We start from the raw sequence: 230686 nt of genomic DNA, 5'->3' as shown, positions 1-230686 counted from the left end.
ACAAAAGGGATCGTATTCGAAAAAGTACGGGGCGCTTCTTTGGGAATGTATGCACTTTGGCCCTATTCCGAAGGGTCGGTTGAATTGACATCAAAGGAATTACGTATTGATCCAGGATTTTTAGCCGACCAGCGCGATATGACAACAACACTGCAGGCGTTAAGCCATGCCCGTAACTTGATTTTCCAAATGGGATTTGCGCCGCATTCCAACCATATCGATGATGAAACATTGATCCGCACTGGTGTATATTCTGGTTATCATTTGATCGGGTCAAACCGTATGGCAACCACAGCGCGTGATGGCGTTGTCGCACCCGATTTTCGAGTCCATGGAATTGATGGCCTTTCGATTTGTGATGCATCTGTGATGCCGGATCATTTGTCATCACACAGCTATTTAGCTACGATCGCTCAAGCCCGGATGTTGGGTCATCAACGGGGCTGGATCTAATGTTTCCAAACCGTCTGTCAGATCGTCTTGTTTTATGTCTCTGGTCAATCCTTTGGCATTTGGCTTTGCCATTGATAATTTTATACCTGTGGTACCGTAGCCGTTCGGAATCTTTATATATAACAAATTTGCGCGAAAGATTTGGAGGTGGATCACCAGTACCACCAGACACAATTTGGGTACATGCCGTCAGCTTAGGAGAAACACGTGCAGCAGATCCGCTCATTCGCAGTTTGATAGATCGTGGTGAAACAATCTTGCTGACGACTATAACAGCAGCCGGGCGGGCCGAAGCGTCGAAACTTTTTGCAGATGATATTGCCGCGAAACGTTTATATCTGCGCTGGACCCCCATCGAATTACCCTGGGCCCTGCGTCGATTCATTTGTAATCATAAGCCTAGATTTGGCATGATTATGGAAATTGAACTTTGGCCACAAATGATTGCCCAAGCAAAACGTCTAGGGGTGCCTTTGATCATGGCACAAGCACAATACCCAGACAAAAGCTTTGCGCGCGATCAAAAGGGGTTTGGACGAATACGCGCACGTAGTATCCAGGGATTTGACTTAATACTCGCCAAATCTCAACGTCATGCAGAAAGATTTCGTCACTTCGGAGCCAAAAATGTTCGCGTAACAGGCGAATTGAGATTCGAACAAACTATCCCGCAAACACAGCTTGACGCAGCTGGTGCACTTTTGGAAACCATTGATCCAAAACGACTTCGCATTTGCCTTGCGAGTACGGCCCCCGACGAAGATCCAATGTTGATACCTGTAATTCAGGAGCTTTTGAAACATACAATTGGAACTAAACCGTTCATAATCTATGTGCCTCGCCATCCAAAGAATTTTGAAGAGACCAAGCAAAAATTGCGTAACGCAGGTTTAAATATGGCCGTCCGATCACGGGATTTTGCAGCAGACCTTTCAATGCTAACGCCCTTACCTGCTGATTGTGATGGTTTGTTTGGTGACAGTTTAGGTGAAATCAATTTCTACTACGCATTGGCCCAATCGGTGTTCGTTGGTGATAGTTTCAATGGCGAGGGGTCCCACAATATCATTGAACCTCTACGTCTACTGAATTCCGTAGTTGTAGGCCCCAGCATATGGGGCATCGAGTACCCTGGTTTAGAGGCAATCGAAGACGGTGTATTGATCAAATTAGCCACACCTGATGATCTGTTAACCCATTGGCGTAATTTCACCCCGAACGTCAACAATGACCAAATTTCGAATTTTATCCACAATCATGGAGGTGCAACGACACGCATTTTGAAAGAATTAAGTGAGCATTACTTGCCGAGCACCCAATTTCAGAGCCACTAATTTTCGACGTCTCTATTAGAGCGCGTTCATTTCAAAAGACCTCTGTATAACGCCATTGCAACATGAAATGAGGGCCGCGCGTGCCGTTGAACCGTTCGTTGTAGCCATTCTCCGCCAAGGCCGCGCGAGTTCCTCCGATGGCTAAAATCGTCTGTAAGGGGCCCGCTGTATCAGCGATAATACCGCCACCCTTCAGGTGTTTCAAAAATCCCCGCACGCCCTGACGGCCTGGCAAATCTGCCATGAAAGAGGCAAACTCTCTCCTTTGCAGAACGTCCCAGCAATCAATATTTTCACCGATAAAATAACTCAGTTCCTCCGCCTGCGACGAGGGGTCAACATCTCCCAAAAAATTGTTGGTATCGTCACGTTGCGGCATGGCCCCAAAACCATGGCCCGATTTTCCAAGGCGCATCGCGATGTCTTCAATCACTCGGTCTGACAATCGCATCCGCAAACCGGTTCGTCTGCCACAATCACATCCCCGTTTTGAGCCCGGATTATGGTTTGGGTTACCGCAATTTCAGTCGGTTCTATTACGGTCGTTGAGGTCGGTTTGTTGTTCATATAAAAACTTACATCAAAAAAATAATGAATATCTTATCGGGATCGCTCTAACGTGGTGAAACATGAATGACCTTCAGCGATTATGCAAGCTTTGCATTATTGGAACACATCCAACCCTTCACTTCGTCCCAAACATCCTGTCGCCCGCATCGCCAAGGCCAGGAAGGATATAGCCGATATCGCTGAGGCAGTCATCAACCGCGGCTGTTGTGATATCGACGTCAGGATGCGCCTCTTGCATACGGGCAATGCCTTCAGGGGCAGCTAAGAGGCAGAGGAATTTGACATTGCGCGCGCCCGCCTGTTTGAGCAAATCAATCGCCGCAACACTCGAGTTGCCAGTAGCCAACATGGGATCGACGGCGATCACAACGCGGTTTTGCAGATCATCGGGCACTTTGAAATAATATTGCACAGGCTGTAGGGTTTCTTCATCGCGATAAAGCCCCACAAACCCCACTCTTGCCGAGGGAATCAATTCCAAAACCCCATCCAGCAACCCATTCCCGGCCCTAAGAATAGAGACCAAGGCCAGTTTTTTTCCCGTCAAAACAGGCGCTTGCATAGAGCGCATGGGCGTTTCAATGTCGCACAGCTCCAGCGGCAAATCCCGCGTCACCTCATAGGCAATCAGATGGCTGATCTCGCGCAGCAATTGGCGAAACTGATTGGTCGGTGTCGACTTATCGCGCATCAAGCTCAGCTTATGTTGCACAAGCGGATGATCAACAATGGTAAGGGTCATAGGATTTAGCCAATTACAAGGATTACATGAGCCGATACTGGTGCAAAATTGCGGTTTTGACAATGCGCGGTTGCTTCAAAAAAACCTCTGCATAACGCCATTTCAACACGAAAGGCCTGGGCGGGCGCATATGTGCCGTGGTGAAATCACCGCAAAATTTGAGCCATAACCATGTATATCAGTATACCCAGATGGTGAATGCGCCTGCCGCGGGGCAGGCAGGCGCAGCCCGGTGTTGCCACCGGGCAAAGTCATTTGGCTTGGCGGCTGGGTTATGCAGAGGTCTTTGAAATGACGTTAAGATTGCCGCGGTGTGACACCAGACCCTAGTTTTCCAGAGTTTTGGCCAAAGCCTCTTTGGTGTCAGCATCACAAAACGCTGCATCAAGGGCTGTGGCATTGAGCGCATGGAAATCATCTACGCCCCAGCCAAACACCCTCTCCAATTGCTCGAACTCTTGCGTCATATCGGTGTGAAAAAATGGGGGGTCATCGGTGCTGACCGTGACCTTCACCCCTGCGTCCCGCAGCTTGGCGATCGGGTGCTGTTCCAGGCTCGGATAGACGCCAAGGGCAATATTGGAGCCAGGGTTTACCTCCAATACAAGTCCCGTTTCGGCAAGGTAATCGACCAACTTAGGGTCCTCAATCGCATGCACCCCATGGCCAATCCGCTCAATGCGTAAATCGTTAATCGTATCCCAAACCGATTGCGCTCCGCCCCATTCGCCAGCGTGGGAGGTCAAGCGCAGCCCAGCTTCGCGCGCCATGTCAAAAGCATAGGCAAAGTCCCCGGCTTTGCCGGCATCCTCTGCCCCGCCCATGCCAAAGCCGACAACCCAATCCCCCGCTGTCTCAGCAGCGCAAAGGGCCGTCTCCCGCGCTTTATCTGGCCCGAAATGGCGGATGCAGGTGACGATGCCTTTCAGCGTGACCCCCTCCACATGCGCCTCTTGCATAGCATGTAGATACTCGCGCCAAGCGCCCAGATCTCTGCCACCGCAGAAATCGGGGGAGACGAAGGTCTCGGCATAAACCACATTGTGCTCAGCAAGGTTTTCCAGCACCGATTGCGTCAGGCGCTGAAAATCTTCTGGGCTTTGCAATGCTTGGGTGGCCGCCTCATAGACCTGCAAAAACTCACCAAATCCGCTGTATTTATACGCGCCTTCCTCATCAAAAATCCCGCCAATATCGACAGATTTCTCTTGCGCGAGACCCCGGATAAAGGCCGGATCCGCCGCGCCCTCCAGATGCAGATGCAACTCAATTTTCGGAAATGTTTTCCAGCTCATAAGAAATTCCTACCCTGCCCTTGTGCCACAACACCCAAATGCGCGGCCACCGTTGCGGCCACATCTTGAAACGCAATCATGCGATCAGAAACCTGAGTTTGTGCCAAATTCTGTCCATGAACAAGCACAGGCACCTGCTCGCGTGTATGATCTGTGCCGCGCCATGTCGGATCATTGCCATGATCGGCTGTAAAGATCACCAGATCATCGGGCCGGCTTTGGGCCAGAATGGGACCAATCTGCGCATCGAACCATTCCAGCGCCCGCGCATAGCCTTCCGCATCGCGCCTGTGGCCAAAGAGCGTGTCGAATTCCACAAAATTGGCAAAGGTCAAACTGCCATCGGGCGCCTGCCGCATCTCATCGGCCAAATGCTCCATCAGCTGCGCGTCACTGCCCTTGCGGCAGCGCGTAATCCCGCGCATCGAAAAAATGTCTCCGATCTTGCCAATCGCATGGACGGGCCGGCCGGCCTGCATCACCCACTCGCAAAGGGTTGCAGACGGCGGATCCATCGCAAAATCCCTGCGATTCAGCGTGCGCTGAAATCCCGTTTCCAAAGATCCAACAAAGGGCCGTGCAATCACACGCCCGACCTTCATCTTATGCAGAATGCCCGCCATGTCTTGGCAAAGATCATAAAGATTTTGCAGGCCGAAATGCTCTTCATGGGCCGCAATCTGAAACACGCTGTCCACAGAGGTGTAACAAATCGGCAGACCAGAGCGCAGATGCTCGGCGCCAAATGCCTCAATCACTGGCATGCCAGAGGCGTGGCAATTTGCCAGGCTGCCGCCTGCAAAGTTTTGAAGCGCCGCCAAGACCTGCGGCGGAAACGCCGGCGTTTCATCAGGAAAATAGTGCCAATCCCAAGGCACTGGCACCCCTGCCAACTCCCAATGGCCCGATGGGGTATCTTTACCCTTGGAGATTTCGCGCGCCACCGCCCAGACCCCAGAACGCGCAGCCGGCCATGGAGAGGACATGCCGCTTGAATGTTGCAAAGCCTCCCCCAGGCCCAAGGCGGCCAAATTCGGCATATGCAGATCACCCTGACGCGCCTGAATGATGTGGCCCAGCGTATTGGCCCCCGCATCCCCAAACTCCGAAGCATCGGGCGCGCCCCCACAGCCCAGAGAATCCAGAACCACCAATAAAGCCCTAGCCATGTTTTGTCACCTTTGTTGGCGTAATCCGCTCAATGATCAGAGCCGGCAACACCGGAGGCTCTGCGCTCAAAGTCACGGCACCCTGAACAGCGCGCATGGCCATTTCGGCTTGTTTCGAGCTTCGGCAATGCAGCCGCGCGATCAGCGCGCCTTTGCGCAGATGCGTGCCCAGCGGGGCAATGTCCGACAGGCCAACGGAATGATCGATCCGATCATCTTCGCGTTGCCGCCCGCCGCCGAGGGCAACCACAGCCTGCCCCAGCGCAGCCCCATCCATCTCAGCTAGATAGCCTGTACCGGGTGAGCGCAGCTCATAAGCCGGAGCGATTTCCAGATAATCTTGCCAGCGATCTGCAAAATTCTCAGGCCCCCCCTGCGCGCTGACCATCGCCCCAAACCGGGCCTTTGCACTGCCATCTTGCAAGGTTGCCCGCAAGCCGTCCCGCGCGCCAGTCTCAGTTAGAAACATTTGCGTTTGCGCCAAAAGCTGCGTGCCAAGCTCAAGCGCCACCTCGACCATCGCCCCTTGCCCGCTCTCAAAGGCGCGCATCACATCGGCAATCTCAAGCGCATTGCCAATACTGGGGATCAGCGGTTGACTCATATCCGTCAAAACCGCGTTGGTGGGGCAACCTGCCCCATTGGCCGTGGCAACCAAAGCCTGCGCCAAATCTCGCGCTTGACCCAGATCTGACATCACAGCGCCCGAACCAGTTTTGACATCCAGCACCAAACCCTCCAGCCCAGCGGCCAGCTTCTTGGCCAGAATAGAAGCGGTGATCAAATCACGAGATCGTACGGTCCCTGTCACGTCCCGCACCGCATAGAGGCGTTGATCGGCCGGCGCGATATCCGGGCTTGGTGCCACGATTGCGCAACCGACCTTGGCCACAATGGCGCGAAATTCGGCCTCGGAGAACTTTGTTTTCAAGCCCGGGATAGCCTCCAATTTGTCTAAGGTCCCGCCCGTATGCCCCAATCCACGCCCGGAAATCATCGGAACATAGGCGCCAACCGCCGCCAGCATCGGCGCCAAAATCAAGGAGACTGAATCCCCCACGCCGCCTGTAGAATGCTTGTCGATCACCTTGCCAGGCAGATCCCAGTTGAGCACTTTGCCGCTGTCTCGCATACCCAGTGTCAGGGCCACGCGCCCCTCCTCGCTCAGCCCCTGCAAACAAATTGCCATAGCAAATGCGCCAGCCTGTGCGTCACTGATTTCATCCGCCCCCAAATTGGCCCCAAAAGCCTGCACCGCTTCAGGCGGCACGGGCCAGCCTTCTCGCAAAGCCAAAAGAAGGTCACGGGTCAGCATTAGGCTTTCGGGTCCTCAGCACCAGCTGTCAGATGATCTAAATCAAAAGCACCCGGCAGCAAATCCGCCACCTGTGTACGTTCTTGCGCGCCGCTGGTTGCCAGTAACGTCACGGTCACCGGCCCCTTGGCAAATTCCGCCAGCTTTTGGCGACAGCCACCACAGGGCGGTACGGGACGGTCTCCACCGGCAATAACAGCCACTTCAACAATCTCATATTCCCCCCCTGCGCACATGGCGGCAATCGCACCAGCCTCGGCGCAGGTTCCCTCGGGATAGGCCACATTTTCGACATTGCATCCAACATAAATTGCGCCGCTAGCACTGCGCAGCGCTGCCCCGACCGCGAAATTGGAATAGGGCACATAGGCTTTCAGGCGAACCTGAGACGCTGCGAGAATTAAATCATTGCTCATGATGATCACCTTTCAAAATCGACGCCCCGCGCCGCTCTTGCGCATTACATACCCAATGGCGAACCCCGTCTACCCTGCAAATGCCATTGCCGTTGACGGCTTAAACGCTGTCTTCCAAATGGGTCTCAAAGTCACCAGGCAAACTGACCTCCAAAAGCTCAAGATCCTCGGACGGTGCGCTATAAAGGCAAGCCATATCCGGCGGGATGACAAAAGCATCGCCTGCCACAAGGGTCTGCGCCGCCTGCGCCTTGCTTTGCAGCGTCAATTGACCATTCAGGACAAAAGTGAAGTGAATGTCGCTCGTGTGGCGGGCCCAAACAGGGCTGCCCGGCCCTGGTTTGACCACCTGAACCCCCGCCACCGCGCCTGTATTGGCACAAATCATCGTATCGCGCGCCACAAACCCTGGCAGGCGAAACGGGCGCCATTCGGTTTCATTCGCTTTGTAATGAACAAACCTTTGCCCCTCAAACAGCCGATCCGGGCGTATATGCGCGTTTGGCAGATCCATGTCATGATCTATCGTGGTGATGTGTTCTGCGGGCACGCCAATCTCAATCACCTCCAAATCCTCACTGGCAAAGAGCACACGATGACGAATTTCTGGCGGTTGGATCACGCAATTTCCAGCTTCGAGACGAAACGGCGGCCCTTGATCCTCATAGACCAAATCCACCCAGCCTTTGTAGCAATAGATCAGCTGAAATCCGACCGAGTGGAAATGTACCATATCCGGCACAGGCCCGCCGCCAGGAATACGGATATGGCTGGCGATGATTGAACCGCCCAAACGGCTGGGAATAAGATCGCGATAGTGCATGCCTGCGCGTCCAATGACCCAGGGCGCCTGATCGGCCATGCGGCGCATCACAAATTCATGCGCAACAGGCGGCATCACCACGGGCGGAGCAAGGGCGGCAATTTCGATGCGCGTGCCATTGGGCGCGGTCAAATGCGTCTGACCGTCCGCAATCAACATCGGATCATCACACAGGATGCGCAGCACCCCCGGCGCAGTCTGGGCGTCCTTTTGCACCCTCACCCGCAAACCATAGCCTGAAAACACCGCAACGCTGGGATCGTCGGCCGGAAAAATTTCATCCATCCGCATCCCAAGGGTCTTGGTGAAAAACGGAATGTCATCTCGCAATTGTTTGGTCGGCAACACCACTTCGGCGCGTATATTTTGCATGGTCTCTCTCCGATATCACAGTGGGTTAATAGCCATTTTCCACGAGAGTTCCGCATGATGCAATGGCGGATCATCGCATCCCAAAATGTTAGCGCAAGCCCAATGTTGCGTCCAAGCCTGTGATAGGTAATAACCTTCTCAAAACTGAAGTGGAGGCGATCAGATGTCCTATAAAGAAGTTTATGCCGGTTGGCAGGCAGACCCAGAGGCATTTTGGATGAAAGCTGCTGAGGCGATTGATTGGATCAAAGCGCCCTCCAAAGCTCTGTGGGATGATGACGCCCCCCTGTACGAATGGTTTAAGGACGCGCAGGTCAACACCTGCTACAACGCCGTGGATCGCCATGTCGAGGCCGGCAATGGCGATCGGGTGGCCATTATCTATGACAGCCCTGTCACGGGACAGAAATCCAAAACCACCTATGCAGAGTTGCAAGAGCAAGTCGCCGCCCTCGCAGGCGGGCTGGCTGCCAAAGGGGTCGTGGCGGGAGACCGGGTTGTCATCTACATGCCGATGGTCCCTGAGGCCTTGGTCGCCATGTTGGCATGTGTCCGGATCGGCGCGATCCATTCGGTTGTCTTCGGCGGTTTCGCCGCAAATGAGCTGGCCGTGCGTATTGATGACGCCACGCCAAAGGCGATTATTGCAGGCTCCTGCGGTATCGAACCCGGCCGCATTGTTGAATATAAACCACTGCTCGATGGCGCGATTGATCTGGCAACGCATAAACCTGAATTTAGCGTTATTTTCCAGCGCCCCCAATGTGAAGCTGAGTTGGGGCCTCAGGACATTGAATGGCATGAATTGCAAAAGGGCGTGCCCCCCGCGCCCTGCGTGGCAGTATCCGGTGATCATCCGGCTTATATTCTGTATACCTCCGGCACAACCGGCGCGCCCAAGGGCGTTGTGCGCCCCACCGCGGGACATTTGGTGGCGTTAAACTGGACGATGAAAAACATCTACAACGTGGTTCCTGGCGATGTCTTTTGGGCCGCCTCTGATGTGGGTTGGGTCGTTGGGCATTCCTACATTTGTTACGCGCCATTGATCCATGGCAACACAACGGTCGTCTTTGAAGGCAAGCCGGTCGGCACGCCGGATGCAACAACCTTTTGGCGGGTGATTGCCGAGCATGATGTGCGCAGTTTCTTCACGGCCCCCACCGCCTTTCGTGCGATCAAGCGGCAAGACTCAAAAGGCGAATCGATCAAAAATTTCGACATGAGCCGGTTGCGCGCGCTTTATTTGGCCGGCGAACGGGCCGATCCGGACACCATTGAATGGGCGCAAGAGGTCATGGGCGTGCCGGTCTATGACCACTGGTGGCAAACCGAAACCGGCTTCACCATCGCCGGCAATCCGGCGGGTATTGAGGCCATGCCGGTCAAGATTGGCTCCCCGACCGTGGCCATGCCGGGCTATGATGTGCAAATCTTGGATGAAGGGGGCCATCAGGTGCCAGTTGGCGAGTTGGGCGCCATTGCGGTCAAACTGCCACTCCCCCCGGGCACTCTACCCACCCTTTGGAATGCATCGGATCGTTTCATTAAGTCCTACCTCACCACCTTTCCTGGCTATTATGAAACCGGTGATGCCGGGATGATTGATGAGGGTGGCTATCTCTACATCATGGCCCGGACCGATGACGTCATCAACGTCGCAGGACACAGGCTCTCGACCGGTGGGATGGAAGAAGTTTTGGCCAGTCACCCGGATGTGGCCGAATGCGCCGTGATCGGTGTGAGCGATGAGCTCAAGGGGCAATTGCCACTTGGATTTCTCTGCCTCAACGACGGCTGCACCCGCACAGCTGAGCAAGTTGTCGCCGAGGTGATCACATTGGTCCGCGAAAAGATTGGCCCCGTTGCCGCGTTCAAACTGGCCTGTGTGGTGGATCGCCTGCCCAAAACACGCTCAGGCAAAATCCTGCGCGCAACCATGGTTAGCATCGCGGATGGCAAAGCCTATAAGGCCCCTGCAACGATAGATGATCCCGCTGTTTTGGACGAGGTGCGTTTGGCACTACAGAAATTGGGATATGCGCAACCATGAGATGCGCCGTCCAATAGTCCGGACGCACTCTTTGCCGCTTGATCTTAACGTGATGTTAAAAAATAAAAAGTTTTATCAACGCGTCTTGATTTTTGGTCACTTCTTGTCATCAATAAAATGAGGCGTGGCCTATTAGGGCCGTTCTCGACTCAAATGACGTCAATAAATTTAGATGGAGATCCATTATGAAAAAACTCGTTCTTGCAGGTGCATTCGCAGCATCTATGGTTGGCACAACCTCTTCTGCACAAGGTGCACTCGGTGCATCCAGCTTTGTAAACTTTGTGCCACTGATCGCAATCGTGGCAACAGTTGGCTTGGCGTCCTCTTCAGGCACCTAAGTAAAATTACAGCCGGGCCATGCATGCGGGCCCGGCTGTTACACCCAATTAGGCAAATTGCTCGCGAATGAGCCGCTCTTCTAACCCGTGATCCGGATCGAACAGCAAACGATGCGCCACATCCCCGGCGCTTTCAATCTCCACCGACATCACATTCTTGACCGAGCAATTGTCCGCATCAGCCATGACGGGCCGTTTGACAGGTTCGATCACTTCAAACCGCACCTTCGCAGCCTTCGGCAAGACCGCCCCGCGCCACCTACGTGGCCGAAAAGCAGCCATTGCCGTCAGCGCCAAAACCTCGGAGCCAATCGGCAAAATCGGACCATGCGCGGAATAGTTGTACGCGGTCGAGCCCGCTGGCGTCGCAACTAAGGCTCCATCACAGGCCAATTCACTCAACCGGAGCCGATCATCGACAAAAATCTGTAATTTTGCCGCCTGTGGTCCCTGACGCAAGAGTGACACCTCATTGATCGCCAGCGCTGTCTGGGTTTGGCCATCGACACAGGTTGCCCGCATCCGCAAAGGATTGATGACAGCCTCCTCGGCCGCCGCCAGTCGCGCAATCAAGCCCTCGGTTGAGAACTCATTCATCAAGAACCCAACGGTACCGCGATTCATCCCATAAACGGGCACGTCCAAATGCTGTGTCGCATGCAATGTTTGCAGCATAAAACCATCGCCACCAAGCGCCACGATCACCTCCGCCGCGCTTGGGTCGCAATCGCCAAAACTGTGCACAAATGTATTCCTTGCAGACTGCGCCAAATCTGCGGTACTGGCCAAAAAGGCGATGCGTTTATTCTCTGTCTTGTGCATTTCGGAAACTCCGTTTCCGCACCCTATGCTGGGGCAGGCTAAAAACGCAAGCCATGGCTAAAATAACCGGAATCAGGTCAAAAGGTCGCGGCAGGAACCTTTGACATTTCCGATAGGAAACACGCAATAAGACACAAACCGCCCAAGGAGCAATACTATGACATCCAGCCTCTCCCAGTTTTTCAATGCAGATCTGGCCGATACCGATCCAGCCTTGGCACAGGCCATTGATAAAGAGCTGACTCGCCAGCGCGATGAAATTGAGTTGATCGCCTCCGAAAATATTGTCTCAAAGGCCGTGATGCAGGCTCAAGGCTCTGTCATGACCAACAAATATGCCGAAGGCTATGTTGGACGGCGCTACTACGGCGGATGTGAATATGTGGACATTGCCGAGACCTTGGCCATGGAGCGGGCCTGCCAACTGTTTGGATGCGAATTTGCTAATGTCCAGCCCAATTCGGGCAGCCAAGCCAACCAAGGTGTCTTTCAAGCCCTCTTGCAGCCGGGCGATACGATCCTCGGCATGTCCTTGGATGCCGGGGGCCATTTGACCCATGGAGCCGCGCCCAACCAATCGGGCAAATGGTTCAATGCTGTGCAATATGGCGTGCGTAAACAGGACAACTTGCTGGACTATGATCAAGTTCAAGAGCTGGCCACTCAGCATAAGCCCAAGCTCATTGTAGCGGGCGGATCTGCCATTCCGCGGCAAATCGATTTCAAGCGTATGCGTGAGATCGCCGACAGCGTTGGCGCCTATCTGCACGTTGATATGGCGCATTTCGCGGGCCTCGTGGCGGCGGGTGAACACCCAAGCCCCTTCCCCCATGCACATGTGGCGACAACCACAACGCACAAGACCCTTCGTGGCCCTCGCGGTGGGATGATCGTGACCAATGACGCGGCCCTGGCCAAGAAGTTTAATTCGGCCATCTTCCCAGGCATTCAAGGTGGACCCTTGATGCATGTGATCGCCGCCAAAGCCGTCGCATTTGGCGAAGCTTTGAAACCTGAGTTTAAGACTTATATCCAAAACGTGATTGCCAATGCTCAGGCCCTGTCTGATCAGCTGATCAAAGGCGGTCTGGATACGGTGACCCACGGAACCGATACGCATGTTTTGCTGGTCGACCTGCGCCCTAAAGGCGTGAAGGGCAATGCCACCGAGAAAGCCCTCGGCCGCGCCAATATTACCTGCAACAAGAACGGCGTGCCCTTCGATCCAGAGAAACCAACTATCACCAGCGGGATCCGTCTCGGCAGCCCAGCGGGCACAACCCGCGGCTTTGGCGAAGCAGAATTTCGCCAAATTGCCGATTGGATCATCGAAGTGGTCGATGGATTGGCAGCCAATGGCGAAGAGGGAAATGCAGCTGTTGAGGCAAAAGTCCGATCCGAGGTCGCCAAGCTCTGCGCCCGTTTCCCGATTTACTGATCTACGGGACGGCGGGTGGGGCGCCTGTGATGCGGGCCTTGCCCGCCATCACACAGCGCCACCCGCCGGCCTATATATCCGACAAGCTTGGCACCTGCCGATGCACCAATACCGCCAAGGCTTCGGCCACATGCCGATCTGCAATCGCAGCATCCCCCGCCGCCACCCGAATGCGATGCGCCTCAAACAGCACCCGCGCATGCGACACCCCCTGCGGCGGCGTGAACTTATAAGACGCCAACTCAATCAACAGCCCCAAGGGCTCGCGAAAATAAATTGAGCTCATAAACCCCCGATCTTTCAAACCCGAATGTGCGATCCCAAGCGCATCCAGTTTTTCCGGCAAATGTATCGACACCGCTTGGCTGACCGAAAAAGCAATGTGATGCACGGCACCTGGCACAATCGGGGTTTTGCCCGGCAGAGGTGCCCGGGTCTCATCGCAAAACACTGTGATCAAACGATCATCCCCAGGATCAAAATACAAATGGCTCTCATCGGGGTTGTCGAGATTGGGCTGTTCAAAAACAAAGGGCATGCCCAAAATCCCCTCCCAAAAATCCAAGGTAATTTGTCGCCCTGCTCCGGTCAAAGTGATATGATGCAGGCCTTGCGTCGGTATGGTTTGGGAAAGCGTTGACATAGTGTATCCTCATTACAGCACAGCCACCCTAGCGGGGCTGGCGCAGAGTGCAAACCCAGATTAGATTGCCCATATGTTACATATGATCTCCCATGGACCTGAAAATGGCTCTGAAGCCGGCACCCCTTTGATCATCGCCCACGGGCTATTTGGCTCTGGTCGCAATTGGGGTGTGATTGCCAAACGATTGGCCAATCACCGCCGGGTTATTGCTTTGGACATGCGCAACCATGGGGCAAGCCCCTGGTCTGAGGACCACAGCTATCACGCTTTGGCCGCAGATATCGAAGAAGTGGCCACAACCTTGGGTCAACCGGTTGATCTTTTGGGCCATTCCATGGGGGGCAAGGCGGCCATGGTCGCCGCGCTTTCTGGCGCGCCGATCCGCCGTCTCATCGTTGCCGATATTGCCCCCGTCGGCTATAGCCATAGCCAGCAGCCCGTCATCGACGCCATGCAATCTGTGCCCCTCGACCACATCACCAGCCGCGCAGAGGCCGATCAAGCCCTAAGCGCCCATATTGAGGATCCAGCCCTGCGCAGTTTTTTGTTACAAAGCTTGAATGTCAGCGCGCAACGCTGGCGGCTCAACCTGCCGGCCCTCAGCGCCTCGATGGATCAAATCATTGGGTTTCCTGACATCTCAGGCCATTTCAACGCCCCGGCCCTGTTCCTGACCGGCGCCCTCTCGGACTATCTGCGTCCAGAGCACCGCCCACGCATCAAAGCCCTCTTCCCCAAAGCCCGTTTCGCCAAAATTCCGCAGGCGGGCCATTGGCTGCACGCGGACAAACCGCGTGAATTCGAAGCTGCGGTTCGTGTGTTTTTAGACGCCTAGCCGCTCAGCGCGCCTAACCATCCATCTTCAAGGCTGAAATAAACGCCTCTTGCGGAATGTCGACTTTGCCAAACTGGCGCATCTTCTTTTTGCCAGCCTTTTGCTTTTCCAGGAGTTTCTTCTTCCGTGTCGCGTCACCACCATAGCATTTCGCCGTCACATCTTTGCGCATCGCGCTCAGAGTTTCACGCGCGATCACCTTGCCACCGATGGCCGCTTGGATTGGGATTTTGAACATATGGCGGGGAATCAGATCTTTGAGCTTTTCAACCATCGCCCGGCCCCGCGCATCCGCACGGTCTCGATGCACCATTGTGCTCAGCGCATCCACTGGCTCGTCATTGACCAGAATGCTCATCTTCACCAAATTATCCTGCTGATAGCCGATCATTTGGTAATCAAAAGAGGCATAGCCTTTGGTCACAGATTTCAAGCGATCGTAGAAATCAAACACCACCTCGTTGAGCGGCAAATCATAAACCACCATCGCACGCGAACCCGCATAGGTGAGATCCAATTGCACACCGCGGCGATCTTGGCAGAGTTTCAAAACATCGCCAAGATAATCATCAGGCACCAAAATCGTCGCTTTGATCCGCGGCTCTTCAAGATGGTCAACTAACGTAAGGTCGGGCATATCTGCCGGGTTGTGCAGCTGCTCGATCCGCCCGTCGCGCATGTGGATGTCATAAATCACCGAGGGAGCTGTGGTGATCAGGTCAATCGCGTATTCGCGCTCAATACGGTCGCGGATCACCTCAAGATGCAGCAACCCTAAAAAGCCGCATCGAAACCCAAAGCCAAGCGCGGCCGAGGTTTCCATCTCATAGCTGAAACTCGCGTCATTCAGGGCCAATTTATCGATACTGTCGCGCAGGTCTTCAAATTGCGCCGCATCCACAGGAAACAGGCCACAAAAGACCACCGGCTGCGCTGGTTTGAAGCCAGGAAGCGCTTCTACAGTTTGCTTGTCATGGCAAATGGTGTCGCCGACGCGGGTATCACGCACCTGTTTGATCGAGGCGGTCAAAAACCCGATCTCGCCCGGCCCCAATTCATCAATCATTTCCATCTGTGGCCGGAAAACACCAATGCGGTCCACATGGTGGGTGCTGCCGTTGGACATGAACTTAACCCGTTCACCCTTCTTCAGCTTTCCATCGATGATCCGCACCAGCACGATCACTCCCAAATAGGAATCATACCAGCTGTCCACCAACATTGCCTTCAAGGGTGCATTGATATCACCCTTCGGTGCCGGAAGCTTGTGCACAATGGCTTCAAGCGTTTCAACAATCCCTTGGCCCGTCTTTGCGGAGACCTGTATCGCCTCTGTCGCATCTATGCCAATCACATCTTCAATCTGCTCCGCCACGCGCATACAATCGGACGCTGGCAGATCAATTTTATTGAGAATTGGGACAATCTCATGATCTGCATCAAGCGCATGGTACACATTCGCGAGCGTCTGCGCCTCAACCCCTTGTGAGCTGTCCACCACCAAAAGCGAACCTTCCACCGCGCGCATGGAGCGGGAGACCTCATAGGCAAAATCCACATGGCCCGGCGTGTCGATCAGATTGAGCACATAGCTCTCGCCATTGAGGGCCGTGTAATCAATTCGGACTGTGTTGGCCTTAATGGTGATCCCGCGCTCGCGTTCGATATCCATACTGTCCAACATCTGCGCCTGCATATCCCGTTCCTTAACGGTTCCAGTCTCCTGGATCAGCCGGTCAGCCAAAGTGGACTTTCCGTGGTCAATATGCGCCACGATGGAGAAGTTTCTGATATGAGATAGAGCTGTCATATGTGGGATATGGAATAGAGTAAGGGTTTGGTCAATGGGCGATCAACATCCGCACACCGCAGACGAGCGCCGTGCCAACGCGCAGGGTGCTATAGCTATCAGACCAATGACGCGCGATTGCCCCGCTCCGTCTAACGCAAAACACCCGTCTGAATGTATCGCCGGCAGAAAAATATAAAATATACCAGTGAAAATAGAATTAACCCATTGAAAATATGAGTTATTGTAGATTGCATATGCGCCATATTGGCCGCCTCAGACAAATAGGCCCAAAGCGCCGCAATAATAAACCCTACCAGCGCCAGAACAAAGAGGCGCAGCGCCTGCCTGCGCCGCAGCAGTAATAAAAAAGATCCGAGCAGTGCAGACCAAACGCTTATAGCCCAAACGCCGGTGAACCACACCGGTCGCCGGTCAAACCAATAGCGCAGATCTTCCGGCATAGCTTGCATATAGGCGGGAATTTTGTAGGAGATCATCACATAGTCCAAGGCCCCCATGGCGAACCACAAGGCACCCATGCAGGATAAAAACCAATAGCGAGTTGGAACTTTCAAAAATGGGTTCATGCTAAAATCCAGCAATATTAATACAGGAAATCTACACGATACTAACTTAAAATCAATTGCCTGTATCAAAAGCCCCTCGAAGCTACTCCTATTCGACAGCTCTGCCCGATTGCGCCCATCAGGCGGCCTGCAAAACGCAAAAAACCCCGCACAGGCGGAGCTTTTCGTAATCACATCGATCGCAGAGCTTAGGCGGTTGCCTGTGCCTTGGCGATATCTTTTTTGATTTTCAGCGCTGTGTCAGACAAGTCTGTGTCTTTAGCCTTAGCAAGGAAAGCATCCAAGCCACCGCGATGATCCACAGTGCGCAGAGCAGCTGAAGAAATGCGCAGCTTGAACGCACGACCCAAAGCATCGGAATGCAAAGTCAGCTCGTTCAAGTTTGGCAAAAACCGACGACGTGTGCGGTTTTTGGCGTGGCTTACATTGTTTCCACTCATTGGGCCTTTGCCCGTCAGTTCGCAGCGGCGTGCCATCTTATGCGTCCTTATTCAGATATTGAAAACCCGCGCCAAATGGCCTCGGGTGAAAACTCGTTGCCGGGGTTTAGGAGTATCCCAATGCGAGGTCAAGCCTTCTTGCCGTCTTCCGCTGCGCTTTAACAGCGGTTTTTAGGCTTTTCACGATTAATGTTGGAAATATCACCTCAAACATTCCCAAAATCTAGCCAGACCCCCGAATCGATAGCCCGTCTAGGCTTTGGGCCGCAAGAAGATATCCACCACTCGCTCGGCCGCCAGGGAGGGTGCGATGTCCCCCGCGTGAATAGCCTGTTGCAACTGCCGTGAGGCCTCTGCGGCCTCTGGATCATGTTCAAGCCGCGTCAACAGCGCGTGGCGCAATTCCGCATTGAACCAAAAGGCATTTTGCGACGCTCTTGTGCGAGCCCAAACACCCTTCTCACGGCGCCAAGCCACCAAGGCCTGCATCTCCTCCCAACTTTGCCGCAGCCCCGCGCCCTCCAAGGCAGATACGGTCAGCGCCTTGGGGAAGTCCTCAGAATCTTGTGACCGCTTGCGCAGCAAACGCAGCGCGCCAGCATAATCGGCGCAGGTGCGTGTAGCGGCTGATTTGAGATCGCCGTCGGCCTTATTGATCAAAATCAAATCGGCCATCTCCATGATTCCGCGCTTCACCCCCTGAAGCTCATCTCCGCCGGCCGGTGCGAGCAGCAGCACAAATAGATCCGCCATTTCAGCCACCATCGTCTCCGATTGCCCGACGCCTACGGTTTCAATCAGCACCACATCAAACCCAGCGGCCTCGCATAGGCTCGTGGCCTCTCGGGTGCGCCGGGCCACACCACCCAAATGGGTCTGGCTGGGTGAGGGGCGAATATAGGCGCCAGGATGGCGCGAGAGCTGATCCATACGGGTTTTATCGCCCAAAATAGATCCACCCGACCGCGCAGAGGAGGGATCGACCGCCAAAACGGCAACCTTAAGACCGCTCCCCACCAAGTGCAGCCCAAAGCTCTCAATAAAAGTGGATTTGCCAACACCCGGCGTGCCTGACAATCCAATGCGAATGGCTTGCCGATCCTTAAGCAGAGCTGCGAGTAAAGCCATGGCTTGCTGCCGATGATCAGGATGGGCACTCTCCACCAAAGTGATCGCCCGCGCCAGAGCCCGCCGATTGCCCTGCTCTATCAAACGGGCGGTCGCCTCTGGTGCGAATTCTGCTTTGCTCATCAGTCCTCCGGGGCGCTGTCCGGCACTCTAACTGCGGACATAATTGTTTGAATTGACCATCTACCGGGCCGCTGCGCAAATGCAAAGGCCCGGCGCGATGCAATTTATCCCCCCAAAACTCTCGCATGTCAAAACGCATCCGCCACAAACCAACCGCAAACCAACCGTGGACGCGCGAGATTTTCTCGCCGATAAGGGCGGGGTGAAGTTTGCTCTGCCGATAGATGCGGTCCTGCCGCAAGTGCTGGACTGTTTGACACAGTCTGGTCGGGTGGTTTTGCAGGCCCCGCCGGGGGCTGGCAAAACCACACGCACCCCCTTGGTCATCTTAGAGTCGGGACAGTGCCCCGGCAAAATTCTGATGCTCGAACCCCGGCGCTTGGCCGCGCGAGCCGCCGCAGAACGCATGGCAGATACGCTGGGTGAAAAATTGGGTGAAACCGTGGGATATCGCATCCGCGGGCAATCCAAAATCGGCCCCAATACCCGCATTGAAGTGCTCACAGAGGGCATTCTCACCCGCATGATACAGGCGGACCCAGAGCTGCCCGGCGTCGGCGCCATTCTCTTTGATGAATTTCATGAACGCTCCTTGGCTGCCGATCTTGGGCTGGCCCTGGCATGGGAGTTGCGCGAGACTCTGCGAGAAGACCTCTGGCTCGTGGTCATGTCGGCCACACTGGACGCCGCGCCCGTAGCGGCCCTGCTCGATGACGCCCCAATCGTCACGAGCGCCGGACGCAGTTTTCCCGTGGAGCTGACCTATCTGCCGCGCCCAGCGCCCAAAGACCTGTCCTTTGAAGCGCAAGCCCGCAGCCTGATCCTACAGGCCGTGGCCGATACAGAGGGTGGGATCTTGGTGTTCTTGCCCGGCGAGGCTGAAATTCGCCGCACCAAAGCTGCACTGCAAGATCACCTGCCCAAAAATTGCGTTCTGCGGCCTCTTTTGGGAAACCTGCCATTTGCCGAGCAGCAGCTGGCCATCCGGCCTGAGGCCCGGAAAAATCTGCGCAAGATCGTTTTGGCAACCGCCATTGCCGAGACCTCCCTAACCATCCAAGATGTTCGAGTTGTGGTGGATTGCGGCCGCGCACGCAGGGCCCGGTATGACCCTGAAAAGGGTCTGCAAAGGCTGGTCACCGAACGGGTCAGCAAGGCCGAAGCCACCCAGCGCGCCGGGCGTGCAGGGCGCGTTGCCGCCGGGCGCTGCTATCGCATGTGGGCGCGGGCCGAAGAAGGGGCTATGCCCGCCTTCGCGCCACCTGAAATTGCAATTTCCGATCTGGCCCCGCTGGCGCTTGAGCTGGCGCAATGGGGCTCCGGGCCAGAGGATTTGGCCTTTCTCACACCGCCCGCACCAGGCCCTTGGGCCCAGGCGAAGGCCTTGCTTGGTCAGCTTGGCGCGCTGTCAGACGGTCGCCTCACGCCCCATGGGGCGGCGCTTGCCAAGTTGCCGCTGCATCCGCGTTTGGCGCAAATGCTGCTGCAAGCGGGACCCCGCGCCGCGCCGCTGGCCGCACTTCTATCGGATCGAGACATTCTCTCGACCCAAAATTGCGATCTCACACCTGCCCTTACAGCGCTGACCAGGCCCACCGGCAACAAAGAACAGGCCGGCCCCATTCGCGATCACAGCGCGCTTGACCGGATCAAGCAGGAGGCCAAACGCCTCAGCAGACTGGCGCCGAAAGGCACGCGCGAGATCGCGTTAAGCCCAGCGCAATGCTTGGCGCTGGCCTATCCCGAACGTGTCGCCCAGCGTCGCCCCGGCCCGCAGCCACGCTACATCATGGCCGGGGGGAAGGGCGCAGTTTTGGCCAGAGATGATTCCTTGGCCAATGCGCGATATTTGGTCATTTCAGATTTGGGAAATCCGCATTTTAGCACGGGTCCAGACCCTAAAATCCGCAGGGCCCTGGCGCTCAGTGAGGCAGAGCTGCGGGAGGTTTTTGCCGATCAAATCACATGGGAGACCCTTTGCCACTGGTCCAAACGCCACCGCCGGGTCATTGCTAATCGCAGTGAAATGCTGGGTGCCCTGTCGCTTACGCAAGAGGTTTGGCGGGATGCACCCAGCGAAGCACTGGCGGCGGCTATGGTGGAGGGCGTGCAACAGATGGGTCTGCGCCTGCCGAAAGCCGCCCGGCTCTTACAAGCCCGCGTGGCGGCCGCACCACCCGGGCAATTTCCCGATTTGTCAGATACAGCCCTGCTCGAAGCCGCACCAGAATGGCTAGCCCCCTATCTGACGGGGCTGACAACAGAGCAAGATTGGAAAGCGTTTGACCCGCTGCCAGCCCTAGAAGCCTATATTGGCTGGGCGGCTCTGCGCCAGCTTGAAAAAATTGCGCCGGCGCATTTCACCACGCCGCTGGGCCGAAAAATCACGATTGATTACAGTGGCGACAGCCCGGCAATTGAACTGCGTATTCAAGAAATATTTGGCCAAACCCGCCATCCTATGATCGGCGATCACCCGCTAAAGGTGACCTTGCTGTCTCCGGCACATCGACCAATCCAAGTGACCACAGATATCCCTGGCTTTTGGACCGGAAGCTATGCAGATGTGCGCAAAGATATGCGGGCGCAATATCCCAAACACCCCTGGCCCGAAGATCCCACCCAAGCGGACCCGACCCTACGCGCCAAGCCCCGCAAGCGCTGAGCTGTCAGCCCGAATGCCACGGGCCATGATGCGACCCGTCTGCATCAACACGTTCAAAGGAATGGGCCCCGAAGTAATCGCGTTGTGCTTGGATCAAATCCGAGGTTCCGCGTTCTTGGCGGATCATGTCAAACCAACTCAAAGCCGCTGCCAATGCCGGCACAGGCAGCCCTTTGAGCGCAGCGGCAGAGACCACCCGGCGCAGCCCTGCGATATGGGTGGTCAGCAGCGGGATGAAATGGTCGGACAGCACCAAATGCCCCGCCGGGCGCGGACTGCGGAATGCTGTGGCAATGTCGTCTAACATGGCCGAACGGATGATACAGCCAGCCCGCCAAATCTCTGCGATGCGGGCAAAATCTAATGACCAATTGAATTCTTTGGATCCGGCGGCCAAAATCTCGAACCCCTGCGCATAGGCCAAAACGCGCCCAACGATTAAGGCAGATTGCAAATCATGCTCTGCGACTGGACTCATCGTATCCGTGCCCGCCGGCACCAGCACTCTGGCGGCGCGCTTGCGGGTGGATTTTTGCGCGCTCATGACCCGGGCGCCAACCGCCGCCTCAATGATGCTCACCGCTTGCCCCATGCGCAGCGCTTCAATCACGGTCCAACGGCCGGTGCCTTTTTGCCCGGCTTGGTCCACGATTAAATCCACCATGTCATCACCGGTCTGCGGATCTTTGGTCCCCAAGACCTCTGCGGTGACTTCGATAAGATAGCTTTCCAGCGGGCCACGGTTCCAGCTGCGAAAGACCGGCGCGATATCGCTGGCTGCCAGACCTTCGCCATCGCGCATCATGCCGTAAACCTCGGCGATCATCTGCATATCGGCGTATTCGATGCCGTTATGAACCGTTTTTACAAAATGCCCAGCCCCATCCGGTCCCAAATGCGCCACGCAGGGATCCCCGTCATAGCGCGCTGCAATAGCCTCCAGAATAGGCGCCATACGGCTGTAGCTAGAGCTTGTACCTCCCACCATCATGGACGGCCCCCGCCGTGCGCCCTCAGCGCCGCCAGACACACCAATCCCCAAATAGGACAGCCCCGCTTTTTCCAGAGTTGTCGTTCGGATCATCGTATCGCGAAAATCTGAATTGCCGCCATCAATGATGGTATCGCCCGCGGATAACAAAGGCCGAAGCGCAGCAATCGTTTGATCCACCGGCGCGCCCGCCGGGATCATTAGGACAATGGCGCGCGGCGCAGGCAGAGCCGCCACCAGATCGGCCAGGGTCTCGCAGCGCTGCAAACGAGCGGCCAGGCCCCCAGCGGAGGCGATCAGCCGATCAACCGCGCTCAGCTCAAGGTTCCAAAGAGCGACATCTTGGCCCTTCTCGGCGAAGTTCAACGCCAGTGCCGAACCCATCGTTCCAACCCCAATCACACCAATATGTGCCTGTGTCATCTTCACCTCCAGCGCCGAAGCACTTGTGTTATTTATCCGCGGTCAATTCAATCACGAGGCAGGGGCCCCGCAGCATTGGATGATTGAGCGTAAACTCACTCAACCCGACGCCACACCAGGCGCGGCTCAAATGATCTTGCATCGCGGCAAACAGATCCCCTTGCCGCCAATAGCGCGGCCAACCACCGGGAGGGTCGACCGCCTCAAATAAAGTTCCAGTTGGCAAAAAATTTGAATAATCAATTTGTTGATAAGTCTTCCCATCAGACCCCATCACCGCCAAGACCCAATCTTGCATCTGCCCATGCCATGCAATGCCACAAGCCGCATCCTCGCCCTGTGCTGTCGCGCAGGCTTCGATGACTGAGACCCGCGCGCCCAAAAGATCTGCAACCGAGGCGATAGCCTTGGCGCGCTGGGGGCTTGCGGTCCTGTCTGAGGGAGGGCGCATCCACATGCTGGCCGGCGCAGTTGTCACCTGCGCGCCCCAACCGGCCTCGCCCTGTGCAAACTCCTGAAGGCCGTAATAGCCATGCGCATCATCCGCGACCATGGCAACACCCTCGCCTAAGCCCTTAAGATCTTGGGATTGGCACAGTTTATTGAAAAGATGACTCATACCGAGACCCAGCCAAATCTCTTGGCTCTTCTGTGAGAATACAACCATGTGATGAGAGTCTTGGAAGTAATCGGGATGCGCCTCATCAACCTGTTCGGACTGGGCAGAAAACCCTTGGCGCTCCAACCAATCCAGAGGCGCTGGCGCGCGCCATCGCCCCATCCAATCAAATCTTCGAACCAAACATCCAATATTTAAGGACATGAAAGATCACTCTATGAGAAACGTCCCTCTCTCCTTAACCCTTAATCCGCAAACAACCAGAGCCAAGCAGCGACTTTACCTAAAATCATGCCCCAAGCGGCCTGTTTAGTCTAGACACCAGCGCATAATCGCTTTTTGCGCATGCAACCGGTTTTCAGCCTCATCGAAGACCACCGAATGCGGCCCATCCATGACAGAGCTGGTGACCTCTTCGTTGCGGTGTGCGGGCAAGCAATGCATGAAAAGAGCATCCGGCTTGGCCTGCGCCATCAACGCATCATCAACCTGATAGGGGCGCAATTGATTGTGGCGCCGCTCGCGTGCGGTTTGGCTGTCGTGCATAGAGATCCAAGTGTCCGTCACCAACAGATCCGCGCCGCGCACCGCTTCGTTGACGTCCCGCTGGATCTCGATCTTCACACCTTTGGCCCGCGCCTTCTCAACAAATTCCGCCTCGGGATCCAGCGTCGCTGGGCCGGCAAAAACGAAATCAAAGCCAAATTGCCCGGCCGCATGGATGAAGCTTGCACAAACGTTGTTACCATCACCCGTCCAGACCACGCGCTTGCCCCGAATAGAGCCGCGATGCTCTTCAAACGTCAAGATATCGGCCATGATTTGGCATGGATGGCTGCGGTTGGTCAGCCCATTGATCACCGGAACACTGGCATAATCGGCCATTTCCAGCAGGGTTGCCTCCTCAAAAGTGCGGATCATGATCATGTCCACATAGCGGCTCAAAACCCGCGCCGTATCCGCGATGGTTTCCCCATGGCCCAGCTGCATTTCGCTGCCGGACAAAACCATGGTCTGCCCACCCATCTGCCGCACGCCAAGATCAAAGCTCACGCGGGTGCGCGTGGATGGCTTTTCAAAAATCAACGCCACCATCTTGCCCTCAAGTGGCCGTTCAGCATCCAACATGCCTTTGGACAGGCCGGCACGCGCCGTCTTGATCCGCGCGGCCTCATCCAAAATGCCACGCAAATTTTGGGGATCAACCTGATCAATATCGAGAAAATTCTGCATCTTTAAACTGTCCTATAGGCTGGCGGCGTGCAGTGCTGCACCATCCGCCGAAATGTGAAAAGCCACGCTGGTCATTGCGCAGATTGAACCGTTTGCGCCGCCGTCTCCAACCGCTCCAGCGCCTGAGCAATCTCCGCGTTTGAAATAGTCAACGCCGGAAGCACACGCACGACGTTTTCGGCCGCAGGGACGGTCAACACCTCGCAGTCATATCCGGCTGTGACCACATCCATATTGCTCGCCTTGCATTTCAGACCCAGCATCAACCCCGCGCCCGTCACGCCCTCAAACACATCAGGATATTGCGCGACCAGGCCTTCAAGACCTTGGCGCAGCGCCCCAGCTTTGCGGCTCACCTCTGCCAGAAATTCAGGAGCAGCCACCTCATCCAAGACAGCACTTGCCACCGCACAACCCAAGGGATTGCCACCATAGGTCGAGCCATGTGTCCCTGCCCCCATTCCGCTTGCAGCCTCTTCATTCGCCAAAACCGCCCCGATGGGGAAGCCCCCACCAAGACCCTTGGCCACCATCATAATATCGGGATCAATCCCTGCCCACTCATGGGCAAACAACTTCCCTGTCCGTCCCACACCGCATTGCACCTCATCGAAAATCAGCAAGATCCCGTGGCTGTCACAAAAATCGCGCAGGCCTTTCAAACAATGATCCGGCACAGGGCGGATACCGCCCTCCCCCTGGATCGGCTCGATCAATATGGCGGCGGTCTTTTCATTGACTGCCGCATGCAGCGCGTCGTGATCTGCAAATGGCAATTGCACGAAACCGGGCAGCAAGGGCCCAAAGCCTTTCGTCAGCTTCTCCGCACCAGCAGCTGCAATCCCTGCGGAGGAGCGCCCATGAAACGCCCCCTCAAATGCAATAATTTCCACGCGCTCTGGCTGACCCTTGTCATAGAAATATTTGCGCGCCATTTTCACGGCCAATTCACAGGACTCCGTCCCAGAGTTGGTAAAAAACACGGTATCGGCAAAGGTCAGATCCACCAGCTGATCGGCGAGTTTGTGTTGCGCGGGAATATGGTACAAATTGGACGTATGCCACAATTGACCCGCTTGCGCCGTCAGCGCCGCCACCAGTTTCGGATGCGCATGTCCCAGGCTGTTGACCGCAATCCCAGCGCCCAAATCCAAAAATCGCCGACCGTCATCGCTGGTCAACCAGCTGCCTGAGCCAGAGACAAACGAAAACGGAGCGCGATTATAGGTGGGCAGAATCGAAGGGATCATCGGAAAGCCTTTCTAACGAGGAGGGAGTGAGAAAACCAAAATTGAGAAACACGCATGGGAGCGCAGAAACACGAGGGGCCGGCCGCGGTGCAGCGGTCATATCAGCGACGTCGGCGTCGCAAGGTGATTTCAATCATCGTTTTCATGCCCTTACCATACCAAAGCCCCCCGGCCATGAAAAGTCCAAATATCCGCTGCGGCAAATCCCTTTAAGATTTCAACCGATAGCCCCGCGCCAACCAAAACCAGGCCAAACCAACCGCACAGATATTGGCACCGCAAATCACGGCCAAAGCCATCCATGGGCTGCCATCGGAAACCCCCAAAACACTGTAACGGCCGCCGTCGATGATATAGAACATCGGGTTCGCATGGATCAGTGGCTGCATCATTGAGGGCAAAGCTTGGATCGAATAGAAGGTCCCCGACAAGAAGGCCAAGGGTGTGATCACAAAATTTGAAATCGCGGCCATCTGGTCAAACTTATAGGCATAGATGCTGCCCAAAAGCCCCAGCGCGCCCATGAACATCCCGCCCAAAACCAAAAAAGCCAATGTCCAAAGCGGGTGGGCAACCCAAATGCCGAGGCTCAGCCCCATCGACAGACAGAGCACCGCACCAATCACCAATCCGCGACCAATTCCGCCCGCCAAGAATCCCACGGTCATCTCCAAAGGCGACAGGGGCGGCATCAGCGTGTCGACAATGGAGCCCATGACTTTCGCCGAAAGCATGGAAGAGGAGGTATTGGCAAAAGAATTTTGTATCACCGTCATCATCAACAAACCCGGTGCCAGAAAGCTGACATAATCAAACCCCATGACATCCGAGCGACCCGGTCCGATAGCAATGGAAAAAACCAATAGAAACAAACCTGCCGTGATCAATGGTGCAAAAATTGTCTGCTGCCAAATCGTCAAATAGCGCATATTTTCGCGGCGAATGAGCGTCCAAAGGCCCAGCCAATTGACCCGTCCAAAGCGTCTGACGCCGAATTGAGAAACATTTGCCACAGTTTATCTCCACTTGGGTGGTTGTCCTTAGCCTCAGTTGAGCCTAAAGTAGGACGCTGCATGGGTATCACCCGTTATTGCTACGAAATTCAAGGGGGGGCGTGATGTCCTGGACTGATGAACGCGTCGAAGTTCTGAAAAAAATGTGGGGCGAGGGTCAATCGGCCAGTGTGATCGCCAAGGAATTGGGCGGCGTGACCCGCAATGCGGTGATCGGCAAAGTGCACCGTTTGGGCCTGTCCAACCGTGTGACCTCGACCACGGCCAAGCCGGCCGCCAAGGAAAAGGCCAAGACGCAGGCCAAGGCAAAGCCCGCCGCGCCCACAACACCAGCCGCGCCGCCACAACCGGCCGCGCCTGCGCCCGAAACCATGCGGGTCACCCCGCCGGCGGTGCGCAAGATCATTCCTGCCGGCCAGCCTCTGCCGCCGCAGCCTTCGGCCAATGAGATCAGCCCGGAAGCTCTGGCCAAGGTCAGTGAAGTGGAAAAGATCGCCAAGAAGATCAGCTTGATGGAATTGACCGAGAAAACCTGCAAATGGCCGGTCGGTGATCCGGCGACAGAGGATTTTTGGTTCTGCGGTCTGGCGGTGAAGGCCGGAAAACCCTATTGCGAAGCGCATGTCGGGGTGGCCTTCCAACCCATGTCCAGCCGCCGCGACCGCCGCCGGTAAGCCAGCCCCCTTGAAATCCCCCAGCCTCTTGATATTCTGAAAAGAAAATTTTGAGCGCGGGGATGCCGTGGAAATTGTTTTAAAGCTGTTGGATTGGAGCCTGCGCCAAAACTGGGCGCTCGGCGGGCCGATTGTCTGTCTCATGGTTTTGATGTTCATACCGGCACTTCGCAACACCGCAGATAACCCAAGTGATCGCGCATATTGGCGTGATCTGCTGCGCCACGATCGCCCGGCGGAACGCTACCGTTCGGTGATGCGCAAAGGGTTGAATTGGCTCGACTCCCGGCTCTCCGCCCATGAGGCGCCGCAAGGCCCGGCGCAAAAGGCTTGGAGCTATGGCCTGCTCAACGCCACCATGGCCCTCGCCCTTGCCTATCCCATTTTGGCCATCACAATCCAATTGCTCTGCGGCTCTGCGATTGATTTTGGCGGTCAGGAGGTGATGGCCGCCAGCCCGCCGCAGGCGCGGATATTTACCGCGGTCTGGCTGGGATCGTCGGTCCTTGTTTACCTTTTTTCCGGAGCGTCAAAATCCCGATGGCGCTGGACATTGGTTATCCTCGCCACCGGGATTTTGCTCTTGGGATTAATTTTCGCTGATGGCTTTGCTGTGCCAGGAAATATCGCAGTCGCAGGCACAGTCGCAGTCGCAAGCGTAGGCGCAGGCACAGTCGCATTCACAGGCCCCGTCGCATTCGCAGGCGCAGTCGCAGGCGTAGGCGCAGTCGCATTCGTAGTCGCAGCCACAAGCGCAGGCACAGTCGCAGGCGCAGAGGAGCGCTCTTCCCGCCCGATGGCCCGGCGCTTACTCTTTTGCGGCGTTTTGGTGGCCCTTTTGATCGTGGCGATCAAAATGCCGGATGATTTTGGTGCGGGCCAGCGTAACCAGGCGGTTTTCTTCATGTTGACCATGGGCGTCCTGCCGCTGGTCAACGCGGTTTTTGATTTCGCCTCTGTTGGTTTGACCCGCTACCTGCTCCGCCTGGGGCTTGAGCAAAAGCGGGCGGCTTGGCCGGCGGTTTTGGACGGGCTGGGCGGGATTGCCATTTTCTTTGCCTTGGGATGCACGCTCATCGCCTTTGTCACCTTTGTTGTCCCGGCCGATGGGGTGCCGCTTGTGGATTTGACGCAGCTTTTTGCCGATATGCGCAGGGCGCCCGGCGATTATATCTGGTTGATGGTGACGCTGTTTTCCACGCTCATACCCACCCTATTGCATCTCTCTGTCGCGGTGCTCACCCTAGGGCTGCAATACCCTGCAGGGGTGCGCAATTTTGTGGCCGGTCTTTTGGAGCGCGGCGAGCAGAGCGGGCAAGCGGCCCTCCTCTCCGGCATATGTATTTGCGCCATGATCACCATCGCGCTTTGGTGTCCGATCTGGATCTTTACCTTCGTCATCACCCATGACCACGGCGCGATCGTCAACGCCGTGCTTTGGGGTTTTGAGGCCTTCGCTTGGGCCATTGGCGGGATATAGGCTCGGCAATCTGCCATCTACACATCTGTGCAATCTCTGCTATAGCGGCGCTATGGCACAGAATCCTCCCCACCTCCGCCCTGACCTCGCGCCCAAAGCGCGGATTGAAACCCCGCGCCCGGGCCAGCCGACCATCGGCATGGTATCGCTGGGCTGTCCCAAGGCTTTGGTCGACAGCGAGCGCATTTTGACCCGCCTGCGCGCGGAGGGCTATGCCATCAGCCCCGATTACGCCGGCGCAGAGGCGGTCATTGTCAACACCTGCGGCTTTCTCGACAGCGCCAAGGCGGAAAGTCTTGAGGCGATTGGTGAGGCGCTGCATCAAAACGGCAAGGTGATTGTCACCGGCTGTTTGGGGGCCAATCCGGAGTATATCACCGGCGCGCATCCACGCGTTTTGGCCGTCACCGGCCCGCATCAATATGAGCAGGTTTTGGATGCCGTCCATGCCGCCGTGCCGCCCGCGCCTGATCCTTTCGTGGATCTTCTGCCCGCCTCCGGCGTCTCTCTCACCCCGCGGCACTACAGCTATTTGAAAATCTCCGAGGGCTGCAATCATAAGTGCAAATTTTGCATCATTCCCGATATGCGCGGCAAATTGGTCAGCCGCCCGCCGCGTGCGATCCTGCGGGAGGCGGAGAAATTGGTTGAAGCTGGTGTGCGCGAACTCTTGGTGATCTCCCAAGACACCAGCGCCTATGGCATTGATATTAAAACGACAGCCGAGGGCGATCTGCGCCCGCATATCACCGATCTGGCCCGCGAACTGGGGCAATTGGGCGCTTGGGTGCGGCTGCATTATGTCTACCCCTACCCGCATGTGCGCCATTTGATCCCGCTGATGGCCGAGGGGTTGATCCTGCCCTATCTCGACATTCCCTTTCAACACGCCCATCCCGATGTGCTCAAACGCATGGCCCGCCCCGCCGCAGCGTCCAAAACGCTCGATGAGATTGCTGCCTGGCGCAAGGATTGCCCAGAGATCACCCTGCGGTCGACCTTCATTGTTGGCTACCCTGGCGAGACGGAAGCCGAATTCCAAACCCTGCTGGATTGGATGGATGAGGCACAGCTCGACCGCGTTGGGTGCTTTCAATATGAGAATGTCGCCGGTGCCCGCTCCAATGATCTGCCCGATCATGTCTCCGAGGAGATCAAGCAGGACCGCTGGGACCGGTTTATGGAAAAGGCGCAGGCCATTTCCGAGGCCAAACTGGCGGCCAAACTGGGCCAACATATGGAGGTTATCGTCGATGAGCTGGACGCGGAGGGCATCGCCACCTGCCGCACCAAGGCCGACGCGCCCGAGATCGACGGCAATCTATTTATCGACGAAGGCACAGAAGCCCTGGCGCCCGGCGACATTGTGACGGTCGAGGTTGACGAGGCGGGCGCCTATGACCTCTGGGGCCGGATTGTTTCTTAAACATAGCCTCTGCATAACGCAGCCGCCAAGCCAAAAGCACTTTGCCCGGTGGCAACACCGGGCAGCGCCTGCCTGCCCCCCGGCAGGCGCTGCCCTCATTTCATGTTGAAATGGCATTGTGCAGAGGTCTTTAAAACATGCAAATTTTGCCAAGGCCTTTGCGCTAAATTTCCAAAAGAACCGTCCCGATCATTCCTCTGAAAGACCTTTGCATAACCCAGCCGCCAAGCCTTAGGATGCGGGATGATCTAGGTATAGGCGCGTTGCCTCTTGCACATGGCGGAAGCGGTCGCCGCCGAGGTGTTTGCCACCGTACCAGCGGGTCACGATGATCAGCTCACCGCTTCACTCGGCCCGCTCCAACATGCGCAGAATGACCATCCCGGCGCCGCTTTCTCCATCATCTGACTTCAGCGGCACCCCATCGAGCAGAACGCCCCAGCTGTTATGGGTCGCCTTGGCATATTTCTTGTCCCGCTTGAGATCTCGGAGCGCCGCATCAACCTGTGCCCGATCTGCAACCCGGCAGCCTGAGACCGCATATTTCGAGCCGCGGTCGCTGAGGATCACGCCCAATTTCCTCACAATCACGCCCCTGGGGCAAGGGTCAGGGCGGCGCGTCCGGTCATAGCTCGGCCACCGCCGCCTTCACCCCGGCAATCCGATCTGCGTTGCGCGGGTGAGTGCCAAAGAACCGATTGCCCGCATCTGGAATGCGCGTGAAATAGGCCGCACCACGCACCGCATCAAAACCCGCTTTCTGCGTCATCTGCGCGCCGAGGCGGTCCGCCTCAAGCTCAAAGGTTTTTGAATAATTGCGCCGGCCCACCGCCTCGCCAATTTCAGAGGCCGCATCGACCGATCGATTGGAGCCGCCCAAGGCCGCCGCCAGCACCTCAAAGAGCGTGGCCCCGCCGCGCGCCAATTGATCTTGCCGCTCCAAATGCCGCAAAATATGATGGGCCCCCTCGTGACCGATGACAAAGGCCACCTCATCGGCATTGTACATATCTTCCAGCAGGGTCAGGGTAAATGCCAAGATAGGCTGCCCCTCTTCATTCACCGTTTGAAACGCATTGGGCGCGCTGTCGGGACTTGGATCAATAGCGATTAAAAAGTCGCAATTCAAATCTGGGCTGGTGGTCCTGCAAGTCTCACGCACCACCGGCCGCATCCGGCGCATGGCCACGGCAAAACGCTCAGGCACATCCTCGGCCTTCAATACGCGCGGCTCATCGGCCCCCTCCACAGGAGATTGCGCCACTGGCTTGAGTGTGCATCCAGCCAGAACCAACAACACTATCAGGGGAATGATCCGCATTCCGCTCTCCTTAAACCTCTTGGGCAGCTTACCCATAAAACCGCTGCAAACCAACCCTTTGATCCGTCCACTCAGGCGAGAAATTGCCCGCAACGCTTGTCCCTTGCGCCGTGAGTAAATCTGATTAATGTTAGCATATGTTTACCATTGAACATGGCTTTGAAGCCACCTCTATCACTTTGATCGATGACACGGTCGGGGCTCTTTTGGAAGATGTGTGTATCAAGTCCTATGAGGACCGAATTGTCATTGAGCAATGGGACGCCGCCCGCGACCGTATGCACAAGATCACACTCTCTATGAACCAAGCCCGCGACCTTGCCGCTGCGCTGGACTTGCCCGAAGGCGTCTACCAAAGGGCCGAACCTTAACTGAGAAAGAGCCGCAGATGACCACCGGATTTTATTGGGATGAGCGCTGTTTTTGGTTTTCTGGCGGCAATTATGCCTTCACCCAGCCCGTGGGCGGCTTGGTGCAACCCCTCGCGGCTGGCGGCATTCCGGAAAATCCCGAAACCAAGCGCCGGTTGAAAAATCTGATGGACGTCACCGGGCTGACCCAGACCCTCGCCAGCCAGAGTGCGGATATGGCCAGTCGCGAAGCGCTATTACGGGTGCACCCCAGCGCCTATCTCGACGCTTTTGAGGAGGCCTCAAAGGGAAGCGGCGGCGAGCTTGGCCTCCGCGTGCCTTTCGGTCATGGCGGCTATGAGCAGGCGGCGCTGTCCACGGGTCTCGCCTGCCGGGCGGTGGCGGATGTGATGGCAGGGCGTGTGCGCAATGCCTATGCTCTGTCGCGCCCTCCGGGGCATCATTGCTTGCCAGATTGGCCAAATGGATTTTGCCTTTTGGCCAATATCGCTGTGGCGATCGAGGCCGCCCGCAGCCAGCAGCCGGATTTGAAAGTGGCCGTTTTGGATTGGGATGTGCATCACGGGAACGGAACAGAGGCGATTTACATCGACGACCCAGCCGTTCTAACCCTCTCAATCCATCAAGAAAGAAATTATCCACTAGACAGCGGAGACGCCGATACCCGCGGCGTGGATAAAAGCAATATCAACATCCCCCTGCCGCCCGGAGCGGGCCATGCCACCTATATGCAGGTTATGAAGCGTATCGTTCAGCCTGCCTTAGAACGGTTCAGACCAGATTTGATCGTTGTGGCTTGTGGCTATGATGCCGCAGCCATTGATCCCTTGTCCCGCATGTTTGCCACAGCCCAGACCTTCAGCGCCATGACAGCTGCCATCAAAGCGAGCGCGGCGGAGCTCTGTGACGGCCGTTTGGTTTTGGTGCATGAGGGCGGGTATTCAGAGGTCTACGTCCCCTTTTGCGGCCATGCCACCATCTCCACCTTGGCCGACAGCACGATTGAAGCTCCTGATCCCTTTGAGGAGACTTTCGCCAAGCGCCAGCCGCGTGGCCAGTTTGCTAAGTTCCTCGCCACATATGTCGATGATTTGGCCGCATTCCATGCACCCTAAATCACCGCCCACCCTTGCGAAACGCCCAGCAATGCCCCACATCATAGCGCATGACAGATGCATTGACCTTTTTGAAAACCCGCCGCTCTCGCCCAGCGAAAGTGTTAACCGCGCCAGTTCCTGACAGAGACACGCTTGAGGCGCTCCTTTGCGTCGCTGCACGCACGCCAGATCATGGCAAGTTGGAGCCTTGGCGGTTCATTGTTCTTGAGCAAGCCGCATTGCGCCGCCTGGGCGTGTTGGCCCGCAACTTGGCTGCGGCCGCCGGACCAGAAGTGGTTGATGCAGACAAAGCAAGCCAGCAGTTTGAAACCGGGCAATTGGCCGTCGTGGTCGTTGCCAGTCCGAAACCCTGCGACAAGTTTCCACAAATCGAACAAACCTATTCTGCCGGTGCTGTCTGCCTATCGCTGCTGAACGCAGCTTTGGCCAGCGGTTGGGGCGCCAATTGGCTTTCTGGTTGGGCCTCGCACAACCGGGAGTTCTGCACCGAAGGTTTGGCACTTGCACCGCATGAACATGTCGCCGGAATTGTTCACATCGGGACCGGCCCGGCTCAAATGCCCGACCGTCCGCGTCCTGATGTTGCCGCTATAACCCAATGGATTCATGAATGATTTTATCAGATTTTCTTAAATCTGTCGCTCAATTTGACGACCCGAAATTTCGCCGCGTGCTGTGGCGCGGAATGGGGCTTACCATTGCGCTGCTGATCGCCGCTTGCCTGTTGGTAAACTTTGGCATCAACCAACTGTTGTCCTCAGCCTGGGCGGCTAACCTGATCGGCGATCAAAGTTGGCTGGGCGCGCTGATCAATATCGGCGGTGTCTTGTTCACCATCGCGCTGTCAATTTGGTTGATGGTTCCCGTGACCTCAGCGATTATCGCATTGTTTCTCGATGAGGTGGCGCAGGCGGTTGAGGCGCGGCACTATCCGCATCTTCCGAAACAGACGGCCACCAAGCTGCAAGATCAAATTCTGGTCGGCATCCGTTTTTTGGGAATTTTACTGCTCGCCAATATCGGCGCATTGATCCTATCGATGATTTTACCACTCTTGGCGCCCTTCGTGTTTTGGGCCACCAATGGCTATCTTATGGGCCGGGAATATTTTCAAATGGCCGCCATGCGCCGGATGCCGCGCGCGCAGGCGCAAGAGCTGTACCAGCGTCATCAGGGCTCCATTTGGACCGCTGGGATCTTGATGGCTATTCCTATGAGTATTCCGCTGGTGGGCCTCTTTATCCCGATTCTAGGCGCTGCCACCTTCACCCATCAGTTCGAGAGACTTCGGGCGTGGCCATCCGGTTGAACCAGTCAATGTCGCGCACTGAAATCACGCCGCTGATGATCGTTCCCGCAACAACTGCCCAAATCACCAGGGCGACAACGGTTGTCACCATGAAACGCTTTTTCATTTGTGGATTTTCAGGGCTGCCCGCATGGGTGCCGGGTTCGATTTCCCCGACATCCCCTTGAGTCTGCAAGCGCAGCGGCAAGACAATGAATAAGGTCAAAAACCAAATGACGGCAAAAAGTACGAGCGCAGAGGTGATCGGCATGAGAATTCCCTGATAATTTATCTAAACTTAGACTTGTTCTAGCTCGATGAGGCACCCCGTGAAGTCCTTGGGATGCAAAAAGAGCACGGGCTTGCCGTGGGCGCCAATTTTTGGCTCACCGCTGCCCAATACCCGCGCTCCCTGGCTTTGCAATTGCGCGCGTGCCTCCAGGATGTCGTCTACCTCATAACAGATGTGATGAATGCCGCCAGACGGGTTTTTATCCAAGAAATTCTGGATCGGAGAGCCCTCACCCAGCGGGAACAGCAGCTCAATCTTTGTGTTTGGCAACTCGATGAAAACAACCGTCACACCGTGATCGGGTTCATCTTGTGGCGGGCCAACTTTTGCACCCAAAGTTGATTCATATTGTGCCGCAGCCGCCTGCAAATCAGGCACTGCAATCGCCACGTGATTCAGCCGTCCAATCATTTTCATCTCCTGTTTTCCGTCTTGTAAGGCCGTACCCCCAAATAAGGCAAGCTGCATTAACCAAGCATTAGAGTCTTTGAGCGCAAAACGGGGCCATGATCTGAAAATAAGGGGGCGATCATGACCGGGATGTCGAACACATTACATTCACTCAAACCCACCAGCCGGAGACCATTGCATGGGTTGATGGTGCTGTTGGTGGAAGACAGCCTCACGGCGGGCGAGGCCGTGCGCTTGATGTGCATCACCTCTGGCGCACGATTAAGACGCGCTGACTGTATGGAGAGCGCGCGGAGGCACCTTAGAATTTATCGTCCGGATGTGGCCATTGTTGATATGGGCCTGCCAGATGGGGATGGTGCTGAGCTGATCTCAGAGCTGGCGCAAGCCACTCCGCGCACCTAGACAATCATTGGTCTTTCCGCAGATCCAAGCCGCGCCACCGCTGCGATGAAGGCCGGCGCGGATAGCTTCATCGAAAAGCCCCTCAATTCCATTGCCGGATTTCAAAGTGCAATCTTGATGAATCTCCCAAATCATCGTCGCCCAATGGACATTCGTCTCTTGCCAGATTTGGCATTTGAGGCGGACCAACGGGCCCTGCAGGAGGATTTGAACCATGCGTTGGAATTGCTCAACAAAAACGACAAGGAGGACGCGCAATCGGGATATCTTGCGGCCTTTATCTCTGGCGTGGCCCGGACCGCCTCAGATCCTACGCTGGAACAAGCAGCCGAGCGATATTCCACCACGCAGAACAGATCCGATCTCCGCGCTGCCTTGACGGATTTTTTGGCCGAGAAAATAGCGGTCTGAGGGGGCCAGAGGGCGCAAGCCACCCGCGCCCATCCAGCCGGCCCTAACCGATAAGCGTTATTCCGGAGCGATAACCCGAAGCGACAATTCCCGTAGTTGCTCATTCATTGGTTCAGACGGGGCGGCCATCATCAGATCTTCTGCCCGCTGATTCATCGGGAACATGATCACTTCGCGAATATTTGCCTCGTCAGCCAAGAGCATCACAATTCGGTCGATGCCAGCGGCACAACCACCGTGCGGCGGGGCCCCGTATTGGAAGGCATTGACCATGCCGCCGAACCGCTTTTCAACCTCTTCCTTGCCATAACCAGCAATTTCAAAGGCTTTGAACATGATCTCTGGGCGGTGATTCCGAATCGCACCGCTGAGCAGCTCATAGCCATTGCAGGCCAGATCATATTGATAACCCAACACCTGCAAAGGATCACCCTCAAGCGCCTCCATGCCGCCTTGTGGCATCGAAAATGGATTGTGTTCAAAATCAATCTTGCCGGTTTCGGCATCTTTCTCATAGATCGGGAAATCAACGATCCAGGCAAAGGCGAAACGCTCTTTATCCGTCAAGCCCAATTCATCGCCAATCACCATCCTCGCCTTACCAGCAACCCCTTCAAAGGCTTTCGGTTTACCGCCCAAGAAGAATGCCGCATCGCCGACGCCAAGCCCCAATTGCTGGCGAATGGCCTCTGTACGTTCGGGACCTATGTTTTTGGCCAAAGGCCCTGCGGCCTCCATGCCTTCGCCTTGGTCGCGCCAGAAGATATAGCCCATGCCAGGCAGACCTTCTTTTTGGGCAAAAGCATTCATGCGGTCACAGAATTTTCTGCTGCCACCTTTCGGAGCAGGAATAGCGCGAATTTCCGTGCCCTCTTGCTCCAAGAGCTTTGCGAAAATGGCAAAACCAGAGCCAGCAAAATACTCAGAAACCACTTGCATCCTAATCGGGTTGCGCAGATCTGGTTTGTCGCTGCCATACCAAAGGGCCGCATCACGATAGCTGATTTGCTCCCATGTTTGATCCACTTTGCGACCGCCGCCAAACTCTTCGAATACGCCGGTCAAGACAGGTTGTATTGTGTCAAAAATATCTTGCTGATCGACAAAAGACATTTCTAAATCAAGCTGATAGAAATCTGTTGGCGAGCGATCCGCGCGGGGATCTTCATCGCGAAAACACGGGGCGATCTGAAAGTATTTATCATAGCCCGAGACCATAATCAGCTGTTTGAACTGCTGCGGCGCTTGTGGCAGCGCGTAAAATTTACCCGGGTGCAAGCGCGATGGCACCAAAAAGTCCCGCGCGCCCTCGGGGCTAGAGGCGGTGATGATCGGCGTTTGAAACTCGCGAAACCCTTGATCCCACATCCGGCGGCGCATCGAGGCGACAACATCGGAGCGCATTTTCATGTTCTTTTGCAGCTTCTCCCGGCGCAAATCGAGATAGCGATACTTCAACCGTGTCTCTTCGGGATATTCTTGCTCGCCAAACACCATCAAGGGCAGCTCCTCCGCAGCGCCCAAAACCTCAAGGTCGCGGATGAACACCTCAATCTCTCCGGTTGGAATTTTGGGGTTCACCAATTCCGCGTCGCGGGCTTTGACCGTGCCATCAATCCGAATGCACCATTCGCTACGCAGTTTTTCCACCTCTTTGAACACCGGGCTGTCCGGGTCACAAAGCACCTGTGTCATCCCATAATGATCGCGCAGATCGATGAAGAGCAAACCGCCATGGTCGCGCACGCGATGCACCCATCCCGAAAGGCGAATGGTCTCGCCAACATTTTTGATGGTCAAGTCGGCACAGGTGTGGCTGCGATAGGCATGCATGGGTCAGGCTCCTTCAAGCGGTCGCGCTGATACATCCCGACAGGCGCGTAAAGTCAAGCCAATCCGCGGATTTCTGCCCTGCCCAGGGTAAAAATTCAGCCCTGAGAGGAAGATTGCGCGTCAAACAGCTTTCTGGCCGTCATTTTGGTGTAGAGCTTGAGGATAATTTGGCTGGAGGTCTTTTCAAATAAAAAGGGTAGGATCGCATGGATCAGAGCACAGATCGCAGCCGCCAAGAGCATCACAAAGTAATAGCCCGCGTGCAGAAAATGCCGCCCGTAGCTCTCGTCAACCTCTCTCAAATGCGCGTTAAAATAATTCGGTGAAGGGGTCATGTCAAAGCTCCAAAAAATCCTGATGACAGTGTAAACCATCCGCGCTCAACTTTTTTCCCAAATTTTCTTTGTTATGTCCATTTACTGTGATAAAATTTCGCAATGTCAGATAAATTCGTAACATATGATGATTATGACCGCGCTATATTGCAACAAATGCAACGTAATTCTGCGCAATCCTTGGAGGAATTGTCCGAAGCGGTCCACCTGTCACGCAATGCGGTTTGGCGGCGGGTCAAGCGCCTGCAAGATAGTGGCCTTTTGAAGGCGCGTGTGGCGCTTCTGGATGCGCAAAAGATTGGGCTTGGTCTTACTGTCTTTGTGTCAATCTCTGTGCGTAGCCACAGCAAAGATTGGGCAGATCAATTCACGAAGGTCATTCGCAGCCTGCCGCAGGTACAAGCGGCCTATCGCACTTCGGGTCATCAAGACTATTTGATCAAAGCCCGGGTTCGCGACGTGCAAGCCTATGATGATCTTTATCAGCGTCTTATTTCGCGTATCGAATTGGCAGATGTCAGTGCCAGCTTCGTCATGGAAGAGCTGAAAGATACAACCGAATTGCCCCTGCCCTAGGGCGCGGCACGACCGGCTTGTGGCAATCTCGGACTCTGGGCGTCGCAAACTGGCCTTGAATATCACAAAGCCCCTTGCACCCATGACCGCCTTCCCTATAAGGCAGGACAGTTTGCGCCCGACACTGAAGGATAGATTCATGCCGAAGAGAACTGACATTAAATCCATTATGATTATTGGAGCGGGCCCCATCGTCATCGGTCAAGCCTGTGAGTTCGATTACTCCGGTGCCCAGGCCTGCAAGGCACTGCGCGAAGAAGGCTACCGCGTGATTTTGGTCAATTCAAATCCTGCCACCATCATGACCGATCCGGACATGGCCGATGCCACCTACATCGAACCCATCACACCTGAGACCGTCGCAAAGATCATTGAGATTGAGCGCCCCGACGCGCTGCTGCCGACGATGGGTGGACAGACCGGCCTGAACACCTCGCTTGCGCTTGAGGAAATGGGCGTCTTGGACAAGTTTGGCGTAGAGATGATTGGCGCCAAGCGCCCGGCGATTGAAATGGCCGAAGACCGCAAACTCTTTCGCGAAGCCATGGATCGGCTTGGCCTTGAAAATCCACGCGCCACCATCGCTGAGACGATGGAAGAATGTATGGCCGCGCTTGATGACATCGGCCTACCCGCGATTATTCGCCCGGCCTTTACATTGGGCGGGACAGGCGGCGGCGTGGCGTATAACCGAGAGGACTACGAGCATTTTTGCAAAACCGGCCTGGACGCTTCCCCAGTCAGCCAAATCTTGATTGATGAAAGCCTCTTGGGTTGGAAAGAATATGAAATGGAAGTGGTGCGCGACACCGCCGACAATGCAATCATCGTCTGCTCTATTGAGAATGTGGACCCGATGGGGGTGCATACCGGCGATAGCATCACAGTCGCCCCTGCCCTCACGTTAACCGATAAAGAATATCAAATCATGCGCAACGCCAGCATTGCCGTATTGCGCGAGATTGGCGTTGAAACCGGTGGCTCGAATGTGCAGTGGGCTGTGAACCCAGAAGATGGCCGGATGGTGGTCATCGAGATGAACCCGCGCGTGTCACGCTCATCGGCGCTCGCCTCCAAGGCAACTGGATTTCCAATTGCGAAAGTCGCAGCGAAATTGGCGGTTGGCTATACGCTGGATGAGTTGGACAATGACATCACCAAAGTCACCCCAGCCAGCTTTGAGCCCTCCATCGATTATGTGGTCACAAAAATTCCACGCTTTGCATTCGAAAAATTTCCAGGATCTCAAGCGGTGCTCTCCACAGCGATGAAATCTGTTGGCGAGGCCATGGCCATCGGGCGCAGTTTTCACGAGTCGGTGCAAAAGGCGCTGGCTTCTATGGAAACTGGCCTGACTGGTTTTGATGAGGTCGAGATCGACGGCATGCCCGGCGAAGATGATCTGGTCTTGCGTGACGGAATCTTAGTGGGCCAAAACCCTGACGCTCAAATGGCCATCGACAAGGCCCTGACCCGCGAACTTGCGATCCAGTCTCCAGATCGGATGCGGGTCATTGGTCATGCGATGCGCTTCGGATTTTCCGACGACGAGCTGCACAGTATCACCCGCTTTGATCCGTGGTTCTTGGCGCGCATTCGCGAAATCATTGAGATGGAAACCGTCATCAAGGCCGAAGGTCTGCCCCGTGATGAACAGGGGATCCGCCGCGTTAAAATGATGGGCTTCACCGATGGCCGTCTGGCGATTTTAACAGGCCGCACAGAGACAGACATCCGCGAAGCGCGGCAAGCGCTTGGTGTTGTTGCCTCCTTCAAGCGCATCGACACCTGCGCAGCCGAATTTGAAGCGCAAACCCCCTATATGTATTCCACCTATGAAGCCCCAGCGATGGGCTCAACCGAATGCGAAGCACGGCCCTCTGACCGCAAAAAAGTGGTGATACTGGGCGGCGGACCTAACCGCATTGGTCAAGGCATTGAATTTGACTATTGCTGCTGCCACGCCTGCTATTCTCTCACAGATCAGGGCTATGAGACCATTATGGTCAACTGCAATCCTGAAACCGTGAGCACAGATTACGATACGTCAGACCGCCTGTATTTTGAGCCTCTGACCTATGAGCATGTGATGGAAATCTTGCGTGTCGAGCAAGAGAACGGCACGCTGCATGGTGTGATTGTGCAGTTCGGCGGGCAAACACCGCTGAAGCTGGCCAATGCCCTCGAGGAAGCAGGCATCCCAATCTTGGGCACCACACCCGATGCAATCGACCTGGCCGAAGACCGCGAACGCTTCCAAGAGCTGGTCAATACCCTCAAGCTCAAACAGCCCAAGAATGGCATTGCCCATTCTGACGCTGAAGCTCTGGCAATGGCGGCCCAAATCGGTTTCCCGCTGGTCATTCGCCCGTCCTATGTCTTGGGCGGTCGCGCGATGGAAATTGTCCGCGATCAAGCCAATCTTGAACGCTATATTTCTGAAGCCGTTGTGGTCTCGGGCGATAGTCCGGTGCTGCTCGACAGCTACCTCTCGGGTGCGGTTGAGATTGATGTGGACGCGCTTTGCGACGGCACGCATGTACATGTTGCCGGCATCATGCAGCATATCGAAGAGGCCGGCGTGCATTCGGGTGACAGCGCCTGCTCTTTGCCGCCCTACTCTTTATCGCAAGACATAATTGACCAATTGAAACAGCAAACCGAAGCCTTGGCGCTGGCCTTGAATGTTGTCGGTTTGATGAATGTGCAATTCGCGGTCAAGGATGGTGAAATTTACCTGATTGAGGTCAACCCGCGCGCCAGCCGCACCGTACCCTTCGTGGCCAAAGCCGTGCGCAGCCCGATTGCAGCTATTGCTGCCAGAATTATGGCCGGTGAACCCTTGAGCAATTTCGACCTGGTGGATCCCGCCAGCATCAAAGGCTTTGCGGTGAAAGAGGCGGTTCTGCCCTTCGCACGCTTCCCCGGTGTCGATACGCTGCTTGGGCCAGAAATGCGCTCCACGGGCGAGGTCATGGGATTTGACAGCAAATTCCACCGCGCCTTTTACAAGGCACAATTGGGCGCAGGTACATTATTGCCCACCGCTGGCAAAGTCTTCCTATCCATCAAGGATGACGACAAAGGGCCGATGTTGATCGAAGCGGCCGCCTGTTTGGCGGATATGGGCCTCAGCCTGACCGCCACCGCTGGAACCGCGGCTTTTCTTGCTGAGGCTGGGATCACCAGCACCGTGGTCAATAAGGTCTATGAAGGCCGCCCAAATATTGTGGATCAAATCAAAGATGGCGACATCGCCCTCATCTTGAACACGACCGAAGGCGCACAGGCCGTAGATGATAGTCGCAGCATGCGGGCGGCGGCCTTGATGGACAAAATTCCCTATTTCACCACCTTGGCCGGCAGCCATGCCGCCGCTTTCGCCATCAAAGCCCATGCAGAGGGCGATGTGGGTGTGAAAGCTTTGCAAGGGTAAAAGCGCCCAGAGCCCATCCCCGCGGAGTGCCCGCTTGGGGATGGGGCTGCCTAGATCATATGTCTTTCAATGAAACGCGTTTGTGCAGCTCTTCCGCCGTCTCGACGCGTTCTGAATAGCGATCCACCAGCATCTCCTTGCGCCCACGCGTCATAACGGTGAAACGCGCCAGCTCCTCCATCACATCCACAACCCGATTATAAAAAGACGATGGCTTCATCCGCCCATTTTCAAATTCAAGCCAAGCCTTGGGCAAAGAGCTTTGGTTCGGTATTGTGATCATCCGCATCCAACGTCCCAAGATCCGCATCTGATTGACCGAATTAAACGATTGCGAACCACCAGAAACCTGCATCACAGCAAGAGTCTTCCCTTGTGTCGGGCGTAGGCCACCAATGGCAGACAGCGGGATCCAGTCGATTTGTGTTTTTAAAATCCCAGTCATCGCCCCGTGCCGCTCAGGACTGGACCACACCATTCCCTCGCTCCACAGTGCCAATTCGCGCAGTTCTTGCACCTTGGGATGGCTATCGGGCGCCCCATCGGGCAGGGGCAAGCCAGTGGGGTCGAAGAACTTTGTCTCACAGCCCAATGCCCGCAGAACCCGCGCGCCCTCTTCGGCCACCGCACGCGAATAGCTTTGCGGCCTCAACGACCCATAAAGCAGCAAAATGCGCGGCGCATGCCCATCATCTTCCGGTCCGGCCAGAGCCGAAAAATCAATCGGGCGCAGCATATTGGGATCATAAAGTGGGACGTCAGTTTGGGACATTTTCCCCTCCTCCGGTCAATCTATCGCTCGCAATTAACACCATCTCAGGGGCAAGGAAAGCTGCGATCACCTCCCAATGGATAGGCCCTCACCCTCTTGCATCGGCTCCGCGCTCGGGGCACATAACTGTATGGCTAAGCTCTATTTCAACTACTCCACGATGAACGCCGGCAAATCGACTTTGCTGCTGCAGGCGTCGCATAACTACAAGGAGCGCGGTATGCAGACCTATCTGCTCACCGCGCAAATGGACACAAGGGCCGGTCAGGGTAAAATCGCCTCCCGCATCGGCATTGGCGAAGAGGCGGACACGTTTACCACCCAGGATGACCTCTTTGAGAAGATACAAAATCGACTGGCACAGGGTCCCGTCGCCTGCGCCTTTATTGATGAAGCGCAGTTTTTGACCAAGGAACAAGTTTGGGCCCTGGCCCGCGTGGTCGATGACCTTGGCCTGCCCGTCATGTGCTATGGCCTGAGAGTGGATTTTTTGGGGGAGCTGTTTCCGGGGTCCGCCGCGCTTTTGGCGCTGGCTGATGAAATGCGCGAGGTACGGACCATCTGCCATTGCGGCAAGAAGGCGACAATGGTCGTGCGATTTGACAGCACTGGCAAAGCCGTCACGGCCGGCGATCAAGTGCAGATAGGCGGCAATGAAACCTACCTTTCGCTTTGCCGCAAACATTACCGCGCCGCAGTGGCGGACGATAGGTCCCCAGAGCTGCCAATCTAAGACACAGCCAGCTCTGGGATCAAACCGATCCTCTGGTGCCGTTAACCAATTTTCAACCATATGTTATTAATTGATTTATTAAGACGCCTATATATAGTGCAATCACGCTTCGGAAATTTCCAAGGCATTTTAATTGAATTGTCTCAAAAATATTTTTTACTCTAGGGAGGAGACTATGGAAGCACTCACAAAACTCGTTGGTGACCTCAACAGCATCGTCTGGGGCGTACCAATGCTGATCCTAATTTTGGGAGTCGGGCTGTACCTCACATTTGGCCTCAAACTGTTGACCATCATCAAAATTCCATTCGGCTTTGATCTGCTTTGGAAAGGCCGTATTCCAGGGGACGATAAGGGCATCAGCCCCTTCAACGCCCTTATGACATCTCTGGCCGCCACGATTGGCACTGGAAATATTGCTGGCGTCGCAACCGCGATTTTCCTCGGTGGGCCGGGTGCGGTGTTCTGGATGTGGATGACCGCCCTCGTGGGCATGGCCACAAAATATGCAGAGGCCGTTCTGGCTGTACGCTTCCGCGAGACCGATGAACGTGGCAAGCAGGTCGGTGGGCCCATGTATTACATCCAGAACGGGCTCGGTGCGAATTGGAAATGGCTGGCGATATGTTTTGCCCTATTTGCCGGGATTGCCGGCTTCGGCATCGGAAATATGGTGCAGGCCAATTCCATCGCCAATGCGTTAAACGCCAATTTCTCCATCCCAGAATGGATCACAGGCGTGGTGCTGGTGCTTTTGGTCGGGGCTGTCCTTTTGGGCGGTATTGACCGCATCTCAACCGTGGCCGGAAAATTGGTGCCCTTCATGGCCGTGGCTTATATCGCTGCTGCAACCTTGGTCTTGTTGATCAATGTTACGGAAATTCCAGCGGCCTTTGGCTTGATCTTCACCCATGCTTTCACCCCCTCCGCAGCCACTGGCGGCTTTGCCGGCGCGGCTGTCTGGGCGGCTATTCGATTTGGTGTGGCCCGCGGCGTATTTTCAAACGAAGCAGGTCTTGGATCGGCGCCCATTGCACATGCGGCCACATCGACCAAAGGCCCTGTGAGCCAAGGTCTTGTCGCTATGCTGGGCACTTTTATTGATACGATCATCGTCTGTTCCTTCACCGCCTTGGCCATCATCGCCTCGGGGGCTTGGACCAGTGGGGAAACCGGTGCTGCTTTGACATCCCATGCCTTCGATCTGGCTCTGCCGGGTGTTGGAGGATATATCATCGCCATCGCCCTAACGATTTTCGCATTCACAACAATTCTGGGGTGGAGCTACTACTGCGAGCGGTCTTTGCAATATCTGTTCGGCGTGAAAATCATCATGCCGTTCCGTGCGGTCTGGTCTCTGGCTGCGCTTGTCGGGGCAACCTTGAAGCTCGGCTTCGTTTGGCTTTTGGCCGATACGCTCAACGCGCTTATGGCCCTTCCGAACTTGGTGGCCTTGGCCTTGCTCAGCCCAATCGTCTTTAAGATTACCAAGGAATTTTTCGACAGCCGCGGCAAGTCAGAAAACAATCCGTTCTAATCGCACAGCGGCGCTATAAAAAGCGCGCCGCGTTTCAAAAATTTAGGCGGGGGGTGAACGTTTCACCTCCCGCCTTTAATTTGCGCATAGGACTGTAACCAGAGCTCAGCGCTTGCCGTAGTAAAGCCCCACCACATGCTCCGCCTCGGCGAAAAAGAGCCAGCGCTGTGCAAAGGTGCCCAGCGCATGGCAGATCACAGCCAAACAAATCATCAGCGCGCCACTCGAGATCATCACCAAAACTAAAGGCGCCGCAATCATCAGCGCAAAAGCGATCAGCCGCAATTTCACCGCATGTTTGCGCCCCACCTGATGGACCATCTCTTTCAACAGATAGTTGTTGCCCGTATGGGGCGGCTCAAAGGCGCGCACGACGCCGCGCACCCCCAAGCCCGTTGCGGTGCCGATATCCGTGCCCCGTTCCTGAAAACGCCCATCACCGGACAGCCAAGCAAAAAGCTGCATAACCCCAGCCAAAGCCAAAAGCCCGATGGCGGGACCCACTTGCCCCGCAAGCAACCCACCGCCACCAAGCGACAAAGCTAAAAACAGGACCGGGGTGCTCCAATGGTTCCAACGCGGCACGGTCTTCAGCTGCGCATAGATCATCGACGTGGCAAACACCGTCAAAACTGATAAAGCCGCGCCAATATAGCCCAAAGGCTGCCAAGTGGCATCGTAAAACACGGCCCCCAGGGCAAAAAGCCCCATGACCAGCAAACAGGCAACGGCCAAACAGCCCTCACGGCTCAGCCAGCTGCTGCGCCATTGCGAGAAGGCCCTCAGAAACCGCTGCGGATTGCCCAAATGGAAGGTCGAGGCCAAAAGCCCACCCACCGCCAGCGCAAAGGCCAAAGCATAGTAGAAAAACGCCGCCCAGCCGCGCACATCTGGCAGACCAAGCCCCAGCCAGGTGAGCAGGCCAAAGCCCAATCCGGAAGCGACAGTGAAGAGTATTACAGAACCAGCAGGATGCATCAGAGTTTCTCCAAAGCTTTGTCGAGCCACCCAAGGAAGCCTTTTTGCGTGCCAGAAACTGGCTCCAAATAGGGGGCAAGGATATCGAGATCAGCCGGCACATCTTTCGGACGTGGCGGCAGGTATTTGTTCACCGGCTTGGTGCCCAGCTCAGGCATCAGATCCATGCCCCCACGCGCCGCCACCAATTGCGACACCTCAGAGCTTTCATCGCCCAAATCGCCAAAATGCCGCGCGCCGGAGGGGCAGGTGCGCACACAGGACGGAACGCGGTCCTCCTCCGGTAGGTTTTCATTATAAATCCGGTCGACACAGAGCGTGCATTTCTTCATCACACCCGCCGCTTGATCCATCTCCCGCGCCCCGTAAGGACAGGCCCAAGCACAAAGACCACAGCCAATGCAGGCATCCTCATTGACCAGCACAATCCCATCCTCACTGCGCTTATAGCTCGCGCCGGTGGGGCAAACGGTCACGCAGGGCGCATCTTCGCAATGCAGGCAGGATTTTGGAAAATGGATCAACTGCGCCGGGCCGGTCTCAGGCTGCACCTCATAGGAATGCACACGGTTCAAGAAGGTGCCCGAAGGATCTGCCCCATAGGGATCTTGATCCGACAGGGCCGCGCCATAATTCTCGGTGTTCCAGCCTTTGCAGCTGACCACACAGGCATGGCAACCAACGCATGTGTCAAGGTCAATGACCAAGCCCAGCTTTTTTGCGGAGGTTTCGGGTAAGGTTGTCATAGGGGACCTCCTGAAATATGGGCTGCGGATGAACCGCGCGGGATGGGCGCGAAGCAGCGGGTTGCGAATGCGGCGAGGTCGGTGTTGAACGCCGTGGCTTCCTCCCAAAAGGGCGAATGGTCGGAATTGTGATAGATTTGCCCTTCCGCATTCGGGAAATGCGCCAGGGCTTGTTGCCCCATTTCCGCCGGGGCCAAGCGCTCATGTGCGCCCCAGGCCACCCAAGCGGGTTTAACCGTCGCCTCGGCGACAGCCCGGCGATCTTCTTGGCGCAACCGCGCCGCGGCCCGCACCTGCGGCGGCACGAGCATATTATACCCCACCGCCTGAGCCAGAGTACCCGCATCGGGCTGTTGATGGAAACAGACCGAAACGAAGGCCTGAACGGCGGCCAGATTTTCCGCCAGATCCTCGGAATACATGCCCACAGCCTTTGCCGGGGGATCATTGCGCACCTTGGCGGCCGCGGGCGGCAGATGCGCCCCGGTGGTGATGGACGAGCCGATCAGACCGACACCCGCCAAAGCCGCATCGCCAAAATGCTCCAGATAATCCATCACAACCCAGCCACCCATCGACCACCCAACCAATAGGGGCGCATCAAGGGCAAGGCTGGTGATGATCGCCTGCATATCCTCCGCCCATGGCCGGCTGTTGTCGTAACAGGCTGGACCCAGAGGTTTATCCGATTGCCCATGGCCGCGCAGGTCGGGCAGGATCAGCCGAAACCCTTCGGCCAGCGCCGCTTGCCGCGCAAACGACAGGTGGCATTGCGACCAGCCATGCACCAAAATAATCGCCGGCGCCGTTTCAGGTCCGAGATCATGCACGCACAGCTGCACGCCGCCATGGCCCGTTATGGAATGCTTGCGGTTCATTCCCCAACTTTCCACTGCATCGCTTTGGGGCCTTTTTCAACCGGCGAGGTGATCGGCTCAAAGCGTGGGCTGCTTTCGGACTGCGCCTCGGCCCTCTCGATTTTCACCCGCAGATCGAACCAGGCCGCTTGGCCAGTCACCGGATCGGAGTTCGACCACCGCAGCCCGTCGCCCTTGGGCGGTTGCAGCTCATGGATCAAATGGTTGAGCAGGAAGCCTTTGGTCGCCTCAGGCGCCTTTTCATCCAAGGCCCAAGCCCCCTTGCGCTTGCCAATCGCGTTCCAGGTCCAAACAGTGTTTTCGTTCAGCGCAGCCATATGTGCAACCGGCACCACAATCGAGCCATGGGCGGAGGTGACCCGCGCCCAGTCGCCCTCGGCAAAGCCATTGGCCTGCCAAATCTTGGTCGGCACAAACAGCGGATTTTGCCCATGGATTTGCCGCAGCCAAGCGTTTTGCGTCCCCCATGAATGATACATGGCCATCGGGCGCTGGGTCAGCGCATGGACGGGGAATTCCTCCACATCGACCGCGCCATCCTCAAAGGGCGCATACCACATCGGCAGCGGATCCAGCGTCTGCTTGATTTGCGCGCGCAGATGCTCTGGCGGTTGACGCTCTCCATGGCCTTCTGCCGCCAGTTGGAAGCGGCGCATGGGTTCGGAATATATGTCAAAAAGATAGGGTTGCGGCGCGTCATAAATGCCGATTTTCACGGCCCAATCTTGGTAGGCCGCGTTCCATGGTTTGTAGTAATCTGCCCCTTCGGGCACATGGATCTCATAAAAACCGCCATTGTCGATATAGGCCTGCATTTGATCGGGGTTCGGCGCGCCGCGGCCTTCCTCTTGGCCCGTCTCGCCGCGGAACCCAATCAGCGGCCCCACGCCAGGGCGACGCTCGTGATTGACGATGTAATCTGCATAGTCTTTGTATTTCGCCGATCCGTCGTCATTGACAAAGCCCTTGAGCCCCATGCGGGCGCCCAAATCGACCAGAACAGACTGAAAGCCGCGCACATCGCGGTCCGGCTCCACCACCGGCCAGCGAATGCTGTCCGCCGCACCGCCCGCCTCACAGATCGGACGATCCAGCAAGGAAATGCAGTCATGGCGCTCCAGATAGGTCGTGTCTGGCAATATCAGATCCGCATAGGCCACCATTTCCGAAGAATAAGCGTCCGAATAGATGATTTTCGGGATCACATATTCGCCGTTTTCATCCTTGTCGGTGAGCATCTCCATCACACCACTGCTGTTCATTGAGCTGTTCCAGCTCATATTCGCCATATACATGAACAAGACGTCGATTTTATAGGGATCGCCGGCATGGGCATTGGATATCACCATATGCATCAGGCCATGCGCCGACATGGGGTTTTCCCAAGTGTAGGCCTTGTCAATGCGGGCCGCGCTGCCGTCGTCTTTGAGACACAGATCGTCCGGCCCCTGAACATAGCCCAAATGCGGCCCGTCCAGCGCGGCGCCGGGGGTGACTTTGCAGTGCGGTTTGGGATGCGCAGAAACGGGTTTTGGATAAGGCGGCTTAAAGCGAAACCCGCCGGGCACCTCAACCGTGCCCAGGATGATTTGCAGCAAATGCAGGCTGCGGCAGGTTTGAAAGCCATTGGAATGGGCAGATACGCCCCGCATGGCGTGAAAGGACACCGGGCGGCCAATCATCTTATCATGCTTATTGCCGCGGAAATCGGTCCAGGGTTGGTCAAGCTCGAAGGCCTCATCAAAGGCAACGCGGGCCAAATCTGCAGCGATGGCCCGGATCCGATCTGCGGAAATCCCGCAGCGCTCCGCCACGTTTTCAGGCGCATAGTCATCAGACAGATAACGCTCGGCCAGATGTTGGAACACCGTGCGATGCCCTTCATAGGTGGCGGCCAAATCTGGCGTGATGCCCTTGGTGTCAAAGGCCACAGGCTTTCCGCTTTTGCGGTCAATAACCAGCAGCTTGCCATCTGCACCGCGCAGCAACATGCCTTTATTCGGCCCCTCGGTGCTGTCCACCAGTGCAGGCGCATTGGTCAGCTGAGCAAGGTAATTCAAATCCACTTTGCCAGCTTTAAGCAGCAAATGCACCATGGATAGGATAAACAGCCCATCTGTGCCCGGTGTGATACCCACCCATTCATCGGAAATCGCATTATAGCCCGTGCGGATCGGGTTGACGCCAATCACCTTCGCGCCGCGTTCCTTCAACCGGCCCAGACCCATTTTGATCGGGTTGCTGTCGTGATCTTCGGCAACGCCAAAGAGCATGAACAATTTTGTCCGCTCCCAATCGGGTTGTCCAAACTCCCAAAAGGCGCCGCCCATGGTGTATATGCCCCCGGCGGCCATATTCACCGAACAAAAGCCGCCATGGGCCGCGTAGTTTGGCGTGCCGAACCCCTGCGCCCAAAAGGAGGTGAAGCTTTGAGATTGATCCCGCCCAGTGAAAAACGCCAGTTTTTCGGGATTTTCTTTATGAACCGGCTCCAGCCAATCCTGCGCCAGCTGCAGCGCCTCATCCCATGAAATTTCTTCAAAAGCCCCAGAGCCTCGCGGCCCAACCCGTTTGAGCGGTACGCGCAGACGCGACGGGGCGTTGACCTGCATAATGCCTGCCGAACCTTTGGCGCAAAGAACCCCCTTATTCACCGGGTGATCGCGGTTGCCCTCGATATAGGCGACCTTACCCTCCTTCATGTGGACATTGATCCCACAACGGCAAGCGCACATATAGCAAGTGGTCTTGCGGATCTCATCACTCACCTTGGGTGACAAGTTCAGTTTTGGTTCTTCAAATCCCATGGGTAGGACCCCCTATTGCCTGCAGTTCAGGTATTTTTTTGAACGGCCGCTTGAGCTGCCGTTACACAAATCATGTCAATGATATCATCCGCAGTACAGCCGCGTGACAAATCATTCGCTGGTCTTGCCAGGCCTTGTAAAATCGGGCCAATGGCCTTGGCGCCACCAAAACGCTGCGCAATTTTATAGCCGATATTGCCGGCATCCAAATTCGGAAAGACAAAGATATTTGCCTGCCCGGCAACGGGTGAACCGGGTGCTTTCGCGGCACCGACCGATGGCACCATGGCCGCATCGAATTGCAACTCACCATCAACCACAAGATCCGGTCGCGCCGCCTGCACCATGGCGGTGGCCTGGCTCACTTTGGTGACATTGGCATGTTTGGCACTGCCGCGCGTGGAGAAAGACAGCATCGCGATTTTGGGCTCCAGCCCGGTGAGACAGCGCATCGATTCCGCAGAGGAAATCGCAATATCGGCCAATTCTTCAGCGCTGGGGTCAATCACCAGACCGCAATCGGTGAAGACGTTCACCGGGCTGGGCAGATCCGGGCGATCTTCGAAAAGCATAAAGAAAAAAGACGATAAAAGCTTTGTACCCTCCGCCGTGCCAATCACTTTGAGTGCTGCGCGGATGATATCGGGTGTGGAATAGACTGCGCCACCAATCGTACCATCGGCATCCCCGGCCGCGACCATGGCGGCTGCGAAAAAGTTGGCTTGGGACAATTCAAGCTGGGCTTTTTCGGGCGTCATGCCCTTGGCCGCACGCTTGCGCACATAATCTGCAATATAGCCGGGCAATCGCGGGCTTGTGGCGGGGCCTTCGATTGCGATATCGCCCACTGAGCCCGCCGCAGCAAGCGCCGGTTGCACCAAGGCCGGGTCGCCGATGCAAATAATTTTTGCCAAATTAGCAACAGAAGCCGCAACCGCGGCTTCTGCAACGCGAGGGTCGGCGCCCTCGCTCAATACAATGGTTGGTGTTGCGCCAGAGGTGGCGGCAAGAATATCGCGAAATGCCGCCACACCGAAGCTCCTTATTCAGCCGCCATATCTGTCGAAGACACGCCTGCAACTTGAACAGGTTTTTTCATTGCGTCCCGGCGGAAAGGCTCACCCAATTCTTGGTTCAACAAGACCTCGATCAAAGTGGTTTTATTGTTTTCCATTTGGTCTTTGATGGCTTGGTTTAACACATCGGTCAACTCTTCCATGGTTTTCACTTGCACACCAATCAAACCACAGGCCTGCGCGATGCCGGCATAGGAGACTTTGGTGTCCAACTCAGTGCCAACAAAGTTATCGTCGAACCAGAGGGTTGAGTTGCGCTTTTCTGCACCCCATTGGTAGTTGCGGAACACGATCTGTGTCACAGCAGGCCATTCGTCCCGACCAATGGCCGTCAGCTCATTAACCGCAATCCCGAAGGCGCCGTCACCTGCAAAACCAACCACAGGAACGTGAGGTTGGCCAATTTTCGCGCCAACGATTGACGGCAGACCGTAGCCACAGGGACCAAAGAGACCCGGAGCCAGATACTTTCGGCCTTCATCAAAGGAGGGGTAGGCGTTGCCGATGGCGCAGTTATTGCCAATGTCTGAGGAGATAATTGCCTCTTTTGGCAGAGCCGATTGGATAGCACGCCAAGCCATACGCGGAGACATCCAATCTGGCTTGTCCGCACGTGCACGCTGGTTCCAAGTGGTGCCTGGATCATCATCTTCGTGATCCATTGAAGTCAACTCTTGCGCCCAAGCTGATTTGGTTGTCGCGATCAAGTTCTTGCGCTCCTCACGACCCGCATCGCCGGCCGTATCAGACAGGCGCGCCAGCAAGCCTTGCGCCACTTTTTTCGCATCCCCAACGATGCCCACGCTTACAGGCTTGGTCAAACCGATCCGATCTGGGTTGATATCCACCTGAATGATTTTCGCATTCACCGGCCAGTAATCAATCCCGTAGCCCGGCAGTGTTGAGAAGGGGTTAAGCCGTGTGCCCAGCGCGACCACGACGTCAGCCCGTGAGATCAGCTCCATGCCCGCTTTTGAGCCATTATAGCCCAAAGGACCGGCAAACAAAGGATGCGAGCCAGGGAATGCATCATTGTGCTGGTAGCCCACACAGACCGGTGCATCCAAACGCTCTGCCAAAGCGGCAACATCGTCAAACGCATCGGCCAGAACAACGCCGGCGCCATTCAAGATGACCGGGAATTTCGCATTCGAGATCAACTCAGCCGCTTCCGCAACCGCGCTCTCCCCACCTTGTGGGCGCTCGAATGCAACGATTTTTGGCAACTCAATATCAACAACCTGGGTCCACATATCGCGCGGAATGTTGATCTGTGCCGGGGCGGAGGCCCGATGCGCCTGCATAATGACACGGTTCAGAACTTCTGCCACCCGGCTCGGGTCGCGAACTTCTTCTTGGTAGGCAACCATATCTTCGAACAATTTCATTTGTTCAACTTCTTGGAAGCCACCCTGACCGATGGTTTTATTGGCCGCTTGTGGTGTGACCAACAGCAGGGGGGTATGGTTCCAATAGGCGGTTTTGACCGCAGTAACGAAATTGGTAATGCCAGGACCGTTTTGTGCGATCATCATGGACATTTCGCCGGTGGCGCGGGTGTAGCCATCCGCCATCATCCCAGCGGACCCTTCATGGGCGCAGTCCCAAAACATGATTCCAGCTTTTGGAAAGATATCAGAAATAGGCATCATGGCAGAACCAATGATCCCGAAAGCGTGGCGGATACCGTGCATCTGGAGCGTTTTTACAAAGGCTTCTTCAGTGGTCATTTTCATGGGGCAGCTCCTTAAAGGGATTGAATATGCCACGGTTTTCTCTCGCAGCATCTCTGTGGGTTAATGTCTGCCCTTCTATTAGGACATAGGCAATGACATATTTAGGGCCAGTTCCGACCCTCAAATATATCCACATCGATATTTTCACTCAGATGTCGTTTTTTGAGACCGCCGGCGCAATATTTCTTCGAGCCAATAGTCAGCTGTCCCTGGTTTTCCAAGAAAATACCCCTGCGCATGGGTGATTCCCACTGCGCGCACGAGGTCTAGTTGATTCTGAGTTTCGATTCCCTCTGCAATAATTTCAAAGCCCATAGTTTTGGACATCTCAACAAGTCCGCGCATAATCCCCTCACGGCTTTCTTGTGTCAGGCTTTGCACGAAACTTCGGTCAATTTTCAAAATATCGATCGGATATTCCAGCAATCGCTCAAGGTTGGACATACCAATGCCAAAATCATCTAAGGCAATCCGCACGCCCTTGGATCTCAGCCTATTGATGAGCGTTTTGGTGGCCTCGGGATTTTCAATCACGGTGCTCTCGACAATTTCAAAAACTGTCATTTCTGGCGGCAGGCCGTTGAGCAAGGCTTTGAGCCATTCCGCGTCTGCGCCCGGCAGTACAGTATTGTTCAGAAACTTGCTCGAAATATTCCATCCGCAGTAGATCGGCGGGTCCAATTTGGAAAATCCAATTGCAGCCGCATTGGCCTCCTCAAGTGGTGGCCGGACGCCGCGTTTATAACTGTCCGCCATCAGATCCAAAAATTGGCCTGGCAATAATATCTCACCATCCGGCTTGACCCATCGGATCAAAGCCTCAACCCCTTCAATTCGATCCTGTTCCAAATCAAAAATTGGCTGAACAAAATAGGTGATTTCCCCATTTTCCAAAGCCGCTCCGACCTCCTCAGCAGAAGGGCGTGACTGTTTTTGCCGCATGCGGAGCACAACATCTTGATCCGCTACTAAAATTTGATTCTTACCCTTAGATTTCGCCTCATAGAGCGCCGCGTCGGCAACATTCAACGCATCTTCCATGCTCTGATCTGGCCGCAATTCGCACACGCCAATGCTCGCGGTGCGGATCACCCGGCGCCCCGCGACCTCCATATCGGCCTCCACCACCGCTTGCAAAAAGCGGCGCGCCACCTGCCCAGCGCTCTCCAAGTCACAGCCCTTAAGAAAGACGCAGAACTCATCCCCACCAAGTCGCGCGACAAAATCTCCAGGACGACAAGCCGCCACCATGGCATCAGTCACCTTGATCAACAACGCATCCCCGACATCATGGCCATAGGTGTCATTCACGGTCTTGAACTCATCCAAATCCACATAAAGCAGCGCGTGGGTTTCGCGGCGCTTGTGGCGGTCGATCCGATCCACCAAGTACCGGCGCGATTGCGCCGCAGTCAGGTCATCAAGATCAACATAGCGAGAGAGCTTGGAGTTCGACAGGCGCAACCGGTCAATAAGGCGGCGCATTTTCCGGCGCTCAACGCGACCGCGGTGAAGCATATAAAGCAAGAAAGCCAGCGCCACCAAGAGCAAAACTAAAAATAATACATGAAATATCAATGTCATAATGGAAGTATTAAAACCCATCTCCCGCCCGTAGCGCAAGACAAAATCGTGCAAGACGCAGTCTGCCCCCTGTGCAGGCCCAATCTCACCCTACGTCACATCTCCCAATATTCTCGAAATTTCAATTATATATGATGGTAACGCATGAAATTCCATGGCGCAGACGCTTGAGCTATGATCCATTGCGCGATAGCAACGACGCTGAAATCTTGCCCAGGAGCACACTCATGGCTGACTATAAGTTCGACACCCTATCGCTTCACGCCGGCCAAAGCCCCGATGCGCGCTTTGGCAGCCGGGCCGTGCCTATTCACCAAACCACCAGCTATGTTTTTGACAGCACGGAACATGCCGCTGCCCTGTTCAATATGGAAGTTGGCGGGCATATCTACTCCCGCTTGACCAATCCCACCGTCGCCGTGCTCGAGCAACGCCTGGCCGCTTTGGATGGCGGGGTTGCAGCCATTGCAACGGCCTCTGGCATGTCAGCGCTGTTTGTGACCGTTCTGGCACTTTGCTCAGCCGGCGATCACATCGTCAGCTCCTCGCAAATGTATGGTGCGAATATCAACCTGTTTGAGCATACGCTGAAACGCTACGGGATCGAGACCAGCTTCGTGCCACCGAATGACCCCACAGCCATTGCTGAGGCCATTCGCCCCAATACGAAAATGGTCTTTGGCGAAGTGATCGGCAATCCCGGGATGGATATCATGGACGTGCCGGCTGTGGCCAAAATCACCCAAGCCGCGGGCATTCCCTTAGTCATCGACGCCACGTTCAACACCCCTTGGATGGTCAAACCGATCGAATTGGGCGCAAATGTCGTGATCCATTCGCTCACCAAATGGATGGGTGGCCATGGCATTGCTTTGGGTGGTGCCGTGATTGACGGGGGCAATTTCGATTGGGGGCAAAATGATAAATTCCCCATGCTCACCACCCCGCATTTCGGCTATCAGGGCGCGATTCTTTGGGAAGAGTTTGGCCCGGCGGCCCTGTCAGTACGCATCCGCACGGAAGGCATGATGAATGTCGGCCCCTGCATGTCACCGCAAAATGCGTTCTACATCTTACAAGGCCTGGAAACGCTGGGTCTGCGGATGGAAAAACATATGTCCAACACCGCAGCCATGTTAGAGTTTCTCGTAGGTCATGAGCAAATCGCCTGGGTCAAACACCCCAGCTTGCCTGATCATCCAGATCATGACACCGCCATGCGTCTCATGCCCAAAGGCCAAGGCTCAATCATTGCCTGCGGCATCAAAGGCGGCCGTGACGCGGGTCGTGCCTTCATAGAATCTGTGCAGCTGGCCAGCCATTTGGCCAATGTGGGCGACGCCAAAACGCTGGTGATCCACCCCGGCTCCACCACGCATTCACATCTGACCTCTGAGGCCATGGCCTCAGCTGGGCTGACCGATGATTTGATCCGAATTTCAGTGGGCTTGGAAGACCAAAAAGACATTATCGATGACTTCAAACAAGCGCTGCGCACGGCTGGAAAATTAACCGCTGCCAAGGCAAAAGGAACAGGCGCATGAAACTGACGCTGAATAATGTCGAAATTTTTGCCTCAACCGGCGGGCGCGATTTTGATCCATCATCAGGACCGGTTGTGCTCTTCGTGCACGGCTCCGGCCAATCGCATCTTGGCTTCATGTTGCAACATCGCTTTTTTGCCAATCGTGGCTTTCAATGCATCACGCCCGATATGCCAGGACATGGCTTGTCGAAGGGCGAGGCGCTCACAACAGTGGAGGCCATGGCCGATTGGTATGCACAATTCATGCAAGCGCTCGGCATCCCCAAAGCCATTTTGGTCGGTCACTCCATGGGCGGTTTGATCGAATTGGAATTGGCCAGCCGCTACCCTGATCTCGTTGCCAAGGCGGCCTTTATCAGCACGGCGCTGGCGATCCCGGTCAATGACGCTCTGATCAATCTGGCCGCAACAAACGAAAGCGCGGCCATTGCCGCGATGATGGACTGGGGCCATGGCACAGCAGGGCATATTCATGACCACACAATGCCCGGCACCTCGCATATGCTTTACGGCAGCCGCCTTATGGCTGGCAATGCGCCCGGAACACTTCACAAAGATTTGGTGGCTTGTAACGCCTATGACAATGGCCCCACCGCTGCGCAATCTGTCACCTGCCCCACCTTAACCGTGGTCTGCGGCCAGGACCGAATGACGCCCCGTAAAACTGGATTGGCCCTGCAGGCTGCGCTAGGGGGTGAGCTGGTCGAAATTGCCCAATCGGGCCATATGTCGATCACCGAACACCCTTTTGACGTCAACAAAGCCCTCCGGGCATTTTTCTAACAGGCACATCGAGCATGACATTCAAACGCATCGCAGTGATCGGCGCTGGCACCATGGGCTCTGGCATCGCCGGCCAAATCGCCAATGCAGGCCAAAAGGTTCTCCTCTTGGACCTCACAACCCAAGCCACCGATTACGCTTTGGAACGGCTGCAAAAGTCTGAGCCCGCACCTTTGCACCAGCGTGGCAATGTTGATCTGATTGAAACTGGCACCATCGAGGCCGATTTTGACAAGCTCGCCGAATGCGATTGGATCGTTGAAGCGGTGGTCGAACGGCTCGACATCAAACGCGATCTGTACAAACGGTTGGATGCGGTGATCAGCGACGACTGTATCGTCACCTCCAACACCTCCACCATTCCAATCAAACTATTGGTGGCAGAAATGCCTTTGGCCTTCCGGCAAAGGTTTGCCATCACCCATTACTTTAACCCCGTGCGCTACATGCGCCTTTTGGAGCTTGTCCGCGGCGCAGACACCCGCGCCGATGTGATGGAGCGCCTGTCGCGCTACAATGACGAAATTCTCGGCAAGGGCGTGGTTCCTTGCAATGACACGCCAGGATTTTTGGGCAACCGCGTTGGGGTCTTTGCGCTGCAAGTGGGTATGGACGAGGCCTTTAAACAGGGGCTTTGCATCGAGCATGCCGATGCTCTGATGGGCCGTCCCATGGGCATTCCAAAAACGGGGGTGTTTGGTCTTTACGATATGATTGGCGTGGACCTCATGTCCGATGTGGTGGACACTTTGGGCGATATTCTACCAGAAAATGACGTATTTCACGCGGTTGGACGCTCCAACAACCCGGCAAACGCCCTGATCGATAGGATGATCTTTGAAGGTTTCACCGGCCTGAAATCAGGCAAGGGCGGGTTTTATCGCGAGGATCAAGCCCTTGATTTGACCAGCGGCGCACTGCGACCGCGCATCACCGAGCTGCCAGCCTTGGCACAAAAAGCCGCCAATGCGCAGCAAGATGGGCTCGAAACCCTTCCCATGATGATCGAAGGCGCAGAGCCGCATCACAAATATTGTCGCAATTTCCTCGGCCGCGTGCTGGCCTATGCGGCCGCTTTGATCCCGGATGTCACCGGCACGCCGCAAGACATTGATGACGCGATGAAGATGGGATTCAACTGGATCCGCGGCCCATTTGAAATGATCGATGCTTTGGGCGCTGACGTGGTCATAAAATTGGCCCAAGACGCCGGCTGCACCATTCCCCAAGCCCTGCAAACATCCGCAGATCATGGCCCGTTCTATCAGGTGCAAGAGGGCACTTTGATGGTCCGCAATTTTGATCAAACTGCATCACAGCTCAAACCCGTGCAGCTGCCCGAAGGCACAGAGCGCTTTAGCCTCACGCGCCGAACTCTGACCCCCATTGCCAGCAACCGCGCAGCCAGCCTTTGGAGCCTGCCCGGCGGTCTGCGCTTGGTGGAGTTTCATTCCAAAGCCAATGCACTCACAGGTGAGAGCATGGCCATTGTGCGCCAAGCTGCCGAGGATCACGGCACAGGCATTTTGATCCATAACGACGCGCAGCACTTCAGCGCAGGGGTTGATTTGAACCGCTTTGCCGATTTCATTGCCCGCGAAGCCTGGGGGGAAATGGACGCCTTTCTCAATGACTTCCAACAAGCCGTTGCGGCGCTGAAATATTGCCCCGTGCCAGTTGTGGGCGCGCCCTCGGGTCTCTCGCTTGGCGGAGGCTTCGAAGTGCTTTTACATTGCGACCGACTGCTCACCCATGCCAATTCCGTGCTGGGATTGGTGGAAAGTGGCGTTGGGGTTGTGCCCGGCGGCGGCGGGGTTAAAACCACCTACCAACGCTGGTTTGAGGCAACGGGCGATGCAGAGACCGCCGCTTGGGAAACCTGGATGCAAATCGGTTATGGAAAAACCGGCGAAAGCCCTGAACAGGCTACAAAACTTCGGTATTTCCGGCCCGGTCATGACGAAACAGTGATGAACCGCGACAAGCTCATCACCCGCGCCAGCGCGATGATCCGCGACATGGCCCCGGGCTACACACCGCCAGAGCCACCAAAAATGACCCTGCCAGGGCAAGCCATCTTTGCAAAAATGGACGCCTTCATGGCCGATGGCCTGGCAAAGGGCTGGTTCAAACCGCACAATAAAACCACGGCCATGGAAATCGCGACCATCGTGGTCAACACCAGCTCCGATGCGCCGCTGGAGGTCACAGAACAAGATATGTTCGACCGCGAGCGCGCCGCCTTTCTTCGGCTCGCCAAAACCCCCGAGACCAAAGGCTGGATCAACGCCATGCTCAGCGGGGCCGCAATCGAATAAAACTATCGCTGCGGTGGCAGTTGGATGTCGAAGGCCGCGCGAATACGGGCATCGGCTTGGGCCGACAAATAGGTCGGATGCCGCTGCAACAAAGTGCGCGCCGTGGCTTTGGCCCGGGTCTGCGCATCCATGCTGCCCCGTTCGCGCCACGTAATCGGCGCCTCTCGATCGGCGGTCTCAGGATAGAAATAATCCCGCTCCATCGCCGCCATCGTTTGGGGATGACCTAGGAAATGCCCCTCCCCTTGGACCACGTCCACAATCACATCAAAACCGAGGTTCTCATCGGTCACCTCAACCCCGCGCAGCATGCGATAAATATTGCCAAGCATATCATTGTCGAGAACAAACCCTTCGAAAGAAACCCCGAGCAAAGCCGCGGTCATGCCGGCGCTTTCGTAGATCATATTGGCACCCGATAAGGCTGCAGCGAGGGCCGTCACCCCTTTCTCCGCACCATATTGCGCATCAATCGCCTTGGAATCAGTCATCGAGCTGGCGACACCGCTGACCAGGCCCAACCAATTTGAAAGCTGCGCTGATGCGGCATTCATGAGGGCAATCTCACCACCTCCGCCCGAGAACGCTCCACTGCGCAGATCAATCACAAATGGCCAGTTGGAAAAAATCATCGGATGGCCAGGCTTCATCACATGCACCATGGCCAGAGCCGCCAATGTTTCCGCCAAAGATTGCGCCAAAAATGCCGCGGGGGTGGCCGGCGCTGTTGCCCCTGATTGTGCCGCGGTGATGCAGCTGACCGTGATATTATGCGCCACGCATTCAAAACACACCTCGACCGCATCCGCGCCAAATCGCAGCGGTGAAATCATCGGGCTGATATGGGCCGCCAACCACGGCCGCTCCGAAAACGCCCCCTCGCGCCCCTCCGCCATATCCATCATCTTAACGATGGGCGCCACATGGTCCGCTAAGGTGAAAGAGGTGGCCACAGGTTTGCTGGTGCCTGCGAGCAAGGCATAGGCTGTATTGATATCCAAAGCCTCCTCTCCAACCAAATCGGTGGCAACGCAGCAACGGGTAAACCAGCTGACATTGGTCAATTGGTCCTGAAGCCGGGCAAAATCATAGAGGTCCTGCAGCGTTGATGCACGATAATCGCCACTGTCCAAATCCAAAGTCTGCACCGCCGCGCCTCCGGTGCCAAAATGCACCCGATCCCCACCCACTTCGATGCTGCGCGCGGGATCCCGGCCGTGCAAAGTGATGGTTTTTGGAGCAGCGGCAACGGCCTGCGCAATCAAGCGACGCGGTATATAAATCCGCCCAGATTCGAATCGAGCCCCCTGCTGCACAAAGAGATCCCGCAAGCGGTCCGGCACCTCGCCAACCCCAAGCTCTTCGAGCAAGCGCAGGGCGACATCGTAGATCTGCTCCATATCAGACATACTCAAAGGTTTATATTGCCCGCCAAACCCGCCGGGGGGCGCGGGATTTATCGGCAAGGCTTTACTGCGCCGCAGATGTCGCCCCGCTCTGCCACCTGTTGCGCGCGCCATAACACTCCCTTCGATTACTTTTGCAGGCACCGTCTCGCGCACGCGGGCTTCGGTCAAGGAAAATAACCGCGCTGGCAGACTATCAAATGGTGGAAAAATATTTTCAAAACCCCTTCCAATGTGCCAGGAATAAGGTGCGGATCAGGAGGCAGGCAATGAAATCTCAAGCACGCGTTGTGGTTATCGGCGGCGGAATCGCCGGTTGCTCAACCCTTTACCATTTGACCCAGGAGGGGTGGAGCGATGTGGTTCTGGTGGAGCGCGATGAATTAACCTCCGGCACCACCTGGCATTCTGCGGCGCAGGTCACCAATTTCGGCATGTCGCAGGTGATGATTGGTCTCAAAAGCCATTCGATCAAACTCTACAAAGAGCTGGCCGCAGATCCTGAATACCCGGTCGGATATAACTTTGGAGATGGCGGCATCCGTCTGGCCAATACGCAAGCTCATATGGACGGATACGCGCATTTCACCAGCCTGGCCAAGGGCATGGGGGTTGAGTTCGAAGTGCTGGATGCACAGGAATGCGCGCGGCGGCATCCGTTGATTTCGACCGAAAACCTAATGGGCGGCCTCTGGGATCCAAGTGACGGGCATATCGATCCGGCCCAGCTCTGCCAAGCCTTGGCACGCCGGGCCCGCGCCGCCGGTGCTGAGGTCTACCGTTTCACCTCTGTCACGGACCTGACGCAACATGCCGATGACAGTTGGACGGTGCACACGGACAAGGGCGATATTCGCGCAGAGATTGTCGTCAACGCCTGCGGGTACCGGGTCAATGAGGTTGGCGCTATGATGGGAGTAGAGCATCCAGTCGCAAGCATGGAGCATCAGTATTTCATCACCGAAGATATGCCGGGCGTTATGGAGGCCGGGCATCGGATCCCACTGCTGCGCTGCCCGATTTCAGACTATTATTCGCGGCAGGAAAAAAATGGTCTCTTAGTCGGGTTTTATGAACAAGGTTGCAAGACCTGGGGCATGGATGGGATTGATCCCAAATTCAGCAATGATCTGTGCCCGGATGACTTGGACCGGGTTATGGATGTGTTGGAAGGGGCAATCTCCCGTATGCCCGCCCTTGCGGAAGTTGGCATCAAACAGGTGGTCAATGGCCCCATCACCTATACCATCGACGGCACCCCTTTGGTTGGGCCGATTCCCGGCAAGCGCAACGCCTTTTGCATCATAGGTCTCAGGGCCGGGCTTGGTGAGGGCGGTGGTCACGGCTGGCTACTGGCACAGCAAATTGTCCATGGGGAGGCCTGTTATGACACATGGGCCTTAGATCCACGGCGTTTCACCGGCCATGCCACGCAAGAATTGACGTCCCTTTACGCCATCCAAGATTATCAAAACGAGTTTCGCTTTCATCTGCCCCATGAGCACCGCCCGGCGGGGCGCCCAGCCAAAACCACACCTCTGACCCCGATCTTGGAGCAAGCCGGCGCACATTTCACTGTGGTCAATGGCTGGGAGCGGTCGGACTATTTCAAACCCACCCCCGATTTTGTGGAAGACTATGGCTATAGATACACAAAGGTGCATGAGCTGGTCGCAGCCGAGGTGGCACGGGTGCAAAATCATGTGGCGCTTGCGGAAGTGAACGGGTTCAATCGGATTGAGATCACCGGCCCAGGTGCGCGCGATTGGCTGGATTATATGATCTGCTCTCGCGTGCCGCGCAAAATTGGAAAACTGGGGCTTGGGTATCTTCTCAATGATTATGGCAATGTGAAAGCAGAAGCCACAATCGCCAATCTCCCAGATGGCCGCATTTGGTATGGATCGGCCGCAGCCGCAGAATTCCATGATATGGATTGGTTGAGCAAGCATCTGCCGAAAGATGGCTCCGTCACGCTGCGCAGTTTGACCAATGACCACACGATCTTAGTCTTGGCCGGGCCAAAATCCCGCGCCGTGCTCAGCGCTTGCGCCAGAGGCGATTGGTCAGCCGCAGGCTTTCCTTGGCTTTCGGTCCGCGAGGCCCGCATTGGACATGCGCCGGCAATCGTCATGTCGGTGAGCTTTTCAGGTGAATTGGCCTATGAAATCCACCTTCCCAATTCCGCGCTCTTCGCCGCTTACTCGGCGCTGATGCGGGCCGGCGCCGCCCATGATATCGGACATTTCGGCGCGCGCGCCGTGGACAGTATGCGCATGGAGAAAGGCTATCTCCACTGGAAATCAGATCTGATCACTGAGTTTGACCCCTATGAGACTGGACTCGACCGGTTTGTCTGCCGCGACAAAGACTTCCTCGGAAAAGCAGCGCTCATGGCCCGCGGCGACAAGAAACGCCGCCGACTGCGGATGCTTGAGATTGACGCCACTCACGCAAGCCCACAACCCAGCGACAGCCTTTATGCCGGCGGGCGGCTGATAGGCTCGGTCACCTCTGCCGACTGGGGGCACCGCACGGGCAAGAATATCGCCTATGCCTTTATGCAGCCCGATATCGTCGAGGGCATAACTGTTGATATCATCGGCAAGCCCTATGCGGCCAGACTTCTGAACGGGCCAGTTTACGACCCAGACAACAGCCGGGTTAAATCTTAAAGCCGCATAAAAAACGGGCCCATAGGGCCCGTTTGATAAGGTCTTAAACTTTACCTTTCCAAGGCACCAGCCAGCCTTCAAGCTTGCGGATTCCAATGTCGATGGCAAAACCGATCACACCAATGAGGATAATCCCGACAATCACGATATCTGTCAGCTGAAACTTAGCCGCGACCATGATCATCATGCCAAGACCTTTTTCCGCCGCCACCAATTCAGCCGCCACAACCGTGCCCCAACACACGCCCATGGCCACCCGTGCGCCGGTAAAAATCTCAGGCAGGGAGTTTGGAATGATCACCTTACGCAAAATTTGCGATTTTTTGGCACCCAAGGAATAGGCCGCATGCACTTTGGCAATGGCCACACCGGACACGCCAGAGCGCGCCGCGATAGCCATGATCCAGAGCGCTGCAAGAAAGAGCAAGATCACTTTGGACGTCTCACCAATGCCGAACCAAATAATCATCAAGGGGATCAAGGCCAAGGGCGGCACAGGGCGCATAAATTCGACAATCGGATCAAACCAGCCCCGCGCCCAATTGGTCAGCCCCATGGCGTAACCGAGGGGAATACCCACAAGCGCGCCAAAGATAAAACCAAGCAACACACGTTGCAAAGAGGCCCAAGTATGCTCAAGCAGGGTGAAATTGCGATACCCTTCACGATTCAGCTGTAAAAAGCGGTTCGTCGTCACTTCCGGAGCAGGCAGATAGAGCCGCGCCATGCGAAACCCGGTGGAGGGTTCGAAGAACGGTGTGCCTTTTTCGGTGAGCGCCAAGCGTCCCTCGGACAAGATAATCTGCTCACCAGGTGTGAGGGCCTGTCCATTGAGATGGGTCACGATGGCCCCATCTGATTTTTTGAACTCATCATTTTTGAACACAGAGACCAGCTTTGATCCATAACGCGGGATGACCAATGTATCGTTCTTTGCGAACCCTTCGCCGAGATCGACGTCAGGTTTGTTCGGAATTTTCCCTGGCGCTCCATTGGCATCTTCTGTCAGTTGAACATCTTCAGGGTAGACCAAAATGGAAACGGTTGCGTCATCGCTGCGTCCATCAGGCAAGGTAGAGGTATAGGTGAATTCCACCATACCCTCGAACGGACCTTTGGCCTTGAACAAAGGCAAGGATGAATTGGTAAAAGCCACCCAAAGGGCGAAAATCGCCAGAACCGAAATCACTGACGCGGCCCGGTTCGCCTTTACAGCGCTTTCATCGCCAAAGGTCACCGTCTTGAGTGAGGTAAAATCAGCGCGGGTAAAAAATCGTTTTGTGGCCCAAGCTACAATCACCATACTAACCGCAAAAATCGCGATATATACGGCAAGAAGGATCAAACCGGTCATGCGCTTTCCTCCGTGCGGCCCATTATTTCTTCTTCCATTTCCCAAATCATCGCCAAAATCTCCTCACGGGTTTTGGCGTAATCGGGATGTTTCTTAACCGCGCGTAAATCCGCGCCAACACCCATTTCCGCAAAGGGCAGGCGATACTCTTTGTGAATTCGGCCAGGGCGCGGCGCCATAACCAATAAGCGCTCGCCCAAAAGCAACGCTTCTTCCACGGAGTGGGTGATCAAGATAATGGTTTTGCCGGTCTCTTTCCACAGATCAAGCACCAAGGATTGCATCTTTTCGCGGGTCAAAGCATCCAAAGCGCCCAAAGGCTCATCCATCAAAATCACATCCGGCTCATTGGCCAGGCAACGGGCCAAAGCCACGCGTTGCTGCATGCCGCCTGAGAGCTCATAAACCGCCTTGTCTTTAAAATCCTGAAGCCCCACAACTTCCAACAAACGATCGACGATCTTTACGCTTTTGATGCGCGGCATTTTCTTCATATCTGGTCCGAAAGAAACATTCTCCCGCACGGTCATCCATTCAAACAACGCGCCTTGCTGAAACACCATGCCGCGCTCAGGTCCGGGTCCCTTGACCGCATGGTCGTTGACAACAACCTGTCCCTCTGTGGGCGCCAAGAACCCGGCCACGATATTCAGCAAAGTGGTTTTGCCACAGCCTGACGGGCCAAGAACACTTAGCAATTCTCCAGATTTTATATCCAAGGTTACGTTTTTAAGCGCTTGGACCGATCCACCATTGGGCAAATCGAAGCGCATAGAAATATTGTCAATAAGCAGGCCTGACACCTGAAGCTCCCCTCTGGCCAAAATGCTTGGCCTTCTCTTATGTTAACGGAGGATTCCCGCGGACTAATCACACAGTAAAAAGAGAGGTAGGCGATCTGAAACCGCCTACCTCATTCAAATATTACATGCCTTTAGCGGAAGCCAAAGGACCAGTATTTACATTGTCAGCATAGCTGCCTTTGGCGCTGTCGATTGAACCTGCATTCACGAAAACATCCGCAACACCTTTCATGAAGGTCTGCGCATTGCCACCGAGCCAAGACTGAGACAATTGGGTGTCAATGTCTGGGAACACAAATGTGCTCATGGAGCTTTTTGCATCTTCAACGCTCATACCGGCATCTTGCGCAATCATGTTGGCCATGAATTCAGGCTGAGAGGTATTCCATGCGGTGTTAGCATCAGCAGTCACAGCCAAGAATTTCGCCACAATATCGGCATTTTCAGCGACAAAACCAGAAGGTGCTGTGGTCACATCAAAGACCAAAATACCCAGCTCAGTTTTTTCCGCACCTGTCAGCAATACGTTGCCAGATTCTTTCATACGGCGCAGCGCACCGCCCCAACCACAAGCCATGTCGACAGCACCTTGAGCCAAGGCCGCTTGGCCTTCAGCAGGTGCCATGTCCACAACTGTCAGGCTGTCCAAGGATACGCCAAAGTGCTCCATTTGTTTCAAGAAGCCGTAGTGCGCCGCTGTGCCCAACGGCACGGCAACTTTCTTGCCGGCCAATTCGCCTGCGGAGTTTTTGTCGATTTCCAAACCGGACGCGACCACACAGTTGTCGTTGTCCGCATAGGACACAGCCACGTCAACAATTTGCAGATCTTGACCTGCTGATGTTGCGACTACGAAAGGTGGAACACCCTGAGACACGGAGATATCAATGTCACCGGACGCCATGGCTGCGGACATTGCTGTGCCTGTGTCGAAAGAAACCCAGTTTACCTTCATGCCCAAAGCAGCGTCATAGGCGCCAGAAACTTTTGCCGCTTGGAATGGCATTGGCCACTCTAGAAAATAAGCGACGTTCAACTCGCCGTGGCCGCCTGCAAATGCAGCGGAGCCGGACACCAGAGTTAACCCAGCAACAGCACTCTTCAATGCAGTTTTCATTTTCATATTACTTTCTCCCAGTTGCGCTGGCGTTTGATGGCCAACTTGTTTTCTTCATTCAACCTCGCCAAAATGAGACCGGCTTGCATGGTCAAAATGGCGAAATTCAGGAGTATACCGAACCATAAAATACAAGCCGCGCAAAGCATATTCTTGATTTTTTTTGAATGATATCGCAATATCACTTAAAATATTCAGAGAAATATTTACTCAGACTCGCACAGCTTTTATTTCGGTCTCTCCCAATTTCACAACGAGCAGCCGCTGCTGATCTTCACGCCAGCACGACGGCATCATCCGCGCAACACTGCAAACAGTCGTTGCATCCAGCAAGCAGAAATGCTTTTTGGACATACAAAGGATATATATCTGGACCTATTTTTGGCACAGCTTTTCTGCGCTGATAGGTGTCGAAGAAAGCCTATAGAAATTGACCATTCCAAAACATCTGAAAAAGGAGTATGCCCCATGGACGGCAATCTGCAAAATGACTTGAGTGAAGTTGTCGCCAACGACAAAGCCCATGTTTGGCATCACTTGATCCAACATAAAATGTTCGAAACCGCTGACCCCAATATCATTGTCGAGGGCAAGGGCATGCGGGTTTGGAATCAAGCCGGCAAAGAACATTTGGATGCGGTCTCAGGCGGTGTTTGGACCGTCAATGTTGGCTACGGGCGTGAAAGCATCGCCGACGCAGTACGCGATCAACTGGTAAAAATGAATTTTTTTGCCGGAGCCGCCGGCTCTATCCCTGCAGCCAATTTTGCAAAGCGCTTAATTGAGAAAATGCCAGGGATGAGCCGCGTTTATTTCTCCAATTCTGGATCGGAAGCCAATGAAAAAGGCTTCAAGATGATCCGACAAATCGCCCATAAAAAATATGGCGGCAAGAAGAATAAAATTCTGTATCGCGAGCGCGATTATCATGGCACCACCATTGCGACGTTAGCTGCCGGTGGCCAGCATGAGCGCAGCGCGCAATATGGCCCCTTCCCCGAAGGTTTCATTTCCGTGCCGCATTGCCTTGAATATCGCGAAGCTGCCCAAGACAACCTTGGACAAGGCGAAAGCTACGGGTTGCGTGCCGCAAATGCGATTGAAGATATCATCCTGCGCGAAGGTCCGGACACCGTTGGCGGTTTGATCCTTGAGCCTATCACAGCAGGGGGTGGCGTTATTGTGCCTCCCGAAGGCTACTGGCCACGCGTGCAGGAAATTTGCAGAAAATACAATATTTTGCTTATGATAGACGAAGTGGTTTGCGGCCTGGGGCGCACTGGGACCTGGTTTGGGTATCAACATTACGACATCCAGCCAGATATTGTAACAATGGCCAAGGGTGTCGCCTCCGGCTATGCGGCGATATCGTTGACCGTCACCACTGAAGAGGTTTTCGAGCAATTCAAAGACGCCAGCGATCACATGGGATACTTTCGTGATATCTCCACTTTCGGCGGCTGCACTGCAGGCCCGGCAGCAGCGCTGGAAAACATGCGCATCATTGAGGATGAAAACCTTCTTGAAAATTGCACAGCCCGCGGAGCGCAATTGATTGCTAATCTCGAAGCCTTGGCTAAGAAGCACAGCATCATTGGCGATGTCCGTGGTAAAGGCTTGTTCTGCGGCGCAGAGCTGGTGACGAACCGCGAAACCCGCGAACCGGCACCAGAAGCAAAAGTGCAGGCGGTGGTCAAAGACTGCATGGCGCAGGGCGTCATCATCGGCGCGACAAACCGCTCCTTGCCAGGGTTCAACAACACTCTGTGCCTGTCACCGGCGCTGATTTGTACAGCCGAAGATATCGACCTCATCACCGATGCAATAGATCAGGCCTTAAGCCGAGTCTTTGGCTAATCCTCCCAAAGCCTGACTAAAAAGGCAGGGCCTGTCCCTGCCTTTTTTATACCCAGCCAAATATTTCCAAACATGCCACCACTTCTAGACCTTGCGCCCCTACAGAAAACTCGGCATCAATAGATCCAAAAGTCATATAGGTTTAGGTCCAAAATGGCGATTTCTGAAGAGACTTTCTTTTTGCCGCCCGATGCGGAAGGCACCCTACAAAACCAAATCCAACAACTGGTCGCCGAAGCGATTCTCAGCGGAAGGTTTCGGGCCGGCGAAAAAATGCCCTCAAGCCGAAAATTGGCGACCCATTTGGGGGTGAGCCGGATCACCGTGACCCTCGCCTATACAGAGCTTCTGGCCGATGATTATCTCACGAGCCGCGGTCGGTCCGGTTATTATATCAGCACGAATGCACCGCAGCCGCCAAAATTCCCCATCATGCCCCGCGAAGACAAAGTGGATTGGGTCCGCGCCATTGGTCAAAAGTTTTCCGGCGGGGTGACACTTACGAAACCCTCCGATTGGGGCAGTTACAAATATCCCTTCATCTACGGCCAAGCCGATGAAACCCTGTTTGATCGGTCGAATTGGCGGCTCTGTGCACTTCAAGCTCTGGGCTCGAAAGATTATGATGCGCTGACCAGTGATTACTTCGATCGGGATGATCCAAAGTTGATCGAATTCATTCTGCGCCACACCCTGCCGCGCCGGGGAATCAGGGCCGAACCAGATGAGGTTTTGGTCACCATGGGGGCGCAGAATGCACTTTGGTTAACTGCGAATGTTCTGCTGAACCAAAGACGAACAGCGGCATTGGAAAACCCCTGCTACCCATCCCTGCGCGATATTTTAACCCAGTCGCGCTGCCAAGTGGCCAGTGTTGCGGTGGATGCGGCAGGCCTGCCGCCAGATGCCTTGCCATCTGATGTTGATGTGGTCTTCACCACCCCATCCCACCAATGCCCGACCGCCACCACAATGCCACTGGAGCGCCGCCGGACACTCCTAACTCGCGCGGCAGAGAAAGATTTTTTAATTGTTGAGGATGACTATGAATTCGAAATGTCCTTTCTCAAAGCACCCTCTCCAGCGCTGAAATCCTTGGACCGTGAGGGGCGGGTGATCTATGTTGGCAGTTTCTCTAAATCGCTATTTCCAGGGTTGCGGCTTGGCTATTTGGTGGGCTCCAAGCCATTCATCCGCGAGGCACGCGCGCTGCGCTCAACCGTGCTGCGCCATCCCCCCGGCCATATTCAACGCACGGCGGCCTATTTCCTGTCGCTCGGCCATTACGACGCGCTGATCCGCCGGATGGGTACAGAATTTCATGCACGGCGCCTGGCCATGGAGGAGGCCTTCGCCCAAAATGGCCTGACCGTTGCCGGGCAAGGCGCCTTTGGCGGTAGCTCCTTTTGGATGCGTGCCCCGGCCAACGTCGACGCCGAGCAGGTTGCAGAGCGGCTGCGCAGCAAGGGCGTCTTGATCGAACCGGGCCGGCCGTTTTTCACCCAGCAAGATGCCCCGAAAAATTATTATCGATTGGCCTATAGCTCGCTTCCCGTTCGAAAAATTGCAGAAGGCGTGGCGCTTATTGCCAGCGAGATGCGCCCGTGATGCAAGCGGTCTTAGCAGCCTTGGCCCTGCCGCCGGATCACCTTGCATTGCTCGGTCTGATTTGCTTAATTGCCGGGTTGGTTCGCGGCTTTTCGGGCTTTGCACTGTCCGCCATGGTCATGGCATCCGGCGCCTTGATCCTGCCGCCGGTCCAACTGATACCCGTCTGTTGGTGGCTTGAGATGACCGCCTCGCTTTTCATGCTGCGCGGCGGCTGGCGGGAGGCCAATCGCAAGGTTGCGCTGGGTCTGGCCATTGGGTCAACCATTGGCGTGCCTTTTGGTCTGGCCCTTACAACGCAGGTGGATGTCGAAACCTCAAAGCTGATCGCGCTTGCCGTCATCGCCAGTCTCGCCGCCCTGCAGCTTGCCCGGGTGCAATTGCGCTTTTTGGCGAGCAACTGGGGACTTTACGGATCGGGCTGGATGGCCGGCGTGGCCACGGGCCTGGCGAGTGTTGGCGGCATGGTTGTGGCGCTTTACGTCTTAGCGCAAAATGCGCCACCGCGTGAGATGCGCGCCTCTTTGGTGTTATTTTTGTTTCTGGGCAGTGTCACGACGGCGCTTAGCCTGCTGGCTTTTGGACTAATGGACCGAACCGCCATAGCCCGCGGATTGGCCATGGCTGGACCCACGGCTCTTGGGGTTATCCTGGGGCAGCTGTCATTCAGCTCCAGGTGGGAGCATTTTTACAAGCCGTTTTGTCTTCTGCTTTTGCTGGCTCTGGCCAGCTGGGGCATCCTGCGGATGATCTTTGGAATTTAACACCCCAACGCGGCGCGCCCTATCGAATGCGGGTTTCACTGGCCGCATCGAACAGACGGGCAGAGGCAGCGTCAAGTATTAGCCCCACAGTATCGCCCTCCGTTGAGCGGATTTCACCGCGCTCTTCCACAACAATTTTCTCGCCGGAGGCCCCCTTCAAATAGGCGTAGGAGACGCCACCAAGGCTTTCGGTCATCTCGATGCGATGAGTGGTGCCCTTGGGATCAAGGGTCAAATGCTCAGGACGCAGACCAATTTCAACCGCCGTCCCCTCAGCCGGCAGGGTGACGGGCAGATCCACCGAGGTCTCCAAGCCAGGCACATCCACCAGACCATCTTTCACCACAGCTGAAAGGAAATTCATTGCCGGACTGCCGATGAACCCGGCCACAAATTTATTGTCCGGATTACGGTAAAGATCCATTGGTGCGCCGACCTGTTCAATCACCCCGCCCCGCAGAACGACGATCTTATCCGCAAGTGTCATGGCCTCAACCTGATCATGAGTGACATAGATCATGGTGGCGCCGATTTCCTTATGCAGTCTTGCGATCTCCACACGCATCTCAACCCGCAGTTCTGCGTCGAGATTCGACAAAGGTTCATCGAACAGAAATACCTCTGGCCCGCGCACGATGGCCCGGCCGATCGATACGCGCTGCCGCTGCCCGCCCGAGAGCGCCGCGGGCTTTCGCTTGAGGTAATCATCAAGTTTCAAAATCCGGCTGGCTTCGGCGACTTTTTGCGCAATCTCATGCTTTGGATGGCCATTCATGCGCAGGCCAAACCCCATATTTTCCTGCACGGTCATATGCGGATAGAGCGCATAGGTTTGGAATACCATCGCCACGCCACGCCGCGCTGGGTCTTCGCGGGTGACATCGCGTGTGCCAATAGAAATGGCGCCGCCCGTGGTGTCCTCGAGCCCAGCCACCATCCGCAGCAAAGTGGATTTCCCGCAGCCAGACGGGCCGACAAAAACACAAAACTCACCATCTTTGATCTCAAGATCAATCCCATGTATGACCTGACTTTCGCCATATTTTTTGGTGATATTAGATAGAGTTACACCAGACATTTATCTCGTCTCCCAATCGGTCAGCTCCATACCGGAACCTGCCATAATTCTGCATGGGCCCCAATGGAATTTGCGGTGTCACGCAAAGCGGGCCAATGTTTATTCAATTCATCAATGCCATATCGGTTGGTGGAGGTGGCAATGGACAAAGCGCCAACAACTTGCTCCTGCCCGGTCAAAATCGGGCAGGCTATGGAAATTATTCCAAGTTCGTGCTCTTCGCGGTCATAGGCCACCCGCGCTTCACGGATGGTCAACAATTCCGCCGCTAAAGTTTTCTGATTTCGGTGAGTATTGGGGGTATAAGCAACAAAAGATTGTTCTTCCAAAGCGCGTTTTTGTGCGCGCTCCGGCATGAATGCCAAGATCACTTTCCCGACACCTGTGCAATATCCCGGCGCTATTTTTCCAGCCTGCGCCAAAGTATCAAATTTGTCAGTCGCTTTGTATTTGTCAACAAATAGAACATGGCCATTGTCGATTTGCGCCAAGTGAATCGCCTCACCGATCTCCTCCGCCAAAGCCTCAATAAATGGGCGGGCGACGGAGGCAAGGGAGCTGTGCCGCCAAGCCGCGTGCGCCAAACGTACCAGCCGAAGACCCATGGAATAGGTTTGGCGTTCAGCATCAAAGGCCAGCATCCCCTGATTGGTTAGGGTTTGCACAAACCTATAAAGCGTCGGCTTTGGAAAGGGGCTACTGGCCAATAACTCAGAAAACCGCACCGGACGTTCAAAAGACGCCACTTGGTCCAAGACCTGCATCGCCTTGCCAACCGTTCCATCTGAATGCGGTGCGTCATACATTTATAGTATCAGTCCCAATATTTGCCCAATTCACTTAATTTGAAAATCAAAGCCGGGCCAGGAAGATTTTCTGACGCCAACGCCGACGAATTTGTTGACAAGCATATGCGAGTCACGATTAAAATATCAATATGTAAAACCGAGTATCATTATTTGAAACAAAAACGCGGAAACACTAGGGAGAATACCATGCGTTCCATTTTGAAAGCGACAGCTGTGTCGCTCGCAACACTCGTTGCACTGGCTGGGCCTGCATCTGCAGAATTGACTGGCAACCTAAAGATCAATCTCGATACGTCGAACCCGGCGCCCCGCGCGACCATGGAAGCATTGATTGCAAAATTTCAGTCAGCCAATCCTGCACTGAACATTACAACTAATATTATTGATCGCGAGGCATATAAAACGCAAATTCGCAATTTCTTGTCGGCAGATGCCCCAGACGTTCTTAATTGGTATGCAGCCAATCGAATGAAGCCGTATGTTAATGCTGGTTTGTTGGAAGATGTCTCCGACATGTGGGCTGATGGCACGTCTATCGCCAACGAGTTGGCTTCTACTAAAGGAGCACTCACAATTGATGGAAAACAATGGGGCGTTCCTTACACCTACTATCAATGGGGTATTTATTACCGCAAAGACATTTATGAAGAGTTAGGCCTGAACGAGCCGGCAAACTTTGATGAAATGCTATCGAACTGTGAAGCAATGCTTGCCTCTGGCCGAAAGTGCTACACCATCGGTAACAAATATCTATGGACCGGTGCAGGTTGGTTTGATTATCTTAATCTTCGTACAAACGGTTTTGATTTTCATATGCAAATGGCCGCCGGTGAAATTGAATGGACAGATCAACGAGTTCGCAAAACATTCGAAAATTGGGGCAAACTTATTCGTATGGGTGCATTCATTGACGACAACCAAAACAAAGCCTGGCAAGAGTCGTTGCCGTTTATTATCGATGGGTCAGCTGGTGCAATCTTAATGGGCAACTTTGCTGTAGCCCCTATGAGGGATGGCGGGTTAACTGATGACCAATTAGATTTCCACCAGTTTCCAGCTATCACACCTGGGATTGCTATGGCAGAGGACGCGCCAACCGATACTTTCCACATTGCAGCAAAGGCTAAAAACAAGGATAATGCTCGCGCTTTCTTAGCCTATATTGTTTCGGCAGACGCTCAAACAGAAATGAACAATGGCGCTAACTTAGGTCAGCTTCCAATAAACTCTGAAGCGTCAGTGGACGATGATAAATTCCTTAAACAGGGCTTTGAAATGTTATCCTCCAACAGCCCCGGTGGTGTAGCCCAATTTTTTGACCGTGACTTCCCCGCAGAAATGGCACAAGCTGCCATGGAAGGGATGCAAGAGTTCATGGTTTTCCCAGACAACTTAGATGATATCCTAGAGCGTTTGGAATCTGTACGTCAGGACGTATACTAAGACCCATCGCTGGGCCCACCGGTCCAGCGGTGTTTTACTCATGGGATGCACGGACCTCCGTGTATCCCACCTCACCATCAGCAGTGACAAGCGCCAAAGCGACGTTTCTCTGTGCTGATTTTGACCTTCACAACTGCGGAGGCGCCCGCATGGACACAACAACTCAAACCCACCCCCCTCTTGCCAAACAGGGCTGGTATAGACGCAATGAAATTGCGGTGACGCCATGGCTTTTTTTGGTGCCAGGGCTGATCATGTTCGTAGTCTATGTGATTTTCCCAATCTTCCAGAGCTTTCGGATCTCACTGTATAAATGGGATGGGCTGGGCACGCTGGCCACCCATGCTGATTATGTTGGCCTGGCCAATTTTGAGAAACTGCTCACCCGCGACCGAGCCTTTAACACATCGCTTTGGAACAATCTGAAGTGGCTGGTCTTTTATCTCGCGGCCATTCCGGCTGGCTTGTTCATTGCTCTATTTCTAAATCAAACAGTGCGCGGAATTCGCCTGTATAAATCTCTATTCTTCTTCCCCTTTGTGATCTCACAAATTGTTGTGGGACTGGTGTTTACCTGGTTTTATGATCCACAATATGGGCTATTCAATGGCATTATTGGTTTCATTGGCTTTGAGCCGATCAATGTGTTGGGGGATCCCACACTCTCGACTTATGGCATTATCGCTGCTGGGATATGGCCTCAAACAGCCTATTGTATGATCCTCTATCTCACCGGATTAAACTCAGTAGATCCTGAACAAATCGAAGCTGCACGGCTGGATGGGGCAAAGGGGCTGCGTATGCTTTGGCATGTCATTCTTCCGCAATTGCGCCCCGCGACCTTCATTGCCTTTGTAGTTACGGTAATTGGCTCGCTGCGCTCATTTGACCTGATCTCAATCATGACCAACGGCGGCCCCTTCGGCTCGTCCCGCGTTTTAAGCTTTTACATGTTCGAGAAATCGCTCTCTGAATATGGTTTCAAAATGGGGTATGGCGCCGCGATTGCCGTCATTTTGTTTTTGATCATGATGGTTTTTATTGGGTATTTCCTCTGGCGCATGTATCAAGATGAGAAAGCCGCAAGTCGATGAGCCGAAACAATCCATTTTGGAGCCCTCGCTGATGTTTCCCAAACCTATCGAAAAATCTCACCGCGCCTGGCAAATTGGATACCAAGTTCTCTTGCCAATCGCGATGCTTTTGTGGCTGGCGCCGCTCCTAGCGGTGGCGTTGTTCTCGATCCGCCCGGACTCTGATTTTCTAATTGGCAATTACTGGGGCTGGCCATCATCTTTTGAGATGACCAAAAATTATGGTATGGTGTTTGGCTCCGCAATGCCACGCTACATCATGAATTCCTTTTTCATCACCATCCCAACGGTGATTGGAGCGGTCGCGCTCAGCTGTATGACCGGCTTTGCACTGGGCGTTTACAAATTCCGCGGCAATTTACTGATCTTCTTCATGTTCATTGCCGGCAATTTCGTGCCCTTTCAAATCCTCATGGTGCCCGTGCGCGACCTGACCCTTGATATGGGGTTGTATAATACCAAGACCGGGCTCGTCTTATTTCACATCGCGTTTCAAACTGGATTTTGCACTCTTTTTATGCGCAATTTCATCAAGGCCTTGCCCTATGAGCTGATCGAAGCGGCCCGGGTTGAAGGGATCGCGGAATGGCGGATATTTTGGTTTGTGGTCCTGCCGCTCATGAAACCCGCGATTGCGGCGCTGTCGGTTTTGATCTTTACCTTCATCTGGAATGATTATTTCTGGGCCATTGTGCTGACCCAGGGCGAAAATGCCCAGCCTGTGACCGCTGGGATCACCAGCTTTAACGCGCAGTTTCGCGCCATGTATCACCTGATGAGCGCCGGCTCGATTGTTGCAGCGCTGCCGCCTGTCTTGATGTTCTTCCTCATGCAGAAACATTTCATTGCCGGCCTAACCCTTGGCGCGGTCAAGTAACCCATACCCTAGCCGCCAAGGAGCACGCTATGTCACAGTTTTGGCGCTTAGATGGGCCCCTTCAAACCTTCATTCTTGCGGCGCAGCAGGAGCGGCTGCCGCAGGTCATCTATTGGGGGCCACCCCTGCCCACATCCGACGATTGCGCCACGCTCGCCGCTGCCCATACAATGGATGTCACGGGCGGTATGCTCGATGCGAACCCAGAGCTGTCCATCTGCCCCGAATCCAGCCAATCCTTTCCCGGTCAACCGGGTCTCATGTGCCGCGATGCGCAGGGGCGCGTGCTGCGCCCAAAGTTTCGCTTTGTGAAGGACCTGGCGAAAGAGCACAGCCTATGTCTCACCTATGCAGACAAAGATTTGGGCCTGACCTATGAGGCGCATTTTGAACTGACAGCCAGCTCAAACATACTCACCTGCTGGAGCCGCTTGGAGGCGACGCAGCCGCTCATGCTGCATTGGCTGGCCGCCCCAGTGTTTCCCGCGCCACAGTTAAGTGATTCCATGATGAGCTTTTCCGGGCGTTGGATCGGCGAATTTCAAACCCACTCAATCCCTTGGCGCCCCGGCATTCACAAGCGCGAGAGCCGCACAGGCCGCAGCGGGCATGAACATTTCCCCGGCCTCATCCTCCCCGAGATTGGCGCGCGCAACACAATCGGCCGGGCCTATGGGTTTCACTATGGCTGGTCAGGTGGGCATCAAATGATCGCCGAAGAGCTGCCCGATGGGCGCCGGCAAATCCAATTTGGTCATGCCTGCGACAGCCACAACGGCCCGGCCCAGAGTTTTGAAACTGCGAAACTCTATGCTGTGTTTTCCGACAGGGGGATCAATGGCTGTGGGACAGGTTTTCAAAGGCACCTGCGCGATCATATCCTAACCTTCCCGAAAGCCTCCCTGCCGCGTCCGGTACATTATAATTGCTGGGAAGCCATTTATTTTGACCATGACTTAAGCAGCCTAAAGGACATCGCAACCCGCGCCAAAGATCTGGGTGCCGAGCGGTTTGTTCTCGATGACGGCTGGTTTGGTCGCCGCGATGATGACAACTCCTCCCTTGGCGATTGGCAGATTGATCCGCGCAAATATCCGAGCGGTTTGGATCCGCTGATCGATCATATCACATCTCTGGGCCTGCAATTCGGTCTTTGGGTTGAGCCGGAAATGGTGAACCCCGACAGCAACCTCTATCGCGCCCATCCCGATTGGATTCTGGGGCAAAAAGACCAACTGCTTGGGCGCCAACAACTGGTGCTCGACATGGCGCGCGATGAGGTCATAGCCTATCTGTATGACTGCATCTCCGCCATACTTGAGACCTATGACATTGGCTATTTGAAATGGGATCACAACCGGACCTTGCCCCTGTCCGATGTGACCCAAACCGAGGGCACCTATGCGCTTTTGGCCCGCTTGCGCGCCGCTTTTCCCCATGTGGAGATTGAAAGCTGCGCCTCTGGCGGCGGGCGCATTGATTTTGGCATATTGCAGCACTGCCAGCGGGTCTGGCTGTCAGACAGCAATGACGCGCTCGAACGCAGCCGCATTCAACATGGCGCAGCGTTGTTTTTGCCCGCCCTCGTAACCGGCAGCCACGTTGGTCCACGCCTGTGTCACACCTCGGGCCGCGTGTTTGACATGCGATACCGCGCTTGGGTCGCCGCACAAAGGCATATGGGCTTTGAAATGGACCCGCGCGAGCTGGACGCGCAAGAGGCGCAGATCCTCACCGAGGTGACCCAATGGTACAAAGACAACCGAGACTGGCTGGCCACAGCGGATATCCTACGCTTGGATACCGCCGATCCCTCGGTTCTGGCAGAGATGCAGCGCGCAGCGGATGGGTCGCGCTTTGTGGTGTTTTCCAATCAACTGGACAGCGCGCAACACATTCTGCCCCGCCCGCTTTGCTTAACCGAGCTTGACCCGAAAGCCCAATACAGGCTGCATCTGCGCAACCGCAATGAGGCGACGAGCCTATCACGCGGGGCGCCCCTGCTCAAATCCCAAGACCTGCAAGCCTCTGGAGCTTGGTTGATGGCCCATGGGGTGCAGTTGCCCTATGCCATGCCTGGCTCAATATGGGTTGTTGAAGGCCGAAAACTCTGACTTTATTCTCACAAGACACAAAGACCGCCGCAAGGAGACCCATCATGCCCAGCGCCCAGTATAGCGATCTCAAAGAGGCCTCCGTCTATATCACCGGCGGTGGCTCTGGCATCGGCGCGGCCATCACTGAAGGCTTTGTCGCCCAGGGCGCCAAGGTGGCCTTTATCGGAAGATCCGACGCCACGGCTTTCGCCAATGATCTGGCTGAAAAATACGGCAACCCGCCGCTATTTATTCAAGGTGACATCACCGACACCGGCGCGCTCAAAGCTAGCATGGCGCAGGCCAAAGACGCGCATGGTCCGATCACCTGCCTGATCAACAATGCGGCCAATGATGAGCGGCATAGAACGCAGGACGTCACTGAAGACTTCTGGGATTGGATGGTGCAAATCAATCTCAAGGCCTACTTCTTTGCCTGCCAAACGGCCCTGCCGCAGATGCAAGCGGCCGGCTTTGGCTCGATCATCAATTTCAGCTCGATCAGCTATATGATGGGAAATGCGGGCTATCCGATCTACACCGCCTGCAATTCGGCCATCAACGGCATGACCCGCAGTCTCGCACGCGAATTTGGACCCGATCGAATTCGCGTTAATGCCTTGGCACCGGGCTGGGTGCTGACGCAAAAGCAAAAAGATCTCTGGGTCACAGAAGAAGGTTTGGCGGCCCATGTGGCAAGGCAATGCCTGAAAGAGACTTTGGAGCCAGAGGATATCGTTGGCGGATGCCTGTTTCTGGCCTCTCAATCCTCGAAAATGATGACCGGCCAAGCCTTGGTCATAGATGGCGGCGTGGTCACCACAGGATGACTATTGCAGCCGATTGGATCGCCGTGGATTGGGGCACAAGCACACTGCGGGCTTGGGCGATGAGCCATGATGGGCAGGATTTGGCCAGCGCCTCAAGCGCGGATGGCATGGGGCAATTGACCTCAGAAGAGTTTGAACCGGCGCTGTTGCGGCTGATCGAGACTTGGCTTGCAGAAGACACGCCGACCTCGGTTATCGCCTGCGGCATGGTCGGCGCCAAACAAGGCTGGACCGAAGCCCCCTACGCGGCCACCCCCTGCCAGCCGCAATCACGCTTCACGGCGGCTCCAACCCGAGATCCGAGGCTAGATGTGCAAATCATCGCCGGTGTCAGCCAATCCGAACCTGCCGATGTCATGCGCGGGGAAGAAACGCAAATTGCCGGGTTTCAGCGCCTGAATCCCAAATGGGATGGGGTTATTTGCCTGCCTGGCACCCATACCAAATGGGTGCAAATGAGTGCGGGCGAGATCGTGAGCTTTCAAACCTTCATGACCGGCGAGATTTTCGCCCTTCTCTCCACCTCCTCGGTTCTGCGCCATTCTGTGAGCGGCGAGACTTGGGAGGATGACGCCTTCCTGACAGCTGTGGACGAGGCCATGTCGCGTCCAGAAGCCTTAGCCGCGCGGCTATTTGGGATCAGGGCCCAGGATCTTCTCCATCATCTGCCCCCCGCCTCCGCCCGCGCGCGCCTATCTGGCCTCTTGGTCGGCGCGGAATTGGCCGCTGCGAAACCCTATTGGATTGGGCAATCCATTGCCATGATTGGCGCACAAGAGCTCTGCGATGGCTATGCAGCCGCGCTTGTAGCGCAGCACGTGCCGGTAACCCGCACCGATGCCAGCCAAATGACCCTCGCCGGTCTCAAAGCAGCCTATGCCACTTGGAAGGAAACCCAATGACCCGTCCTATTATCGCCATTCTGCGCGGGGTGACGCCAGAGGAGGTCTTGGCGGTTGCCGATGCCATTTTGCAAGCGGGTATTGAAAAAATCGAAGTGCCGCTGAACTCTCCCTCGCCCTTAGACAGTATCGAAGCTCTGGCGAAGGCCTATGACGATCAGGCCTTGATTGGTGCCGGAACGGTGCTGACACCGCAAGAGGTCGCGCAGGTGCATCAGGCCGGGGGCCGTTTGGTGGTGTCGCCAAATTGCGATGTTGAGGTCATAAGGGCCACGACCGCCGCTGGTCTAGAAAGTTGGCCCGGAATCTTTACCCCAAGTGAGGCCTTAACAGCCCTCAAAGCGGGGGCAACGGGCTTGAAACTATTTCCCGGCGACATGGTACAGCCGCGCGGTCTAAAGGCGATGCGCGCTATTTTGCCAGCCGGGACGCAGGTCTATGCGGTGGGCGGCGCTCAGCCAGATAATTTCGCCGATTGGATTGCCGCCAGCGCTGATGGCTTCGGCCTTGGCTCGGCCATTTACAAACCCGGCGACACGCCACAGAGCGTTAAACAAAAGGCGCGCGCCATTGTGGCCGCATTCGATGCTGCATGGTAAGCGTTTTTGACACCCGCCCCTGCAGCCTCGGCGAGGGTCCGCTCTGGCATCCCTTGCGCGGCGAGCTGTTCTGGTTTGACATCAACGCCCATCAATTGCTCAGCAAAACCGACATGTGGCAATTTGATGAATTTGTCTCTGCGGCTGGATGGATCAGCCGCGATGAGTTGCTCATCGCCTCTGAAAGTCAGCTGTTTCGCTTTCACCTGAGCGATCACAGTCAAACAAAACTCTGTGACCTCGAAGCGGACAATCCAATCACACGTTCCAATGATGGGCGCTGTGATCCGCAAGGTGGGTTTTGGATTGGCACGATGGGCAAGAAAGCAGAGGCCAAGGCCGGCGCGATATACCGATATTATCGCGGTGATCTGGTGCAGCTGTTCCCTGAGATCACCATTCCCAATGCCATATGTTTTGCACCAGATGGGCAGACCGCCTATTTCACCGACACCCCGCTCCGGCAAATTCTTGCGGTCGATCTGGATGCAGATGGCTGGCCATGCAGCGCAGCGCGTGTGGCAGTGGATTTGACAGCAACAGCCGAGAACCCCGACGGTGCCGTGGTGGATGCGCAGGGCAATATTTGGAACGCGCAATGGGGCGCCGGGCGCCTGGCCTGCTATAGCCCGCAAGGCGCTTTGTTAGAGACCCTGGACATTGGCGCGGCACAGGCCACATGCCCCGCCTTTGCCGGAGCCAGCGGCCGAATTTTTTGCACCAGCGCAACAGAAGGCATCGCGCCGGCAGAGCTCACGGCATATGATGGCCAAACCTTCGCTGCCGAGGTCGCCGCTGTCGGACAGCTCGAACATCAAGTCATTTTGTGAGGTCCCAATGAAACGAAGCCTTGGAGTTTGTTACTATCCAGAGCATTGGCCCGAAGAGATTTGGGCCCTTGATGCGCAGCAGATGGTTGAAACCGGTCTCACTTGGGTGCGGGTTGGCGAATTTGCTTGGTCGCGGCTTGAGCCGCAGCCTGGGCAGTTTGACTGGGGCTGGCTGGACCGCGCAATTGCGACTTTGGGCACTGCCGGGCTCAAGGTTATTTTGGGCACACCCACCGCCACCCCGCCACGCTGGATGCTCGACAAATATCCAGACATGCTGGCCCGCAACAGCGCGGGCGAGGTCCGCAAATTTGGCTCGCGGCGCCATTATTGTTTTAGCCACGCAGCCTACCGAGACGAAGCACGGCGGATCACGCGCCTCATGGCCGAACGCTATGGCGCGCACCCCAGTATTGCTGCATGGCAGACCGACAATGAGTATGATTGCCACGATACAGCCATTAGCTATTCTGCCCATGCCAAACACGCCTTCCAAGACTGGTGCGCCCAGCGCTATCAAAGCCCACAAGCGCTCAATGCGGCTTGGGGGAATGTGTTTTGGTCCATGGAATATGACAGTTTCGACCAGTTGGATCTGCCCAATCAAACCGTGACCGAACCAAACCCCAGCCATGTCTTGGCCTTTCGCAGGTTCTCATCCGATCAAGTGGTATTGTTCAACCGCGTGCAATGTGACGAAATTCGCAAATATTCTGATCGTCCCATCATTCATAATTTCATGGGCCGCATCACCGCCTTTGATCATTATGACCTGGGCGCAGATTTGGATATATCCTCTTGGGATAGCTACCCTATGGGGTTTTTGCTGGACCGCGTTGGCGCTGATGAAACCGCGCAGGCGCATTATTTGCGCCAAGGTGACCCAGACTTTCAAGCCTTCCACCATGATCTTTACCGCGCCACCTCCTCGGGGCGCTGGTGGGTGATGGAGCAACAGCCCGGCCCGGTCAACTGGGCGCCATGGAACCCCGCCCCCCTACCCGGAATGCCGCGACTTTGGGCTTGGGAGGCTTTTGCCCATGGCGCAGAAACCGTGTGCTATTTCCGCTGGCGGCAAGCGCCATTCGCCCAAGAGCAAATGCACGCAGGCCTTTTGCGGCCCGACCGCAGCCCCGCCCCCGCCCTGGCTGAGGCAGCCCAGGTCGCAAAGGAGCTGGCAGAGGTGCCAGATGTTGGCACGGCAAAAGCCCCAGTGGCACTGGTGTTTGATTATGACAGCGCCTACGCTTGGGAAAGCCAGCCGCAAGGCGCAGATTTCGATTATTTCCAGTTGGTGTTTGACTGCTACCGCGCTTTGCGGCGGGCAGGGCTCTCGGTGGATGTCGTGCCCAAATCTGTGGATCCCAGCGCCTATGAAATCACCTTCGCCCCTGGCCTTTTGACAGTACCAGAAAGCCTGCAGGGCGGTCTGGTTGTGGCGGGGCCGCGGGCGGGGTCCAAAACCGAAGAGATGACGATCCCGGACGGTCTTGGACCTGATATTACAGGCCTGTCCACAAAGGTCACCTTTGTCGAAAGCCTGCCGCCTTTTGCGCCGATGACCCTCGCCGGCGGTGGGGCTTTTATAAAATGGCGCGAAGCTCTTGAGACAACAGACACCGTGATCTTGCACCTTGAGGAGGGCGCGCCCGCGGCTGTGCGCAACGGACAGATGATTTACATCGCAGGATGGCCAGATGCCGCCGGCTGGCGACGGATTTTGGAGATGCTCGCAGAGCAAGCCGGGCTCGATCTGATGGATTTGCCGCCAGATCTGCGCCTGCGGGAAACAGACAGCCATAGATTTTGGTTTAACTACGGCCCGCGCACTGTCGCCTACCAACATATAACCCTGCCAGCCGCAGCTGTGCATTGGGAGGCCAAATAATGCCAATCGCAAGCTTTGGGCAGACGGCCGATGGGCGCGAGGTTCAAAAAATTTCCCTGCGCTCTGAACAGCTCACCGTCACGATCCTGACCCTCGGCGCGGTGATCAATGATGTTCGGCTGACCGGCGTGGCCTGGCCCCTCACGCTCGGCAGTCCAGATGTGGCGGGTTATGAGGGAAAATTGAGCAGCTTTGGCTCCTTCATGGGGCCGGTCATCAATCGGATCAAAGGCTGCACCGCCGAGATTGATGGACAACGCTATACGTTTGAAAAGCACCATTCTGGCAATTTGACCCAACATTCCGGCAGCACCGGCATGCATCGGCAGATTTGGAGCATCGCCGAACATGGGCCCGACTATGTCGTTCTAACGTTGAGTTTATCCGATGGATTGGGCGGCTTTCCCGGCAACCGCGACATCACGCTGCGCTATGACATTGAGGGGGCCAGCCTGCGTATGACCGCCACGGCCTCCAGCGATGCCCCCACTCCTTTCAACCCCGCCAATCATTCTTATTGGTCCTTGGACCCCACGCCTGGCTATGGGGGGCAAAAGCTTCAGATTGCCGCCGATCACTACAGCGAGCCGGATGCTGAGTTGATGCCCACCGGACGTATTTTGCCCGTGGACGACAGCCCCTATGATTTCAGCACCGGACGCAGTTTGGCAGGCGATGCAAGCGAATTTTATGATCTCAACCTCTGTCTTAGCTCAAGCAAAGCCGCGCTGCGCCCGATTGCGAAGTTGACCGGGCGGGAGGGGGTTTGCATGGAGATGGCCACAACCGAATGCGGGCTGCAACTCTACGACGGAGGGACAATTGACGGGCGCGATTATCCAACTCATCACCGGGCACCCTATGGGCCCTATGCCGCTCCTGCGCTCGAGGCACAAAGCTGGCCGGGCTCATTGGCGCAGACACATTTCCCCGATATTATTTTGCGCCCGGGCGCACCCTATCGGCAAATCACAAGCTGGACCTTCTCAGCCAAGCAGATAGGCTAGGTTTGAAGTTGAAAAGGTCTGATTCATGAATGACATCCTCATCCAGCCCCTAACCCAAGACGCTTTCGCGCCTTATGGTGATATTCTCACGCTGAAATCCACGCCCGATAAGCTAATAAATCAAGGGCTTTGCGGCCGGCACCATGATTTGGCAGCGATGGATTTTGGACCGGACGGTCGGGCGGGTGTCAGCCTTTTTGACGCCACACCGCGCAGCCTGCCCTATGTTTTAGAGCTGGTGGAGCGGCATCCAGAGGGCTCGCAAGCCTTTATCCCCATGACCCAAAATCCTTTTTTGGTGATTGTGGCTCCAGATGAAAACGGCATTCCCGGCCGCCCCTTGGCCTTTCGCACAGAAGCTGGACAGGGTATAAATTTTCACCGCAATATCTGGCATGGTGTATTAACCCCCCTGTTCGCCCCTGGTCTATTTGCGGTCGTGGATCGGATAGGCAATAGCGCGAATTTGCAAGAATACTGGTATGAAACACCCTTCACCGTCTCAGGAGATGTGACATGAAAGACATTCAAGAGCTCAAAGACCTCAACGCAAAGCAAATATGGCACCCGATGGGTCATCCCGGCGATTTACAAGCCAATGCGCCCACGATCATTGATCGCGCCGAGGGCGTTCGCATCACTGACATTGATGGCCATGAGACGATTGATGCCGTCGGCGGCCTGTGGTGCGCGAATTTGGGCTATTCCAATGATGTGGTGAAACAGGCAATCTCAGACCAACTGTCCAAGCTTCCCTATTATTCCGCCTTCGCTGGCACCAGCAATGCCCCTGCGATTGAAGCGGCCGAAACGGTGGTGAATTTCTTCAAACCCGATGGCATGGCACGGGCATTCTTCACCTCTGGCGGCTCTGATTCGGTGGAAACCGCCCTGCGGTTGTCGCGCCAGTATCATCGCTTGCGCGGACAACCTCAGCGGATCAAGTTTCTCAGCCTTAAGAAAGGCTATCATGGCACGCATTTTGGCGGCGCCTCGGTGAATGGCAATGCAAGGTTCCGCACAGCCTATGAACCTTTGCTGCCAGGCTGTTATCACCTGCCGTCACCCTATAGTTATCGCAACCCGTTCAATGAAAGCGATCCGGCCAAATTGGCGCAATTGGTGGCGCAAACCATGGAAGATGAGATCTTGTTTCAAGATCCCTCCACCATCGCCGCTTTCATCCTCGAGCCGATCCAAGGCGCAGGTGGGGTGATCGTTTATCATGAGAGCTTCATGAAACTGGCCCGCGATATTTGCGACAAATATGGCATCTTGATGATTTCGGATGAGGTGATCACTGGCTTTGGTCGTACGGGCGATTGGTCGGGCGCGCGCCATTGGGGCGTGCAACCGGATATGATGACCACGGCCAAGGGCATCACCTCCGCCTACTTCCCAGTTGGAGCCACTTTGCTGAATGCCAAAGTCGCCGAGACCTTTGAAAGCGATCAATCCGGTGAGGGCGGAATTTTCCATGGCTATACCTACTCGGCCCATCCCGTGGGCATGGCGGCGGTCAATGCCTGTTTGAGCGAGACCCTGCGTTTGGATCTCAAGAGCAACGCCGCAGCCCGCGGCACCCAGCTTTATAACGGATTAAAGACGCTGCAAGAGGAGTTTGATGTTATCGGCGATGTGCGCGGCGGACATGGGTTGATGGCCGCGATTGAGCTGGTCTCTGATCGGGGCACAAAAACGCCGATGGACATGCCCAGCCTTAAACGCGCCCATAAAGCCTGCTATCAATCTGGCACAATGGTGCGCATGGGCGGCAACAATCTTTTAATGTCTCCGCCCCTGACACTGACAGAGGCGGATGTGTCCAAAATCTTGGATGATCTTCGAGTGGGCCTCAAAGCCATCTAAAAGACCTCTGCATAACGCCATTTCACCAAGGGAATGAGAGCAGCGGTCAAAGTGTTTTGGCTCGGCTGCTCTGTTATGCAGAGATCTTCAGAGGTTGCAACTTTGCTTAACCCGCGCCCCAGCCGCCGCCGCCTGGGGTTGCTAATCCGAAAATGGATCCTGCGGGCAGGTCAATCTCGTCGTTTCCTTGCAAGGCGATCTTCCGACCATCCGGCAATTCCGCCCAATTTTCGCCCGTCGCGCCAGCGCCGCCGCCAGCAGCTCCGAAAGGTGGGATGGTGCGGTGAGAGCAGAGGGTTGTCACGGTCACATCGGTTAAAAACTCCAAACGCCGCAGCGCCCCATGCCCGCCGCGATAGGCGCCAGCCCCCCCTGATCCCCGCCGAATAGCAAAACTGCGCAGGCGCACCGGAAAACGGCTTTCCAAAATTTCAGGATCCGTCATTTTTGTGTTTGTCATATGGGTTTGCACCGCATCACAGCCATCAAATCCTGGCCCAGCGCCCGTGCCGCCGGCAATGGTTTCGTAGTTCTGGAACTCCGCATTGCCCCAGACAAAATTATTCATCGTGCCCTGGCTGCCAGCCATAATACCCAGCGCTCCGATGAGGGCGTTGCAGGCCGCTTGGCTGACCTCCGTATTGCCTGCAATCACCGCAGCCGGATAGGCAGGGTTGAGCATCGAATTTTCCGGCACGATAATATCCAGCGGCTTAAGACAGCCCTCATTGAGCGGAATATTTTTACCCACCATCATGCGGAAAACATAGAGCACCACCGCTCGAGAGACGGCAAAGGGCGCGTTGTAATTGCCCGGATGCTGCGCACTGGTGCCGGTGAAATCGACGCAGGCCCGGCCAGCGGCATGATCAATCTTCAGGGTAACTTTAATCTGTTGGCCAGTGTCCATAGGATAGACAAAGCTTCCGTCCTTTAGACCTGCGATGACTGCGCGCACGCTCTGTTCGGCATTGTCTTGCACATGCCCCATATAGGCCGTGACCGCCGCCGCCCCATAGCTGTCCACCATGCGCAACACTTCGCGCCGCCCCGTTTCATTGGCGGCAATCTGCGCCTTAAGATCGGCCATATTTTGCGAAATATTGCGACAGGGGTATCGGCCGGATGACAAGACGTCGATGGCGGCAGCCTCGCATAGGGTTCCGGCGCGGACCAATTGCACATTGTCAATCAGAACACCCTCTTCGTCAATATGCCGGCTATCGGGCGGCGCAGATCCCGGGGTGCGGCCACCAATATCCGCATGATGCCCCCGCGAGCCGAGCCAATAGGCCGGTTTTCCCGCGACAAAAACCGGCGTGACAACAGTGACATCTGGCAAATGCGTGCCGCCGTTATAGGGTGAGTTCAGCATGAAGGCATCGCCCTCTGCAATCGACGGGTTTTGCTGCATGACAGTTTTGATGCTGTCCGACATTGAGCCCAAATGCACCGGCACATGCGGCGCATTGGCCACCAAATCCCCTTGTCCGTCAAAAATGGCACAGGAAAAATCAAAGCGCTCTTTGATATTCACCGACCAGCTTGTGTTGGCCAATGTGGCGCCCATTTGGTCTGCAATAGACATAAAGCGGTTCGACATCACCTCCAAAAGGATCGGATCGACCTTGGTGCTGGCCAGATCGCGGGGCGTGCGGGCCACATGCTCCAAGATCAAATTCCCAAGCGCATCTTGCCGTGCTTGCCAGCCCGGCTCCACCACATTGGTCCCGGTGGGCTCAATAATTATGGCCGGACCCGAGATCACCTGATCTTTCCGCAAACGACCGCGATCATAGACTTGGGTCTCATGCCAGGTTTTGCGATACAGCCGGCTTTCACCAATAGGCGCGCCCGCGCCAAAGCTCTGGGCTGGGCTCGCCGCCTGGGTCATCTCGCCAATCGCCTCAACACTGAGCATCTCATATTGCAGCTTACGATCGGGCGAGGCGAAGCCAAAGCGCGCCATATGCGCGGCCTCAAAATCTTGGACCATCTGCTGTTGCGTGCCATAGGCGACGCCCAAAGATTGATGAGAGCCCTCATAGCGCAAATGCGCCGTGATTTCGAGCCGCGGATCGGTGATGCCTTGGCTCAGCAACTCGCCGCGTGCCGCCGCTTGCAAGGATGCCAACCGAGCCACCACCTGATCCTCATCCGACAAATCGCAGTCCAATTGCCCTTCTCGCAGACAGCGCACATCGGCCAGCCCCATGCCATAGGCAGAGAGAACGCCCGCAAAAGGATGGACCATCACCCGCGACATACCCAGCGCTTCGGCCACCAGACAGGCATGCTGCCCTCCGGCCCCACCAAAGCTCTGAAGCGTATAGGAGGTGATATCATGGCCACGCTCTACGCTGATTTTCTTGATCGCATTGGCCATATTCTGCACGGCGATGTCCAAAAATCCCTGCGCCATATCTTCCGCAGTACCCTCCAAACCATGCCGTGCCGCCAAGGCTTCGATCCGCGCAACAGCCGCCTCGGCATCCAAGGGCAAGGTGCCGCAGGCCCCAAAAACAGCCGGGAAATAATCCGCCGACAAAGCGCCCAAGATCACATTGCAATCCGTCACAGTCAAAGGCCCGCCCCGACGATAGCTGGCCGGGCCAGGATCGGCGCCGGCGCTTTCGGGTCCCACTTGGAATCGGCCGTCGCGGTAGCTACAAATCGAGCCGCCACCAGCCGCCACGGTGTGAATATCCATCATCGGCGCCCGCATCCGCACCCCGGCCACTTCCGTCTCAAAACTGCGCTCAAATTTGCCCGCAAAATGACTGACATCGGTGGAGGTGCCGCCCATGTCAAAACCAATCAGCTGATCAAAACCGGCGTGTTGGCCGGTTTGCACCATGCCGACAATTCCCCCTGCCGGACCAGATAAGATCGCGTCCTTGCCTTGGAATTTACGCGCATCTGTGAGCCCGCCGTTTGACTGCATAAACATCAATGCCTGGCAATTTCCCCCGACATTCAAAGCCCCCGCCACCTGATCGACATAGCGCCGCAAGATTGGAGAGAGATAGGCGTCGACCACGGTGGTGTCACCGCGCCCAACCAGCTTGGCCAGACCAGAGACCTCATGGGAGGCCGAGACTTGCGTAAAGCCAAGCTCGGCGGCCAACTGTGCCAATTGCTGCTCATGCACCGGATTCAGATAGGCATGGAGCAGCGCGATTGCGATGGAGTCGATCCCCGCCGCACGGGCCGCCTCCATATCGGCGCGCGCGCGGGACAGGTCCAAGGGTGTCAGAACTGTACCGGCCGCATCAAGGCGCTCGGACACCTCGACAACGCTGTCAAAAAGCAACTCTGGGCGCGAAATTTGCATGGCAAACAAATCGGGTCGGGTCTGATATCCGATTTCAAGCAGATCTCCAAAACCCTCAGTGATCATCAAAAGCACTCTTGCGCCCTTACGTTCCAACAAAGCATTGGTGGCCACAGTTGTGCCCATCTTCACCGCGGCAATATCGGCCTCTTCCAGCTCTGTATCGGCGAGTATGTGACGTATTCCAGCGACGGCGGCATCAATGTATTGCTCTGGGTTTTCAGACAAAAGCTTGTGACTGTGAAGCACGCCAGCCGGATCTTGCGCCACGATATCCGTGAACGTGCCTCCGCGATCGACCCAAAATTCCCATGCCATTGTCTGCTCCTTCTGTCTGTCCTGCACAAAGGCCGCAAACGCCCCTCGGGTCAAGAGGAGGATCCCCGAAATGCAGCCGTTTGGATTTCAACTAAATTGTTCACATTTGAAACCAGAGGATAAGGTCTCATTAATATTTATCTGTGAGAAAGCTGCCAAGCGCATTTTGGAGACCTGTTGTGGGAAGCTTTCAGTTTAATGGGGCAATTTCGGGATCCATCCTGAACAACCCGCTTGGGGATGCGCGATTTTACGAACATAATGGACAGATTACCCTCGCCAGCGATGGTGGACAGGGTGTTGTGACGCTCACAACCGGCGCCAATCAGGCCGCAACCCTTGCCCACAGCGTGCCAATGAGTGCCACGGCTCCCTCCCAGAATGTGGCCCTTGGCGGGCGCGTGATCTCAATTTCGGATCAAGATTTGACCGCTGTACTCAACAGCAGATCCGACAGTTCGTTAACCCTGCATTCGGGCAATTCAGGCCGATATTCAGATCGCTTCGAGGCGGTACATCTGCAGACCGGCGGAACGGGCCTTGTGGTGCTCGCAGACACGACCGGCAATGGATTGGCCACCTTTCAAGTCGACAGCAACGGGACGATGGTGGAGCAAAACCAAGTGGCCAGCCAGCAGGCCGCATTCACCGGTCAAATTTCCGCGCTGAGCGTCGTAACCCAAGGCAGCAACAGCTCCGTTTTGGCCGCCTCCGCCAGCAATCATAGCATCACCGCCTATGCTGTCTCCTCCAACGGCACCTTGTCGCCCGCGTCCACTTTGGGCGCACAGCAATTTTTGCCCATTGCCACACCGCAGGATATGGCCACGGTCTCAGTCCAAGGACAAAGCTACATTGTCCTGGCCAGTGCGGGCACAGGGTCCTTAACCGTCCTGACCCTAGATTCTGCGGGTGTCTTATCGCCAGTGGATCAGGTGGCAGACAGTCTCAACACGCGATTCCAAGGGGCCCAGGTTCTGGAGAGCTTCACCCATCAAGGAAATGCCTATGTCATCGCTGCGGGACAAGACAGCGGCCTGTCGTTGTTTCGGTTTTCGGACGATGGGCAGCTCGTACATCTTGACACCATCGCCGATCAACTCAACACACCGATCAACAGCATTACAGATATCTATGTCGACATCATTGGCGGTGACGTTCAATTGTTCACCGTCTCGGGATCGGAGGCGGGCATAGGTCATTTCACCCTCAGCCTGAGCACAACGTCCAGCGCACAGGCTGATGTTTTATTTGCACAGGATACCGGGCAAGCCCTCAATGGCGGCGCAGGAGATGACCTGCTGCGCGATGGGGCGGGTGTGGATCAGCTCACAGGCGGAACTGGAGCGGACACATTCATGTTGATTGGGGATGGTGGCACCGATCGCATTACCGATTTTGAGCTTGGGCAGGATCGTTTGGACCTGTCCCATTGGGCCGGCTTCACCCATGTCCAACAATTGACCGTGACCAGCACAGCAACCGGAGCAATTCTAAGTTTCAACAATGAACAGCTCGTGGTGGACAGCGCCAATGGCCTTACCCTGTCTGCCACAGATTTCACCAACGCCAATGTCATTGCCCTGCCCCAAACTGACCTCAGCGCCACCCTCGCGGCCGAAACAAATTTCACCGTTTCGCACCAAGCACTTACCACCGGCCTGACAGTCCAGCATAATTGGGCGGTGCAAACCCACACAGCTGCGGCGGTTTATGCCGCACAGCAAATGGCAGGCCAAACGGCAGCCACAGCCAGCAGTGACAGTTTTGTTTTTCTCCCCCAAGGCATGCCGCTTGCCACAGAGCTTGAGGCCACGATAGATACGCTGGCGTTGCAGAACATCCAAGGGCTGCTCGATGAGGGCTCTGACCAAACGCCCACTGCTGGCCCCGCGCAAGCCACCCTCATCAGCGCCGCCGCAGAATTTCGCATCGCCAATTATGACGCCGCAGACATCGATCAGTTTGTATTTTTTCAGAGCTAAAGATCGCTGGCGTGGATCCTAAATCGCCGCGCGGATCGCTCTTATGTTCTCACCATAGGGCGCGGGATTTGCCACTGAGCCACCTTTGAAAACAGCTGAACCTGCCACCAAGACATCGGCCCCTGCACGAATCAACCCTGGCGCGGTCAGCGGTGTGACACCCCCGTCAATCTCAATATGGATGGGTCGGTCGCCAATCATCGCCCGCAATTGCGACACTTTCTTTTCTAGTGGGATAAACGACTGCCCGCCAAAACCGGGATTCACAGTCATCACACAGACCAAATCCACAATATCAAGCAAATGCTCAACTGCGCCGGCGGGCGTGCCAGGATTAAGCGCCACCCCGGCCTTGGCGCCCGTGGCTCTTATCGCTTGCAGGCTGCGGTGAATATGCGCGCCAGCTTCGACATGGGCGGTAATCACATCCGCACCGGCCTCGGCAAATGCCTCGATATACGGATCAACCGGAGCAATCATCAAATGCACATCCATCACCGTTTTGATATGCGGCCGGATCGCGGCACAGGTTGCTGGGCCAAATGTGATATTAGGCACAAAATGCCCATCCATGACGTCGACATGAATCCAATCGGCGCCTTCTGCCTCAACACAGCGGATTTCTTCTCCAAAGTTGGCAAAATCCGCAGAGAGGATTGAGGGTGCAATTTTTACAGATCGGTCGAAAGACATAGGCTCACCTTTATATCGTTTCGCAGCAATTATCGTGGCAGAAGGCGATTGTCACGCGCTAGAATGCTTGAATTGCAATGCAATCCCATGCACACAAGCGTTATGGAACAAATTACGACGACAGTGACGCAGTTGCCTCAGACACTCGAGCCGCGCAATCCGGGATTGCCGCTTGATTTGGATTGGGCCCTTTCCGTTCAGGCCAATACCTCCGCCATTGAAAGGCGCTGCGCCAGCCTGCCGGGACGGCGCTCTGTCAAAAAAGATCATCAAGCCGCTTGGCTCGCGCGGGCAATCAGCTGCATTGATCTTACCACCCTGTCGGGCGATGATACTGCGGGCCGGGTCAAACGTCTCTGCGCCAAAGCCCGCCAGCCGGTACGTCAAGATATTTTGCAACAGATCGGCCTGCCGCATCTGACCACTGGAGCGGTCTGCGTTTACCATGATATGATTGAGACCGCAGTGACCGCATTGCAGGGCAGCGGCATTCCCGTGGCCGCCGTCAGTACCGGCTTTCCCGCGGGCCTATCGCCGCTGCATCTTCGCATTGAGGAAATCCGCGAGAGTGTAAAAGCCGGGGCCTCGGAAATTGACATCGTCATCTCGCGCCGCCATGTTTTGACCCAAAATTGGCAAGCTCTCTATGATGAAATGGCCGCCTTCAGAACGGCCTGCGGTGATGCGCATGTGAAGGCCATTCTTGCCACAGGTGAGCTTGGCAGCCTGCGCAATGTTGGACGTGCCAGCTTAATCTGCATGATGGCCGGAGCTGATTTCATCAAAACCTCGACGGGCAAGGAAAGCGTGAATGCGACCCTGCCGGTGACTTTGGTCATGCTGCGCGCCATCCGTGCCTATTATAATCGCACAGGTTTTCGGGTCGGCTATAAACCAGCGGGCGGGATCTCAAAGGCAAAGGACGCCATCACCTATCTGGCTTTGATCAAAGAAGAACTGGGCGACCGCTGGTTGCGCCCCGATCTGTTCCGCTTTGGCGCCTCCTCTTTGCTCGGTGATATTGAACGCCAGCTCGAACATCACCTCACTGGCGGATATTCTGCCAATCACCGCCACCCGATGGGATAATCCGATGCCTATTGAAACAATTTTTGACACAATGGAGTATGGCACAGCCCCTGAAGATCGCAGCGTAGCGCTTCAGTGGATTGCCAATCACGGCGGCCTTATTGGCCCTTATGTCAATGGCGCCTTCGCGCCTGCGCGGGACGATCTGACCATTCGCAATCATGCGACAGGCGAGAAGCTTGCAGGCATGACCCTATGCACAAAAGATGAGGTGACAGAGGCGGTGCAGAGCGCCAGAGCTGCGCAACCTGACTGGCAAAAAGCAGGGGGGGCGGCGCGCGCCCGCGTGCTCTATGCCCTCGCACGTTTGATGCAAAAACACGCAAGATTGCTCGCCGTGATGGAATCTTTGGACAATGGCAAACCCATCCGTGAAAGCCGGGACATTGATATCCCTCTCGCCATTCGACATTTTTACCATCACGCCGGCCATGCACAATTGATGCCCTCGGCCCTATCGGATCGCGTGGCTTTGGGTGTCTGCGGGCAAATTATCCCGTGGAATTTCCCGCTTCTCATGCTCGCTTGGAAAATTGCACCCGCCTTGGCGATGGGCAATACGGTTGTCCTTAAGCCCGCCGAATATACGCCGATGACAGCTATGATCTTCGCCGATATTTGCAGCCAGGCCGGCGTGCCCCCAGGTGTGGTGAATATCGTAACTGGGGACGGCAGCACAGGCGCCGCATTGGTCGATGCGACCGTGGACAAAATCGCCTTCACCGGCTCAACCTCGGTCGGGCGGCAAATTCAAGAGGCAACGGCCGGCAGTGGCAAATCCCTCACCCTCGAATTGGGCGGAAAATCTCCCTATATCGTCTTTGATGACGCCGATATCGACAGCGCCGTCGAAGGGCTCGTGGATGCGATCTGGTTCAACCAAGGTCAGGTCTGCTGCGCGGGGTCTCGCTTGCTCATTCATGAAGCCATTGCCGATGATTTTCACAACCGTTTAAAGGCGCGGATGGATAAATTACGCATCGGCGACCCGCTCGATAAATCCATAGATGTCGGGGCAATAGTTGATCCCATTCAACTTCAGCAGATCCAAGCGCTGGTGCAGGCCAATACAGCTGGGCAGACCTATCACGCACAAACGCCCGTGCCAGAGGGCTGTTTTTACCCGCCCACTTTGATCACCGGGTTGCATCCAGCCGATACCCTTATGCAGGAAGAGATCTTTGGTCCCGTGCTGGTCTCAACCACCTTCCGCACCCCGGCGGAGGCCGTGGAGATTGCCAACAACAGCAAATACGGTTTGGCAGCGACGCTCTGGACCGAAAACATCAATCTTGCGCTGGAAATCGCCCCTAAGCTCGTGGCCGGTGTGGTCTGGGTCAATGCGACCAATCTATTTGACGCTGCAGCCGGGTTTGGCGGCACGCGCGAAAGTGGATTTGGCCGCGAAGGCGGCTGGGAAGGGTTGCAAGCCTATAGCAAGCCAAGACAGCCCTTGCCCGAGCCGGCCCAAGTGACGCCTTTCACCGGACAAGGTGCCGCTGCCGATGATATTGATCGAACCGCGAAACTCTTTATCGGTGGCAAACAGGCCCGGCCGGACGGAGGCTATAGCCAAGCGATTTTTGGCCCCAAAGGGCAACTGCTCGGCCACGCGCCCATCGCCAATCGCAAGGACATCCGCAACGCCGTGCAAGCGCAATTGGCCTGCGGCTGGGGCAAAACCACTGGTCACTTGCGGGCACAAATTCTCTATTACCTCGCCGAAAATCTAGCGGCCCAAACCAATAGGTTTGCTGAGCGCTTGGACGCGATGACGGGCTCGACCACAGGCGCTGAAGAAGTGCGTGCGGCGGTCGATGTCTTATTCACCTATGCCGCTTGGGCCGATAAATTCGAAGGCCGGGCCAAATCTGTACCGATGCGCGCAGTGGCTTTGGCCATGCGTGAACCCGTGGGGACGATTGCAGCTCTTTGTTCAGATCAACATCCCCTTCTGGGCTTGGTCACGCCCATGGCTGCCGCTCTTTGCACGGGCAACTCTATAACCCTCTGCGCCAGCGCGCCGTTTCCCTTGGCGGCCACAGATTTCTCGCACATCCTTGAAGCATCTGACGTGCCGGCCGGGGTGGTGAATATCCTCACCGGACCTCAGGCGGACCTTGCGCCACATCTGGGCGCGCATATGGGGCTGGACACTGTGTGGTGTTTATCAGGCGCAGAGCTCACCCAAGAGGTGCAAGCGCGCGCCAGCAGCAATATCAAACGCGTTTGGCAAGGCGCGGCACAAGACGATCACGACAGCTGGCTAGATGCGGGCACAGAGATCAAAACCATCTGGATCCCCTACGGCGAGTAATGCTGCATTATTTGCGGCGAAACCACCCTTTGACGCGGTCCGTGGTCTCCTCTGCCGCCGCATCAATCCGGTCAATGACCGGATCCACGCGCCGCGCCCAAAACCCACGCAGGCGCACATAGACCGCCCAAATCAAAGCCGCCAATAGGACCAAAAAGACAATGTTAAACCAAGGGATCAACCGGACATCCGGCCCGGCGACCGGCGTGAGGCTAACGGCATTGGGGTAAATCGACCAAAACGTGTTGCGCCACCCATAATGCCGCAGAATATACCATTCTGGCGCCTCCTTGCTCGAGACAGCATCTTCGGCTTCGGCCTGGAGGTTTGAGCTGTCAAACTTGAGATAGGGCGGCCAGTTAAAGCCCGTGTCTTCATTGCGATACACGCTCACCTTACCATTGGCCCGGACGGTATTAATCAACCTCAAATCACGGTTCTGAGTTTGCGCCTCACCACTTTGTGCTGCCGCATAGAACATGCCAGTCCAGCCCGATAAGTCTTTGCGCAAAATCTCTGTGCCCGTGATGCGCACAATATCGCGTTGGGGTAAATTATAATGAAACACCGCAAGCACCAGCAAAGCCAATAGCACTTTCAAAATCCATCTCATTTTGACCAGCATACAAACCGCTCCTTTGGGGGTGTCTCACCTTTGAACTATATAGGGGCACAAAGTGCCAATCAGAAGCCCCTTGGCTATGATTTCCCGCGCGCCTTTATCCCGCGCGCCGGATTTTCAGCGCCGTAATGACATAGCAGATCATCAAAGCTGGCACCCAAACGGCTCCGGTTCCAACGGTCCAAATCACGCCGGAAAGGGCTGTATCTTGCCAAGGGGCTGGGATAGTTGAGGTGATCCAAAGGCAATGCCAGAGGAAAACCACCACAAAAGCCCAGGAAAGAGCCACAGCCGCTTCTTGCCAAAATTCCCCAATCCCTTGCGGATCCCGCCGCCCCGCACGGCGCCCAAGAAACAACGCCGCAAGCACGGGAAAAGACAAGGAGAGCAAAAAAATCATCGGCGCGTTAGACCCTGTTGTGAGCTTTTATGCGCCAAGTAATACGCTGCAGAAGAGAGGTGTAAAGCGTCACCGCTGTGAAGTTGCGCCGCAATCTGCTGGCACGCATTCTTGCGGGAGGATTTATATTGCCAATGCGCGCCCAGTTGCGCATCGTGAGATCATCACAAGGGGGAGGCAAAATGCGACTTCATGGAAAAACCGCGATTGTCACGGGGGCAGGTTCAGGCTTTGGAGCCGGAATAGCTCAACAATTTGCTGCCGAAGGTGCAACAGTGATGGTCGCAGATATCAATCTGGATGCCGCGCAAGCCATCGCAGAACCACTTGCAGCGACGGCGCAGCATGTGGATGTCGCAAGCGACAGCTCTGTCGCTCATATGATCGGCGCGGCGCAGGCCCTTTGGGGACGGATTGATATTTTGGTCAACAATGCTGGCATTACCCATTTGCCGCAAGCGATGGATCAGGTCAGCGAAGCAGAATTTGATCAGGTCTTCGCCGTGAACGCCAAATCCGTTTTCTTGACCGCACGCCATCTTGTGCCGCTGCTCAAGCGCCAAAGGTCGGGCGCCATCTTGAATATTGCCTCAACCGCCGGTGTATCGCCCAGACCCAATTTAAATTGGTATAATGCCTCAAAAGGCTGGATGATTACCGCGACCAAAGCCATGGCCGTTGAACTGGCGCCATTTAACATTCGGGTCAATGCGCTCAATCCTGTGGCCGGTGAGACTCCATTGCTCGCCAGTTTCATGGGAGAAGACACGCCGGAGATGCGGGCAAAATTTCTCTCGACTATTCCGCTTGGACGTTTTTCAACGCCGCAGGATATGGGACATGCCGCCAGCTTTCTGTGCTCTGATGAAGCCAGTATGATCACCGGAGTGGCGCTGGAAGTTGACGGCGGGCGCTGCATTTGAACCCGCCCAGTTCTATAGGCCAAACGGCGGATATTTATGCCGGGCGCTTTGCCAACCAACGGCAAGTGTTCACGCATCTGCGCGGCGCGGCCGGCACGGCGTTTATTCCAGATCGTGTCGAGGTGATCTGCAACGAAAACCCAGAACCGAGACTGGCGCATTGGTTCTCACAAGGCGATAGCGCAGCCATTGAAGATAGTTTGGGGCTCAACACCACATGCGTCATCATCTTTGAACATGCGCAAGCTGAGCTGGACACGGCTGGAACAGATCGCTTGACCTATCTTGGCTCTTTCGTGGCTTTGCGCAACAGACCCTAAGGCGCCCGCCCCAGTAGTGCATCCAGCAGGTCACTTTCGGGATCTTCCAGGCCAGCGATGATGTCGAAATGATGTTTTTTGGGCTCAATTGTCAGGTCCGATTGCCAATTTTCTGCCAAAAGCCGCGCTTGTTCTAAGAACGCCGGCCGCTCATCCGCGCCAACCCAAATATGTGCGCGCATCGTTTTGGGCGCCGGGTGCAAGGCCGGACTTTCCGCCTTGGCAATATCCTCGGTCAGCGCCAGTGGCCCGCTCATCTGCGTCTGCAGTAACGGCCGCAAATCGGCAACCGGCGATATTGGCACAATGCTCTGGATCCGCGCGCGAACCTCTGAAGACAGGCCGCTGTCCACCTGCCCCATACGCGCCACCAAATGCCCCCCGGCAGAGTGACCTGCCAAAACAATCGGTCCAGGGATCCGATTGGCAATCTGACCTATGGCCAAGGCCACCGACTGCGTGATCTCAGGGATCGATGCACCAGGGGCCAATGGATAACTGGGCAAGGCCACGGCCCAATCGCGCGCGCAGGCGCCTTGGGCCAAATGAGAAAAATCTCGCCGTCCGAATCGCAACCAGTAGCCGCCATGCACGAAGATCATCAGGCCCAGCGGGCGTCCCGCCGGAAAGAACAGGTCAAAAGCTTGGTCTGGATGCGCCCCATAGGGCTGGTTCAACTGTGCCCGGCCCAGCGTATGCTCGGCGTCTCGATAGCTGCGCGCGGTTTCATCCCAATAGGTTAAAAACCCGTCGGCATCGGGAATATAGGCGGCATTTGCATAGGCATCATCAAGGCTCACTTCGCTTCTCCTCTGGACAAATAAGCGATCAAATGGTCTCACATCCTTAACCTAGGGAGGCCAAAATGCTTGATTCATCCACAGATCTAAAATCCATGCTCTCAGATCCTAGCTTGCTGCAAACGCAAGCCTTCATCAACAACCAATGGGTTGATGGGGAAAATGGTGCAACCTTTGACGTTTCAAACCCCGCGCGCGGTGATGTGATCGCGCAGGTCGCTGACCTTTCGCGCGCTGATTTGGCACGGGCGATTGACGGCGCTGAGGCCGCACAAAAGAAATGGGCCGCGCTGACCGCGAAGGAACGCTGCAACATCCTGCGCAACTGGTATAATTTGATGATGGAACATCAGTCTGATTTGGCGATGATCCTCACGGCGGAAATGGGCAAACCCCTTACAGAAGCCATGGGAGAAATTTCCTATGGTGCGTCCTTCGTCGAATTTTTCGCCGAAGAGGCCAAGCGCAACTATGGTGAAACCATTCCGGGTCACCAGGCCGATAAGCGGATTACCGTTATAAAACAGCCCATCGGTGTTGCGGCTTCAATCACGCCTTGGAATTTCCCCAATGCGATGATTACCCGCAAAGCGGCACCCGCTTTGGCCGCAGGCTGCGCGTTCGTCGCCCGGCCCTCAGAATTGACCCCATTGTCCGCTTTGGCTCTGGGGGTCTTGGCCCAGCGCGCGGGCTTACCTGCGGGGATATTACAGATTGTCCCCTCCAATGACGCATCCGCTTCGGGCAAGGAGTTTTGTGAAAACTCGAAAGTGCGCAAACTCACCTTCACCGGCTCAACCCGCGTTGGACGCATTCTTTTGGGTCAAGCCGCTGAGCAGGTGAAAAAATGCTCCATGGAGCTGGGCGGCAATGCCCCCTTTATTGTCTTTGATGATGCAGTTCTTGATGAGGCGGTGATCGGGGCCATGGCCTGTAAGTTCCGCAACAATGGCCAGACCTGTGTCTGTGCCAACCGGATTTATGTGCAAGCAGGCGTTTACGAGGAATTCACCAAACGCTTTAAAGTGGCGGTTGAAGCCATGAAAGTGGGCGACGGGTTTGCCGGTGCAGACCTTGGCCCGCTGATCTCTAAGCCAGCTCTGGCAAAGGTCGAGGATCATATCGCCGATGCGCTGTCCAAGGGCGCGGTTGTCGCAACTGGGGGCAAGCCGCATGATCTGGGCGGCACCTTCTTTGAGCCGACCATCCTGACCGGCGTGACGCAAGACATGACCGTGAGCAAGGAAGAGACATTCGGCCCCATGGCGCCTCTGTTCAAGTTTGAAAACGTAGATGATGTGATTGCCATGGCCAATGATACGATTTTCGGCCTGGCCGCCTATTTCTATGCCAAGGACCTGAGCCGTGTGTATAAAGTGGCCGAAGCGCTAGAATACGGCATTATCGGCGTGAACACAGGCATCATCTCTACTGAGGTCGCCCCGTTTGGCGGTGTTAAGCAATCCGGTCTTGGCCGGGAAGGCAGCCGTCATGGCATGGATGAATATCTAGAGCTGAAATATATCTGTATGTCGGTCTAACTGGGCCATCCTAAAAGAAAAGGCAGGGATATCCCTGCCTTTTTTGATTAAACCCTGCGATCAGATCATGCCGGGCTGGCTTCCACCTGCAACGGAGATTTTGATTGAATTTGGATGCGGCGAGGTTTGAGAGCCTCTGGCACCTCGCGGATCAAATCAATATGCAGCATGCCATCCTCATAGCTCGCGCCGACCGCGCGCACATGGTCGGCAAGATGAAACTGCCGCTCAAAGGCGCGCGTGGCGATACCGCGGTGCAAATAGGTCTTGTTATCTTCAGCTTTCGGCTTGTGCGCCGAAACGTTTAAGGTTTTTTCCTTAACTTCAATTTCCAGATCCGCCTCTGAAAATCCGGCAGCCGCAATGGAAATGCGATATCCATCTTCTCCAGTTTTTTCGATATTGTAGGGCGGGTAGCTGGATTGTCCGCCCTCATGAGCCGACACACGGTCGAGCAGGTCAGCAATCTGATCAAAGCCAATGCTGGCACGGTAAAGCGGTGCAAAGTCAAACGAACGCATAGGAGTATCCTTTCAAAAGCGAGTCCAAGTCGGCCACCCCATTCGGGCGTAGCCTGATAAGTTCTAGATCCCCGTCTGGGCGATCTTCACTATAGGTGGGAATCGGGGCGTCACAGTTCAAGAGCTATAGGTGCGTGATAACGGCAAAAAACGAAAGGTGTGCAGATTCCCCAGATGATTCACAAAAACGAGCAGGTGATCCGAGCGCCGAGCTGCGGAAATGTTACAAAACACGGTTTGCCCGCCAAGCGCTTCTGACAAGTTGTTACATTTGAGGCCCAATCTACGCGCCGGCCACCGGCAGCACGAGCGATGGGGAGGGTCGAGCCTGCTGTTATCAGGTAACCTTGGGTAAACTCCATGTTTTTATTGCAAATACGCACGCTAGTGCAATGAGAATAATGCCAATCAAAGCGAAATTTACTCCCTTTTTCAGATCAAAATTTGCAGGATCCACACCCCGAGCACTCACGCAATACCTCACAATTTTGACGAAAATTCTAACCTATTTCTCACAGAACCTCACAAGTCCGTGTGATCAAAGCATCCACGTTGATTTGGAAAATACCGACCATTAGGACTGACTTATCTCGCATGGTTTCGAGTGGTTCACATCGGAACTCATGCAGAAAATGCAATTGAAGCAAATACTTTGAACGATCTAACTAGAAAGGGACGTATTAAAATGACCACGAAAAAGAAGATAAGTTTGGCTATGGGCTTGCTGCTCGCCTCGACGGCGTTGCAAGCTCAAGAAGTCGTAAACCGCGGAATTGATATGTCGGTGGTAACCGGCGGTGTGGCCGTACCAACAGGTACCGCCTCCGGCGTTCAGCGCAATGTAAAGTTTTCTGATCGGAGCTATCAGATCCCAGAAAACTTCGAATTGGGCAGCTATTATGCAACTTGGGGCATCTATGGTGGCCGTGATTACTGGCCTGCTGACGTTCCTGTAGAGCGTTTGAGCGAAGTTTATCTCGCTTTTGGCGCTATTTGTGGTCTCAATCCCGGCGCTTTCGAAGGCGGTGCGTCGCTCGCAAAATTCTGCGAAGACTCTCATGCAAATAGCGACAGCGGCAGCTATTATTTGCCACACATTACATCCCTTGAAGATGGTGAAGCCAGCTTCATTGATGACCCATGGGGCATGTTTGACAAAAAAGACCCCACCGCCACAGACGCGCTAAGAGACACACAGTTCAAACAGATCCTTGATTGGAAAAATCGCAATGCAGATTTGAACGTCATCGTATCAGTCGGTGGTTGGAGCTATAGCCGCCCGTTCTTCGAGATGATCTCTACACCCGAGAACCGCGCAAAATTCATTGACAGCCTTGAAATGTGGCTGAAAACCCCTGCATTTGGGTTAATTGATGGTATTGATTTCGACTTTGAGTTTCCAGGCGGCGCCGGTCACGACGAAGATGTTGGTGATCCAAGTCACGATCACAGACCGCGACCCTTGGAGCAGGTATATTTTTTACAGCGCCAGCCGTCGAAACGAAGGGACTCGTAAATACCTTGTGTCCTACAATGGGGCAATATGGCAAAATCAATGGGACACCCAAGGCGAAACGCCCGGCGTCTCAGCGGTCTGGGCCCCCGGCCCTTAAGGGCCCGCATATAACGAATGAGAGGTAAAATATGAAACTTAAAACCTATCTCTGTGCAGGTGCTGCCTTTTGCAGCCTCAGCCTTGCGGGCAGCACCGCCGCAGCCGTTGACTTTGCCTTTTGCAAAGGGGGTTTTGAGGCCACCGATCTCAGTTGTTTCCAGCAAAGCCAATATGGCGATAACATCACCATGGTCGAAAAATCTGTTGGGGAAATGTACAACCGGGGCTGGACAGTCATTTCCGTCTATTTAAACAGAGCTGGCATGTCGCACGACACCGCGAAAGATCCAGAGGCTGTGCTGTATTATTACTTCGAAAAATAACGCACAATAGGCCACCTCGGGCTTACGGCCGCAAAAAATTCGCGCCACGGGACGGCAGGATCACCAATTTCTCACCCGCCGCCGCACCCAGGGAGATCGGCTCTCCGGCATGTGTGGATTTGGCAGAAATGACCGAAATTATCATCGGCATGCCAAGGTCCAAACGAAACACCGGTGCGCCGGAGGAGCCGTAGTCGACCTCACAACCAAACACTTGGGCCTTCTCTTTACGCCCCAAAATGGTGCAGCCTTGGTGCACCTTCGGCCCCTCACTGCGGTCATGAGCATAAGACACCACAGCGACACGCGCGCCACGCATCGGCATCTGTGCGACTGAAAAGGGGATGATGTCGGGATGCGCAATGGGGGTGCGCAGCCGCAGGATGGCCAAATCACTCGCCACCCGTTTGAGCCCCTCTTGCTCGGCAAAGGAAAAATCTGGGTGCACCCTAACAGCCGCGATCTTGCGATAAGATTCGGCCTGCCCATCCTGCCAACCGGCCCGAAATTCCAGATCATCAACGTCCACGCGGGCTCCGGATTGTGCATCAAAAACACAATGCGCAGCTGTCAACACATGCAACTCTCCGATCAATGTTGCGGTGCAAAACCCGCCGCCTGTCACATTGAGCCGCCCGACAGCGGGCCATTGCCTATCCATATCTGTTGCCGAGGCGGCAGTTAAACCCATCACCCCCGGTAAGAATCCGATGACAAGACAAGCCCGCTTCAAGAAATGTTGCATCCTACCCCTATCGCATCTGCAGCTATTATTGGGCAATCCATAACCGCCCGCGCTTGGCGCTCTTGGTGGGCGATCCATCATGCCCAAGTATAGGCCGAAATTACTCTATGCCGAAAACCAAGCGCCAAAGGAATCCCCAATTTTCGCCACGCCACCACATGAGTTACCGTAGAATTGGAACCTGACCGGCTGCCGGTTGACCTGACAAAGCGCGAGGTTTTGGGCCCCCGGTGGCCCAATCGAGCAATTCCACCGTATGCATAATCGGAATATCCGTACCACTGCCGATTTGCATCATACAGCCAAGATTTCCCGCCGAAATGGCATCTGGCGTCTTGGCTTCAAGAGTCTCAATTTTCCGCGCTTTGAGTTGACCAGAAATCTCAGGCTGTATCAAATTATAAGTGCCCGCAGAGCCACAGCACAGATGGCTGTTTTCAGGCTCCAAGACCTTATAGCCCACGCGGCGCAGAAGGTCTTTCGGAAAGGTCTTGATCTGTTGACCATGTTGCAAAGAGCAAGCCGCATGATAGGCAACTCTCAGGCCTTGATCTGGCAGTTTTGGCAGGTCCAGCTCCATCAAAACTTCGCTCACATCGCGCGCTAATTGCGCCACACGCGCGGCCTTGCCCTCCAAAGGGTCGCCCTCAAACATATGGCCGTAATCTTTCACGGTGGTGCCGCAACCAGAGGTGTTAATCACCACTGCATCCAATCCGCGCGCGGCGTCTTCGGCGGCAAAGGCTTCGATATTCACCGCCGCTGTTCGGTGGCTTTCGTCCACCTTGCCCATATGATGGGTTAAGGCGCCGCAACAGCCCTGCTTGAGCACAACCACTTCCGCACCGTGCCGAGTCAAAAGCCGAATGGTTGCGTCATTGATATCCGTGTTCAATGCACGCTGCGCACAGCCTGTCATAAGCGCCACACGCAATTTCAACTGGCCCTGCGCCGGAAAAATTTGCGCGTCATCATTGGGGCTGGGCGCGGGAATTTGCTTTGGCGCCATGTCGAGCATCGCTTTCAGCCGAGGATCGGGCACCAAGTGGCGAAAGGGTCGGGCGATTTTTGCACCCAACAGGGCCAGTCGAAAGCGGTTGGGATAGGGCAAAATTCGCGCCAGAACCCACCGCAAAACACGATCCGACCAGCTGCGCTTATAGGTTTGCTCAATATAGGCCCGCGCATGATCTACCAGATGCATATAATTCACACCCGAGGGGCATGTTGTCATACAGGCCAAACACGACAGGCAGCGATCTATATGTTTAACCGTCTTTTCATCCGGCGTCCGCTGATTTTCCAGCATATCCTTAATAAGATAAATTCGGCCGCGTGGGCTGTCCAACTCATCACCCAGCACTTGATAAGTGGGACAAGTCGCCGTGCAAAAGCCACAATGGATACAGCTGCGCAGAATATCATTGGTGCGTTTGATTTGCGGGTCCAACAGCTGCGTTTCGGTAAAATGTGTTTGCATCAGCTCATCCGTCCCGGGTTTAAGATGCCACGCGGATCAAATTTTTCGCGCAGGGTTTGAGAAACATGCTCAATTGCGCGTCCGAGCGGCTGGAAGTGACACAGCTCTTGATCACGCAAAAGACCCGATTTCACCAAAGTCGCATGACCACTCAGCTGCGCCACATGTGTCTGCAAGGCCTGATGCAATGCTAGGCCGGCCTGTGCATTTGCAATCTGTGCCGCCTCCAGCCCAAGCCAGATCAATCCCCCGCCCCAATCCAATTGACAGTGAAATCCGGGTTCTTTCTGCAGGTCTTGCATCAGATCAATGACCCTCAAACTGTCTGTAGGACGCACTGAAATACGCCACACTGTGTCGAGGGCTGCCCAAGACCTTAGGTCTTTCACCTCAGCCCAAGGATCATCAACCACATCAACCGCACCAAATTTCGCAAGGCGTTGCGTCAATTCGGACGCGCGGTATTGAACCGAGGTCTCAAACCCCTCAACCCGGATCAAACAGTCAAAGCCGCCGTCTTCCGCCTGCACGGTTGCAGCGCCACTGACATCAAACGGCGTGCCCAGCGCCGCGGACATGCAGCCGACCGCATCTGCCCAGGTGGTGACGTGAATTTTCAAAGTGGCCTGGGTCTCGCTGACAGGCAGAACCTTCAACGCTACCTCAGTGAGCACCCCAAGCGTGCCCCAAGAGCCGGACATCAATTTCACAAGATCATAGCCGGTGACATTCTTCATCACCCGGCCACCGTTGCTCAGCACTTGCCCCGTCCCATCCACAAAGGTCACGCCCAGCGCAAAATCACGCGCGGCGCCCACTTGAATGCGGCGCGGACCCGAGACATTGGCGGCGATCACCCCACCAAGGGTTGGCTGACCCGATGTGCCCAAGATCGCGCGGTGATCCATCGGCTCAAAGGCAAGTCGCTGCTTTTCCGCCGCCAGAACGGCCTCAATGTCTTCAATAGCTGTCCCAGTTTTGGCCACCAGGGTCATGGCGCCGGGTTCATAAAGAGTGATCCCCTGCACGCGACGCGTACTCAGGGCTTGCGCCGGCGCAATACGGCCAATTTGGCGTGTCCCGCCGCCCATGATCTGCAAAGGACCCCTGGCCTCACGGAGCGCAGCGGCAAGGGCCGCCTCATCTTCAGGATAGAGTATTTCGCTCATGACGCCCGCCGCGATTGGGAAACCGACAGGGGGAAGACTTTGGAGGGGTTGAGAAGCCAGCCGGGATCAAACACATCTTTGACCGCCATTTGGATCTCCAGATCTTCTGCACTATATTGGTCTTCCATCAAATCGCGTTTTTCAATGCCCACGCCATGCTCACCGGTCAAACAGCCGCCCACCTCAACACAAAGCCGCAACACATCCGCCCCCATCGCTTCACAGAGCTCAAGATCGCCCTCTTTGTTGGCATCAAACATGATCAGCGGGTGCATGTTGCCATCGCCCGCATGAAACACATTGCCAACACGCAGGCCATAATGATCCGACAGCTCTTTGATCCGCCGCAGAACTTCTGGCAAGGCAGAAACAGGAATGGTTCCATCCAAACACATATAGTCTGCAACTTGGCCCACCGCGCCAAAGGCGGATTTTCGGCCCAACCAAATCGCAGCACTTTCCGCGGCAGATTGGCTTTGACGCAGTTCGACCGGATTGTGTTGTTGCGCAATCGCACTGATGCGATCCAGTTGATCTTGAATTTCGGCCTCTGATCCCTCGACCTCGACAATCAACAGCGCTTCACAGTCTGGATATCCCGCCTTGGCGAAATTCTCACAAATTTCAATAATTGGACGGTCCATGAATTCAATTGCGACAGGCAAAACACCGGCTTTGATAATGTCCGCCACACAGGCACCTGCCACTTCATTGCTGTCAAAAGCGATCATCACCGGACGCGCGCCCTCGGGTTTGGGCAAAATCCGCAAGGTGGCCTCTGTGACCACGCCCAGCTGGCCCTCTGACCCGCAGATCACCCCCAGAATATCGAGCCCAGAGGCATCAAGGTAGCCACCGCCGATCTCAACAATCTCACCATCCATCATCACCATGGTCACGCCCATCAGATTATTGGTGGTCACCCCATATTTCAAACAATGCGCCCCGCCGGAGTTCATCGCGATATTGCCGGCAATGGCGCAGGCCAATTGGCTGGAAGGATCGGGGGCATAAAAGAAATCTTCTTCCTCCACAGCGCCAGACACGCTGAGGTTGGTCCGGCCACTTTGCACCCGGATCAGGCGGTTCTCGTAGTCTGTTTCTAAAACTTTATTCATCTTTGCCACGCCCAGGATGACGCAATCTGCAGTCGGCAGCGCACCGCCCGCCAAAGATGTGCCCGACCCCCTTGGCACGACCGGCACGCCTTCGCGGTGGCAAATCTTCAAAACATCTGAGACTTCCTGCGTGGTTGCGGGCAAGACTGCGATCATTGGCGGGCAGCGATATGCGGTGAGCGCGTCACATTCATAGGCCCGCGTTTCAGAAGGGTCATCAATCACCGCATCATAGGGCAAAACAGCACGCAACGCCGCCGCAATTTTCGCCTTTTTCGACAGGATTTCCGAATTTGGTTGTGGCATTTCCATGTTTAACCCTCCAATTGGTAAATAATTATAACCAATTTTGAGGGATCGCAAGGGCAAATCCTCTGCTACACTGAAGGCATGATATTTGATGTAATCCTCTCCCAACTCACCACTTTAGATCTCTTTGTCGTCGGATTTGGCCTTCTCGCCACCTTTCTGATCGGCCATGTGATCGAAAACCCTCCCAAGTCACGCGCTTCAGTCACCGCCCTGATGTCCTATTATCGGCGCGCTTGGATGCTCAATTTCGTAGACCGCGATCCCCGTATTTTTGATTCTCAAACACTGGCCTCTCTGCGCCAAAGCACTGCCTTTTTTGGATCCACAGCTTTGATTTCCATTGGCGGGCTTTTGGCAATCATGGGCACGCCAGATCGCCTGCTTGAATTTACCCATGCCGTCACCCAATCGCAGGAGGCCACTGCGCTCAAATTGCAATTCAAATTGGCCTTTGCCGCTCTGTTTTTGGTGCATTCCTTTTTGAAATTTGTATGGTCCAGTCGCCTGTTTGGCTATTGCGCCGTCTTAATGGCAGCCGTGCCGAATGATCCAGATCATCCCCAAGCGATCCCGCGCGCTATTATGGCCGGTGAGATCAATATCCGCGCTGCCTTGAGCTTCAACCGCGGGTTGCGCGCCATGTATTTCGCGCTTGCATCTCTGGCCTGGCTGGCTGGCGCCCCGGTTATGCTGGCGGCCTTTGTGATTACGCTTTATATGCTCTGGAACCGTGAGTTTTCCTCACAGGCCAGCGCACTTTTGAAAACCGGGATAATGGAGACCGACACATCATTTATCCCAGCGCCCTTCGCGCAACCAACCGATCAAAAGACCAAGAGCGGCAAAAATGAGGTAGACCCAAGCGGGTAAGAACTGCCCAATCTCGACGCCCTGCACCACATAGGCCTCGTGCGAGACAAGCCCGATCCACCCGCGCCCATGGGCCGGCCGGCCACTGCGCACATTGCGAAATTTTGGCAGACCCTCAGATACAGCCAAAGCTCCCCCATTGGTTTCGGCCAAAATGGGCGCCATCACCCGATCGGTGGCGATGGTCTGTACAAACTCCCGCGGTGCTGCCGGCCCCAGCGCAGCCACGATCTGCAAATCCCCTGAGCTCAAACGATAAAGCCCGAGATCCTCACTGACTATTTCAGCCCTATACCGACCGGGCGCCATAGGTTGCAAAGCTACGGTAAACCGCTCGCCGTTTGGCGTTACCACCTCAAGCGGCGCAAGCGGGCCTTCGGTCAAGCTGCGACGCGTGACCTGTAGCCCACTCTCGCTTGGCTCTGCCAATAGCGCCTCCTCCTCCAGATCAGGCTCTTTCATCGACCAATGCGCCACGCGGCGCAGCAATTCCGCCTGGGGTCCACCCCCTTCATAGCCACGATCCCAAAGCCAAGCATGATCCGAGGTCAAAAGCGCAACCCGCCCCTTGCCCACACGGTCCACAACCAGCAAAGGGGAGTCCCCGCGCCCTGTCATCAGCACCTGACCCGAGGTTGCCTCGACCTCAATCTGCCGCAACCATCGGCCCCATCCGGTGTCTGGTGCCAAACTCTCCAAGCTTTCACTGACCGGATGTTTCAGGCCAAACTCTGTCACCTGCGGCAAGATCGGTTCTTCAAAGACCCGTGAGGTCGGCCGGCCCGGCAGAATTGCCCCAAGAGGCGAGCGATAAAGACTATTGACCCCCGCATAATCCGGTCCAGCCGCCACCAAAACCGCCCCGCCTTGGCGGACGTAATTGGCGATTGACTCGAAATACTCTGCTGGTAGCAATCCTCGGCGCTTATAACGATCAAACACAATCAGATCGAACTCGCCAATTTTTTCGAGAAACAATTCGCGGGTGGGAAAGGCAATCAAAGACAATTCCGTCACCGGCACGCCATCTTGCTTTTCCGGTGGGCGCAAAATTGTGAAATGCACCAAATCGACATTGCTGTCTGACTTTAAAAGATTGCGCCATGTGCGCTCGCCCGGATGCGGCACCCCCGAGACCAGCAAAACGCGAAGCCGGTCACGCAGGGCATTGATCTGCACAACCGCAGCATTGTTGCGATCGGTCAACTCACCGCTCATATCCGGTGTCGAAAACTGCAAAATATTCATGCCGCCGTGACCCAGCGACACATCGACCTCAACCTCACGGTTCACTGGAATTTGATACCGCTGCTCTGGCCCCCCATCCACCGACAGGATGATATCTGCCAAAGCCGCTTGTGGCGCGGCCCCTTGATCCTCGACCAAAAGCGTCAGGGTGATCGGCTCGCCCAAAATCGCAAAACCCGGTGCATTTTTGACCAACAGTCGACGATCCCAATCGCGCGATCGTCCCGTAAGCAACAGATGTAGAGGCGCAGGCAAGTTTGGGGCAAACTCCGTATCGTGAATCTGCCCGTCTGAGATCACAATCGCACCGGCAATACGATCCCGCGCGGTTTCAGACAGGGCCTGCACCAAAGCGGTCATAACTTCCGAACCACCCGGCCCAGCTGCATCCGCCACCTCCACCAGCCGCATCTCGGTTCCCGGCCGATCCGCAAGCTGTGCCGTGACATGAGCCAAGGCCGCCTCTGTTTGCGCCTCCCGGTCCGACAGCCTCTGACTGGACGAGCGGTCGACAACCACGAGGACATTATCCGCTTCCGCTTGGCGTTCTTCGGTTTTCAGTGAGGGATTGAGCAGAGCCAAAAAGACACAGATCACAGCAAAGCCGCGATAGGGCCAGCCCGCGAGCCGCCGAAACGCCGCCAGGGCCAAAGCCCCCAGCACAGCCAGCGCCAAAGCCACCATAAGCCAGAGCGGCAGAAGCGGATCAAAAAGCAATGCATCAAGCCTCATTCGCCCAACCTCTTGAGAAGTTCAGGGACATGCACCTGATCGGATTTATAGTTGCCGGTCAAAACATGCATGATCAGGTTGACTCCAAACCGTAGGGCAATCTCCCGCTGCCGCTCTCCAGCCATGCCGCGCCCCACGGGCAGGAGAGGCTCCCCGGCCTCATCCACGGCCCAAGCCGCCGCCCAATCATTGCCGCCAATCACGACCGGGGTGACCCCGTCATTGAGATTGCGAAAGGGCATGCCTTCCACCTGCACGCCGGAATTTTGTGGGGCTTCCACCCAAATTCCCCCACGCGGATACCGGCCTGGGAAATCTTGCAGCAGATAGAAACTGCGCGTCAGCACATGATCCAGCGCGATCGGCGCCAAGGGCGGCAGGTTCAGCCCAGAGGCCAGTTGTTGCAATACACGGCCTTCCTTGGTCGTCTGGCCAACCCGCGCAATGTCACCATCCCTTGTGTCGAATAGGATCATCCCGCCGCCTTTGAGGTAGCGATTCAATTTGCTCAGCTCCTCAAAGGACAAAGCCTGTTGCCCCAAGGTGATCGGCCAGTAGAGAAAGGGGAAGAACGACAATTCATCACGGGCCAAAGACAGCCCCATTGGCGGGGCTGGTTCAATAGAGGTGCGTTGAAAAAGCGCCTGTGACAGCCCAAGCAAACCGGCGCGGGAAATCTCATCCTGCCGCGCGTCCTGGGTTTCAACATAGGCCAAAACCACCGCGCGACTGGCTGCTATGGCGCGGTCCTGCGACATTTGCGCCAATGCGTTCTCAGGGGAAATGCTTGTCAGGAGGGCTCCTGTAACAGCCGCCAAGACGCCACCCCGCAGCCGGCCCGAAAGCCAAAGCGAGGCCACAACATCTGCGGTCAGCAAACACAAAGCCAGCGCCAAAAACCAAGCGCCCAGACGATGCGAGCGCGCTTGATCTTGCCCTAACAGCCGCACCTCATCCGGCCAGCGCGCAGGGGTTAATTGGCTATCGTCAGAAAGGATATTGCGCGCCCAACGGCGATCTTGCCCTTGGTAGAGGCCCGCGGGAGTCTGCGCAGAAATCGCGGCCTGTGCCAATTCAGCGCCCGCAATTCCGGCACGATCACCCACCCGCCTCAACTCCCCGGCACCATCCATCTGCTGTACCAATTGCCATGTACTGCCAGCTAAAGACTCCGGTTCGAAATTCGCAGCACTTCCGATGACAGACAGACGCTCTAACATGGATACAAAGAGCCCTGAAATCGGCAGGTTTGACCATTCTGTATTGGCGGTCACATGAAACAGAACGACCTGCCCTTGCCCAAGCTGTCTGCGGGTCACCAAGGGGGTGCCATCGCTCAGGCGCGCGATCACATGGGATGCCAAATCCGGTCCAGGTTCCGCCAAAACCTGTGCGGTAACGGTGACCTCATCGGGAACCGGCAAGCCATAAAATGGCGTATCAATCTCAAAGCTCTGCAAAGTTTTCGGCGCGCCCCAAGACATAGCCCCACCGACCGTGCGCCCACCCGCCCGCAGCTTCACCGGCAAAAGCGGATCACGCGTTTGCGCCTCAAATTGTGCCGCTGCCAAACGCGGCCCCGCAAAGCGCAGCAAGGTGCCCCCCTCCGCCACCCAATCGGCCAGGGCCTCTTTTGAGGCAACCTTGGCGACATCGGCTAGAATAATCGCATCCGGGTTGGCCAAGAGCACATCATCCAATGTCCCATCAATCAAATCCGCAACGGGCGATAGCGCCTGGGTCAGATAGTGATCTGGTGCAAAAAGGATCAGGCCTTCGCGGTCAGAAGTCTCCCCCGTGAGAATAGCAATTTCTGGGCGTTGAATGCGATCATCTGTTAATCGCACCGCCGCTGCTGATTTATGCCCGGCCACCACAAGCCGCGAAATTCGGTTGCGCATCTCCAGTGGCAAATCCATTGTGGTGGTTGCACGCAAATCCTGCGCAGAAAAGCCCATCTCAGCACTTTGCAATCGGCGCTCCACGCCAGAGGGGTCCAACCCCAAGATATCAACCACAACCCCCTGTGCCTGTCCGGCTGTCATCCGCACTGCCGAAATCTCAATCCCCTGTGCCGCAGCCCGCACCGGCAAGAGACCTACGGGGCTGCTGCGGCTCATGGCGACCTCGACGGATCCGTGGCGCAGTAAATCGCGGACCAATCGGTCTCGGCCAGGCCAATCGAGCGGTGAGGCCAGCCAATGCGTGTCAAAATCTCCCAAAGAGTCAAACTGGCCTTGCCAGTTGCGCTTCGGCAACCAGGCGTTCGGCTCAGCGGCCTTAATAGCGCGGGCGGCTTCGGAGGCTGCAGAAAACACCAGATCTTTTTGTGGCGCCGTGAGCTGCAAAAATGCCACGGGGCGCCCTTGGTTGCCCGACTGTTGCACCACCTCCAGAGCCGCAAGTTGCTGCGCCTCCCAATCGCTGGCATCTGCCCAACTGCCCTCCAGGACCACAAGCAGCTTTGACAAATTTTGCCCCTTGGGCGCCGGGTTCACAATCGGACCGGCCAGACCAATAATCAAACAGGCCATCACCAAGGCCCGCAACAGCAAAAGCCAGCACGGGGTCCTGTCCGCTTGCACGGTCTCATCGTTCAACCCCAAAAGCAGGGCCACGCCAGGAAAAACCCGTCGGATCGGAGCGGGTGGCACAGCCCGCAGCAAGATCCACAACAGCGGCAAAGCAAAAAGCCCCACAAGCAACCAAGGCGCGGTAAAACCAATCATGGAAAAGAACGTCATCGGCGGTATTCCAAAGCGTGATAAAGATCCAATAGGGCGCCGGTTGCGGGTTGATCTGTACTGTGCATGAAAAATTGCCAGCCCAAACTCTGCGCCAAATTTGCCACCTGCGCCTTGCGCTCTTTCAAAGCCTCAAAATAAGGCTGCCGAAGATCATCCGCCTTTTGACTTTCATGGCGCAAACTGCCGGCCATGCTTTCAAAAAGGGTGCGGCCTTGAAAAGGAAAGTGAAGCTCCTGAGGATCCAAGACCATCAGCAATACACCTTTCACGTGCTGACCTGCGGCCCGTGTCACCATGTCGCGCAGCGCGGCCAAGTCCCCGAAAAAATCAGAGGCAAACACCGCCAAACTGTTCGCCGTCAGACCCTCAATTTGTGGTGCACCAAAATCATGCGACGCTTGGCGCGCCAAAGCCTGTGCCAAAGCAGAAATCTGCGCCCGGCCCGTTTGCGGCGGCAATCCGCCATCGCTGGTGCCTATGCGCTCACCGGCCTGGTTGAGGAGAATAGCAAGCGCCAGAGCGATCATCGCCGCCCGATGCTGCTTACTCTCTCCCTGACTGGAAAATTGCATCGCAGCGGAATTATCAATCCAAAACTGCACCGCTTGCGCCGCCTGCCATTCATTTTCGCGCACAAATTGCTCATCTGCGCGCGCAGACCGCCGCCAGTCAATCGCGCGCAAAGCATCGCCTGCCTGTGCCGGGCGGAACTGCCAAAAGACATCCCCCGGCCCAGCGCGCCGCCGCCCGTGCCCGCCCAGTGAAAAACTCTGAGCAAGCTGTTGCGCCTCTGCCAAAAGCTGTGGCCAGTCAGACGCCAGCTCAAAGGCCGCGTTTAAGGGCGGGTTTGAATTCAAGACGCCGCCTTTTTGTCTAAGATCATCTGCGTGACATCGCCAATCAGCTCAAGCTGAGTGATGCCGCGTGCTCGAGCGCCAAATGCCAATGCCATACGGTGGTTGAGCACCGCAGGCGCCAGATCCGCGACGTCCTGAGCCGAGGGTGCATAGGCCCCACGCAACAAAGCGCGCGCGCGCACGGCCAGCATCAAGGCCTGCGCCGCACGTGGCCCCGGGCCCCAGCGCATATTCTCGCGAACCCGCTCCGGCGCTGTTGGGTCTTCCGGCCGGAACGCCCGCACCAGATCCAAAATAAGCTCCACAATCGCCTCGCCCACAGGCATGCGGCGAATCAAAGCCTGCGCCGCCAGCAGCTGATCGGGGTCAAAGACCGCAGAGACCTCCGCCTCCTTCGCGCCGGTGGTCGCCAAAAGAATATCTCGTTCCGTGGCCCGATCCGGATAGGGCACTTGGATCTCGAGCAAAAACCGATCGAGTTGCGCCTCTGGCAAAGGATAGGTGCCCTCCTGTTCAATCGGATTTTGCGTCGCCAGCACATGAAAGGGAACCCCAAGCGGCCGGTCGCGCCCCGCGACAGTAACAGATTTTTCCTGCATAGCTTGAAGCAGCGCCGATTGCGTCCGTGGACTGGCGCGGTTAATTTCATCAGCCATCAACAATTGGCAAAATACGGGCCCTTCGATAAAGCGAAATTGCCGCGCGCCATCGGATGCGGTCTCCAGAACCTCGGAACCCAAGATATCAGCGGGCATCAAATCTGGGGTGAATTGCACCCGATTGCCGCGCAACCCCATGACAGTGGACAGCGCCTCAACCAGCCGGGTTTTTCCAACCCCCGGCAGGCCAACCAAGACCCCATGCCCGCCACATAACAAGGTGATGAGCACCAAATCCACCACCCGCTCCTGTCCAATGAACACCCCGCGGATCATCTCGCGGGCCTCTGCCAAACGGTGGCCTAGGTCTTCAATTTGTGGCGCCAGCGTATCAGCTTTGGTCATAAGATTGCCTCGCAATAATTTCTATGTGGTATATATCTAGCCTACCTTAAGAAAAAGAGATGACAACTGATATGAGCGGACAAAATATCGTGACCCCATCGGCAGAAAACATCGCCGCCAGTGTCTCAGCCGCAACCCGTGGCAAAGGCTTGCCGCCAGTTCACCTATGGAACCCACCGTTCTGCGGCGATCTGGACATCAGAATTGCACGGGATGGCACCTGGTTCTACCTTGGCACCCCCATTGGCCGACCAGCGCTTGTGAAATTGTTTTCGTCAATCTTGAAAAAAGAGGCGGGGAAATATTACCTCGTGACCCCAGTTGAAAAAGTCGGAATCCAAGTGGATGACGCCCCCTTTGTGGCGGTGGATGTGGATCATCGCGACGGCGATTTGCATTTCACCACGCAGGTCGGCGACACAATGATCGCCGGCCCTGACCACCCAATCCGTGTGGAGCGCGACCCCGAAACCGGCGAGCCGTCGCCCTATGTTCTGGTGCGCAGCAATCTGGAAGCCCTCATTGATCGCAAAAGCTTCTACCGCTTGGTCGACCTGGGCCTGCATGAGATATGGAAGGGTGAAAGCTGGTTCGGCCTGCGCTCCCAATCCACATTCTTCCCTGTGATCCCGTCGAAAGAGCTGACTATTTGACGGAAAATAAGAATACGGCTCTAGAATTGCATCAAGTGCTTATACTCACCCGGCTTAAGATCTCCTAAATGCCACTCACCGATTTGCGCTCGGATGAGGCGTAGGCAGGGGTGGCCTATGGCTGCGGTCATGCGGCGTATTTGGCGATTTTTGCCTTCGCGAATGGTCACCTCGATCCAGCTGTCCGGCACCGACTTGCGCACCCGGATCGGCGGGTTACGTGGCCAGAGGCCCTCCGGTTCGTCCATCAGCCGCGCTTTGGCCGGTTGGGTGACACCGTCTTTCAACTGCACCCCGCGGCGCAGGCTTTGCAAGGCGCTCTCTTGCGGGGCGCCTTCGACCTGGACCCAATAGGTTTTTGCCATTTTATGTTTCGGATCGGCAATCCGGGCCTGCAATTTGCCATCATCAGTTAAGAGCAACAGCCCCTCACTGTCCCGATCCAGCCGACCGGCCGGGTAGACATGCGGAACGGGAATATAGCGCGATAGGGTCTCGCGCCCGCTGGCCGCAAGGCTTTGATCTGTGAATTGGGACAGGACATTGAACGGCTTGTGGAACAGGATCAGCACGTTAACGCCTGTTCCAAATCAGCGCATAGATCCTGCACATCCTCAATGCCAATCGACAGGCGCAGAAGAGACTCAGGAATGCCGGTATGAGGCTCAATCGTGTGGCGATGTTCCACCAGGCTTTCCACCCCGCCCAACGAGGTGGCTCGGTGAAACAAATTCAATTGACCGGCCACCCTCAGGGCCTCCACCGCCCCGCCCTTCACGCAAAAGGACAAGAGCGAGCCAAACCCACCTACCATTTGCCGCTTGGCCACACTATGCCCGTCGAAATCAGGCAGGCCGGGATAAAACACTTGCGCCACCGCGTCGTGACTTTGCAAGAATTCTGCCACAGCCTGCGCATTTTGCGACATACGCTCCACGCGCAAAGGCAGGGTGCGAATTGAGCGAATGAGCAGCCAAGCCTCAAAACTGCCGATCACCGCGCCGGCGTCATGGCGATCTATGGCGATCGCTTGCCAATGCGAGTCGGCCGGCGCATTGGTCGCCAAGACCCCAGCCAAGACATCCGAATGGCCATTGATTCCTTTGGTCGCCGAATGCATGACAATATCGGCCCCAAAATCCAAGGCGCGGGTCAAAATTGGGGTTGCGGCCGTGGCATCAACCACCAGTCGCCCGCCTGCCGCATGGGTGGCCTCTGCCACAAGCGCGATATCCGTTGTCCGCAGCCACGGGTTTGAAGGTGTCTCAATAAAGACCAAATCCGGCTGGTGGTGGGCGCAGAGGCTTTGCGCCTGCCCAATATCGCTCAAATCCGCCTCGATCAGGGTCACGGACCGGCGGGCACAAAACTCCCGCAACCACTTCGTTGTGCCCCAATAGATCTGTGACTGCACCAAGACCGTCGCCCCGCCCGGCAAAACTCGAAACACCGCTGCAATCGCCGCCATGCCATTGGGAAATAAGAGTGCGGTCTCAGCGTTGTCCAGTTGCGCCAAAAGAGCTTCGGCGATGCGGCCCACATCATTGTCATCACGGGCATAAATATTGCCCGTGGGATGCGGCTGGTAGCTACGGTCCCGTGCGAAGGTCGTACTGGGCTGAATGGGCGGTACAACCCCGCCGCTGGCCGCGTCAATATATCCGCCCGCCTGCGCCGCAATAGTCGCCACTGATAGGCCACGTTTCGCCATGGATGTCCCCTCTTTCGCCTCAGACTCTAATGCGCGACCGCCCAATTTGGCCCAGATCCGGCCTCCACAATCAACGGCACATCCAGCTTGACCACTGGCAAGCTGGCCCGTTCCATCACCTGTTTGGCAACTTGGGTAAGGGCCTCGACCGCACCGTCCTCAACTTCAAACAGCAATTCATCGTGCACTTGCAACAACATTTTGGCCGGTAAATGCGCAATCGCTTCGGGCATGCGGACCATCGCGCGGCGGATCACATCTGCTGCGGTGCCTTGGATCGGCGCATTGATTGCAGCGCGTTTGGCAAAACCTGCATGCGGGCCTTTCGCCCCAATGTCAGGCGTGTGAATGCGGCGTCCAAACAGCGTTTGCACATAGCCATGTTCTTTGGCGAAAGCCACCGTATCATCCATATAGGTGCGAATGCCCGGGAAGCGCTCAAAATATGTGTCGATGAACGCCTGGGCCTCCGCCCGCGGAATGCGCAGATTGCGCGCAAGCCCAAAGCCAGAAATGCCATAAATCACCCCAAAGTTAATGGCTTTTGCCTTGCGGCGCACCTCAGAGGTCATTTGATCGAGCGGCACATCAAACATCTGACTTGCGGTCAGCGCGTGAATATCAATGCCGTCGGCAAAGGCCTGTTTCAGAGTTGGAATATCGGCAATATGGGCGAGAATGCGCAGCTCGATTTGTGAATAATCCAAAGCCACTAAGGTTTTGCCGGTCTCCGCTACAAAAGCCTCCCGAATTTTGCGGCCCTCTTCCGTCCGGATGGGGATATTTTGCAAGTTGGGATCAGTTGAGGCCAAACGCCCGGTGCTCGCGCCGGCGATGGAATAGGACGTGTGCACGCGGCCAGTATCGGGATGAATATGGTCCTGCAGCGCGTCGGTATAAGTGGATTTCAATTTGCTCAATTGACGCCAGTCTAAAACCCGCCCGGGCAATTCATGCTCCGTCGCCAGATCTTCCAAAACATCAACCCCAGTGGCGTAGGCGCCCGTTTTGCCCTTCTTACCACCGGGAAGCGCCATTTCATCAAAGAGCACTTCACCAAGCTGTTTGGGGGATCCCACATTAAAGCTGCGCCCGGCCATCTCGTGGATTTCAGCCTCCAGCCCCGCCATCTTCTGCGCGAAACCATTCGACATGCGGCTCAAGACATCTCGGTCTACTTTGATCCCGTGCATTTCCATATCTGCCAATACCGGCACGAGGGGGCGTTCCAGGCTTTCATAGACCGCTGTCACCCGATTAAGATGCAAGCGCGGTTTGAGATACTGCCAAAGGCGCAGAGTGATATCGGCATCTTCTGCCGCATAAAGGCTGGCCTCATCAATGGGAACGCGGTCAAAGGTGATTGCGGATTTCCCACTGCCCAGCAGTGTTTTGATCGAGATGGGCGCATGATCGAGATAACGCTCGCTCAAAAGGTCCATCCCATGATTGTGCAAGCCGCCATTTTGCGCGTAGCTCATCAACATTGTGTCATCGATCGGCGCCACTTGGATGCCGACCCGCGCCAAAATCTTGGCGTCATATTTCATGTTCTGACCAATTTTCAGAATGGTGGAATCTTCCAGCATCGGCTTGAGCATGGCCAGAGCGGTATCGAGATCCATCTGGCCCTCCGCCAAAGCATCAGTGCCGAAGAGATCATCAGACTGCCCTGCGCGATGCGCGAGCGGCAAATAGGCCGCCTCACCGGCTTGGACGCATAAGGAGACACCCACCAAATCGGCGCGCATTTCATTCAAACCGGTTGTTTCCGTATCCACGGCCACATAACCGCGGGCATAAATCCGATCAATCCAAGTTTGCAGAGCCGCCGCATCTCGGATGGTCTCATATTTACTGGTGTCAAAAGCCGCCGCCGCGGGGGCCTCAATCACGGCCTGCTGCACCTCGGGCTCGGCAATAACCGGGGCTTGAACGCCCAGTTTATCCGCCAGCCTTTTGCTCAAGGTGCGAAATTCCATTTGTGCCACAAAATCCAAAAGCTCTTGAGGATCGGGATCGCGCACCTCCAAATCCTCAATGGAGAAATCCAGCTCCATATTGCACTCCAGCTGAACCAGCTGTTTGGACAGTTCGATCTGCGCCCGGTTGTCCATCAAGCTTTCGCGGCGCTTGGGCTGTTTGATCCCTCCTGCGCGATCCAAAAGCTCTTCCAGAGAGCCATATTCGTTGATCAGCAAGGCCGCAGTCTTAATGCCAATGCCGGGTGCACCGGGCACATTGTCAACGCTGTCCCCTGCCAATGCCTGCACATCAACCACGCGCTCAGGGGCAACACCAAATTTCTCAACAACACCGTCTCGGTCAATCACTTTGTTTTTCATGGCATCCAGCATCACAACACCGCCGCCCACCAGCTGCATCAAGTCCTTGTCAGAGCTGATGATGGTGCACGCGCCCCCAGCGTCGCGCGCGCGGCAGGCCAATGTTGCGATGATGTCATCCGCCTCAAACCCTTCGACCTCTTTACATGCCACATTAAAAGCCCGGGTTGCCGCGCGGGTGAGTGGGAATTGTGGGATCAAATCTTCCGGCGTGGCGGAACGGTTCGCCTTGTACAGATCATACATATCATTGCGAAATGTCTTGCCAGAGTGATCAAAGATCACCGCAACATGGGTGGGAGCATCGGGGCCAGTATTGTTTTCCACATATCGTTGCAACATGTTGCAAAACCCGGCCACAGCGCCCACCGGCAAACCATCTGATTTGCGCGTCAGCGGCGGCAAAGCGTGATAGGCGCGAAAGATGAAGGCTGACCCGTCGATCAGATGCAGGTGATGTCCTTTACCGAATGCCATGATGATGCTATCCTTGGGTCATTGATTGAGATTGTTTGTGGCATGAAAAATTTATACCTGCCAGTGCTGCTGGCCTTGATTCACACATTTGCAACCGCAGCTACGCCGGATTCCTGACGAAAATTGCATAGATATCCCCGATAGCCGCGACAGTTGCTCGCCGCTCCTGGCTTGTTTTGGCAATAGCGGCGAGTATTTTGCAGGCCGGGCTTTGGGTTGGGATGAAGGGACCTTAGCCGGGGTGACCAATTTTGGCGCGATCTGCACGGGCACTTGGGTCTCTCGCAATTTTATCGGAACATGTGAGGCCAATTTCGAATGCGACAATGGCCATTGGGGCAAGGTCATTTTCCAATATCGTGACGGTGTGAGCGGCACGGTCAAAGGATTCGGCTTCACCAACCACGGCGTGAGCATAAGAGCCTGGTCCGGCCATTACATCCAAGATTTCCTTGATGGACAGAGCGGTCAGGTGGACAATAAGCTTATGTGCGGTGAGGTCGAAATTCCGCTCAGTTAGGACAGTTTACTTACACCTGTCCCTCAAAGTCTTTATGCACCATTTTTGCGTCACAATAGGGGCATTCAACCCAGCCGTGCTCATTGGGTATTTGCAACCAAACGCGTGGGTGCCCCAAAGCGCCTTCACCACCATCACAGGCCACGCGATAGGCCTCTACAATTTTTGTCTCAGGTGCTTGAGTTGTCATTTTTTTGCCTTCTGGTTGCTGTTGGGCCTTGCTGCGCATATGTCGCTGGCTAAGATACCAAAACACGCGCAACCCACAAGCACTTTGAAAGGCCGACTATGTCACAAAATGCGATTGAGCTGCGTGGTTTGAAGAAAACCTATGCCGCGACCAAGAAAACTGAGGCTAAAACGGCTCTGTCCGGCATTGATCTGGATATTCCGAGGGGCTCCATCTTCGGGCTCTTGGGGCCCAATGGTGCGGGCAAATCGACCCTGATCAATATTCTCGCCGGCTTGGTGAAAAAATCTGCAGGCTCAGTCAATATCTGGGGCTTTGATCAAGATGAAAACCCGCGGCAATCGCGCGCCGCAATTGGGGTGATGCCCCAGGAATTGAACCTTGATCCGTTTTTCACACCGGGAGCCTCGCTTGATATGCAGGCCGGCCTATATGGCGTACCGAAAGCGCTGCGTAAAACCGATGAAATTCTGCGGTTGATCGGATTGGAAGACAAAGCCAATGCCTATGCACGCAGTCTTTCAGGCGGGATGCGCCGGCGATTGCTTTTGGGCAAAGCGCTCGTGCATAGTCCGCAGATCTTAGTGCTTGATGAGCCCACAGCGGGGGTGGATATCGGTCTGCGCCAAATGCTTTGGGACAATGTACGACAACTCAATGCCGACGGCATGACTGTGATTCTCACCACCCATTACCTCGAAGAAGCGCAAGAAATGTGCGATCAAATCGCCATTATTCACGAGGGCGCGCTGCGCGCTTTGGACACGACAGCGAACCTATTGTCCAAACTTGACACAAAAACCTTGGTTGTTGAGACCGAGAGCGCGGCAGAGATAAGCCTGCCGGCCGGGGTGACACAAAGCCAGCGAGCCGATGGCACCTTGGCCTTCACCTATAGCCGCAGCGCTATCTCTCCTGGTGAAATTTTAGACGCGCTGCGCCTCGCAGGTGTCAAGATTTTGGACATCCAAACCGAACAGCCTGATCTTCAAGACGTCTTTTTGGACATCACCAAATAGGCAGGTATCCTCTCCCTAGGCTTCGCGCAACATCCGCCCAAGCGGCCGGCCCGCAACGAGATGCACATGCAAATGTGGCACCTCCTGCACCCCATGGCGACCTGAATTGGCCAAAAGGCGATAGCCGTCACCTCCGGTTCCGGGATCAACCTTCAAGGCCGTCGCAACCTGACCCACCGCACGGGTGAAATCAACAATCTCTTCCGCAGTGGCTGAATTGGCAAAATGATCAAAACACACATAAGGACCTTTGGGGATCACCAAAATATGTTCGGGCGCTTGGGCCTGAATATCGCGAAACGCGAGGCTGTGTTCGGTCTCTAATACGGTGGTGTTGGGAATTTCCCCGCGTAGAATCTTAGCGAAGATATTTTGATCATCATACTCATATGCCATCGACAGGCTCCTAATCCGAAAACAACTGGTCCGATGCCAGTATGGCACGAGCCTTTTCCGTAGAGATACCCAAAAATTCGGCCAATGGCACGGCATTTTCCTCAAGCCCCGCCTCTTCGTAGATCTGATAACTTTGCGGGAATTGCGCATCTATTAATTGATGGTGCTCATGCCACACATCTTGGCGCAGGGTTGGCAGAAGGCGCTCAATAACTTCCGGTGGCGAATCTTTCGCCATAAGACCGATACGTTGCGCATGACCAACTAAATAAGCGTCATTAAACTGGCACATCATCACCAGTGTTTTGATTTTGGCGCTATCTTTGTATAGGTCCTGGATCAAGTCCATACTCGCGCTATCGACACAGATCAGCAAACGATCGGTCTGCTTTTGATCGAAGACCATATGTAAAAATGATCTGACGTGCCGGCGGCGCTTTGGCAAACGGCTTTCGGTTCCGCCCAAATCAGGCAGGCCTGCGTCATGCTCGTGAAAAAGAAATTGGGACGAGGCAACATCCACCTCTTCACCAATCCGCTCGAGCAGGCGCTTCGCGACATGCCATTTTTTACACACCACCACCCGCAGCTCCCGGGTTCGACCAATATTGGCTTGCTCTTCCCAAACCCGCCGCCCAAACCGTAGCCCCTCACGGCCCTTGCCGGTCAAAAAGGCAAATAGTTTCGGGCCCTCTTTTGAAATGTGAAACTCACGGCCTGTTTCCGCATAGAGGCGTGCCAAACGCTCTTTGAGGTCAAGGGCCTCGGGGCTTATTTTGCGGGCAAACAAGTAATCCTAGCTCAACAATAGGTCGTAGTGATCATTATAAAATGTCGCCGGCATTCCATAATCTGTGAACATCAAAAATGTGAGTGGACGGGTTTGAATTTCATGCGCTGGCACCAAGTGCCGGACCAATGTTTGGAAAAACGTCTCATCCGGGATCCAAGTGGTCGAGAAGAACCGCAGCACATCTCGACGCTTTTTGACAAAGTCCAATATTTTTTCAATGGTCTGTCGGCGCAAACACCACCATTGCGAACCAATCATCACCTGCAGATCAGCCGGTATTTTCCGGGTCAAGCCAAAATATCTTTGCAGCTTGAAACTGTTGTAAAACAGAAATGGCTGGCGCCGTTCGTTGAAAAAATGGCGATAAATTAACCGCGCCTCTTTCATACCCGTTTTGATCCAATCACTCTCAAAAAAATCAAAACTTTCAATGTAATCACGATCATGTTGGTCCAAAAACTGATGTGCATATTCTGCGGTCTTGATGGTGTGGCAGTCACCTGAGATCATGTAAAAATGTGTCGCATCTGCAAAGGTATCGACCGCAGCTTGCAGCGCATTTAAGCTGGCTTGTACCAAAGACCACGCACCCCAACCGCATTTTACGCGTTTCTTTGCAAAACAAATGTTGGGATTGTCCGCAAGGGCCTCGCGAATAGCCCGAAACTCAGAACTCCGTCCACCGGCGTCAAAATGAATGGAAACGTAATCTCCGGCCATCGCAAGGCGCCGCGCTTGCTCAATAATGGAGCGGCTGTCCTTGTGACATAACAATATAAATGCGACTCTCACCATAAAGTTACTGATGTCTCTATTGCTGAATAAATATTTCGGTCATAATAAATTTACATTATATTGATTTAGTTTTCGTTGGTACAGTGCCAATAGGTTTGAAAGAAAGTAATTTATATGGGTTTTCCTGGAACTTGGATGACTGAGTCCGAAAGTGTTGTATATCGGGTCGTGCCGAAATGTGCCTGTTCAACCATTGGGCAGATCATGTTTTACTCGGACCACGGCGAATTTTTTGACGGCGATATTCACGACTGTAAAGGTGGATTGCAAAAGTGGTCTCAGGAAGACTCGAAACCAAAAATCACGCAGAATGTGGTAGAGCATCGCAGTTATGCATTCACCTGTGTCCGCAATCCTTATACGCGGATATTAAGCTCATTCTTTGACAAAATTTGCGGCATTCAGCGCAATGGAAACTACTATCGTGGCAATCTTGTCCCACTTTTGATCCAAAAATATGGAATCGAAGTGGGCAATCCGGACGATGACTTTCAATTTGATCAGATCAAGAGTTTTCGGCGATTTCTACTTTTTGCCAGAGACACCATAAGATGGCGCAAACCGATGGATCCTGATATTCATTGGTCGGCGACCTCGGGCCATGTCTCAACTTTTGTGGCCAATGGTGGAACCTATGATCACATTTTTTGGACCGAAAAATTCAATGACGGGATGCAAAAGGTCTTAGACGCCATTGAAACACCCAATAAGGTCGATTTAAAGACCATTCCAAAGTTCAACGAAAGCGAAGGGCACGGCCCCAAACGCGCGCATCCCGTGGAGGATTATTTCGACGATCTGTCGATGCATTTGGTTTATGAGATGTTCAAACGTGACTTTGATCTGTTCAAATATAGTTTTGAAGATCCCGCCAATAAAATGCCCATTGGCGAGATTGATCTTGATGAGATTCACGCAAAATTGGGCGGAACCTAAAGGCGGCTTTTAAACAATACCCTGCTTTTTGAGCATCTCAGCGATGGAAGTGGCTGGGCGCGGACCGATGTGACCGATCACCTCTCCGGCGGCAATACCACCGATCTTGCCGCAGGTCTCCAGATCAAACCCTTGCACCACCCCATATAGGAAGCCAGCGGCAAATTGATCGCCTGCGCCTGTGGCATCCACCGGGACAACCGGGACAACCGGAAAGTCCCAGCGCTTATCTGCTTGGCATATCGACACGCCCTGCGCCGAGCGCGTGCACACCACCAACTCACAATCAGCGGCCCCCATTTTGAGCGCTTCTGCCAAGTCATCAGTTTGATACAGCGACTTTAGCTCTTCTTCATTGCAGAGGAAAAAATCCAACGGGCCAGCTACCAACTTACGAAAATCATCGCGATGGCGATCCACGCAAAATGGATCCGACAAAGAAATTCCAGCCCGCGCACCCGATTGCCGCGCCAGTGATGCGGCCTTGCGAAACGCTTCCTTGCCAGGGGCCTTGTCAAAGAGATACCCCTCAAGGAACAGAATTTCACAGTCCGTGATCACCGCATCGGATACGTCTTCCGGTCCCACATCCGAGGAAATTCCAAGATAGGTGTTCATCGAACGCTCACCATCGGGCGACACGAAGATCATTGAACGTGACGTTGGAAGCTCCGCATTACGCACCGGCGGGTTCGGAAAATCCGTACCTTCTGTTTGCATTGCCAATGCGTAGGAATGACCCAAATCATCATCCGCAACCCGGCCAATAAACGCCGTACGAAGACCCAAAGATCCCAACCCGGCAATCGTATTGGCCACAGACCCACCTGGCGTTTCTGTTCGGCTGCCCATCGCTGCAAAGAGCGCTTCGGCGCGCGGCTGGTCCACCAGCTGCATGATACCCTTTTCAACCCCATGCTCAGCCAAAAAATCGTCGCTGCTGGTCGCAATAACGTCCGACACAGCATTTCCGATACCAACCACCTGATAGGCTTTGCTCACTGGGTTTTCTCCTCAAATTGGCATAAATCACTGATAATGCAGGCGCGGCACTTGGGTTTTCGCGCAACACAAATATATCTCCCATGCAATATCAGCCAATGATGTGCGTGCAACTGAAAATCCGCAGGTACATTATCTTCAATTGCCCGTTCGACCTGATCAACCGTTTTGCCCGGCGCAATGCCTGCGCGGTTTCCCACCCGGAAAATATGCGTGTCGACCGCCTGTGCCGGCTGCTGCCACCACATATTCAACACGACATTTGCAGTTTTGCGTCCAACACCCGGTAGGCTTTGCAAGGCAGCCCGCGAATTGGGCACCTCGCCGCCAAATTCTTCCACCAAAATCTGCGCCATCTTCATCACATTGCGGGCTTTGGTTTTGTAAAGGCCGATGGTCTTGATATGGGCGATCAACCCGTCCTCGCCCAGATCCAGCATTTTTTGCGGCGTATCTACTGATTTGAACAGGGCCTCTGTGGCCTTGTTGACGCCCTTATCGGTCGCCTGCGCCGAAAGCGCCACGGCCACCACGAGCGTGTAGGCATTCACATGATTAAGCTCCCCCTTTGGTTCAGGTTCGCTGTTTTCAAACCGCGAAAAGATTTCGCGCATGACCGGGTAAGGAAGTTGTTTCGCCATGACAGCTCTATAAGAAAAATTCACACAAAACTAAACCAAAATTCTGGCGTGTTCTTGCGAATAACCAGACAAGTATGAGCGAAGCCTTGCCGCCGGCAAAATACGTGAATTGCGGAAAGCTGGGAATCCCTGCATAACAAAGCGCTACAAGAAATTGGCCTGATTAAAGGAGCTCACCATGAAATTGTTATCTTCTGCACTCGCAGGATCCGCATTGTTGATTCTTTCGGGCTGCGTCACGCCAGAGAGCGCGGCCAATAGCAAGCCAGGTGACAACACCACCGCAGGTACGATCATGGGCGGGCTCATTGGCGCCATTGCTGGAATGGAAATGTCGCGCAAAGGTGACCGGAAAAAGGGGGCGATTATTGGCGCTATTGTGGGCGCGGCGGCCGGCAATGCAATTGGTCAAACTTTGGATGAACAGGCCGCAGATTTGCGCCGTGATCTGAACAATAATCAAGTGAATATCACGAACACTGGGTCCGAGCTGATCGTCACGATGCCACAGGACATTCTGTTTGCCTTGGATAGTGCCGCTGTGCGCAGTGATTTGCGCCGCGACCTGGGCGTTGTGGCCGGAAACTTACAGGCCTACCCAAACTCCACCATCTCCATTGAAGGCCATACGGACAACACCGGAACCGCCAATTACAATAGGATTCTGTCGCAACGGCGCGCAAATGCCGTGGCGGACATCTTGGTGAACAATGGTGTGCCACCAGCACGCTTATACGCGGTGGGCCGCGGCGAGAATGAACCGGTGGCCAGTAATCTTTCCGCCACTGGGCGCGCACAGAACCGCAGGGTCGAAATTGTGATCCGACCAAACGCATAGCCAGGCCTTAGGCCGTATGTGCGCCTGTCGGTTGAAGTGACGCAACGCTGCTTCTCAGTGACGGTTGCCTTCTCATAGACTGGTCATATAATTTGACCAATCTACTGGGGGGATTCATGCCGTTTCAAAGAATTGATTCAGAAAAATTGTCCAAATCTGTTGTCCGGCAGGTAGAGCAGCTGATCCTGCGTGGTATTTTGCGTCCAGGCGAGCGCCTGCCCTCAGAGCGGGAACTTGCCGAAAAGCTTGGGGTGTCGCGACCCTCGCTTCGGGAAGCACTGAGTGAGTTGCAGCAGGCGGGGCTTCTCACCGCGCGCGCAGGTGCCGGGATTTTTGTAGCAGAGGTTTTGGGATCGGCCTTCTCCCCCGCCCTCATGCGGTTGTTTTCAACCCATGATGAAGCGGTTTACGACTATCTGGCCTTTCGCAAGGATTTGGAGGGCCTGGCCGCAGAACGTGCCGCCCGCATCGGATCTGATACGGACCTCAAGGTCATCGACGCCATTTATAAGAAAATGGAAGCGGCACAGTCCAAGCGCTCTACCGAAGAGGAGGCGCGATTGGATGCGCAGTTTCACATGTCGATCTGCGAAGCGGGGCATAATGTGGTGATGCTGCATATGATGCGCTCGATGTATGAGCTCCTACAGACCGGGGTGTTTTACAACCGCAAGGCAACATTTCGGCAAAAAAGTGGCAGATCGCAACTTCTACAACAGCATGGCGCAATCAATGATGCGATCCAAGCGCGCAACCCAGAGGCAGCACGGCATGCGGTGCATCTCCACTTGGATTTCGTAGGTGGCGTTTTGCAAGAACAAGAGCGCGCCAACAAAAATGAAGAGGTCGCCAAACTGCGTTTTTCACATGCTTTGGAACGCCCCTAAAAGCCCGGTTGAAGATGAGCTCTTCCAAAAGACCTCTGCATAACGCCATTTCAACACGAAACGAGGGCAGCGCCGGCCTGGGGGCACAAAAAAGCCCAAGGTTCGCACCTCGGGCTTTTTTAAAATTCAAACCACCAATTAGTGTAGCTTTGTACCAACCTGATCAATGGCATCGTCAATCAAACCATTGCCATCAGCAGCAGTCATTCGATTTGCAATGATGTCACGCGCTGCGGCCACAGCCACAACGATCGCTTCATCACGCACATCTTTGATCGCTGAAGCTTCGGCGGATGCAATCTGCTCCTCCGCAGCCACCATGCGGCGCGCAACAGAGTTTTTGATGTCAGCCTTGGCTTGCTCGGCCGCCGCAGCGGCCTCGACACGCGCGGCCTCCACAATCCGGTCGGCTTGCGCTTGGACTTCAGCTTGCTTTTTCTCATAAGAGGCCAGCAAAGCCTTCGCCTCTTCACGCAAAGAACGGGCTTCTTCCAACTCTGCGCGAATACCGTCCGCGCGGGCGTCCAGCATCTTGCCGAGCATTTTCGGCACACCAAGATACAGAACCAAAGCCACAAAGCCGATGAACGCCACTGTGACCACGAAATTGGTATTGTAGAGCGAGAAGAATGGACCACTGGCGGCAAGCGCCGGTGAGGCCATAAGTGTCAACAATAGGGCTGAGAGATGTTTCATGTCTTAGCCTTTCATCCGTTCAGTCACGGCTGCTGTGACGGTTTTGGCATCTGCCTTACCGCCCATCGCTGCAACGATTTCTTTTGCCGTGGCTTTGGCGACGGTCTTCACATTGGCTTTCGCCGAGCTGCGAATTTCAGCCAGCGCTGCTGCCGCTTCTTCAGTCCGAGCAGAGATCTCAGCATCGGCCTTGGCCAATTCTTCGTCTAGCTGACCTTGAATCTCAGCGCGCATTGCGACGTTGATATTCTGAGCATCGGCACGAGCATCGGCAAGCGCCTTTTCATAGGCCTGTTCAGCCTCAAGCGCTCGGCTCTTCAAGTCTTCCGCTTCAGCCAGATCATTCGTGATCGTACCCGCGCGATCCGCCAAAGCGCCACCGATACGCGGCAGGGCAATGCGCGACAAGACGAAGTAGATCACAACAAGCGTTATGACCAACCAAAAGATTTGGTTCGAGAAGGTCGAAAAATCGAGCTGTGGCATGCCTGCTTTTGCAGCACCGGCCACGGCTTGACCCGCATCTGTTGTCTGTGTTGCCATATCAATTCCTCCAATACCTGAGGGCGAACCGGGACCTCATTGAGGCCCCAGAACCTTAAGGAACGGATGGATTATACTGCGAACATCAGCAGCAGAGCGACGAGGAATGAGAAGATCCCCAAAGCTTCTGCGAACGCAATACCAATGAACATCGTTGCAGTTTGACCGCCAGCAGCGGAAGGATTGCGCAAAGCGCCGGACAGGAAGTTGCCCACAACATTGCCCACACCAAGAGCCGCGCCGCCCATGCCAATACAAGCCAAGCCAGCACCGATGTAAGCACCCATTTGTACGATATCGCCAGTCATTTCATAGTCTCCTTGATTACATTATAGATAGATTAGAGTTCAGACCTTAGTGGTGCGGATGCAGCGCATCTCGCAGATACACGCAGGTCAGAATTGCGAAAACATAGGCCTGAATGAAGGCAACGAGCACTTCCAAGGCGTATATTGCGGTGATCGCGAGGATCGACAGCGGTGTCACCACCAGACCGATGCCCGTCGAAATAAGAACCAAAGGCGCAAAGGCTGCGAACACTTTGATAACAGCGTGGCCCGCCATCATATTACCGGCCAAACGAATAGAGTGGCTGACAGGGCGCACAAAGTACGAGATAACTTCGATCAGCGCCAAAATGGGGCGCAAGATGAGCGGAGCAGATGAGATCCAAAACAGGCTCAGAAATCCAAACCCGTTTTTCACAAATCCTAAAACCGTCACGGCGAGGAAAACCGCCAGAGCCAAAACAGCTGTCACCGCAATGTGACTTGTCGTGGTAAAGGCCAGTGGCAGAAGGCCAAGGAAGTTTGCCATCAAGATGAACATGAACACTGTCATGATGTATGGGAAGTAAACGACACCGTCTTTGCCGGTCACATCTTCAACCATTTTATACACCAAGCCATAGGCCAATTCGGCAATCGATTGGCTACGTGTCGGCACCAAGGCCCGACCACGCGCGCCAAATACCAAAAGCGCAACAATGGACAGGACTGTGAGACCCATCCAAAGGGTCACATTGGTGATTGTAAACCATTCTACGGTGCCACCACCAAACAATGGTGTGACTTGGAATTGATCCATCGGATGAAATACGAGGCCGGCTTCTGCTTCGCCATGTGTTTCTGTTGCCAAGGTCTTAACCCTCTTTTTCGTCTGCGGCTTGCGCCATGTGCATGTTTTGAACTTCCTGGGCCGTGCGCATCATCGTGCGCACACCGGCCACAAAGCCCAAACCTATAAACAAGATCAGGAAAATTGGCAGTGTGCCAAACAGCCAGTCCAGGCCGTACCCAATCCCAAATCCAATGGCGATACCCGCCACCAATTCTATCACCATACGCCACGCCATATTGGCCATTGTATAGTGTTCCTCTTTGGCAGGTTTCGGTGCCGTCGCAGCCTTCATCCTCGCAATGCGATTTTCGAGCTCGGTGAGCTTCTGCGGATCTGGCGTCGGCACATAAAACTCCTGTCCAAGAGTGTTGCGGGGGAGATAGTCCCCTCTGCGCGCAGAGTCAATTCCAGTTCGCACCCAGGACTTCAATATAACCTATTGTTTTTGAATTATTTTGAATAATGGTACTCCTGTAGCCGCCCATGCCGCAGGGCCAAATCCCTCAAATCCCATCAAAAGCGATATTCAACCAATTGGTTGACGATTGCGACGCCTTGGGTATCAGTCAGGTCATGGCCAGCTCTCTTGATCTTATCTTTTCCGCTCTCTCAGACCCCACAAGGCGGCAAATCCTCACCTTGCTGCTGGAAGATGACATGGCGGTGACCGATGTGGCGGAACCTTTTGAGATGTCTCTGGCGGCGATTTCCAAACATTTAACTGTGCTCACCAACGCCGGGCTGATCCAACAAGAACGCAGCGGCCGTGTGAAATGGTGCAAACTCGACCCCGACGCCATGCAAGCCGCCTGGGCTTGGATGCAAGGGTTTGGCCAATTTGACGCGCTCGATCTCGATGGGCTGGAAGCCTATATCGAGAAGACACTCCAAGATTCGTAACGCCAACAGCATCTATTCGCACCCCACGCACCCGTCACAACACGAAACAAGCCGCTGGTGACCCAGGCAGGATTCGAACCTGCAACCTGCCCCTTAGGAGGGGGCTGCTCTATCCAGTTGAGCCACTGAGCCACGTCTTTGTTTTTTCATGTATAGTTACACATGTCAATCAATATACTTGCTAAAGATTAATCAATATCCTAGAAATACGATACACAGAATAGATAAAAGCTATACACACCGTGCCAGACCATAACATTCCTTTCTTAACTGTGACCGCCAAAGGAGGGTGGTACGGGTATCGCAGGCGGATACCAAAAAAAGTTAGACACCTATTTGAGAACAAATCAGAGTGGATAAAATCATTTAAGACTAAGAACTTAGATATAGCGCAGCTTGAATTGCGCAAGATGAATGAATGGTATGAACATATAATAGCAAGTCACGGTGGCGCTGAGAAAATTAAAGGCCAACTTCCACGAGAACAGGTTCGTGCTGTTGTGACAGACCTACTTGAGCGGGGTCTTCACCCAGACGATCAACCAGAAATCAACGTTCACAGTAGACCAGAGGAAATAAACAAACTTCTGAACGATACGCTGGAAGTGCAGCTTTTGCAGATACAGTTTCAGGAGGACAAGATATCAATAATCGAACTGAAAGAAAAAGTTGCCGCGTTAAACCTTGAGAATACGGCGCTATACAAACTCAAGAAGTTTGGTAGTGAGCGCCGCAAACTAAAAGAGACATTGAGCTACAAGTATCTTGATATGGAGCGCATGAATGCGGAGAGCATCGATCCAAACATAGATTGTGATGCCACCGATTACGTTATGCCTCAACTCGTTTGGGACGAAACTGATCCAGAGGTCATTCGATACAGAGTTATGTGTGGTGAGAACCTGTTACCCGACCCAACATGGCAGAATGCGCTAGACGATTACCTAAGACGGAATCTCACGATTAAGCTCAGAAACCCAGAGCAAATACAAAAACATGAAAACGCTACCATTAGTCTAGCACAGAAGCTTGCCACGGCGTTCCCCAAGGGCATGAATACACCCATGAAAGACGTTGAGACGTACATGGTGGAGGAGTTTGCAGCGGTTGCGTGGCCCAACTATTCTACACGTGTTCGTAATCTGAGAACGCTTCGTGCTGTTTGGCGTAGCTGGGACAGAAATAACCAAAGGCAAAGGATTGAGTTTGATCCCTTCGTTACTATCATACACGACAACCAAGGCCGTATTCAGCTACATGAAACAAACCGCCGATCATTCACACCCGAAGAGTTTCAATACTTTTGTACGAGTATCTTGGATGAGCCAAACAATGAAATAAAGCTCATTGGGATGATTATGGCCTACTGTGGCGCACCAACGGGGGAGGCTGGTGGACTGCAACGGCAGGACGTTATGGTTAGTGGCGCAGTACCGTACATCTGGTTCAGAGATCACAAAGATAGAATCATGGGCAAGAAACGCCAGCAACGTATTGTTCCGCTAGTTGATCCTTTGCTCGGATTCTTATGTGATTATCTCAGCACAGTAGAACTAAACAAAGACGATCCAATCTTCCCTACTTATGGAGTGGGAAGGCATTCCTCCTCTGAGCGCTCAAAGAAACTAAACAAGCACATAGTGAATATGCGCAGTCACTACGATGAAAGCCAGTTAAGCCCCTACTCTTTACGCCACACATTCAGAGACAGAGCGGCAATGGCTAGAGTTCCCAGTTCGGTTACGGAGTACCTCATGGGGCATAGATCAAAGGATTCCAGTGGAGTTCATAAGCGCTACGGAACAGGATTACCCCCGCAGGAACTTGTGGAGTGGATGACTGCCATACAAGAGGTTCAAGATCACGGTCACTTCCACGGTGATGAATGAGGCAATCCCGACGTTAGCGCAGCCGCCGATAGATCGTAGCTTTAGGATTAACAGTCCCCTGCTTCCCCTTCTCATAGGTCTCTATCAGACCCAGTTTATGCAGTAGCTTTACGGCAGGTAGGGCCGTTGCCTTTCCTGCGCCTAACTCTTTCAGCAGTTTAGCTTGTGACAGTTCCCACGTATCACCAACTTCACAGTTAAGCTTACACAGGCCATATAAATGGAAGGCATCTTTGGCCAACTTCTTATTATCATTACGCAGTATTGCGGCTTCGCCTTCAGAGATTGATTGTTCCATTGCTGTCCTTTTATTGGTGAAGATTGACCTTAATGTTTTCATCTCATCTGCTGAAAGCGGCGCTTTGCTGCATTTAGATACAAGCCCCTCAAGAAGTTCTGTAATCAGAGGCTCACCGATTCCCATATGAACTGAAGCTACCGCCGCTTTCATTGTCATGCTTACGAGACGGTTGTTATCTATGAATGCCTCGCCTTTGGCTGCATACGCTTCCTTAGTTGAAGCCTTCTTCGCTTGGCGTTCCTTCGCAGCTACTAAGGCTTTGCCACGCTTGCGATGTGTGACTTCACCCCGAAGACGGTCATAGAAGACATCCAGTGCTTTTATCTCACCGCTGACGAGCTTGAGATGTATATCGTGTAGCGCCTTTGCCGCAGGATTCTTCTGGTTCCTTTTACGATAGGTTTGGTAAGTATCACTCCACCGTGTCCACGAAGTCCCTATGCTTCCAAACGCCTCTTGAATCAGTCTACGATCCTTCCCAAACACTAGATAGCGATAAGCTTCCCACTCTATGAAACGGAGGTGATGCTTGGCATTGCTATTCGTAATGTACAGTGTTTCATGCATGGTTAACGAGTCCATATAGACCTACTATATGATTATATCATATACTATGTTTTTTTGAGTACAAGGGGGAGAGGGTATTAACCAAAAGTATAAGCCCGTCTTGGGGACGGGCATCCTCTGGCGGAGTTAAAACTCTTTGAGTAATACTCTATCCAAGGTTCTATCCGTAAAATGTTTTATTGCGTACAGTATATGCGAACATATTCATGACCCGAATAAGTCCGTTCCACTACTGTTCGTAAACCCTCTAGCGTCACAATACCCTTAAAGTTCGCATTGCAGATTGCTGCGATGCTTCCTCAAGAATTGGTGTGACCTTGAGGTGCAAGACACCGAACTTGCTAAGCTTGAAGCACGAATAGCTAACCATGCCGCTAAAGAGCCAATAGACTTCACACAGCTAACCAACGATGATGCGCAGATCATAACCCTAATCACAAGTTAATGGACAAATACCAACACCGATGTTGATGGTTGTCCCGTTTTGATATGTGCATAATGTAGAGCCATTATTGGACCTATGCTGTCTTGAAAGAATAGTCCGCACACCGCCGCATCTGTAACCTTTTAATTCATTGCCGTTTTGAATGGGCCGCCATCCTTTTGCAGGGTCGACTTGCTGTCCAGTATTAGGATTAAACCAACCACCTCCTAATGACTTACTCGTTATATATGCACCCAACAAATTATTCACGGATTGTGCTGGTGCATTTTGGCGTTGTACATAGTTGTTTATAATATTTGTGAATACTTGAGAGTGTGAAATGCCCTTCACATTTTGTGGTTCAGAACGCCGTAGTCTACCGTAAGCGGCTTGAGTAGCAGGACCCCATAAGCCATCAATAGTGCCGGTGTATTGGTATGCTTCCTTTAGTACTAGTTGAACAACTTTTCGCTGATCCTTGCTGAAGCTATAAAATGCTGACCTAGTATGATTTACCGGCATCGCTTTAGTTGTAGGCGAGGCCAGCTTCTGTGTGCTTGAAACAGTTGAATCAGTCTGATTATTTTTATCTCGCCCAAAGTCAATCAAGTCCAAAGTGCTTAGACAGTAGAGAGCAAATGTAGCGAAGATTAAAAACTTAAACATCCCAGCTTTGCGTTTTAGTCTGGTCCGCAGGAAATTTATAACTGGTGTACTAAGCTTGCGCCCGGTGAAACCATTTTTTATGTCACTATTTGTTTTATAGTCATTCTGTAATGTTAAAAGGATATTGCCGCAGGTTCCACAATTCAGAGTCAATGACGCACCGATAGCCTTACTGAAGTCTACAACAAGTGTGTTCTCCGTTCCACATTTTATACATCGAATCTTTTCCATCTCCCATATTATAAAAGAATAAACCTATATCTGCAAAGTACAGAGCCACGCATTCAAGTATCCGCAACCCGCCATGCTTTATGCTTAATGTTCAAGCATGACGAGATGGTTCATCGTGATATGTTGTAGCTGTGTCATTCGTTTCGTTGGCTCATCTCACAGCCTATTCGCTGCGTTCAACGCTCTAAGAACCGCTTCTTAAACGCTATAGCTAAGTATTCTTTCGATGCTCTGATGTAATCCTTATGGGCTTGCTCAGCTTTCTTGGTTTGCTCTGGAGTCGCCTCATCAGCAGCAGACACCTCGTCACTTAACATCTGCCACGCATCACGAGTTCGCAAATAGCGGCGCTCCACTTCATCACTCAAAACAGAGCAAACCTCATCAATGTACTTCATGTTTTTCTTAAGCCCTTATCGCACTAATGATGCGATATAAGCTTGTCTTGCTTATCTGCAAGTCCCTGCAGATCTGAGCTTTACTGACACCCTCATCCAACGCCAGCTTAACCATATCAGTCTTCGCACGAGCAGTTGGCTTGCGCCCTTTGTATTTACCCTCAGCCTTCGCTTTGGCGATACCCTCACGTTGGCGTTCAAGCATCATCTCCCTCTCAAACTGTGCGACTGAGGACATAACATTTAGTATGAGCTTTCCTGTTGGGTTGGAGGTATCAACAGCAGTCCCACCCATGTCCAATATCACCAGTGATGCACCTGCTGAGTTGATACGCTCAATGATCTGACCAAGGTGTTGGACGGAACGAGCCAACCGATCCAGCCTAGTCGTTACAAGTTTATCGCCAGTGCGTAACATGCTGAGCGCAGCTTCCAGTTGCTCACGCTCTGCAACAGATGAGACTTGCTCTTTAAAGATACGCTCACAGCCATACGCTCCTAAGTCACGTATCTGCGCTTCAAGCCCTGCAACTTGTTCAAGAGTAGATGTTCTCGCTAACCCAATAAGCATCGGTGTTCTCCCAATAGAGTTATAGACTATGTGGTAAATAATACCATAAACACCTAATGTAAACCCTATTGGTACTATTCTACCTTAGACCACTAGAGCAGGGCCTATTGGTACTGTTTGGTATTGGATGCCTTGCATGGGCTTACGCCATAAGAGCGCTGGGCAACAAAGTTTATGCTGCAGAATACGAGATGGGTTCAACTTGAGAGGGTGCTGCGGGCAGGCTCCAGTGGCACCCCACCCGTTACTTATAGATGTAGACCCACATGCACGAGGTTTGGAGGATGGAGAGCTTAAAAGCATCCACTCAAGTAAAAAGGCCCCAACAAAAAGTGAGGCCTCTTTAAGTCGTAATAGATAAGCTTATGCGTTTGTGTCGACACACTGCTTTGCTTCTGCGTCCCAAGCTTGGCCTGTTGCGCAAGACATTGAGGCTTCTTGTTCACCGTGCATTCCGCATCCATCTGCGAGAGCGAATGGAGCAGAGAGAACCAAAGCGAACAGTGATGCTGTAATCGTTTTCATAGTTTTCTCCTTTTGGTTGTGAAGAGTATGTGTTGCTGACAGCATTGCATACAAGAAACATATTGTCACAGCAGAAAAAAAGGCCGAGCTACGACAGCCCAGCCTTAAAGTTTATACATTTGCTCAGGGAAGAGAAACGTTACTCTCTTTACGCTGCAACGGAGCAAGTGGATCACTTTCATCTCTCACAATAAGACTTCACATTAGGAATAAGCTTTGTTTAGTTGGTAGCATGACCGTGAGATGGCTTTTACAGATATGCTTCACAGTGATGGCTTTGCTTGGCAGTGCTTCTGTTAGCTCAGCAGCAAGCTGTGCTGATGACCCTTGGTTAACCTATTTATCCGTATGTCTCTCAATAGAGTATTAAAAAGATTGTGATGGTAAAATGTCTGTTGATAAATCAAATGAGTCCCTCATTTATATGGCACAAAGTAAACTAAACCGTAAAGAAATTTATATCGGGAAAACCCATCAAGATATTGAGAGGCGGAGAGAACAGCATGAAGAAGCTGCCCTCAAGAGGGATGGAACTAAATTTCATGGTGCTCTGCTGAACGTTGGTTTTGCTAACTGGGATTGGCAGGTGATTGCTAAATGTCCAATAGATGAAGAGTATGAAATTGAACAAGAGTATATAGCAAAATTTAAAGCCGAGGGTGTTGATCTACTCAACACAACGCACAATAAACAAAAAGTAAGTACCAAACCTCAATCTAAATTAGTAAATAAAAACCTTGCCAACAATAAAACCCCCGGACCTGTAAAAAGTGATATGGGAAAGCTTTTTCTTAGAGAGGCAGGCAAAATTAAACCAGTGATAAACCTTACAACAAAGAAAATCTTTGAGAGCGTTACTGAAGCTGCCAAATTAGAAAACCTACCCAAATCAACAATAAAGTTAAGTTGTGAAACAGGAAAAATGCTTAAAGACAGGACTAGATATGCGTATCTTGATTTATCAGACCAGCCCGTATTGTTTGAAGGACACCACCAAGAAATCTATGTTGGATCAAAAACGAAAAAGGTGAAGAACCTCACTACAGGGAAGGTTTTTGATAGCCTTAATGAAGCAGCGGAAGCTTATGATTTATCGGTAAGCGCACTACAAGGAAATGCCAGTGGCGAATACACGACACTCAAAAATAAGTGGGTCTTTTGCTACCTTGATGCGAATGGCAGTGAACTAAGAACAGAGCGTCATGAAAAAGGGTTGGAAAAATTAAAAAGTATTGATGTGACAAAGTACATTGCGTGGCACATAGACGATTTGACTTGCAAAGAACCTCATTACTTTAAAAGTCTGGATGAAATTTATAACAAACTCAACCTCCGCTCAAAATCACATATCAAGGGAGTATGTGATGGTGCGAGGTCACACACTGAGAAATGGCGGATTGCGTATTTTGACAACGAAAAACAAGAACCAATACTTACTCAGAGGCATAAGGAAAAAGCAAAAAAAATTGTACGGAAGATTATTTGTTTAGACGACAAAAAAATATTTAAAAACGCTTCTGAAGCTGGATCGTCTTACCAAGTAATAGCAAATCAAATAGGCCTCTGCGCTAAAGGGGTTTTAAAATCTGTCACGTCAAAAGGGCAAAAATTGAGGTTTGCCTATTTAGATGACAATAATGAGCCAATACTTACGGACATGCATCACGAACCTCTAGGCTGGAGAGGTAAATACAGAGTTTTACACATACAGACAGGCAAGAAATATAATTCCTTGAAGGCCTTTTGTGATGAAACTGGTGTTTCACAAAAAAGAGCTAAAAGATATATCGAAGATAAGACCATTGATTTGCTCGGACACGAATTTGTTATCTTAGAGTGACCGAGCAGTAGGTGGGATGCAGCTCGTGCTGTGTTAAAGTCATGCATGGCTAAGTATGGCTGGACGAAGTAGTAACTATTAAGCCTGCTCACAGGGCGATTACTTCAGTTAGGCGGTGTGGGTCAGCAAAGTATCTTAACCTGAATCTGAGCAGCCTTTAGGAGCCTCTACGGGTAGGTTGCAATAGGTGTGCATGTGACCAAACCTGTTGGTGATGGAACTCCACTCAACATGGTAGCTAAAGCCCCGCCAATCAGGACGTAAGTATCGCTGAAGAATGTACTGAATGTTATCAGGGCAGCGTATAATACGGTAGAGCTTGCAGTCAGAATACCAAAGTACTGGGTAGTCCTGATGCTTCTCAGGCAGGGTTATGACTTGATGCTTCACGACTGCACCGCAAACTTATCGTAATAGTCTTGCAGCGAAGTACCTAACTCATCAGACGGATTGTACTCACCGTTGCTTCGCACAAACTTCTTCATTCCGTGCTTACCACCCAGATGTGCCACTGCCCGAAGCCCATCACGATCATAGCCATCTGTGTTGATGCCAAGCCCATCAATGGTTTTATCAATATCTGCGATATGCCATGCCGCTACCTTGTCCTGCAGTGCGCTATCAGCTTTGAACTCATCTTGCGTAAACGAAGAGCCAGTGGCTTTCTTGTAATCCAGCAACCTAGCATCACCGAATTGCAAAGCACCCACGTAACGCCTACCGTCCTTTATGGTTATCTCAGCATTACTATCACCACTGCTTTCGCTTTGAGTCAGGCGCTCAAGGAAGTCAGCGTTCATTTGTTGTGGCTCTTTAGGCGCTACCTGCATCTCAGGACTGTCATAGAATGAACTTGTCACATCTTCTCGTGGCTTTTTGATGTGCGTTGGCTCAAAGTCCAACGGGTCTGATGCATCAAGTATCTCTGCAACCAACCTGCGCTTGCTAGGGCTAACCTTACCATACATCTGTGTGACGAGGTCATAGTAGCCTTGACTTTGGTCACCTGCTGCTATGCGCATCTGCATTACGGCCTGCACCATCCTCGAAAGCTGCATCATAAATGTACGATCACTGTCGGTTAGTGCTGCCAGCCGTTGCTCTAATGTCAGGGGTTGCTGTGGTGCTAGGCTATTTAGGAACTCCGCAAGCACGGGTGTTCGCTTTGTTGGTTGTGCATTGGTAGCCATCAAGCCTTTCTTTGTTTCATATTCCATGTGTTCTTCCTTTTGAGATTGTAGATGGAGTCCTGCTTACACACGTGTTCCGTGAGTTTTGGAGCTATTTGATTGTGAGGGTTTTCCGGGTGATACCCGCCGTAACAGAAGGTATGAAATACAGCCTATTAAGGGATACTAAAGAGCATCAAGCTACTGATATAATAGTGATTTTATTGGAAACTTGTATACCACACTTGAAACTCTTTTACGGTGTTAGGCGAGTGTAAGATGTGTTTCATCAAGATAGGCTTCAATAATCTCACCAAGAGCTAATGCGCCTTTTGCTTTGCCAGTCTGTGATACGAGCAAGCCCTGCTCTACTGCAGCGTCAAGATACTCTATGATCTTGGTGGAGTAACCATAGTGATGCCAGTCACCCGCACGTCTGATTGCCACATCAATGGTGGTGTCGGTGTCATAGGCTTGAACGATCATAGCTGCCACGCTCTTGTGGAGGCTGCCGTTGAGCGAAGAACGCTTGTGTGGCAACACACCTGCTGATCTCAGAATGCCCAGCACGGTATCGGCCTGCTCGTGGTACAGTGCGTCATTGGTTGTGAGCCTATCAGCGGCAAACTCAAGCAATCTAAAAACATTCATAGGCTTTGATCCTTATGGAGATCGAAGAAAGCTGGGCCGTGGTGGATATACGCCTTTGCCATCTGAGCTGCTGTGACAGGGAGCCAATACTGGTTTGGGTTCTTACGCTTCATGGAGAGGAAGTCGCTGAATAGCGGAATAGGTTTAGGGGCCATCTGATGATGTCCTTTCTGTTGTGATGTGGGGGGATTGGAATAGGGGCCGTGGATTGACACGGGTAGCCTGCGCTCTAGGGACAGTTATACACCATTTCCTATCCCATGTCAATAAAAGCCATACACAAAAACACACAAAACAATACACATAAATATACTATCACATAGCAAGCAATAATAATATTACATAAAAACATGATGATAAAATAACTTAAGTAATTTTATACTCCCCTTAGGAGGGGGCTGCTCTATCCAGTTGAGCCACTGAGCCACGTCTTTGTTTCTGCATATATAGTTATACATGTCAATTCGGGTTGCTTATGGCCTACTGTGGCGCACCCACTGGCGAGACAGGACGTTATGGTCAATGGTGCAGTACCGTATATCTGGTTCCGGAATCACAAAGAAAGGATAGTGGGGAAGAAGCGATTAGAACGTATCATCCCACGGGTTGATCCACTACTCGGACTCTTCGCTGATTATCTGAACAGGGCAGACTTAAATAGAAACGAACCAATCTTCCCGACTTATGGAGGGGGCAGGCACTCCTTCGCTAATCGCTCAAAGAAGCTAAGTAAGCACATAGTGAATATGCGCAGTGGCTTCGATAACAGCCAGCTAAGCCCATATTCACTGCAACACACATTTAAAGACAGGGCAGTCGTGGCTGGGGTTCCCAGTTCGGTTACAGAGTATTTTATGGGCCACAGAACAAAGCAATCAAGTGCGATTCATGAGCGCTACGGGACGGGATTACCACCGCAAGAACTTGTAAAATGGATGGTCGCCATACAGGAAGTTACAGAACATGGACACTTTCACAGAGAGTCTCTGGGCTAAAAATACTTTATATAACAATATGTATTTAAATCATTATATGGGTTATCGGTATAGTGTACTAAAGTAAGTAACACTCTCTGGAGCAGGGAAGGCCTCAAGCCTGACCGTCTTACTTTCACTCGTAACAACCAGCCAGCTTAAGCGTGTCTAAGCCCAACTCTTCAATGGTCAAACGCACCTCGATGTTAAGGATTGGGTATGCTTGATGGCCTGCTCATAAAATAGGTCACTATTAGTTTATGCTTGATCGGAGGTGTTCAGTAATAGAAGCATGTAGATATGAAGCTAAAACTCCATCATATTAATCTTTGCTCCACGAATGTTAAAGCGATGGATCGCTTTTACAGAGATGTGCTAACGCTGGGCGATGAGAAACCTTCTGAGTTGCCGCCACTGAACCAAGATAAAAGCTTAGTAGGCGATGTGTCATTCGTAACTGATGGCGCAATACAAATGCATTTAACACCAAAGGATGTGCTTAACAGCTTCAAGTCTGGTCAAGTCGTGAATCCCTTAGAGCGCGGTCATATCGCCTACAGAACTGATGATATTGAAGCCTTTATGAAGCATTTGGATGAGCAAGCTGTTCCCTATTCTGACTGGGGAAGTGATGCCGTAAAAGGATGGCATCAGGTGTTCTTTTATGATCCAGATGGAAATGTAATTGAAGTACATCAAATAGTTAACAAGTGATTAAGAGCTACTGCCATTAAGAATAACCAAGCAGCCTTCATCCATCAGCTTCACTCACAGCTTACCGTTACTCGTATAGAGAAACTGGAGAGTGGATGCTCTAGTAACAATCTTCGAATGCATCAACGGCTTCTAAGGAGCTTGATACAATCCTCCACATTTCACAATGCAGAGAGGCACCAGCTTTGATATGCCCAGCGCTAAATACCCTCAAACTTTTTAAGCCACTCTTTCGCTAACTCAGGGTTGTAGTTGTCGAAGCTGAAATCTTCATAGAGGATCGCTAGTCCACGAGCCGCCCAAGTGACGCCATTACTGTATGCTGCCTCATAAAGCGAAGCGGCCCTCTCGAGGTCTTGCAGCATAGCATCGCCAAAGTGATAAAGCGTAGCGAGTGCAAATGTTGCCGCCGGGTACCCCATATCATGAGAACGCCTTATATCACTAATCGCTTGTTCGTATGACCCACCACGCAAATGGCCTCTAGCCCTCAGCAGATAATATCTTGCAACATTATCGTTTTGGTCTTCGATGGCTTTAGTGCAGGCATTTACAAGCTTTGTACTTTGTATGTCTTGGAAATCCACAGGTTCAGAGATTGAGAGTGGGTCAGCCTCTAAAGATCCAAGAAGGTCACAGTCCCCAGCGGCATAAGCCTTATTCGCGAGTAAAGTACATATGGCTATGATAATGGTACGCTTTCCGTCAGTCCAAACGAAACACTTTTCGCCTCTTTGTATCGGTATTATACGCAACGAATTCTCCGCTTCCTACAGATGCCCCAGTGACCGCATTGATAATCACCTGATGTGTCACCATCAAAGTCACACCTTTGGTGAGCGCCTCAAGCTTGAGACTTAACATTTCAAGTGTATCTTGCCTGTCCGCATGGCCCTGAAAAAATGAGTTCAAACCCGGAAAGAGTCTCCACTTGCCCAGTTTCATAAGTTCAGTTGTTTCTTTGCAACGACACCACTCACTGGAGAATACTTGCGTAAAACGAAACCCACTATGCAGGATGGCGGCGCCAATATCACTGGCTTGCTGTCGACCCTTAGCGTCCAAATTCCTCTGAGTATCACACTCACTCAAAGAGAAATTATCTGGATCTCCATAGCCCGGCGCCAATGTGTGCCTCATGAACACGACATTGGCATCAACCGCTGCTATTGCGTTTATGAGATCGTTTCGGCTGTCAGCTGTGACATGGCTGGCTTGCATCACAAGAAATGCTAGGATTGGGATTAGGCGCATTAGCATAGCTGCACTTTAACCTCAGCCCCATCCATCGCAATGTCAAAATTACGCCTGCAAGCGATCTGATAAGTGTTGTGGCCCCTTACGCCGAAGTTATAGCGTCTGGCTCTTTAGCGTTTTTCGTGGGTTGGGTCAGAGCATACGCGAGTTATAAAGCTCACCTAATTGTATGAAAATATTCAAGTTCAAATGTACTCAATTGTATTCGTTTTATTTTTCAACATTCTGACCTATATTTTATGAAAGGGAGAATCAGACATGCAAGTAATTTTGTTTAACACAAGCAATGGTAGTGCATTCGAAATGCAATTCTCAAACGCAAAACAAATGAAAAACTATCTAGAGAAGAATGCTGAGGTTGAATTCTTAAGCGACGCCAATAGTTATTTACCAACCCGTCACCAACGGATGCAGCAGTCGGGTTGAGAGGTTAGAGCCGCATTACATGTGAAGGGGTAATTCACCTAACCCCAGCACTATAGAAAGCAACATTAGAGTTACCTGTGTTAGCGATCTGATACGGGTTGTTACCTTTAACCCCACAGTTATGACATCTGGCTCTCGGACATATCGCGTGGACTATGACCTTCTGCTTCAAGATTTAAACTAGTCATAATTTAGGTTTCATGGAATCTTTTGAATACTCTCGTTTAAAGAACCGAAGGACATAAAAATGAAAGTATTCTTTTTAGGAGCATACAGTGACAAAGGCCGTGAAGGGATGATGGCAAGCAGTTACGATGCTAGGGTCAAAGCCGTAAGTGCTATGGTCGAAAGAGCTGGAGCAAAACTCGGATCCGTTGATTACCTACAGGGTCCATTCGATGTCATTGCTGATGCTGAGGTTGATTCATATGAGACCGCTTCTGGGCTTCAAGCCGTGATGATGGCTTCTGGCGGCTGGGACGAGCTTTTGCTTTTGCCGACCATGGATGTCGACAAAGCTTTGAATGTCGCAAGAACAGTTGGCGGTTATCCAATGCCGGGTAATGAATAAACCAATAATCAAAGCCCCTTAAAGACTGATTGCCTCATGGGCCATGGTGTCATCTCCAAAGACATCAATCAGAATTGCGACCTCAAAAAGCCTATGGTGCACAGTTGATGCAAGTCATTCAGTGTCAGGAATAAAGACCTCTGCATAACGCCAGTTCAGCACGAAATAAGGGCAGCGCCGGCCTGGGCGGGCGCAGCCCGGTGGTGCCACCGGGCATAATGTTTTGGCGTGACGGCTGGGTTATGCAGAGGTCTTGAATATACCTAAACCGTTTCGGCCTAATCTCGAGTACGGAACTTTTTATTCAATCTTCTAACGCTCTAAAAACGTCTTCTTAAACACTCTCACATAGATTTCGGCTTATTATTGGAGAGCTTAAAAGCATCCACCTAATAAAAAGGCCCCAACAAAAAGTGGGGCCTCATTGGTTCCGCATAGATAATCTTACGCGCTTGTGTCGACACACTGCTGTGCTTCTGCGTCCCAGGCTTGGCCTGTTGCGCAAGACATTGAGGCTTCCTGCTCACCATGCATTCCGCATCCATCTGCAAGAGCGAATGGAGCTGAAAGAACAAGAGCAAACAGTGATGCTGTAAGGGTCTTCATAGCTTTCTCCTTATATCTTTATATATACGATGTAATCTGAACTGCCGCCGTAGCAAGACACACACTGTCACAGCTCAAACAAAAGAGCCTAAGCCATTACAAACAAAGCCCTAAAACTTATGCATTTAAGGCTGCACACACAATCCCATGCGCGTTCTCATTCGTCTGACAGCATCAGTTTAATCCGACACTACCTTCCGTTCTTCTCGCTCTGCCCGGCCTGCGGTTCCCGCCACCCTAAAGAAAGCACCACCCCGACCAGCGTGGCAACAGCAGCACCCACGATCAAGCTTTGCCCAAAGGAAAATTGAAAAACAACAAAGGAAACGCCCATGGACACAATGCTAAACAATGCGGCTACGGCAATGATTCCAGAAGATTTAGGTGCAGTATCTTTCATGTTAAACTCCAACAATCTCATCTCATGGACTCATAAAAACATTATTTAAAGTCATAAAACAAGAATTTTAGGCAATGTCAGACTGAAGTTTCCTGAGATTGATAGGATCAATTTGTAAGGTATCTAAATGGCAAAACACTCAGCATGTCTCGATCCACGCTGCAACTTGTGAGTTTGGTTGCATTCGGATTGACGTGGTTTTTTGGCCATTTGAGCCAAGCCCTCACCAGGCTGCCTTAGAGTATCTATCCAGCTATACTGGGTGCAACAATGACGTAGATCTTAGCCAACAAAGCAGCAGCTATGATGATTATACAGATTGGTGTGGTTCGGTTGCGCATGGGCGGAGCTTAACACAGAGTAAGGCTCATCCAACCCGTTAGAAAGCTTTGCTGTACATGTTGGTAAAGGATCGTTAGCGTTATCAAATAACTTTCTTACGATTAGCACACTGATCTAGATACCGCATTTATGCGTACCATTAAAAAGACCAACAAACTGGAATGATATACGATGGATACGCATGAAGAGTTTCTGAAATTCTCCGCAGTTTTGAGCCACTGTTACCAGAAAGCTCAGGCGAATAAGCTGGGTCTCACCGTAGCCTATGGGAGGAAGACAGGATTATTGAACGAGAGCAATAGACTATCGCCACTAGGGTCTGTGGTGGGCAATGTTCTAATGCTCAAACAGTCATAAGTCCTGCAGGTAAGCCGCCAATCACAACCCAGCGCCACAGTCTGACTGCCACAGACGCGGGTAAAGCTTGTGATGCTCTGGCCGGGTTATTACCTGATGCTTCACGACTGTTGCCCGCTTTAGCCTTATTCGGGTCAGGCGCATACTAGGCTTGGACATTCCCCATTTGCTTGGGTAACCTTTCAGAAGGTAATTATGGATCAAGACATGAGTCAACAAAAGCGCCCCCTGACCCTCCGCGATGTTTCTGAAGTTTCAGGCGTGTCAGAGATGACGGTGAGCCGAGTGTTGCGCAATCGAGGCGATGTCTCGGCCGCAACACGGGAGAAAGTGTTAAACGCAACCAAAACTCTGGGCTATGTGCCAAATAAAATTGCCGGGGCCTTGGCCTCGCAGCGGGTGAATTTGGTGGCGGTGATTATTCCGTCTTTGTCAAATATGGTTTTTCCCGAAGTGATGACCGGGATATCCGACGCATTGGATGACACCCCCTTGCAACCTGTCGTTGGGGTGACAAATTATCTGCCAGAGCGCGAAGAGAAAGTGCTCTATGAAATGCTCTCTTGGCGTCCCTCCGGCGTGATCATTGCCGGGCTTGAGCAATCGGAGACCTCGCGGGCGATGCTCATCAACTCGGGAATTCCTGTGGTGCAAATCATGGATATTGACGGCGAACCCATTGATGCGATGGTCGGCATTTCCCACCGGCGCGCCGGCCGCAAAATGGCGGAAGCTATTTTGAAATCTGGCTACCAAAATATCGGGTTCATGGGCACGCAAATGCCTCTCGACCACCGAGCCCGCAAGCGCTTTGAGGGCTTCACCCAGGCTTTGGGCAAACAGGGTGTCGAGATCATGGATCAGGAGTTTTACACCGGCGGGTCAGCTTTGGCCAAAGGCCGCGAGATGACCGCCGCAATGATGGAACGCTCCCCAGAACTAGACTTTATGTATTATTCCAATGATATGATTGGTGCAGGCGGGCTTTTACATCTGCGTGAACAGGGCATATCGGTTCCCGGGCAAATGGGTTTGGCGGGATTCAACAAAGTCGAACTGATTGACGGGTTACCGCAAAGGCTGGCCACGATGGACAGCTGCCGTTTTGAGATTGGTCAAATGGCGGCCAAAATTATCGCCTCGCGCAATGATCCCACGCTGGAGCCTATGAGCAATGTGATCGAGCTATCACCCAAGATCGCCTATGGTGACACGCTGCGACGCAAATAATCACGCCGGGCTTGGAAACAACACAGGTGGATCGCCGACCTGCCATTTGGGGTATTTTGTCATGATCGCGGCAAAACGATCCGACGCCAAAAATTCAGAGAGCCAGCGCTGCAGATTTGGCCAGGGCTGCGCGTCAAACCAGCTGCGGTCACTGTTGGCAAATTGCCGCACGAATGGCACAATTGCCATATCGGCCAGGGTGCATTTTGGGCCAAAAAGCCAATCTGAACCGGCAATTTTCAGATCTAAATCCGCCAAAAATTCCGCCGCCCGTCCGCGCTCTTGTTCAGGGTCTAGCTCGGGATAGCGCACGGCGTATTTCGTGTGATCCAATGCGGTTTTGAACGGCCCATCACAGCGCGCAATCCAATCATATCCCGCCTCTGGCATGGCCAACCAACCTTCTGGATCTGAGCGTTCCAAAGCCCAGAGCATCACGTCAAAGCTCTCCTCAATCACCACGGTGGGCGTCACCAAAACGGGCACGGTGCCCTTGGGGGAACTGGCGAAAAATTCTGGCGCCTTCTGCTGCAACACGATCTCGCGCAGCTCCACGCTCACACCCGACGCCAAAATCGCAAGCCGCGCACGCATGGCATAGGGGCAGCGTCGAAAGCTGTATAAGACAGGTGGCGACACATCCAAGCTCACGCGGCCCGCCCGTGCAATTGCGTGCCAGAGGTCGATGTGATCTCCGCAGAGATAATCTGACCTTCCTGTTGCGCATGATCAAAAGTCACTTCGGCAAATTGCTGTGTTCGGCCCATAGTGGGCCTCTCCATCAACACGCTGTGCGTTTGTCCGATCTGAGCCGCCAGATGGCGCGCAACCTGGCGCTCTCCGGCCTGGCGAAGACGGGCGGCGCGGTCTTTGATCGCGCGGCCGTTAACTTGCGGCATGCGGGCCGCAGGGGTTCCGTTGCGCACCGAATAGGGAAAGACGTGTAGCCACGTGAGGTTGCAGTCTCGAACCAGCGCCAAGGAATTCTCAAAATGGGCTTCGGTTTCAGTTGGGAACCCTGCGATAATATCCGCCCCAAAGGTCATCTCAGGGCGCAGGCGCAGCGCCTCCTCTGTGAACCGAATGGCATCATCGCGCAAATGTCGCCGCTTCATGCGCTTCAAAATTAGGTCGTCGCCATGCTGCAAAGAAAGGTGTAAATGCGGCATCAAACGCGGCTCTGTGGCAATGGCCTGCATCAATGCTGGATCCACTTCAATGGAATCAATTGAGCTGATCCGCAGGCGGGGCAAATCTGGAACCAGTTTCAGGATCCGAAGCACCAAATCCCCCAAACGCGGGGTCGCCGGCAGATCTGCGCCCCAACTTGTCATATCCACACCCGTCAGAACAATCTCCGCATAGCCGCGATCCACCAGTCTTTTGACTTGATCCACCACAACCCCAGCCGGCACAGAGCGCGAATTGCCGCGACCAAATGGGATAATGCAAAACGTACAGCGGTGATCACAGCCATTTTGCACTTGCACATAAGCGCGGCTGCGGGTTCCGAAACCGTCGATCAAATGACCCGCCGTTTCGGTAACAGACATGATGTCATCGACCTGCACCGGCTCTGTGCCATACTCTCCGGCCAACCCGGCCCAAGTGTCTGGCTGCATTTTTTCCGTGTTCCCAAGCACAACATCCACTTCGGACATCTGCGCAAAGGTCTCAGGCTCGGTCTGCGCAGCGCAACCGGTTACGATCAACTTGGCTTGCGGGTGTGTGCGACGCAGCTTGCGTATGTCTTGCTTGGCTTTGCGCACCGCCTCCGCAGTCACAGCGCAGGTATTCACCACCACCGTATCAGTGAGGCCCGATTGACCTGCCAGCTCTTTCATCGCCTCGGTTTCATACATGTTCAACCGGCAGCCATGATTTGAAAAGATTGGCGCATTCATTGGAGGCTCTCCAAAAATTGCGCAGTCAGCACGCCGTCAAACACATGCATGGTTGCGCCCGTCATCCAGACACCATCTTCACGCCAATCGATGTCAATCAAACCGCCGTCGAGCTGAATTTCGACCCTCCGCCCGGTGAGGCCAAGACGCGCCGCCGCAACCGCCGTGGCGCAAGATGAGGAGCCAGAGGCCAAAGTCACCCCCACACCGCGCTCCCAGACCCGCATCCGCAGGCGGTTCTGTGCCATAACATGGGCAAATTGCACATTGGTGCGCTCAGGAAACAGAGGGTCATGTTCAAACCTTGGTCCCAATTGCGCCAAATCTACCGCTTCGGCATCTTCGACAAAAAACGTGCAATGCGGATTGCCCATGCCTGTGGCCGTCGGTCGACCTTCAAGCGGCAGATGCAAAGTCTCCATTTCCCGTGCCAAGGGCACCTCATCCCACATCAGCATGGGATGACCCATATTGACGCTCACCAAAGCGCCCTCCTGACAAGCCTGCAAGACACCGCGCTCCGTAATCAAAGAGAGGGTCTTGCGCCCCAAACGCTGCATCTCATATTGCGCAACGCAGCGCGTGGCATTGCCGCAAGCGCCCGCGGTCGAGCCATCTGCGTTGAAAAAGGTTAAGGCGACATCCGCCTGCGGCGAATCACTTATCACCGCCAGTTGGTCAAACCCCACACCCAGATGACGATTCCCTAATCCGCGGGCAATTTCTGCCGAAATCACTGGCCCATGCCCGCGCGAATCGACAATAACAAAGTCATTGCCGAGCCCATGCATCTTCATAAAGGAAATCTGCTGCGTCATGATGGCCATATATCGGTGTAATTAAGAGGAATCCAGCAATAGATCAGAAAAGCCCTTGACCCCGCCCTCTACCCTTTCTAGACACCGCCGCAGTGGGCCCTTAGCTCAGCCGGTAGAGCAACTGACTTTTAATCAGTAGGTCGATGGTTCGAACCCATCAGGGCTCACCACTCATACAAAGGCTTAGGCTTAGCGGCCTAAGCCTTTTGTCTTTCTCAGAGAGACAAAGCGACATGGAACGATCTGCCGCCAAGGCTAGAGGCCCTATGTCACTCAATTCGTGCTGCTGTTTTGGGGGCTTGAACACCCAAGATTGGGGTGTTGCTTGGGGGCCATGCAATTTCGCGCATCGCCATGGGTTTACCAGATCTGATGGTGCTGCAAATTTCTCACGGCCGGCGCTTGTGCAATCAGACCAGCCGGCGGCAAAAATAAGTTGAAATTTCAGATTGGTCCGTTCATTAGTTTGAAAAGGGGGTGTGAAATCAAACATTTTGAGCTGAAATTACCACCAAAATCCATCGTAAATGTTTACGCAGGCTCAGGCGTTGGAGCTGCTATTGGTGTGATAGTATCTGTAATAGTGGGTGGATTTGTCTACCTTGTACACTTCGCTCAAAATATAGATTTGTTTGTGGATGCGCGTTTTATACAACTGGGCATATTCACTTTAGATATCAAGATATGCGTTTTTATAATATTGGCAGCATTATCAATTTTATTTTTGAGAAAGATCTTCGGTATCTCAAAGTGGAATGGACCGGCAGACTCTATTTATGCCGCTCATCAAACCACCAATGAATTGGATATAAAGACAGGTATAGCATCGACGATAGCCGCATTGGTTTCGGCCGCTGGATATGCCTCGGTTGGTCAATATGGCCCTTTGGTTCATTTTGGTGCCACGGCTGGCACGGCCGCAAAAAAGCTACTCAACCTAAGGATTGGGACGGATGTGGTCATAGGTTGCGGTGTCGCTGCGGCGATTTCTTCTGGTTTTGCCGCTCCGATTGCGGGTGTAATTTTCGCGCATGAGGCAATTTTAAGACATTATTCGCCAAGTGCGATGGCTCCGATCGCGACAAGTGCGATTGTGGCGGCTGCGATGGAGAGTTATTTTTTTAATATACCGCATCCGCTCGAAATAGTGGAAGTCGGTCCGAGCTTGGTAAGTGCATTTTTACCCGTTGCCATCGCTGGGGTCGTCTTTGGATTGGTGGCGATCATTTTCATGCACAGCTTGCGGTATTTTGCCAGCTTGAATGCTCGATTAAATTGACCTGTTTATCAGACTATTTTTATCGCCGTGCTGGCGGTGATTACGGTTAGCCTTTTCATACCTGAGGCCCTGGGACTTGGCACCGAGGTCTTGGCCTCGATATTAAATACCCAGGGAAGTTTGGTTTTTGTATTAACCCTGTTGCTGGTCAAAATCTTAATAACGAGCCTGTGTCTTGGCTTTGGTTTCTTCGGCGGCGTGTTTTTGCCCTCGCTCTTAATTGGTGCAGCAATCGGCGCCGTATTGGCCAAATGTTTCGCCCTTATCGGTTTGCCGGGTTTGGGCATGGCTTTGGCTTTAGCGGGTATGGCGTCTGTTGCGGCCTGCGTCGTTGGCGCGCCATTGGCGACGATATTTATCGTTTTAGAACTCACGCTTTCCTATGAGTTCACGCTCATTACATTGCTTGCGGTGATCGTGAGCCAAGTTATTTCTTCCAATTTATTCGGAAATTCATTTTTTGATCGCCAGCTTTTGGATAGGGGAATTGATCTAAGATTTGGCCGTGGCAAGTTTAGCTTATCTCAAGCGCGCGTGATTGAGCGCGCTCATAATGATTTTGTATCCACGCCTTCAAATTCGACGGTTGCCACCGTGTTAAAACACCTCAGCCAAGCAGGGAAAACCGAGGCATATTGCCTGTCTCAAGAGGGTAACTTGGAAGGTAAGTTGTCGATTATTCACCTGATCAAGGCTGATAAAGATCAGGCGGTGCGGGAGATCATGGACCGCAGGCCATTGCGTTTAAAATCAGATCAAAACATGCTCGAAGCCATAGAAGTGGCGTCAGGTTTTGTTGGCGAAACGATCCCGGTGATTGAGGAACCGAGTAGAAAAATGATCGGTGTTGTGAGTGAATCCGATTTATTTTCTGCATATTTGGAAATCCAAGAGCAAGTTCAGGATGTCGAAAAGTAGGACATGAGTTGACCGCAAGGAATGTGCGTAAGGATCCTTGCGATTCTTACGCCATACCTGGGCGGGTATCGCCTCTTGAAAATGGACAGTAAATCTCATAAAATCATTTCAAATCAACGCGGCATGGCGCTTCCGGTGCCCCTTGACCGCCAGCAAACCAACGGAGCCGCCATGCGTCGCCGCCGCTTCCTTGCTCAGTCCTTGGCCGTATGCGCCGCCCCAGCTCTGCCTGCACATACGGAGGTGGCGGGGGTGCCGCCTGGGTTCATCGTGCCGGCCGAAGACACCCCACACGATGCCACCGTGATGATGTGGCCAGCCAGTCGTCAGATCTATCCTAACCGGGCCTTTCGCAGTTTGCTGCAGCGCTGCATCACAGAAATCGCCAATAGCATTGCCCTCTTCGAACCCGTGATTCTCTGCGCGGACGCAGCGCTGCACAGCACGATCCGTCCGCGTTTGAGCGCCGGCGTCACACTCTGGGATATCCCAACCGAAGATCTCCGGGCCCGCGACGCTGGCCCTCTGATTGCCCGCAACACAGCCGGTGAGCGCGTGCTCAGCCACATTCAATTCAATGGCTGGGGCCGCAAACAGTACCATCGCTATGACAAAGAAGTGGCGCAGGCTACGGCGCAAGCACTGGGCTTTGCAGTCCATGACAGCGGCCTTGTCGGTGAGGCCGGCGGCGTAGAGCAGGATGGCGACGGCACGTTGATCGCCCATGAAAGCAGCTGGGTCATCGACAATCGCAATCCAGGTCTCAGTCCTGATCAAATCGCATCCCGCTTGAAAGCGGCCTTTGGGGCAGAGCGTTTGATATGGTCAAAAGGCGTTAAGGGGCAAGATATCACTGATTATCATATCGACAGTCTGGCACGGTTCACCGGTCCGAGCCGGGTATTGCTCAATCTACCGCCCACTCCCGATCCCAATGATCCGTTCCATAGGGAGGCTCAGGAAACATATGACACGCTGGTCAGTGCCGGCCTTGCAGTTGATGTGATTCCAGAGCTCAGCCATCACCGCAAACGTCTTAAGCTTGATTTTGTAGCCTCCTATGTCAATTTTTATGTCTGCAACGGTGCGGTGATTGCCCCACAATTTGGCGATGCCACGACCGACCGCATTGCCCAGCTGGCCTTGCAACGCCATTATCCCAACCGCGAAATTGTCACGCTCAATACAGATCCTTTGGGGGAAATTGGCGGAGGCATCCATTGCGCCACCCAGCAGATCCCAAGTTGACAAAACCGACGGCGCCACGGCCCGCATGTGGAGGGTGACTTGACCACCACCTCAACCGCCACAATTGCGATATCGACTGCTAAGGCATTCCTGCACTAAGATTTGCGCAGTCAAAATTTCGTAGGGCTCAAGATCACCTGCCAGAGAATCTCGCCAAAATGCGGCGGCTTTATTTCCGTTTGAAAAGGCAATGCTGTACCACATATGCGCCTGCACCCTGCTTTGCGCCACGCCCTTTCCAAATTCGAACAAGAGTCCCAAGCGGCTTTGCGCACCGCGGTGCCCATTGGTGGCGGCCAATCGGTACCAACTATGGGCCTTGCTATAGTCGAATAATACGCTGTCTTGGTCCTCGTACATTTTGGCCAGATTGTATTGCGCCTCAACGTCCCCTTGAGACGCAGCCCTATGAAACCCCGCAAGTGCCTTTGCAGGGTCTTGCAAGCCGCTGTGACCATGTTGATACACCCCGGCAAGCTTGGTCTTTGCGACTGCAGCACCCATGGTTTCACCGTGCCGATTGTCCTGGGCATAGGCGCGCGGCGCGCAGGACAATAAAAGGCAGATCACCGCTGAAATTCGGTTAAAATGTTGCATGGCATCCATTAAAATTAATATTACTCAATGGCTTATGTTTTGGGCCAATCGAGGTGCAGGGGAATTTGTCAACCCGATATTAACTTGATGGCGAAATGCGATCAACGAAACTCAATGGAAATGAGCCGGAAAAGTTACTTTATGGTTAATGTGGAAAGGCGCCCGAAGGCGCCTTCCTAGATGCCCTAAGCTTTGGCGCGCGCGCCTGTCGGATCGTAAAGCGGCTTGAGCGACGCTTCCGCCACAACCCGCGTTCCAGCGACGTCGATTTCATAGGAGGAAGCCAGAACCTCTGCCGCGCTCTCACCCGCGCAGGGCACATATCCCAAGCCAATCGCGCCACCAAGATGATGGCCATAATTGCCAGACGATAGGTAACCGACAATCTCACCATCCCGCAGGACCGGTTCATTGTGGTACAAAAGCGGCTCTGGATCGGTCAGTTTGAACTGTACCATGCGCGCATCAAGCCCCGCGTCCTTCTTGCGCAACACCGCATCGCGGCCGATGAACTCAGCTTTATCTGTCTTCACCGCAAAGCCCAATCCCGCCTCCAGAACATGGTCCTCGCAGGTGATGTCATGGCCAAAATGTCGGAAACCTTTTTCGATACGGCAGCTGTCCATCATATGCATGCCGCAGAGTTTAGCCTCCATCTGTTGTCCCGCCTGCCAGATCGTTTCAAAGGCATGGCCCGCCATATCGGCGCTGACGTAAACCTCCCAGCCCAGCTCGCCCACATAGGTGACCCGATGCGCCCGCGCCAGCCCCATGCCCAGCTCAATCTCTTGCGCCGTCCCAAAGGGATTGTGGGCATTGCTGAAATCATTGGGAGAAACCCGCTCTAAAAGTTTGCGGGCATTTGGCCCCATAACGGCCAAGACAGCTTCCCCTGCGGTGACATCCGTTATCACAACATTGAACGCCCCTTTGTGGCGCATCATCCAGGTTTGATCCGCCAGACGGGTCGCGGCAGGGGTGACCACCAGATAACAAGTTTCAGACAACCGGGTAACGGTGACGTCAGCCTCGATCCCAGCCCGGTCATTTAGAAATTGCGTGTAGACGATCTTACCCAAGGGCACATCATATTGACCGCCACCGATGTAGTTCATGAACGCACAGGCATCCGGCCCTTCCACCCGAATTTTGCCGAAAGAGGACATATCATAAAGCCCAAGGTTGCTGCGCACCGCCTTGTGTTCTGCAGCCACATTGTCAAAGAAAGTTTGCCGCTTCCAGCTATAGGCATAGCTTGGATCTTGTCCGGGATTGGCAAACCAATTGGCCCTCTCCCACCCGGCCAATTCGCCAAAGACCGCGCCATTTTCCTTGAGATGATGATGAAACGGCGTGCGCCGCACACCACGGGCTGTCTTTTTTTGCAGATAGGGGAAGTGATCGGCGTAAAGCAGGCCAAGCGTTTCCTTTGAGCGTTCAAACAAATAATGTTTGTTTCCCTGAAACGGTTGCATCCGGCCAATGTCTACATCCCCAAGATCAAAAGGTTTTTGACCATCTTCCATCCATTGCGCCAGAGCCTGCCCCGCGCCACCCGCAGATTGAATGCCAACAGAGTTGAACCCGGCCGCCACCCAAACATTGTCCATCTCCGGCGCCAATCCGAGGTGATAGGCATCATCGGGGGTAAAGCTCTCTGGTCCGTTGAAAAACGTATGGATCCCCGCCGAACCCAACATCGGCATGCGAGAGACAGCCTTTTCCAAAATGGGCTCAAAATGGTCGAAATCCTCCGGCAATTGATCAAATTCAAAATCAGCCGGAATGCCCTCCATGGCCCAAGGCTTTGAAACCGGCTCAAAAGCCCCAAGGAGCATTTTGCCCGCATCCTCTTTATAATACGCACATTCATCGGGCACGCGCAGCACCGGCATTTGGCTCAGCCCCTCAATCGCCTCACTGACGATATAAAAATGCTCGCAGGCCTGGAGCGGAACATTAATGCCCAGCATCCGCCCAACCTCATGGCCCCACATGCCACCACAGTTGATCACATTCTCGCATGCGATGGAGCCGCTTTCGCCCTGCCCATTCTGCCACTGCACCGCTGTGATCCGGCGACCCGCGCGTGTTACACCCATGGCTTTGGTTTGCTCAAACACCTGCGCACCCATCTGACGCGCGCCCTTGGCCAGAGCCAGCGCGATATTGGCCGGATCGCCTTGGCCATCCAGAGGCAACCAAACTCCACCGGTCACCCCATCAATATTGAGATGCTCGTATTTTGCTTTAACCTCCGCGGGGGTGATTTCTTCGACATCCACCCCAAAGGCCCGTGCCATAGCCGCTTGACGATAAATTTCCTCCCGGCGCTCTTCGGTCAAAGCCACAGTAATCGAACCGCAGCGTTTGAACCCAGTGGCAACGCCGGTTTCCGCTTCCAAATTGCCATAAAGTTCTTGGCTGTATTTCGCCAATTTCGTCATATTGGCCGTCGCCCGAAGTTGCGCAATCAAGCCCGCTGCGTGCCATGTGGTGCCTGAGGTCAATTGTTTGCGTTCTAGCAATACAACGTCACTCCAGCCCAATTTTGCCAAATGATACGCCAATGAGCAGCCAATAACCCCGCCGCCAATAATGACCGCACGCGCTTTTGTAGGAACCTCAGCCATTTCCATCTCCTATGGAATTTAAATTGATGTGCAAGATGATCCCTAGGGATACATCTTCGCGTATTTTTCTTTGTAAAGAGCAATCATTTCCGCCTCCGTCACCCCATCATCATAGGGCGGGGTGGAGAGCGGTTTGACCTCGCTCACTTTGATCACAACAATGGCCCGTATGCGCGCGGATAGGTCTGCCCAGAGCGCGTCCCACTTGGGAAAGATCTCCTCAAAATCCGCACTGCCACGGCGCAATATTTGCGTGACCCCGCGCATCCGCCAGCCCTTGCGGCGAAAACTATCAACAAAATTGACCTCCACCTCGGGGCTGTGACCAATGTTGCTGATGGTGCCGGGCGAGCGAATTTCGGCAAAAGCAATCTTGCGCTCATCCAAAACCACAAAGGTTCCTTTCGGTGACACAGAGGGCCGCCCTCCCGATGTCACAGAGGCCACAAACCCCAATCGCACCTGTTCAATACAGGCCACTGCGGCAGCATTAAGCATCGAATTAATCTCCCAGTTCCTGTGCCAAAAGAGCGATATGTGCCGGTCCCACCTCACAGCAACCGCCAATAATTTCCGCCCCGATTTTGGCCCACTCCTGGGCAAAGGCGAGATATTCCGCCGGACCCAAATCTGTTCGAGATTTCAGCAGATCCACCGTCGCATGGATCGAATTAAACTCCTCATGAATGCCTGTGAATCCATTGGCATAGGCGCCCAGGGTAAACCCGTGGCCGGTCAAGATCGGCAAGCCCTGCGAGACCGCTTCAGGCAAGGAGCAATTGATCAACACCGCGGCTGGGTTAAACGCCCTGAGCATCGCAATCGCATCAGCCAAAGGCTCCCCTGACCGCAGCTTGGTGCCATCGCTGTCATCCACAGAGAGGGAGACATAGATCGGTTTGCCCGTCACCCCGGCGCCCATCAAGCCCCCGCGCGCTTGATCTACCGAGGCCATGGTTTCCAGAAGATGGAAATCTACATAATCCGCATGAAGTCGCGCAATGTCTGCATAGATTTCGGCAGCCTGCTCGGCCGGTGGTGCCTTGTCTGGTTGATAGGAGAAGCCAATCGGACCCAATGAACCGGCAACCTGCCCGGATCCATGGGCATCCCGAGCGGCCACAGCCATTTCGCAGGCCAAGACCGTCATCGGGCGGAGTTTATCGGCCAAGCCTTTGCTCTCCAGCCGGTCTGGCAGAACCGAATAGGTATTGGTGGTGGCAATCTGCGCACCGGCAGAAAAATATTCGTCATGCACAGCACGCACCATTTCCGGGCTGTCGAGCAAGGCCTGCATTGACCACAAATCCGTGGCCTTTCCGGCACGTTTGACCAATTCTTGGCCCATACCACCATCGAGAATTATCATCACATTCGCTCCTTATCAGCTGCGCAAGCGCTCATTTTTTGGATCCCAAAGCGGTTGATCATCCTGCACCACGGCCTTGCAGCGTTGCCCAAAAATTTCAACTTCAACCTCTGTTCCTGGCATGGCCAAATCGGGGCGCAACATGGCCAAGGCGATGGACTTACCAACACGGTACCCAAAGTCACCCGAGGTGGTTTCCCCCACCACCACACCATCATGCCAAATCGTTGACATATAGGGCGCATCATAGGCACCCGCCTCCACAATCAGGCTGGCAAAAGCCTTTTTGCGACCCTGTTGTTTTTCGTTCTGCAAGGCGGCTTTGCCAGGGAAATCTTGGGGCTTGTCCAATTTAACAAACCTCTCAAGCCCCGCTTCCAAAAGACTGTAATCGGTGGACAGATCGCCTTTCCACGCGCGGTATCCTTTTTCGATCCGCAGGCTATTGAGTGCATACATGCCAAAGGGTTTGGCCCCAGCTGCAATGACTGCATCATACAATGCTGGCATATTGGCATTTTTTGCATGAATTTCCCAGCCAAGCTCACCGGCAAAAGACACCCGCAGAAGCGCGCACTCTTGCCCGGCCACCTGTGCCGTTTGATGGGTCAACCACCCCAAAGACAGATCCGCATCCGTCCCCATTTGGATCATAACATCGCGGGCTTTGGGACCCGTGACAATCAAAGTTGAAAAGTCTTTCGTATGGTCCACCAGCTCCACACCACCAGGCAGATCCGAATTGAGGACATCGTAATCATGCCATTGCGCACTGGCGGCTGTGATCAATGTGAAATGCTCCTCCGCATGGCGCACAACCGACATCTCCGTCAAAATTCGGCCCCGATTATCTGCAAAATAGGCCAGATTCATGCGGCCAATCTTCGGCAATCCGCCGGTAATTTTACCGCGCAAGAATTCTGCAGCGCCGTCGCCTGTCAGATTAAAACGGCTGAAGCCGGGCAAATCCAAGACACCGCAATGATCGCGCACGGCCTCGGCCTCTTCGCGGATCCGCTGGGCCCATGGGCCCTGTCTTTCCCAAGTCTGAGTGGCCTCATGGGAGGTGTCATCTCCGGGCTGAGCAAACCAATTGGCGCGTTCCCAACCATTATAAGCCCCCATCATGCCGCCCGCGGCAATCACCTTGTCATGCACCGGCGAGAGTTTTTTGTCCCGCCCGGCGGGCCATTCGTGATGCGGGAAATGCATGGCATATTCGTGACCATAAACTTCCATGGCTTTGCGGTCACAATAGTCTTGATCCGTGTAATCCGTATAGCGGCGCGAATCGACCGCCCACATGTCCCATTCTGTTTCCCCTTCCGTGATCCATTCCGCCAAGACCTTGCCGGCTCCACCCCCTTGGGTGATGCCAAATGTGAAGACGCAACCTTCATAGGCGTTCTTCACACCTGGCATGGGACCGATCAGCGGAAGCCCGTCAGGCGCATAGGGGATAGGGCCGTTGATCACCCGGCCCACGCCTTGAGATCCCAAAATCGGAACCCGCGCCATGGCGTCTTCAATATACCACTCCAAACGCTCGAGATCGTCAGGATAGAGCTGGAAGCTGAAATCCTCAGGCATAGGATCTTCGGGCGTCACCCAATGGGCTTTGCAATTGCGCTCATAGGGGCCAAGGTTCAACCCGTGTTTATCCTGCCGCAGGTAATAGGAGGAATCCACATCCCGTAAGAGCGGCACTTTGCGCCCATTGGCCTCTGTCCATTCCTTCAATTCAGGAATTTCTTCGGTCAGAAAATATTGATGACTCATCACCGTCATAGGCACAGTACGACCACCATAGGGTTTGAACCATTCCCCTACGCGTTGAGCATAATAACCGGCGCAATTGACCACTTTCTCGCAGCGGATATCGCCTTTGTCTGTGTGGACAATCCATTCATCTCCCACCTGCGTGACCCCTGTCGCCGGGCAAAACCGCTGAACACTGGCACCCATATCCCGGGCACCTTTGGCTAGGGCTTGGGTGAGCTGGGCTGGGTCAATATCCCCGTCATCGGGATCCCAAAGCCCGCCAGCCAGATCATGCGTTTCCAAGAAGGGATAGGCATCTTTCATATCTGACACGGACATCATCTCAATGCCCAAGCCCTGATAGCGGCCCATCGTGCGCGCACGCTCAAACTCCAGCATCCGGTTTTTGTCATGAGCCAGGCGAATAGAGCCCGTCACATGATAATTCATCGGATAATCCACCTCCTCAGCCAAACCGGCATAGAGGCCCAGCGAATAGCGCTGCATATTCATAATCGCCCAGCTGGTTGAGAAGGACGGGCAATTGCCCGCCGCATGCCAGGTTGAACCGGCGGTCAGCTCATTTTTCTCGAGCAAGACACAATCGGTCCACCCGGCTTTGGCCAAATGATACAGGGTCGACACGCCAACAACGCCGCCTCCGATAATGACAACCCTTGCCGTGGTTGGAAAATCACTCATTTTGGTCTCCCTCAGTCGATGATCAAACGGGCCGCCAGCCCGCCGAGTAAAATTGCAGATATTTTGTTCAAAACGCCAGCGCGCGCACCCAGCGCAGCTGCGAAATAGCCGGACCCTGCACCAAGGCAGAGCGTGAACAACGCCCCGTTCACCAGAAATATTGTACCAAGGATCAAGATTTGCACCCATATCGGGCCAATGGCGGGGTCGGTGAATTGCGGAATAAAGGCAAAGATAAAAAGTGCGGTTTTCGGATTCGATACATTGATGAAAAACCCACGCCGCGCCGCCTGCCAAACACCGCGGCCGCTGCGCGGGCGGGCCAGGGTGCTGCTGCTGCGCCAAGCCTGCACGGCCATCCAAGCCAAATAAGCCGCACCGCAGAGTCGGATGGCATCATAGGCCGCCGGATGCGCCAATAACAAAGCCGACAGCCCAGCGGCCGCCGCCAAAATATGCACCACAATACCAAGGTTCACACCCAGTGCCGCTGCCACGCCCATGCGCGGACCGCCCGACAGACCACTGGACGTAATAAACAGGAAATCTGCCCCGGGTGTGAGGTTTAAGATCAAACCAGCGATCACAAACCCGGTGATCAGAGCAGGCTCAAATCCCCAAAGGATTTCCCAGATCATCGCAACGTCTCCCTCATGCCGTGCTCCGCATGGAGCTGCCACCAAGCAAAAGCCCATAGACGATAAAGCAAAGCGCCAGCCCGCGCCGCAAAGAGACATTGAAGACTTTGGCCATGGCCGATTTGCCGAAAGCGGCACCCAAAGCCGTATAGCCCGTATAGGACAGTGCAGTCAGACCCAAAGCTGTGGGCATAATCACCGCCATTTGATCCCAAATGGGCACATCAGGCTGAACAAATTGACTGAACGCAGCCAAATATCCTGCCACCGACTTTGCATTGATCGTCGCAATCGCCAAAGCACGCCCATAGATGGAGCCGGCCGCTGGATTGAGCTTGGGCGGAGTGGCTGCCATGATCCAACCGCGCATGCCCAGAAAGATCAAAACCGCCGCACCGATCAGCTTGGCCGCAAAAAATGCTGTGGGTGATGCCAAGAGCAATGCGGTGATGCCATAGGCCGATAAGATCAGGAAAGCAGTCGCTTGCGTTAAAATCGCCAACACAGCCCAAAGACCCCGGCGCAGGCCAAAGCTCATGCCATTGCTGATGCAATTGACGGCATTGGGACCGGGTGTTGTCACGAAAACCACCCAAAATCCCGCAAATATGATCCAGCCCTGAAATGTCATCAATACACCGGCGGCGCGATTACCCAGATCACCTGGCAGGGCTTGTCTGTGGGGTTTTCCCAGCGGAAAAATTCGCCCTTGATCCGAAAACTGTCACCGGGCGCCAAAAGATAATCTGCATCGCCGATCCAAAGCTTCAATTGCCCAGAAAGAATATATCCCACCTCCTGGGTGGGGCGGGAAACCGCAGGATTTAGCTTTGCACCCGGTTCAAATGTGGAATGGAGCATCTCGAAGTCATCTGTCAGATCGGGAGACAGCAGTTCTTCGACCAAACCGGCTTCGCGGCTTCCAATTGGGCGTCTGCTGTTTTTGCGCACGACATAGCCAGCCTCATCGGCCGGCGCGGGACCAGACCCAAACAGAGATGAAATCGACACATCCAAGGCCCGGGCCAAGTCGCGCAAATCATTAATCCCAGGCTCGGACATATCCCGCTCAACCTGGCTCAACCATCCCACCGAACGCCCAAGGGTTTGCGCCAACTCAGCAAGGGTCAATCCCCGCGCCTTACGCAGCGCCCGAATGTCGGCTCCAAGGGTGTTTAGATCTGTCTGACCGTGCAGCATTGCGTGAAATTTTCCAGCATTTTTTCATTCTCAAATTTATGGTTGGCAGAAGCCATGAAAAAAAGCAATAAATTTTCACGGGTGTTTACATGCTAAAAACCGAAGCCAGAATGGCCTCCAAAGCCTTTGCATCCTCGTGGGTAAATGCATCAGGTTGATCGCTGTCGATATCGAGCACAGCCATCACATCACCGGCGCTGTTGAACACGGGCAAAACCAACTCAGATCGAGTCGAGCTGGCGCAAGCAATATGGCCCTCAAAGGCCTCTACATCCGGCACCAATTGCGTGGCTTTCAAGCGCGCCGCTGCCCCACAAACTCCGCGTGAGAACGGGATTTGCAGACAACCATGCCCACCTTGATAGGGGCCAATCTTGAGCATTTCCGGTCCGGTTACACGATAAAACCCCGTCCAATCGAAGCGATCATCGCTGTGATGCAGCTCACAGACCACACTGGCCATAAGGGCAATCACATCGTCCTCGCCAGCACAAAGGCTTGCGATGGTTTTGCTCAAGTCTTCATAATTTACCCGTGCCATATCCGCGGCCTTTACATGCGTTCAATGGCAATGGCAGTGCCCTCGCCTCCACCGATGCAAATCGCCGCAACACCGCGCTTGAGATCATGCCGTTCCAAAGCGTTTAGCAAGGTTACCAAGATTCGCGCGCCCGAGGCGCCGATCGGGTGACCCAAAGCGCAAGCACCGCCATAGACATTTACAACATCCGGAGAAAGTTCCATCTCATGCATAAAGGCCATGGGCACCACAGCAAAGGCCTCGTTGACCTCCCATAAGTCTACATCCGCAACGCTCCAGCCGAGACGATCCAACAGTTTTCGGGCCGCTGGCACGGGGGCGGTGGTAAACCAACCGGGCGCTTGTGCATGGCTGGCGTGGCCCATTACGCGCGCCCGCGGGGTATAGCCATAGGCCGCAAGACCAGTGGCATTGGCCAAAACCAAGGCCGCCGCCCCATCAGAAATCGACGAAGAATTGGCCGCCGTCACCGTGCCACCCTCACGGAACGCGGGTTTCAAATGTGGAATTTTATCTGGCCGCGCAGTGCCGGGTTGCTCATCCATGGCAACCTCAACCTTCGCTTTGCGCCCCGCCACTGTCACCGGGGCAATTTCGGCCGCGACCGCGCCGCTAGCCTGCGCGGCCAACGCCCGCTCGAGGGAGCGCAGCGCATAAGCATCTTGTGCGGCGCGTGAGAATTGAAAATGCATCGCGCAATCCTCAGCAAAAGTGCCCATCAACCGCCCTGTGTCATAAGCATCCTCAAGGCCGTCGAGAAACATGCTGTCTTGCACTTGGCCATGTCCCAGCCGCGCACCACCGCGCATTTTGGGCAAAAGGTAGGGCGCTTGGGTCATACTTTCCATGCCGCCCGTGACCATCACCTGACCGTGACCCAACGCCAATTGATCATACCCCATCATGGTGGTTTTCATGCCCGAGCCACACATCTTGTTGATCGTGGTTGCGGGGACATCTTCTCCCAATCCCGCAGCAAATCCCGCTTGTCGGGCTGGCGCTTGGCCCTGCCCAGCGGGTAAGACGCAGCCCATAAGCAACTCATCCACATCACCCGGTGCAACGTCGCCGGCAGCAAGCGCCGCTGCAATCGCGACACCGCCCAGCTGACTCGCGGATGCATCGGCCAAAGCCCCCTGCATCCCACCCATCGGCGTGCGGGCCGCTCCTACGATATAAACATCTTCCATAACGCGCCTCTTTGAAACAGTTGCTGCCCACTTATGACGCGCCCAATGCCTTGGGGGCAAGGCTTTGCATCAGAAAATCATAAACCCGGCACAGCCCCCTCGCCTCCGCCGCATTATCCGCTATGTTTGGATAAATTCAATTTATAAGGCTCAACAGCACATGCGCGATTTTCACCTTCCCGGCCGATCGGCCGTCTTTGCAACCAACGGCATGGTCGCGACCTCTCACCCTTTGGCCGCCGCTACAGCGATTGATATCTTGAAAGCGGGCGGTAACGCGGCGGATGCAGCAATTGCAGCGGCGGTCTTATTAGGCATCTGTGAGCCACAAATGACTGGCATTGGCGGAGATATGTTTGCCCTGATCCAAAAGGATCCAACCGCAAACGTTGTCGCCCTCAACGGATCGGGACGCGCGCCGGTGGCTGCCAATGCAGCCGCCCTGCGAGATGCGGGCCATGGCACGGTGCCGCTGCACAGCGTCGATGCCGTGACAATACCCGGCGCGATAGACGGATTTTGCACCCTGGCAAAAGATTTCGGCGCATTGCCATTAAAAGACACCCTAGCACCCGCCATTCACTATGCCCGCGCGGGCGTGCCAGTTGCCCCAAAAGTCGCCTTTGATTGGGCGCAAAACACGCAAGCGCTGCAAGGATCCGCGCGCGATAAATATCTAACCGCTGGCGCTGCGCCGAAAATTGGGCAGCTCTTCGCCGCGCCCGGGCAGGCGGAAGTTCTCGAGCGCGTGGCCTCCGAAGGCCGCGATGGGTTTTATACCGGCGCTGTTGCCGAAGATATGCAAACGAGCCTGCGCGCTGCGGGGGGCTGTCACAGTCTTGAAGATTTTGCCGCGACCAAATCCACCTACGGCACACCATTGCGCGCCTCCTACAAGGGTATTGAGATGCTGGAGCATCCGGCCAATGGTCAAGGCGCAACGGCGCTTTTGATGCTCAATATGATGAAGCATTTTGACATCGCCGCCATGGCGCCCTTTGGGACAGAACGGGCCCATATCGAAGCTGAAATTTCCAAACTGGCCTATGATGCGCGCAATCGCTTTATAGCCGATGGGGATTATGCCAGCCGTGTCGATCATATGATGGCACCCGAAACCGCCGCGCAGCTGGTTGGATTAATCCACCCCAACCGCGCCATGGCAGATCCTCATGGGCTGTCAGAAGCGATTCATAAAGACACGATTTACATCACCGTTGTCGACAAAAACCGCATGGCCGTTTCATTGATCTACTCAATCTTCCATGCCTTTGGATCTGGACTCGCGTCAGACCATTTTGGAATCTTATTTCAAAATCGCGGGGCGGGCTTCTCGCTTGAGGCGGGCCACCCTAATGAGCTGGCCGGCGGCAAGCGCCCTATGCACACCATCATCCCCGGTATGCTGGCCGAAGGAGGGAGGATCACCATGCCCTTTGGGGTTATGGGCGGCTCCTACCAATCCAACGGCCATGCGCGTTTTCTATCAAACATGGTAGATTTTGGCTTGGACCCACAGAAGGCAATTGACGCACCCCGCTGTTTTTCCGACGCAGGCACGATGAAAGTTGAGCGCGGATATGGGCCGCAGGTCGCTCAAGAGCTGTCAGAAATGGGCCATAAGGTCGAAATACCTACCGGGCCGATTGGCGGCGCTCAGGCAATATTGATCGGAGCGGATGGGGTGCTGCAAGGCGCATCTGACCCCCGCAAAGACGGTTGCGCCTTGGGCTATTAATTTAGCTGAAACTGCAAAGGATAGGCGCCGTTTTCGAACGGGCCGAAGATATCCTCAATATCGGGGTGATCCACCGGGTCCCCCGAAATATCGGCCACAAGATTTTGCTCGGACACATAGGCAATATAATAGCTTTGATCATTCTCGGCCAACAAGTGGTAATAGGGTTGATCCTTCACCGGCCGTGCCTCTTCTGGAATAGCTGCATACCATTCATCAGTATTGGAAAACTCTGGATCCACATCAAAAACGACCCCGCGAAACGGGTGTTTCTTATGCCGCACGATTTGGCCCAAATGATATTTCGCTTCAGCTTGCACAGGTCACCTATTCATTGAACCTCCTTTTACGCGGATTTGGATCAAAATGTCTATGCGGTCACGCAGAATTGATGCCACTGCGTGCTATAATTCCGCAGATAGGCGACAGGCGTCCAAAACCGCCGCACCATTGCAAAATTTACGAAGTAACGCTATTGATATTCGCAAAACTTAGGCAATTTAACAAAAAGCGGCCACAACCATGAGCAGTATTCTTCGCAGCCTCGTTCTGATCACCCTTCTTGCGGGGTGCTCTTTCTCTGGAGGCAATAAAAATCCGCCTCGGAATTTGGACAACGCCTGCTCGATATTGGACCAGCGCCGCAGCTTCCTGCCAGCCTTTCGTGCCGCCAAGCGCAAATATGGCGTACCGATTTCGACACAAATGGCGATCATCTGGCAAGAAAGCAAATTCAAAGCCAACGCCAAGACGCCAAAGAAATACAAACTTTGGATCATTCCCGCCGGCCGTCAAAGCTCAGCCTATGGCTATGCCCAGGCGCTGGATGGCACTTGGAAAGAATATAAGAAAAGCGCCGGACGCTGGGGGGCCAGCCGCACAAATATCCGTGATGCCGCAGATTTCATGGGCTGGTATATGGCGCAAAGCCGCCGCTCTTTAGGCATTGCCATGTCCGACACCCGCAACCAATACCTCGCCTATCACGAAGGCCGAACAGGGTACCGCCGGGGATCTTATAAATCCAAGCGCTGGCTGGTAAATATCGCAAATGGCCTCGACCGCCGGGCGGCGATGTATAAGCGGCAATTGATCAGCTGTGGCAAGGGATAGGGGCCACAGTTACCCGCAAACCACAGGATCATGAAAGGCGGCAGGTTGAATCGCCAAGCCTTGATGTGAACAAAAACACCTCTGCATAGCGCCATTTCCATACGGAAATGGGTTGTTCAAAAGTTTTTGCAAATCAATGGACGCGGGTCATAATCCACCCTGGTCACAGCTCATTCGCTGCGTTTTTGCATCTCATATTGGATGTTGAACAGCACATTCGACACACGGCCGCCTTCGGTCAGGCTGTCTAGGACGATTTGAGTTCGACCACCGGAATTGTCTTGCACGACCCATTGGCGCAGCTGCACCGGGTTGTCGGTGAAAATCAGCTGAATGAACCCATAGTCGGGGTTTTCCGGGTCTTGCAGCGTCACGGCAGTTTCAGATCCGGCCTCGAAATGCGCGACCACCATATCGCGTTGCGCCAAATCTACCTCCCGCTCCAAAACCAGATTCAGCGGGGAATGGCGCAGGGGAAAACGCAGCGGCTCATCGCGGGATTTCGGATCGAAGACGGCCACCTGACCGCCGCCCACCACAACCAAAGTTGCGTCTGGCGGGTCATATTCAAAACGAATGCGACCCGGCCGCCGAATATACAGCCGCCCTGTCGTGGTTTCCCCCGTATCAGAGAACTGCGAAAACTGGGCTTCTGCCGTGACCATATCATTGAAATAAGAAGATATTTCATTAAGGCTGATTTTTTCAGCTGCAACTGGATTGGCCAATATTACGCAAAGGGAAGAAATGAGTCTCATGTCACAATCCTAGCCTGTTTCCAAAAAGACGGGAAGCCCGCCCGCATCACGATTGCGTCACCGCAGCACCTGCTCAATTGTGCTCTGGCATCAAGATTTCCCTTTTACCCACGTGATTTGCGGCGCTGACCAGCCCATTCTCTTCCATCTGCTCCACAAGCCGCGCGGCTTTATTGTAACCAATCGCCAGTTTTCGCTGGATGTAGCTGGTGGAACATTTGCGATCTTTGGCCACGATTTGCACGGCGGTGTCATAGAGCGCATCTTCCGAATCCGTATTGCCACCGAGGCCAAGCACCGCATCAATATCGCTCTCAGCCCCCTCGCTCGGACCCTCCAGAACCCCAGACAGGTAATCTGGCGGACCGAAGGTTTTGAGGTGATTAACCACGTCTTCCACTTCTTCATCAGAACAGAAGGGGCCATGCACACGCGTGACTTTACCGCCACCGGCCATGTAAAGCATATCGCCCATGCCCAAAAGCTGCTCTGCGCCCATTTCGCCCAAAATGGTCCGGCTGTCGACTTTTGAGGTCACTTGAAATGAGATGCGCGTTGGGAAGTTGGCTTTGATTGTTCCGGTGATCACATCCACAGACGGGCGCTGGGTCGCCATGATAATATGAATGCCTGAGGCCCGCGCCATCTGCGCCAAGCGTTGGATACAGGCTTCAATTTCCTTGCCCGCAACCATCATCAGATCCGCCATCTCATCAACAACAACAACGATATAGGGCAGTGTTTCCGGCTTGAACTTTTCGGTCTCGAACAGGGGCTCGCCCGTGCCTTCGTCAAAGCCTGTTTGCACCGTGCGGCTGAACATCTCTCCTTTGGCCTGGGCATCTTTAACGCGGCTGTTGTAGCCATCTATATTGCGCACACCCATTTTCGACATCTTGCGATACCGCTCTTCCATTTCCCCGACAGTCCATTTCAATGCCACCACCGCCTTTTTAGGATCTGTGACAACGGGGCTGAGGAGGTGGGGAATACCGTCATAAACGCTGAGTTCCAGCATTTTTGGGTCAATCATAATCATCCGGCATTCTTCTGGCGTCAAACGATAGAGCAAAGACAGGATCATCGTATTAATCGCAACAGATTTTCCGGAACCCGTGGTTCCAGCGATCAGCAAATGCGGCATTTTTGCGAGGTTTGCCACAATTGGCTCGCCACCGATATCTTTGCCAAGCGCCAAGGGGAGACGCATATTCGCATCACCAAAATCACGTGCGGACAAAATTTCACGCAGAACACACATCTCACGGCTTTCATTGGGCAGCTCAATCCCAATCACCGACCGGCCCGGCACTGTGCTCACCCGCGCTGAGAGGGCGGACATAGAGCGCGCAATATCATCCGACAGACCAATCACCCGGCTTGCTTTCAAGCCAGGGGCCGGCTCCAATTCATACATTGTCACAACCGGGCCGGGGCGCACGCTGACGATCTCGCCTTTGACGCCGTAATCATCCAGCACGCTTTCCAACATGCGCGCATTGCTTTCCAACGCATCGTCACTCAAGACATGCCGCTCCACGGAAGATGGGCTCATCAACAGGTTCAGAGGCGGTTTTTCATATGTTGGATCCGCAGCTTGCGGTTCCAGATCCAAAGTTGGCTGCGCTTCAGCGATTGCTTGGCTGGACGGTTTGATGGCCCGACGCACGCCATGTTGCACCACCTGCTTATGCGCAGCGGTGAGCGGGGGCTCGGCCATATAGTCAGGTTGCACAGCAGCCGGCTGGCGCTCCTCAAAACTCTCAGCTTCATCCTCCATAAAAGGCGCTTCAGGCGCAGGATGCTGCAATATTATCGGAACAGGACCCGTAGGCCGACCGGGTTTGGCGGTGACAATGGGAGTTTGCCCCTGTGCTGCTATGGCCGCTTGCGGATCGCGCGACCGAATAGCCTCGACAATTTTCCCACGAATACGATCCTGCATTGGATCAATCGCCCCACCCAAAGAGCTCTCCACAACTGGCTCCATCGGGGATTGCGCAGACTCTGGGGCGACCCCGCGCTTCAGGACCCGCGCGAAAAGTGATTTAGGCTGCGGTTGCGCCGGCAAGGCAGGACCCACAGGCGCACTCGGCATCACGGGATTGGCTCTAATCACAGATGCAACACGCTCCGCTTCACTCTGCGACAAGGGATCCATAGTCGGATCACTTCGTTCAGAGGCGCGGCGCTCTTGACGGCTACGCAGCCCGCTCCAGCCACGCGCCAAAATGAAAACCAATCCCAGGATAAGCCGGCTGAACAGCAAGCTGGTGACACGAAAAAAGGTTTTAATTTCGCCAAAGATCAACCCAGTCACATAGCCGCCCAGGATCACGACTAAAGTGCCCAAAACCAAAGCCACGATATTTGCACCCAAGGTCACCGACCCCGGCAGCAATTGCAAAATCATGAAAAGCACCGTGTCACCGAACAAGCCGCCCATTGAAAAACTATGGGACCAGCTGCTGATAGGTGTGAGGGTTGCGGAGTAAAGGGCACACAGCGCCCAAAAAATTGGTGCATAGATCAGGCGCATGGCCATGCGCTCCGCACCGGTATGCGCGATCAACCGCAGGCCCCATGCCAAAAATGTCAGTGCAATACTCCAGCTGCCGAGACCCATGATCTTAATGAGGGGCGCCGCGACGATGGCGCCAATCTGCCCAAGCCAATTTTGAATTTCCGGACCACCAGCAGAAATCCAAGCAGAATCCTCAGGTGCATAGCTGGCCAAAGCCAGGGCAAAGGCCACGCCCACCGCCGAAACGAACAAACCGAGCGCTTCAACGCCGCGTCTTTCTAAAAAAGCCTGTGTCCCTGCGTCCAAAAACGGATCGCGTCCGCGGGTTGGATAAGCCATATGTACCTCAACATCATTTATATAGGCAGTCACGCAAAATGGTTAATCCGCGCTGCATTTCTTCTTTTGGAGCCACCAAAGCGACCCGAACGTAGCCAGACCCAGGGTTCTGCTCATTTGCGATTTGCCCCAGATATGATCCTGGTAGCACCCGCAACCCCGTTTCGGTCCAAAGTTTTAACGCAGCGGCTTCGTCATCTTCGACGGGCAACCACAAGAAAAACCCAGCTTGTGGCGAATTATAGGACTGAATTCCGGCAAAAATACGATCTGCCGCCTCAAATTTGCCACAATACAGTTGCCGATTAGCAACAACATGATCCTCGTCTGACCACACCTTAGCAGAAACATGCTGGATAGGTCCAGCCACCGGACAGCCAGCATAGGCGCGCAGCTGTTTGATTCGTGAGATGTTTTTAGGTCCCGACGCCACAAAGCCCGACCGCAACCCCGGAAGGTTCGAGCGTTTCGACAAGGAATGAAAGGCCACCACCCGCTCCGGATCTGCCCCCATCTGCGCCGCCACCTGCAACGCACCGGGCGGCGGGGCAGCCCGGTAAATCTCGCTGTAACATTCATCTGCAAAAATTTTGAAATCATAAGTCTCCGCCAGCGTCAGCAGTCGCGACCAATAGGCCTCCGATGCAACAGCGCCTTGAGGATTAGAGGGTGAGCATAGAAAAAAGACCGAGGTTTGGTTGAGCTCTTCGGGCGTCAACGCATCCAAATCCGGTAAAAATCCACTTTCTGCCCGCGCTGGCAAATACACCGATTGCGCCCCGATCGCCATAGCAGCGACCGTATAGACTTGATAAAATGGGTTTGGGATCAATATTTTGGACCCCGTCTGACCCAGAGCCACCACCGCATTGAACAACCCTTCGCGTGTGCCATTGAGCACCATAACCTGATTGTCCATGTCCAAATCAATCGCGTAGCGTCGCTGCAAGAATCCAGTGATTGCCCCGCGCAATTCGGGCGTGCCATTATTGTCCGGATAGCTGTTGAACCCCTCCATCGCCTCAACCAATGTCGGTCCGACCCAATCGGGAAATTTATGTTTTGGCTCGCCGATGGTCATATTGATGACCGGGCCACCCGCTGCGTGACCATCCAACAAATTGCGCAGACGCGGCCAAGTCGCGGTCGGCAAAGCATCAAAACGGGTGGGCATCATGAACTGTCTCCTCTTGCGATTAGGCGTAAGCCAGCCAGACGATCACTGCAAATCAAAACCATCACTAAGCCAACGCATTTTCCACCGCAGCGCCCAATCGGAGCAGATGATGTTCTTGCATCGGCGGACAAACCATCATGAGGCCGCATGACGGAACGCCCGTCGGCAGCGTCAAAGCGCATGCGCCCATTAGGTTTCCAATGCGGGTGTTGCGCAGCGCCAGCAGGTTCTCCGCCACATAATAGTCATGATCCCGTGCCAATCTTTCCATATTTGGCGGAAGGATCGGTGAGCTGGGCATCAAAACTGCATCAAACTCTCGGGTTGCCGCGTAGTAGTCTGCGCGCAGCCCGTCTAACTTTTGCCAAGCCGCAACATAATCTGGCGCCGAAACATCCGCCCCACCTCGAAACCGCATCAAGATCTCTTCATACATGAGGTCTGGATTGGCCTCTATTGTATCTTTCCAGGTGCCATAGGCTTCGGCCGCAAACAAAACGCCCGACAGGTACAAAGCCTCCTCCACCTGCGGAATGTCAACCCGCTCGACCACAGCGCCCATCGCCCGCAGACGGTCAATCGCCTTGTCAAAAGCGGCGCGCGGTTCCGGGCGCAGCGCATCCAAAGCCACTGTGTCACAGATCGCCAAACGCCGCCCCTCCAATGTGCTGTTGGTCAGATCCGCGGGTTTACTGCCTTCTAGAGCCGCAAGCGCCAAAGCCGCATCCTCAACCGAACGGCACAGCGGCCCAACCGTGTCAAAGCGCGCGCAAAGCGGAACCACCCCCTCCAACGACAAGCGCCCGCTCGTGGTTTTCAAACCTACCAAATCATTCCAGGCGGCCGGGATCCTCACCGAGCCCCCAGTGTCAGATCCAATCGCCAAGGGCGCCAAGCCAAAGGCCACAGAAGCAGCCGCTCCAGATGAAGACCCGCCTGACACAGCGTCATGATCATTCACACAAGGCGGGGTCGCCGTTCTGGGGTTATACCCCAAACCTGAGAAGGCCAACTCGGACAGATGCGTTTTCCCCAAACAAACCAAGCCCAATTCGGTGGCGCAGCGCAGCACCTCGCAATCCGCTGTCGGCGTACGATTTTCAAGCAAAACACTGCCGGCTTCTGTCGCCACATTTGCGCTGTCAAACAGATCTTTCCAAGACACCGGAACCCCATCGAGCGCAGATTTGCGTTGTCCCAGACGCGCCCGTTCAGACGCCGCCTGCGCCTCAGCCAAGGCCCGGTCGCGCGTCACTATGGTGTAAATGCGCGATCTGAAAGGATGGGCATCAATCGCATCAAGATAGGTCTGCGCCAGATCGACGGGGTCTATATCACCCTTGGCAATTGCGCGGCCCAAGGCTGCGGCACTCATGGTTAACCATCGTTGCATCTCTGATCCTCCTGCTTCACCGCCACGCTAACGATGTCGCACCCCCTCGACAATATCCCTTCTCTGCCCCATGTCTTACCTATGGATTATGACGTTATCATCGCGGGTGGTGGGCTCAACGGCCTGACCTTGGCTTTGGCCCTGGACAGCGCGGGCATCACAACCGTGGTGATAGACGCCTATGCGCCACAAGAGAGTCTAAGCCCAAAATTTGATGGGCGCTCATATGCGCTTTCCGCCGCCAGTCAAAATATGCTCGACGCGCTGGGACTGTGGGAAGATCTGGCAGATCACGCCGAGCCCATGCTGGAGATCAAAGTAAGCGATGGCGCTGCCGGCGAAACCCCTTCGCCCTTTGTAATGCAATTTGGCGATGAAGATTTCAGTCAAGGTCCGATGGGATATATGGTGGAAGATCGCCACCTGCGGGCGCATTTGGCAGAGGCAGTGGAGGCCTCCAATGTGGTCTTCCGGGCCGGACAGACCATCACCGGACAAACCGTCCATTCCACCCATGTCACCGTCACCGTTGAAGGGCATCCCCCGCTTACAGCTGCAGTTTTGGTCGGGGCTGACGGGCGCAGCTCACGCACCGCCAAGATGGCCGGTCTGACGCGCACAGGATGGGATTACAACCAATCCTCTTTGGTCTGTGCCATCGCCCATGAAAAACCACATCACGGAATTGCACATCAATATTTCATGCCCTCTGGCCCCTTGGCCATCTTGCCCCTAACGCAAAATCGCAGTGGCATTGTCTGGACCGAACAACGACAGGTCGCGCAAGACATTCACAACCTGAGTGATGAGGATTATCTCAGCATCCTGCGCCCAAGGTTTGGCGATTTTCTTGGTGAGATTTCTCTGGCAGGCGCGCGGTATATCTACCCTTTGTCGCTGTCCACAACCCATCGCATGATTGCCACTCGGGTTGCTCTTATCGGCGATGCTGCCCATGCGGTGCATCCGATTGCCGGGCAGGGGCTCAATTCTGGCTTTAAAGATGTCGCAGCTTTGGCCGAGGTGCTTTGCGACACCAAGCGCCGAGGTCAGGATCTTGGCATTCATACCACGCTTGCCGAATACCAAAAATGGCGCGGATTTGATAACGCTCTGCTGTGCACAGCGACCAACAGCTTCAACAGATTATTCTCAAACAACAATCCGATTTTGCGCGGCATTCGTGATCTCGGCATGGGGCTCATCAATGCCGCGCCCAAATTGCGGACAGGTTTTGTGGCCACAGCCGCAGGCGCCGCGGGAGATCCACCGCGCTTGCTGAGGGGTGAGCCTCTTTAAGGATTAGGCTCATCAATTTCGCGGGCTTCGCTCACCAACATGATCGGGATAGCTTCGCGAATTGGATAGGCCAAATGTGCAGATTTTGAAATCAGCTCCTGAGCGCTTGCATCATAGATCAAAGGCCCCCCCGTTTGGGGACAAATCAGCGCCTCCAACATTTTTCCATCTATGTCACTCATTGTAAGAAATCCTCATCAGCCCCACCGCGCAGGGCAAATTCAAGCAATGTGGTCAATGTTTCACGCCGGGTGCTGAGGCTCGGCGCTTCGAGCAAGGCCTGTTTATCTTCGGGTTCAAACGGGCAAAGCATGGACAATGAGTTGATCAGCAACTCATCATCTGCCTCCTGCATCGTGTCCCAATCGGTCGAGAGCTGCCGATCATCAAAATAGCGTTTCAACGCGGCCATGAAGCTGGCTCTATCAAAGTTTTCGTCTCGTTCAATCTTGCCCAAGTCGCGCTCAAAACCGGCCCAGGACACATGGCATCGGCGGTATGGGGTGAACCCTTCCACCTCATCTTTGATCCGAAACCGGCTCATGCCAGAGAGCGTGACCATATAGCGGCCATCTTCGGTTTCCGAAAATTGATTCAGCCGCCCAGCGCAGCCGATAGAATGCAGCCGTGTCTCGCCATCCCGCGCCTGATAAGGCTGCACCATGCCGATCAATCGGCTCGAGGTTTTCATGCAATCCTCAATCATGCTGAGAAAGCGCGGCTCGAAGATATGCAATGGCAGTTTCGCACGCGGCAAAAGCAGCGCCCCGGGCAAAGGGAAAACGGGGATCACATCGGGCATATCGAATTTAAAGGTCATCAGTCTTAGCTAGCTCGGCTTGGGCATCATGCAAATATTAAAGACGATAGTTTACGACGCCCGTTCAAAACAACGGGATCATTCGCGGGCAATGCATCAAAAATAGTAAAAAGCTGGGTTTTTGCTGCAGCGTCATTCCATTCTCGATCTCTGCGGAACAGCTCCAAAAGATGATCCACCGCCGCCTGCGCATCACCCGCCGCGTGGAGCGCAATGGCCAAGTCGAGCCGTGCTTGATGATTATCACCCTCTGCCTCAACCGCAGCTTGCAATTCGCCCAACGGTCCGGCCCCTGCCGCTTGCTTGGCCAGCTCGAGTTGCGCATAAAGCGCCTCAAGCTCGGGTGCCTTGCTGATCTCTGCGGGAGCCCCATTCAGGGTCGCTTCTACTTGCTCCAAATCACCCTGCGCGAGATAGCATTGCGCCAGGCCAGCATAGGCGCCCACCGTTGAAGGTTCTTCTTCCAAAATCGCAGCAAAAGTTTGTGCGGCATCTTCAATATCACCATCCGCCAGCATCTCTTGGGCCGCGCTCAAAGCATCGGCAAGCCCGCCGTCTGGAGCACCATTGCCCATAGTGGACACACGATCCACGAAGGCTTGGATTTCCGACCCGGGCACCGCACCTTGAAAGCCATCAACCGGTTTTCCCTGCCAAAACGCATAGACGGTTGGAATGGATTGGATTTGCAGCTGACCAGCAATGGCTTGGTTTTCATCGACATTCAGCTTCACCATCTGCACGGCACCCTGCGCCGCCGTCACAGCAGCTTCCAAAGCCGGGCCTAAAGTTTTGCACGGCCCACACCATGGCGCCCAGAAATCCACAATCACCGGCACGGACTGCGATGTTTCTATCACATCTTGCATAAAGCTCTGTTCTGATCCGTCTTTGATCAACGCGCCGGCGTCGGTTGTCGGGGCGGCAGTGTTCAGTTCCAACATGGTAAATTCCTTTAAAGTTAGGCTCTATATGAGTGTCTCAATGGCATTTGCCAAGAGCCCTTACAGATCAAAGCTGGCAAAAACGGGCGCATGATCGGAGGGTTTCTCCCACCCCCGCGCCTCACGCAGCACCCGGCTGGAATGCGCCGCGGCAGAAATATCGGATGTGGCCCAGACATGGTCCAAGCGGCGCCCTTTGTCCGCTGCATCCCAATCTTTGGCCCGATAGGACCACCAACTGTAGAGCAAGCCATCGGGAATATCCTGCCGGGTCACATCCACCCAATGGCCTGCAGACATCACCTCATTGAGATGCGCCACCTCTATGGGCGTATGGCTGACAATTTTGAGCAGCTTCTTGTGATCCCACACATCATCTTCACGAGGGGCAATATTCAAATCGCCCACCAGGATGGACCGCTGAGGTTTTTGTGCCGCAAAAATATCGCGCAGCTCGGTGAGATAATCGAGTTTTTGTCCAAACTTCTCATTTTGCGCCCGATCCGGCACATCGCCTCCAGCAGGTACATAATGATTGTGGATGGTCACCCCATTGGGCAAACGGGCCGCCACATGCCGGGCATGCCCCAGTTGTGCCAGATCCAAACTCCCCGCATCCTCCAGCGGAATTTTGGACAAGATGGCCACACCATTATATCCTTTTTGACCACGCGCCACCATGTGGGGATACCCCAAGTCTGCAAAACCTGCGGTTGGGATCAACTCAACCGGGCTTTTGCACTCTTGCAAACACAAGACATCGGGCGCCTCCTCGCGGAGCAATTGCAAAACAATCGGCTCGCGTAGGCGGACCGAATTAATATTCCAAGTGGCCAGGGTGAAGGACATGCGTGCAGCTCCGTTCAAATTTAATTCCGATTACCTATAGAGCATGAGACCCGGCAACCAACCCGTTTTCATCAAAAACTTTTGCGCAATGGCATATCAGATCGAATGGGCGTATTGAGAGGCCATGACACAATTGCCAACATATGGCCATGAACGCATTCTTCAGGCGCAAGGCTACCAGGTGATTGCCGGCGTCGATGAAGTCGGCCGCGGCCCGATCAGCGGCCCTGTCTTTGCGGCCGCTGTTATTTTGGACCCAAAACATATCCCCATAGGATTGAACGACAGCAAAAAACTCTCCGCCAAAAAGCGCGATGCCTTGCTTGAGAGCATTCTGGCCCATGCGGATGTTTCGGTGGCCAGTGCCTCAGAACGTGAGATTGAGCAGATCAATATCCTGCGGGCCGCGCATCTGGCAATGGAACGCGCTGTGGCAGGGTTGAAGCAAACACCAGATCACGTTCTGGTGGATGGCAATATCATTCCACGCAATCTTGGAATTCCCGCCACGGCTTTGGTCAAAGGGGACTCTCTGTCAGTGTCGATTGCGGCCGCGTCAATTGTGGCAAAAATTAGGCGTGATTTGGTCATGTGTGATTTAGCGCAACAGTTTCCCGGTTATGGGTGGGAAAAAAATGCCGGGTACCCGACAGCACAGCATCTAAAAGCCCTCCAAGATTTCGGGGTGACCCCACACCATAGACGAACCTTCAAACCGGTACACAATATCTTGTATCAAGGAAAAAATTTAAACTGCTGATAAGAAAAAGAAATTGACGCCGAATCGTTCCTGACTCATCCTATGCTCAACCAACGAGTGCGAAAATGCACCATGGGCAGAGGCAGAAAAATGAATCAAAAACCAAATGAATCGGCAGTCGATGGGCTGCCGCTGAACACAATTATCGATGGCGACTGCATCGATGTCATGAACACACTCCCGGAAAACAGCGTCGATCTTATCTTCGCCGATCCGCCCTACAACTTACAGCTCAAGTCAGATCTTCACCGCCCGGACAACTCCAAGGTGGATGCAGTTGATGATCACTGGGATCAATTCGACAGCTTTGCAGCCTATGACAGCTTCACCCGCAACTGGCTGAAAGCGGCAAGGCGCATTCTCAAGCCCAATGGCGCGATCTGGGTGATTGGAAGTTATCACAATATTTTCCGGGTCGGCACAGCCTTGCAAGATGCGGGCTATTGGATCTTGAATGATGTGGTCTGGCGCAAGTCAAACCCCATGCCAAACTTCCGCGGCAAACGCTTTACCAACGCGCATGAAACCATGATCTGGGCATCCAAAGCTGAAGGGTCAAAATATACGTTCAACTATGAAGCGCTCAAAGCCATGAATGAAGGCATTCAAATGCGCAGCGATTGGGTGCTGCCGATTTGCAACGGGCATGAGCGGCTAAAGGATGAAAACGGTGACAAGGCCCATCCGACGCAAAAACCAGAAAGCCTGCTGCACCGGGTTCTGCTTGGGACCACCAACCCCGGCGATGTGGTGCTCGATCCATTCTTTGGCACAGGCACGACGGGCGCTGTGGCAAAAATGCTGGGCCGTGACTTTATCGGAATTGAGCGCGAAGAGGCATACCGCAAAGTTGCCCAAAAGCGGATCGACAACCTGCGCAAATATGACAGCGACGCCCTGGCCGTCAGCCTGTCCAAACGTGCAGAACCCAGGGTCGCCTTTGGTCAGCTCGTCGAGCGCGGTATGTTGCGGCCGGGTGAAGTGCTCACCAGCCCACGCGGCAAAGAGGCCAAAGTGCGCGCCGATGGCACATTGGTCAGCGGCGAGGCCGCTGGCTCCATCCATCAAGTGGGTGCGGTTCTGGAAAATGCACCGTCCTGCAACGGGTGGTCTTATTGGAACTTCCGCCGCGATGGCAAAACGGTCTCTATAGATCTTCTGCGCCAACAAATTCGCTCGGAAATGCGTCAACGCCCCAACTAAATCCATCCGAACACACAAGTTTCGCCTGTGCTTGCATCTCTATGCCAAGCGCCACCTTATGCCCTGCCCTTCTGGTGGGGCATTTTTTATCGCGGCGCCGGATTTGTAGCCGTGTTATACGGAGCCCAATCCGCAATCTCCGGATAATACATTTTCCGCCAGCGCTGCACCTTTGGATTCATGAACCGGCGAAACCGCCAAGGAAACATCGCCATCATGGCCATAATCGGATACCCAAAGGCCAATTGCGGGGCCTCCTCAGGCGCATAGGTTTGCAGCAAAGGATAGGGGCGGTCTGGTTTATAGTGATGGTCAGAATGACGTTGCAGATTGATCAGCAACCAATTGGACGCCCGATGTGCCGCATTCCATGAATGGCGCGGCAAGACATGCTCATAGATGCCATCGCCCAAATGTTTGCGCGTCAACCCGTAATGCTCAACATAGTTGACCAGTTCCAGCTGCCAAACAGCAACAAAAGCCTGAAAGGCAAAGAGGAGCGCCCCGGCAAAACCGCCGATACCAAAGGCCAAAAGCACAAAGCCAACCTGCAACACAACATATCGCAACAGCGGGTTCTTTGGATGGAAAAACCCGCGCCCGGCCCGGCGCAGCATGGCCCTCTCGGCGCTTATGGCAGAAAAAAAGCACTGCTTCAGCACCCTGGGAAAGAACCGGTAGAAACTCTCATTATAGCGCGCCGTGACCGGATCCCGCGGGGTTGCGACATAGAGATGATGCACCAACAAATGCTCACTGCGAAAATGCGAATACAGCACCATCGCCAAAAGCAGATCTGCCATCCAGCGCTCAACCGCAGTTTTTTGGTGCATCATTTCATGGCTATAGTTGATGCCAATCGTACCAGACATGACGCCCAAACTGTAAAAAAGCCCCAATTGCTCCCAAAAATTCAGATGAGCCGAATGCGAGACATAGATCAATAGGCCAAAAATACTGACAAACTGCAAAGGCGCCCAAAGCAAAGTGGCCCATCGGTAACCTGCCAAAGCCGAGACATCCGTTGCCGGATCCTCATTGGCGTGAGATAGACCAAACGCCAAGTCAAGCAGTGAGAACAAATACCAAGCCAGCACCGGGGCAAGCAATACCCACCAGCCGCCCAGAATCGCGCTCGCCCAGATCAAAGGGAACAGCAAATAAGACACCCAAAAGGGTAAAACCTTGCGCCATTGCCCAATCTCCGGCGTCAGGCTCAGATCAGCCATTGTTCAATCCTTTAAATCTCAGGCACATAACGGCCCTTAAGTCGAAAATACCGCGCCAACGCGGGGCAAAAAATATCTTTTCAGCACAAAGGCGGCCCGGAATGATGCCACATTAAAAATCTATGCCCATGATTCAGACTAAGGTTTGAGGTTCTACCTGACAAGACCGGCTAGGTCTCTGCCTCTGCCATGCTCCAAATCTTGCGCATAACGGTGGGAAGATCTGCCGGGCGGAAGTTCTCAGCGGCGGTGAATGTTTGATTGGTTTGCGGGGCATCAACCTGGGCCACCATCACCCGCAGACGCAGATGGAAATGCGTGAATGTATGGCGCACCTCACCCGGTGCCTCTACCCAGTCTGCCTGGATCGGAGGGATCGCATCCAGCGGCGTCTCGCGCCATTCACTGCCGGGCCAGCCCAACATGCCGCCCAGCAAGCCGCGCTCTGGGCGCTGCTCCAGCAAGACAGCCCCGTCGCTGCGCCGCGCAACATAAGCGGTCCCAAAGCGCGTGGGCTTTTTCACCTTTGGTAATTTCTTCGGCAATTCCGCCGCAGTGCCTGCTTTTCGCGCCGCGCAAATGTCATGCCATGGGCAAAGGGCGCAGCGCGGTGATTTTGGTGTGCAAATCGTGGCGCCCAAATCCATCACCGCTTGTGCATAATCGCCGGGCCGCGCCGGGGGGGTTAGACTGGCGGCATAGGACGTCAGCGCGCCCTTCGCCTGTGGAAGCGGCGCGTGGAGATCAAACAAACGCGCCATGACCCGCTCAACATTGCCATCCACCACCGTTTCCGCATGATCAAATGCGATCGCAGCGATAGCGGCGCTGGTATAGGGGCCAATGCCCGGCAGGTTTTGCAAGGCCGCGCGATTTGCCGGGAATTGTCCACCATGCTCCGCCACAATAACGCGGGCGCATTTCAACAAATTGCGCGCGCGGGCATAATAGCCCAGCCCCGCCCAAGCTGCCATCACATCGGCATCTTCAGCGGCCGCCAAATCCACCACCGTGGGCCATGCCGCTGTAAACTTCAAAAAATAGGCCTTCACCGCCGCCACAGTGGTTTGCTGTAACATAATTTCAGAGAGCCAAATACGGTAAGGATCGGGCAGCTGCCCGGCCACGCGCGCGGCCGGGCTGACCCGCCAAGGCAACTCCCGTGCATGGAGATCATACCAGTTCAAAAGCTCAGTTGAATTCATGAAATCACACAAGTTTGAGTAGCTTTCTACAAAAGTGGTGGCGTTGCGCCCGGCTTCAGGTAAAATAGGGTAAATCAGGAAGAGTCAGCAAAATCGATGCAAAAAAATGCAAGCGGATCTGAAAAACGCAGAGCGGGCTTTCGGCGCACCTCGGCTTTGGTCGAGCAAAAACTTCGAAATGCAGGTGAATCGCGTGGTTTTGCAATCACACGGCTGCTGACCCATTGGTCGGAAATTGTTGGTGCACCTATCGCGGAAATATGCACACCGGTGAAAGTCAGCTATGCGCAAAAGGGGTTTGGTGCGACATTGGTTGTCCTGACCACTGGCCCACAGGCTGAAATGCTGGCCATGCAAGTGCCGCAACTGCGCGAGAAGGTGAATGCCTGCTATGGCTACAACGCGATTTCCCGCATCCGCATCACCCAAACAGCCCCCATCGGATTTTCTGACGGCAAAGCCCGGTTTGGAGCCTTGCCGAAAACTGCGCCCCCAGCGCCCTGCCCCGCCACGGCTCAAAAAGCCAAGGCCATTGCTTGCGAGATCAAAGACGACGGCCTAAGAGCAGCTTTGGCAGCCTTCGGTGAAAACATTATGAAACATGAAAAGAGATCTTGAGATGAAAAAGACCTATGTGATCGGATTGGTATTTGTAATCGCCTTGGGCATCGGTGCTTATACGGTGAAGGCACCCACGCCCTCTGGACTAACGGCCCCAGGCTTTGGTGCCGCCAATGCAACAGAGGCCGGTGAGATTGACACATCCTCTATTCTCGAGATGACACTTGGCGCCGAAGACGCGGCAATTCAGATGACAGAATATGCCAGCTACACCTGCCCCCATTGCCGCACTTTCCACAAGGATGTGTTTCAAAAACTCAAAGCGGATTATATCGACACGGGCAAACTGCGTTTTACTTATCGCGAGATCTATTTTGACCGCTATGGCCTCTGGGGGTCCATCGTCGCACGCTGCGGCGGGGCTGATAAGTTCTTTGCCATCTCAGATCTTCTCTACACCAAGCAATTCGAATGGACCAAAGGCACCCCGGCCGAAATTGCAGAGAATTTGCGCCGCATTGGCATTACCGCCGGCCTGTCGCAAGAAGATGTTCAGGCCTGCTTTACCGATGGGGAAAAAGCACAAAACCTGGTGGCTTGGTATGAGACGAACCGGGCCGAAGATGAAATCTCTTCCACCCCGTCTTTCATCATCAATGGTGTGAAATATGCCAATATGTCCTACGCAGAGTTGCAAAAAATTCTCGATGCTCAATAAAATCAAAGTCCAAGGTTGATGAGTTTTTCATCGATCTTGGACCAATCTTGGATCTCAAGCCGCACGGGCAAGGCCAAAACATCCCTTTGATATTGAGCCGGTAACCTGGCCGCATCTTTTTCTGTACAAACCAACTGCGCATTCAGCGACCGCGCCTTTGCAGCCAGCCGTTTCATCAAGGGCAGCGACAGCGGTTCGTGATCCGATAAGGCTTCACAGCCCAAAACATTGGCGCCAAGATCGCGCAGGGTGGCAAAGAATTTTTTTGGATGGGCAATCCCGGCAAAGGCAAAAACCGGTAGCCCCTGCCATGGCATGCCTGTCAGCAATGGTTTGATCTGGCCCTCAACCCGCAAATGCGCATGGTCTGGCCCCAAAGCCTCAAACCGCCGCTGCGCTGCCGCCTCACCAATTGACAGGCAAAGATCCGCACGCGCCAAACCCTTGGCCAGGGGCTCTCGCAACGGGCCGGCCGGCACACAAAACCCATTGCCAAATCCAAGGGCGGCATTGACGACAACGATCGAAAAATCTTTGTGCACAGAGGGATCTTGGAAGCCATCATCCATCAAAATTACATCTGGGTTTTGCGCCAAAGCTAGGGCCAAACCTTCGGCTCTTTTGCGCGCCACCACCACAGGGCAAAAGGCAGCAATCAGCAAAGGTTCGTCGCCCACCTCCCCCGCCCCATGTGTTTTTGGGATCACCAAAGTTGGCGCGGCGACAGTGCCGCCATAGCCGCGCGACAAGGCCACAACCTTCCGGCCACGCGCCGTCAGATGCTCGGCCAATGCAATAACCACGGGGGTTTTTCCCGTGCCGCCGGCATTGATATTTCCAACACAAATCACGGGGCAGCGCGCATGATGCGCCTGCGACGCCTGGCTTTGCCGCCAAGCCGTTGCCGCACCATAGAGCCAGCCCAAAGGCCATAGACCATAAGCCAAGACCCCCGGCGGTTGATGCCAAAACTGCGGCGTGCGTATCATTGTTGCGCTTCCCCAAGACCCAGTTTTTGCAAGGTTATCTCCACCAAACGATCCGTCACCTCTGCCCCTTCTGAGACAGCCTCCCAACCCGCCGCGGCCATCTCGGCGCATTGGTCAGGTTCCATCAACGCCGCCACGCGGCGGCTCAAATCTTGTGCCGTCTCCAAAGGCTGCGTGGCTCCGGCCTCCCGCAAGCGATCATAGGCATGTTGATTTTGGCCAATAGCAGGCCCGTGCACAACTGCGCTCCCTAAAGCGGCCGCCACCATTGGGTTGGGCACATCGCCGCTCGTCAGGCTCCCGCCCATATATGCAAGTGCCGCCAACCGATACCAAAGGCCCGTGTCTTCACCCGATTCCGCGAGAAAGACTTGGGTCCGCGAGTCGGGCTCACCCTCCTCGGCCCGTGCATGTACGGTCAATCCCAACTCAGCACAGAGCGCCAGGCAATCCTCTGTGCCTGCAGGATCAAGAAAATCCAAAATCAGGAGCATCCGATGGGCCTTGCGCTGGGCTTGCATAAAGGCATCAATCACCACGCGCATCTCCTGGTGGGGCACCCTATGCGCAAACCATACAGGCCGCCCCGCCAAAATTTCGCCAATCCGGTCCCGTTCACTCTCATCACAGCCTGGCGCCAAGACACCGCCAAGAAGTGGCCCTAGGACCTCTATATTGCGGGCAGGCAAGCCAAGATTTCGCAGACTCCCCGTTGACGCAGCTGAGGCAACAAAAGCATAGAACACAGGTTTCAAAGTCTGCCGTGCGATTGTCTTTCGCCAAAGCCAGGTTCTGCTCCACAGGGGTCGGGTTTCAGCATTGATCAAGAGGGTCGGGATTGACCGGCGATGGTTTAATCCAAACAATGCAGAGGCAACGCTGGCCTCCGCCCAGAGACACAGATCCGGAGAGCTCTGTGACAACCAAGCCAAACCCGCTTGAGAATCTGCCTCATCCAAAACCACAACATCGGGCGCATAAGTCACCTCCGAGTCTGGGGCCGTCAGAACATAAGATAGTGTTGGCTCACTCAATTTCGCGCGCATCAAGACCTCACGGACCGCATCTACCGCCGCGGGTGTATTGGCATGAGCCCATATGAGCGGGTGATCTGTTCTGGTCTCTGTCGTCATATTCGCCCCTAGGTCAGACCCGCCAAAAGGCCGGAGTGAATATCGCGATTGCTCGCCACCATTCCGTTCAGCTGCGCCGCCCCGCTGTTAAAAAGGGGCGCAGCTCCAGTTTGATCTGTGGACAGCCCACCCGCCTCATTCACAATCAAACTTCCAGCCGCCACGTCCCACTCCCATGTCGGTCTTAAAGTCAGCATGCCATCGAAAGCGCCATTGGCCACCAAGCACAAACGATAGGCCAAGGAAGAGCGGAAACTGCGTTTTAAATCAGGAAAACCACCGGGCCAAAACGCAGGGTCAAAATTAGATTTGGCAGAGAGTATATCCGCCCCCCGGGTCGCGGCGCGCGGCGAGACAGAAATCGGCGCGCCGTTAAGAAAGGCTCCTCCGCCCAAACATGCACAAAACATCATGTCCAACACCGGCAGATAGACCGCAGCCGCTTGAATTTGCCCCGCTTTGGCGATAGCTATGGAATGCGACCAATGTTCTGTTCCGGCAATAAAAGCCCGCGTTCCATCTATCGGATCGACGATAAATACCTGGTCTTTATGTAATCTTTCTGCACCATCTTCCGTCTCTTCAGACAGCCAGCCATATCCGGGGCGCGCCGCGCGCAACTCCGCAGACAGCATTTTGTCAACCGCGAGATCGGCCTCGGTCACCGGGCCGGCATTGTCCGATTTATCCCATATCTCAGGATCTTTTTGAAAAAATCCCATGGCAATATCCCCGGCAGCGCGGGCAGCTTGGGTTATGAGTTCAAGATCATTCACCAGCAATTGCCATCGATGGAACCAATAAGGACGGCACAACCCGCGATAGATACCCCCGCCCGTCATTGGCCGGAACAATGCTCAGCAGCATCTCCCGCAAGTTTCCTGCGATGGTGCATTCATTGACCGGGTAGGCAATCTCACCATTTTCCACCCAGAAGCCCGAAGCGCCACGCGAGTAATCTCCAGTCGTGGCATTAATCGACGCGCCAATCAAAGAAGTCAGCAATAGGCCCGTGCCCATGTCGCGTATCAAATCTTCACGACTTTGCTGGCCTGGCGTCAGCATTACATTACCCACCCCCGGTGACGGCGGCCCGGACGGACCGCGCATGGCAGAGCCTGTGCTCTTCAGCCCCAATTGCGCGGCCGTGGACAAATCAAGCGTCCATTCTTGCAAGACCCCATCCGCCACAATCGCCCGCTCTGCCACTGGCAAGCCTTCCCCATCAAAGGGGCGTGAGCCACTGGTGCGTTTGCGATGTGGGTTTTCCAGCAATGAGATCCCCTGCGGCAAAACAGAACTGTGCATCGCATCTTGCAGCCAGCTGGCGCCGCGCGCCACGGCCGAACCATTGCTCGCGGCCAGTAGATGTCCAATCAAGCCGCTGGAAATACGCTCGTCATAAAGAACCGGAAAAACGCCCGTTGGGGGTTTGCGCGCGCCCTGGCGCGCCACGGCCCTCTCCCCTGCACGGCGGCCAACCTCAGAGGCCGCACGCAGATCTGCGCGAAAAATCCGAGAGTCGCCATCATAATCGCGTTCCATCTGTGAGCCGGTGCCTGAAATGGCGACACAAGAGAAGCCATGATCTGTTCGCGCGTAACCGCCGCTAAATCCATTCGACATGCAAAGGTGAATGCGCCGTGCGCCAAAAGCCGCCCCTGCCGATTGGCATTGCATAACCCCTGCAACCTCGAGAGCCGCGGCTTCCGCCTCCAGCGCTGTCGCCTGTAATTGAGCCGCCGATGGCTCCTCAGCCGGATCGGACAGCTCAAGCGCTTGCACGTCCCAATCACCGGCCAGTTGCTCCGCACTGGCCTGACGCAGATAAGCATCATCAGGCGCATGGCGCGCCATTTCGACGGCGCGCTGGGCCATAAGCTCTATGGCTTCCGCACTGATATCCGAGGCCGAAACACAGGCCTGGCGCGCGCCCAGCATGACCCGCAACCCGATATCAATCCCCTCCGCACGCTCGGCTTGCTCAAGCTGTCCGCCGCGCACTTCAATAGAATGCGACACCCCGTCAACCGCCATGGCATCGCAGGCATCCGCCCCAGCGCGTTTCGCGGCATCCAGCAGCTGTTGACCAAGGTCGACCAAAGATCTTTTCATTATATGTCCTCTTCTGCTCCCTTGCTAACCAGCAATCGCCGGCCCTACAAGTCGGAGCGATTTCCGAATGCCGCATCGGCGGATTAAATGCTGCTTTGGTTATAATGCGCCAGTCTGGGCTTGAATGACCGCCATAACCGCGTATCAATTCGCGAGATATCTTGCAGGCCTATTCCTGCGGTGGACTTAAAGGAAAAGTTGATGACAAAAATCGGTCTTTTAGGCGCAGGGCGCATTGGTCAGGTGCATGCCCGAGCCGTATCATCGGTGCCCAGCGCTCAGTTGGTCGCAGTTGCCGATCCCATGCCCACAGCGGCAGAGGCGTTGCGTGACACCTATGGCTGCGAGATTCGCACGATTGCGCAAATCAGGGACTCGGCAGATATTGACGCTGTGATCATCTGCACCCCGACCGACACCCATGCAGATTTGATCGAGGATTTTGCCCGCGCAGGCAAAGCTATTTTCTGTGAAAAACCGGTTGATCTGGATCTGTCGCGCGTGAAGGCCTGCCTTAAAGTCGTGGATGAGATGAAAGCCACGTTGATGGTTGGCTTTCAAAGACGCTTTGATCCAGACTTTCAAGCTCTGCGCGCAGAGATCGATGCAGGCCATATTGGCGAGGTCGAAATGGTCACTTTGATCAGCCGCGATCCAGGCGCGCCTCCTTATGATTACATTGAGCGCTCCGGCGGCATCTTTCGAGATATGATGATCCATGATTTTGACGTGGCGCGCTGGATGCTGGGCGAGGAGGTCGAAACGGTGCAGGCGGCCGGCTCCGTGCTCACCGATCCTGAGATTGGCAATCGCGGCGATTTTGACAGCGCAAATGCCATTTTGCGCACAGCCAGCGGCAAACAATGCACCATCAGCAATTCGCGCCGCGCCACCTTTGGCTATGATCAGCGCATCGAGGTGCATGGCTCGGGCGGCTCTGTGGCTGCCGACAATCATCACCAATCGCGCGTCACCCTAGCCAATGGCGCCGGCTATACCCGCCCGCCGCTACTCGATTTCTTCATGACCCGCTATATCGCGGCCTATGCGGCAGAAATTGAACATTTCGTGGCCTGTTTAAATTCAGGGCAGACCCCTCGCACCAGTGGCTATGACGGGCTTATGTCTCTTGCCCTAGCCGAGGCCGCCTTGGAATCGGCGCGCACGGGTCAGGCGGTACGGCCGGCAGATCTTTTGAGCCGCAGTTAAGCCGGCGCGCAGCCACCCAGCAGATAATCCCCCTCTTTGAAAGGTGAATGAAATGAAATTGATTATGGCAGAAGCCTCCCCCTTTGCCCGCAAAGTTCGGGTTGTGTTGCGCGAGACCAACCAGCTGAAAGATGTAGAAGAGGTGAGCATCGCGACCTCCCCCTTTCAGGTCAATGAACAGGCCAAGGCCGCCAATCCGACCGGGCGTATCCCCTCTTTGAGTCGCGCCGATGGACCTGCGCTCTATGATAGCCGCGTGATCACGCGTTATTTGGACGCAAAAGCCTCTGCCGGGCTGTATCCGGAGGCCGGGCTTTGGGACGTGCTCACGGTTGAGGCCACGGGCGATTCCATGATGGATAGTGCCGTGAGCATCTCCTATGAGCTGCGTTTGCGGCCAGAGGAGAAGGTCAGCACCGAATGGACTGAGGCCCAATGGGCGAAAGTCATGGGCGGCTGCGATGCTTTGCAAGGCCAATGGATGGATCTGCTGAACGGCCCACTCACCATGGCGCATATCAGTGTTGCTTGTGCTTTGGGCTATCTGGATCTGCGCCATGATGCGCGCAATTGGCGGCAAGGACATGACGCGCTGGCGGCTTGGTTTGCAGATTTCTCAAAACGCTCCAGCTTTCAGGACACACATTTCGACGGGTGAGCCGGGCCACAACCGGGGCAGCCCGGTGCAATTGTTACAAAAATGCGGCAAATTTGCACCTTGCAGACTGCGCCCGAATGTCCGCTGGACGCGGCGCTGTCCCTGAGCTAGGAACCGGATCGAGTGACCCTACTTTTGTGGGGTCCGAGTCTTTGGGCCAGTCCTGACTGGCAATTAATTTGGAGGAACCTCGTGGCGCATACAGATGAACACGAAGGCACCCGTAGAGATTTTCTCTACTACGCGACGGCAGGTGCAGGCGCAGTAGCAGCGGGCGCAGCGGTTTGGCCTTTGGTCAACCAAATGAACCCCTCAGCGGATGTTTTGGCCTTGGCCGCAATCCGCGTGGATGTGGCCGATGTTGAACCGGGTACACAAATCACCGTTCTGTGGCAGGGCAAGCCCGTCTTTATTCGGCGTCGCACAGAGAGCGAAATTGAAGCGGCACGGGCCGTGGATATGGGCGATTTGATTGACGGCAATGACCGCAATGACAACAAACCAGATCTTCCTGCGACCGATGAAAACCGCGCCCTTGACGAAAATGGCGAATGGTTGGTCATGCTGGGCGTTTGCACCCACTTGGGCTGCGTGCCCTTGGGCGATGGCGCTGGTGAGTTTGGCGGTTGGTTCTGCCCCTGTCATGGATCACATTACGATACAGCTGGCCGAATCCGCAAAGGTCCAGCCCCAGAAAACCTCTTGGTGCCAGTGGCCCGTTTCGACGGCGAAACTGAACTGGTTATCGGCAAGGAGAACGCATAATGGGCGGTATTCCACACGATCATTACGAACCAAAGTCCAAGGCGACAAAAGCGATCAATTCGCGTCTGCCAATCATTGGTCTGCTATATGACACATTGATGATCCCCACTCCAAAGAACCTGAACTGGATGTGGATTTGGGGCATTGTTTTAACTTTCTGTCTGGCCATGCAAATTGTCACAGGCGTTGTTCTGGTGATGCATTACACCCCGCATGTCGATCTGGCCTTTGCCTCGATTGAGCACATCATGCGCGACGTGAATGGCGGCCATATGATTCGCTATTTCCACATGAATGGCGCGTCTTTGTTCTTCATTGCAGTTTATGCCCATATGTTCCGTGGCCTTTACTACGGCAGCTATAAAGCCCCGCGTGAAATCACATGGATCATTGGTATGTTGATCTATCTGTTGATGATGGCGACAGGCTTTTTGGGATATGTTTTGCCTTGGGGGCAAATGTCCTTCCACGGTACAGCTGTGATCACCGGCTTGTTTGGTGCGATCCCCTTCATTGGTGAGGCGCTGCAAACCTGGCTCTTGGGCGCCGGCGCCGTAGGTCAACCGGCTTTGAACCGCTTCTTCAGCCTGCATTATCTCCTGCCGTTTTTGATTGCCGGTCTCGTGATCGTGCATATCTGGGCCTTTCATACCACAGGCAACAACAACCCAACCGGGGTTGAAGTGCGCCGGGGTTCGAAGGCAGAAGCGGCAAAAGACACGGTACCATTCTGGCCCTATTTCGTGGTGAAGGATCTCTTTGCCCTGGGTCTTATCATGACCGTGTTCATGGCGATCGTCGGTTTCATGCCAAACTATCTTGGCCATCCTGACAACTATATCGAAGCCAACGCATTGGTGACACCGGCGCATATTGTGCCTGAATGGTATTACCTCCCATTCTACGCCATTTTGCGCGCTTTCACATCCGAAGTATGGGTTGTTCAGATCGCAAGCTTTGTCACCGGCGGCATTATTGACGCAAAATTCTTTGGCGTTTTGGCCATGTTCGGTGCGATTGCAGTTATGGCCCTTGCGCCATGGCTCGACACTTCAAGCGTGCGCTCTGGTCGGTATCGCCCCATGTTCAAATGGTGGTTTGGCATCTTGGTTGCAGACTTCATCTTCTTGATGTGGCTCGGTGCGCGTCCTGCGGAAGAACCCTATGCCTCTTTCTCTTTGATTGGTGCGACCTATTGGTTTGCCTACTTCCTGGTTATCTTGCCCTTGCTGGGCGTGCTTGAGAAACCCTCAACACCACCTGCAACCATCGAAGATGACTTTAATGCCAAACACGGCGCAGCGGGTGCAGCGGATGCTGCTCACCCGGCAGAGTGAGAAGGGAACGAAATATGTTCAAGAAACTCACAACAGGTCTCACACTGGCTTTGCTTCTCGCCACTGGCGGGGTGCAGGCTGCTGGCAGTGAAGGCCATGTTCATGACCACGCTTTCTCTTTTGAAGGTCCGTTTGGCTCCTATGATCAAGAACAATTGCGGCGCGGATTGAAAATCTACACGGAAGTTTGTTCCTCTTGCCACGGCATGAAGTTCGTTCCCATTCGCTCCCTGAGCGATGAGGGCGGGCCGCATCTCAGCAAGGAAGAAGTACGCGCCTACGCCTCTGACTTCATCGAAGTTTGGGATCAAGATCTCAATGAGGGTGAAGGCGATTACCGTACCGCGGTTCCAGCCGATCACTTCCCCAAGGGTGGCAATGCCAACGCGCCTGATCTGTCTTTGATGGCCAAAGCCCGCGCAGGTTTTCATGGACCGGCTGGCACAGGCATCAACCAGCTGGTTAAAGGCATGGGTGGCGCCGAGTATATTCTGTCTTTGCTCACCGGCTACACAGGCAATGAAAAAACCTCCGCTGGCGTAACGCTGTATGAAAACACCGCCTACCCTGGCGGCTGGATTTCCATGGCGCCACCGTTAGAAGACGAGCTTGTTGAGTTTGAAGATGGCCATAAGAACGATCTTCAGCATCTCTCCGAAGATATTTCGGCCTTCTTGATGTGGACTGCAGAACCAAAACTCAACGACCGGAAACGTGCCGGAATGGTTGGGGTTTTGATCTTGGGCTTTTTGACCCTGCTGCTCTATCTGGCCAATAAGGCGCTCTGGCGTCCTATAAAATATAGAAAAGACTAAGTCTTTTGACACAGAAAAACGCGCCTCCTCGGGGGCGAGTTTTTTTATGGGCTCAAGGGGCCCGCCGCCCCAAATATGACTGCAACGCCGGGGGGGGATGGTCAAATAGGGGTCCAATTGGCGCAGGTGCCTGGGCCTGACCTTCGGCGACTAGAATGGCATACTCCGCAAAGCTCAATGCATCTTGTGGGTCATGGGTGACCATCAATGCGGTAATACCAGCCTGCTGAACAATCTGCCGCGTTATTTCAAGCATTTCATCCTTCAGCGCTGGGCCCAGAGCCGCAAAGGGTTCATCAAGCAGCAAAAGCGGACGTTGGCGCAACAATACCCGCGCCAATCCCGCCCGACCCTGCTGCCCGCCTGAGAGGTCACGCGGATAGGCCATTGCCTTGTCCCCCAGTCCCACCTGATCCAGCGCCGCTACAGCCTGTGCCTTCTGAGCTGCAGACAAACGCATGTCAGGTCGCAGGCCGATCGCCACATTGTCCAGCACGGTGAGATGAGGAAAAAGATTATGATCTTGAAACAGAATACTGAGCGGCCTTTCGCCGGGGTGGTCTGGCATGGGCTGCCCGCCCCAAAACATCTGCCCGGCCCTGGGAACAAGAAACCCAGCGATCCCATTGAGCAAAGTCGACTTACCCCCACCGGAGGGACCAATCACCGCCACACGATCCCCGGCTGCAATTTGCAGATCCGCCGTGAGAGAGAACTCATTGAGCTGATAACACAGCCTATCTAAGTGTAGCATGTCCGCGCCCTCCACGATCAAACATCCAAAACAAAAACAAGCTCTGCACCACGAGCACCACCGCTGTGGCGGCGGCCTGGTCCATACGGTATGCGCCCATTAAGCGATACAGCATCAGCGGCAGGGTTTGCAGATCAGGATCCGCAAAAAGCGCGATCACGCCAAGATCCCCCATCGAGAGCGCCGCCGCAAGGCCGGCGGAAAACCCTATTGGGCGACGCAGGCGCGGCGCTAAGATCCGTGTCATCCAAATCCAGCGCCCCATTCCAAGACTCATGCGCAAATGAAGATAGTCGCCATAAGTCTCTCGAACCGCTGGCATCAAGACACGCAGAGCAAAGGGCAAAGCCATCATTGCATTGACCAAAGCGGTGATCGGCAAGGCAAAAGCCATGGGTTGCGCATAAGGGAAAATCAACACAAAAAGACCAGTTCCCACCACCAGCGGACTGCTGGCCAGCCCTAAAATGCCCGTGGCCTCCGCCAAGCTGCGGGCCAGTGATCCGCGGCGGGAAAAGGCCAGTGCGAGCGTCAAAGCCATCGCCAGGCAGAGGGCAGTTGATATAATAGCGATGGTCAATGACGTTAAGCTGGCCACGAAAATTTGCGGTGGCACCTCGAGCATATGCCGCAACCCACGCATGAGAACAGCACCAAGCGGCAGCACCAAAAAAGCGCTGGCGACAGAAATCCATAATCCATCCCATATCCGATGCTGCGGCCCATCCAAGCGCTGCACAGCCCGATCAAGCCCAAGGCCGTCGGTTTGCGGCAACGGTACGAGAAACGCCAGAAGTGACACGGCGCCGCAAATTGTAAATTGGACAAGAGCAAGACTGGCCGCCTTTCCTAAATCAAAATCCAAGCGAAACGCCTGATAAATGGCGAGCTCGATCGTTGTGCCCTTTGGCCCGCCCCCGACCGCCAATGCTACAACAAAGCTGGTGAGGCATAGTAAGAAGACAAGCAGGAAAGCCCCTGGAACCGTAGCGCGCAGCATCGGCCCTTCGATCAGTCGAAAGTAGGCCCATGGCGTGGCACCAAGGCTTTCGGCCACTCGAAATCGCTCTGCCGGGATCGCCGTCCAAGCTTGCAGCAAGAGCCGCGTCACCAAAGGTAAATTGAAAAACACATGGGCCAGAATAACACCCGGCGCGCCATAGATGGATAGTTTGGCAAACCCGGCCCAGTCCAATGCAGCGCTGATCCATCCTGCTCGGCCAAAGACTGCCAAAAGGCCCAGGACACCGACAATCACTGGCAGAATAAATGGCGCGCCCAGAAGGGTGATCAAAGCTTGGCGTCCAGGGAAGCTTTGCCGTGCCAAGGCCCGCGCCACAGGAATCGCCATTGCGGTGCTCAGAACTGCCGAGAGGCTCGCTTGCCATAGGGTGAATTTTACGGCTGACCAATCGGCACTGTTCAGCGCAGCAAGCCCGCGCCCCTGCAGGCCAACAACCAAGGCTGTACCAAGAGAAAAGAGAAGCAGGGCAATCAAGACCGCCCCACCAAAAACAATGCGTAACATTATCGTGCCAGAGCGCTCTGCCATTCCTCCAAGGCCGCGCTGCGCTGTGCTGCGGCCTCCTCTGGTGAGAAAATCAAAGATTGCTCAGCTCTCAATGCCTGCGGAAAGCCATCGGGCAACCCCGTTTTGGGCGTGACTGCGGGAAACATCCAATTGGTGGTGGGGATGATGCTTTGAAATTCATCAGAAACCATGAATTGCAAGAATAGATCTGCCAGAGCATTTTGATCTGTCGTTGCCAATTTCCCGGCCACTTCAATTTGCATGTAGTGGCCCTCGTCAAACAAAGCGAAGGTTTTGGAGGCATCCGCCTCGGCAATCACATGATAGGCTGGCGATGTGGTATAGGAGAGCACCAAATCCGCCTCCCCCTCCAAGAACATGCCATAGGCTTCGGACCAACCCGCTGTCACTGTCACAATATTATCTGAAAGATCAGCCCAGATATCCCCTGCCGCATCGCCATAAGCCGCCTTGACCCACAGCAGGAGCCCCAAACCGGGTGTGGACGACCGAGGGTCTTGGATCACGATTTTCAAATCGCTCGCGGCCAAGCTGCGAAAACTTGTCGGAGCTGTCAGATCGGTATTGTGAACAAAAGCAAAGTAGCCCCAGTCGAATGGCACAAAATGCGTGTCGCTCCACCCCCCCGGCACCGCATAGTCTGCAGACAGTGACATCGGGGAAAACAGTCCGGTTTCCGCTGCTGCAGCCGTGAGATTGGTATCCAAACCCAACACGACATCGGCCTCTGTGCGGGTGCCTTCGAGCCTGAGGCGCGATAACAATGCCGCCCCATCGCCCGCGCCAATCATCTGCAAATCACAGCCACATCTGGCCTCGAAAGCAGATTCAACCGCCGGGCCGGGACCCCAATCTGATATAAAACTGTCATAGGTATAGACCGTCAACACAGGCGTTTCGGCAACGGCCGCGCTTGTGAAAAACAGTCCTGCGAAAAGGGAAGTCAATTTCATCTTTATCTCCATATCGCCGAACGGGGTCAGGGATTGGAGACGTCCAAACCTTCCCTCCGCCGGTACTAGCCGGTTCAGGTTCTACGGGTTCGCTTTCGCATCTCAGCCCATAAGGGCGCCCCGAGGTAGGTACTGGATAGTCTTGACGAAAGGATTTTACAATCCCTTCCAGTGCAAAAGCCCCCCAACAATCACACAGTTGTCGAGGAGCATTGACGTCAGTTGGAGGATTTTTAGTCTATTTCTTGGCTTGCCGTTCACCCTCAGCGCGGCAAAGCGCATCGGCCTCTGCAACATGCATAACATGCGGCATATGAATTGCGCGATCGAGAATAACAGCTTTTTTGTCATACAATTGGCAAATGACGTCACCTTCGTCCGTTTCCAACGTGACCGGCTCCGTTTCATAAGCGATAGGTGAACAGGCTGTTACAATTGCCAGAGTTGCCCCCAGTAAGCTCAAACTCAAAAATTTATTCATTATAATTCTCTCTCATCTAATGTTACGGTCGTCTCATTTGGAACCAACCAAACCACCAACCGTTATAAAATTTCTTAAAATCACAAAAATGCACTCGATAACTTTAACTAAGTTTTATCTGCCCTAAGTGTGCACTCGTTACATTTGAGATCACCAAACCTGACGCTTTGTAGAAAATTTTAACCGCATTTTAATCTCCTACGGAATGCTATTCCACCAAAGATCACTCATAGTGTTGCAAATTTTCGACATATATCTCCCGCTACGCAAGAGTTTTTCTCGTTCAGCGGGAAAAAAAATCGCTTCATTCCAGAACCATGAAACTCATAAACGCATTAATTAACTGATTATTCTATATTATTTACAGTATTTGCTCAACTAAAAGTAAATATTTGGCATTTGTCGAACCATTTTGGTAATATCCGACATCCATCGTCTCCGAAATCACGTCAAAGTTGTTCAAAATACCGCAACTTAAACGTGCCGGTTGTATGGGTGAGCCCGCGCTATAGGCCTTGCTCCAGGGTGCACGCAGCGATATTGCAAGGACAAAGGAGATGCACCATGAGCTTAAACAGTTTTGGACATTTATTTCGTGTCACGACTTGGGGTGAAAGCCATGGCCCTGCCCTTGGTGCGACGGTGGATGGCTGCCCTCCGGGCGTCACGATTAACGAAGCTATGATCCAGCAGTGGCTCGACAAGCGCAAGCCGGGACAGAACAAATACACCACGCAGCGGCGAGAAGCCGATCAGGTGAAAATTCTTTCCGGCGTATTTGAAGGCAAAACGACTGGCACGCCCGTGCAATTGATGATCGAAAACACCGATCAGCGCTCCAAAGACTACAGCGATATCATGGATAAATTTCGCCCGGGTCATGCCGATATCACCTATTGGCAGAAATACGGTATTCGCGATTACCGCGGCGGTGGACGTAGTTCCGCACGTGAAACCGCAGCACGTGTGGCCGCAGGCGGATTGGCGCGGGAAGCACTTAAATTGCTCGCGCCATCGCTTAAAATTACCGGCTTCATGTGTCAGATGGGCCCCCATAAAATCAACCGTGACCAGTTTGACTTGTCGCAGATTGACCAAAATCCCTTCTGGACTCCGGATCCGCAGGCCGCTCAAGATTGGGCGACCTATCTAGACGCGTTGCGCAAATCCGGCAGTTCTGTCGGCGCAGTTATCGAGGTGATCGCCTCAGGAGTGCCAGCGGGGCTCGGCGCGCCAATTTATGCTAAGCTCGACACAGATTTGGCCGCAGCCATGATGAGCATCAACGCTGTCAAAGCTGTAGAAATTGGCGATGGAATGGCCGCAGCGGAACTGACCGGTGAAGCCAATGCCGATGAAATTTCAATGGGGCCGGACGGGCCAATTTACAGCTCGAACCATGCGGGCGGTATCTTGGGCGGCATTAGCACGGGTCAAGATGTGGTGGTGCGATTCGCGGTGAAACCCACGTCGTCTATCCTTACAACTCGAAAAACCATCACAAAATCTGGTGAAAACACAGAAATCATCACCAAGGGCCGTCATGATCCCTGTGTGGGGATTAGAGCGGTGCCTGTTGGTGAGGCAATGATGGCCTGCGTGCTCTTGGATCACCTCTTGTTGCACCAAGGCCAGGTTGGCGCCAATCAGGGCAAAATCGGCAAGTAGCAGCGGTCTTACGGACGCTCGATCACTTTGAAAGTCACATCTAGGCTGCCAGACGTCTCAAAAATCAAAGTGGCCTTGATATCGTCGCCGACGCCCCACCCCTCTTTGAGCCCCATGAACATGACATGATAACCGCCAGGAGCGAATTCTATTTGGCCCTGCGTCGGAACCACCACGCGCATCTGGTGTTCCATTGTCATGACGCCATCTTTCATCATGGACTTGTGGAGCATAACCTTTGGGTAATCTGCTTCAACGCCCAAAAGCGCATCCGCTGCACCTTCATTGCTCAAGGTGAAATATCCGGCGCCGCTGCGTCCGGTGGTCGGATATGAAAAGGCATCTGTTATGGTCAAATCACCCAATTGGTAACTCTGTGCGGAAACTGACCCACAGATCAAAATAAAGGCAGCTACCAAGTGTTTCATTTCTTATCTCCGTTTCATCTGCCTTCTTTTGAAATATTCCCGCACACAACCCAAGGGTTTAGAATGTCGCAGCCGCGTGGTATCGGGCTATCATGGCTCAAATTCCTTCACAGGCGGACATTCTCGAATGGATCCGCGCGCACCCCGAAAAATCCTCGAAACGAGATATTGCCAAAGCCTTTGGCATAAAAGGTGCTGCACGCATCGATCTCAAACAGATGCTGAAAGAGCTTGAGGCCGAGGGCCACCTCATGCAAAGGCGGCGGCGGTTCAATGATCCCAATAGCTTACCCCCCGTTTCCGTTCTGCAAATGCTGGGCCCGGACTCGCAAGGCGATATGTTCGCCGTGCCACTGGAATGGGAAGGCACGGGCCATTTGCCCAAAATACTCATGCGCAGCCGTCAAGGTGATCCAGCTTTGGGACAGGGTGACCGGCTTTTGGCGCGACTCACCCCCGTACCCGATGAAGATAGCCATCAATATACTGGCCAATTGATTCGCGCGATTGGGACCAATCCAAAACGCCTCTTAGGTATTTTCCGCCTCACCGCGGAAGGCGGACGCATTGTCGCGATTGATAAGGGCGAAGGCAAAGAGTGGCTTGTTGCTGCGGATGCAGCGGGTGAAGCCAAAGACGGAGAATTGGTCGAAGCCGAACAATCCGGTCCGAAAGGCCGCCTTGGCCTGCCCCGCGCGCGTGTGGTGGAGCGGCTAGGAGATCCTTCTGCACCCAAAGCCGTATCGCTAATTGCCATTCATCAACATGGAATTCCCGACGCCTTTCCCGATGCGGTGATGGCGCAAGCGGATGCAGCCAAACCGGCAACATCAAAAGGCCGCGTTGATCTGACAGACCTACCTTTGATCACCATCGACCCAGCCGATGCACGAGACCATGATGATGCCTGCTGCGCTCTTCTGGATGAAGATCCCAAGAACCCCGGAGGCTTTTTGCTTTGGGTCGCCATCGCCGATGTCGCCCATTATGTGACAGCCGGATCGGCTTTGGATGCAGAAGCACGCAAGCGCGGAAATTCCACCTACTTCCCAGACCGCGTTGTCCCCATGTTGCCTGACCGCCTATCAGGCGATCTTTGCTCGCTGCATGAAGGGGTCACAAGACCCTGCATCGCGGTCGAAATGAAACTCTCATCAACAGGCGAAAAACTGTCGCATCGGTTTGTGCGGGGGCTGATGCGCTCGCCGGCCTCGCTGTCCTATGAGGAGGCCCAAGCGGCCGTGGATGGGGATCCCTCCGAACGCGCCGCACCTTTGGTTGACACTGTGCTCTCGCCCCTATTTGGTGCCTACGCTGCCCTGAAACAGGCACGCGAAGCCCGGCAGCCGTTGGAACTGGACCTGCCTGAACGCAAAATAATTCTATCAGACAGCGGCAAGGTCGCTTCGGTCAATTTTTCAGAACGCTTGGACGCCCATCGCTTGATCGAAGAATGTATGGTGCTGGCGAATGTGGCGGCAGCAGAAACTTTGATCGCCAAGCAACAGCCGCTATTGTTCCGTGTTCACGAAGAACCAAGCCCCGAAAAGCTAGACTCTCTGCGCGAAACGGCAAAATCTGTGGGGCTGGTCCTGGCAAAAGGTCAGGTATTGCAAACGCGGCATCTTAATCAATTATTAAAGGTTGCCGCCGGAAAAGATGAATCAGAATTAATCAATCTTTCAACATTACGTTCCATGACTCAAGCCTACTATAGTTCTCAAAACATGTCGCACTTCGGATTGGCACTTCAGAATTATGCACATTTTACATCGCCCATACGGCGCTATGCGGATCTTTTGCTGCACCGTGCCTTGGTTTCAGCCCATGGGTGGGCAACCGATGGCCTGTCACCGCAGGATATCGAAATGCTAGACGAAACCGCCAAACATATCAGCGAGACAGAGCGACGCTCGATGCTGGCAGAGCGCGACACAACCGACCGTTATCTTGCCAGTTTCATGTCAGAACGCGTGGGAAATGAATTCAGCGGGCGCATTTCAGGCGTTGCGCGGTTTGGCATATTTGTGAAACTGGATGAAACAGCTGCAGATGGGTTGGTGCCTATTCGCTCCTTAGGACGGGAGTATTTCGAACATGATGCTGACAGCCAAACCCTACGCGGTACGGACAGCGGCACGGTCATCAGCCTTGGTCAACGTGTGGTTGTGCGATTGGCAGAAACCACCCCAACCACAGGGGGTATCTTGCTCGACTTGTTAGAGCTTGAAGATTCAAAGTTGCAAACACGGCCGCGACAACGCAAAATTGCGTCAGCAAGCAACCGGCGGGGGCCCAAGAAGGGCAAATCCAGAAAGGTTACCAGAAAACGGCAATGACGTTTGAAAGCTGGAAATCTGACTTTTTGAGTCGCGCCGCAGCTTATGGTGTTTCACCTGCAATATTGACTGAGGTTTCGCCCTATTTGACCACTGCGCAGAATAGCGCACAGGCTGATATGCGCCAACCCGAAGCCCGCAAAACCCTGCAAAGCTATATCGAATTAACCGTCAGCCCGGCGCGCATTGCACAGGGCCAAGCAGCCTTGCAAAAACATGTAGAGGTTTTTGACCAAATTGAGGCGGACTATCAGGTGGATCGCCATGTGGTTGCCGCAATTTGGGGATTAGAAAGCAATTACGGCAGCATTCGCGGAGATGTGCCCGTCATTTCAGCCTTGGCAACTTTGGCGGCACAAGGCCGCCGAGCCGCCATGTTCGAAGCACAGCTTTTGGCCGCCTTCGAAATTGTCACCCGGGGCATAAAATCACCCGATCAAATGCTGGGCAGCTGGGCCGGAGCCATGGGCCACACGCAATTCATGCCCAAATCTTACATTGATTTCGCCGTTTCTGCCAGAAATGGCCGGCCAGATATTTGGGCAGAAGATCCTGCAGATGCGCTGGTCTCAACGGCGCATTTCCTCGTCTGCCACGGCTGGAAGGCAGATGTGCCTTGGGGTACGGTTGTCCAGCTGCCAGAGCCGGCGGATTTGCACATGCTGCGCCATCTGCCGCCACGCTCACGAGACGCCTGGGCGCGCCTAGGTGTGCGCTTTATGAACGAAGACCAGCGCACCTATGACTCCAAGCTGATTTTGCCCGGCGGGGTTAACAGTCTTGCTTTTGTGGTTTCAGAGAATTTCAATGCCTTTCTGGGCTATAACAATGCACAAAGCTACGCGATTGCTCTCGGGCATTTGTCAGACCGCCTTCAGGGCGCGCCGGCGTTGCAGTTTCCGCCCGGCGGCGATGCCCGCGGCCTCACGCAAGCCGAGATGAAATTCATCCAATCCCGCTTGACGACATTGGGATTTGATACCATCGGCGCAGATGGTTTCACCGGACCAAATACGGAAATCGCCATTGAGGCCTATCAAGCCTCACAACATCTGCCAGTGGACGGGTTTGCTGGCCTATCGCTGCTCAAGCGCCTGCAATCAGCCTAGCAAGGCAATCTTATTTTGTTAACTGCACCTGCTCGGGCCAGACAGCCATCCGCGTTTTTTGCCCCATAAACTCCATCAGCAGCCAAATGCGCTGTTCGGCATCAATCGTTTCAATGGTCGCAACATATTCTGCGAAGGGTACACTCATAACTTGGAGCTCATCGCCCGGCGCAAATTGATCTGGCGGCAAGACTCTGCCCTGAGTGTCACAGCGCGCCATGAGGCCAGCGATAAGATCTGGCGGCAGGGCCTTAGGCTGGCCATCGAAGCTAACCAACCGCGCTACACCGACAGTTGAATTAATCTTACGCCATGGCGCGGTGTCCAAGGCAAAAGACACAAACATATAGCCGGGAAAAAGAGGGCGCCTCTGCTGAACAAATTTTGTTGAATGCCGTTGGGTGACATCTTGCATCGGCAGAAAGGTTTCAAACCCCTGACGATGTAGATTGCGCAAAGCTAGGCGATGAGAATTTGGTTTATATTGTAATAAGAACCAATGTTTAGTGCTCATATAAGGCACTCCAAATATATCGTTCGTTAAAATAAATTATCAAATGCCTTAAGGCCAAAAATGACCCTGTCACAGGGAAGGTAAATCCATCGACCCACACCCGCAACACATATTTTCTATTTCAGATACCTATCTGACTAACCGGAGATGAGAGTCTGAATGGGCGGGCCTGTGCTTCACAATCAGATCTGGCTTTTGATCTTCCGACGCGCCCAAGACGGTTGGTGCCGCCGGACTTTGTCCCATGCCAGGCGTCAGGCGGTGGCGGATTAAGGCCACGGGATGCGCGCGCAGGGTCAGGCGCGTAGAAACATAATCTTCCACCACCTCCTCCCCCTCTGTCATCTGCGGCAGATAGGCTGGATCCTCTGCAATGCTTTCCCCTTCAAGGTCTTGCGCAAAGAGCGGTAAAGGGCGCTCTGCGGTGAGGGCCTTGGCGGCCCAAAGCGCCTCGCGGCGCGACAACCCAAGGCTGTGAAACGCGTCCGCTTCCGCCAAGGCTTGGATCATTTTAGGACTCACACCGGCTTTACGCCAAACCGCTTCTACGTCCTGATATCCATTGCCGCGCGCGGCCGTCAGCCATGCAACATCTTCCTCACGCATCGCTTGAATTTGCCGAAACCCAAGCCGCAGGGCCAAGCCGCCAGTGCCATCGGGCTCCATCACATTGTCCCAATAGCTGGCGTTGACGCAAATGGGGCGCAGCTGCACCCCATGGGCGCGGGCATCACGGACAATCTGTGCCGGCGCATAAAACCCCATGGGCTGCGCATTCAACAAAGCACAGGCAAAAATGCCTGGATGATGATATTTAAGCCAACTGGACGCATAGACCAAAAGCGCAAAACTGGCGGCATGGCTTTCAGGAAACCCATAGGCGCCAAAGCCTTCAATTTGCGAAAAACAGCGTGCGGCAAAATCCTCGTCATAGCCATTGCGCTGCATGCCGTTCATGAAGAGTGTTTTAAATTCACTGACATTGCCATGCTTTTTAAACGTCGCCAAAGATCGCCGCAGCCGATCGGCTTGCTCTGGCGTGAAGCCCGCTCCCACGATTGCAATTTGCATGGCCTGTTCTTGAAATAAAGGCACGCCGAGAGTTTTGCCCAAAACCGCGCCCAAGGCATCAGAGGGAAAGCTCACCGGTTCCTCACCATTGCGGCGCCGAATATAGGGATGCACCATGTCCCCTTGAATCGGGCCCGGACGAATGATCGCCACCTCTATAACCAGATCATAAAAACAGCGCGGGCGCATGCGCGGTAAGAAATTCATCTGCGCCCGGCTTTCCACTTGAAATACGCCCAGGCTGTCCGCTCGGCATAGCATATCATAGACCGCTGGATCCTCAGGAGGCAGGGTGGCCAATGTGTATTCCACACCGTAATGCGCCGAAATCAAATCAAAGGCCTTACGAATGCAAGTCAACATGCCCAAGGCAAGAACATCCACCTTTAAGATGCCCAGACTGTCGATATCATCCTTGTCCCAGCAAATGACCGTACGCCCTTCCATACTGGCGTTCTCAATCGGCACCAACTCATCCAGCCGGCCATCTGTGATGACAAAGCCCCCGACATGTTGAGACAAATGCCGTGGGAAGCCAATCACCTCATAGATCAAAGCCATCGTTTGGCGCAAACGCGGATCGCTGGCATCCAGACCGATCTCAGCCATACGCTCCGCCTCCAAGCCTTTGGTAGAGAAAAACCCCCAAAGCTGCGAAGATAAGGCGCCGATGGTATCTTCCGATAGGCCCATAGCGCGCCCCACCTCACGGATCGCCCGCTTGCCCCGGTAATGCACCACCGTGGCACAAAGGCCTGCGCGGTGACGACCATAGCGCTCATAAATATGTTGGATCACCTCTTCGCGGCGCTCATGCTCAAAATCCACGTCGATATCGGGTGGCTCATTGCGCGCCTCTGAGACAAAACGCTCAAACACCATCGTCCCAATCTCCGGGCTGACCGAGGTGACACCTAAGCAATAGCACACGACCGAGTTGGCCGCCGATCCACGCCCTTGGCACAAAATACCCCGGCTGCGGGCAAAGGCGACTATGTCATGTACAGTCAAGAAATAAGGTTCATAATTGAGCTTGGCGATCAGCTGCAACTCATGTTCGATGATCTTTTTTACCCGCGCAGTGGCACCACTTGGGTAGCGCCATGCGAGCCCCTCATAGGCCAAACGGCGCAACCGATCACTGGGGTTTTCTCCTGCGTTTAATTCCGAAGGATACTCATACCGCAACGCATCCAAAGAAAATGTAAGCTGCTCTAGAACCTCTGCCGTTTTGTGCAATGCCTCTGGATAGGCTTGAAACAGGATGGCGGCCTCCTCAGGAGAGCGCAGCCGTTGCTCTGCATTGACCTGCGCCGACCGACCCAAAGCATCCACCCGCACCCCAAGACGAATGGCGGTGAGCGTATCGGTCAAGCGGCGTCGCGCGCCATGATGCATGATGGGGGCGGCAGAGGCCACCAGTGGTAAGGAGTATCGCTGCGCTAGTGCGGCGATGCGGGCAAAATTCACCTCATCTTGCCCATCATAACAAGGGTATAAGAGCAGCATCACATCTGCAGCAAAGCGGCGCGTCAACCTCCGAAGATGTGACACCCATGAGGGCGCGCCGGGCTGCACCTCTAAGGCAGGTGGCGCGTGCAGCAAAATCAGCTGATCACTGCCAAATTCCAACAGGTCATCAAATTCTAAGTCGCAACCGCCTTTGTCCGCCCGCAAACGCCCACGGGAAATCAAACGACACAGCTGGCCCCAGCCGACCCGCGTTTTGGGCAAAAGCGTTGCGGACAGACCCTCCCGTAGAACAATCTTAGCCGCCGGCAGCAAACGTGGTATGTTGTAAATATGCGCCGAAGCGCTGCGCCGGAAGCCTGGCGGCGCAGGCGGGCCAATCAACCCAATGGTGCGGTCAAACTCTTGCCGCTCAGCCACCTGCCGAGCAATCTCCCGCGCTCGAGTATGTGCCCGCACGATGCCCGCCACAGAATTTACATCTGCGATAGCCACCGCCGACAACCCCAAGAGCGCCGCACGATCCATATATTCCTCCGGGTGCGAGCCTCCGGTCAAAAAGGTGAAATTCGAACAGGCTTGCAGCTCCGCCCAAGCCAGACGGCGATGTGGAAAAGGAAGGACATCAGAACAGGGCATAAGATCAGACTCAGCAACAGACTCCCATATGTTCACATTTTGTTCTCACTTGCAATTCCTATGCTCCCAGCCAAGCAGTCAAAGTTCTTTACGCGGCGGCACGTCCAAAAAAGCCTCTCTACTTTCACCAGATTTACTTTAGACTGGATGAAACGGAGGACAAAATGACAGATATCGTAATTCTTGGTGGCGCACGCACAGCTATTGGCACTTTTGGCGGCAGCCTCGCGGGTGTCAGCCCAATTGATCTAGGGGCAATCGCGGCCAAAGCCGCGCTCACCCGCGCGGAGGTTGCAGCCGAGCAAATCGGCCATGTCGCCTTTGGTCATGTCATCAACACCGAACCGCGCGATATGTATCTGTCCCGGGTCGCCGCCATGGAGGCTGGCATCTCTGACCAAACGCCGGCCATGAACGTCAATCGCCTTTGCGGATCGGGTCTGCAGGCCATCGTCTCTGTGGCGCAATCCTTGATGCTTGGCGATGCAGATTTTGGACTGGCTGGCGGCGCAGAGAATATGAGCCGCGCACCCTTTATCATGCAGGCACAGCGTTGGGGCCAGAAGATGGGGGATGTCAAAACACTCGACATGATGCTTGGCGCATTGCACTGCCCCTTTGGCACAGGCCATATGGGAATCACCGCCGAAAATGTTGCACAAGAACATGCCATCACCCGCGCTGATCAAGATGCCTTTGCTTTGGAAAGCCAGAACCGCGCCGCAGCGGCGATTGCAGACGGGCGCTTTGTCGACCAAATCACCCCCGTGCCGATCAAAGTCAAACGCGATATGGTGGATTTCATCACCGATGAACATCCCAAAGCCACCAGCGCAGAGGTTTTAGCCGGACTGCGGACGGTCTTCCAAAAGGAGGGAACCGTCACTGCTGGAAATGCCTCGGGCATAAATGACGGAGCTGCCGCAATTGTCTTGGCGCGCGCTGACGCAGCCGAACGCGCCGGCCTCACTCCAAAATTCCGCCTGCTCGGCTATGGTCACGCCGGTGTGCGGCCCGAAGTGATGGGCATTGGGCCGGTGCCTGCGGTGGAAAACCTGATGGCGAAAACCGGATTGACCATCCATGATTTTGACGTTGTTGAGAGCAATGAAGCCTTCGCGGCACAGGCTGTCGCGGTTAATCGTGGCCTTGGCTTGGACCCTGCACGGGTCAACCCGAACGGCGGTGCAATTGCTCTGGGTCACCCAGTGGGGGCGACAGGCGCCATCATCATGGTGAAGCTCATGGCCGAATTGGAACGCAGCGGCGGCTCAAAGGGCCTCGCCACGATGTGCATCGGCGGTGGCCAAGGGATCGCCGTGGCAATTGAGCGGATTTAGAACCCAACACGGGGTGCCCCTGACAACAGCGGCGCCCCTCAAAAATCAAAACACCGACCGCCTACTTGCTGCCGATACTATACAAATAAGCATAAATATTGCGCGCGTCTTCTTCCTTCCGCACTTTAAAGCTCATTTTCGCCCGAGCTTTTTTATCGTCGAGAAATACCTTTAAAAAATCCTTTGGATCTTGGACATAGGCCGAAAATGTCTCTTCTGTCCAAATCAAACCCAGCTCTGCGCCGGCCTTCACCAAAGATTTTCCGTAACGGTAGCCCGGTACGGCACCCGCTGTTGCACCGGCGATATTATACAGATTTGGGCCAGATTTACTGTTGCGCCCCGCCAGCTTTTCGCCGGCATCCGTCACAACCACATGACAGGCAACACATTGCTTGTTAAAGGCCACCTCGCCTGCGGATGCGTCACCAGAGGCGCTGTGACCATCCGCCAAAGCCCCAGAGGCCAGAACCCCTGCGAATAATGCAAAAATAAACCTGTTCATATCATTCTCCCTTAAATTTCATGACGATCAAAACGGCGCTTTAGGCGGCCACATGGGACACAGCACATTGTTTCCACAGCTCAGACAGGGCCACGACCAAGTGATCCACATCAGCATCACTGTGCAAAGGCGAGGGTGTAAACCGCAGACGCTCAGTGCCTCTTGGAACGGTCGGGTAATTAATAGGCTGAACATAGATGCCAAAGCTGTCCATCAAATAATCGGCCAGCATTTTGGTTTTTACAGCATCTTTGATCATCACCGGCACGATATGGCTGTCATTTGCCAAATGTGGAATCCCGGCTTTATCGAGCCCAGCGCGCAGACGCGCCACCTGTGCCCGTTGACCCATCCGCTCTACGGAGCTGGTTTTGAGATGCGCAATAGAGGTGCGCGCCGCGGCTGCGACCGCAGGAGGCAGGGCCGTGGTAAAAATGAATCCCGAGCCAAAAGACCGGATAAAATCGCACATCGCTTCTGAGCCGGTGATATAGCCACCCACACAGCCAAAGGCTTTGCCTAGGGTGCCCTCAATGATGTCGATACGATGCGCCAAACCTTCACGCTCACTGATGCCACCGCCACGCAGGCCATACATGCCAACCGCATGAACCTCATCAAGATAGGTGAGCGCCCCGTGTTTTTCACAAACATCCAATATCGCGGCAATCGGTGCAATATCCCCATCCATAGAGTAGACGCTTTCAAAAGCGACAATCTTCGGCCGGTCTGCGCAAGCGGTCAACTTACGGTCGAGGTCTTCTACATCATTATGTGCCCAAATCATTTTTTCGGCTTTAGAATGGCGAATGCCTTCGATCATCGACGCGTGGTTTTCGCTGTCTGACAAAATCACCGCATTGGGGATTTTCGCTCCCAGCGTGGCCAATGTTGTCCAGTTGGACACATAGCCAGAGGTGAACAAAAGCGCGGCCTCTTTGCCGTGCAAATCCGCCAGCTCAGCCTCAAGCAGCAAGTGGTCGTGATTGGTTCCGCTTATATTGCGCGTGCCACCCGCGCCTGTACCGCAGCGCCCGACAGCCTCTTGCATCGCGGCAATCACCGCAGGATGCTGGCCCATGCCCAAGTAATCGTTGGAACACCAAACCGTAACATCCCGAGTGCCGCCCTCAAAATGATTGGTGGCCTGAGGAAACTTACCGGTTTTCCGTTCAAGATCGGCGAAATACCGATAATTGCCATCCTGTTTCAACTGCTCAAGTTGGTTTTTGAAAAAGTGATCAAACGACATGGCGTATTCTTTCTGCTGGTCCAGTTGATGCAAAGGCGGATGACAAGGCCGCTGGCTCTGCTCCCTGTGGTATATAGGCTCGGTGCTTCATATTTCTGCACCTATAGGCAAGTTTTGATCGAATTGCCCGCGACATTTCCGCCCCCGTGATATGAAATTCAGAGCTTTTGAACACCATAGGCAACAAAGCCGCCCTATCACCGCTTTTGCAGAGGGATATTTCGCCCTATAGGAGGCGCAACACCTAAGGGCAGAATGAATGGACATAATGATTCCCGCATGGATAGACGGTCAGTTGCAGCCAGTTCAAAAGCTGCAAACCCATCTGCGCGGATTGAAGCATAAAGCAGTGTCTGTTTTTGTGATGCGGGGTGCGGAGACATTGTTGCAACGCCGCGCCATGAGCAAATATCACACCCCCGGCCTTTGGGCCAATGCCTGCTGCACACATCCGCAATGGGGCGAAGCTGGTTTTGACTGCGCCCAGCGCCGGCTTGAGGAAGAATTAGGGCTGGCGGACCAAATCCCTGTGTACCGCGGCACGGTAGAATATCGCGCTGATGTGGGCGGCGGTATGATTGAGCATGAGGTGGTGGAAATTTTTACGCTGCAAGTCACCCAGATCACCATTCGCCCCAATCCCGAAGAGGTGATGGATCATCGCTGGCAAAATCTAAAGGATCTCACCCATGAGATTGCAGCGCAGCCAGAGGTTTTTACCCCATGGCTAAAAATCTACCTCAGCCAACATGCGAAAGCCATATTTGGCGCCTAGGCGGGATAATCACGCAGGAAGACCGGTTTTTCTGGCGTGGATTGCTCAGGTTGATAGGCATATCCACCCAAATCAAACTCCACGATTTGCGCAGGATCTGACAATCGGTTCTGGACAATAAATCGCGCCATCGCCCCGCGGGCTTTCTTGGCGTAGAAGCTCACAATCTTCGCCTGACCCTCTTTCAGCTCCAGAAATTGCGGCGTGATGATCGGCAGATGCAGCGCCGAGACATCCACAGCACCGAAGTATTCTTGGCTGGCACAGTTGACCAGCGCCTGCGCACCGGTCGCCTTGGCCTGTGCGTTTAACGCCTTTGACAACTCCTGCCCCCAATAGGCATAAAGAGATCCGCCGCGATCCGTTTTCAAGCGGCTGCCCATTTCAAGCCGGTAGGCTTGGATTTGATCCAAAGGCCGCAAAACACCGTAAAGCCCAGAGAGAATGCGCAGATGCTCCTGTGCCCAGCGCATGTCATCCTCGCTGAAGCTCGCCGCTTCCAGGCCTTGGTAAGTGTCTCCCGCAAAGGCCAAAGCGGCAGGACGTAAAGCTTCATCCGCTGGCTTGTCCGCAAAGGCCACGAAGCGCTCGTGGTTCAGCCGCGCAAGATTTTCGCTGATCGACATCAGCTTTTGCAACTGTGGCACCGAAAGATCCCGCGCCGTTTTCGCCAAGTTCAAGGCATCCGCAGAAAAATCTGGTGTGGTGGCATCTGAGCGCGGCGCCTCTGACCAGTCCAGCTTTTTCGCCGGTGAAATACAAACCAACATCGTGTGTCTCTCCTCTGAACCCTTAACCTAGAGCAGTCTTGGCAGACTGCAAGATTTCTAAAAAGGCCAAGCCAAAACGTTCAGTTCGGGCGGGCGTCATTCCGGAAATTTGCGCCAATTGTTCTAATGAGCTTGGTCGCCTTTGTGCGATCATACGCAGGGTTGCGGTCGAACAGCTCAACGGTTTTTCCCCATCAAAGGCCCCACGGGCCAATTGCAATTGCCGCTCTAGAAGCTGATCAAAAAGCTCCCCCTCTGGGCGCCCGGCCATTTTGCGCCGTGCCGGGTGGACCGGGGGCTGCTCTCCTGTGATCACCGATAGAAAGGCCTGCCCATAGCTTTCCAATTTCTTCGCCCCCACACCACCAATTGAGGCCATTTGATCCAAGTTCTGCGGGCGGCGTTCTGCCATTTCAATGAGGGTTTTGTCATTGAAAACAATATAGGCCGGGACTTTTTGTTGTTCGGCCAAAGCGCGCCTCTTGGCTTTAAGCGCGGATAAAAGTGGCGCATCTTCCTCTGACACCAAGGATTTGACCGCGGGACGCCGTTCTTGACCTGCGGCGGTGATGCTGTCCTTGCGCAACTGAATTTGAGCCTCCCCCTTCAATAGGGGCCGGGCGTTCTGGGTGAACCGCAGACCCCCATGGCGCTCTGGGTCTGGGCGGATAAGATCAAACCCCATCATCTGCCGAAAAATCGCCTGCCATTGCGCCTTGCTGATGGCCTTTCCAACCCCAAAGGTCGGCAATTCATGATGGGCGCGTTGCCGTACTTTATCAGTGGCATTGCCGCGCAATATATCAATCAAATGACCTGTCCCAAACCATTCCCCGGTGCGCAAAATGGCCGATAGCGCCATGCGCACTGGTTCTGTTCCGTCAAAAACTTCAGGCGGCGTATCACAAAGATCACAATTGCCGCAGTTCGATGCTGTTTCGCCAAAATAGGTCAGCAATGCAGATCGGCGGCAACTCAACGCCTCCGCCAAACCCAACAAAGCATTAAGCCGCGCATGATCTGCCATTTTGCGATCCGCAGGTGCCAGCCCTTCATCGATTTGCGCACGGCGCAGGCGAATGTCATCTGCGCCAAAGAGGGTCAAAGTCTCAGCCGGCGCGCCATCACGCCCGCCTCGGCCAATTTCTTGATAATAGGACTCAATAGATTTGGGCAAATCCGCATGGGCCACCCAACGGATATCCGGCTTATCGACCCCCATACCAAAGGCGACAGTGGCCACAACGATGAGGCCATCTTCTTGCTGAAACCGTGTTTCGACAATTCGGCGATCTTCGGCATCCATACCGCCGTGATAAAAACAGGCCGAATGCCCCGCCTCGCGCAGCGCTTGTGCCAGGGTTTCCGTCTTGGCCCGCGTGCCGCAATAGACAATGCCTGACTGCCCCTTTCGGGCCGCTGCAAAGCCAAGAATTTGTTTGCGCGGTTGATCCTTAGCGGCGAAAGCCAGATGGATATTGGGGCGATCAAACCCGTGTAAAAAGCTTGCCGGGGCCTGCCCATCAAACAGCTTGTTGACGATTTCTGCTTGGGTTTCTTCATCGGCTGTAGCGGTGAAGGCGGCGAGCGGGACATTCAGTGCCCGGCGCAACTCGCCAATCCGCAGATAATCCGGGCGAAAATCATGGCCCCATTGCGAGACACAATGCGCCTCATCCACCGCGATCATCGACACGCCAACCCGCCGCAACATCCCCAAAGACGATCCGGCCGCCAGCCGCTCCGGTGCGATATACAAAAGTTTGAGGGTGCCTTGCTCCAACCCTTCCCAAACCGCATCTGTCTCCTCGGGCGTATTACCAGAGGTTAGAGCCCCCGCTCCGACCCCGGCGGCCTGCAAAGCGCGGACTTGGTCGCGCATCAAAGCAATCAGTGGCGAGATCACCACCGTCACCCCATCGCGCATCAAGGCGGGCAACTGAAAACACAGGGACTTCCCACCCCCAGTGGGCATTATAGCCAGTACATTTTGCCCTTCCGTCACCGCACGCACAATCTCCTCCTGACCGGGACGAAAGGCATCGAATCCGAAGACATCCCTCAGAAGGGTGGTATAGGGCATAACAGGTCCGATGGGTCAGCGGCCGTAATAGGCCAAAGTATATTGCAAAGCGGCCACGATCAGCAGCGCGATCAAAGGCGTCAAATCAAGCCCGCCCATATTTGGCAGGAACTGCCGAATGCGGCCATAGATCGGATCTAAAAGACGGTTCAACCCCGACCAAATCTGCGCAACAATGGGCTGATACAGGTTCAAAACATTGAAAGCGATCAACCAACTCATGATCAAATGGGCAATGATAAAGAACCAAATGACGTTCAAAACCATGTAAGGTATCGCGAAAATAGGAGCCATGTGAAACCTCGACAGAATACGTTTGCTTTTACCTAAGCGCTTCGGCCCCCATCGGCAAGTCGCTTGACAGATCGGGTTCAAAATCATGGGTTGACCTGCGGGCCTGCGCGCTCTTTTGTGACCAAAATTTGGAGAGCCTTCTATGTACCCTTTCGTCCGTCTCGCTTGGCAATTTTTCATTCACCGCAAGACGGGCTCGCTTGCCATTGGACAAACCCACTATAGCACGCATTACTGCCTGCCTTGGGACTTGGATCTTTGGCGCGAACTCAACAATGGCCGCACCCTGTCGATCTATGACATGGGCCGCCTGCCCATGGCGCGTCGCTCTGGCTTATTGGCGATTTTGAAACGCAAGGGCTGGGGCCTGACCATAGCCGGCAGCTCCGTGCGCTACCGCAAGCGCATCCGTGTGTTTGACAAAATCGAAATGCGCAGCCGCGCCCTTTGTGCCGAGGCGCGGTTTATGTATCTGGAGCAAAGCATGTGGGTGAAGGGAACCTGTGCCGGGCACGCGCTTTATCGCACCGCGGTGACCAATGCCGATGGACTCGTGCCTATTGAAAACCTGCGGGCAGAACTGAACCCAAACACGCCCCTGCCTCCAATTCCCGAATGGGTCGCCGCATGGATCACGGCAGAGGACCTACGCCCCTGGCCACCGATGCAGGACACCCCTTAGGAAACCCTTGCTTTGGCCATTTCTCTCAGCCAAACTTGAAGTATTATTAGGGGCGCCATATGTCGAAATCAACAAAAGAGCAGGCCATTTTAGTCAAACGCGTGCGCGGCTGGATGATGTTCGACTGGGCCACGCAACCCTTTTACACCCTTGGTTTGACATTCATCTTTGGGCCCTATTTTGCCGGTGTTGCCGCAGAGCATTACCTGTCCAGCGGATTGGATCCCACCAGCGCCAAAGCCAACGCGCAATCGATATGGTCTTGGGGTCAGGCTATGGCCGGCTTTATCGTTGCGATCATAGGCATTCTTGCCGGTGCCTATGCCGACAGTACCGGTCGGCGAATGCCTTGGATTTGGGCCTCCTCATTGGTCTTTGTGATCTGCTCTTGGATGCTCTGGTACATGGTGCCAGATGGATCTGCGATGTGGTCCTCTTTGATCTTCTTCTCCATCGCCTTCATCGCCGCTGAGCTCGCGCTTGTATTCACCAATGCCATTCTCCCCAGCCTGGGAGACCGGCGGGAGGTTGGAAAAATCTCAGGCAGTGGCGCCGCACTGGGCTATGCCGGCGGTATCATCAGCCTATTTATCATGCTGTTTTTCTTTTTTGACGAAGGCGGCAAGACCTTTCTGGTCGGATTGGAGCCCGGCTTCGGGTGGTTGGAAGCCCAAAGCCGCGAAGGCACGCGGGCGGTCGGCCCCTTGATCGCAATTTGGTTCGTCATTTTTATGCTGCCATTTTTCCTTTGGGTGCAAGAAAGCAAAACCCCCAATCGTCAGGGCGGGTTGCAACGATCGCTTGCGGACTTAACAGACACGCTCAAGAGCATGGTTAAACGGCCGAGCCTCTTTGCCTTCATGGGCGCGCAAATGTTCTATCGCGACGCCCTCAACGGGCTTTATGCCTTTGGTGGGGTTTATGCGGTTTTGGTCCTGGGCTGGGGGCAAACGCAGCTTGGTGTTTTTGGAATACTCGGCGGATTATCTGCTGCAATTGTCACCTGGATTTCAGGAAAATTTGATCGGAAGCTGGGGCCGCTGCCCGTGATTTACTTTCACATCTATGTGCTGATCTTTGTCTCGCTTTGCATCATTGGCATGTCCAGAGACAGCTTTTTTGGTCTCGCCTTGCCGGAAGGCTCCGCACTGCCCGATATCATTTTCTACATCTGCGGTGCGGCCATTGGTGGCTCCGGCGGAGGGATCTATGCCGCCAGCCGCTCCATGATGGTGCGCCACACCAATCCTAACCGTCCAACGGAAGCCTTTGGCCTATTTGCCCTCGCCGGAAAGGCCACCGCCTTTTTGGCACCGCTTCTTATCGGTTTATTTACCTACTTGCTGAACGATGCCCGCCTAGGCTTTGCTCCCGTTGTGGGACTGTTCGTCTTAGGGATGCTTTTGCTGCGCTGGGTGAACCCAAATGGAGATCAAGAGACGTGAGACCGATTGTCGTCAGATATTTTTTTGCACTGGTGCTCTTCGCAGCCTGCCTGCCCTTTGCGCTTCAAGCACAAACGCAATCAGACCGTCCGCAAGCGCGGACAGATCGGGCTATGACCGTGGCTGCAAAAACCCTTTTCGGTGCGGCTGAGATCGGATCAAAACATGCATCCGAATCCTTTGGAAGCTACGCTAAGGGCTGTTTGGCCGGCGGGGCCGCTCTGCCAGAAACTGGCCCCACATGGCAGGCCATGCGCCTGTCACGAAACCGAAATTGGGGACAGCCCATCACGATTGACTACCTAAAAGATCTCTCGCGCAAAGTGGCCCAGAACACGTCTTGGTCGGGTCTTTACATTGGAGATATTTCTCAACCACGCGGTGGGCCGATGCTGTCAGGCCATGCCAGTCACCAAATTGGCCTAGACGCGGATATATGGCTACGGCCAAAAACGGATCGCGTTTTAACCCGGGCAGAGCGGGAAGAGATTTCCTCTATATCCATGCGGCGGGCCTCTGGCGCTTATACCAATGACCGCTGGACAAAAGACCATGAAACGGTTCTCAAATTGGCCGCCTCAGATCCACGGGTGGCACGCATATTTATTTTCCCAGGCGCCAAGGTCGCTATGTGCAAATCAGCGACAGGCGACCGCAGTTGGCTGCGCAAAATTCGTCCTTGGTACGGGCATCACTATCATTTCCACGTCCGCCTAAAATGCCCAGAAGGCCAAGAGGATTGCATCAACCAGGCCCCGCCACCGCCCGGCGATGGCTGCAAGGAGGCGGCCGGATGGGTCAAACGCATCTTGAATCCCCCCCCACCTAACCCGAATGCCAAGCCGCGCAAACCTAAGCCGCCGATCACCTTGGCCAAATTGCCCCAACAATGCAGCGCGGTTTTGTCAAACCTCTGAGGGCCCGCTGTACGGAAATCGCTTGCAATATGTCCTATGGGCTCGTATCCGAGCACGTCAAATCTGACCAAGTCGCCGCTACCTTGGCTAAAAAACGGAATAAAACATGAAAACTCTCTATCTCCCTGGCATTCTTGCCATGGCTGTCGTCGTTGTGGCCTCCAACATCCTGGTTCAGTTCCTTCTTGGAGACTGGCTGACCTGGGGTGCATTCACCTATCCCATCGCCTTTCTCGTCACCGATGTGATGAACCGCGTCTATGGTGTTGCTGCCGCGCGCCGTGTGGTCTTTGCCGGCTTTGCCGCTGGTGTTCTTTGTTCACTCATTGGCACGCAAGTCATGCTGCAAGGGGATGGCTATAGTTTCCCAGCGGTCACACTGCGCGTGGCTTTGGGATCTGGCACCGCCTTTCTGGTGGCTCAGTTGCTGGATGTTCAAATCTTCGACCGCTTGCGGCATGGCACATGGTGGCGGGCCCCGCTGGCCTCAACGCTGATCGGCAGTGCTGTGGACACCTTCCTCTTTTTCAGCATCGCTTTCTCTGCCCTCTTTAACGGACTGGAAACCAGCAATGTTCCAGACTGGGCACAGGGTGCTGTGCCGCTGCTCGGCGCGGGTATGGAGCTGCCACTTTGGGCTTCGCTGGCCGTTGCAGATTGGCTTGTGAAACTGTCCTTGGCTCTCATCGCTTTGGTGCCGTTCCGATTCTTGGTGCTATATCTTGTGGGACGTACAGCAAAAAACCATTGACTTTGTGTCTCTCTCTGGCAAGCTGTGGGTAAATGTAACAGCTGAAAGGAGGTGATCCAGTGTCGAGAAAGGTATTGGAGAATGGAGTCGTAACAGGTTTGGAGGCGAATTTCTGAGGCAACCCTTGGAGTTTTAGCGCCAAGCTTGGGCAAACGGTCCTAAACGACCCGCCCTCCGCACAACTTTCGAAGGGCCGTCCTCTCTGGGCGGCCCTTTTCCTTTGTGGCATAGTAGCCCCATGTTGCAAATCAATGATGAAATAATGATTCACGATTGGGAGCTGACCGAAAGTTTCACCCGTGCGCAGGGACCTGGAGGACAGAACGTCAATAAAGTGTCGACCGCCGTCGAATTGCGCTTCGAAGCGGCCCGCAGCCCAAACCTCCCGGGCCCGGTAAAAACCCGACTCAAAAAATTGGCCGGCCGCAAGTGGACCTCCGATGGCGCCATAATTTTTCGCGTCGAAGACACCCGCTCACAGGCACGCAACCGAGAGATTGCAAAAGAGCGCTTGAAAGAGCTGATCCTTCAGGCTTTGATACGGCCAAAGCGCCGGATCGCCACACGCCCCACACTCGGATCGCAAAAACGCCGCCTGGCAGGAAAAGTTCAGCGCGGCGTGGTCAAATCTCTGCGCGGAAAGGTGAAAGATGTCGAGTGATCTCGCGGCGCGGCGTGCCGCAGTTTTGGGGCCAAATGTGCCCACATTTTATGAAACCCCAGTGCATTTGGTCAAAGGTGACGGTGTTTGGGTGTGGGATGCAGACGGGCGTAAATATCTCGATTGTTATAACAACGTGCCGCATGTCGGCCACTGTCACCCCCATGTCGTCTCAGCCATCGCCGCACAGGCCGCTCAGCTGAACACCCATACCCGCTATTTGCACGCGGGAATTGTGGAGTATTGCGAGCGGCTCACCGCCAAATTTCAAACGCAATTGGATCAGGTCATCATGGTGTGCAGCGGATCAGAGGCCAATGACATTGCCCTGCGCATGGCCCAAGCTGTGACCGGGAAAACTGGCATCATCGCCACAGATAATACCTACCACGGCAATACGATGGCCGTGTCACAGCTCTCGTCGCGCAAGCCCCCCATCGGCGGCTATGCCGACCATATCCGCCGCATCCCTGCGCCGGACACCCTGCGCCCGGTTGGTGGCACTGCCGACGATCAGGCCGCGGCTTTTGCACGGGAGCTGCAAACTGCCATTGATGATCTTGAGGCCTCAGGCCACGGGTTTTCGGGTTTTCTATTTTGCCCGACCTTCGCCAATGAAGGCCTGCCAGATTTGCCGCAGAATTTTATGAAGCCCGCCGAGCAAGTGGTCAAAGCCGCCGGAGGGCTGTTGATCGCAGATGAGGTTCAGCCCGGGTTTGGCAGAGGCGGCGAGACTTGGTGGGGCCATGAATGGCTTGGCCTGTCACCTGATGTTGTGACATTGGGCAAACCAATGGCCAATGGGCATCCGGTTGCAGCAGTGGTCGCACGCCGGGCCGTCATGGCTGAATTTCGCAACGCCTTTGGCTATTTCAACACCTTTGGTGGCAATCCAGTAAGCTGCGCCGCGGCTGCGGCCACTTTGGACGTCATTGAACAGGACAATTTGGTAGATCACGCCAAAAACGTCGGTGCTGTATTTTTGCGCGAGCTGCACTCTATGGACCACCCCAGCATCGCCAGCCGGCGCGGACGTGGTTTGTTTTTCGCTTTGGAATTGGAAACGGATGGTGCTGCCGATGAAGCCTTGGCCGCCCATGTCGTCGAATACGCACGCAATCATGGCCTGTTGATGGGGCGCTCAGGGCGCAATCGCAATATTTTGAAACTGCGCCCACCTATGCCGTTTTCCAATGAGAATGTCGCCATGGCCTGTGACATCCTACAGGCCGCCTTCAAAGCATGAATGAGCTTTCAGAAATCGCCGCCAAATGGGGCGCGAATGGTCAGATAGAGTTGATCGCCGAGCGGGAAAACGCAGTCTATAAGATCCTGCGCGACGGCACACCGATGGCGCTGCGCCTGCATCGGGCGGGATATCAAAGTGAAGCGGCAATCTTGTCAGAATTGCGCTGGACGCTGCGGCTGGCGGAGGCGGGTTTTGCCTGCCCCAAACCCCTCGCGCAGGCAGATGGATCCTTATTGGCAAAGTTGGCCGATGGACGCTTTGTCTCTGTGATCACCTGGGTGGAGGGCGCGCCAATTGGGGCTATGGACACCCCCGTTGGTACGGATGTCACCGCCCATTGTGATCTTTATCACCAATTGGGCCGTCTCTTAGCTCAGCTGCATGAGACCAGCGATCGCATAAAAACCGACGATCTCACACGCGCCGCCTGGGATCTGCCGGGCCTGCTGGGAAAATCTCCCTTTTGGGGGCGATTTTGGGACAATCCATCGCTGTCGGCCAGTGAAAAAAAGTTCATGGTTTATACCCGACAGACCGCTCACGCCCATTTAAGCGCCATGAAGGGCGCGGATTTTGGCTTGATACATGCGGATGCCTTGCAAGAAAATGTCTTTCAAACAAAGTCAGGGCTAACGCTGATTGATTTTGACGACGCGGGATTTGGCTATCGCGGTTACGATCTTGGGGTCTGTGTGTCGCAACATTACGCCGCAGGGCATTTGAACGATCTGATCGCCGCGGTTGCAGAGGGCTATGGAACACTCCGCAAAGCCCCATCGATAGATGATATCAAATTTTTCCTTATGTTGCGTGGGCTTGCCTCTTGCGGATGGGTGATTGCGCGGCAGCCTAAAAAAAGCCCTGTCCAAAGGCGCTATGCAGAACGCGCGCTGCATTTGGCACATCAATGGCTGACAACCGCTTAAACGATGACGCTTTGCGGGTTTTGGCGTCCAACTTCGAACACCCGTTTGTAGCGCGCAATTTCATCTGCTGGACCCATCGCCTTGTTGGGATTGTCGGACAATTTGACCGTGGGTTTGCCATTGGCTGACACGGCTTTGCAGACCAAAGAGAAGGGCTTCAACCCATCATTTGGCACCAAACCACGGAAGTCATTGGTCAGCAGCGTGCCCCAACCAAAAGAGACTCTGACCCGTCCAGCGAACAATCGATGCAGCTCGGCGATCTTCTCCACGTCCAAACCATCAGAAAAAATCAGCAGTTTTTGACTGGGATCTTCATTGCGGCTTTTCCACCATTTAATCGCATGTTCTGCCCCTTGAATTGGATCACCAGAATCGATGCGCATGCCCGTCCATGTGGCAAGCCAATCAGGCGCATTGTCTAAAAACCCTTCTGTGCCATAGGTATCTGGCAAGATGATCCGCAGGTTTCCATCGTGCTCCTCATGCCAATCAGATAGAACGTCATAGGGGGCCTGGCGCAAGGCTTGATCATCGGAGGCCAGCGCAGAATAGATCATAGGCAACTCATGCGCATTGGTCCCAATCGCCGCCAAGTCCCGATTTTTCGCTATCAAACAATTGGATGTACCAATAAATTTGTCTCCCAATCCTTCGGTCATGGCCTGCACAGCCCAATCTTGCCACAAAAAGGAATGGCGCCTGCGCGTGCCAAAATCCGCAAGGCGCAAGTCCTGAATGTCGCGCAGTGTCTCAATTTTTTCCCAGAGCTTGGCCATGGCCCGCGCATAGAGAATTTGAAGCTCAAAGCGGCGCATGTCTCGTAGCACCGCGCGGCCGCGCAGCTCCATAAGAACCGCCAAAGCCGGAATTTCCCACAGCATCACCTCGGGCCAACTGCCTTGAAACGTCAGCTCATATTGCCCATCACGTTTCTCAAGGTGATAGTCAGGTAATCTAAGCGCCTCGAACCAATCCATAAACTCGGGCGTAAACATCTGGCGTTTGCCATAGAATGTATTTCCGCGCATCCATGTGCTTTCGCCACGCGACAGGGACAAAGAGCGCACATGATCCAACTGTTCGCGCAGCTCTCCCTCATCAATCAATTCTGCCAAGCGAATATCGCTTGACCGATTGATCAAACTAAAGGTCACCTCCGTTTTTGGGTGATTGCGGAGCACCGATTGGCACATCAACAATTTATAGAAATCATTGTCGATTAACGACCGCACGATAGGGTCGATTTTCCATTTGTGATTCCACACTCGGGTGGCAATATCTACCATTACAAAAGGCTCACTTTCGCTGCCACCATGTTGCGCCGTGCTTGGTCCAGCGATCCGCCCATATCAATGGCGCGGCATAGGGCGGTGTCGACGCTGACCACAAAGCCCAGCCGCGCCGCATCCAGCGCTGAATAAGCAACGCAATAATCCGTCGCCAATCCAACGAAGGTCACATCCCGAACCCCGCGGGTCTTCAAATATCCTTCAAGCCCGGTCGCTGTGCTATGGTCGTTTTCAAAGAAAGCAGAATAGCTGTCGATGCCTGGACGATAGCCCTTGCGCAGAATCAAATCTGCCCGATCCGTGGCCAAATCTTTGTGAAAGGCTGCACCAAAACTGCCCTGCACGCAGTGATCTGGCCAAAGCACTTGGGGACCATAGGGCATTTCAATGCTGGAAAACGCATCGGCCTTATGGGAGCTGGCAAAGGAGGAATGGCCCCCAGGGTGCCAATCTTGAGTGAGGATCACCGCGTCAAAATCAGCCATGCGGCTGTTAATCTGTTCTACAATCTCATCACCGCCGGCAACCGCCAAAGCGCCGCCCGGACAAAAGTCGTTTTGAACATCAACCACAATCAGAGCACGCATTTGGACCCCCTATCCAAGCTTCGCGCACAGAGGTAATGATCCGCGCCCATAAGGTCAATGTTATCAAAGCACCCATAAAGCGCTAGCGGAGCTTTAGCTATGTATCTTGCAGCAAAGATAACTTCAGATTATGACGCAGATCATGTTTACAGTCTCCGCTCTTTATCACTTCACCCGCTTTGACGATCCGGGCGCTCTGCGCGCGCCGATGGTGTCACTTTGTGAGCATGAGGGCATCAAAGGCACAATTTTGCTCGCCAAAGAAGGAATCAACGGCACAGTCGCTGGACCCAAACAGGGAATTGCCCGGCTTTGGGCGCATATCGCCGCGCTGCCTGGCTGTTCGGACTTTGAACATAAAGAGAGCACGGCCAGCATCATGCCCTTCAAACGCATGAAAGTTCGCTTGAAAAAAGAGATTGTCACAATGGGCCAACCCAATGTCGATCCGCGCGCGGGCACAGGCCACTATGTCGATCCCCATGAATGGAACGCGCTGATTGCAGCTCCGGATGTCGCGGTGATTGATACGCGCAACGATTACGAGGTGGGCATCGGCACGTTTGAAGGGGCGATTGATCCCAAGACCAAAACCTTCCGCGAATTTCCCCAGTGGTGGGCTGAAAACAAACATCGTTTTCACAACAAAAAGATTGCCATGTTTTGCACCGGCGGCATTCGATGTGAAAAATCTACTAATTTTCTGCTCGGTGAAGGGGTTGAGGAAGTCTATCACCTTAAGGGTGGAATCTTAAAATACCTTGAAGAGATGCCGCAAGAAGAGAGCACCTGGCGCGGTGAATGTTTCGTCTTCGACAATCGCGTGTCCGTCGGTCACGGCTTGGCCGAGGGCAGTTTTGATCAATGCTATGCCTGTCGCAGACCGATCACAGAGTCGGATAAAAATCGTGTCGACTATATCAAAGGCGTGCAGTGCCACCAATGTGTAGACGAATATTCTGATGAGGACCGTGCACGTTTTGGTGAGCGCCAAAGGCAAATCGACGCCGCCGCAAAATAGGGCCGCCTCACTGAGATTTGATCCAAGCTCCAAGCCGCGCAAGATGCGGTGCATGGGCTTTGCCATTGGCTTCTGCCCGATCTGCGGCTTTTAACATCGCGTATAGACCGCGCACCGCCATCCACCGCAAAGGCTCACGCTCCCAAGCACGAACCGCGCGGTTGACCCAAGGCAATTCGGTCAAAGCCGTAGGCTCTGATAGCACCAAGTCACGCAGCGTGCGCCCAGCGAGATTCGCCGAGGTCAAACCGACCCCCACATATCCGCCCGCCCAACCAATCTTGGTCTCAGGATCCAAGCCAACAGTGGCGCACCAATCGCGTGGAACCCCCAAGACCCCCTGCCAAGCATGGGCCAAGGGGACATGGGTCGCCGCAGGAAACAGACGCGCAAGAATCCCCCGCAATTGGGAAATTGTGCCCGCGGTGGGTCGGCCATCGGGTTGAATTTTGGAATTCAAAAGATAGGGCAGCCCACGGCCTCCAACCGCAATGCGCCCATCTGCTGTGCGCTGGCAGTAGCAATAGGCATGCGCCATATCTCCAATCAGCTCCGCACCCGACCAACCGATGTCCCGCCACAGCTCTAAGGGCAAAGGTTCCGTCACAATTTGAGCGGAGTTGAGAGGCAGCCAATCCCGCTCATATCCGGGCAATTGGGCGCTATAGCCTTCGGTTGCTTTCAAGACCACCGCGCAGGCCACTCGGCCCTTATGGGTTATGACCTGACCTTTGGAAATTTCATGGGCCCGGGTCGCTTCGTAAATCGTAACTCCTAATCGCGCCACTGCATCAGCCAATCCGCGTACCAATTTGGCCGGCTGCACCCGTGCCACACCAGAGGTCACAAGCGCGCCCTTGGCGCTTGGAATGGCAATCCGCGCACGCAATTGCGCTTCACTTTCAAGCCGGCTGCGGTGATCACCCCAGTGGTGCAACCGCTTCAGCTCAGGGGCAAGGCACTGAAATTGATACGCATTCGTGGCAATGGCCAATTCCTGTGTGCGGTGGATATCAGCATTGATGCCTTCCATCTCAGCCGCGGCAATGACCTCATCAACAGTTCCATGAAACGCCTCTACCATGGCCTTGACCTGCTCGGCCGTACCGCTGCTCAGATATTTTTCATGCTCCCAAGCAAAATTACCCGACAGCCAGCCGCCATTACGACCAGATGCGCCAAAACCGGCGAAATGCTCTTCAACAATAACAATGTTCAAAGATGGGTCGGCTTTTTTAAGATAATAGGCGGCCCAAAGCCCGGTATAGCCCGCCCCAATGATGCAAATATCAGCGCTTACAGAGCGGTCCAACGCCGGGCGCGGCTTTGGCAACCCGCCCAGCTCTTGATACCAAAAGGAAACGCCACCGCGTTGCATTGCCCCATGCACCCCCTGTTTGGTCAGTTTTAGAAATCCAAGTTGGACACATTGAGCGCGTTATTTTGGATGAATTCCCGACGCGGCTCCACCACATCGCCCATCAGCTTGGTAAACAGATCATCCGCTTCCGCGACATCATCAACCCGCACTTGCAACAATGTCCGCGCATCTGGATCCAATGTGGTTTCCCAAAGCTGATCGGGGTTCATTTCACCCAAGCCTTTGTAGCGTTGCAGCGACAGCCCCTTCTCACCCTCTTCCAAAATCGCGCTCAGCAGCGTGAGGGGGCCATTGACCACCTGCACCCGATCTTTGCGCACCAATGTGCACGGGCCGCTGTAGGTATCTTGCAAACTTTGGGTCAACATCCCTGTGCGACGCGCTTCGCCGGACCGCAGCATTGCCCCATCGAGATTGCGCACCTCTTCCACGCCGCGCAAAATCCGCGCCAAGCGCATGCCGCGGTCCTGGGTTGGGCGACCTTGCCAACCCCGTTCATACTCCAAAGCAATGAGATCGAGCCGGCGCGCCACGGCGTCCGCCATGCCCTGCAAGTCACGATCAACCGCCCCAGGCACGAAAGCCCCGGCGATTGCCGCTTGCTCCAAAATATGACGTGGGTAATGGGTGGGGAATGCGTCAACAATGCGCTTCAGCTGACGCGCCTCTTCCACAACACGCATCAAATCGGCGCCAATAATTTCTTCGCCATTGGTCAAGCGCAGCAAAGCGCCCTCAATGCCTTGTTCGATCAAGTATTCATCCAGGGCTGGCTGGTCCTTGAGATAAACTTCAGAACGCCCCCGGCTCACCTTAAACAAGGGGGGTTGCGCGATATAGAGATAACCACCTTCAATCAATTCTGGCATTTGACGGAAAAAGAACGTCAGCAAGAGCGTGCGGATATGCGCACCATCCACATCGGCATCGGTCATGATCACGATTTTATGATAGCGTAGCTTTTTGATATTAAATTCATCGCGCCCAATGCCAGTGCCCAGCGCCATAACCAAGTTGCCAATTTCTTGGCTGCCCAGCATCCGGTCAAACCGCGCGCGCTCCACGTTCAAAATTTTCCCGCGCAATGGCAAAACCGCTTGGGTCATGCGGTCACGTCCAGTTTGGGCAGAACCGCCGGCGCTATCGCCTTCGACCAAAAATACTTCAGTTTTTGAGGGGTCTTTTTCCGAACAATCCTTGAGCTTTCCTGCCAAGAAGTTCACATCCATCGCTGTCTTGCGCCGGGTGAGGTCGCGGGCCTTGCGCGCCGCTTCACGCGCCATAGCAGCCTCAACAATCTTGCCAACAATAACCTTTGCCTGCGCAGGGTTTTCCTCGAACCACTCGGCCAATTTCTCACCCACCAAACCCTCAACCGCCGGGCGCACCTCTGAGCTGACCAATTTATCTTTGGTCTGGCTGGAGAATTTGGGATCAGGAACTTTGACGGATAACACGCAGGTCAAACCCTCGCGTGCGTCATCGCCTGTGAAGCTGATTTTCTCTTTTTTGGCGATGCCGCTGGATTGCGCATAGTTATTGATCGTTCGGGTCAAGGCCCCTCGAAAGCCCGCCATATGGGTGCCGCCATCACGCTGTGGGATGTTATTGGTGAAGGGCAGGACATTTTCGTGATAGGTGTCATTCCACCACATCGCCACTTCAACACCGATATCATCACGGGTGCCTTTGACATAAATCGGCTCTTCCATGATTGAGGATTTGGAACGGTCGAGATATTTCACAAATTCACGCACACCGCCGTCGTAGTACAGCTCACTGCGCAAAGGCTCTGCCGGGCGCAGGTCTTCAAGAATAATCCGCACCCCAGAATTCAAGAATGCCAATTCGCGCAGGCGCTTTTCCAATATTTCAAATTTATACTCAAGATTTGAAAAGGTCTCTGTCGACGCCAAGAAACGGACTTCCGTGCCGGTGCGATCGCCACACTCGCTCACAACTTTTAGGTGCTCTGCTGTGTCACCATGTTCGAACCGTGCGACATGCTCTTTGCCTTCGCGCCAGATGCGCAGTTCCAGCCATACCGACAAGGCATTCACAACCGAAACCCCAACCCCGTGCAAACCGCCAGAAACCTTGTAGGAATTGCTGTCAAACTTACCACCCGCATGCAGCTGGGTCATAATCACCTCAGCGGCAGACACGCCCTCTTCTTCGTGAATTCCAACTGGAATGCCGCGACCATTATCCGCGACCGAAACCGAGCTGTCGGCATTGATCCGCACCAAAACATGATCCGCATGGCCAGCCAGCGCCTCATCGATGCCATTGTCCACAACCTCATAAACCATATGATGCAAACCGGAGCCATCATCCGTGTCACCGATATACATCCCCGGCCGTTTGCGAACAGCCTCTAAGCCCCTAAGAACCTTAATGGAATCTGCGCCATATTCTTCAACATCCACAGTTTGCTCAGACATCCCGATACCCTTTTTTGAGTTACACAACAAATAGCGGAATTCGAGATGAATGTCACGCAAATGGCACAATAGATTGTGGTTCAGGCTACGATTTTTTAAAGCAACAAACGCGATATCATCTTTCGCAAAAAAATGCTTTTTCCAAGTGACTATGCAAAGGGAATAATGATCCCAACAGCGATCAAAAGACCTCCGGAAATGCGGTTGATTCGCCGCACCGCCGCCGGTGTTTGCAACAGCTCACGCGCGCGATTCACAAAGCCAGCAATGGTCAAATTCCCCAAAAGCGGGGTGAGGATGGAGACCACGACAATGGCCAAAACATCCCAGGCCGTGACCTGCGTCAGGTCAAAAAAGCCCGGCAGAACGCCCATGTAAAACAAAATGGCCTTTGGGTTGCCTAATATCACCACCACGCCTGCGATAAAGCCCGCCCACATGCCCGGTCGCGTTAGGCGCCGGTCACTGTTCAAAGCGACATCGGCCTTGAGGATCAACAATGCTCCCATGGTAAGGAAGACCACGGCCGCGCCATAGCGCAAGATGATCATGATGCCGGCAATTTCATTGACCACCCAACTCACACCTAGGACGGCCAAAACCGGCCAAACCGCATCGCCAATCGCCACACCCAATGCCAAAGGCCAAGCCGCCTGAAAGCCGCCCGACATAGCACGCGCCAAAAGTGCGACCCAAACCGGGCCGGGCGTAATGAATAAAATAAAAACAGCTATGGCATAAAGCGCCAAATCAGAAAAAGCCAAAGTCATTGTAGATCCACTTTTGATTTCCCCTCAACCTCTGTCACCAAAAGATGCTGCGCCCTATCGCCAAGTTCTTCAAACAATTCAGGCCCTGTGCCACTCATCCAGGCCTGAGCACCCAGCGCGCAAATTTCGTCATAGAGCGCCGCTCTGCGGGCAGCATCCAAATGCGCTGCCACCTCATCCAAAAGTAAAATCGGCGGCAGGCCGGTTTGTTCTTTCAGGGCACGACCGTTGGCAAGGATGAGCGAAATCAAAAGCGCCTTTTGCTCGCCGGTGGAGCTGTCTTTGGCTGGAACATCTTTTGCCGCAAAAACACCGAAAACATCATCGCGATGCGGACCGGCAAGGGTACGACCTGCGGCCAAATCGCGACTGCGATAATCGGCTAGAAGTTCCGCGAGATCATCGCTATTGGCTGAAAATTCTATGTTTTCCGGATTGGTCAGGGTCAAATGCGCAGTTGGAAAGGCTGTTTCTGCCTGATCTTGCGCCGCGTGGATATACTCCAAAGCCTCCTCCCGAGCTTTTCGGATCTTCACGCCTGTAGCGGCCATTTGCCCCTCAATAGCCCGATACCAATGGGCATCGGTCACCTGGTTTTTCAACAGACGATTGCGCTCGCGCATGGCTTTTTCATAGATGAGCACCTGCTCACCATGGTTTGGATCAAATGAGAGCGTCATGCGATCCAGAAACCGCCGGCGCCCCTCCGCACCTTCAATCCAGAGACGGTCCATCGCAGGGATCAACCACAGGACACGGGCAATGCGCCCCAACATGACTTGAGTGGCCGCTTTGCCATCAATCCGCAACTGACGCGCCGCACCATTTTGCGACCAGGTTTCTATCTCATGCAGCCGATCTTGCGTGCGCAGAACAGCCGAGACCTTCCAGCCCAGCGCCTCGGGACGGCGGGTCATTTCTTCCGCACTCGACCGCCGCACGCCGCGACCAGGCGAAAGCAAGGATATTGCCTCTAAAATATTGGTCTTGCCAGCCCCATTGGCGCCATAAATCGCCACAGGTCGCGGGTCACACTCGATCTGCACTACATGATGCGACCGAAAGTGCGAAAGGTTTAAGGATTCAACAGCAAGATTGGGCATCTGCGCCCTTCACATTCACGCCAGCTTAAACGCGCATGGGCATGACGACATAAATGGCCGATGTATCATTGCCCTCACGCATCAAGGTTGGGTCCCCTGACGTGTTGAATAAGAACACCGCATTTTCCCGATCAACCTGACTGGCAATTTCGAGCAGATATTTCGCGTTAAAGCCAATTTCCAATTTTTCATCACCATAGGCAACGGCCAATTCTTCTTCGGCAGCGCCACTGTCTGGTGCATTCACCGACAGGATCAAGCGATCTTCATCCAATGCCAGCTTCACAGCTCGCGACCGCTCTGAGGACACCGTGGCCACGCGGTCAACTGCCTTGGCAAATTCGGCCGCATCCACTTCCAACTTGCGCGTATTGCCCGAAGGAATGACGCGCGTGTAATCTGGGAAGGTGCCATCAATCACTTTTGAGGTCAGCGTAACATTTGGCGTGGCGAAGCGCACTTTGGTTTCTGAGACTGAAACGGCAATTTGCGCGTCATCGTCATCAAGCAATTTGCGCATTTCACCAACAGTTTTACGCGGCACAATCACGCCGGGCATATCTCCGGCATCTGTTGGCAGATCCGCATCAATCCGCGCCAATCGGTGACCGTCGGTGGCGACACAGCGCAATTTTTGACCCCCATCACCCTCAGCCACATGCATATAGACACCGTTCAAATAATAACGGGTCTCTTCGGTGGAAATGGCAAACTTCGATTTATCAAAGAGCCGGCGCAAGGTCATCGCAGAAGCGGTGAAATTAGAGGTATATTCCGAGGTCGCCATAACCGGGAAATCTTCCTTCGGCAGCGTCGTCAAAGAGAAATTTGACCGGCCGGCCTCAACGGTCAAACGGCCAGAGGCGCCGTCATCTGTCAAGGTCACCAAAGCCCCATCTGGCAATTTACGCACAATCTCATGCAAGGTCACCGCAGATACCGTGCTGGCTCCTGCGCGCTCCACCATTGCTGTCACACGATCCACAACCTCGATGTCCAAATCTGTCGCACGAAAAGACGCATGATCGCCGCTCGCCTCAATCAATACATTTGCCAAAATTGGAATTGTATTCCGACGCTCCACAACAGACTGCGCTTGGGACACAGCCTTCAACAAAGTTGCGCGTTCAATAGACAGTTTCATTGCCGTTCTCCGTCACGTATATGAAGACAAACCGTAAAGAGTTTTCCACAGGACACAAGAGTGTGTTAACGGGTTTTAACCCTTAATGGCTTTGAAAGGCCACTAAGCCTCCAATGAACGTCGCAAGAGATCCAGGTCGTCGGACATTTGACTGTCTTTATTCCGTAAATCCTCAATTTTCCGCACGCCATGCATCACCGTCGTATGGTCTCGACCGCCGAACCTACGGCCAATTTCCGGCAATGAGCGGCTGGTCAATTGCTTGCACAGATACATCGCAATCTGGCGCGGCCGTGCAAAGCTGCGCAGGCGCTTTGGTCCCAGCATATCTGACAGGCGAATATTATAGTGATCGCTCACTTTACGCTGAATTTCCTCAACCGTAACCTTGCGATCCGAGGCACGCAATATATCAGAGAGACAGTCTTGGGTCAGCTCAACGGTAATTTCACGCCCCACCAGTGAGGCAAAGGCAAAGAGCCGGGTCAAAGCGCCCTCGAGCACACGCACATTGGTTGAAATGCGATGTGCTAAAAATTCAACAACTTCCTGACGCACGTCAATGCCCGGGTAGCTGGACTGATACAGCTCAATTTTAGACTGCAAAATACCAAGACGCAGCTCATAGGTGGTGGGATGCAAATCCACCACCAAACCGCATTGCAAGCGGCTCGCGATGCGATCTTCTAATTGCTTTATTTCCCCCGGGGCACGATCAGCCGAGATGATAATTTGCTTGTTTTGATCAACCAAGGCATTGAATGTATGGAAAAATTCTTCTTGGGTGCTGTCTTTTCCACCGATGAATTGCACATCATCCACCATTAGGACATCGACCGAGCGGAACAGCTCTTTAAAATCCATCATCTTGCGCTCGCGCAAGGCCTGAACGAACCGATACATGAATTGTTCAGCAGAGAGATACATCACATTGATATCGGGACGATTTGATTGCAGCTCCCAAGCGATGGAATGCATCAAATGGGTTTTTCCCAAGCCAACGCCACCGTATAAAAAGAGGGGATTAAAAGTGACTGGCCCCGCTTCCGCAACACGTTTCGCCGCCGCATGAGCCAACTCGTTGGGTTTGCCCACAACGAAATTGTCGAATACGAAGCGCTTGTCGAGCTTTGCCCCTTGGATTTCGCGCGGCTTTACGGGCGCGACCACAGCGGGGGAAGACGGGCGCGCGACAGGTTCTTGATCCAAGCGCCCTACGGAAAATGTCACACGGGTCACTTCAAACCCAGATTCGCGCATTTGATAGAGGATTTGATCTTCGAAATGCTGCCGTACGTAATTTCCAAAAAAACTGGTCGGCACGAAAAATTCTGCCGTACCGGCCGATTCTCCCACAAGTTGCAGGGGTTCGATCCATGACTTGTAGTTGTTGTTCCCGAGAGACTTGCGCAAGCGATCCGCGGCGATATCCCAAAACTCTAGTGCCATACGTTTCACTTAATCCCAATACAAACGACCATTCATCCGGCCCGACTTCAACGCGGCCCCATGACAACGTCGCTCAAATTTTAATGCCACTGCCCACCGA

Annotated in this window: 208 protein-coding genes, 2 tRNA genes, 4 pseudogenes and 1 riboswitch (1 of these 215 cut by a window edge); of the genes and pseudogenes, 91 read left to right on the top strand and 123 right to left on the bottom strand. The window is 54.4% G+C overall.

What is annotated here, in order from left to right; translation table 11 throughout:
- On the top strand, nucleotides 1–453 hold the 3' portion of the coding sequence (locus RCA23_RS01050) for a GMC family oxidoreductase (protein ID WP_044048669.1). The gene continues 1035 nt to the left of window position 1, outside the view; only the last 453 of its 1488 coding nucleotides appear in the window; its start codon lies off the left edge, out of view; its stop codon occupies nucleotides 451–453.
- Complete coding sequence (locus tag RCA23_RS01045; RefSeq protein WP_044048668.1) at nucleotides 453–1787, top strand: 3-deoxy-D-manno-octulosonic acid transferase; 1335 nt, start codon at nucleotides 453–455, stop codon at nucleotides 1785–1787. The genes RCA23_RS01050 and RCA23_RS01045 overlap by 1 nt, the downstream gene beginning before the upstream one ends.
- A gap of 31 nt (nucleotides 1788–1818) precedes the next feature.
- Here the strand turns inward: RCA23_RS01045 and RCA23_RS01040 are convergent, their stop codons facing one another.
- The 7 genes from RCA23_RS01040 to RCA23_RS01010 all read right to left on the bottom strand — a co-directional run bounded on the left by RCA23_RS01040 (nucleotide 1819) and on the right by RCA23_RS01010 (nucleotide 8489).
- Nucleotides 1819–2220 (bottom strand): hypothetical protein, encoded by a 402-nt coding sequence (locus RCA23_RS01040; protein WP_169701297.1) that lies wholly within the window; start codon nucleotides 2218–2220, stop codon nucleotides 1819–1821.
- A 252-nt stretch (nucleotides 2221–2472) separates the two neighbouring features.
- On the bottom strand, nucleotides 2473–3099 hold the full coding sequence (upp, locus tag RCA23_RS01035; protein WP_044048666.1) for a uracil phosphoribosyltransferase: 627 nt from the start codon (nucleotides 3097–3099) through the stop codon (nucleotides 2473–2475).
- Between the two features lie 326 nt (nucleotides 3100–3425).
- Complete coding sequence (locus RCA23_RS01030) at nucleotides 3426–4394, bottom strand: adenosine deaminase (protein ID WP_044048665.1); 969 nt, start codon at nucleotides 4392–4394, stop codon at nucleotides 3426–3428.
- Nucleotides 4391–5563, bottom strand: a complete 1173-nt coding sequence (locus tag RCA23_RS01025; RefSeq protein WP_044048664.1) for a phosphopentomutase — start codon at nucleotides 5561–5563, stop codon at nucleotides 4391–4393. Before RCA23_RS01025 ends, RCA23_RS01030 begins: the two co-directional genes overlap by 4 nt.
- Nucleotides 5556–6878 carry a thymidine phosphorylase gene (locus RCA23_RS01020; protein WP_044048663.1) on the bottom strand — a complete coding sequence of 441 codons (1323 nt, stop codon included), beginning with the start codon at nucleotides 6876–6878 and terminating at the stop codon, nucleotides 5556–5558. Before RCA23_RS01020 ends, RCA23_RS01025 begins: the two co-directional genes overlap by 8 nt.
- On the bottom strand, nucleotides 6878–7294 hold the full coding sequence (locus RCA23_RS01015; protein ID WP_044048662.1) for a cytidine deaminase: 417 nt from the start codon (nucleotides 7292–7294) through the stop codon (nucleotides 6878–6880). Before RCA23_RS01015 ends, RCA23_RS01020 begins: the two co-directional genes overlap by 1 nt.
- A 100-nt stretch (nucleotides 7295–7394) precedes the next feature.
- Nucleotides 7395–8489: a cupin domain-containing protein gene (locus tag RCA23_RS01010; protein ID WP_044048661.1), complete on the bottom strand. Its 1095-nt coding sequence runs from the start codon at nucleotides 8487–8489 to the stop codon at nucleotides 7395–7397.
- Nucleotides 8490–8652: 163 nt separating this feature from the next.
- On the opposite strand from RCA23_RS01010, the gene RCA23_RS01005 reads away from it, so the two are divergent.
- Both RCA23_RS01005 and RCA23_RS16350 read left to right on the top strand, forming a co-directional pair.
- Nucleotides 8653–10542 (top strand): AMP-binding protein, encoded by a 1890-nt coding sequence (locus tag RCA23_RS01005; protein ID WP_044048660.1) that lies wholly within the window; start codon nucleotides 8653–8655, stop codon nucleotides 10540–10542.
- A 185-nt stretch (nucleotides 10543–10727) separates the two neighbouring features.
- Nucleotides 10728–10883, top strand: coding sequence for a hypothetical protein (locus RCA23_RS16350; protein WP_169701296.1), 156 nt, complete (start codon nucleotides 10728–10730; stop codon nucleotides 10881–10883).
- Between the two features lie 48 nt (nucleotides 10884–10931).
- Here the strand turns inward: RCA23_RS16350 and RCA23_RS01000 are convergent, their stop codons facing one another.
- A complete protein-coding gene (locus RCA23_RS01000) occupies nucleotides 10932–11705 on the bottom strand; it encodes an NAD kinase (RefSeq protein ID WP_044048659.1) in 774 nt (257 codons plus the stop codon).
- Between the two features lie 157 nt (nucleotides 11706–11862).
- Here RCA23_RS01000 and glyA point away from each other — a divergent pair, with 157 nt between their 5' ends.
- Nucleotides 11863–13143: a serine hydroxymethyltransferase gene (gene glyA / locus RCA23_RS00995; RefSeq protein WP_044048658.1), complete on the top strand. Its 1281-nt coding sequence runs from the start codon at nucleotides 11863–11865 to the stop codon at nucleotides 13141–13143.
- A 70-nt stretch (nucleotides 13144–13213) separates the two neighbouring features.
- On the opposite strand, the gene RCA23_RS00990 is transcribed toward glyA, so the two are convergent.
- Nucleotides 13214–13786 (bottom strand): VOC family protein, encoded by a 573-nt coding sequence (locus tag RCA23_RS00990; RefSeq protein WP_044048657.1) that lies wholly within the window; start codon nucleotides 13784–13786, stop codon nucleotides 13214–13216.
- A 73-nt stretch (nucleotides 13787–13859) separates the two neighbouring features.
- Here RCA23_RS00990 and RCA23_RS00985 point away from each other — a divergent pair, with 73 nt between their 5' ends.
- On the top strand, nucleotides 13860–14624 hold the full coding sequence (locus RCA23_RS00985) for an alpha/beta fold hydrolase (protein ID WP_044048656.1): 765 nt from the start codon (nucleotides 13860–13862) through the stop codon (nucleotides 14622–14624).
- Nucleotides 14625–14637: 13 nt separating this feature from the next.
- On the opposite strand, the gene lepA is transcribed toward RCA23_RS00985, so the two are convergent.
- The 4 genes from lepA to meaB form a co-directional block, all read right to left on the bottom strand.
- On the bottom strand, nucleotides 14638–16434 hold the full coding sequence (lepA, locus tag RCA23_RS00980; protein WP_044048655.1) for a translation elongation factor 4: 1797 nt from the start codon (nucleotides 16432–16434) through the stop codon (nucleotides 14638–14640).
- Nucleotides 16435–16565: 131 nt separating this feature from the next.
- Entirely contained in the window at nucleotides 16566–17003 is a 438-nt protein-coding gene (locus tag RCA23_RS15870; RefSeq protein WP_169701295.1) for a hypothetical protein, read from the bottom strand.
- Between the two features lie 188 nt (nucleotides 17004–17191).
- Nucleotides 17192–17479 carry a 50S ribosomal protein L28 gene (gene rpmB, locus RCA23_RS00970; protein ID WP_044048654.1) on the bottom strand — a complete coding sequence of 96 codons (288 nt, stop codon included), beginning with the start codon at nucleotides 17477–17479 and terminating at the stop codon, nucleotides 17192–17194.
- A 216-nt stretch (nucleotides 17480–17695) separates the two neighbouring features.
- Nucleotides 17696–18694, bottom strand: a complete 999-nt coding sequence (gene meaB / locus RCA23_RS00965) for a methylmalonyl Co-A mutase-associated GTPase MeaB (RefSeq protein WP_044048653.1) — start codon at nucleotides 18692–18694, stop codon at nucleotides 17696–17698.
- A gap of 97 nt (nucleotides 18695–18791) precedes the next feature.
- Here meaB and hrpB point away from each other — a divergent pair, with 97 nt between their 5' ends.
- Nucleotides 18792–21359 carry an ATP-dependent helicase HrpB gene (hrpB, locus tag RCA23_RS00960; RefSeq protein ID WP_081870999.1) on the top strand — a complete coding sequence of 856 codons (2568 nt, stop codon included), beginning with the start codon at nucleotides 18792–18794 and terminating at the stop codon, nucleotides 21357–21359.
- A gap of 4 nt (nucleotides 21360–21363) precedes the next feature.
- Here hrpB and gndA read toward each other — a convergent pair whose 3' ends face one another.
- The 5 genes from gndA to RCA23_RS00935 form a co-directional block, all read right to left on the bottom strand.
- Nucleotides 21364–22773, bottom strand: coding sequence for an NADP-dependent phosphogluconate dehydrogenase (gene gndA, locus RCA23_RS00955; protein WP_044048652.1), 1410 nt, complete (start codon nucleotides 22771–22773; stop codon nucleotides 21364–21366).
- 28 nt (nucleotides 22774–22801) lie between these two features.
- A complete protein-coding gene (locus RCA23_RS00950) occupies nucleotides 22802–23596 on the bottom strand; it encodes a hypothetical protein (RefSeq protein WP_044048651.1) in 795 nt (264 codons plus the stop codon).
- A 105-nt stretch (nucleotides 23597–23701) separates the two neighbouring features.
- Nucleotides 23702–24625, bottom strand: a complete 924-nt coding sequence (argF, locus tag RCA23_RS00945; RefSeq protein ID WP_044048650.1) for an ornithine carbamoyltransferase — start codon at nucleotides 24623–24625, stop codon at nucleotides 23702–23704.
- A 71-nt stretch (nucleotides 24626–24696) separates the two neighbouring features.
- Nucleotides 24697–25875, bottom strand: a complete 1179-nt coding sequence (locus RCA23_RS00940; protein ID WP_044048649.1) for an aspartate aminotransferase family protein — start codon at nucleotides 25873–25875, stop codon at nucleotides 24697–24699.
- 209 nt (nucleotides 25876–26084) lie between these two features.
- A complete protein-coding gene (locus tag RCA23_RS00935) occupies nucleotides 26085–26888 on the bottom strand; it encodes an ABC transporter permease (RefSeq protein ID WP_044048648.1) in 804 nt (267 codons plus the stop codon).
- 104 nt (nucleotides 26889–26992) lie between these two features.
- Between RCA23_RS00935 and RCA23_RS00930 the strand changes: the two genes are divergently transcribed.
- From RCA23_RS00930 to rimO, 3 genes are all read left to right on the top strand, one after another.
- Nucleotides 26993–27562 carry a GcrA family cell cycle regulator gene (locus tag RCA23_RS00930; RefSeq protein WP_044048647.1) on the top strand — a complete coding sequence of 190 codons (570 nt, stop codon included), beginning with the start codon at nucleotides 26993–26995 and terminating at the stop codon, nucleotides 27560–27562.
- A 67-nt stretch (nucleotides 27563–27629) separates the two neighbouring features.
- On the top strand, nucleotides 27630–29042 hold the full coding sequence (locus tag RCA23_RS00925) for a hypothetical protein (protein WP_044048646.1): 1413 nt from the start codon (nucleotides 27630–27632) through the stop codon (nucleotides 29040–29042).
- Between the two features lie 52 nt (nucleotides 29043–29094).
- Nucleotides 29095–30468, top strand: a complete 1374-nt coding sequence (rimO, locus tag RCA23_RS00920; protein ID WP_044048645.1) for a 30S ribosomal protein S12 methylthiotransferase RimO — start codon at nucleotides 29095–29097, stop codon at nucleotides 30466–30468.
- A gap of 231 nt (nucleotides 30469–30699) precedes the next feature.
- Here rimO and RCA23_RS00915 read toward each other — a convergent pair.
- Nucleotides 30700–31053: pseudogene (locus RCA23_RS00915) on the bottom strand (YigZ family protein).
- 40 nt (nucleotides 31054–31093) lie between these two features.
- Nucleotides 31094–31789 (bottom strand): M48 family metallopeptidase, encoded by a 696-nt coding sequence (locus RCA23_RS00910; RefSeq protein ID WP_044048644.1) that lies wholly within the window; start codon nucleotides 31787–31789, stop codon nucleotides 31094–31096.
- A 137-nt stretch (nucleotides 31790–31926) separates the two neighbouring features.
- Between RCA23_RS00910 and RCA23_RS00905 the strand changes: the two genes are divergently transcribed.
- From RCA23_RS00905 to RCA23_RS00890, 4 genes are read left to right on the top strand one after another with little or no spacing between them, the layout of a single operon-like run.
- Complete coding sequence (locus RCA23_RS00905; protein WP_044048643.1) at nucleotides 31927–32160, top strand: hypothetical protein; 234 nt, start codon at nucleotides 31927–31929, stop codon at nucleotides 32158–32160.
- Nucleotides 32161–32177: 17 nt separating this feature from the next.
- Nucleotides 32178–33275 (top strand): class II histone deacetylase, encoded by a 1098-nt coding sequence (locus RCA23_RS00900; protein ID WP_044048642.1) that lies wholly within the window; start codon nucleotides 32178–32180, stop codon nucleotides 33273–33275.
- A gap of 50 nt (nucleotides 33276–33325) precedes the next feature.
- On the top strand, nucleotides 33326–33892 hold the full coding sequence (locus RCA23_RS00895) for a nitroreductase family protein (protein WP_044048641.1): 567 nt from the start codon (nucleotides 33326–33328) through the stop codon (nucleotides 33890–33892).
- Nucleotides 33889–34587, top strand: a complete 699-nt coding sequence (locus RCA23_RS00890) for an EI24 domain-containing protein (RefSeq protein ID WP_044048640.1) — start codon at nucleotides 33889–33891, stop codon at nucleotides 34585–34587. Before RCA23_RS00895 ends, RCA23_RS00890 begins: the two co-directional genes overlap by 4 nt.
- Here the strand turns inward: RCA23_RS00890 and RCA23_RS00885 are convergent.
- Nucleotides 34544–34837, bottom strand: coding sequence for a DUF1467 family protein (locus RCA23_RS00885; RefSeq protein WP_044048639.1), 294 nt, complete (start codon nucleotides 34835–34837; stop codon nucleotides 34544–34546). The genes RCA23_RS00890 and RCA23_RS00885 overlap by 44 nt on opposite strands.
- A gap of 27 nt (nucleotides 34838–34864) precedes the next feature.
- The gene (mce, locus tag RCA23_RS00880; protein ID WP_044051157.1) at nucleotides 34865–35269 is read right to left on the bottom strand and encodes a methylmalonyl-CoA epimerase; all 405 of its coding nucleotides are present in this window, start codon (nucleotides 35267–35269) and stop codon (nucleotides 34865–34867) included.
- A 120-nt stretch (nucleotides 35270–35389) separates the two neighbouring features.
- Between mce and RCA23_RS15865 the strand changes: the two genes are divergently transcribed.
- Both RCA23_RS15865 and RCA23_RS15860 read left to right on the top strand, forming a co-directional pair.
- Nucleotides 35390–35674 carry a response regulator gene (locus RCA23_RS15865; protein ID WP_052376960.1) on the top strand — a complete coding sequence of 95 codons (285 nt, stop codon included), beginning with the start codon at nucleotides 35390–35392 and terminating at the stop codon, nucleotides 35672–35674.
- Between the two features lie 144 nt (nucleotides 35675–35818).
- On the top strand, nucleotides 35819–36085 hold the full coding sequence (locus RCA23_RS15860; protein ID WP_169701294.1) for a hypothetical protein: 267 nt from the start codon (nucleotides 35819–35821) through the stop codon (nucleotides 36083–36085).
- A 57-nt stretch (nucleotides 36086–36142) separates the two neighbouring features.
- Here the strand turns inward: RCA23_RS15860 and aspS are convergent, their stop codons facing one another.
- Complete coding sequence (aspS, locus tag RCA23_RS00870; RefSeq protein WP_044048638.1) at nucleotides 36143–37918, bottom strand: aspartate--tRNA ligase; 1776 nt, start codon at nucleotides 37916–37918, stop codon at nucleotides 36143–36145.
- 95 nt (nucleotides 37919–38013) lie between these two features.
- Nucleotides 38014–38253, bottom strand: a complete 240-nt coding sequence (locus tag RCA23_RS00865) for a DUF6356 family protein (protein ID WP_044051156.1) — start codon at nucleotides 38251–38253, stop codon at nucleotides 38014–38016.
- A gap of 102 nt (nucleotides 38254–38355) precedes the next feature.
- On the opposite strand from RCA23_RS00865, the gene RCA23_RS00860 reads away from it, so the two are divergent.
- A complete protein-coding gene (locus tag RCA23_RS00860) occupies nucleotides 38356–38829 on the top strand; it encodes an Lrp/AsnC family transcriptional regulator (RefSeq protein ID WP_044048637.1) in 474 nt (157 codons plus the stop codon).
- Nucleotides 38830–38968: 139 nt separating this feature from the next.
- Complete coding sequence (gene carB, locus RCA23_RS00855; protein WP_044048636.1) at nucleotides 38969–42265, top strand: carbamoyl-phosphate synthase large subunit; 3297 nt, start codon at nucleotides 38969–38971, stop codon at nucleotides 42263–42265.
- Nucleotides 42266–42320: 55 nt separating this feature from the next.
- Here carB and arsH read toward each other — a convergent pair whose 3' ends face one another.
- A complete protein-coding gene (gene arsH / locus RCA23_RS00850; protein WP_044048635.1) occupies nucleotides 42321–43037 on the bottom strand; it encodes an arsenical resistance protein ArsH in 717 nt (238 codons plus the stop codon).
- Nucleotides 43038–43167: 130 nt separating this feature from the next.
- On the opposite strand from arsH, the gene RCA23_RS00845 reads away from it, so the two are divergent.
- The gene (locus RCA23_RS00845; RefSeq protein WP_044048634.1) at nucleotides 43168–43770 is read left to right on the top strand and encodes a thymidine kinase; all 603 of its coding nucleotides are present in this window, start codon (nucleotides 43168–43170) and stop codon (nucleotides 43768–43770) included.
- A gap of 175 nt (nucleotides 43771–43945) precedes the next feature.
- Complete coding sequence (locus tag RCA23_RS00840) at nucleotides 43946–45307, top strand: alanine/glycine:cation symporter family protein (RefSeq protein WP_044048633.1); 1362 nt, start codon at nucleotides 43946–43948, stop codon at nucleotides 45305–45307.
- Nucleotides 45308–45412: 105 nt separating this feature from the next.
- Here the strand turns inward: RCA23_RS00840 and RCA23_RS00835 are convergent, their stop codons facing one another.
- From RCA23_RS00835 to RCA23_RS00805, 7 genes are all read right to left on the bottom strand, one after another.
- Nucleotides 45413–46285, bottom strand: a complete 873-nt coding sequence (locus tag RCA23_RS00835; protein ID WP_044048632.1) for a dimethyl sulfoxide reductase anchor subunit family protein — start codon at nucleotides 46283–46285, stop codon at nucleotides 45413–45415.
- Nucleotides 46285–47031 carry a 4Fe-4S dicluster domain-containing protein gene (locus RCA23_RS00830; RefSeq protein WP_044048631.1) on the bottom strand — a complete coding sequence of 249 codons (747 nt, stop codon included), beginning with the start codon at nucleotides 47029–47031 and terminating at the stop codon, nucleotides 46285–46287. Before RCA23_RS00830 ends, RCA23_RS00835 begins: the two co-directional genes overlap by 1 nt.
- Nucleotides 47028–47909: an alpha/beta fold hydrolase gene (locus tag RCA23_RS00825; protein ID WP_044048630.1), complete on the bottom strand. Its 882-nt coding sequence runs from the start codon at nucleotides 47907–47909 to the stop codon at nucleotides 47028–47030. The genes RCA23_RS00830 and RCA23_RS00825 overlap by 4 nt, the downstream gene beginning before the upstream one ends.
- Nucleotides 47906–50716, bottom strand: a complete 2811-nt coding sequence (locus RCA23_RS00820) for a molybdopterin oxidoreductase family protein (RefSeq protein WP_044048629.1) — start codon at nucleotides 50714–50716, stop codon at nucleotides 47906–47908. Before RCA23_RS00820 ends, RCA23_RS00825 begins: the two co-directional genes overlap by 4 nt.
- A 26-nt stretch (nucleotides 50717–50742) precedes the next feature.
- Entirely contained in the window at nucleotides 50743–51747 is a 1005-nt protein-coding gene (gene pta, locus RCA23_RS00815; protein ID WP_052376958.1) for a phosphate acetyltransferase, read from the bottom strand.
- 11 nt (nucleotides 51748–51758) lie between these two features.
- Nucleotides 51759–53528, bottom strand: coding sequence for a sulfoacetaldehyde acetyltransferase (gene xsc, locus RCA23_RS00810; RefSeq protein ID WP_044048628.1), 1770 nt, complete (start codon nucleotides 53526–53528; stop codon nucleotides 51759–51761).
- 144 nt (nucleotides 53529–53672) lie between these two features.
- Complete coding sequence (locus RCA23_RS00805; protein ID WP_169701293.1) at nucleotides 53673–55112, bottom strand: EAL domain-containing protein; 1440 nt, start codon at nucleotides 55110–55112, stop codon at nucleotides 53673–53675.
- Between the two features lie 227 nt (nucleotides 55113–55339).
- On the opposite strand from RCA23_RS00805, the gene RCA23_RS00800 reads away from it, so the two are divergent.
- From RCA23_RS00800 to RCA23_RS00790, 3 genes are read left to right on the top strand one after another with little or no spacing between them, the layout of a single operon-like run.
- Complete coding sequence (locus RCA23_RS00800; RefSeq protein ID WP_044048626.1) at nucleotides 55340–56656, top strand: O-acetylhomoserine aminocarboxypropyltransferase; 1317 nt, start codon at nucleotides 55340–55342, stop codon at nucleotides 56654–56656.
- Entirely contained in the window at nucleotides 56653–57441 is a 789-nt protein-coding gene (locus RCA23_RS00795) for an alpha/beta fold hydrolase (protein WP_044048625.1), read from the top strand. Before RCA23_RS00800 ends, RCA23_RS00795 begins: the two co-directional genes overlap by 4 nt.
- A 14-nt stretch (nucleotides 57442–57455) precedes the next feature.
- The gene (locus RCA23_RS00790; protein ID WP_044048624.1) at nucleotides 57456–59759 is read left to right on the top strand and encodes a 3-hydroxyacyl-CoA dehydrogenase/enoyl-CoA hydratase family protein; all 2304 of its coding nucleotides are present in this window, start codon (nucleotides 57456–57458) and stop codon (nucleotides 59757–59759) included.
- Between the two features lie 2 nt (nucleotides 59760–59761).
- Here the strand turns inward: RCA23_RS00790 and RCA23_RS00785 are convergent, their stop codons facing one another.
- Nucleotides 59762–61336, bottom strand: coding sequence for a trimethylamine methyltransferase family protein (locus tag RCA23_RS00785; RefSeq protein ID WP_430903132.1), 1575 nt, complete (start codon nucleotides 61334–61336; stop codon nucleotides 59762–59764).
- 98 nt (nucleotides 61337–61434) lie between these two features.
- Here RCA23_RS00785 and RCA23_RS00780 point away from each other — a divergent pair, with 98 nt between their 5' ends.
- The gene (locus RCA23_RS00780) at nucleotides 61435–63840 is read left to right on the top strand and encodes an FAD-dependent oxidoreductase (RefSeq protein WP_044048622.1); all 2406 of its coding nucleotides are present in this window, start codon (nucleotides 61435–61437) and stop codon (nucleotides 63838–63840) included.
- 43 nt (nucleotides 63841–63883) lie between these two features.
- Here the strand turns inward: RCA23_RS00780 and RCA23_RS00775 are convergent, their stop codons facing one another.
- From RCA23_RS00775 to RCA23_RS00765, 3 genes are all read right to left on the bottom strand, one after another.
- Nucleotides 63884–65185, bottom strand: a complete 1302-nt coding sequence (locus RCA23_RS00775; protein WP_044051154.1) for an ABC transporter permease subunit — start codon at nucleotides 65183–65185, stop codon at nucleotides 63884–63886.
- 5 nt (nucleotides 65186–65190) lie between these two features.
- Nucleotides 65191–65997, bottom strand: coding sequence for a taurine ABC transporter ATP-binding protein (locus RCA23_RS00770; RefSeq protein WP_044048621.1), 807 nt, complete (start codon nucleotides 65995–65997; stop codon nucleotides 65191–65193).
- Between the two features lie 121 nt (nucleotides 65998–66118).
- The gene (locus RCA23_RS00765) at nucleotides 66119–67114 is read right to left on the bottom strand and encodes an ABC transporter substrate-binding protein (RefSeq protein ID WP_044051153.1); all 996 of its coding nucleotides are present in this window, start codon (nucleotides 67112–67114) and stop codon (nucleotides 66119–66121) included.
- A gap of 468 nt (nucleotides 67115–67582) precedes the next feature.
- Between RCA23_RS00765 and RCA23_RS00760 the strand changes: the two genes are divergently transcribed.
- The 3 genes from RCA23_RS00760 (at nucleotide 67583) to RCA23_RS00750 (ending at nucleotide 71343) form a co-directional block, all read left to right on the top strand.
- The gene (locus RCA23_RS00760) at nucleotides 67583–68971 is read left to right on the top strand and encodes an aminotransferase class III-fold pyridoxal phosphate-dependent enzyme (RefSeq protein WP_044048620.1); all 1389 of its coding nucleotides are present in this window, start codon (nucleotides 67583–67585) and stop codon (nucleotides 68969–68971) included.
- A 153-nt stretch (nucleotides 68972–69124) separates the two neighbouring features.
- Entirely contained in the window at nucleotides 69125–70579 is a 1455-nt protein-coding gene (pdxR, locus tag RCA23_RS00755) for a MocR-like pyridoxine biosynthesis transcription factor PdxR (protein ID WP_044048619.1), read from the top strand.
- Entirely contained in the window at nucleotides 70579–71343 is a 765-nt protein-coding gene (locus tag RCA23_RS00750; RefSeq protein WP_044048618.1) for a sulfite exporter TauE/SafE family protein, read from the top strand. The genes pdxR and RCA23_RS00750 overlap by 1 nt, the downstream gene beginning before the upstream one ends.
- A 19-nt stretch (nucleotides 71344–71362) precedes the next feature.
- Here RCA23_RS00750 and RCA23_RS00745 read toward each other — a convergent pair whose 3' ends face one another.
- A complete protein-coding gene (locus tag RCA23_RS00745; RefSeq protein WP_044048617.1) occupies nucleotides 71363–72421 on the bottom strand; it encodes an ABC transporter ATP-binding protein in 1059 nt (352 codons plus the stop codon).
- Nucleotides 72422–72441: 20 nt separating this feature from the next.
- Nucleotides 72442–73227, bottom strand: coding sequence for an IclR family transcriptional regulator (locus RCA23_RS00740; protein WP_044048616.1), 786 nt, complete (start codon nucleotides 73225–73227; stop codon nucleotides 72442–72444).
- A 189-nt stretch (nucleotides 73228–73416) separates the two neighbouring features.
- Here RCA23_RS00740 and RCA23_RS00735 point away from each other — a divergent pair, with 189 nt between their 5' ends.
- The 12 genes from RCA23_RS00735 to RCA23_RS00680 all read left to right on the top strand — a co-directional run bounded on the left by RCA23_RS00735 (nucleotide 73417) and on the right by RCA23_RS00680 (nucleotide 86665).
- Nucleotides 73417–74673, top strand: coding sequence for an extracellular solute-binding protein (locus RCA23_RS00735; protein WP_044048614.1), 1257 nt, complete (start codon nucleotides 73417–73419; stop codon nucleotides 74671–74673).
- 149 nt (nucleotides 74674–74822) lie between these two features.
- Nucleotides 74823–75767, top strand: coding sequence for an ABC transporter permease subunit (locus RCA23_RS00730; RefSeq protein ID WP_044048612.1), 945 nt, complete (start codon nucleotides 74823–74825; stop codon nucleotides 75765–75767).
- Between the two features lie 31 nt (nucleotides 75768–75798).
- The gene (locus tag RCA23_RS00725) at nucleotides 75799–76644 is read left to right on the top strand and encodes an ABC transporter permease subunit (RefSeq protein ID WP_044051152.1); all 846 of its coding nucleotides are present in this window, start codon (nucleotides 75799–75801) and stop codon (nucleotides 76642–76644) included.
- Nucleotides 76645–76673: 29 nt separating this feature from the next.
- Nucleotides 76674–78758 carry an alpha-galactosidase gene (locus tag RCA23_RS00720; RefSeq protein WP_044048610.1) on the top strand — a complete coding sequence of 695 codons (2085 nt, stop codon included), beginning with the start codon at nucleotides 76674–76676 and terminating at the stop codon, nucleotides 78756–78758.
- Nucleotides 78759–78802: 44 nt separating this feature from the next.
- Nucleotides 78803–79570, top strand: a complete 768-nt coding sequence (locus tag RCA23_RS00715) for an SDR family NAD(P)-dependent oxidoreductase (RefSeq protein WP_044048607.1) — start codon at nucleotides 78803–78805, stop codon at nucleotides 79568–79570.
- Entirely contained in the window at nucleotides 79567–80472 is a 906-nt protein-coding gene (locus tag RCA23_RS00710; RefSeq protein WP_044048605.1) for a 2-dehydro-3-deoxygalactonokinase, read from the top strand. Before RCA23_RS00715 ends, RCA23_RS00710 begins: the two co-directional genes overlap by 4 nt.
- On the top strand, nucleotides 80469–81071 hold the full coding sequence (locus RCA23_RS00705; protein ID WP_044048603.1) for a 2-dehydro-3-deoxy-6-phosphogalactonate aldolase: 603 nt from the start codon (nucleotides 80469–80471) through the stop codon (nucleotides 81069–81071). Before RCA23_RS00710 ends, RCA23_RS00705 begins: the two co-directional genes overlap by 4 nt.
- Complete coding sequence (locus tag RCA23_RS00700; protein WP_044048600.1) at nucleotides 81065–81901, top strand: SMP-30/gluconolactonase/LRE family protein; 837 nt, start codon at nucleotides 81065–81067, stop codon at nucleotides 81899–81901. The genes RCA23_RS00705 and RCA23_RS00700 overlap by 7 nt, the downstream gene beginning before the upstream one ends.
- Before the next feature lie 7 nt (nucleotides 81902–81908).
- The gene (locus tag RCA23_RS00695; protein ID WP_044048598.1) at nucleotides 81909–83789 is read left to right on the top strand and encodes a beta-galactosidase; all 1881 of its coding nucleotides are present in this window, start codon (nucleotides 81909–81911) and stop codon (nucleotides 83787–83789) included.
- Complete coding sequence (locus tag RCA23_RS00690; protein WP_044048595.1) at nucleotides 83789–84796, top strand: aldose epimerase family protein; 1008 nt, start codon at nucleotides 83789–83791, stop codon at nucleotides 84794–84796. The genes RCA23_RS00695 and RCA23_RS00690 overlap by 1 nt, the downstream gene beginning before the upstream one ends.
- Nucleotides 84797–84821: 25 nt before the next feature.
- Complete coding sequence (locus RCA23_RS00685; protein WP_044048593.1) at nucleotides 84822–85316, top strand: ureidoglycolate lyase; 495 nt, start codon at nucleotides 84822–84824, stop codon at nucleotides 85314–85316.
- Nucleotides 85313–86665: an aminotransferase class III-fold pyridoxal phosphate-dependent enzyme gene (locus RCA23_RS00680; protein ID WP_044048591.1), complete on the top strand. Its 1353-nt coding sequence runs from the start codon at nucleotides 85313–85315 to the stop codon at nucleotides 86663–86665. The genes RCA23_RS00685 and RCA23_RS00680 overlap by 4 nt, the downstream gene beginning before the upstream one ends.
- Before the next feature lie 106 nt (nucleotides 86666–86771).
- On the opposite strand, the gene RCA23_RS00675 is transcribed toward RCA23_RS00680, so the two are convergent.
- Nucleotides 86772–90317 carry a hydantoinase B/oxoprolinase family protein gene (locus RCA23_RS00675; protein WP_044048589.1) on the bottom strand — a complete coding sequence of 1182 codons (3546 nt, stop codon included), beginning with the start codon at nucleotides 90315–90317 and terminating at the stop codon, nucleotides 86772–86774.
- 179 nt (nucleotides 90318–90496) lie between these two features.
- Between RCA23_RS00675 and RCA23_RS00670 the strand changes: the two genes are divergently transcribed.
- Complete coding sequence (locus tag RCA23_RS00670) at nucleotides 90497–92302, top strand: hypothetical protein (RefSeq protein WP_044048587.1); 1806 nt, start codon at nucleotides 90497–90499, stop codon at nucleotides 92300–92302.
- 18 nt (nucleotides 92303–92320) lie between these two features.
- On the opposite strand, the gene rpe is transcribed toward RCA23_RS00670, so the two are convergent.
- A complete protein-coding gene (rpe, locus tag RCA23_RS00665) occupies nucleotides 92321–92995 on the bottom strand; it encodes a ribulose-phosphate 3-epimerase (protein WP_044048585.1) in 675 nt (224 codons plus the stop codon).
- Nucleotides 92996–93097: 102 nt separating this feature from the next.
- Here rpe and deoC point away from each other — a divergent pair, with 102 nt between their 5' ends.
- Nucleotides 93098–94084 carry a deoxyribose-phosphate aldolase gene (deoC, locus tag RCA23_RS00660; protein WP_044051151.1) on the top strand — a complete coding sequence of 329 codons (987 nt, stop codon included), beginning with the start codon at nucleotides 93098–93100 and terminating at the stop codon, nucleotides 94082–94084.
- Nucleotides 94085–94088: 4 nt separating this feature from the next.
- On the top strand, nucleotides 94089–96401 hold the full coding sequence (locus RCA23_RS00655) for an aldehyde dehydrogenase family protein (protein WP_044048583.1): 2313 nt from the start codon (nucleotides 94089–94091) through the stop codon (nucleotides 96399–96401).
- A 7-nt stretch (nucleotides 96402–96408) separates the two neighbouring features.
- Here the strand turns inward: RCA23_RS00655 and RCA23_RS00650 are convergent, their stop codons facing one another.
- Entirely contained in the window at nucleotides 96409–97026 is a 618-nt protein-coding gene (locus RCA23_RS00650) for a DUF1523 family protein (protein ID WP_044048581.1), read from the bottom strand.
- Between the two features lie 94 nt (nucleotides 97027–97120).
- Nucleotides 97121–97423, bottom strand: a complete 303-nt coding sequence (locus RCA23_RS00645; protein WP_044048578.1) for a hypothetical protein — start codon at nucleotides 97421–97423, stop codon at nucleotides 97121–97123.
- A 182-nt stretch (nucleotides 97424–97605) separates the two neighbouring features.
- Between RCA23_RS00645 and RCA23_RS00640 the strand changes: the two genes are divergently transcribed.
- Nucleotides 97606–98346: an SDR family oxidoreductase gene (locus RCA23_RS00640; protein ID WP_044051150.1), complete on the top strand. Its 741-nt coding sequence runs from the start codon at nucleotides 97606–97608 to the stop codon at nucleotides 98344–98346.
- Complete coding sequence (locus RCA23_RS00635) at nucleotides 98343–98666, top strand: hypothetical protein (protein WP_044048576.1); 324 nt, start codon at nucleotides 98343–98345, stop codon at nucleotides 98664–98666. Before RCA23_RS00640 ends, RCA23_RS00635 begins: the two co-directional genes overlap by 4 nt.
- Here RCA23_RS00635 and RCA23_RS00630 read toward each other — a convergent pair.
- Nucleotides 98663–99466 (bottom strand): alpha/beta hydrolase, encoded by an 804-nt coding sequence (locus RCA23_RS00630; RefSeq protein ID WP_044048574.1) that lies wholly within the window; start codon nucleotides 99464–99466, stop codon nucleotides 98663–98665. The two genes, RCA23_RS00635 and RCA23_RS00630, sit on opposite strands and share 4 nt — an antisense overlap.
- A gap of 65 nt (nucleotides 99467–99531) precedes the next feature.
- Here RCA23_RS00630 and RCA23_RS00625 point away from each other — a divergent pair, with 65 nt between their 5' ends.
- Nucleotides 99532–101007 (top strand): NAD-dependent succinate-semialdehyde dehydrogenase, encoded by a 1476-nt coding sequence (locus tag RCA23_RS00625; RefSeq protein ID WP_044048573.1) that lies wholly within the window; start codon nucleotides 99532–99534, stop codon nucleotides 101005–101007.
- 65 nt (nucleotides 101008–101072) lie between these two features.
- On the opposite strand, the gene RCA23_RS00620 is transcribed toward RCA23_RS00625, so the two are convergent.
- On the bottom strand, nucleotides 101073–101528 hold the full coding sequence (locus RCA23_RS00620; protein WP_044048571.1) for an Hsp20 family protein: 456 nt from the start codon (nucleotides 101526–101528) through the stop codon (nucleotides 101073–101075).
- Nucleotides 101529–102180: 652 nt separating this feature from the next.
- Here RCA23_RS00620 and RCA23_RS00615 point away from each other — a divergent pair.
- Complete coding sequence (locus RCA23_RS00615; protein ID WP_169701292.1) at nucleotides 102181–103044, top strand: glycosyl hydrolase family 18 protein; 864 nt, start codon at nucleotides 102181–102183, stop codon at nucleotides 103042–103044.
- A gap of 128 nt (nucleotides 103045–103172) precedes the next feature.
- A complete protein-coding gene (locus RCA23_RS00610) occupies nucleotides 103173–103466 on the top strand; it encodes a hypothetical protein (protein WP_044048567.1) in 294 nt (97 codons plus the stop codon).
- A gap of 22 nt (nucleotides 103467–103488) precedes the next feature.
- Here the strand turns inward: RCA23_RS00610 and RCA23_RS00605 are convergent, their stop codons facing one another.
- The 4 genes from RCA23_RS00605 to RCA23_RS00590 all read right to left on the bottom strand — a co-directional run bounded on the left by RCA23_RS00605 (nucleotide 103489) and on the right by RCA23_RS00590 (nucleotide 108290).
- On the bottom strand, nucleotides 103489–104211 hold the full coding sequence (locus RCA23_RS00605; protein ID WP_052376957.1) for a trypsin-like serine peptidase: 723 nt from the start codon (nucleotides 104209–104211) through the stop codon (nucleotides 103489–103491).
- Nucleotides 104212–104374: 163 nt separating this feature from the next.
- Nucleotides 104375–105691, bottom strand: coding sequence for a glycolate oxidase subunit GlcF (glcF, locus tag RCA23_RS00600; RefSeq protein ID WP_044048565.1), 1317 nt, complete (start codon nucleotides 105689–105691; stop codon nucleotides 104375–104377).
- Nucleotides 105691–106860, bottom strand: a complete 1170-nt coding sequence (locus tag RCA23_RS00595; RefSeq protein ID WP_044048563.1) for an FAD-binding protein — start codon at nucleotides 106858–106860, stop codon at nucleotides 105691–105693. Before RCA23_RS00595 ends, glcF begins: the two co-directional genes overlap by 1 nt.
- Nucleotides 106857–108290 carry an FAD-linked oxidase C-terminal domain-containing protein gene (locus RCA23_RS00590; RefSeq protein ID WP_044048561.1) on the bottom strand — a complete coding sequence of 478 codons (1434 nt, stop codon included), beginning with the start codon at nucleotides 108288–108290 and terminating at the stop codon, nucleotides 106857–106859. The genes RCA23_RS00595 and RCA23_RS00590 overlap by 4 nt, the downstream gene beginning before the upstream one ends.
- Before the next feature lie 78 nt (nucleotides 108291–108368).
- Here RCA23_RS00590 and RCA23_RS00585 point away from each other — a divergent pair, with 78 nt between their 5' ends.
- A complete protein-coding gene (locus RCA23_RS00585; RefSeq protein ID WP_081870852.1) occupies nucleotides 108369–109160 on the top strand; it encodes a DUF599 family protein in 792 nt (263 codons plus the stop codon).
- Here RCA23_RS00585 and RCA23_RS00580 read toward each other — a convergent pair.
- From RCA23_RS00580 to RCA23_RS00565, 4 genes are read right to left on the bottom strand one after another with little or no spacing between them, the layout of a single operon-like run.
- A complete protein-coding gene (locus tag RCA23_RS00580; protein WP_044048560.1) occupies nucleotides 109080–111140 on the bottom strand; it encodes a membrane protein in 2061 nt (686 codons plus the stop codon). The two genes, RCA23_RS00585 and RCA23_RS00580, sit on opposite strands and share 81 nt — an antisense overlap.
- Nucleotides 111137–113884 (bottom strand): DUF4159 domain-containing protein, encoded by a 2748-nt coding sequence (locus tag RCA23_RS00575; RefSeq protein WP_044048559.1) that lies wholly within the window; start codon nucleotides 113882–113884, stop codon nucleotides 111137–111139. The genes RCA23_RS00580 and RCA23_RS00575 overlap by 4 nt, the downstream gene beginning before the upstream one ends.
- The gene (locus RCA23_RS00570; protein WP_044048558.1) at nucleotides 113881–114744 is read right to left on the bottom strand and encodes a DUF58 domain-containing protein; all 864 of its coding nucleotides are present in this window, start codon (nucleotides 114742–114744) and stop codon (nucleotides 113881–113883) included. Before RCA23_RS00570 ends, RCA23_RS00575 begins: the two co-directional genes overlap by 4 nt.
- Nucleotides 114741–115748 carry an AAA family ATPase gene (locus RCA23_RS00565; protein WP_044048557.1) on the bottom strand — a complete coding sequence of 336 codons (1008 nt, stop codon included), beginning with the start codon at nucleotides 115746–115748 and terminating at the stop codon, nucleotides 114741–114743. The genes RCA23_RS00570 and RCA23_RS00565 overlap by 4 nt, the downstream gene beginning before the upstream one ends.
- Before the next feature lie 71 nt (nucleotides 115749–115819).
- On the opposite strand from RCA23_RS00565, the gene RCA23_RS00560 reads away from it, so the two are divergent.
- Entirely contained in the window at nucleotides 115820–116401 is a 582-nt protein-coding gene (locus tag RCA23_RS00560) for a DUF1285 domain-containing protein (protein ID WP_044051147.1), read from the top strand.
- Nucleotides 116402–116421: 20 nt separating this feature from the next.
- Here the strand turns inward: RCA23_RS00560 and RCA23_RS00555 are convergent, their stop codons facing one another.
- The 3 genes from RCA23_RS00555 to polA are packed head-to-tail and all read right to left on the bottom strand — an operon-like array spanning nucleotide 116422 to nucleotide 120934.
- On the bottom strand, nucleotides 116422–116973 hold the full coding sequence (locus RCA23_RS00555) for an rRNA large subunit pseudouridine synthase E (protein WP_044048555.1): 552 nt from the start codon (nucleotides 116971–116973) through the stop codon (nucleotides 116422–116424).
- Complete coding sequence (locus tag RCA23_RS00550) at nucleotides 116967–118112, bottom strand: trans-sulfuration enzyme family protein (protein ID WP_044048553.1); 1146 nt, start codon at nucleotides 118110–118112, stop codon at nucleotides 116967–116969. The genes RCA23_RS00555 and RCA23_RS00550 overlap by 7 nt, the downstream gene beginning before the upstream one ends.
- Before the next feature lie 26 nt (nucleotides 118113–118138).
- The gene (polA, locus tag RCA23_RS00545) at nucleotides 118139–120934 is read right to left on the bottom strand and encodes a DNA polymerase I (RefSeq protein WP_044048551.1); all 2796 of its coding nucleotides are present in this window, start codon (nucleotides 120932–120934) and stop codon (nucleotides 118139–118141) included.
- Nucleotides 120935–121022: 88 nt separating this feature from the next.
- On the opposite strand from polA, the gene RCA23_RS00540 reads away from it, so the two are divergent.
- A complete protein-coding gene (locus RCA23_RS00540) occupies nucleotides 121023–121454 on the top strand; it encodes a hypothetical protein (protein ID WP_044048549.1) in 432 nt (143 codons plus the stop codon).
- Between the two features lie 10 nt (nucleotides 121455–121464).
- Here RCA23_RS00540 and RCA23_RS00535 read toward each other — a convergent pair whose 3' ends face one another.
- On the bottom strand, nucleotides 121465–121644 hold the full coding sequence (locus RCA23_RS00535; RefSeq protein ID WP_044051146.1) for a zinc-finger domain-containing protein: 180 nt from the start codon (nucleotides 121642–121644) through the stop codon (nucleotides 121465–121467).
- Nucleotides 121645–121742: 98 nt separating this feature from the next.
- Here RCA23_RS00535 and RCA23_RS00530 point away from each other — a divergent pair, with 98 nt between their 5' ends.
- On the top strand, nucleotides 121743–122663 hold the full coding sequence (locus RCA23_RS00530; protein WP_044048547.1) for an ABC transporter ATP-binding protein: 921 nt from the start codon (nucleotides 121743–121745) through the stop codon (nucleotides 122661–122663).
- A gap of 15 nt (nucleotides 122664–122678) precedes the next feature.
- On the opposite strand, the gene RCA23_RS00525 is transcribed toward RCA23_RS00530, so the two are convergent.
- The gene (locus tag RCA23_RS00525; protein ID WP_044048545.1) at nucleotides 122679–123059 is read right to left on the bottom strand and encodes an HIT domain-containing protein; all 381 of its coding nucleotides are present in this window, start codon (nucleotides 123057–123059) and stop codon (nucleotides 122679–122681) included.
- A 10-nt stretch (nucleotides 123060–123069) separates the two neighbouring features.
- Nucleotides 123070–124647: pseudogene (locus tag RCA23_RS00520) on the bottom strand (DUF5928 domain-containing protein).
- Between the two features lie 114 nt (nucleotides 124648–124761).
- Between RCA23_RS00520 and RCA23_RS00515 the strand changes: the two are divergent.
- On the top strand, nucleotides 124762–125583 hold the full coding sequence (locus RCA23_RS00515; RefSeq protein ID WP_044048543.1) for a sulfotransferase family protein: 822 nt from the start codon (nucleotides 124762–124764) through the stop codon (nucleotides 125581–125583).
- 9 nt (nucleotides 125584–125592) lie between these two features.
- On the opposite strand, the gene RCA23_RS00510 is transcribed toward RCA23_RS00515, so the two are convergent.
- Together RCA23_RS00510 and nth are read right to left on the bottom strand one after the other, a co-directional pair.
- A complete protein-coding gene (locus RCA23_RS00510) occupies nucleotides 125593–126585 on the bottom strand; it encodes an adenosine kinase (protein ID WP_044048541.1) in 993 nt (330 codons plus the stop codon).
- Nucleotides 126582–127226, bottom strand: coding sequence for an endonuclease III (gene nth, locus RCA23_RS00505; protein ID WP_044048539.1), 645 nt, complete (start codon nucleotides 127224–127226; stop codon nucleotides 126582–126584). The genes RCA23_RS00510 and nth overlap by 4 nt, the downstream gene beginning before the upstream one ends.
- Nucleotides 127227–127404: 178 nt before the next feature.
- Between nth and RCA23_RS00500 the strand changes: the two genes are divergently transcribed.
- Entirely contained in the window at nucleotides 127405–128064 is a 660-nt protein-coding gene (locus tag RCA23_RS00500; protein WP_044048537.1) for a YiaD family glycine zipper/OmpA-like lipoprotein, read from the top strand.
- 116 nt (nucleotides 128065–128180) lie between these two features.
- A complete protein-coding gene (locus RCA23_RS00495; RefSeq protein WP_044048536.1) occupies nucleotides 128181–128951 on the top strand; it encodes an FCD domain-containing protein in 771 nt (256 codons plus the stop codon).
- Between the two features lie 138 nt (nucleotides 128952–129089).
- Here the strand turns inward: RCA23_RS00495 and RCA23_RS00490 are convergent, their stop codons facing one another.
- The 5 genes from RCA23_RS00490 to RCA23_RS00470 all read right to left on the bottom strand — a co-directional run bounded on the left by RCA23_RS00490 (nucleotide 129090) and on the right by RCA23_RS00470 (nucleotide 131655).
- Complete coding sequence (locus RCA23_RS00490; RefSeq protein ID WP_044048535.1) at nucleotides 129090–129647, bottom strand: F0F1 ATP synthase subunit B; 558 nt, start codon at nucleotides 129645–129647, stop codon at nucleotides 129090–129092.
- A gap of 3 nt (nucleotides 129648–129650) precedes the next feature.
- Entirely contained in the window at nucleotides 129651–130190 is a 540-nt protein-coding gene (locus RCA23_RS00485) for a F0F1 ATP synthase subunit B' (RefSeq protein ID WP_044048534.1), read from the bottom strand.
- Nucleotides 130191–130261: 71 nt separating this feature from the next.
- Nucleotides 130262–130498, bottom strand: coding sequence for a F0F1 ATP synthase subunit C (locus tag RCA23_RS00480; protein WP_044048533.1), 237 nt, complete (start codon nucleotides 130496–130498; stop codon nucleotides 130262–130264).
- 46 nt (nucleotides 130499–130544) lie between these two features.
- Entirely contained in the window at nucleotides 130545–131276 is a 732-nt protein-coding gene (locus tag RCA23_RS00475; RefSeq protein ID WP_169701439.1) for a F0F1 ATP synthase subunit A, read from the bottom strand.
- 55 nt (nucleotides 131277–131331) lie between these two features.
- Nucleotides 131332–131655 carry an AtpZ/AtpI family protein gene (locus RCA23_RS00470; protein ID WP_044051145.1) on the bottom strand — a complete coding sequence of 108 codons (324 nt, stop codon included), beginning with the start codon at nucleotides 131653–131655 and terminating at the stop codon, nucleotides 131332–131334.
- A gap of 227 nt (nucleotides 131656–131882) precedes the next feature.
- Here RCA23_RS00470 and RCA23_RS00465 point away from each other — a divergent pair, with 227 nt between their 5' ends.
- A complete protein-coding gene (locus RCA23_RS00465; protein WP_044051144.1) occupies nucleotides 131883–132209 on the top strand; it encodes a metalloregulator ArsR/SmtB family transcription factor in 327 nt (108 codons plus the stop codon).
- 55 nt (nucleotides 132210–132264) lie between these two features.
- Here the strand turns inward: RCA23_RS00465 and RCA23_RS00460 are convergent.
- Nucleotides 132265–132341, bottom strand: a tRNA-Arg gene (locus tag RCA23_RS00460).
- A 110-nt stretch (nucleotides 132342–132451) separates the two neighbouring features.
- Here RCA23_RS00460 and RCA23_RS16935 point away from each other — a divergent pair.
- Both RCA23_RS16935 and RCA23_RS00455 read left to right on the top strand, forming a co-directional pair.
- Nucleotides 132452–132613, top strand: a pseudogene (locus RCA23_RS16935) (DUF6538 domain-containing protein); the annotation flags it as partial.
- 6 nt (nucleotides 132614–132619) lie between these two features.
- The gene (locus RCA23_RS00455) at nucleotides 132620–134098 is read left to right on the top strand and encodes a tyrosine-type recombinase/integrase (protein ID WP_169701291.1); all 1479 of its coding nucleotides are present in this window, start codon (nucleotides 132620–132622) and stop codon (nucleotides 134096–134098) included.
- A gap of 13 nt (nucleotides 134099–134111) precedes the next feature.
- Here RCA23_RS00455 and RCA23_RS00450 read toward each other — a convergent pair whose 3' ends face one another.
- The 4 genes from RCA23_RS00450 to RCA23_RS00440 all read right to left on the bottom strand — a co-directional run bounded on the left by RCA23_RS00450 (nucleotide 134112) and on the right by RCA23_RS00440 (nucleotide 137256).
- Complete coding sequence (locus RCA23_RS00450) at nucleotides 134112–134966, bottom strand: hypothetical protein (protein ID WP_044048527.1); 855 nt, start codon at nucleotides 134964–134966, stop codon at nucleotides 134112–134114.
- A gap of 430 nt (nucleotides 134967–135396) precedes the next feature.
- Nucleotides 135397–136287, bottom strand: a complete 891-nt coding sequence (locus RCA23_RS16345) for a hypothetical protein (RefSeq protein ID WP_169701290.1) — start codon at nucleotides 136285–136287, stop codon at nucleotides 135397–135399.
- A 176-nt stretch (nucleotides 136288–136463) separates the two neighbouring features.
- Nucleotides 136464–136685 (bottom strand): hypothetical protein, encoded by a 222-nt coding sequence (locus RCA23_RS00445; protein ID WP_044048525.1) that lies wholly within the window; start codon nucleotides 136683–136685, stop codon nucleotides 136464–136466.
- 7 nt (nucleotides 136686–136692) lie between these two features.
- A complete protein-coding gene (locus RCA23_RS00440; protein ID WP_044048522.1) occupies nucleotides 136693–137256 on the bottom strand; it encodes a recombinase family protein in 564 nt (187 codons plus the stop codon).
- Nucleotides 137257–138169: 913 nt separating this feature from the next.
- Between RCA23_RS00440 and RCA23_RS00435 the strand changes: the two genes are divergently transcribed.
- Nucleotides 138170–139621: a GIY-YIG nuclease family protein gene (locus tag RCA23_RS00435; RefSeq protein WP_044048521.1), complete on the top strand. Its 1452-nt coding sequence runs from the start codon at nucleotides 138170–138172 to the stop codon at nucleotides 139619–139621.
- A 386-nt stretch (nucleotides 139622–140007) separates the two neighbouring features.
- Here the strand turns inward: RCA23_RS00435 and RCA23_RS15855 are convergent, their stop codons facing one another.
- Both RCA23_RS15855 and RCA23_RS00425 read right to left on the bottom strand, forming a co-directional pair.
- A complete protein-coding gene (locus RCA23_RS15855; RefSeq protein WP_052376955.1) occupies nucleotides 140008–140838 on the bottom strand; it encodes a hypothetical protein in 831 nt (276 codons plus the stop codon).
- A gap of 216 nt (nucleotides 140839–141054) precedes the next feature.
- Nucleotides 141055–141441 (bottom strand): hypothetical protein, encoded by a 387-nt coding sequence (locus RCA23_RS00425; protein WP_044048520.1) that lies wholly within the window; start codon nucleotides 141439–141441, stop codon nucleotides 141055–141057.
- Nucleotides 141442–142715: 1274 nt separating this feature from the next.
- Here RCA23_RS00425 and RCA23_RS00415 point away from each other — a divergent pair.
- Nucleotides 142716–143129, top strand: coding sequence for a VOC family protein (locus tag RCA23_RS00415; protein WP_044048518.1), 414 nt, complete (start codon nucleotides 142716–142718; stop codon nucleotides 143127–143129).
- 200 nt (nucleotides 143130–143329) lie between these two features.
- On the opposite strand, the gene RCA23_RS00410 is transcribed toward RCA23_RS00415, so the two are convergent.
- Nucleotides 143330–143716 (bottom strand): tetratricopeptide repeat protein, encoded by a 387-nt coding sequence (locus tag RCA23_RS00410; RefSeq protein ID WP_044048517.1) that lies wholly within the window; start codon nucleotides 143714–143716, stop codon nucleotides 143330–143332.
- A gap of 118 nt (nucleotides 143717–143834) precedes the next feature.
- Nucleotides 143835–144389: a histidine phosphatase family protein gene (locus RCA23_RS00405; protein ID WP_044048516.1), complete on the bottom strand. Its 555-nt coding sequence runs from the start codon at nucleotides 144387–144389 to the stop codon at nucleotides 143835–143837.
- 255 nt (nucleotides 144390–144644) lie between these two features.
- Here RCA23_RS00405 and RCA23_RS16340 point away from each other — a divergent pair, with 255 nt between their 5' ends.
- The gene (locus RCA23_RS16340; RefSeq protein WP_169701289.1) at nucleotides 144645–144812 is read left to right on the top strand and encodes a hypothetical protein; all 168 of its coding nucleotides are present in this window, start codon (nucleotides 144645–144647) and stop codon (nucleotides 144810–144812) included.
- 247 nt (nucleotides 144813–145059) lie between these two features.
- On the top strand, nucleotides 145060–145383 hold the full coding sequence (locus tag RCA23_RS00400) for a GYD domain-containing protein (protein ID WP_044048515.1): 324 nt from the start codon (nucleotides 145060–145062) through the stop codon (nucleotides 145381–145383).
- A gap of 796 nt (nucleotides 145384–146179) precedes the next feature.
- Here the strand turns inward: RCA23_RS00400 and RCA23_RS00395 are convergent.
- Entirely contained in the window at nucleotides 146180–146389 is a 210-nt protein-coding gene (locus tag RCA23_RS00395; RefSeq protein WP_044048513.1) for a hypothetical protein, read from the bottom strand.
- A gap of 906 nt (nucleotides 146390–147295) precedes the next feature.
- Between RCA23_RS00395 and RCA23_RS00385 the strand changes: the two genes are divergently transcribed.
- Nucleotides 147296–148318, top strand: coding sequence for a LacI family DNA-binding transcriptional regulator (locus tag RCA23_RS00385; protein WP_044051142.1), 1023 nt, complete (start codon nucleotides 147296–147298; stop codon nucleotides 148316–148318).
- Here the strand turns inward: RCA23_RS00385 and RCA23_RS00380 are convergent, their stop codons facing one another.
- The 3 genes from RCA23_RS00380 to dapF are packed head-to-tail and all read right to left on the bottom strand — an operon-like array spanning nucleotide 148319 to nucleotide 151040.
- Nucleotides 148319–148969, bottom strand: a complete 651-nt coding sequence (locus tag RCA23_RS00380) for a glutathione S-transferase (protein ID WP_268870334.1) — start codon at nucleotides 148967–148969, stop codon at nucleotides 148319–148321. It lies immediately after the preceding gene.
- Nucleotides 148966–150222, bottom strand: a complete 1257-nt coding sequence (gene mtaB / locus RCA23_RS00375; protein ID WP_044048507.1) for a tRNA (N(6)-L-threonylcarbamoyladenosine(37)-C(2))-methylthiotransferase MtaB — start codon at nucleotides 150220–150222, stop codon at nucleotides 148966–148968. The genes RCA23_RS00380 and mtaB overlap by 4 nt, the downstream gene beginning before the upstream one ends.
- Entirely contained in the window at nucleotides 150219–151040 is an 822-nt protein-coding gene (gene dapF, locus RCA23_RS00370) for a diaminopimelate epimerase (RefSeq protein ID WP_236631377.1), read from the bottom strand. The genes mtaB and dapF overlap by 4 nt, the downstream gene beginning before the upstream one ends.
- Nucleotides 151041–151134: 94 nt before the next feature.
- Between dapF and RCA23_RS00365 the strand changes: the two genes are divergently transcribed.
- The 4 genes and pseudogenes from RCA23_RS00365 (at nucleotide 151135) to RCA23_RS00355 (ending at nucleotide 154485) form a co-directional block, all read left to right on the top strand.
- A tRNA-Lys gene (locus tag RCA23_RS00365) sits at nucleotides 151135–151210 on the top strand.
- Nucleotides 151211–151605: 395 nt separating this feature from the next.
- A pseudogene (locus RCA23_RS16685) lies at nucleotides 151606–152742 on the top strand (chloride channel protein); the annotation flags it as partial.
- A gap of 300 nt (nucleotides 152743–153042) precedes the next feature.
- Nucleotides 153043–153237, top strand: a complete 195-nt coding sequence (locus RCA23_RS16680) for a CBS domain-containing protein (RefSeq protein WP_268870341.1) — start codon at nucleotides 153043–153045, stop codon at nucleotides 153235–153237.
- Between the two features lie 81 nt (nucleotides 153238–153318).
- On the top strand, nucleotides 153319–154485 hold the full coding sequence (locus tag RCA23_RS00355) for an agmatine deiminase family protein (RefSeq protein WP_236631376.1): 1167 nt from the start codon (nucleotides 153319–153321) through the stop codon (nucleotides 154483–154485).
- A gap of 51 nt (nucleotides 154486–154536) precedes the next feature.
- Here RCA23_RS00355 and RCA23_RS00350 read toward each other — a convergent pair whose 3' ends face one another.
- From RCA23_RS00350 to RCA23_RS00305, 10 genes are all read right to left on the bottom strand, one after another.
- Nucleotides 154537–155082, bottom strand: coding sequence for an SEL1-like repeat protein (locus RCA23_RS00350; RefSeq protein ID WP_169701287.1), 546 nt, complete (start codon nucleotides 155080–155082; stop codon nucleotides 154537–154539).
- A 185-nt stretch (nucleotides 155083–155267) separates the two neighbouring features.
- Nucleotides 155268–157715, bottom strand: a complete 2448-nt coding sequence (locus RCA23_RS00345; protein ID WP_044048503.1) for an FAD-dependent oxidoreductase — start codon at nucleotides 157713–157715, stop codon at nucleotides 155268–155270.
- A 42-nt stretch (nucleotides 157716–157757) separates the two neighbouring features.
- On the bottom strand, nucleotides 157758–158213 hold the full coding sequence (locus RCA23_RS00340; protein WP_044048501.1) for a pyridoxamine 5'-phosphate oxidase family protein: 456 nt from the start codon (nucleotides 158211–158213) through the stop codon (nucleotides 157758–157760).
- Nucleotides 158214–158217: 4 nt separating this feature from the next.
- Nucleotides 158218–159084, bottom strand: a complete 867-nt coding sequence (locus RCA23_RS00335) for a homocysteine S-methyltransferase family protein (protein WP_044048498.1) — start codon at nucleotides 159082–159084, stop codon at nucleotides 158218–158220.
- 15 nt (nucleotides 159085–159099) lie between these two features.
- On the bottom strand, nucleotides 159100–161547 hold the full coding sequence (locus RCA23_RS00330; RefSeq protein ID WP_044048495.1) for a GcvT family protein: 2448 nt from the start codon (nucleotides 161545–161547) through the stop codon (nucleotides 159100–159102).
- An 11-nt stretch (nucleotides 161548–161558) separates the two neighbouring features.
- Complete coding sequence (locus tag RCA23_RS00325; RefSeq protein WP_044048493.1) at nucleotides 161559–162185, bottom strand: LysE family translocator; 627 nt, start codon at nucleotides 162183–162185, stop codon at nucleotides 161559–161561.
- A 13-nt stretch (nucleotides 162186–162198) separates the two neighbouring features.
- Nucleotides 162199–162816, bottom strand: a complete 618-nt coding sequence (locus tag RCA23_RS00320; protein WP_044048490.1) for a LysE family translocator — start codon at nucleotides 162814–162816, stop codon at nucleotides 162199–162201.
- On the bottom strand, nucleotides 162816–163385 hold the full coding sequence (locus RCA23_RS00315; RefSeq protein ID WP_044048488.1) for a helix-turn-helix domain-containing protein: 570 nt from the start codon (nucleotides 163383–163385) through the stop codon (nucleotides 162816–162818). The genes RCA23_RS00320 and RCA23_RS00315 overlap by 1 nt, the downstream gene beginning before the upstream one ends.
- An 85-nt stretch (nucleotides 163386–163470) precedes the next feature.
- Entirely contained in the window at nucleotides 163471–163926 is a 456-nt protein-coding gene (locus RCA23_RS00310) for a GAF domain-containing protein (protein WP_044048486.1), read from the bottom strand.
- An 11-nt stretch (nucleotides 163927–163937) separates the two neighbouring features.
- Nucleotides 163938–165116: a thiolase family protein gene (locus tag RCA23_RS00305; protein WP_044048484.1), complete on the bottom strand. Its 1179-nt coding sequence runs from the start codon at nucleotides 165114–165116 to the stop codon at nucleotides 163938–163940.
- A 160-nt stretch (nucleotides 165117–165276) separates the two neighbouring features.
- Between RCA23_RS00305 and RCA23_RS00300 the strand changes: the two genes are divergently transcribed.
- Nucleotides 165277–166854 carry a gamma-glutamyltransferase family protein gene (locus RCA23_RS00300; RefSeq protein WP_044051139.1) on the top strand — a complete coding sequence of 526 codons (1578 nt, stop codon included), beginning with the start codon at nucleotides 165277–165279 and terminating at the stop codon, nucleotides 166852–166854.
- Here RCA23_RS00300 and hspQ read toward each other — a convergent pair.
- On the bottom strand, nucleotides 166851–167174 hold the full coding sequence (hspQ, locus tag RCA23_RS00295) for a heat shock protein HspQ (RefSeq protein ID WP_044048482.1): 324 nt from the start codon (nucleotides 167172–167174) through the stop codon (nucleotides 166851–166853). The two genes, RCA23_RS00300 and hspQ, sit on opposite strands and share 4 nt — an antisense overlap.
- Before the next feature lie 202 nt (nucleotides 167175–167376).
- On the opposite strand from hspQ, the gene RCA23_RS00290 reads away from it, so the two are divergent.
- The gene (locus RCA23_RS00290; RefSeq protein ID WP_044048477.1) at nucleotides 167377–167967 is read left to right on the top strand and encodes a transglycosylase SLT domain-containing protein; all 591 of its coding nucleotides are present in this window, start codon (nucleotides 167377–167379) and stop codon (nucleotides 167965–167967) included.
- 170 nt (nucleotides 167968–168137) lie between these two features.
- Here the strand turns inward: RCA23_RS00290 and RCA23_RS00285 are convergent, their stop codons facing one another.
- From RCA23_RS00285 to RCA23_RS00270, 4 genes are all read right to left on the bottom strand, one after another.
- Complete coding sequence (locus RCA23_RS00285; protein ID WP_044048474.1) at nucleotides 168138–168725, bottom strand: LolA family protein; 588 nt, start codon at nucleotides 168723–168725, stop codon at nucleotides 168138–168140.
- A gap of 73 nt (nucleotides 168726–168798) precedes the next feature.
- On the bottom strand, nucleotides 168799–171588 hold the full coding sequence (locus RCA23_RS00280) for a DNA translocase FtsK (RefSeq protein ID WP_044048471.1): 2790 nt from the start codon (nucleotides 171586–171588) through the stop codon (nucleotides 168799–168801).
- A gap of 13 nt (nucleotides 171589–171601) precedes the next feature.
- Nucleotides 171602–172765 (bottom strand): aminotransferase class I/II-fold pyridoxal phosphate-dependent enzyme, encoded by a 1164-nt coding sequence (locus RCA23_RS00275; protein ID WP_044048468.1) that lies wholly within the window; start codon nucleotides 172763–172765, stop codon nucleotides 171602–171604.
- A gap of 64 nt (nucleotides 172766–172829) precedes the next feature.
- Nucleotides 172830–174158, bottom strand: coding sequence for an amidase family protein (locus RCA23_RS00270; protein ID WP_044048465.1), 1329 nt, complete (start codon nucleotides 174156–174158; stop codon nucleotides 172830–172832).
- A gap of 81 nt (nucleotides 174159–174239) precedes the next feature.
- Between RCA23_RS00270 and RCA23_RS00265 the strand changes: the two genes are divergently transcribed.
- Nucleotides 174240–175457, top strand: coding sequence for an FAD-dependent monooxygenase (locus RCA23_RS00265; protein ID WP_081870850.1), 1218 nt, complete (start codon nucleotides 174240–174242; stop codon nucleotides 175455–175457).
- Here the strand turns inward: RCA23_RS00265 and RCA23_RS00260 are convergent.
- Genes RCA23_RS00260 through RCA23_RS00245 form a run of 4 tightly spaced genes read right to left on the bottom strand, consistent with a single transcriptional unit; the run spans nucleotide 175454 to nucleotide 178070 of the window.
- On the bottom strand, nucleotides 175454–175639 hold the full coding sequence (locus tag RCA23_RS00260; RefSeq protein ID WP_044048461.1) for a Trm112 family protein: 186 nt from the start codon (nucleotides 175637–175639) through the stop codon (nucleotides 175454–175456). The genes RCA23_RS00265 and RCA23_RS00260 overlap by 4 nt on opposite strands.
- The gene (locus RCA23_RS00255; RefSeq protein ID WP_044048457.1) at nucleotides 175636–176277 is read right to left on the bottom strand and encodes an LON peptidase substrate-binding domain-containing protein; all 642 of its coding nucleotides are present in this window, start codon (nucleotides 176275–176277) and stop codon (nucleotides 175636–175638) included. The genes RCA23_RS00260 and RCA23_RS00255 overlap by 4 nt, the downstream gene beginning before the upstream one ends.
- A gap of 26 nt (nucleotides 176278–176303) precedes the next feature.
- Nucleotides 176304–177221 carry a thioredoxin gene (gene trxA, locus RCA23_RS00250; RefSeq protein ID WP_044048455.1) on the bottom strand — a complete coding sequence of 306 codons (918 nt, stop codon included), beginning with the start codon at nucleotides 177219–177221 and terminating at the stop codon, nucleotides 176304–176306.
- A gap of 60 nt (nucleotides 177222–177281) precedes the next feature.
- Entirely contained in the window at nucleotides 177282–178070 is a 789-nt protein-coding gene (locus RCA23_RS00245; protein WP_044048452.1) for an exodeoxyribonuclease III, read from the bottom strand.
- Between the two features lie 124 nt (nucleotides 178071–178194).
- Here RCA23_RS00245 and rnhB point away from each other — a divergent pair, with 124 nt between their 5' ends.
- The gene (gene rnhB / locus RCA23_RS00240) at nucleotides 178195–178830 is read left to right on the top strand and encodes a ribonuclease HII (RefSeq protein WP_044048449.1); all 636 of its coding nucleotides are present in this window, start codon (nucleotides 178195–178197) and stop codon (nucleotides 178828–178830) included.
- 90 nt (nucleotides 178831–178920) lie between these two features.
- Nucleotides 178921–180033: a site-specific DNA-methyltransferase gene (locus tag RCA23_RS00235; RefSeq protein WP_044048447.1), complete on the top strand. Its 1113-nt coding sequence runs from the start codon at nucleotides 178921–178923 to the stop codon at nucleotides 180031–180033.
- 86 nt (nucleotides 180034–180119) lie between these two features.
- Here RCA23_RS00235 and RCA23_RS00230 read toward each other — a convergent pair whose 3' ends face one another.
- Entirely contained in the window at nucleotides 180120–181262 is a 1143-nt protein-coding gene (locus tag RCA23_RS00230) for an alkane 1-monooxygenase (protein WP_044048444.1), read from the bottom strand.
- Nucleotides 181263–181432: 170 nt separating this feature from the next.
- Entirely contained in the window at nucleotides 181433–182467 is a 1035-nt protein-coding gene (mutY, locus tag RCA23_RS00225; RefSeq protein WP_044048442.1) for an A/G-specific adenine glycosylase, read from the bottom strand.
- A 96-nt stretch (nucleotides 182468–182563) separates the two neighbouring features.
- Between mutY and RCA23_RS00220 the strand changes: the two genes are divergently transcribed.
- Nucleotides 182564–183085 (top strand): DUF721 domain-containing protein, encoded by a 522-nt coding sequence (locus RCA23_RS00220; RefSeq protein ID WP_044048439.1) that lies wholly within the window; start codon nucleotides 182564–182566, stop codon nucleotides 183083–183085.
- Nucleotide 183086: 1 nt separating this feature from the next.
- Entirely contained in the window at nucleotides 183087–183746 is a 660-nt protein-coding gene (locus RCA23_RS00215; protein ID WP_044048436.1) for a DsbA family protein, read from the top strand.
- Between the two features lie 2 nt (nucleotides 183747–183748).
- Here RCA23_RS00215 and lpxK read toward each other — a convergent pair whose 3' ends face one another.
- From lpxK to RCA23_RS00195, 4 genes are read right to left on the bottom strand one after another with little or no spacing between them, the layout of a single operon-like run.
- The gene (lpxK, locus tag RCA23_RS00210; protein WP_044051138.1) at nucleotides 183749–184732 is read right to left on the bottom strand and encodes a tetraacyldisaccharide 4'-kinase; all 984 of its coding nucleotides are present in this window, start codon (nucleotides 184730–184732) and stop codon (nucleotides 183749–183751) included.
- The gene (locus RCA23_RS00205) at nucleotides 184732–185868 is read right to left on the bottom strand and encodes a 3-deoxy-D-manno-octulosonic acid transferase (RefSeq protein ID WP_052376951.1); all 1137 of its coding nucleotides are present in this window, start codon (nucleotides 185866–185868) and stop codon (nucleotides 184732–184734) included. Before RCA23_RS00205 ends, lpxK begins: the two co-directional genes overlap by 1 nt.
- An 8-nt stretch (nucleotides 185869–185876) precedes the next feature.
- Nucleotides 185877–186644 (bottom strand): inositol monophosphatase family protein, encoded by a 768-nt coding sequence (locus RCA23_RS00200; protein WP_347721366.1) that lies wholly within the window; start codon nucleotides 186642–186644, stop codon nucleotides 185877–185879.
- Nucleotides 186637–187983: a TldD/PmbA family protein gene (locus RCA23_RS00195; protein ID WP_044048432.1), complete on the bottom strand. Its 1347-nt coding sequence runs from the start codon at nucleotides 187981–187983 to the stop codon at nucleotides 186637–186639. The genes RCA23_RS00200 and RCA23_RS00195 overlap by 8 nt, the downstream gene beginning before the upstream one ends.
- A gap of 201 nt (nucleotides 187984–188184) precedes the next feature.
- Here RCA23_RS00195 and iolG point away from each other — a divergent pair, with 201 nt between their 5' ends.
- The 5 genes from iolG to RCA23_RS00170 all read left to right on the top strand — a co-directional run bounded on the left by iolG (nucleotide 188185) and on the right by RCA23_RS00170 (nucleotide 192767).
- On the top strand, nucleotides 188185–189192 hold the full coding sequence (gene iolG / locus RCA23_RS00190; protein WP_044048429.1) for an inositol 2-dehydrogenase: 1008 nt from the start codon (nucleotides 188185–188187) through the stop codon (nucleotides 189190–189192).
- A 52-nt stretch (nucleotides 189193–189244) separates the two neighbouring features.
- Nucleotides 189245–189850, top strand: coding sequence for a glutathione S-transferase N-terminal domain-containing protein (locus RCA23_RS00185; RefSeq protein ID WP_044048427.1), 606 nt, complete (start codon nucleotides 189245–189247; stop codon nucleotides 189848–189850).
- Between the two features lie 192 nt (nucleotides 189851–190042).
- Complete coding sequence (petA, locus tag RCA23_RS00180; protein ID WP_044048425.1) at nucleotides 190043–190615, top strand: ubiquinol-cytochrome c reductase iron-sulfur subunit; 573 nt, start codon at nucleotides 190043–190045, stop codon at nucleotides 190613–190615.
- Complete coding sequence (locus RCA23_RS00175; RefSeq protein WP_044048423.1) at nucleotides 190615–191952, top strand: cytochrome b; 1338 nt, start codon at nucleotides 190615–190617, stop codon at nucleotides 191950–191952. Before petA ends, RCA23_RS00175 begins: the two co-directional genes overlap by 1 nt.
- 14 nt (nucleotides 191953–191966) lie before the next feature.
- On the top strand, nucleotides 191967–192767 hold the full coding sequence (locus RCA23_RS00170; RefSeq protein WP_044048422.1) for a cytochrome c1: 801 nt from the start codon (nucleotides 191967–191969) through the stop codon (nucleotides 192765–192767).
- Nucleotides 192768–192819: 52 nt separating this feature from the next.
- On the opposite strand, the gene RCA23_RS00165 is transcribed toward RCA23_RS00170, so the two are convergent.
- From RCA23_RS00165 to RCA23_RS00150, 4 genes are all read right to left on the bottom strand, one after another.
- On the bottom strand, nucleotides 192820–193521 hold the full coding sequence (locus RCA23_RS00165; RefSeq protein ID WP_044048421.1) for an ATP-binding cassette domain-containing protein: 702 nt from the start codon (nucleotides 193519–193521) through the stop codon (nucleotides 192820–192822).
- The gene (locus RCA23_RS00160; RefSeq protein WP_236631375.1) at nucleotides 193505–195049 is read right to left on the bottom strand and encodes a thiamine/thiamine pyrophosphate ABC transporter permease ThiP; all 1545 of its coding nucleotides are present in this window, start codon (nucleotides 195047–195049) and stop codon (nucleotides 193505–193507) included. The genes RCA23_RS00165 and RCA23_RS00160 overlap by 17 nt, the downstream gene beginning before the upstream one ends.
- Nucleotides 195049–196026 (bottom strand): thiamine ABC transporter substrate binding subunit, encoded by a 978-nt coding sequence (thiB, locus tag RCA23_RS00155; protein ID WP_044048417.1) that lies wholly within the window; start codon nucleotides 196024–196026, stop codon nucleotides 195049–195051. The genes RCA23_RS00160 and thiB overlap by 1 nt, the downstream gene beginning before the upstream one ends.
- A gap of 34 nt (nucleotides 196027–196060) precedes the next feature.
- A riboswitch (TPP riboswitch) is annotated at nucleotides 196061–196159 on the bottom strand.
- 105 nt (nucleotides 196160–196264) lie between these two features.
- Nucleotides 196265–196507 carry a hypothetical protein gene (locus RCA23_RS00150; RefSeq protein ID WP_044048414.1) on the bottom strand — a complete coding sequence of 81 codons (243 nt, stop codon included), beginning with the start codon at nucleotides 196505–196507 and terminating at the stop codon, nucleotides 196265–196267.
- Nucleotides 196508–197071: 564 nt separating this feature from the next.
- Here RCA23_RS00150 and aroC point away from each other — a divergent pair.
- Nucleotides 197072–198175 (top strand): chorismate synthase, encoded by a 1104-nt coding sequence (gene aroC, locus RCA23_RS00145; protein WP_044048411.1) that lies wholly within the window; start codon nucleotides 197072–197074, stop codon nucleotides 198173–198175.
- Nucleotides 198176–198183: 8 nt separating this feature from the next.
- Here aroC and RCA23_RS00140 read toward each other — a convergent pair whose 3' ends face one another.
- Entirely contained in the window at nucleotides 198184–198603 is a 420-nt protein-coding gene (locus RCA23_RS00140) for a copper chaperone PCu(A)C (protein ID WP_044048408.1), read from the bottom strand.
- Between the two features lie 92 nt (nucleotides 198604–198695).
- Between RCA23_RS00140 and rnr the strand changes: the two genes are divergently transcribed.
- Together rnr and RCA23_RS00130 are read left to right on the top strand one after the other, a co-directional pair.
- Nucleotides 198696–200942 (top strand): ribonuclease R, encoded by a 2247-nt coding sequence (gene rnr / locus RCA23_RS00135; protein ID WP_044048406.1) that lies wholly within the window; start codon nucleotides 198696–198698, stop codon nucleotides 200940–200942.
- Complete coding sequence (locus RCA23_RS00130) at nucleotides 200939–202051, top strand: lytic murein transglycosylase (protein ID WP_052376950.1); 1113 nt, start codon at nucleotides 200939–200941, stop codon at nucleotides 202049–202051. The genes rnr and RCA23_RS00130 overlap by 4 nt, the downstream gene beginning before the upstream one ends.
- Nucleotides 202052–202061: 10 nt before the next feature.
- On the opposite strand, the gene nusG is transcribed toward RCA23_RS00130, so the two are convergent.
- Both nusG and RCA23_RS00120 read right to left on the bottom strand, forming a co-directional pair.
- Nucleotides 202062–202565 (bottom strand): transcription termination/antitermination protein NusG, encoded by a 504-nt coding sequence (gene nusG / locus RCA23_RS00125; protein WP_044048405.1) that lies wholly within the window; start codon nucleotides 202563–202565, stop codon nucleotides 202062–202064.
- Between the two features lie 129 nt (nucleotides 202566–202694).
- Nucleotides 202695–205745, bottom strand: a complete 3051-nt coding sequence (locus tag RCA23_RS00120) for an error-prone DNA polymerase (RefSeq protein WP_052376949.1) — start codon at nucleotides 205743–205745, stop codon at nucleotides 202695–202697.
- Between the two features lie 164 nt (nucleotides 205746–205909).
- Between RCA23_RS00120 and RCA23_RS00115 the strand changes: the two genes are divergently transcribed.
- Nucleotides 205910–207085: an acetyl-CoA C-acyltransferase family protein gene (locus RCA23_RS00115; RefSeq protein WP_044048404.1), complete on the top strand. Its 1176-nt coding sequence runs from the start codon at nucleotides 205910–205912 to the stop codon at nucleotides 207083–207085.
- A 61-nt stretch (nucleotides 207086–207146) separates the two neighbouring features.
- Here the strand turns inward: RCA23_RS00115 and RCA23_RS00110 are convergent, their stop codons facing one another.
- Nucleotides 207147–207590, bottom strand: coding sequence for a c-type cytochrome (locus tag RCA23_RS00110; protein WP_044048403.1), 444 nt, complete (start codon nucleotides 207588–207590; stop codon nucleotides 207147–207149).
- Between the two features lie 40 nt (nucleotides 207591–207630).
- Nucleotides 207631–208842, bottom strand: coding sequence for a 5-aminolevulinate synthase (gene hemA / locus RCA23_RS00105; protein ID WP_044048401.1), 1212 nt, complete (start codon nucleotides 208840–208842; stop codon nucleotides 207631–207633).
- A gap of 259 nt (nucleotides 208843–209101) precedes the next feature.
- On the opposite strand from hemA, the gene idi reads away from it, so the two are divergent.
- Nucleotides 209102–209617, top strand: coding sequence for an isopentenyl-diphosphate Delta-isomerase (gene idi, locus RCA23_RS00100; RefSeq protein WP_044048400.1), 516 nt, complete (start codon nucleotides 209102–209104; stop codon nucleotides 209615–209617).
- Here idi and yaaA read toward each other — a convergent pair.
- Genes yaaA through RCA23_RS00085 form a run of 3 tightly spaced genes read right to left on the bottom strand, consistent with a single transcriptional unit; the run spans nucleotide 209614 to nucleotide 212764 of the window.
- Nucleotides 209614–210387 carry a peroxide stress protein YaaA gene (gene yaaA, locus RCA23_RS00095; RefSeq protein WP_044048398.1) on the bottom strand — a complete coding sequence of 258 codons (774 nt, stop codon included), beginning with the start codon at nucleotides 210385–210387 and terminating at the stop codon, nucleotides 209614–209616. The two genes, idi and yaaA, sit on opposite strands and share 4 nt — an antisense overlap.
- A gap of 22 nt (nucleotides 210388–210409) precedes the next feature.
- Nucleotides 210410–212470 (bottom strand): DNA helicase RecQ, encoded by a 2061-nt coding sequence (gene recQ / locus RCA23_RS00090; protein WP_044048395.1) that lies wholly within the window; start codon nucleotides 212468–212470, stop codon nucleotides 210410–210412.
- A 15-nt stretch (nucleotides 212471–212485) separates the two neighbouring features.
- Nucleotides 212486–212764: a YggT family protein gene (locus tag RCA23_RS00085; RefSeq protein WP_044048393.1), complete on the bottom strand. Its 279-nt coding sequence runs from the start codon at nucleotides 212762–212764 to the stop codon at nucleotides 212486–212488.
- A 142-nt stretch (nucleotides 212765–212906) separates the two neighbouring features.
- On the opposite strand from RCA23_RS00085, the gene RCA23_RS00080 reads away from it, so the two are divergent.
- From RCA23_RS00080 to RCA23_RS00050, 7 genes are all read left to right on the top strand, one after another.
- On the top strand, nucleotides 212907–213446 hold the full coding sequence (locus tag RCA23_RS00080) for a thioesterase family protein (protein ID WP_044048391.1): 540 nt from the start codon (nucleotides 212907–212909) through the stop codon (nucleotides 213444–213446).
- A 59-nt stretch (nucleotides 213447–213505) separates the two neighbouring features.
- Nucleotides 213506–214891 carry an MFS transporter gene (locus tag RCA23_RS00075; RefSeq protein ID WP_052376948.1) on the top strand — a complete coding sequence of 462 codons (1386 nt, stop codon included), beginning with the start codon at nucleotides 213506–213508 and terminating at the stop codon, nucleotides 214889–214891.
- A 113-nt stretch (nucleotides 214892–215004) separates the two neighbouring features.
- Nucleotides 215005–215808, top strand: coding sequence for a penicillin-insensitive murein endopeptidase (gene mepA, locus RCA23_RS00070; protein WP_044051133.1), 804 nt, complete (start codon nucleotides 215005–215007; stop codon nucleotides 215806–215808).
- A gap of 106 nt (nucleotides 215809–215914) precedes the next feature.
- Nucleotides 215915–216559, top strand: a complete 645-nt coding sequence (locus RCA23_RS00065) for a queuosine precursor transporter (RefSeq protein WP_044048389.1) — start codon at nucleotides 215915–215917, stop codon at nucleotides 216557–216559.
- A gap of 238 nt (nucleotides 216560–216797) precedes the next feature.
- Complete coding sequence (gene arfB / locus RCA23_RS00060) at nucleotides 216798–217220, top strand: alternative ribosome rescue aminoacyl-tRNA hydrolase ArfB (protein ID WP_044048387.1); 423 nt, start codon at nucleotides 216798–216800, stop codon at nucleotides 217218–217220.
- Nucleotides 217210–218466, top strand: a complete 1257-nt coding sequence (locus RCA23_RS00055) for an aspartate aminotransferase family protein (RefSeq protein ID WP_044048386.1) — start codon at nucleotides 217210–217212, stop codon at nucleotides 218464–218466. The genes arfB and RCA23_RS00055 overlap by 11 nt, the downstream gene beginning before the upstream one ends.
- Nucleotides 218463–219395, top strand: coding sequence for a phosphotransferase enzyme family protein (locus RCA23_RS00050; protein ID WP_052376947.1), 933 nt, complete (start codon nucleotides 218463–218465; stop codon nucleotides 219393–219395). The genes RCA23_RS00055 and RCA23_RS00050 overlap by 4 nt, the downstream gene beginning before the upstream one ends.
- On the opposite strand, the gene pncB is transcribed toward RCA23_RS00050, so the two are convergent.
- Entirely contained in the window at nucleotides 219392–220684 is a 1293-nt protein-coding gene (gene pncB, locus RCA23_RS00045) for a nicotinate phosphoribosyltransferase (RefSeq protein WP_044048385.1), read from the bottom strand. The genes RCA23_RS00050 and pncB overlap by 4 nt on opposite strands.
- Nucleotides 220684–221274 (bottom strand): bifunctional nicotinamidase/pyrazinamidase, encoded by a 591-nt coding sequence (gene pncA / locus RCA23_RS00040; RefSeq protein WP_044048384.1) that lies wholly within the window; start codon nucleotides 221272–221274, stop codon nucleotides 220684–220686. The genes pncB and pncA overlap by 1 nt, the downstream gene beginning before the upstream one ends.
- A 142-nt stretch (nucleotides 221275–221416) precedes the next feature.
- On the opposite strand from pncA, the gene trhO reads away from it, so the two are divergent.
- Nucleotides 221417–222295 (top strand): oxygen-dependent tRNA uridine(34) hydroxylase TrhO, encoded by an 879-nt coding sequence (trhO, locus tag RCA23_RS00035; protein ID WP_044051131.1) that lies wholly within the window; start codon nucleotides 221417–221419, stop codon nucleotides 222293–222295.
- 7 nt (nucleotides 222296–222302) lie between these two features.
- On the opposite strand, the gene RCA23_RS00030 is transcribed toward trhO, so the two are convergent.
- The 6 genes from RCA23_RS00030 to dnaA all read right to left on the bottom strand — a co-directional run bounded on the left by RCA23_RS00030 (nucleotide 222303) and on the right by dnaA (nucleotide 230586).
- Nucleotides 222303–223673, bottom strand: a complete 1371-nt coding sequence (locus RCA23_RS00030) for an FAD-dependent oxidoreductase (RefSeq protein ID WP_044048382.1) — start codon at nucleotides 223671–223673, stop codon at nucleotides 222303–222305.
- A 29-nt stretch (nucleotides 223674–223702) separates the two neighbouring features.
- The gene (gyrB, locus tag RCA23_RS00025) at nucleotides 223703–226120 is read right to left on the bottom strand and encodes a DNA topoisomerase (ATP-hydrolyzing) subunit B (protein WP_044048380.1); all 2418 of its coding nucleotides are present in this window, start codon (nucleotides 226118–226120) and stop codon (nucleotides 223703–223705) included.
- A gap of 149 nt (nucleotides 226121–226269) precedes the next feature.
- The gene (locus RCA23_RS00020) at nucleotides 226270–226890 is read right to left on the bottom strand and encodes a LysE family translocator (protein ID WP_044048378.1); all 621 of its coding nucleotides are present in this window, start codon (nucleotides 226888–226890) and stop codon (nucleotides 226270–226272) included.
- Nucleotides 226887–227993 (bottom strand): DNA replication/repair protein RecF, encoded by a 1107-nt coding sequence (gene recF / locus RCA23_RS00015; protein WP_044048377.1) that lies wholly within the window; start codon nucleotides 227991–227993, stop codon nucleotides 226887–226889. The genes RCA23_RS00020 and recF overlap by 4 nt, the downstream gene beginning before the upstream one ends.
- A gap of 25 nt (nucleotides 227994–228018) precedes the next feature.
- On the bottom strand, nucleotides 228019–229137 hold the full coding sequence (dnaN, locus tag RCA23_RS00010; protein ID WP_044048376.1) for a DNA polymerase III subunit beta: 1119 nt from the start codon (nucleotides 229135–229137) through the stop codon (nucleotides 228019–228021).
- Between the two features lie 102 nt (nucleotides 229138–229239).
- Nucleotides 229240–230586, bottom strand: a complete 1347-nt coding sequence (gene dnaA, locus RCA23_RS00005) for a chromosomal replication initiator protein DnaA (RefSeq protein ID WP_044048373.1) — start codon at nucleotides 230584–230586, stop codon at nucleotides 229240–229242.
- Nucleotides 230587–230686: the final 100 nt, after the last annotated feature.

Source organism: Planktomarina temperata RCA23 (assembly GCF_000738435.1).
GTDB classification, from domain to species: Bacteria; Pseudomonadota; Alphaproteobacteria; order Rhodobacterales; family Rhodobacteraceae; genus Planktomarina; species Planktomarina temperata.
The sequence above is the reverse complement of the archived record's forward strand: the minus strand, read 5'-3'. Positions and strand labels throughout refer to the sequence as shown.

Coding starts and splice junctions, on each gene's coding strand:
- RCA23_RS00590 (WP_044048561.1), bottom strand. CDS start 108,290: ATGGAAATGCCACAACCAAATTCGGAAATCCTGTCGAAAAAGGCGAAA.
- RCA23_RS00280 (WP_044048471.1), bottom strand. CDS start 171,588: ATGGCTTATCCAACCCGCGGACGCGATCCGTTTTTGGACGCAGGGACA.
- RCA23_RS00765 (WP_044051153.1), bottom strand. CDS start 67,114: ATGAAAACTGCATTGAAGAGTGCTGTTGCTGGGTTAACTCTGGTGTCC.
- RCA23_RS00940 (WP_044048649.1), bottom strand. CDS start 25,875: ATGATCCCTTCGATTCTGCCCACCTATAATCGCGCTCCGTTTTCGTTT.
- RCA23_RS00065 (WP_044048389.1), top strand. CDS start 215,915: ATGAAAACTCTCTATCTCCCTGGCATTCTTGCCATGGCTGTCGTCGTT.
- RCA23_RS00715 (WP_044048607.1), top strand. CDS start 78,803: ATGCCCAGCGCCCAGTATAGCGATCTCAAAGAGGCCTCCGTCTATATC.
- trhO (WP_044051131.1), top strand. CDS start 221,417: ATGTTTACAGTCTCCGCTCTTTATCACTTCACCCGCTTTGACGATCCG.
- RCA23_RS00130 (WP_052376950.1), top strand. CDS start 200,939: ATGACGTTTGAAAGCTGGAAATCTGACTTTTTGAGTCGCGCCGCAGCT.
- RCA23_RS16350 (WP_169701296.1), top strand. CDS start 10,728: ATGAAAAAACTCGTTCTTGCAGGTGCATTCGCAGCATCTATGGTTGGC.
- RCA23_RS00350 (WP_169701287.1), bottom strand. CDS start 155,082: ATGCAACATTTTAACCGAATTTCAGCGGTGATCTGCCTTTTATTGTCC.
- RCA23_RS00655 (WP_044048583.1), top strand. CDS start 94,089: ATGCCTATTGAAACAATTTTTGACACAATGGAGTATGGCACAGCCCCT.
- glcF (WP_044048565.1), bottom strand. CDS start 105,691: ATGCAAACACATTTTACCGAAACGCAGCTGTTGGACCCGCAAATCAAA.
- RCA23_RS00345 (WP_044048503.1), bottom strand. CDS start 157,715: ATGGCTGAGGTTCCTACAAAAGCGCGTGCGGTCATTATTGGCGGCGGG.
- RCA23_RS00825 (WP_044048630.1), bottom strand. CDS start 47,909: ATGAACCGCAAGCATTCCATAACGGGCCATGGCGGCGTGCAGCTGTGC.
- RCA23_RS00735 (WP_044048614.1), top strand. CDS start 73,417: ATGCGTTCCATTTTGAAAGCGACAGCTGTGTCGCTCGCAACACTCGTT.
- RCA23_RS00475 (WP_169701439.1), bottom strand. CDS start 131,276: ATGGATCAATTCCAAGTCACACCATTGTTTGGTGGTGGCACCGTAGAA.
- RCA23_RS15865 (WP_052376960.1), top strand. CDS start 35,390: ATGACCGGGATGTCGAACACATTACATTCACTCAAACCCACCAGCCGG.
- glyA (WP_044048658.1), top strand. CDS start 11,863: ATGACATCCAGCCTCTCCCAGTTTTTCAATGCAGATCTGGCCGATACC.
- RCA23_RS00150 (WP_044048414.1), bottom strand. CDS start 196,507: ATGAATAAATTTTTGAGTTTGAGCTTACTGGGGGCAACTCTGGCAATT.
- RCA23_RS01010 (WP_044048661.1), bottom strand. CDS start 8,489: ATGCAAAATATACGCGCCGAAGTGGTGTTGCCGACCAAACAATTGCGA.
- rimO (WP_044048645.1), top strand. CDS start 29,095: ATGGCACAGAATCCTCCCCACCTCCGCCCTGACCTCGCGCCCAAAGCG.
- RCA23_RS00930 (WP_044048647.1), top strand. CDS start 26,993: ATGTCCTGGACTGATGAACGCGTCGAAGTTCTGAAAAAAATGTGGGGC.
- pdxR (WP_044048619.1), top strand. CDS start 69,125: ATGGCGATTTCTGAAGAGACTTTCTTTTTGCCGCCCGATGCGGAAGGC.
- RCA23_RS00705 (WP_044048603.1), top strand. CDS start 80,469: ATGACCCGTCCTATTATCGCCATTCTGCGCGGGGTGACGCCAGAGGAG.
- RCA23_RS00890 (WP_044048640.1), top strand. CDS start 33,889: ATGATTTTATCAGATTTTCTTAAATCTGTCGCTCAATTTGACGACCCG.
- rnr (WP_044048406.1), top strand. CDS start 198,696: ATGGCTCAAATTCCTTCACAGGCGGACATTCTCGAATGGATCCGCGCG.
- RCA23_RS00640 (WP_044051150.1), top strand. CDS start 97,606: ATGCGACTTCATGGAAAAACCGCGATTGTCACGGGGGCAGGTTCAGGC.
- RCA23_RS00245 (WP_044048452.1), bottom strand. CDS start 178,070: ATGTCCTTCACCCTGGCCACTTGGAATATTAATTCGGTCCGCCTACGC.
- mtaB (WP_044048507.1), bottom strand. CDS start 150,222: ATGAATGCGCCAATCTTTTCAAATCATGGCTGCCGGTTGAACATGTAT.
- RCA23_RS01030 (WP_044048665.1), bottom strand. CDS start 4,394: ATGAGCTGGAAAACATTTCCGAAAATTGAGTTGCATCTGCATCTGGAG.
- RCA23_RS00750 (WP_044048618.1), top strand. CDS start 70,579: ATGCAAGCGGTCTTAGCAGCCTTGGCCCTGCCGCCGGATCACCTTGCA.
- carB (WP_044048636.1), top strand. CDS start 38,969: ATGCCGAAGAGAACTGACATTAAATCCATTATGATTATTGGAGCGGGC.
- RCA23_RS00535 (WP_044051146.1), bottom strand. CDS start 121,644: ATGACAACTCAAGCACCTGAGACAAAAATTGTAGAGGCCTATCGCGTG.
- RCA23_RS00575 (WP_044048559.1), bottom strand. CDS start 113,884: ATGACGTTCTTTTCCATGATTGGTTTTACCGCGCCTTGGTTGCTTGTG.
- nusG (WP_044048405.1), bottom strand. CDS start 202,565: ATGAGCACTAAACATTGGTTCTTATTACAATATAAACCAAATTCTCAT.
- RCA23_RS00290 (WP_044048477.1), top strand. CDS start 167,377: ATGAGCAGTATTCTTCGCAGCCTCGTTCTGATCACCCTTCTTGCGGGG.
- RCA23_RS00625 (WP_044048573.1), top strand. CDS start 99,532: ATGCTTGATTCATCCACAGATCTAAAATCCATGCTCTCAGATCCTAGC.
- RCA23_RS00865 (WP_044051156.1), bottom strand. CDS start 38,253: ATGACCCCTTCACCGAATTATTTTAACGCGCATTTGAGAGAGGTTGAC.
- RCA23_RS00260 (WP_044048461.1), bottom strand. CDS start 175,639: ATGAGTGACATAGATGGAAAAATGTTGGAGGCGCTGATTTGTCCCCAA.
- RCA23_RS00080 (WP_044048391.1), top strand. CDS start 212,907: ATGTACCCTTTCGTCCGTCTCGCTTGGCAATTTTTCATTCACCGCAAG.
- RCA23_RS00425 (WP_044048520.1), bottom strand. CDS start 141,441: ATGAATGTTTTTAGATTGCTTGAGTTTGCCGCTGATAGGCTCACAACC.
- RCA23_RS00605 (WP_052376957.1), bottom strand. CDS start 104,211: ATGCAACATTTCTTGAAGCGGGCTTGTCTTGTCATCGGATTCTTACCG.
- RCA23_RS00550 (WP_044048553.1), bottom strand. CDS start 118,112: ATGGCGAAACGTGGCCTATCAGTGGCGACTATTGCGGCGCAGGCGGGC.
- RCA23_RS00560 (WP_044051147.1), top strand. CDS start 115,820: ATGAGCGGACAAAATATCGTGACCCCATCGGCAGAAAACATCGCCGCC.
- RCA23_RS00255 (WP_044048457.1), bottom strand. CDS start 176,277: ATGACCTTTAAATTCGATATGCCCGATGTGATCCCCGTTTTCCCTTTG.
- recF (WP_044048377.1), bottom strand. CDS start 227,993: ATGCCCAATCTTGCTGTTGAATCCTTAAACCTTTCGCACTTTCGGTCG.
- RCA23_RS00235 (WP_044048447.1), top strand. CDS start 178,921: ATGAATCAAAAACCAAATGAATCGGCAGTCGATGGGCTGCCGCTGAAC.
- RCA23_RS01000 (WP_044048659.1), bottom strand. CDS start 11,705: ATGCACAAGACAGAGAATAAACGCATCGCCTTTTTGGCCAGTACCGCA.
- RCA23_RS15870 (WP_169701295.1), bottom strand. CDS start 17,003: ATGAACCCATTTTTGAAAGTTCCAACTCGCTATTGGTTTTTATCCTGC.
- polA (WP_044048551.1), bottom strand. CDS start 120,934: ATGGCATTCGGTAAAGGACATCACCTGCATCTGATCGACGGGTCAGCC.
- RCA23_RS00685 (WP_044048593.1), top strand. CDS start 84,822: ATGAATGACATCCTCATCCAGCCCCTAACCCAAGACGCTTTCGCGCCT.
- RCA23_RS00950 (WP_044048651.1), bottom strand. CDS start 23,596: ATGTCCTTAAATATTGGATGTTTGGTTCGAAGATTTGATTGGATGGGG.
- RCA23_RS00910 (WP_044048644.1), bottom strand. CDS start 31,789: ATGCGGATCATTCCCCTGATAGTGTTGTTGGTTCTGGCTGGATGCACA.
- aroC (WP_044048411.1), top strand. CDS start 197,072: ATGAGCTTAAACAGTTTTGGACATTTATTTCGTGTCACGACTTGGGGT.
- RCA23_RS00515 (WP_044048543.1), top strand. CDS start 124,762: ATGGGTTTTCCTGGAACTTGGATGACTGAGTCCGAAAGTGTTGTATAT.
- RCA23_RS00885 (WP_044048639.1), bottom strand. CDS start 34,837: ATGCCGATCACCTCTGCGCTCGTACTTTTTGCCGTCATTTGGTTTTTG.
- RCA23_RS00335 (WP_044048498.1), bottom strand. CDS start 159,084: ATGATAATTCTCGATGGTGGTATGGGCCAAGAATTGGTCAAACGTGCC.
- RCA23_RS00790 (WP_044048624.1), top strand. CDS start 57,456: ATGACATTCAAACGCATCGCAGTGATCGGCGCTGGCACCATGGGCTCT.
- RCA23_RS00500 (WP_044048537.1), top strand. CDS start 127,405: ATGAAATTGTTATCTTCTGCACTCGCAGGATCCGCATTGTTGATTCTT.
- RCA23_RS00440 (WP_044048522.1), bottom strand. CDS start 137,256: ATGCTTATTGGGTTAGCGAGAACATCTACTCTTGAACAAGTTGCAGGG.
- RCA23_RS00300 (WP_044051139.1), top strand. CDS start 165,277: ATGCGCGATTTTCACCTTCCCGGCCGATCGGCCGTCTTTGCAACCAAC.
- arsH (WP_044048635.1), bottom strand. CDS start 43,037: ATGTCCCAAACTGACGTCCCACTTTATGATCCCAATATGCTGCGCCCG.
- RCA23_RS00405 (WP_044048516.1), bottom strand. CDS start 144,389: ATGCTAATGCGCCTAATCCCAATCCTAGCATTTCTTGTGATGCAAGCC.
- hrpB (WP_081870999.1), top strand. CDS start 18,792: ATGCAATTTATCCCCCCAAAACTCTCGCATGTCAAAACGCATCCGCCA.
- lepA (WP_044048655.1), bottom strand. CDS start 16,434: ATGACAGCTCTATCTCATATCAGAAACTTCTCCATCGTGGCGCATATT.
- RCA23_RS00400 (WP_044048515.1), top strand. CDS start 145,060: ATGAAAGTATTCTTTTTAGGAGCATACAGTGACAAAGGCCGTGAAGGG.
- RCA23_RS00465 (WP_044051144.1), top strand. CDS start 131,883: ATGGCCAGCTCTCTTGATCTTATCTTTTCCGCTCTCTCAGACCCCACA.
- RCA23_RS01005 (WP_044048660.1), top strand. CDS start 8,653: ATGTCCTATAAAGAAGTTTATGCCGGTTGGCAGGCAGACCCAGAGGCA.
- deoC (WP_044051151.1), top strand. CDS start 93,098: ATGGAACAAATTACGACGACAGTGACGCAGTTGCCTCAGACACTCGAG.
- RCA23_RS00645 (WP_044048578.1), bottom strand. CDS start 97,423: ATGATTTTTTTGCTCTCCTTGTCTTTTCCCGTGCTTGCGGCGTTGTTT.
- RCA23_RS00900 (WP_044048642.1), top strand. CDS start 32,178: ATGACCACCGGATTTTATTGGGATGAGCGCTGTTTTTGGTTTTCTGGC.
- RCA23_RS00780 (WP_044048622.1), top strand. CDS start 61,435: ATGAAATCTCAAGCACGCGTTGTGGTTATCGGCGGCGGAATCGCCGGT.
- RCA23_RS00165 (WP_044048421.1), bottom strand. CDS start 193,521: ATGCTACACTTAGATAGGCTGTGTTATCAGCTCAATGAGTTCTCTCTC.
- RCA23_RS15855 (WP_052376955.1), bottom strand. CDS start 140,838: ATGGAATATGAAACAAAGAAAGGCTTGATGGCTACCAATGCACAACCA.
- RCA23_RS00195 (WP_044048432.1), bottom strand. CDS start 187,983: ATGAAAAGATCTTTGGTCGACCTTGGTCAACAGCTGCTGGATGCCGCG.
- RCA23_RS00895 (WP_044048641.1), top strand. CDS start 33,326: ATGACAGATGCATTGACCTTTTTGAAAACCCGCCGCTCTCGCCCAGCG.
- RCA23_RS00840 (WP_044048633.1), top strand. CDS start 43,946: ATGGAAGCACTCACAAAACTCGTTGGTGACCTCAACAGCATCGTCTGG.
- RCA23_RS00270 (WP_044048465.1), bottom strand. CDS start 174,158: ATGCAACGATGGTTAACCATGAGTGCCGCAGCCTTGGGCCGCGCAATT.
- RCA23_RS00680 (WP_044048591.1), top strand. CDS start 85,313: ATGAAAGACATTCAAGAGCTCAAAGACCTCAACGCAAAGCAAATATGG.
- RCA23_RS00595 (WP_044048563.1), bottom strand. CDS start 106,860: ATGAGCGAAATACTCTATCCTGAAGATGAGGCGGCCCTTGCCGCTGCG.
- RCA23_RS16340 (WP_169701289.1), top strand. CDS start 144,645: ATGCAAGTAATTTTGTTTAACACAAGCAATGGTAGTGCATTCGAAATG.
- RCA23_RS00720 (WP_044048610.1), top strand. CDS start 76,674: ATGTCACAGTTTTGGCGCTTAGATGGGCCCCTTCAAACCTTCATTCTT.
- RCA23_RS00610 (WP_044048567.1), top strand. CDS start 103,173: ATGAAACTTAAAACCTATCTCTGTGCAGGTGCTGCCTTTTGCAGCCTC.
- RCA23_RS16680 (WP_268870341.1), top strand. CDS start 153,043: ATGGACCGCAGGCCATTGCGTTTAAAATCAGATCAAAACATGCTCGAA.
- RCA23_RS00415 (WP_044048518.1), top strand. CDS start 142,716: ATGAAGCTAAAACTCCATCATATTAATCTTTGCTCCACGAATGTTAAA.
- RCA23_RS00760 (WP_044048620.1), top strand. CDS start 67,583: ATGGACGGCAATCTGCAAAATGACTTGAGTGAAGTTGTCGCCAACGAC.
- RCA23_RS00230 (WP_044048444.1), bottom strand. CDS start 181,262: ATGGCTGATCTGAGCCTGACGCCGGAGATTGGGCAATGGCGCAAGGTT.
- RCA23_RS01045 (WP_044048668.1), top strand. CDS start 453: ATGTTTCCAAACCGTCTGTCAGATCGTCTTGTTTTATGTCTCTGGTCA.
- RCA23_RS00435 (WP_044048521.1), top strand. CDS start 138,170: ATGTCTGTTGATAAATCAAATGAGTCCCTCATTTATATGGCACAAAGT.
- RCA23_RS16345 (WP_169701290.1), bottom strand. CDS start 136,287: ATGGAAAAGATTCGATGTATAAAATGTGGAACGGAGAACACACTTGTT.
- gndA (WP_044048652.1), bottom strand. CDS start 22,773: ATGACACAGGCACATATTGGTGTGATTGGGGTTGGAACGATGGGTTCG.
- xsc (WP_044048628.1), bottom strand. CDS start 53,528: ATGAAAATGACCACTGAAGAAGCCTTTGTAAAAACGCTCCAGATGCAC.
- RCA23_RS00490 (WP_044048535.1), bottom strand. CDS start 129,647: ATGAAACATCTCTCAGCCCTATTGTTGACACTTATGGCCTCACCGGCG.
- RCA23_RS00310 (WP_044048486.1), bottom strand. CDS start 163,926: ATGGCACGGGTAAATTATGAAGACTTGAGCAAAACCATCGCAAGCCTT.
- trxA (WP_044048455.1), bottom strand. CDS start 177,221: ATGTTGGAACTGAACACTGCCGCCCCGACAACCGACGCCGGCGCGTTG.
- rpe (WP_044048585.1), bottom strand. CDS start 92,995: ATGTCTTTCGACCGATCTGTAAAAATTGCACCCTCAATCCTCTCTGCG.
- RCA23_RS00455 (WP_169701291.1), top strand. CDS start 132,620: ATGAATGAATGGTATGAACATATAATAGCAAGTCACGGTGGCGCTGAG.
- RCA23_RS00585 (WP_081870852.1), top strand. CDS start 108,369: ATGATATTTGATGTAATCCTCTCCCAACTCACCACTTTAGATCTCTTT.
- dnaN (WP_044048376.1), bottom strand. CDS start 229,137: ATGAAACTGTCTATTGAACGCGCAACTTTGTTGAAGGCTGTGTCCCAA.
- hemA (WP_044048401.1), bottom strand. CDS start 208,842: ATGTCGTTTGATCACTTTTTCAAAAACCAACTTGAGCAGTTGAAACAG.
- RCA23_RS00220 (WP_044048439.1), top strand. CDS start 182,564: ATGCAAAAAAATGCAAGCGGATCTGAAAAACGCAGAGCGGGCTTTCGG.
- RCA23_RS00695 (WP_044048598.1), top strand. CDS start 81,909: ATGAAACGAAGCCTTGGAGTTTGTTACTATCCAGAGCATTGGCCCGAA.
- RCA23_RS00820 (WP_044048629.1), bottom strand. CDS start 50,716: ATGGGATTTGAAGAACCAAAACTGAACTTGTCACCCAAGGTGAGTGAT.
- rnhB (WP_044048449.1), top strand. CDS start 178,195: ATGACACAATTGCCAACATATGGCCATGAACGCATTCTTCAGGCGCAA.
- RCA23_RS00030 (WP_044048382.1), bottom strand. CDS start 223,673: ATGCAACGCGGTGGCGTTTCCTTTTGGTATCAAGAGCTGGGCGGGTTG.
- RCA23_RS00330 (WP_044048495.1), bottom strand. CDS start 161,547: ATGAGTGATTTTCCAACCACGGCAAGGGTTGTCATTATCGGAGGCGGC.
- RCA23_RS00795 (WP_044048625.1), top strand. CDS start 56,653: ATGAAACTGACGCTGAATAATGTCGAAATTTTTGCCTCAACCGGCGGG.
- RCA23_RS00690 (WP_044048595.1), top strand. CDS start 83,789: ATGCCAATCGCAAGCTTTGGGCAGACGGCCGATGGGCGCGAGGTTCAA.
- RCA23_RS00990 (WP_044048657.1), bottom strand. CDS start 13,786: ATGTCAACGCTTTCCCAAACCATACCGACGCAAGGCCTGCATCATATC.
- RCA23_RS00315 (WP_044048488.1), bottom strand. CDS start 163,385: ATGCTGCACGGTCAGACAGATCTAAACACCCTTGGAGCCGACATTCGG.
- RCA23_RS00725 (WP_044051152.1), top strand. CDS start 75,799: ATGTTTCCCAAACCTATCGAAAAATCTCACCGCGCCTGGCAAATTGGA.
- mutY (WP_044048442.1), bottom strand. CDS start 182,467: ATGAATTCAACTGAGCTTTTGAACTGGTATGATCTCCATGCACGGGAG.
- mepA (WP_044051133.1), top strand. CDS start 215,005: ATGACCGTGGCTGCAAAAACCCTTTTCGGTGCGGCTGAGATCGGATCA.
- RCA23_RS00115 (WP_044048404.1), top strand. CDS start 205,910: ATGACAGATATCGTAATTCTTGGTGGCGCACGCACAGCTATTGGCACT.
- RCA23_RS00050 (WP_052376947.1), top strand. CDS start 218,463: ATGAATGAGCTTTCAGAAATCGCCGCCAAATGGGGCGCGAATGGTCAG.
- RCA23_RS00495 (WP_044048536.1), top strand. CDS start 128,181: ATGCCGTTTCAAAGAATTGATTCAGAAAAATTGTCCAAATCTGTTGTC.
- nth (WP_044048539.1), bottom strand. CDS start 127,226: ATGGCGAAACAACTTCCTTACCCGGTCATGCGCGAAATCTTTTCGCGG.
- RCA23_RS00320 (WP_044048490.1), bottom strand. CDS start 162,816: ATGACATTTCAGGGCTGGATCATATTTGCGGGATTTTGGGTGGTTTTC.
- RCA23_RS00800 (WP_044048626.1), top strand. CDS start 55,340: ATGGCTGACTATAAGTTCGACACCCTATCGCTTCACGCCGGCCAAAGC.
- argF (WP_044048650.1), bottom strand. CDS start 24,625: ATGCAGAATTTTCTCGATATTGATCAGGTTGATCCCCAAAATTTGCGT.
- yaaA (WP_044048398.1), bottom strand. CDS start 210,387: ATGTTGGTTTGTATTTCACCGGCGAAAAAGCTGGACTGGTCAGAGGCG.
- RCA23_RS00325 (WP_044048493.1), bottom strand. CDS start 162,185: ATGATCTGGGAAATCCTTTGGGGATTTGAGCCTGCTCTGATCACCGGG.
- RCA23_RS00860 (WP_044048637.1), top strand. CDS start 38,356: ATGTCAGATAAATTCGTAACATATGATGATTATGACCGCGCTATATTG.
- RCA23_RS00710 (WP_044048605.1), top strand. CDS start 79,567: ATGACTATTGCAGCCGATTGGATCGCCGTGGATTGGGGCACAAGCACA.
- RCA23_RS00160 (WP_236631375.1), bottom strand. CDS start 195,049: ATGTTACGCATTGTTTTTGGTGGGGCGGTCTTGATTGCCCTGCTTCTC.
- RCA23_RS00170 (WP_044048422.1), top strand. CDS start 191,967: ATGTTCAAGAAACTCACAACAGGTCTCACACTGGCTTTGCTTCTCGCC.
- RCA23_RS00140 (WP_044048408.1), bottom strand. CDS start 198,603: ATGAAACACTTGGTAGCTGCCTTTATTTTGATCTGTGGGTCAGTTTCC.
- dapF (WP_236631377.1), bottom strand. CDS start 151,040: ATGACGCAGCAGATTTCCTTTATGAAGATGCATGGGCTCGGCAATGAC.
- RCA23_RS00530 (WP_044048547.1), top strand. CDS start 121,743: ATGTCACAAAATGCGATTGAGCTGCGTGGTTTGAAGAAAACCTATGCC.
- RCA23_RS00265 (WP_081870850.1), top strand. CDS start 174,240: ATGGATTATGACGTTATCATCGCGGGTGGTGGGCTCAACGGCCTGACC.
- arfB (WP_044048387.1), top strand. CDS start 216,798: ATGTTGCAAATCAATGATGAAATAATGATTCACGATTGGGAGCTGACC.
- RCA23_RS00525 (WP_044048545.1), bottom strand. CDS start 123,059: ATGGCATATGAGTATGATGATCAAAATATCTTCGCTAAGATTCTACGC.
- RCA23_RS00740 (WP_044048616.1), bottom strand. CDS start 73,227: ATGTATGACGCACCGCATTCAGATGGAACGGTTGGCAAGGCGATGCAG.
- rpmB (WP_044048654.1), bottom strand. CDS start 17,479: ATGGCACGCCGCTGCGAACTGACGGGCAAAGGCCCAATGAGTGGAAAC.
- RCA23_RS00355 (WP_236631376.1), top strand. CDS start 153,319: ATGGACAGTAAATCTCATAAAATCATTTCAAATCAACGCGGCATGGCG.
- RCA23_RS00565 (WP_044048557.1), bottom strand. CDS start 115,748: ATGACCAAAGCTGATACGCTGGCGCCACAAATTGAAGACCTAGGCCAC.
- RCA23_RS00450 (WP_044048527.1), bottom strand. CDS start 134,966: ATGCATGAAACACTGTACATTACGAATAGCAATGCCAAGCATCACCTC.
- RCA23_RS00305 (WP_044048484.1), bottom strand. CDS start 165,116: ATGGAAGATGTTTATATCGTAGGAGCGGCCCGCACGCCGATGGGTGGG.
- meaB (WP_044048653.1), bottom strand. CDS start 18,694: ATGAGCAAAGCAGAATTCGCACCAGAGGCGACCGCCCGTTTGATAGAG.
- RCA23_RS00730 (WP_044048612.1), top strand. CDS start 74,823: ATGGACACAACAACTCAAACCCACCCCCCTCTTGCCAAACAGGGCTGG.
- RCA23_RS00120 (WP_052376949.1), bottom strand. CDS start 205,745: ATGCCCTGTTCTGATGTCCTTCCTTTTCCACATCGCCGTCTGGCTTGG.
- RCA23_RS01025 (WP_044048664.1), bottom strand. CDS start 5,563: ATGGCTAGGGCTTTATTGGTGGTTCTGGATTCTCTGGGCTGTGGGGGC.
- RCA23_RS00085 (WP_044048393.1), bottom strand. CDS start 212,764: ATGGCTCCTATTTTCGCGATACCTTACATGGTTTTGAACGTCATTTGG.
- dnaA (WP_044048373.1), bottom strand. CDS start 230,586: ATGGCACTAGAGTTTTGGGATATCGCCGCGGATCGCTTGCGCAAGTCT.
- RCA23_RS00340 (WP_044048501.1), bottom strand. CDS start 158,213: ATGCTTAATGCTGCCGCAGTGGCCTGTATTGAACAGGTGCGATTGGGG.
- RCA23_RS00805 (WP_169701293.1), bottom strand. CDS start 55,112: ATGACATTGATATTTCATGTATTATTTTTAGTTTTGCTCTTGGTGGCG.
- RCA23_RS00745 (WP_044048617.1), bottom strand. CDS start 72,421: ATGTCTGGTGTAACTCTATCTAATATCACCAAAAAATATGGCGAAAGT.
- gyrB (WP_044048380.1), bottom strand. CDS start 226,120: ATGTCTGAGCAAACTGTGGATGTTGAAGAATATGGCGCAGATTCCATT.
- RCA23_RS00385 (WP_044051142.1), top strand. CDS start 147,296: ATGAGTCAACAAAAGCGCCCCCTGACCCTCCGCGATGTTTCTGAAGTT.
- recQ (WP_044048395.1), bottom strand. CDS start 212,470: ATGCCCTATACCACCCTTCTGAGGGATGTCTTCGGATTCGATGCCTTT.
- RCA23_RS00580 (WP_044048560.1), bottom strand. CDS start 111,140: ATGAGGCTTGATGCATTGCTTTTTGATCCGCTTCTGCCGCTCTGGCTT.
- RCA23_RS00700 (WP_044048600.1), top strand. CDS start 81,065: ATGGTAAGCGTTTTTGACACCCGCCCCTGCAGCCTCGGCGAGGGTCCG.
- RCA23_RS00285 (WP_044048474.1), bottom strand. CDS start 168,725: ATGAGACTCATTTCTTCCCTTTGCGTAATATTGGCCAATCCAGTTGCA.
- RCA23_RS15860 (WP_169701294.1), top strand. CDS start 35,819: ATGGACATTCGTCTCTTGCCAGATTTGGCATTTGAGGCGGACCAACGG.
- RCA23_RS00020 (WP_044048378.1), bottom strand. CDS start 226,890: ATGACTTTGGCTTTTTCTGATTTGGCGCTTTATGCCATAGCTGTTTTT.
- RCA23_RS00175 (WP_044048423.1), top strand. CDS start 190,615: ATGGGCGGTATTCCACACGATCATTACGAACCAAAGTCCAAGGCGACA.
- RCA23_RS00275 (WP_044048468.1), bottom strand. CDS start 172,765: ATGATGCCCACCCGTTTTGATGCTTTGCCGACCGCGACTTGGCCGCGT.
- RCA23_RS00205 (WP_052376951.1), bottom strand. CDS start 185,868: ATGACGACAGAGACCAGAACAGATCACCCGCTCATATGGGCTCATGCC.
- mce (WP_044051157.1), bottom strand. CDS start 35,269: ATGATTGGACGGCTGAATCACGTGGCGATTGCAGTGCCTGATTTGCAG.
- RCA23_RS00445 (WP_044048525.1), bottom strand. CDS start 136,685: ATGAAGTACATTGATGAGGTTTGCTCTGTTTTGAGTGATGAAGTGGAG.
- aspS (WP_044048638.1), bottom strand. CDS start 37,918: ATGCATGCCTATCGCAGCCACACCTGTGCCGACTTGACCATCAAAAAT.
- RCA23_RS00845 (WP_044048634.1), top strand. CDS start 43,168: ATGGCTAAGCTCTATTTCAACTACTCCACGATGAACGCCGGCAAATCG.
- RCA23_RS00485 (WP_044048534.1), bottom strand. CDS start 130,190: ATGGCAACACAGACAACAGATGCGGGTCAAGCCGTGGCCGGTGCTGCA.
- RCA23_RS01015 (WP_044048662.1), bottom strand. CDS start 7,294: ATGAGCAATGATTTAATTCTCGCAGCGTCTCAGGTTCGCCTGAAAGCC.
- RCA23_RS00075 (WP_052376948.1), top strand. CDS start 213,506: ATGTCGAAATCAACAAAAGAGCAGGCCATTTTAGTCAAACGCGTGCGC.
- RCA23_RS00650 (WP_044048581.1), bottom strand. CDS start 97,026: ATGCTGGTCAAAATGAGATGGATTTTGAAAGTGCTATTGGCTTTGCTG.
- upp (WP_044048666.1), bottom strand. CDS start 3,099: ATGACCCTTACCATTGTTGATCATCCGCTTGTGCAACATAAGCTGAGC.
- RCA23_RS00480 (WP_044048533.1), bottom strand. CDS start 130,498: ATGACTGGCGATATCGTACAAATGGGTGCTTACATCGGTGCTGGCTTG.
- iolG (WP_044048429.1), top strand. CDS start 188,185: ATGACAAAAATCGGTCTTTTAGGCGCAGGGCGCATTGGTCAGGTGCAT.
- RCA23_RS00675 (WP_044048589.1), bottom strand. CDS start 90,317: ATGGCATGGGAATTTTGGGTCGATCGCGGAGGCACGTTCACGGATATC.
- RCA23_RS00395 (WP_044048513.1), bottom strand. CDS start 146,389: ATGAAAGATACTGCACCTAAATCTTCTGGAATCATTGCCGTAGCCGCA.
- RCA23_RS00185 (WP_044048427.1), top strand. CDS start 189,245: ATGAAATTGATTATGGCAGAAGCCTCCCCCTTTGCCCGCAAAGTTCGG.
- pncA (WP_044048384.1), bottom strand. CDS start 221,274: ATGCGTGCTCTGATTGTGGTTGATGTTCAAAACGACTTTTGTCCGGGC.
- RCA23_RS00215 (WP_044048436.1), top strand. CDS start 183,087: ATGAAAAAGACCTATGTGATCGGATTGGTATTTGTAATCGCCTTGGGC.
- thiB (WP_044048417.1), bottom strand. CDS start 196,026: ATGAAATTGACTTCCCTTTTCGCAGGACTGTTTTTCACAAGCGCGGCC.
- RCA23_RS00110 (WP_044048403.1), bottom strand. CDS start 207,590: ATGAACAGGTTTATTTTTGCATTATTCGCAGGGGTTCTGGCCTCTGGG.
- RCA23_RS00985 (WP_044048656.1), top strand. CDS start 13,860: ATGTTACATATGATCTCCCATGGACCTGAAAATGGCTCTGAAGCCGGC.
- RCA23_RS00835 (WP_044048632.1), bottom strand. CDS start 46,285: ATGCATCCTGCTGGTTCTGTAATACTCTTCACTGTCGCTTCCGGATTG.
- RCA23_RS00905 (WP_044048643.1), top strand. CDS start 31,927: ATGTTTACCATTGAACATGGCTTTGAAGCCACCTCTATCACTTTGATC.
- RCA23_RS01020 (WP_044048663.1), bottom strand. CDS start 6,878: ATGCTGACCCGTGACCTTCTTTTGGCTTTGCGAGAAGGCTGGCCCGTG.
- pncB (WP_044048385.1), bottom strand. CDS start 220,684: ATGGTAGATATTGCCACCCGAGTGTGGAATCACAAATGGAAAATCGAC.
- RCA23_RS00830 (WP_044048631.1), bottom strand. CDS start 47,031: ATGACAACCTTACCCGAAACCTCCGCAAAAAAGCTGGGCTTGGTCATT.
- RCA23_RS00620 (WP_044048571.1), bottom strand. CDS start 101,528: ATGCGTTCGTTTGACTTTGCACCGCTTTACCGTGCCAGCATTGGCTTT.
- idi (WP_044048400.1), top strand. CDS start 209,102: ATGGACATAATGATTCCCGCATGGATAGACGGTCAGTTGCAGCCAGTT.
- RCA23_RS00055 (WP_044048386.1), top strand. CDS start 217,210: ATGTCGAGTGATCTCGCGGCGCGGCGTGCCGCAGTTTTGGGGCCAAAT.